Here is a 222,657-nt window from a genome sequence, read left to right as displayed (position 1 = left end):
CAACACGCTGTCCTGCCTGGCGGAGGTGTTCGAAGGGGCAGGCGCGCTCGACAAGCTCGAAGGGTTCGTCAGCCGCTTCGGCGCGGATTTCTACGGCCTTCCCGTCGCCAGCGAAACGCTGACGCTGGAAAAGGGCGCACCGCTTGAGCAGCCCAAGTCGCTGGAAACGGGTGATGGCCCCGTCACCGTTTTCGACCCCGGTTTCCCGCTGCACTGGCGGGTGATCCGCGACTGACCGCTTGATCCCGCCCCCCGGTCCGCGCCTATGGTGAAGGCGGAGGAGCGCATGGCAGAGCAGACCACACACATCCGCCGCCGTCGCAAGGCGGCGCGGCCGGGCGAAATCGTTGCCGCGGGCATGGCGGAGTTCGCCGAAAAAGGCTTCGCCGCGGCACGGCTTGACGACATCGCCCGGCGCGCCGGTGTCGTTAAGGGCACGCTCTATCTGTACTTCGACAGCAAGGAAGCGCTGTTCAAGGAAGCAGTGCGCGCGCAGGTCCTGCCCTCCATCGCCGGGCTCGAAAGTCTCGCCGCCGGTTTCGAGGGGCCGACCGAGGCGCTGATCGAGGCGGTGATCCGCGAACTCTACGCCGAAATGGTCGAGGGCGACGCGCGCGCGATCCTGCGAATCCTCGTGGCCGAGGGCGCGCGCTTCCCCGAGATCATCGACTTCTACTACGAAGAGGTGGTCAGCGTCGCCGAGCGCATATTGCTGTCCCTGCTGGAGCGCGGCGTGGCGCGGGGCGAGTTCCGCGGCGGGCCGATCCTCGATGCGCAACTGGTCGTCATCGGCCCCGCCATCGCCGCCGCCATCTGGCGTCTGACGTTCGAGCATGCACGTCCGCTGGACCTGGACGCATACTGCAAGGCGCATCTCGACGTGATGCTGGCCGGGCTGCGCAAGACCCCCGCCTGAGCGAGGCTGCGCGTCGCTGTCAAAGACCGGCCTTCGTGCCCCTATCGAAGGCGCCCGTCCCGTCCGCCGGGGGCAGCGCAGGGCCGTCGAACGCGGGTCCATATGGGCGACGATTCGCGTGGTGTCGGTGACAACCGTTGCATGATGCACCAGCGCCGGCGCGACGGTAGTGGAGGTAAGGGCGATACACCACGGCTCGAACTGCCCGGCGCTGGCCATGATGTCCACGGTGCGCCCGGTGTCATCCACGCCCTTGTCGGCCCGTGCCACCTGCGCGCAGATCGACCCGGGATGATTGTGGAGCGTGACCGGCCTCAATCCTCCGTAAGGGGGGCGGCGTCCAGTGCTTCCACGATCTCCGCGTCCAGGGCGACGTCGAAGGTTTTCAGGATGAAGGCGAGGGTGCTGTAAAAGCCCACGGTCGCGATCAGGTCCAGCGTCGCGACCTCCCCCAGATGTGCGATCAGGCGGTCGCGCAGGGATGGGGGCAGCATGGTGGTCCCGCTCAGCGCATCCACCGTCTCGGCCAGCAGCGCCGCCTCTCCCTCCAGGCCAGTGAGGGGACCCTTGAGCGCCGCGATCAGGGCATCGTCCAGCCCGGCCTGGCGGCCGCGCACGACATGGTGCGCCCATTCATAGCTGGAATCTTGGGCATGCGCCGCGCGCAGGATGACGATTTCCAGGCGATAGGCGCCAAGGGCGTTCTGCGTGACCACATGGGCGCGCAGCGGGGCCCAGGCGCGCAGAAGGGCTGGGTTCTGCCCCATGGCGCGATAGACGCCGGCAGAGTGCAGGAAATCGGGAACGTCGGGTGTTTGCATGCTCAAGCGATATCAGGGCCGCACCCGGTGCTAAGTGTGATGGTCGCGCGCGGCGGGAAATGCAAAAAAGGCCCGGTCTGGTGAACAGACCGGACCCCGAATGATGCGCCGTGGGCCAGAGGCCCGGCGAAATCAATCCATCAGCGACAGGTTTGCAGCCGACTGGCGGCCATCGCGGCCGGATTCCATGTCGAACTGGACCTTCTGGTTGTCGGCAAGACCGGTCAGGCCGGCGCGCTCAACAGCAGAGATGTGCACGAACACGTCTTTGCCGCCCTCATCGGGCTGAATGAAGCCGAAGCCTTTGGTGGTGTTGAACCATTTCACGGTGCCAGTGGCCATCGTGTTATCTCCTAGTTTAGTGCGCTGTCCGCGACATGCGGCAGCAATAGCGTCAGTCAGAGCAAGATCGAGACCGAGGCCGTAAAGGAGACAGGGTCGATAGTGGTAACTAGCGAGATTCATATGGGGGCTTTTCTTATGCAATGCAAGCATTCATTGAAGGTTTTGAGAGCTGTTGCAAATATAGTTTGAAATGCCGCTTTCCTGTGACGATAGGCACCGAAGGCTCTGCGGCATCGTGAGAGTGTCGGCGGCTTTGGCCTGGCGCAGGATGGATCCACCGGCACTGCTCTGCTAGACAGATCATCAACATGGCAGAAGGGAAAGCGGGCGATGGAACTTGTGACGGCTGGCGTGGCAATGGGGCTGGGGGCGACTCTGGCAATGGACCTCTGGGCGTTGCTGCTGAACCGGCTGGCTGGTCAAAAGCTGCCGAATTGGGCGGCGGTGGGCCGCTGGGTCGGGCAGGCGGGGCAGGGGCGGCTGTTCCACGCGGATATCGGCGCGGTGCCCTCCGCCCCGGGTGAGCTGGCGCTTGGCTGGGCCTTTCACTACGCGGTCGGGGTGATCTATGGCGTCGTCTTCGCGCTGCTGGCAGGCCCGGACTGGCTGGCGTCGCCGAGCTTTCTGCCCGCCTGGATTTTCGCGCTGGTGACGATCGCGGCGGGCTGGTTCCTGCTGCAACCCGGCATGGGTCTAGGCTGGGCGGCGTCACGGACGCCCGCGCCGTGGAAGGTCCGCGCCATGGGCCTGCTGGCACACTCGGTCTTTGGGCTGGGTCTGTGGGGGACCGCTTTGCTGCTGGGCTAAAGGCTGGCGGCGTAGGGTGGGCAACTATTGCCCACCATCCGGTTCCTGAATTGACCGTGCTGCGCGTGTATCCGTTAAGAAGTCAGCAAGCGTAGATACGGTGCCTGTGCCCGGTCTTGTGTGTCTGAAAACAAGACCGGGGAAGTTCGCCGATGTCTCGGCGATCTCCTTATCTCGCAAACTTCTTGTACTTGATCCGCTTCGGCTCCACCGCATCCGGACCCAAACGCCGGATCTTGTCGGCTTCGTAATCCTCGAAGTTGCCCTCGAACCATTCCACTTTTGCCTCGCCCTCGAAGGCCAGGATGTGCGTACACAGGCGGTCCAGGAAGAAACGGTCGTGGCTGATGATCACCGCGCAGCCGGCGAAGTCGGCCAGGGCGTCTTCCAGCGCACGCAGGGTTTCGACGTCCAGGTCATTGGTCGGCTCATCCAGCAGCAGGACGTTGCCGCCCTCACGCAGCAGCTTGGCCATGTGCACGCGGTTGCGTTCCCCGCCCGACAGCAGGCCGATCTTCTTTTGCTGATCGCCGCCCTTGAAGTTGAACGCGCCGACGTAAGCCCTTGAGTTCATTTCGGCATCGCCGAGCTTGATGATGTCCAGCCCATCCGAGATTTCCTCCCACACGGTCTTGTCGCCATCCAGCGCGTCGCGGGACTGATCGACGTAGGACAGCTTCACCGTGTCGCCGAATTCCACCGTGCCGTCGTCGGGCTGTTCCTGCCCGGTCAGCATCCGGAACAGCGTGGATTTCCCCGCGCCGTTCGGCCCGATCACGCCCACGATACCGCCGGGGGGCAGCGAGAAGCTCAGCCCGTCGATCAGCAGCTTGTCGCCGAAGCCCTTCTTCAGGTTCTCCACCTCGATGACCTTGCCGCCGAGGCGCGGGCCGTTGGGGATCACGATCTGCGCGCGGCCCACTTTCTCGCGTTCGGACTGGTTGGCCAGGTCGTTATAGGCGTTGATCCGCGCCTTCTGCTTGGCTTGGCGCGCCTTCGCGCCCTGGCGAATCCACTCAAGCTCGCGCTCCAACGTCTTCTGGCGGGTCTTGTCCTCACGCGCTTCCTGGGACAGGCGCTTGGCCTTCTGTTCCAGCCAGGCGGAATAGTTCCCTTCGTAGGGGATGCCCCGGCCGCGATCCAGTTCCAGGATCCAGCCGGTGATGTCGTCCAGGAAATAGCGGTCGTGGGTGACGATCAGGATCGTGCCCTTGTACTCGATCAGGTGCTTTTGCAGCCAGGCGATGGTTTCCGCATCCAGGTGGTTGGTCGGTTCGTCCAGCAGCAACATTTCGGGCGCTTCGAGAAGCAGCTTGCACAGCGCCACGCGGCGCCGTTCGCCGCCCGAGAGGGTCGCGGGCATAGAGTCATCAGGGGGGCAGCGCAGGGCTTCCATGGCGATGTCGATCTGGGCGTCCAGGTCCCACAGGTTCTGCGCGTCGATCTGGTCCTGGAGTTCGGTCATCTTCTCCATCAGCTCGTCCGAGTAATCCTCGGCGATCTTCATGGCGATCTCGTTGAAATCGTCGACAAGCTTCTTCTTGGCGGCGACGCCGTCCATCACGTTCTCGCGCACGGTGCGGGAATCGTCGAGCTTCGGCTCCTGCGGCAGGTAGCCCACTTTCGCGCCCTCGGCGGCCCAGGCTTCGCCGGTGAAATCCTTGTCCTGGCCGGCCATGATGCGCATCAGCGTGGATTTCCCCGCGCCGTTGACGCCGACAACGCCGATCTTCACACCCGGAAGAAAGGACAGTCGAATGTTTTCAAAACATTTTTTCCCGCCGGGGTAGGTCTTGGATACGCCGTCCATGTGATAGACGTACTGATATTTCGCCATTGCTGCGGCTCCTGTCGTGCTGCATGTCTGCGCTTTGCGCTGATGTAGACCGCCCGGCGGGCTTACGCAATGCTCGCCCCGATCAGCGCGCCCGCCCCTCAGGGCAGGCGGGAGAGGGCGAAATCCGCGATATCGTCCCAGACTTCCGGCGCGCCGGTGTCGCGGAACAGCCAGTGCCAGCCGTCTGGATAGGCCTTGGTGCCGATGCGCCCGGGAACGCGGCGGGCGGCGCGGATCACGCCGTTGGGGTCCACCACCTGGTCGTTGCGCCCGATCAGCACCAGCGTCGGCGTCGTGACCTTCGGAGCAGCGTCATAGGCCCGGTCGAGTACCCGCAGCAGCCCCCAGAGTTCGCGCGGCGAGGGGGCGGCGATCTTGTGCGCGTCATCCCAGGCGCGTTCCAGTTCGGCGTGGTTGTCCGTGGGGTTGATCTCCACCAGCCCTTCGCCGGTAAAGCGCATGTCCGGCGCGGCCAGCACCAGCAGCCAGCCGCCAAGGCGCAGGCCGGGGTTCACCTCCGGCCCGCCGGCGATGGCGGGGCCGGCCAGCACCAGGCGGTCCGCCTCCAGCCCCTCGGCGGCGGCGGAAAGCGCGATGCCCCCGCCCATGGAATGCCCGACCACGATCAGCGGTTTGCCCGGATGGCGCGCGCGCACCGCGCGGCTGATCGCGACCAGGTCCGCGCTCAGCGTTTGCGCGCCGGGCCAGCGGCCATGGCTGTCGTTGCGCCCGAAACCGCGCTGGTCGTAGGTATAGACGCTGATCCCGCGCGCGGCCCAGGCCTCGGCCGCGCGTGCATAGGTCAGCGGGCCGGTATCGCCATAGCCGTGCACTGCCAGAATCACCGCCCGCGTCGCGCCCCGGCTCGGCCAGCGGTCCAGCACCAGTTCCGTGCCCCCCGCACCGCGCACGGTCTTGCCCGCAAGCATCGCTTCCGCCATGGGTTTCGGGTCCCCGAGGGGGCCGCCACCACAGGCGGCAACCCCGGCGAGGAGCAGGAGGTATATGATCGAAAGCCGTCGCATGATTCCCGATTTGGCCGCAGATTGGCCGGGCAATGCAAGCGGCATCGCAGAACCCCGCCCCATCGGCGGGGGCCGGCATTGACATGACCCCGGTGGGAAAGGACAACTGCACCAGCCGGGCCAAGCCGGGTGCGGCAAAAGACGAAGGGACGCAACCACATGCACGGGTTTCCTCTGGCCTTTCCCGGGCAGACGATCGGCCTGCTCGGCGGTTCCTTCGATCCGCCGCACCTCGGGCACGTGCATATCTCGCACCGCGCGCTGCGCCGCTTCCGCCTTGACCAGGTGTGGTGGCTCGTCTCGCCCGGCAACCCGCTGAAGGCGGATGCGCCCGCCGCCCTGGCGCGGCGGATGTCCGCGGCCCGCGCACTGGTGGACCACCCGCGCATCCGCGTCACCGACATGGAGGCGCGGCTCGGCACGCGCTACACCGCGGACACGCTTCGCGCCGTCCGCGCGCGCTACACCGGCGTGCGCTTCGTTTGGCTTATGGGGGCGGACAACCTTGTCACCTTCCACCGCTGGGAGCAGTGGCAGGACATCATGCGCAGCATCCCCGTCGGCGTGCTGGCCCGCCCCGGTGAGCAGATACGCGCCGGCCTGTCGCCCGCGGCGCGGATGTTTGCAAACTACCGGCTGCCCTGTGATAGAGCGCGGGGGCTTGCCCGCCATGCCGCCCCCGCCTGGACCCTGATGAGCGGTCCGATGATTGACACATCTTCAACAGAGCTGCGCGAAAATGGCGTCTGGATCCGGTAAATACGCGTTTGAGGTGGCAGCGATGCCGGATCATGATAGTTTTCCGGACAGCCAAGGTAGGACCGAAACATGTCCCTGACACGCCGAAACCTGCTTGCCGGAATAGCCGCCAGCCTGCCGCTGGCGGCGGAGGCCCGTATCGCGGCCGCGCCGCGCCCCAGGTTGCGCCCCACCGGGCTGCGTGCCCCCGGCACGCCCCCGGGACCCGAGCAGATCCTGTCCGAAAGCGGCCTGTCGCAAGTGACGGGCTTTGCCCTGCGCGACCTGGAAACCGGCAGGGCTGTCGAGCAGTACCGCCCCGACGCGGCCTTGCCCCCGGCCTCGGTCACAAAGGCGGTGACAGCGCTTTACGCGCTCAGCGCCCTTGGCCCGGAATATGTGTTCCGCACCGCCGTCGCGATCAGCGGCCCGGTCGTCGACGGGCGGGTGCAGGGCGATCTGTACCTGATCGGCGGGGGCGATCCGCAACTGGACACCGACGGGCTGGCCTCGCTGGCCGAGCAGACGCGCGCGGCCGGGATCACGGGCGTGAACGGCCGCGCCTACGTGGTTGCCAGCGCCTTGCCCTACGCGCCCAGCATCGATCCGAGCCAGCCGAGCTACGTCGGCTACAATCCCGCGATCTCGGGGCTGAACCTCAATTTCAACCGGGTGCATTTCGAATGGAAGCCGAACGGCGGGGACTTCTCCACCCGGCTGAGCGCGCGCACCGCGCATCACGACCCGGTCGTGCAGAGCGTCGAGATGCGGATCGAGGATCGCGGCGCGCCGGTCTTCGACTACGCCAGTGCGGACGGGCGCGACCTGTGGTCCGTCAGCCGCCGCGCGCTCGGCAAGGGCGGGGCGCGGTGGCTGCCGGTGCGCGCGCCGCGCAATTACGCCGCCGAGGTGTTTCGCACCGTCGCCGAAGGCCACTCCCTTCGCCTGCCGCCGTTTGAATCGATCGCCGTGGCGCCGCGCGGCCTGACCCCCGTCGCCAGCACGGAAAGTGCCGCGCTGAAGCCGATGTTGCGGGCGATGCTGAAGTATTCCACCAACCTCACGGCCGAAGTGGCCGGCCTGCGCGCAAGCCAGGCGCTGGCGCTGCCGGCGGACAGCCTTGCAGCCTCGGCGCGCTCGATGACCGATTGGCTGCGGCGCGACTACGCCTTGTCGCGCGCGACCTTCGTCAACCACTCGGGTCTGAGCGACCAGACGCGGATCTGCGCTGACGAGATGGTGCAGGTCCTCGACATCGCCGCCAGCGGCCCCCTGCCGGAGCTGATGAAAGCCTATCCGCTGCGCGACAAGGCGCGGCGCGAAACCGCCTGGGACGAGTGTATCGTCAGCGCGAAAACCGGCACGCTGAACTTCACGCGCGGCCTCAGCGGCTACCTGACCGGGATCAACGGCAAGCGCTTCGCCTTCGCCATCTTCTCGGCGGACCTGGATGCGCGCGCCAGGGCAGGGGCCGCGGAAACCCCGCGCGGCGCGCGCAGCTGGATGGGCCGGGCGCGGGTCCAGGAGCTGGAGCTGCTCCGCCGCTGGGCATCGCTTTACGGCGCGGCCTGAACGGGCTGTTCGGCGCCCTGCGCGCCGCGTTCACGGTACGGCGTGGTCGAGAAATGCGCCCGGTAACACTTCGAGAAATGCGAGGGCGAGGCGAAGCCGCAGGCCAGCGCGACGTTGATCACGCTCATGTCGGTCTGCATCAGCAGGTTGCGCGCACGGCTGAGCCGCAGCTCCATGTAGTACCGCTTCGGACTGCGGCTCAGATAGCGGCGGAACAGCCGCTCGAGCTGGCGCGTCGACATCCCCACGTCCGACGCCAGCACCGAGGGGCTGATCGGCTCCTCGATGTTCTCCTCCATCATGTGGATGACGGTGGACAGCTTCGGGTGGCGCACCCCGATCCGCGTCGGGATCGACAGGCGCTGCTCATCCTTGTCCGAGCGGATGGAGGTGTGGATCATCTGGTCCGCCACCTGGTTGGCCAGGTTGACGCCGTGATCCTCGGCGATCAGCTTCAGGAACATGTCGCTCGGCGTCGTCCCCCCGGACGAGGTGATGCGGTTCCCGTCGATGACATAGACGTTCTGCAACAGCTCCACCTCGGGGAACTCCTCGGTGAAACTGTCGCGGTTGTCCCAGTGGATGGTCGCCCGCTTGCCATCGAGCAGCCCGGCGGCCGCCAGCGCCTGCGCACCCGTGCAGATCGAGCCGATGGTCATGCCCTTGCGGCTTTCGCGGCGCAGCCAGGTCAGGATCGGCTTGGAGATCGAGTGCTTGATGTCTCGCCCGCCGACCACGATGATCGTCGTGTCGCGGCTGACCTCCTCCAACCCCCCGTCGGGGATGATCGTCAGCCCGCCTGAGGCGCGCACCATCTCCGGGGTCTCCGCCAGGACGGTCCAGTGATAGAGTTCGCGGTCCGAGATCCAGTTCGCAAGCCGCAGGGGTTCGATCGCGCTGGAAAAGGCCAGCAGCGTGAAATTTTCCAGCAATAGGAACGCGTACTTCTTTGGCACGCTTTGGTCGTCTGCCACGGGGATCACTCCTGTCACACGGTCTCATCAGAAGAAGGAACCACCTGCCGCGTCAAGGGGAAACGACATCGCCCATGTCGCAATCGGGTGATCGGTCCGTGCCATCTTGCGCCGCGCCGGGCAGGCCCGTAGTCATGAAGCGCACCGCCACAAGGCCGATGACCCGATGCCAGAGCAGAAACACGCGCCGATGCCCGAAGTGCCCGGCTGGCCCGGTCTGAACGGGGCCGGGCCGCTGCTGCCGCCTGCGGACATCGACTTCGCCCCGCTGCGCGCGATCCCCGTGCCGGGGCCGCGCCACCAGCCGCCGCTCGGATGGCGGCGCGATCCGCGCGCGCATCTTCTGGCCCTGGCGCCCGAATTTGCGGGGCAGCCGATGACCGACCTTCTGCTCGCGGCCGCGATCGTGGACATCCGCCGCGCCACGGGGGCGGGGCAGGGGGCAGGGCTGCCCCTGTTCACGCGCCTTCTGGAAGAAGAAGGACCGGCGCTGCTCAAGCGGCTGACCCTGCGCTGGCTGCGCTCGGTCTCCGACACGCTGGCCGACCACGGAACCAACCCCGCCACCCGCGCCGTCGCGATGACCGCCAGCAGCCTCGTCACCCTCACCGTCGCGGCGGAAACCGAGCGCAAGCTCTACACCCCGCGCCGCCCCTGGCCGCCCCGTGCCGCCTTCAGCCACGGCGGCCTGCTGTTCGACGGGTTGCGAACGTTCCACAGCGAAACCGGCGACATGCTGGACAATTTCGCCGCCCGCCTGGAAACCCTCGCCGCCACCGACGACACCGCCGGCCCGGTGCTGCGCGAAATCCACCGCCGCCTCCGCGCCGGGGACACCGTGCTGTACCGGCTCTCCGCGATCCAGGGTAAACCGCTTCCCCCAACCCTGGGCCGTGCGAAACGCCGCCTCCTCGCCTGGCTCACCCGCCGCTTCCTCTGACGCCCCCACTTTACTCCCCAAATACTCCGGGGAGCGCGAGGGGCTGGCCCCTCGCTCCGACGCCACCACCGGGCGCACCACCAGGGCGTTGTGCGCGACCGGCGCAACTGTTCTGGTAAAGCCCCCACCCATTGCCTATAACGCTTCCCGAAACTCGGTTCGACAACACGAAAGGTACGGGACGATGACCGCACATTGGGCAAAAGACGGCTGGCGCGCGAAAGAGCGGGTACAGATGCCCGAGTATATCGACGCGGCCGCTGTCCAGGCGGTCGAGGCGCGCCTGGCCAGCTATCCCCCCCTCGTGTTCGCGGGCGAAGCGCGCAAGCTGCGCCGCCAGCTCGCCGAGGTCGCCGAAGGGCGCGGATTCCTGCTGCAAGGTGGGGATTGCGCGGAAAGCTTCGACGAATTCTCCGCCGACCTCATCCGCGACACCTACAAGGTGATGCTGCAGATGGCCGTGGTGCTGACCTTCGGCGCCAAGCTGCCGGTGGTGAAGATCGGGCGCATGGCCGGCCAGTTCGCCAAGCCGCGCTCCGCCCCGACCGAGGTAAAGGGCGGCGTCGAGCTGCCCAGCTACCGCGGCGACATCATCAACGACATCGCCTTCACCCCCGAAAGCCGCATTCCGGATCCGAACCGGATGCTGCAGGCCTATACCCAGGCCGCGGCCTCGCTCAACCTGCTGCGGGCCTTTTCCCAGGGCGGTTTCGCGGATATCGCCCGCGTCCATTCCTGGACGCTGGAATCCACCGCCGGCGCGCCGGGGTATGAGCGGTATCACCAGCTCGCCAACCGCATCTCGGAAAGCCTCGACTTCATGGAAGCCGCGGGCGTCACCGCCGATACGGTGGACACGCTGCACCGCGTTGACTTCTACACCTCGCACGAGGCGCTGCTGCTGGAGTATGAGGAAGCGCTCTGCCGCACCGATTCGACCACTGGCCTGCCGGTGGCGGGTTCGGGGCATATGATCTGGATCGGCGACCGCACCCGCCAGCCCGATGGCGCGCATGTGGAATTCTGCCGCGGCGTTCAGAACCCCATCGGCCTGAAATGCGGCCCCTCGATCTCCGAGGATGACCTGCTGCGCCTGATCGACACCCTGAACCCCGACAACGAGGCGGGGCGCCTGACGCTGATCGCGCGCTTCGGTGCGGGCAACGTGGGCGAACACCTGCCGCGCCTGATTCGCGCCGTCCAGCGCGAAGGCGCGAAAGTGGTCTGGTCCTGCGATCCGATGCACGGCAACACGATCAAGTCGGACTCGGGCTACAAGACCCGGCCCTTCGACCGGGTCCTGCGCGAGGTGCGCGAGTTCTTCGCCATCCACGGGGCCGAGGGCACCTATCCCGGCGGCGTGCATTTCGAGATGACCGGCAAGGACGTGACCGAATGCACCGGCGGCGTGCGCGCCGTGGCGGACGAGGACCTGTCCGACCGCTACCACACCGCCTGCGATCCGCGGCTCAATGCCTCGCAATCGCTGGAACTGGCCTTCCTCGTCGCCGAGGAACTGGACCAGCGCCGTGAGGCGCAGCGCGCGGCCGGCTGAGGCTGCGACCCTTTCAGGACACCAGCGGGGCGGGCCGGCGGCGCGCCCCGTTTTCTTACCGCCAATCGAACCACGGACGGAAAAGCGCGCAATGAGCGAACAAGTTATTGTCGTAACCGCGGAGGCGCCGCTTGAGGATGCGGCGCTGGCAAAGGTGCAGGCCCGGGCAGGTGGCGCAGTCGCGGGATTCCTGACGCGGCGCGGTGCGGGGGCGGCTGAATTCCCGATCAACGCCCCGGTCGAGCTGGAGGCGCTGCGCAAGGGCCTCGGCGTCGACGTCAACATCGTCCCGGTTCAGGGGCGGCGCAAGTCGGTGCTGATTGCGGACATGGACAGCACCATGATCCCGGTTGAGTGCATCGACGAACTGGCGGATTTCGCTGGGGTCAAGCCGAAAGTCGCCGCGATCACCGAAGCCGCGATGCGTGGCGAGTTGGATTTCGAGGAAGCCATCGACGCCCGCGTCGCACTGCTGCGCGACCTGCCGGTGTCTGTGCTCCAGGAATGCTACGACACGCGTATCAGCCTCAACCCCGGCGCGCAGGCGCTGATTTCCGGGGTGAACGCCGCGGGTGGGCGCACGGCGCTGGTGTCGGGCGGGTTCACCTTCTTTACCGAGCGCGTTGCCGCGGCGGCGGGCTTTCAAAGCCACCAGGCCAACGTGCTGGAAAACGACGGCGCGGTGCTGTCGGGCACCGTGAAACGCCCGATCCTCGGTCAGAGCGCCAAGGCCGAGGCGCTGGACGCGCTCTGCGCGGAACGGGGCGTCAGCGCAGAGCAGGTGGTGGCGATCGGCGACGGGGCGAACGACCTGGCCATGATCCGCAAGGCGGGCCTTGGCATCGCCTATCGCGCGAAACCCGCCCTGCGGGCCGAGGCCGATGCGATCCTCGATCATTCCGACCTGACGGCGGTGCTGGCGCTGATCGACCTGCCGATCCCGCAAGGCGACTGAAGGCGTCACCCGGGTGCCGGTGTTCCGTCGCCGGAGCCCCGTTGCCGGGCCTCAGTCGCCGGAAACGATCCGCAAATGGCCCTGGCGGCGGGGCGTGCGGGCGTTTGCATCGGCGTTGTCCACCACGGCGCGCAGGGGCGGCGGGGCATTCCTCGGCGCGAACTGGGGTGCGGGCTCGGAAAAACCGGGCAGCCCATGGCCTTGCGCGGTGCCCGCGCTGTCGTCCACCGTCACAACGATGGGATCCGCGCGATAGCTGTCGATCCTAAAATTCACCGGCGTGCGCATCGCGCCGCGCGCGCTGACGATGCAGCCCATGATGCGGGTGATCTCTCCGAAATCGCTGCGCAGGGGCAGCAGCACCATCTGCGCCTTCATCGTCTTGCCGAAGGTGTCGGTGGTCCTCAGGTCAAGCTCGACCACCGACGGCGTCGTCAGCACGCTGGCAAGGTGCTGCGTGAACAGCCGGCGGTGATCGCTGGTGACGAAGGCTTCGGGGGGCATGCCGCGCACCTCCATTCCCATCATCTCGCACAGGCGCATGCCTGCCAGGCGGACGCGGATCTGGTCGGGGTTCAGCTGTTCCAGGATGAACATGTGCTCGAGCACATCCTCGAAGCGGCGGGGATCGAGTTCCGCGCGGTACGGCGCCACGCGCCCGTTGCGCAGGCTTTCCCAGTAGTCGCGGAGTTTCACCAGTGCGTCGGTCTTCATCTTGGAACCCATCCTTACCTAACGTACACAACGGCTTGGGGAGTGGCGCTCACTCCCGGGGCAATTGCTGCGAAAGATACTCAATTTTTATATTATTGTCCCGAAGGTTGATAACAATTGCTTAACGTTGCCGAAGCTCGTGAGGAAAGGACGCCGGAATACATGGGATTGCGATCGATGACAGGCTTTGCATCGCAGGCAGGGCACAACGCCGCGCTGACCTGGCAGTGGGAGGTGCGCGCCGTCAATGCGCGGGGCCTCGACCTGCGGGTGCGCCTGCCCGACGGGTTGGAGGCGCTTGAGCCGAAGGTGCGCGGCGCGGCGCAGGCGGCGCTGGCGCGGGGCGCGTTGCAGGTGTCCCTGCGGGTCAGCCTGGCCGAGGAGGATGCCGGCATGGCGCTGAACCATGCCGCTTTCACGCAGTTGCTCGCCATCACGCGCGACGCGGCGGAGCAGGCCGCGGCGGCGGGGGTGGACCTGACGCCGGCCAGCATCGATGCGTTGCTCAGCCAGCGCGGCATTCTGGAAACGCGCCGCATGGGCGCCGCGCTGGCCGGGGCCGCGGACGAGATCGCCGCCGATCTGCCGGCGCTGTTCGGGGCGCTGAACGCGCAACGCGCGATCGAGGGCGCCGCGCTGGAGCAGGTGCTGCGCGCCCAGGTCGACAAGGTCGCGGCGCTGACCGCCGGGGCCGCCGAAACTGCCGAGGCGCGCAGCGCGCGCAGTGGTGAGTTGCTGGCGGCCCGCGTCGCCGCCCTGACCGGTCAGGCGTCGGTGGAGCCCGAGCGCCTGGCGCAGGAACTGGCGCTGCTGGCGGTGAAATCCGACATCACGGAGGAAATCGACAGGCTGAACGCGCATGTCGGGGCCGCGCGCGGGCACCTCGACAGCGACGCCCCGGTGGGGCGCCAGCTTGATTTCCTGATGCAGGAGTTCAACAGAGAGGCGAACACCCTGTGCTCGAAAGCGCAGGACAGCGCGTTGACGGCCATCGGGCTGGACCTGAAAGTCGTCATCGACCAGATGCGGGAGCAATGTGCCAATGTCGAGTAACGCGCAAAAGACGGCGCATGACCCCCGGGCCGACCGCCGCGGGCTGCTGATCATCCTGTCCTCTCCCTCCGGCGCGGGCAAGTCGACCCTGTCGCGCCGCCTTCGGGCCGAGGATCCGACGATCGCCTTTTCGGTCTCGGCCACCACGCGCCCGCCGCGCCCGGGAGAGGTGGACGGCAAGGATTACCACTTCATGGACGTCGAGCGCTTTCGCGCGATGGTCGCGGACGGGCAGATGCTGGAACACGCCGAGGTGTTCGGCAACCTCTACGGCTCGCCCCGTGGTCCGGTGGAGGCGGCGATCGATTCGGGCTCGGACGTGCTGTTCGACGTGGACTGGCAGGGCGGGCAACAGATCAAGGAATCTCCGCTGGGCCAGCAGGTCGTCTCGATCTTCCTTCTGCCGCCCTCCATGGCCGAGCTGGAGGCGCGGCTTCGTGCGCGCGGACAGGACAGCGACGCGGTGATCGCGGACCGGATGAGGAAGAGCCAGTCCGAGATCAGCCACTGGGCGGAATACGATTACGTGCTGATCAACGCCGACCTGGACAAATGCGAGGCGCAGATCACCGCGATCCTGGAGGGCGAGCGCCTGCGCCGGGCCCGCCAGCCGCACCTGATGCGGCATGTGCAGAAGTTGAACACGGAATTTGAAGGGATGAACCGATGAGCGGCCTGTACGACCTGGATGGAGTAAGCCCCCATTTGCCCGAGGACGGCGACGTCTGGGTCGGCCCGGGGGCGGCGGTGATCGGCGACGTGGTCATGGAAAGCGGTGCGTCGGTGTGGTTCAACGCCGTGCTGCGTGGGGACAACGAGCGGATCCACGTCGGGGCCGGGTCGAACATCCAGGAAAACTGCGTGCTGCACACCGATCCCGGATTTCCGCTGATCATCGGCGTTGATTGCACCATCGGCCACAAGGCGATCCTGCATGGCTGCACGCTCGGGGACGGGGTGCTGATCGGCATGGGGGCGACGGTGCTGAACGGCGCGATCATCGGCGCGGGCAGCCTGATTGGCGCCGGCGCGCTGGTGACAGAGGGCAAGGAGATCCCGCCAGGCTCGCTGGTCGTGGGGGCGCCGGGCAAGGTGGTGCGCACGTTGGACGCGGCGGCGCAGGCGGCGCTGCGCGACTCGGCCGAGCGGTATCGCCAGAACATGCGCCGGTTTCGCGCGGGCCTTAGCCCGGTGATGCTGAAGGGGTGAGGGCGCGCAGGGCAAGCGTGGGGCGTGAGGGGCCAGCCCCTCACACTCCCCGGGATATTTGAGGACTTTGGAAGAGGGGGGCGGTTACAGCCCGCGCAGCCCGAGCGTGATCGTTGTCGGGGTGATGTCGCGTTGCAACTGCGTTCCCCGGTCGCGCAGCAACTGGCCGAGCAGCAGGAACTGCACCTCGGCCGGGGCCAGGTCGCGGGCCATGTCGCCCGTGTCGACCACGGCCCAGAGCCCGGAGATGTCGCGCTGGCGCGTCGCTTCCGTTTCGATCGTGAAGCCGTCGGGAAGCAGCGTTGCGCGGCTGTGCCCGCCGAGGGGCAGCATGCGTTCCTGGCAGAGCAGGGTGAGGAGGAAGGCTTTCGCCAGGATGCGCGGTACATCCCCATCGGGTCCGGTCAGCGTGACCGAGCTGCGCCCCTGGAACATGGCCGACACCGCGTTCCTGACTTCGGACATCGGCAGGGCCGCCCCCGCATCGGCCGCCCCGAAGGCGATGCGGAAACAGCGCAGCTTTTCGGTAGCGGAATTGACACTGTCGCCGATCAGCCCCAACTCCGGTGTAATGGGCCCGCCGGAGCCTGTCAGAAGCTCAACCCCGTTGCTGATCGCGCCGATCGGGCTGATAAGGTCGTGACAGATGCGGCTGGAGACCAGCGCCGAGATATCCTGGTCCCCCATCACGCAACCCCGCCGAGGAGGCAAGACAGATGACCGAATTCCTGGAACCCGGCAGCCTCGTGCGGCACCCGACGCGGCCCGATTGGGGCCTCGGGCAGGTTCAGTCGGTGATCAAGGACAGGATTACTGTGAATTTCGAGCATGCCGGTAAGGTCGTTATCAATGGATCCGAGGTTGTCCTGACGCCCATCTTCGATAGACCGGGCAGGTGAAGACACTATCGTCCGCTCAACCTTAACGGGAGGTTAAGTACATGGATACCCCCGATTTACCCGCTGGCGGGCTGCATCGCGCCGTCCTGTCTGTTGCGAGCAGGGCGCAAACCGCTTAAGGCTCCACTCACAGATCAGAGGGTTTCCTTGCCACCATGAAGCTTGATGCACAGCGCTACGAGATCCGCCTTGCCCGCACGGAGGAGGAGGTCGCCTCTGCCCAGCGTCTGCGGTACGCGGTTTTCGTGGAGGAGATGGGCGCCAAGGCGGCGGCGGCCGATCACGCAAGGCGGCTTGAGTGCGATGCCCATGATCCCTACTTCGACCACCTGATTCTGCTAGACCGCGAGTATCAGCCCGCCGATCCGCTGGATCGTGTCGTCGGGGTCTACCGCCTGCTTCCGGGCGAGCGGGCGGCGGAAGCGGGGGGCTTTTACGGCGCGGCGGAATACGACCTGAGCCCGATCCAGTGCCGCGGCCGCCGCACGCTCGAACTGGGGCGCTCCTGCATTGCGGAGCCTTACCGCCGCACGGTGGCGATGCACCTGATGTGGAACGCGCTGGCCGATTACGTCCATGCCCGCAAGATCGAGATCCTGTTCGGGGTCGCCTCGTTTCATGGCACGGATCCCCGGCAGATCGCCGATGCGCTGAGCTTCCTGCATCACGAACACCTCGCGCCAGAGGATATCCGCGTCACCGCGCGCGCCGAATCCCGTGTTGCGATGAATATCCTGCCCATGGAAAAGGTAGAGCGGCGCGAGGCGCTGGCCCAGATCCCGAACCTCATCAAGGCCTATCTCAGGGTCGGCGGCTTCGTGGGCGAGGGGGCCTTTGTCGATCACGATTTCAACACGATCGACGTATGCCTTCTGATGGACACGCAACGCATGCAGGCGAAGTACAAGTCCTATTACAGCAGGGGCCTGACGGCGGCATGAGCCTGACGTGGAATGCCAGCACGCCCGAGCCGGTGCCGCGGCCCGGCGTGTTGCAGCGCCTTCGGATGGTGGCGCGGGCGGTCACGCTGGTCGCCCTGACCTATTTCGGGATCATCTTCGTTGTCGCCTTCAACCTGGTCGAGCGAGTCGTCCCGCTGGGCATCGCCCACCGGATCACCCGCGCCTGGGGCAAGCTCTGCCTCTGGCTGTGCGGCTTGCGCGTCCGGCGCGTGGGGGAGCCGATGCGCCACCCCGGCGCCGTGGTGGCCAATCACACGGGCTGGATCGACATCTTCACCCTGCTCAGCGCGGACGGGGTCTATTTCGTCTCCAAGGCAGAGGTGGCGCGCTGGCCCGTGGTGGGCTGGCTGTCGCGCCAGATCGGCACCGTCTATATCGAGCGCAAGCGCAGCAGTGCGGCGCGCCAGGCATCGCAACTTCATGAGCGGCTCACGGCGGGTGATCGGCTGTGTTTCTTCCCCGAAGGCACCTCGACCGACGGGCGGCAGGTGGTGCCGTTCCGCTCGACCCTTTTCGCCGCGTTCTTCGAGGAGGGGCTGCGCGAATCGGTGTGGGTGCAACCTGTGACGCTGGTCTACGCGCCGCGGCCGCCGCTGCCGGGCAGCTTCTACGGCTGGTGGGGGGACATGGCGCTCGGCCCGCACCTGGCGGCGGTCTTCGCGCTGTCCTCACGGGCCGAAGTCACGGTCGTTCACCATGCGCCGCTGAAAGTGTCGGATTACGCCGATCGCAAGGCGCTGGCCGCAGCGGCGGAAGCAGCGGTGCGCGCGGGGCTACCGGAGCGGGGCTGAAACGCGGGCCCCCCTTTCCCGGGGAGCCGTAGCAAAGCCGGGCGTCAGTCGAAGATGCCGGCGATACGCTCAAGCGCCGCGATCGGCCCGTCCGGGCTGAGCCAGACCTCGTCCGACAAGCAGACGAAATCCGCGACCGGGGCCAGCGCCTGCAAGGCGGCGTCGTCAAGCCGCCCCTCGGCCATCACGGGCACCTCGATCATTTCCGACCACCAGATGAACAGATCCGTCGGCGCCACCTCTTCCTCGCCCAGCAGCGGGGCAGGGGTGATCGGCCCGAAACTGACGTAGTCCGCGCCCAGCTCCGCCGCCGTCATGCCGTTGTGGCGCGAGGTGCCGCAGTAAGCGCCCACGATGGCGTCCTCGCCAAGCGCCTTGCGCAACTCGCGCACCCGGCGGTGCCCGTCGGTCAGGTGCACCCCGTCCAGCCCGATCCGGGTGACCAGCCCGTGGTGGTCGTCCACGATGATCGGCACATCGCGCGCATGGCTGACCTCGCGTAGTACGTCGCCCGCCCGTGCCAGCGCTTCCTCGTCCCGGCTGGCGAGGGACAGGCGCACACAGGCCACCGGCACCGCGTCCAGCGCGGCGGCCAGCTGGTCGCGGAAACTCACCAGGTCGAACTGCGTCGGCGTCGCCAGCGTCAGGCGGGAAGGGATCTCTTCGGTCATGGGCAGGCAGGCTCCGGTGCGGTCAAAGGGGCTGCGGCGCTTCTACCCGGGCAGGGCCCAGCCGTCCAGCATGGCGCGCAGGGGCGGCGGCCCGATGCGCCCCTGCTTCCAAAGTCTTCAAATATCCCCGCCGGAGGCAAGACTCTCTTTCCCCCGGCGCGGACGTACGCTCAGCGCTTGAGGATCGAGCGCCCGGCATAGATCGCCGTGTCGCCCAGGCCTTCCTCGATGCGGATCAGCTGGTTGTACTTCGCCAGCCGGTCCGAGCGCGACAGCGAGCCGGTCTTGATCTGCCCGCAGTTGGTCGCCACGGCCAGGTCGGCGATGGTCGCATCCTCCGTCTCGCCCGAGCGGTGGCTCATCACGCAGGTGTAGCGCGCGCGATGCGCCATATCGACCGCCTCAAGCGTCTCGGAGAGCGAGCCGATCTGGTTCACCTTCACCAGCATGGAGTTCGCCGCACCCTTCGCGATCCCGTCCGCCAGGCGGGTGGAGTTCGTCACGAACAGGTCGTCACCCACCAGCTGGCAACGCTCGCCGATCTTCTCGGTCAGCAGGGTCCAGCCCTCCCAGTCGTCCTCGGACATGCCATCCTCGATCGAGATGATGGGATAGGCGTCCACCAGTCCGGCCAGGAAATCGGCGTTCTCGGCCGAGCTCAGTTTCTTGCCCTCGCCCTTCATGTCGTAGACGCCGTCGCGGTAGTACTCGGTCGCCGCACAGTCGAGCGCCAGGTACACGTCCTCGCCCGGCTTGTAGCCGGCCTTGGAAATCGCGCCCATGATGAAGTCCAGCGCCTCGCGGGTGCTGGACAGGCCGGGGGCGAAGCCGCCCTCGTCGCCGATGCCGGTGTTGTGGCCCGCGTCCGAGAGGTCCTTCTTCAGCGTGTGAAAGATCTCCGCGCCCCAGCGCACCGCCTCGGCGATGCTGTCCGCGGCCACGGGCATGATCATGAATTCCTGGATGTCGATGGGGTTGTCGGCATGTTCGCCGCCGTTGATGATGTTCATCATCGGGACCGGCAGAACCCGCGCCGCGGTGCCCCCGACGTAGCGGTAGAGCGGCTGGCCGGTGCTTTCCGCCGCCGCCTTGGCCACGGCAAGGCTGACGCCGAGGATCGCGTTCGCACCGATGCGCCCCTTGTTAGGCGTACCGTCCAGCGCGATCATCGCCGCGTCGATGGCTTGCTGCTCGGTCGCGTCGTAGCCGACGATGGCGTCCGCGATTTCCACGTTCACGGCCTCGACCGCCTTCAGCACGCCCTTGCCCTTGTAGCGCGCCTTGTCGCCGTCGCGCAGCTCCACCGCCTCATGTGCGCCCGTGGAGGCGCCCGAGGGCACGGCGGCGCGGCCGAGGGTGCCGTCGTCGAGCAGCACGTCGACCTCTACCGTCGGGTTGCCCCGGCTGTCGAGGATCTCGCGGGCGGTGATATCGATGATGGTGCTCATGGAATGTCCTTGGGCTGAGGTTGGGCCTTGAGAAGGGGTTTAGCCGAGGGGAGGGAAGGGGTAAAGCCATGTGCGCACACGCCGTGCACGGCGTTCCGCCCGCTTTTCCGCCACACCTGTGCGGCCCGTCCTGGGCCGTCGCGCCGCGCGGGCGGCGGTGCGCGCGTTTACCCGCCGCCCGGCGGGCAACCGTTGCTGAGGCCGGGTGCCGGCGCATCGGGGCAGGCGTCACAGGCGTCGCCCACAAGGTCCCCGTCACGATCCGCCTGGGACGGGTCCGGCAGCGCGGGGCAGAGGTCGGCAAGGTTGGAATAGCCGTCGCCGTCGCTGTCAGCGCGGGCGGCGGACAGCAGGTGGTCGCTCAGCGTCAATTCCTCCATCCCCGGCACGGGCGCGGGGCAGGCGGCTTCGCGGATGCCGTCGCAGCTGTCACAGGCGTCGCCGTAGCCGTCCGCGTCAGCGTCGTCCTGCATAGGGTTTGCGTGCCCGGGGCAATTGTCCAGCGGGTCCGCCACGCCGTCCGCATCGTAATCCGAGATGATGGGCGTTTGCGCCGGGGCCTGCGCCAAGGGACCGGCCAAGGCGAACGCCGCCGCGAGCGCCAGCCAGCGGATACTGGGCATGCCTCGTTCCTGTTGCGTCATATTCCGTCCCCCGGTCGTGCGCCAAAGACCTTAACACGGGCGCGGCGGAAATTCACACAAAGCGCCGCGCCCCCATGGTTTCCTTTTCCGCGCATCCGGGGCGTCTGCTATGTTCTGCAAAACAGCCCAAGGGAAAACCGACCATGAAAACCTTATTGCTCGGCCTCGTGATGTGCCTGCCCGCCGCGCTGCCTCTGTCGGCGGAGGAGTTCGGGCGGATCGACGGCACCCTGAACGGAGAGCCGCGCAACTGGTACACCATTTCCCTGACCCAGGGCGGGCAGAGCGACGCGAGCGCCACCTTCTCGACCGGCGGGATCACGTCCGACCTGCACCTGCAGGGTCATCCCCGCGCGGCCTTCACCACCAGCGACGTGTTGAGCATTGACCTGATGTACATGGGCGCGGTCGAGCCGGGAAAGGCGCCAATTTCGGTGGAGGTGATGTATCTGCCCACCGGCATGACGCCCCCGTTCTGGTCGAGCGAAGAGGCGCCCGCACCGGCGTCGGTCACCTTCGAGGAGCTGACCCTCGACGGGGATATCGGGCGCGCGGTTGGCAGCTTCTCGGCAACGTTGTGCAAGGTCGAGTCGCTCACCTCCGGGGCCAACACCAGCCAGTGCCAGCAGATCGAGGGGCAGTTCGACACGCAGGTTCTGATCGAGGAATAGGGCCTTCGGGGGGCGTTACGCGGCAGGCTTTGCCTGGCGCTAACCTGCGCCTTACTCGTCCCGGATCGCGGCTTTCACCTTCTCGGCGAGTTCCGGCGTCACGTCCATTCCGTGCGCCTCTTTCGCGTGTTGCGCGGCCTGCTGAAGGATTTCGTCCTCGGTCTCGGCCTTCGCCTGGAAATCACAGCCGGGCATCAGGTCACCGCATTTGAGCACTTTGGTCATGGTGTTCCTCGCTCCTCGTTACGAAGGATGAGTATAACATATTGCCGGAAGTTAATCTATTGCCGCTCCTCCGCCTTGGCGGCGTTCCAGAGGGTATCCATCTCCTCCAGCGTGGCGGCTTCGGGGCTGCGCCCTTCGGCGGACAGGGCGTCCTCCACCTTGCCGAAACGGCGGGTGAACTTCGCGTTGGTGCGCCGCAGGGCAGCCTCCGCATCCAGGCCCAGGTGGCGGCCAAGGTTGACCATCACGAACAGAAGGTCGCCGAACTCGTCCTCAAGCTTGTCCGGATCGCCCTCCGCCTCGGCCAGCTCGCCCGCTTCCTCCACGATCTTGTCCAGCACCTGGTCCACCGCGGGCCAGTCGAAACCCACGCGCGCGGCGCGCTTTTGCAGCTTCAGCGCACGGGTCAGGGCGGGCAGGCCCAGGGCCACCCCGTCCAGCACGCCTGCCGGGCCGCGTTCGGCGGCCTTGATCGCCTCCCAGTCGGCGGTCTGCTGTTCGGGGGTCTTGTCGCGGCTCTCGTCGCCGAAGACATGAGGGTGGCGGCGCACCATCTTGTCGGAGATCCCGCCCGCCACGTCGTCGAAGTCGAAATCGCCCGCCTCCTCGGCGATGCGGGCGTGGAAGACCACCTGCAACAACAGGTCGCCCAACTCGTCGCGCAGGTCGCTCATGTCGTTTCGCGCGATGGCGTCGGCCACCTCGTGCGCCTCCTCGATGGTATAGGGGGCGATGCTGGCGGAATCCTGCTCCACGTCCCAGGGGCAGCCGGTTTCAGGGTCGCGCAGCCGGGCCATGATGTCACGCAGCCGGGCCATCTGGTTTTGGGCGGAGATGTGATTGTTCACGCTTGCAGTTCCCGATTCCTTCGTGTGAAACTTCCCGGCATACCCCCGGAGGAGGATCAAGGATGCCGGTACTCAATCGTATCGCAGAGTTTGCCGACGAGATGAAGGTGTGGCGCCAGCACCTGCACGCGAACCCCGAATTGTTGTTCGAAACCAAGGAAACGGCGGCCTTCGTGACCCAGCGCCTGGAAGAGTTCGGCGTGGACGAAATCCACCAGGGGTTTGCAAAGAACGGGGTGGTCGCGGTGATCCGGGGCCAGGCGGACGGCCCGGCGATCGGCCTGCGCGCGGACATGGACGCGCTGCCGATCAACGAGGTGCGCGATCTGCCCTACAAGTCCACGAAACCCGGCGTCATGCACGCCTGCGGCCATGACGGGCACACCACCATGCTGCTCGGCGCGGCGAAATACCTGGCCGAGACGCGCAATTTCGCGGGCAACGTCGTGTTGCTGTTCCAGCCCGCGGAAGAGGGCGGCGGCGGGGCGCGCGTCATGCTGGAAGAAGGCGTGTTTGAGCGCTTTGGCATCGCCCAGGTCTATGCGGTGCACAACTGGCCCGGCCTGCCCGTGGGAGAGATTGATACGAACTCCGGCCCCTCGATGGCGGCGGCGGACCAGTTCGACATCCACATCAAAGTGAACGGGGCCCATGCCGCCTGGCCGCACCTGAGCGTGGATCCCATCGTGGTCGGCTCGGAAATGGTGCTGGCGCTGCAAAGCGTTGTGTCGCGCACCATCGATCCCCATCACGCGGCGGTGGTGTCGGTGACGCGCTTTCACTGCGGCAACACCTATAACGTGATCCCCGACAAGGCGCTGCTCAGCGGCACCGTGCGCACGATGGAGGCCGAGGATCGCGAGGCGATCGCCAAGCGCATCGAGCAGATCGTGAATGGCGTTGCCGCGACCCACGGGGCCGAGGTGAAGCTGGACTACCGCTTCGGCTACCCCGCGACGGTGAACGACCCGGGCGCGACCGCCTTCGCGCACAAGGTCGCCACGGATGTGGTCGGGGCCGAGCGCGCCTCGGACGCGCATGCGCCGCAGATGGGGGCCGAGGATTTCGGCTACATGCTGGAAAAGGTGCCGGGGAACTACGCCTACGTCGGCGTCGGCGATACGGCGGGCCTGCACCATCCCGAGTATGATTTCGAGGATGCGGCCGCGCCCATCGGGGCCAGCTACTTCGCGCGCCTCGTCGAACAGGCCCAGCCGCTGAACCGCTAAAGCAATCGGCCCGGAACAAGGCGCGTCAGCGCCGCCGGGCCAGCGCCAGCCCGTCCCGGAGGGCTGGCGCTTTGGCAGCCACCGCGCGGGGCGTCACCGTCTCAGACATGTGACTGGCATAAAGCACGGAGCATCCAAGGTAGATGCGCCACCCCACGGGCTGGCCCTGACCCTCTCGTGTCGTCCCGGCCCTACAGGCGGACCGGCAGGGACTCGAGTCCGTGGAAATGGTAGCGGTCTGCGAACAGCGCGGGGCCGGCCAGCGCCAGCTTGGGGTGACGCCGGAACAGGATCGGCAGCGCCAGCTGCGCCTCGGCCCGTGCCAATGGCGCGCCGACGCAGAAATGCACGCCCGCCCCGAAGGACACATGGGGATTGCGCAGACGGCCCGGGTTGAACCGCTCGGGCGCGTCGAAGGCAGATTCGTCATGGTTGGCGGAGGCGAGCAGCAAGGCCACCTCGTCCCCGGTGCGGAAAAGATGGCCCTCCACCTCCACGTCCTCGGTCGCGTAGCGGGTGAACATGTGCAGGGGCGGATCTATGCGCAGGATTTCCTCGGTCAGCAGGTCCGGGTCCAGCCCGTCCGCGCTGACGCCGCTCTGCAGCAACAGCCGCACGCCGTTGCCGATGGTGTGCACCGTCGCCTCGTGCCCGGCGTTCAGCAGCAGCACGGTGGTCGCGATCATCTCTGCGTCGCTCAGCTGCTCGGTCCCGTCGCGGGCGGCGATCAGCTCGCTCAGCAGGTCGTCGGCGGGGGCCTTGCGCCGCTCGGCGATCAGCTCCTGCAGGTAGGCGGTGAAATCCGCCGCCGCTTGGCCGGCCGCCAACTCCACCCCGTGGTCGCGCCGTGCCTGGTACATCGCCACCATGTCATGGGACCAGCGCAGTAGGTCCGGCGCGCGTTCCTCGGGCACGCCGATCAGGCGCGCGATCACGATGACGGGCAGGGCTTCGGCGAAGGTTGGGATCAGGTCGACCTCCGGGCCGTCGAAGCGGTCGATCAGTTGGTGGCACAGGGCCTCGATCTCCGGGCGCAGGCCCATGATCCGGCGCGAGGTGAAGGCGCGCAGAACGAGACGGCGCAGCCGGGTGTGGGAGGGGGGCTCCTGCTCCAGCAGCGAATGTTCCTCGATCGCGTAAAAGGGCTTGAGGTGCTCCGGCACGGCCGGGCGCTTGTGCTCTGGCACCTCGCGCCCGAAACGGCGGTCGCGCAGCAGGCTGGACACCAGCGTATGGCTGGTCGCGCAGGGCATGGCGTAGTCTTCCCAGTAGACCAGCGGCCCGGCGGCGCGGGCGCGGGCGTAAAAGCCGTAGGGGGACTGGACGAACTCGGGGTCGCGGGGCGACTGGTGCAGGATGGGCAGGGTCATGCGGCACGCTCTAGCGCTTGTTCAAGGTCCGCGACAAGGTCCTCCGGCGCCTCGATCCCGCAGGAAAGGCGCAGCAACTGGTTCGGCACGATGGAATGCGGCCCCTCGACCACCTTGCGATGCTCGATCAGGCTTTCCACCCCGCCGAGCGAGGTGGCGGGCACGAACACCTCGCAGAACCGCGCCACGTCCCGCGCGATGGAACCGTCGCCCGTGACCATCAGCGACAGCATCCCCCCGAACCCGCCGGTCATCTGGGCCTTGGCGATGGCGTGACCGGGGTGGGAGGGCAGGCCGGGATAGAGCACCTCGGCGATCTTGGGGTGACCCTGCATCGCCTGCGCGATGGCAAGCGCGTTGGCGCAGGCGCGATCCCACCGCAGGTAGAGCGTGCGCAACCCCCGGATCAGCAGCCAGGCGTCAAAGGCGGCGATGGTGCTGCCCAGAAGCGAGCGGATGGGGCGCATCTCCGCCCCCGCCTTGGCGTCGGCGAAGGACAGGACACCGGCGGTCAGGTCGGAATGCCCGCCCATGTACTTGGTGGCGGAATGAAAGGCGATGTCCGCGCCAAGGGCCAGCGCTTGCAGGCAGGGCGGCGGGGCAGCGGTGCAATCGACGAAAAGCCGCGCCCCCGCCGCGTGGGCGGCCTCGGCACTCGCGGCGATGTCCACCACGTCCCAATTGGGGTTGGCCGGCGTTTCCACCCAGACCCAGGTGGTCCGCCCCGGACGCAGCGCGGCCCCAAGTGCTGCCGGGTCGCCCTGGTCGATCCACGTCACCTCAACGCCGCGCCGCTCGGCGATGCGGTGCAGCCAGGTCTGCCCGCCGTGATACATCACCTTCGGCGCAATCACGTGATCGCCCCGCGCGAAGGTTTCCGTGAAGGCCGAAATCGCCGCCATGCCGCTGGCGAAAAGCAGGCTTTCCGCTGCACCGTCGAGGTCCGCGAGCACCTTTTCCGCGTGCTCCACCGTCGGGCCGCCGTCACGGGCATAGATATAGGACTGGCGCGGCGCGTAATCCGCGTCCCGCGCGAAGGTGCTGGCAGGCTGGATCCCCGGCACGACCGCGCCGGTGACCGGGTCGATCATCCTGAGCGCCTGCGCGGCGCGGGTGGCGGGGGACAGGGGGGCGTTTCGGCGCGGCATGGGACCTCCGGACAGGTGCGTGACCGCCGGACAGTGCCGCGCGCCGCCCCACTTGACAAGGTTGCCGTCGCGGCCCCCTCAGGCCGCCTGCCGCCCCCGGCAATAGCAGGACGCCCGCACCGGGACCGAGGCGCGCGCCAGTGCGCGATCCAGCCGCTGGCGCAGCAGCATCCCTTCGGAGGTGTTGGCCGCACCGCGCCGCTCCAGGCATTCGACAAGGCCGTGCAGGCTCCACAGGTTGTCGGGGTGCTGGCAGGCCCGCGCCAGCGTCGCGTCCAGCCCGAGGTCGGCGCGATAGACCGCCTCAGCCTCCGCCATTTCGCCCTGTTCCAGAAGCAGCGCGCCAAGTGCGTGACGGGCGGGCTGCATCCAGGCCCATGGCTCGTCATAGGGCAGGGTGTCATCGGCCTTTACCGCCTGGCGCAGGGCGTTGAAGGCCTTTTCATGGTTTCCCTGACGATAGGCCAGCTCCCCCGCCGCCATGTTGCGCGCGATGGACAGGATGTCCCGGCAGGTGTTGTTGAACAGCATCCGGGTTTCGGGCACCGCGTCCAGGGCCTGCTCGAACAGGGCGAACTCGGCTGCCGCCTCTTCCGTGCGGCCAAGGTTTGCCAGCGCGATCGTGCGCGCATAGCGCATCATCGCCGTTGTGGTGCAGAACAGCTCGGCGTCCTCTGGAAGGTCCTGTTCCAGGATCGCCTCCCAGCGGCCAAAGCGGATCAGCACGTGCTGGCGCATGGGCACGAAGCCTTCGAACCAGTCCGCCATGGGGGCCAGCGTTTCCGCCGGCAGCGTGTCGATCAGCTCATCGGCCGCAGCCAGTGCGGGTTCCGGCTGGCCGAGGAACATCGCGCCGTAGATCACGAAGTGATAGTTGTGGCAGCGATAGACGGAATAGAAATTCTCCGGCCCGCGATGCGCCAGGTACTTGCGGTCCACCGCCACCGCCGCCTGGTTGCGCGACACCACGTTCTGGTATTCGCCGCAGAGCACGTCGATATGGGTCGCCATATGCACCAGGTGCCCGGCGTCAGGGACCAGCGGCATCAGCGCATCGCCGTGGCGCAGGGCGCGTTCGGGATGCGGCGACATCTCCATCAGGTGGATGTACATGTGCAGCAGGCCGGGGTGCGCCCAGGCTGCCGCGTGGGTTTCGAACGCACGGTCGAGCACGGCGATTGCCTCCGCCGTGTCCGCGCCTTCCGCCGGCTTGCCGCTGGGCAGATCCCAGAGCTGCCAGGGCGTGCGGTTCATCATCGATTCCGCGAAGATCGCGGTCACGTCCAGGTCATCCGGGTGCGCCTTGTGCACCTTACGCATCGCATCGGCGAAAGCGTCGTTCCAGGGCTCGAAGGTCTCAATCTCCGCCCCCGCGCCGTCCTTTGGAAAACGCGCGTCCAGAGCCTCGATCAGGGCGCGCTCCACCGCGTCGGCATGCCCCGTCCGGGCGGCGGCCAGCGCGGCGCGCCCACGGCTCAGCGCGTCGGGCTTTTCCTCCGGCTCGAAGGCTTCCCAAGGTTTGTTGTAGTTCGGCCCGATCGCATAGGCGATGCCCCAGTGGGCCATGGCGCAGGTCGGGTCCAGCTTCAGCGCCCGCTCGAAGCCGTGGATGGCTTCCTCGTGGTTGTAGGCATAGGTCCAGACGAGCCCGCGGTCGAACCATGTCTGCGCGTCGCGGCTGTTCGTCGAGATTTTCCGGCTGTGGTCCCCAAGGTCGTATGTGGTCATGGCTTCCCCCCATCCGCGCTGCGGCGCGGCCTGTTGTGACGGGGGCATGATACCCCAGCGGGGGGAGTCGGACCAAACCGGGGGTGAGGGGGGCGTCAGGTGCTTGTGGGGGGGGGGTCATGCCCGTCAGACAAGTTGTGAAGGATTTCCCAACTCCCGGGAACCAGTCGCGTCGGGCAGGCCCGATAATATCTCCAAATTTCTTGCCCAAACCAGCAGTTCGACCAGGAGTGCGCATAGCCACGGGAGCGCGGACGAAGCCGCCTTTCATTTATGCACTTTGTAGCTCTTAGAGTTGATGCTTTTGCAATTTGACTTTACCGCCTGAAAGCTCCACGCCCTTGCGCCAGAGGCTGTCTTCCATCACAGCCTGATATTGAATTGCGTAGTCGCGAAATTTGTCGTTGGTCACAGCAAAGCTTACTGGCAAATATTGGAGGCATTCCAATATGTACTTGTCTGCCTGAACTCCGCTTCGGACGACATAGATTTCGTCTTCTTCGAGCCCGAATATATCTTCAATAATTTCCAGAGAATGCCGTTCTTCTCCTCGGATAGCCCCGTGTTCAACAAGCGTGAAAAAGATATTTGCGTCGAAAAAACAAACAATGCGATACCCCTGCGAGCGAAGTCTGTGTGCGACCTCGCCAAGTGGTTGTGCGTCCAATCCGTTTTTACGCCCGAAATGATAAATATTGCTTCCATCTAAGATGGCCGTTTTCTCATCCAGCCGCAGACCATCCATGAAACCCTGTCGATCGTCTTTCAGCAGGAAGTGCTTTTTATTCCTAAGGACCGTGGCGGTCACAAGCCACCAGAAAATAAACACAGCTGATAAGAGTATTACGAATTCTGGCCGGTCCCAGTCCGGGCTTCCCGGGAGCCACAGCAAGGATAGTGCGGATATGCATGCCAACAGGCTGGTAATAAAGATTTTTATCAGGGAGCGCTGAACCCACGCTCCGGGGTTGAGACCCGGTTTCAGGACAGGCTCTTTGGAGAGTTTCTCTCCTAATGTGATTGGTTTGGAAGCCAAATTTTTTCTCATGAAATGCTTGCAAAATTAAAGTAGCCGAGCCTGCATGGGAAAACCATACCAACGCATTCAGTGCCGTTGGCTGTAGCTGCGCGTTTGCGAACCATCGTGCGCAAAAGGGCTCGAAGCGGCCGGTCGCTGCGTTTTGCGCGCACGGCCGCTTTTCGCCCTCACATGCGAAATGGGTCAGGCAACTGACTTAGAACTCGGATTTGCCCGTGGTCCCAAAGGCCGCGCAAAATGCCCGACGCATGTCTTACGCAAAGCCGACGCGAAACTTACACCGTATTCCGCGGTTGCCCGCGCCGCCCTCAGGTCCCGCGGTAGGGTTCGACGTATTGCAGCGCCATGTCCCAGGGGAAGAAGATCCAGGTGTCCTGGCTGACTTCGGTGATGAAGGTGTCGACCATCGGTCGCCCCTTCGGCTTGGCGTAGACGGTGGCGAAATGCGCCTTGGGATAAAGCTTGCGCACCAGCTCCAGCGTGCGCCCGCTGTCCACCAGGTCATCCACGATCAGGATGCCCGTGCCGTCGCCCATAAGCACGTCGTCCGGGGCTTTCAGCACCGTCGCTTCGGACTGCGTCTGGTGGTTGTAGGACTTCACGCTGATCGTATCGACAGTGCGAATGTCGAGTTCCCGCGCGACGATCATCGCGGGGGCCATGCCCCCGCGGGTGATCGCCACGACCCCGCGCCAGTCCCCGCCCGAACCCGGGCCGGCCTTTTCCAGGCGTCAGGCCAGCGCCCGACTGTCCCGGTGGATCTGGTCCCAGGAGATGTGGAAGCCTTTTTCGTGGGGCAAACGGTCAGTCATCGCAGGCTCCTCGCGTGTCAGTCCTTACGGCCGGTAACGATATCGATGTCGGGCGCATCCTCGGCCTTCATGCCGATGACGTTGTAGCCCGCGTCCACGTGGTGGTTCTCGCCCGTCACGCCCGAGGACAGGTCGGACAGCAGGTAGACGGCGGATTTACCCACCTCACCCTGGCTGACGTTGCGCCGCAGGGGTGAGTTCAGCTCGTTCCACTTCAGGATATAGCGGAAGTCCCCGATACCGGAAGCGGCCAGCGTCTTGATCGGGCCGGCGCTCAGCGCGTTCACCCGGATGCCGCGCGGGCCCAGGTCCATCGCCATGTACTTGACCGATGCTTCAAGCCCCGCCTTGGCGACGCCCATGACGTTGTAATGCGGCATCACCTTTTCCGCACCGTAATAGGTGAGCGTCAGCATGGAGCCGCCTTCGCCCATCATCTTTTCAGCCCGCTGCGCGACGGCGGTGAACGAATAGATCGAGACGTTCATCGTAAGCTGGAAATTTGCCGCCGAAGTGTCGATGTAGCGCCCGCGCAGCTCGCTCTTGTCGGAAAAGGCGATGGCGTGAACCAAGAAGTCCAGGTGACCCCAGCGCTCCTGCAACGCGTCGAAGGTGGCGTCGATGGACCCATCTTCGGTCACGTCGCAGGGCAGCACGATGTCCGAGCCAAGCTGCTCGGCCAGCGGGATCACGCGTTTGCCCATCATTTCGCCCTGGTAGGTAAAGGCCAGCTCGGCCCCTTGCGCCGCGCAAGCCTGCGCAATTCCCCAGGCGATGGACTTGTCATTGGCGAGGCCCATGATCAATCCACGTTTGCCTTGCATCAAACCATTGGCCATGCGTTATCCTCGCGCTTTTGCCTTCGTTGTTTGCCAACGGTTTATGGCAATATTATCTGTGCCGCAAGGCACCCGGCTTTCGTGTGCCGCAGCGACAGGAGCAGTGCCCCCATGGACAGAGATGGAAAATTCGCAGGTGACGACCCCATGGCCATCGTGCGCCGCTGGCTGGCCGAGGCCGAAGCCAGCGAGCCGAACGATCCCAACGCGATCGCGCTCTCGACCGTCGATTCGGACGGTCTGCCCAATGCGCGGATGGTCCTCCTGAAGGATATCGAGGACGACGCCTTCGTCTTTTACACCAACTACGGCAGCCAGAAGGCGCAGGAGTTGGAGCACGCGGGCAAGGTCGCCTTCGTGATGCACTGGAAGTCGCTGCGCCGCCAGGTGCGGGTGCGCGGCACCGTCACGCGCGAGGATGGAGAGAAGGCCGACGCCTACTACAAGTCACGCTCGCTGCCGTCGCGGCTGGGGGCTTGGGCGTCGCGCCAGTCCCAGCCCCTGACGTCCCGCAGCGCGCTGTTGGCGGAAGTGGCGAAGGTCACCGCCCGCGAAGGCATGAACCCCAAGCGCCCGCCGTACTGGGGCGGCTACCGGATCACCCCGGTGGAGATCGAGTTCTGGGCCGACGGCGCGGCGCGGCTGCATGACCGCTTCCGCTGGGTGCGCAGCGGGCAGGGGTGGGACATCACGCGCCTGCAGCCATGACACCTTGCGCTCAAGCCGGCGGGCTGCGCAGATAGATGCGCAACCATCGAAAGGACTGACATGGCTGAGCGCACGCTGCTGCTGACCGGGGCCAGTCGCGGGATCGGCCACGCGACGGTCAAACGGTTTTCCCGCGCGGGCTGGCGTGTCCTGACATGCTCACGCCACCCGTTCCCGGAAAACTGCCCCTGGGACGCGGGCGAGGAGGATCACATCCAGATCGACCTTGCCGACCCCAAGAATACGATCGAGGCGATCGAGGTGATCCGCGAACGCCTGAAGGGCGGCCGCCTCGAGGCGCTGGTCAACAACGCGGGCATTTCCCCCAAGGGTGAGGGCGGGGAGCGGCTGAACACCCTGACCACGGACCTGCGCACCTGGGGGCAGGTGTTTCACGTCAACTTCTTCGCCTCGGTCGTTCTGGCGCGCGGGCTGGTGGATGAACTTGCTGCCGCCGGCGGGGCGATCGTCAACGTCACCTCCATCGCGGGGTACCGCGTGCACCCCTATGCAGGGGCGGCTTATGCCACGTCGAAGGCGGCGCTCGCGGCGCTGACCCGCGAGATGGCCCATGACCTCGGCCCGAGGGGCATCCGGGTGAACGCCATTGCCCCGGGGGAGATCGAAACAGAGATACTTTCGCCGGGAACTGAGGCTTTGGCGCAACGCATTCCGCTGCGCCGCCTGGGCGACCCGGCAGAGGTGGCAGAGACGATTTATTTCCTCTGCACCGAAGGATCGGCCTATATTTCGGGTACAGAGATCGAAATCAACGGCGGGCAGCACATCTGAAAACCCGTAAGGGTTGTGTTGTCTTTTCGCCATACCGCCATAAGGTGTGCACCGACCACAGTTTCCACAAAATTGCCTTTGGCGCCCTATGCGTCTGTGTTTGTAATGTGTTAGGGTCCTTTTGTAGTCCTGCCGGGCTTGGAATATCAACTCGGCAGTTCTTGGGGGCGTTCCTCGTGTGTTTGAGGGGCGTGTGAGTGACAGCGGATCATGCGCAGGCTGCGGGGGCCTGCGTTGGAAAAGCAGTGTTTTGTGACGCACCATGAACTGTCTCAGGGTTGGTAGATGATTAAAGGTCATGTGAAGTGGTTTGACTCCACAAAGGGGTATGGGTTTGTCGTCGTTGACGACAATCTGGGAGATGTGCTGCTGCACGCGAACGTCCTGCGTAATTTCGGCCGCAGCTCTGTAGCTGAGGGTGTCGAGATCACGATGGACGTGCAGGGCACCGAGCGCGGTCGCCAGGCGACCGAGATCCACCAGATCGAAGCCACGATGGACGAACCAGTCGAAGTCGCGCCGGTAACGGCCGAGGTCGACACGGATGCGGGCCCGTTGGAACCGGCGCGCGTCAAGTGGTTCGACAAGGCCAAGGGCTTCGGCTTCGTGAACAGTTTCGGGGATCCCGACGATATCTTCGTCCACATGGAGGTGCTCAGGCTCTACGGCCTGGCGGACCTGCAACCGGGCGAGGCTGTCTGCGTTCGACACAAGGACGGGCCCCGCGGCAAGACCGCGGTGGAGATCCGTTCCTGGGATCACGCGAACCTGGTCATGCGGGGCGGCAAATCCGGTTGATGAAGGGTCTGCTCCTGGCCCTGGCCCTGGCCCTGGCCGTCAGCGTACAGGCGCAGGCGGCCTTTGCGGCGTGCTCCGAAGGGGCCGTTGACGTGCGCATGGGCGACACGAGTGTGCGCTTTGTCGTCGAAATCGCCGATACCGTCGATGAACGCGCGGTTGGCCTGATGAACCGGGAAAGCATGCCGCAGTTCGATGGCATGCTTTTCGTCTACGACAGCCCGCGCCCGGTCGCCTTCTGGATGAAGAATACGCTGATCCCGCTGGACATGCTGTTCGCGGATGCCAGCGGAACCGTGCAGCGGATCCATCAGAACGCGACGCCGCGCAGCCTGGAATCGATCCCCGGCGGCGACGACATCCAGTTCGTGCTGGAAATCAACGGCGGCCTGTCCGCCATGCTCGGACTCGCGCCGGGGGCCGAATTGCGTCACCCCGCGATCGGAGAGGGCGCCGCCTGGCCGTGTAGCTAAGGCGGCGTCGCGCCGGTGACCAGCCGGTTTCTGCGTTACCTTTGAAATCCCGCCTGCCGGCCCATGCGGTGGGCGGCGCTTCCTGACCCTTGGACCGCGCTCATGCCTGCATCGCCTTGCCCGGGTGCGGTTTGGGGCAACGCGTGCGGGGCAGGGCGGCTGGCGGGAAAATAGCTCTTTCCTCTGGGGGGCGGCTCGGCTATGTCGCAGGCGGATCGGGGCGTGGCGCAGCCTGGTAGCGCGTTCGTTTTGGGTACGAAAGGTCGTGAGTTCGAATCTCGCCGCCCCGACCATCTCCTATATGTTCGACAGGCAGGGCGTTGCCCCTTCGTGGTGCCGCTTGCCCTGCGGGCGCGGCAGCAGGTCTGCGTGCCGCTGGCTTGGCGACAATAGTCAAACAGCACCTACTGGGCGAGTTAGACTGCCTTCCGAAAAGGGAGACATTGGGGACGGCGCAGCCATCGGCTTTTCCCGAAGGCGGTGTCGCATGGCGGGTGTCCGGCATCGCCCCGCATGACGTGGCGCGGGGCGTAGCCCGCGCCTACTTCAGTTTCACCCCGTAGCGCTGCGCCGTCGTGTCGAACCAGCTAAGGCGCAGCTCGACCGGTTCGTTGCGCAGATCGAAGGCGCGCCGGCGGCTGAACAGCAGCGGCGTGCCGGGCGCGATGTCCAGCGCCTGCGCCAACGCGTCATCGGCGGAAACCGCGCTCAGCTGGTCGTCCGCCGTGACCACGGTGACCCCCGCCGTCGCCTGGTAGAAACCGTAAAGCGCATTGGGCAGCACGGTGTTCTCGCGCAGCTGCGTGAAGCGGCCGGGGTCGAGGTAGATCTGCTCGACGATCGCGGGCCGTCCGTTGATTGCGCGCACGCGATCGATCTTCCACAGCTTGCGCCGCCGCGTGCCCAGCAGCCGCGCCGCGCCGGACGGTGCCTCGGCCATGGTGATGGTGCAGCGTTCGGGAACCGGCCGCAGGGGCGTGCCGTCCTCCGCCTGCATGGGAAAGAAATGGAAGAGGGCCCGCGCCTCGGTGTGTTCGCGCACGTAGGTGCCGCGGCCCTGCTGACGCTCCACCAGGTTGGCGGCGGCCATCGAGTCGAGCGCCTTCCTGACGGTGCCCTGGCTGACGCCCAGCTCCGCGGCCAGCGCGAATTCCGAGGGCAGCGCGGTGCCCGCTTTCCATTCGCCATCGGCGATGCGCGCGACGAGCGCGTCGCGGACCTGAGCATAAAGGGGGCGGGCAAGTGGTTCCATGGGGTGCAAGGTATCACGCTTGCAAAATGAAGGGAAGTGTGATGTAAGATGTCTTATATAAGAATTTTCATTGTGTGAGTCGAAGGAGACCAACATGGCCGTGCCGCAACTGCTGGTGCATGACGAGAAGGACAACGTGGGTGTTGTCGTTGTTGAGGGGCTTTCAGCCGGAACGGATATGTTGTGCGTGATCACTCACGACAACAGCGATTTCCGCCTGACCGCGAAGGAGGATATCCCGATCGGGCACAAGGTCGCCCTGAAGGACATGAAGGCCGGCGACACCGTCTACAAGTACGGTGAGGATATCGGCAAGATGATCGCCGATGTCGCCAAGGGCCATCACGTTCATACCCAGAACTGCAAAACGAAGCGCTGGTAAGGAGTACCGATCGAAATGGCATATGATGCAAGCAATCTGACCGTACAAGCCTACCGCCGCGAAAATGGCCGGGTGGGTGTACGCAACCACGTCCTGATCCTGCCCGTCGACGACATTTCCAACGCCGCCTGCGAGGCGGTGGCGAACAACGTCAAGGGCACGCTGGCGATTCCGCACGCCTATGGCCGCCTGCAATTCGGCGAGGACCTGGAACTCCATTTCCGCACCATGATCGGCACCGGGGCCAACCCCAACGTGGCCGCCGTCGTGGTCATCGGGATCGAGCCGGGCTGGACCAAGATCATCGCCGACGGCATCCGCGAGACGGGCAAGCCCGTGGCGGAATTCTCCATCGAGCAGAACGGCGACTTCGAGACGATCCGTGCCGCTGGTTGGAAGGCTAAGGAATTCGTGCACTGGGCGACCGAGCTTCAGAAGGAAGAGTGCCCGCTGACCGATCTGTGGGTGTCCACCAAATGCGGTGAATCCGACACCACCACCGGCCTGTCGTCCTGCCCGACCGTGGGCAACATGTACGACAAGCTGATCCCGAACGGGCTGTATGGCTGCTTCGGTGAAACCTCGGAAATCACCGGGGCCGAGCATATCTGCGAAAAGCGCGCGGCGACGCCCGAAGCTGCAGAGGCGTTCAAGGCGCTGTTCAAGGCCTACTCCGAGGACGTGATCTTCGCGCACCAGACCGACGACCTGTCCGACAGCCAGCCGACCAAGGGCAACATCCTGGGCGGTCTGACCACGATCGAGGAAAAGGCGCTCGGCAACCTGGAAAAGATCGGGCGCGAGTGCACCTACATCGATGCAATGGGGCCGGCGGTTGCGCCGACGAAGGGGCCGGGGCTCTATTTCATGGATACGTCCTCGGCTGCGGCCGAATGCGTGACCCTGATGGCGGCTGCGGGCTACGTCATCCACACCTTCCCGACGGGGCAGGGCAACGTGGTGGGCAACCCGATCGTCCCGGTCATCAAGATCTCGGGCAACCCGCGCACCCTGCGCACCATGGCTGAGCATATCGACGTGGACGTGACCGGCGTGCTGACCCGCGAGATGACGATCGACCAGGCCGGCGACTCGCTGATCGACATGATCCGGCGCACCGCCAATGGCCGCCACACGGCGGCGGAGGCTCTCGGGCATCGCGAATTCTCGATGACGAAGCTTTACCGGTCGGCCTGATTGAGCGAACGTGAAGGGAAGGCCAGCGGCAGACCTGCCGCTGGCCCTCATATAAAAATATCAGGGAGGACTACCATGCGATTCACAAAACTTCTTTCGGCTGCCGCTGTGTCGCTTCTGGCCACGGGCGCGATGGCGCAGGACTGGCCCGCGGGGCCGGTCGACTATATCATTCCCTTCGGTCCCGGCGGGGAAAGCGACATCACCGCGCGCCTGCAACAGCCCTATTTCGCCGAGCAGACCGGTCAGCAGTTGGTGGTCCAGTACCAGCCCGGCGGCGGCGGCGCGGTCGGCTGGTCCCAGTTGAACACCATGTCGGATGACGGGTCCGTCATCATGGGCGTGAACCTGCCCCATATCGTGATCCAACCCCAGACCGGCGATGTCGGTTATCAGACCGACGACCTGGCCGTGGTGCACATGTTCCACTACACGCCGGACGCGATCCTGGTGAACGCCGACAGCGACTTCCAGACACTTGAAGACCTGGTCGCCTTCGCCAAGGAAAATCCCAAGCAGACGATCTTCTCCGGCTCGGGCAAGGGTTCGGCGAACCATCTCGCGCAGGTCAGCTTCGACGAGGCTGCGGGCATTGAGACCACTTATGTTCCCTTCCAGGGCACCGGGGCGGCCGTGACCGCGCTTCTGGGCAACCAGGTGACGGCCGAGTGGGGCTACACCACCGTGGCCGCCCAGCAGGGCGAGGCGGTTCGCATGCTCGCCGTCGCGATGGAAGAGCGTCACCCCGCGTTCCCCGATGTGCCGACCTTCCGCGAACTCGGCTATGACCTTGTCGGTGGCGCCTATCGCGGCGTCGCGGTGCCGAACAGCGCCTCGGATGAGGTGAAGCAGGCCGTCGCCGATGCGATTTCCGCCATCAACGCCGATGAAAGCTTCCGCAAGAAGATGATCGACGGTGGGTTCGCGATGCTGGACGTCGCCTACGGTCCGGACATGGACGCGTTCATGGCGGCCCGTAAGGAACTTTATACGAATGCGGCCAAATCGGCCGGCATCATCGAATAAGGGGCATGGCCGGCCCGGGGCGTTGCCCCAGGTCGGCCAGTCAATCACATGTTCGAGCATTTCCTCGCTGCACTCACACCGTTCAACCTGATGCTCGCCCTTGGTGGCGTCGTGGCGGGGACGGTCATAGGCTCCATTCCGGGACTGACGGCCACCATGGCGGTGGCGGTGCTGGTCCCCGTGACCTTCGCCATGACGCCCGACAGCGCACTGATCCTGCTGGGCGCGATCTATACCGGCGCGATCTACGGCGGGGCATATTCCGCGATCCTGCTGCGCACGCCGGGCACACCCTCGGCGATCGCCACGACCTTTGACGGTTATCCGATGGCCAAGCGTGGCGACGGAGACCTCGCCATAACGCTCGCCTGCCTGGCCAGCGTCGCTGGCGGGCTGGTTGGCGGGCTCGCGCTTCTGTTCCTGGCCCCGCCGCTGGCGAAAGCCGCGCTCGCTTTTGGCCCGGTGGAATATTTCTGGCTGGCTATCCTTGGCCTCAGCCTGATCTCGGCCCTGTCCGAGGGCGACTTCGTCAAGGGACTGCTGGGCGCGACGCTGGGCTTGCTGCTGTCGATGATCGGCCTGTCCGAAACCTCGGGCGAGGTGCGCTACACCTTCGGCTCGACCACGCTGCTGGGCGGGATCGAGGTCGTTTCGGCCCTGATCGGCCTTTACTGTATCCCGGTGCTGATCGACCTGGCCTCCAACCGGGGCCGCCACCTGGAGGAAGTGGGCGTAAAGCCGCGGGGGTTCCGCTTGGGCGAGGCGTGGATCGCGTTGATGCGCGAAAAGGTCAACCTGCTGCGCTCCTCCGTCATTGGCACGCTCGTTGGGGCGCTCCCCGGGGCGGGGGGCTCCATCGCGGGGCTGATTTCCTACTCCGAGGCGAAGCGCACCGGCCGCAGCGAGCCACCCTATGGCGAGGGCAACCCCGGCGGCGTGGTCGCCACCGAAAGCGCCAACAACGCCACCGTCGGCGGCGGCTTCATCCCGACGCTGGTGCTGGGCATTCCCGGCACCCCGCCCGATGCGGTGATCCTGGGCGCGCTGCTGGTGCAGGGCGTGCGCACCGGCCCGGCGCTGTTCGCGGATGGCGGCTCGACCGTCTATACCTTCATCTTCGGGCTGATCATCGCCACTGTCCTGATGCTGCCCGCCGGCCTGCTGATCGGGCGTTTCGCCTTCAACGCCATCGCGCGCGCACCGACGCCCGCGCTTGTGGCGGTGGTGGCCTTCATGACGGTGATCGGCTCCTTCTCCATCCGCAACAACGTGAACGACGTGATGATGATGGTGCTGCTCGGCGTACTCGGCTGGCTGGTGGCCAAGCGCGGCTTTGCCGTCTCGCCCATCGTGCTGGGCCTCATCCTCGGACAGATCGCCGAGCGGGGCTTCGTGCAGAGTTGGACCATCGGCTCCGCCATCGAGGACCTGCCGGGGCAGTTCTTCGGGCGGCCGCTGGCGATCGTGATCATCGGCATGACACTGGTCACCTTCCTCTATCCCTTCGTGCCGGGCGCCCGCGCCTGGCTGCGGGGCGAGCGCAAGATCCGCGGCGCGCGTGCATCCGGGGGGGCAATCACGGCGGATGCGGTGACCTTCGTCGCCTTCCTCGCGCTGTCCGCCGGGGCGTTCGTTTTTTCCGCGGACGTGAACCCCGAAGCGGCGGTCTTCCCGCGCACCATCGCCACGGCCATGGCGATATTCGCCGCACTGGGGCTGTTGCGCCTGGTGCTGTTCGGGCAGGTGATCGCCGCGCCGGTCAGGGGCTCGCACTGGCGAATCGTCATGCTGCCGCTGGTGCTGCTGGGCGCCGTGTTCATTATCAAGCCCCTGGGTTTCGGCGTGACCGGGATTCTGGCCTGTATCGCGCTGTCGCTGGTTGCGACGCACGAATGGAAGCACCCCGGCGGCATCGCGCTGCGGATCGGGGTTGTCGTGCTCGTGGCCCTCGCCGTGACATACGGGTTCCGCGACCTGCTGCTGGTGCCGCTGCCGCGTGGCGCTTTCTTCTAACCTGCCTTCGGAGGGCCCATGTCCGACCCTGTCCTGACCCTCGACGCGGCGACGCGTTTGATCGAGGATGCGCTGATCGCCTCCAACACCAGCGCCGCCAATGCCGCGAGCACCGCCGCCGCGCTGATCCGCGCCGAGGCGGACGGGCAGGGGGGCCACGGGCTCAGCCGCGTGCCGAGCTATGCGAGGCAGGCGGCGGTGGGCAAGATCGACGGCCACGCCACCCCCGTCCTGACCGAGGTGCGCCCGGGCGCGATCCGCATCGATGCGGCCAGCGGGTTCGCTTACCCGGCCTTCGACATGGCCTTTCCCGAACTGGTCACGCGGGCGCGGGCGAACGGGCTTGCCATCGCCGCGATCCATCGCTCACACCATTTCGGCGTGGCAGGGCATCACTGCGAAACCCTGGCCGAGCAGGGGATGGTCGCCTTCGTCTACGGCAACTCCCCCAAGGCGCTGGCGCCTTACGGTGCGTCGGTGCCGGTGCTCGGCACCAACCCCATCGCCTTCGCCGCGCCTGTGCCCGACCAGGCCCCGCTGGTGATCGACATGGCCGTGACCACCGTCGCGCGGGGCAAGATCCTGGCCGCGCGCAACGTCGGAGAGCCGATCCCCGAGGGCTGGGCCCTTGGCCCTGACGGTGCGCCGACGACGGATGCGACCGTCGCCCTCAAAGGCTCCATGGCGCCCATCGGCGGCGCGAAGGGCGCGGCGCTGGCGCTGATGGTCGAGGTGATGTCGGCCTGCCTTGCCGGGGCGGCCTTCGGGACCGAGGCGTCCTCCCTGTTCGAGCCGGAGGGGCCGCCGCCCGGCCTTGGGCAGACGATCCTCGCCATCGATCCCGGCGCGGTTTCGGGCGGGGCGTTCGCGGGGCGGATGCGGGACCTCGCCGCGATCTACGATGCGCTCGACGGGGCCCGCCTGCCGGGCAGCCGCCGCCTGGGCGCGCGCGCGCGTGCGGCACAGGACGGGGTGCGCGTGAAAGCCGCCCTCCTGGAACAGATCAGGGGGATCGCGGGCCAATGACCAAGCTTCGCAGCATCGGGGCCCATGAGGGGCAAAGCGTCGAGGAGGCGGTGCTCGACAGCGGTGCCGCCCGCATCTCAATCATGAACTACGGCGCGGTGATCCGTGACTGGCGCGTGCCCGCCGCCGGGCGCGAGGTGCCTTGCGTGCTCGGCTTCGATCGGTTCGCGCCGTACCCCGAACACTCCAAGTCCTTCGGCATCATCGCCGGGCGTGTCGCCAACCGCACCGCGCGCGGGCGCTTCACCCTGGATGGCGTGGACTATGAGCTGCCGGTCAACAACGGCCCCAACCACCTGCACGGCGGCCCGCAGGGCCTGGGCAAGCGGCTGTGGGAAATCGCCGGCGACGGGCCGAACGCGGTGATCCTGCATTACCACAGCCCCGATGGCGAAATGGGCTATCCCGGCGCGGTGGATTTCGAGGTGCGCTTCGCGCTGGACGGGACGAAGCTGACGATCGACATGTCCGGCCGCCCGGACCGTGCGACGCCGATCAACCTAGCGCAGCACAATTATTACAACCTCAACGGGCGGGGCGATATCCTGGACCACAGGCTCTGGATCGCGGCCGAGCACTACACCCCGGTGGATGAGACCCAGATCCCCACCGGCGCGATCGAGTCCGTGGCCGGCACGCAGCTGGACTTCCGCACCGAGTCGCGAATCGGAGAGGTGGACAAGGACCGTATCGGCGCCGACCATAACCTGATGCTCGACGCCGGGCGGGATTCGGAAGCCCCCGCCGCGACGCTGGCCTCGGACGAGACCGGGCTTTCCCTGACCCTCTGGAGCGATCAGCCCGCGATCCAGCTGTTCACCGCCGAGCCGATGCAAATCGCGGTGCCGGGCCATGACGGCGCCACCTACGGCCCCTTCGGCGGCGTCTGCCTTGAAGCGCAGCACGTGCCCGACAGTCTGAACCGCCCGGAATGGCCCAGCATCATCGCGACACCGGACCAGCCCTATCGCCAGATCCTGGGATTGCAGATCGCCTGAGGGGCGGCGCGATTCTGGCGTGGTGGCAGATTCTGCCACCAGATGCGGTGGCATCGTTGCGCATGTGCCATAGCCATAGTGGTCTGTGTGGGGCGAATGTTACAAAGAGGTAAATGCGCCACTCTGACGGTCTTGTCATAGCGCATTGAATTTCATAGACAATCGCCGGGCTGCCCAAGAGGCCCCCGTTCATAATTCTCACGGGTTTTTTCCGCGGCTGGCTGAGTGTTTTCCCGCAAATGCCCACGATATAGGGGTTAATCTCGGGTCAATAACTAAATGTGTCACTTTGGCTAAAAATTCCGTTGACCCTTAAGCCCCCCTACGTCAATTTGTGCAGGCACCGAGGGATAACCACTACATGTAGCGGTTAGGGCAGCCCACGGCACCATCCAACAAAAGGCTCGGCAATCGCCGCGGCCCGGTCGCAGGGTAGCCTGCGGCTGTACAGAAGTTACGTCTAATTCACGGGGCAGACGATGAAGATTGAACGCAAATTCACAACAGACAGCACCGAAGCCTACGGCGCCATCGAATGGCGCCGCGCCACGTCCGAGATTCGCAACCCGGACGGGTCCATTGTCTTCTCGCTGAAAGATATGGAAGTGCCGAGCAACTTCTCGCAGGTCGCCTCGGACGTCCTGGCGCAGAAGTACTTCCGCAAGGCCGGCGTTCCGGCCGCCACCAAGCGCGTGAAGGAAAAGGGTGTCCCCGAGTTCCTGCAGCGCTCCGTCCCCGATGAGGCGGCGCTGGCGAAACTGCCCGAGGAAGAGCGCTTCGTGGGCGAGTCGAGCGGCAAGCAGGTCTTCGACCGCCTGGCCGGCGCCTGGGCCTACTGGGGCTGGAAGGGCGGCTACTTCACCACGGAAGCCGACGCCAAGGCCTATTACGACGAAATGCGCTACATGCTCGCGACCCAGCGCGCGGCCCCGAACAGCCCGCAGTGGTTCAACACCGGCCTGCACTGGGCCTACGGCATCGACGGGCCGAGCCAGGGCCACTTCTACGTGGACTACAAGTCCGGCAAGCTGACGAAATCCACCAGTGCCTACGAGCACCCGCAGCCGCATGCCTGCTTCATCCAGTCCGTCTCGGACGACCTGGTGAACGACGGTGGCATCATGGACCTGTGGACCCGTGAGGCGCGCCTGTTCAAGTACGGCTCGGGCACCGGAACCAACTTCTCGTCCTTGCGCGGCTCGAACGAGCCGCTGGGCGGCGGCGGCAAGTCCTCGGGGCTGATGAGCTTCCTCAAGATCGGCGATCGTGCTGCTGGCGCGATCAAATCAGGCGGGACAACCCGTCGAGCAGCGAAGATGGTGATCTGCGATATGGATCACCCGGACATCGAAGAGTTCATCAACTGGAAAGTGATCGAGGAGCAGAAAGTCGCCTCGCTCGTCGCCGGTTCCAAGGCGCATGAATTGCGCCTGAACGAAATCTTCGGCGCCATCAAGTCCTGGGACGGAGCAGAGGCCGACGCTTTCGACCCCAAAAAGAACGCTGGGCTGAAAAAAGCGATCAAGACGGCAAAGTCCGCGATGATCCCCGAAACCTACGTCAAGCGTATCCTGCAGTATGCGGAGCAGGGCTTCACCTCGATCGAGTTCCCGACCTACGACACGGACTGGGACTCGGACGCCTACCTGACGGTATCGGGCCAGAACTCGAACAACTCCGTCCGCGTGACCGACGCCTTCCTGAAGGCCGTGCGCGAAGACGCGGATTGGGAACTGCTGCGCCGCACCGACGGCAAGGTCGCCCGCACCGTCAAGGCGAAGGACCTGTGGGAACAGATCGGCCACGCCGCCTGGGCCTGCGCCGATCCCGGCATCCAGTTCCATGACACCGTGAACGCCTGGCACACCTGCCCGGCGGATGGTGAGATCCGCGGCTCCAACCCGTGCTCGGAATACATGTTCCTGGACGATACGGCCTGTAACCTGGCCTCCATGAACCTGCTGACCTTCCTGAACGACGGCAAGTTCGACGCCGAGGGGTATGTCCACGCCACGCGGCTGTGGATGATCACCCTGGAAATCAGTGTGATGATGGCGCAGTTCCCGAGCCCCGCGATTGCCGAGCTGTCCTACAAGTTCCGCACCACCGGCCTTGGCTATGCCAACATTGGCGGGTTGCTGATGAACATGGGCTACGGCTATGACAGTGACGAGGGCCGCGCGCTTTGCGGGGCGCTGACCGCGATCATGACCGGCGTCTGCTACGCCACCTCGGCCGAGATGGCCAAGGAGCTGGGTCCGTTCCCGGGCTATGCGAAAAACGCCGAGCACATGCTGCGGGTGATGCGCAACCACCGCCGCGCCGCCTACGGCGAAGCCGCGGGCTACGAAGGGCTGGCCGTCAAGCCGGTGCCGCTGGATCACACCAACTGCCCCGACCAGAGCCTGGTCAACCTGAGCCACGCGGTCTGGGACGAAGCCCTGTCGCTGGGTGAGGCGCACGGCTATCGCAACGCGCAGGCCACGGTGATCGCGCCCACCGGCACCATCGGGCTGGTGATGGATTGCGACACCACCGGGATCGAGCCGGATTTCGCGCTGGTGAAGTTCAAGAAGCTGGCCGGTGGCGGCTACTTCAAGATAATCAACCAGTCGGTGCCCGCCGCGCTGGCCAACCTCGGCTACAGCAGCGCGCAGATCGAAGAGATCGTCGCCTATGCCGTGGGGCACGGCACGCTGGGCAATGCGCCGGACATCAACCCCACCTCGCTGATCGGTCACGGCTTCGGCCCGGACGAGATCGCCAAGGTGGAAAAGGCCCTGCCGACCGCCTTCGACATCCGCTTCGTGTTCAACCAGTGGACCTTGGGCGAGGAGTTTTGCACCCAGGTCCTGGGCATTCCGGCGGCCAAGCTGACGGATCCGGGCTTCGACCTGCTGCGTCACCTGGGCTATTCGCGGGCGCAGATCGAGGCGGCGAACAACCACGTTTGCGGCACGATGACGCTGGAAGGCGCGCCGTTCCTGAAGGAAGAGCACTACAAGGTCTTCGATTGCGCCAACCCCTGCGGCAAGATCGGCAAGCGCTACCTGTCGGTCGAGAGCCACATCCACATGATGGCGGCGGCGCAAAGCTTTATCTCGGGGGCGATCTCCAAGACGATCAACATGCCCAATGACGCGACGGTCGAGGATTGCAAGGCCGCCTACGAGCTGAGCTGGTCGCTGGGCACCAAGGCGAACGCGCTCTACCGCGACGGCTCCAAGCTGAGCCAGCCGCTGTCCGCCGCCCTGATCGACGAGGACGACGACGAGGACCTGGAGGAGCTGCTGGCCGAAGCCGGGCCCCAGCAGAAGGCGCAGATCGTGGCCGAGAAGATCATCGAGAAGGTGATCGTGAAGGAGCTGGTGCGCTCCAACCGCGAGAAGCTGCCCGAGCGGCGCAAGGGCTACACTCAGAAGGCCATCGTGGGCGGGCACAAGGTCTACCTGCGGACCGGCGAATACGCCGACGGCCAGCTGGGCGAGATCTTCATCGACATGCACAAGGAAGGCGCCGCTTTCCGTGCGATGATGAACAACTTCGCCATCGCGGTGTCCGTCGGGCTTCAGTACGGCGTGCCGCTGGAGGAGTTCGTGGAAGCCTTCACCTTCACCCGGTTCGAACCGGCAGGCATGGTGCAGGGCAACGACTCGATCAAGAACGCGACGTCGATCCTGGACTACATCTTCCGCGAACTGGCGGTCAGCTACCTCGACCGGACGGACCTGGCCCATGTGGCCCCCGAAGGCACCGGTTTCGACGAGCTGGGCCGGGGCGAGGAAGAGGGCAAGTCCAACATCGCCCCCGTGGATGCCGAGGTCAGCAAGGCCTCCATCGAGATGATCCGCCAGGTCAGCTCGACCGGCTACCTGCGCAAGCGTCTGCCCCAGGAGCTGATGGTGCTCCAGGGCGGCGCGGCGAGCGCGGCGCTTGCAACGGGCCTGTCGAGCGCGCCGGCCACAACCGTGGAGGTCCTGTCCGCAACCGGGCTGGACCAGCGGACCAAGGCGAAGATGCAGGGCTACGAGGGCGACCCCTGCGACGAATGCGGGAACTTCACGCTGGTGCGCAACGGCACCTGCATGAAGTGCAACACCTGCGGGGGTACGTCCGGGTGTAGCTAAGGGTTTTCCCCGCCCCGGGGGCGCCCAGGGTGGGGAGCAGCGTTCAGGCCGCAGGCAAAAAACCGAGCGGGACAACGAGAAGAGCCTGAAATGCGAAACTGGGGGATGGTGCGCCATCCCCCTTTTTTTGTGCGCTGCCGGAGGGGATTAGCGGAGCGCCTTGCGGCGCAATCCTTCTGGCACTGCGTGCGATTGGGGCGCTGCCCCAAACCCCGGGATATTTCGGGGACTTTGGAATTCTTCATGTTTAATTAACCTTGGGCGCGGCAGTCTGCGTGCATGTCAAATGTCCTTCGATTGCCGGATTTCATCGTTGTGGGGGCCATGAAGGCCGGCACGACGCGTTTGCATCACGTGCTGGCGGCGCATCCGGATATCGGGGTGCCGGCGATGAAGGAAACGGATTTCTTCGTGCCCGAGTTGAACCGGGGCCGGACCCTCGCGTGGTATGGCGCGCAGTTTCCCTCTGCGCCGGTGGTTGGAGAGGTGTCGCCGGCCTATGCCAAGGCGCGCCTGTATCCCGGTACCGCGGCGCGCATTCTGCGTTACGTCCCGCGGGTCAAGGTCATCTACCTGACCCGGGATCCGGTTGCCCGGGCCCTCTCGGAGTATCGTCACAAACGCGCGGCGGGCTATCTGCCCGAGCCGGAAGTGCGCGATCCGGAGGTTTTCGCCCGGCTCGTCGATGCCAGCCTGTATCACCGGCAGATCTCGCAATACCTGGAGGTGATGCCGCGCGAGCGGGTGCTGGTAATTGAGGCGGAACAGCTGGAAGCCGGGATCACACGCAGCCGCCTGGCGCGGTTCCTAGGCGTTGCGGATTGCTGGCCCACGCCCCGTGGCCATGGCAATGCGGGGGAGAATGTTGCGCAATTGCCCGGGTGGTACTGGCGCGCACGGGAGCTTTCCGCGGCGCGGGATCTGCGCGGGGCATTGCCCGAGCCGATCAAGGACCTGTTGCGCGGCGGCGCGCGCAAGCTCGGACGTGTGGCGCCGGGGCCTATCCCGGCGGACCTGGTCCCGCGTATTCGCGATGCGATTGCAGGGGACCAGGAGCGGTTTCGGGCTATGGATCTGTCGGAGCCGGTCGTGCCGCCAGCCCTCAGCGTCAATGCCTGAGCGTCAGATGTGTGCGCCTCGTGACAGAGCGGCGATGCCGGTGCGCCCGGCTTCGACCAGGCCGAGGGGGCGCATCAGCTCAATGAAGGTGTCGATTTTTTCCGGTGCGCCGGTGATTTCGAACACGAAGCTTTCCAGCGTGGTGTCCACCACGTTGGCGCGGAACACATCCGCGAGGCGCAGCGCCTCCACCCGGTGTTCGCCGGTGCCCGCGACCTTGACGAGGGCCAGTTCCCGTTCGACGCTGGGCCCTTCAACCGTCAGGTCGTGCACGGCGTATACCGGGACCATCCGCTCGAGCTGGGCCTTGATCTGCTCGATCACCGCCGGGGTTCCCGTCGTCACCACCGTGATGCGGGAGCGGTGGCCGGCGTGGTCCACCTCGGCCACGGTCAGGCTGTCGATGTTGTAGCCACGGCCTGAAAACAGGCCGATGACACGGGCCAGGACGCCCGCCTCGTTGTCGACGAGCACGGTGATCGTGTGGGTTTCCTGGTGATCCCCCTGGGGATTCTTCAGATCGTAGGCGCTTTTGCGGCTACTGCCTTTCTTGAGAGCGAGAGCGTTCATCGGTGTGCCTGCTGGTTCATTGGGTGAGAGGGGACGCGACGCCGGCCGATGCGCCCGTCGGGGCGGGGGCCAGGTAGCGCGCATGGAAGTCGGCGTATCGGGTCAGGAAGGCGGCGCTGTCCGCCGCGGGCATTTCGCTTCGGTGCCGGTCGCGCCGCGCGACATTGCGCTGGGTGAAGCGGTGGTTCAGAACCTCCTCGGCGATCCGCCCTGGATCGCCCGGAATGCCGAGGTGGGCGAGGATGTCGCCCGCCGCCGTAACTGTATCGAAGGCCAGCGTGTCGTACTGCAACACCCGCGCCTCCGGCAACGCGGCCCATTGGGACAGCGTGCGCAACTGGTCGTCGAGCCCTTGGAAGGTATCGGCGAGCGTCACGAATTCCGAGAAGGCGGGCTTGCCACGCGCCCGGCTGCGGCGGCCATTGTCCAGCATGGACAGGGCGATGTCGCGTGGATCGCGGACGACGACATGCAGCTTCGCGCGGCCTTGGGTGACCATCGCCACAAGGGCAGGGTCAGGGCGCGTATGGGTCTTGACCACGATCGGCCCGCCAAGGCGGGTCAGTTCGTCCCGGACCTGTTTGGCCTGGACCTCATCGACATGTTCGATGGCGTTGATCTTGTGGGAAACGACCAGCCCCGGCACGGTCAGCCGGGGCTGGGGAAAGCCCGCCTGTTCCAGCGCGACCGAGGTCAGCTGGAAGGCAAGCGTGGAGCCGCTCTTTGTCAGGCCGTAGCTGATAAAAAGGAACGGTTCCATTGTGTTGCGGTCCGTCCTTAAACCATGACCGCGCCGCCGGAATCGATCGCATCCTTGGTGGAGGCGTCGCCCAGAAGCATCTCGTTATGCGCCTTGCCGCTCGGGATCATGGGGAAGCAGTTCTCGTGCTTTTCCACCAGGCAGTCGAAGATCACCGGCCCATCGTAGTCCAGCATCTCCTGGATCGCATCGTCGAGGTCGGCGGGGTCCTTGCACAGGATGCCCTTGCAGCCGAACGCCTCGGCCAGCTTGACGAAATCGGGCAGCGCCTCGGACCAGCTGGAGGAATAGCGCTCACCGTGCAGTAACTCCTGCCACTGGCGCACCATGCCGAGCCGCTCGTTGTTCAGGATGAACTGCTTGATCGGGGCCTTGAACTGCACCGCTGTGCTCATTTCCTGCATGTTCATCATCCAGCTGGCTTCGCCGGCGACATTGATGACCAGCGCCTCCGGATGCGCGATCTGAACCCCCAGGGAGGCGGGCAGGCCGTAGCCCATGGTGCCGAGCCCGCCGGAGGTCATCCAGCGGTGCGGATCCTCGAAGCCGAGGAACTGCGCGGCCCACATCTGGTGCTGGCCAACTTCCGTGGTGATGTAGCGGTCGTGGTTCTTCGTCAGCGCCTCAAGCCGTTGCAACGCGTACTGCGGCTTGATGGTCTTTTCCGAGTTCCGGTAGTTCAGCGACTTCACCTCACGCCACTTCTCGATCTGCTCCCACCACTTGGCGACGGCTTCGGAGTTGGTCTTGCGTCCGCGCGCCTTCCAGACCTTCAGCATGTCCTCCAGAACATGGCCGATGTCCCCGATGATGGGCACGTCGACGCGGATGTTCTTGTTGATCGAGGAGGGGTCGATATCGATGTGGACCTTGAATGAATTGGGGCTGAACGCGTCGACACGCCCGGTGATCCGGTCATCGAAACGCGCGCCGATGCACAGCATGTAGTCGCAGTCATGCATCGACCAGTTCGCTTCGTAGGTGCCGTGCATCCCCAGCATGCCGAGCCAGTTGTCGCCCGATGCCGGGTAGCAGCCCAGCCCCATCAGCGTGGAGGTGATGGGGAAGTTCGTTTCCGCCACCAGTTCGCGCAACAGCTGGCTGGCGCCGGGCCCGGAGTTGACCACGCCGCCCCCGGTGTAGAGGATCGGGCGCTCAGCCTTTTCCAGCCCCTCGACGGCCAGGGTGATCAGGTCAATATCGCCCTTCACCTGCGGGTTGTAGTGCCCGGTCTGGCTTTGATTGGGGGCCTGGTACTGGCCGGTGGCGAATTGCACGTCCTTGGGAATGTCGACCAGAACCGGGCCGGGGCGGCCGGTGGTGGCGACGTGGAACGCCTGGTGGATCGTGCCGGCCAGCTTGTCCGTGTCCTTCACCAGCCAGTTGTGCTTGGTGCAGGGGCGCGTGATGCCGACGGTGTCGGCTTCTTGGAAGGCGTCATTGCCGATCATGAAGGTCGGAACCTGCCCGGTCAGGACGACCATCGGGATCGAGTCCATCAGCGCGTCGGTCATGCCGGTCACCGCGTTCGTCGCCCCGGGGCCGGAGGTGACGAGGACAACACCGGGCTTCCCGGTCGAGCGGGCATAGCCTTCGGCGGCGTGGGTCGCACCCTGTTCGTGACGCACCAGGATGTGGCGGATCTTGTTCTGCTGGAAAAGCTCGTCATAAATCGGAAGCACAGCGCCGCCCGGGTATCCGAATACCGTGTCCACACCCTGATCCCTCAGGGCCCGAACCACCATCTGCGCGCCGGTCATCTGACGTGACATCTGCTTTGTCTCCATTTCCTGGCCATCCGGGGTGTCCGGAGGTCCTTTTTACCCGCAATCGGGCATAAAAAAAGGCCCTCAAAGGGGCCTGTGCGCGAGCGTATCCGGGGAAGTGTTACCTTACCCAGGGCCCGCGCATTCCGATAAGTACGACGATATTGCTCATGTGGATATCTTTAAGCACAGCATTCGTCGTGGTCAACAGGCTTTCGACAGACGTTTTATGTCGCTGATCCCCGGTGTAAAGTGTGAATGTTGCTGAAATACCCGCGATTGGCGGTATTTTCGCAATCATGCCCCCGGATCGGGAAGCCGACCCGCGCCAAGACCCGCGCGCATCGCCCCCTCGCGAAGGGGGCGCAACCCGTAGAGCAGCTTCAGACCGGCACGGCGCAGGTCGCGCAGGCCCTGGCTTTCGGCCATGGCCGCGCGGTTCAGCGCATCGACGCCCAGCACGCGCGCCAGGGTTTCGCCATGGCGGCCCTTGGAGTACCGGGCAAGGATCTGGTGCGCGCCGTGGTCCTGCCCGGCGTCACGCGCGGCGGCGACAAGGCCGAGCAGGTCCGAAAGATCCCCGAGCGAGGTGTTCAGCCCCTGCGCGCCGATGGGCGGCATCACGTGGGCGGCCTCGGCCACCAGCGCCACCCGGGGCCCGTCCAGGCGCTCGGCGATCAGGCTGCTGATCGGCCACCGCCCGCGCCCCGTCGCCAATTCCAGCGGGCCGAGAATACCGCAGGAGCGTTCGGTCGCGGCGCGGTTGAAGTCCTCGGCGGGCAGCGCGGCAAGGGCGGCGGCCTTCGGGCCAGTCTCCATCCAGACGACGGCGGAATGGGGCACGCCGCCGCGATCGGGCAGGGGCACCAGCGTGAACGGCCCGCCGGTGCGGTGGATCTCGGTCGAGACGTTGTCGTGTGGCACCGGGTGGCTGACCGCGAAGACCAGCGCCTGCTGGCCGTAGTCCCAGCGGCGCGCCTTGATCCCGGCGTTCTGGCGCAGAAAGCTGTTGCGCCCGTCCGCCGCCACCGCCAGCGGCGTGGCGTGTTGCGTGCCATCATCCAGCGTCAGGATCATTTCGCGCGTGCGCGCGGTGGCGCGCACGACCTTGCGCCCGGTCAGCAGGGTCGCGCCGGGCAGGGTGTCGAGGTGTTCGAGCAGCACCTTGCGGATCTGCACGTTGGGAAGGTTCACGCCGAAGCGCGCCTGCCCAAGGGTGGAGGCGTCGAAGTCGGCCACCTCGCGCATCTCGTTCGTCTCGCCACCGGCATCCGCAAGGCGCATGATCCGCAGATCCGTGGCATGGGGGCTGAGCCGCTCCCACACTCCGGCGGCCTTCAGCAGCGCGATCGCGGGTTCCAGGAAGGCGGTAGAGCGCAAATCCGCGTCCGCCGCCCCTTCGTCGGGGGCCTGCGCCTGCGGCTCGATACAAGTCGTTTCGAACCCGGCCGCGGCGAAACAGGCGGTGGCGATCATGCCGGCGATTCCGCCACCGGCGACAAGGATATCTGAGTGCGTGCGTTCCATGGGCGCCAACCTATGCCGGCCGGGCGGGGGCGGGAAGGGGACTTACGCCAGTTGCGACAGAAAGCCCGCCAGGTCCTCGGTCTGGTGGTGGATGTGGGGGCCATCCTCGGGCGGGCCGACAAGCACGGTGCGCATGCCCCAGGCGTGGGGGACCTGCAGGTTGTGCGCGCTGTCCTCGAACATCGCGGCGGTGCGGGGCAACACGCCGGCAAGCTCGAACACCCGCGCGAAGGCGGCTTCCTTGGGCTTGGGCACGAAATCGGCATCCTCCACGCCGTAGATCGCGTCGAACGCGCCATCGATGCCGCGGGCGCGGGTCACCCGCTTCGCGTGCTCGCGGGTGCCATTCGTGAAGACGATCTTGCGCCCGGGCAGGGCATTCAGTGCCGTGTGCAGATCCGGCGCGGGGGTAAGGGTCGACAGGTCGATGTCATGCACCTCGTCCAGGTAGGCCAGTGGCTCGACCCCGTGCTCGGCCATCAGCCCGGACAGCGTGGTGCCGTATTGCTGCCAGTAGCTCTTGCGTAGGACCGCCGCCTCATCCTCGGAAATACCGAGCGTTGTGCGGATGAACCCGTTGATGCGCGGGTTCATCTGCGCGAACAGCCCCGCCTCGGGCGGGTAGAGCGTGTTGTCGAGGTCGAAGACCCAGGTATCGACGGGGCGGAATGCTTCCTTGGCCATGGTCCGGACATAAGGCCCGTGGGCCGGGGCGGCAATTGAAAACGTTCGACAAGCGCCGGGCTTGGCGCTAAATCGGGGCCAGTGTTTTCACGGTCGCCGTTTCACGCGGCGCCGGTTGCGCGACGGACTGCAAAAAGGGACGACCTCATCGGCGAGCTGACTCAGAAAGACGCCTACGACCTGGTGCTTGGCGCCATCGACAAGGGCGAGTACCGGCCCGGCGACCGCCTTGTGGAGGCCGAGCTGGCCGAGCGTTTCGGCGTCAGCCGGACGCCGATCCGCGAGGCGTTCCAGCGTCTTGAAACCCAGGGCATTCTGGCGCGGGACGGGCGCTCTCTCATCGTGTCGTCGCTGGATCATGACCAGGTAGGCGAGCTTTACGTGCTGCGCGCCGAGCTGGAGGCGCTGGCCGTCCGCCTTGCCGCGCAACATGCCGCCCCCGAGGAGATCAAGGTCCTGTTCGACATGGTCGAGGAGGATCGACCGCTGGTCGGTGATCCACATGCGATGAACATCGCCAACAAGCGGTTTCACCGCCAGCTGCACCTGGCCAGCCACAACCGCTACCTGATTCAGCAGCTACAGCTCGTGCTGCGCTCCATGGCGCTGATGAGCCACACGACCCTCAGCTACGAGGGGCGGGGCCCGGCGACGATCGACGAGCATCGCGCCATCGTCCAGGGGATCGCTGACCGCGACGCCGCGGCGGCGGATGCGGCGCTGCGTCAGCATATCTCGGCCGCGTATGAGACGCGGCTGAAACAGGGCGCGGGGCGGTTCTGACGCCCGATGTCCCGACCACGCCTGATCCTGCATATCGGTCTGCGCAAGACCGGTACTTCGGCAATACAAGCCTACCTCGCGCGCAACCGTGCGGCGCTGCGCCTGATGGGCGTGCGCTATCCCAAGGCGCTGCTCGTCGGGCCGGAGTGTGACGGCGGCCCGAAACATCAGCGCGTGGCCGAGGCGATCTCGGGCGGTGAGGAGCTGGCCGCCCAAATGCGCGAGGCGGTCGCCCAGCGTGCGCGTCTGTCCCGTGTCACGGTGCTGAGCGCTGAGGAGTTGTCCGCCCCCGATCCCGCCATTCCGGCCGCGCTGGCCCCGCTGGCGGAAGAGTTCGACTGCCGCGTCGTCGTCTACCTGCGCCGGCAGGACGAATGGGCGCTGTCCGTCTATCGCCAGGCGGTGATGGAGGGGGATGCGCGCACCGCGCAGGGGCTGCAGGCATGGCTGGCCCGGCCCGAGCTTGAGCCATGGCTGAACCACGATGCGATGCTGGGACATTGGGAATCGGCCTTCGGCGCCAAGGCGATGTCAGTGCGGCTATACCCCCACGATCTGCCGATCATCCCGAGCTTCCTTGACGCCGCCGGTCTGCCCGCCAGCGCGGCGCTGCTGCCCGGTCGCGGGGCGCGGGTCAACGAAAGCCCGGGGCTGGAAGCGGTCGGCGCGGCGCTGGCCGCGCTCGGCGCGCCTGAAGGGGCGCTCGACTTCGACCAGGGCGCGCGCGATGATCTGCTGGAGCGGCTCGGCCCCCACAACAATGCCGTGCGGCAGCGGTATTTCCCCTGGAAATCAACCTTGTTCGGGGTAAGCTGACCGCCCGCCAGCGTACTGAAACCTGATCATCGGCGGTGGCCTTCCCGCGTCACAGCCCGTGTTCTGTCTTTTCCCAGTGGAACGGGCGGGTCACGATTTCCGTCACGGCGCGATAGGCGGCGATGGCGCCAAGCGGCCAGTAGAGCAGCAGAATCGGGATCGCGCGCAGCAGGTGCCAGCGCTGCCGCGACCAGATCGCGCGCAGCGCGACGCTGAGCATCACCAGTTGCCCGATCACCATGGATGCGAAGAACGCCGCCCAGAGGACCCCGGAACCCATCTCGAAAAGGGCGAGATCGGCGCCGAGGTAGCCCAGCCAGAGCACCCAGAACAGCGGTGTCGCAAGGTAAGCGGTCAGCCCGCCCAGCAGTAGCAACTGGAAGCCGAAGAAGCCGGCGGGGCCAAGGTCGCGCCACAGCGCGGCCGGCCGGCGCATGTGGGTGATCCAGGTCATGGCATACCCCTTCAGCCAGCGCGCCCGCTGGCGGATCCAGGGGCGGACGCGGCAGTTCGCCTCCTCGTGGGTGGTAGTGGCGACCATTTCGGTGCGATAGCCAAAGCGCGCCAGCCGCATGCCCAGGTCCGCATCCTCGGTCACGTTGTGCGCATCCCAGCCGCCCACCGCCTCAAGCGCGGGGCGGCGGAAGAAGACGGTCGTACCCCCAAGCGGCAGCGGGATGCCAAGGCGCTGAACCCCGCGCAGCAGCACGCGGAACCAGATCGAGTATTCGATGGTGAAGCAACGCGACAGCCAGTTCTGGCGCGCGTTGTAGAAATCGAGGTAGCCCTGCACGCAGCCCACCTCGGGCGGGGCATGGGCCAGGTGATGCGCGACCTTCATCAACTGGTCCGGCTCGGGGCGGTCCTCGGCGTCGTAGATGCCGACGATTTCGCCCCGCGCGAAGCTCAGCGCCAGGTTCATCGCCCGTGGCTTGGTACGGATCGGGTCCGGCGGCGCGGTGATCACCCGCACCCAGGGGGGCAGCGTCAGCCGCGCCAGGGCCAGCGGCGTGGATACATCGTCGCTTTCCAGGATGACGATGACGTCCAGCAACTCCTTGGGGTAGGTGGCGTGTCGCAGGCTTGCGATCAGTTGGCGCAGGGTCGCCGCCTCATGGTAGAGCGGCACAAGCAGGGAAATCACCGGCAAGCCGCCCGCCATGGGCAGGCTGATCACGTTTTCGGCCTGGGGGGGCAGCGGTTTTTCGGGACGGAAGCTGTCAAACAGGGCGAAGCCCCGCAGGAAGGTGGTCGCGGTGTTCATCAGTGCGATCCAGACGATCAGCGCGATCAGCGCCTGACCCGGCGCGGCGAGGATAAGGGCGAGCAGTCCCGCAAGCACGCCGATCAGCGCGGTGCGTCCGCCCGGCGTCGCCCAGGACCGGCAGGAATAGCGGGCCGCGCAGCGTGTGCGCGCGCGCCGCGTCAGCCGGTCGCCATGTAGACGAAGGATTTCCCGCTCAAGCGCGCTTTGCGCGGTGATGACGAAGGACAGCTTGTCCGCTTGCTGGCCCAGCATGTCACGCAGGCGCGGGATCGCGGCCGGGTCGGCGGCGGCGCAGATGATGCGCGAACCGACACGCCGCCAGGGCAGGAAGCCCAAGCGGAGCAGCGCTTCGGGGTCCATGTCTTCCGAGAGGCGCGGATCGCAGGGGTGCCCGCCAAGATCCAGCGAGATCTGGCCGTTCTGCTCTGCCAGGGCCGAGGCGAGCGTCCTTTCGCTGATATCGCCCGCCGCGTGCAGGATGTGACCCAGCGGCTGGTTCACCTCCGACTGGCGGATCAGCGCCCGGTCCAGCGTTTCCGCGCTGATCGCCCCGTTCCGCCGCAGCACCTGGCCAAGCCGCACCCAGGGGCGCTGGTCGGGGCTGGGACCGAAGGCTTTCGGTGTCAGGGGCTTGCGAAACATCGGCACACTCGTACACAGGAAGGGGCGGTGCCCAACCCTGGCGGTGTTACCGTTAATATTTGATTAAACGCGACGTCGACCAAGGCGGCCCGATCAGGCCGCCTTGCGCGCCGCCATCGCATCCGCGAAGCGGGTGAACAGGTACATGCTGTCCATCGGCCCGGGGCTCGCCTCCGGGTGGTACTGGACCGAGAAGACCGGGCGGTCGCGCAGCGCGATACCGCAGTTCGAGCCGTCGAACAGCGAGACATGCGTCTCCATCACGTTGTCGGGCAGGGTCTGGCTGTCCACCGCGAACCCGTGGTTCATCGACGTGATCTCCACCTTGCCGGTGGTGTGATCCTTCACCGGGTGATTCGCGCCGTGATGGCCGTGGTTCATCTTCAGCGTCTTCGCCCCCAAGGCCAGTGCCAGCATCTGGTGGCCAAGGCAGATCCCGAAAACCGGGATGTCCGTCTTTTCCAGCACCGTCTGGATCATCGGCACCGCATACGCGCCGGTCGCCACCGGATCGCCGGGCCCGTTGGACAGGAACAGCCCGTCGGGGTCATGGGCCAGTACATCCTCGGCCGTGGCGGTGGCGGGCAAAACAGTCACGTCGCAGCCGGCACTGGCCAGGCAGCGCAGGATGTTGCGCTTCGCGCCATAGTCGATCGCCACAACCCTATGGCCCGGACCGCTGCGCTTGGGAAAGCCGTCAGGCCAGGCCCAGCGCATCTCGTCCCAGCGATAGGACTGGGCGCAGGTCACCTCGCGCGCGAGGTCCGCGCCCTCGAGCCCGGGAAAGGCCTTGGCCTTGGAAATCAGCGCCTCGGTATCGAAACTGCCGTCCTTGCTGAACTGCATCGCCACATGCGGCGCGCCCTGGTGCCGGATCGCGCGGGTCAGGCGGCGGGTGTCCACGCCGCCGACGCCGAAACGCCCGCGCCGGGCCAGCCAGCTGGACAGGTCCTCGCTCGCACGCCAGTTCGACGGCTCGGTCGGGTCCCAGCGCACGACCATGCCCGCAGCCACCGGATCGGCGGTTTCATCGTCCTCGGGGTTCACACCGACGTTGCCGATATGGGGGAAGGTGAAGGTGACGACCTGCCCGGCGTAGCTGGGGTCGGTCATGATTTCCTGGTACCCGGTCATCGCGGTGTTGAAACACAGTTCCGCCACCGCCGTGCCTTCGGCCCCGAAGCCCTGTCCATAAAACAGCTGACCATCGGCAAGCGCCAGGCAAGCTGTTGGTTTTTCGGAGAATTCCTGACCTTTGGCAAGGGCTTCCAGAGTGTGTGCCATGTTCGCCGACCGCTCCTGCGTAAACGCCAAATCCGCGCGAACATACGGGCAATGGCGTTCCGGGGTCAAGTACGGGTGCGGAATATAAAATATAGTAATATCAATATGTTACGCTTTAAGGAAAGCATTGTACGGCAACGTGGTCCGCGCTATAGGTTGTTGTCTTGAGGCTCGATATGCTGACAACAAGCAGAGGATGTCATGATCCGAACCCGCCTGACCCAGGAAATGAAGGACGCGATGCGCGCGAAGGATACGCGCCGCCTGTCCACCATCCGGCTGATCAACGCCGCCATCAAGGACCGCGATATCGCTGCCCGCTCGGAAGAGAACACCGAAGGCGTGTCCGATGCCGAAATCCGCGATATCATGGCCAAGATGATCAAGCAGCGCCGCGACAGCGCCCAGGCCTATGACGAGGCCGGGCGGATCGAGCTGGCCGAGCAGGAACGCGAGGAAATCGAGGTGATCCAGTCCTTCCTGCCCAAGCCCCTTTCAGAAAGCGAAGTACAGAAGGCCATCGCCTCCGCCATCGAGGAAACGGGCGCAAGCTCGATCCGCGACATGGGGCGGATCATGGGCGTGCTTAAGAAGCGTTATGCCGGGCAGATCGATTTCGGCAAGGCCGGCGCGCAAGTGAAAGCGGCGCTGGGATAACCGGCGCCCCGACCGCCGGGCGCATTGCCGGCGGCCAGAACCGGGGGCAGGGGCTGGTTACAGAGTAACCCGCCGACGCCTTGCTCCGGTCATCAGGTTAAAATCAGTCCGGCGTCGGCCGGATTGAAATGCGGCGCAGCGCGTCGTCAAGCTCCCCGTACAGGTCGACCCGCTCTTCGGGGCTGAGGAACGCGCCGAGTTCGATCTCGCGCCCGTTGCCCTTCAGTGTCAGGTAACTTTCGATGCGCGCGTTGTCGTGCAGCTTCAGCGAGACCCAGTAGGGGTTCGCGTGCCAGCGCTTGCGCGTGCCGCCGGGCTCGATCCGCTCGACGGTGATGAGGTCGGGCCAGAGGTTGACCACCTCGTGCAGGCGGCCATCGCGGTAGTTGCGCTGGATCGCCGCGTAAAGCGCGACCAGCACCAGCACCAGGAACGGCAGCAGCCCCCAGCCCACGGCCGTCCCGAGGAAGGGGATCAGCGGGATCGCCAGCCCGATACTGACGATGATCAGCACCACCCGGAATCCGCCACGCGACAGCGAGCGGTTCGGCCATAGGGTCAGCGTCAGGTCCGGCGGGTCCTGCCGCGCGAAAGCGGCTACCTCAGACGAAACGGCCGGGGTCTGTGCCCCGGCCGCGTCATGGTTGTCTTTCCTTTCGGACATCGGGTCAGTGGTGACCCTTGTCCCACATCTCGCGCGTGGGAAGCGTCTCGAAGGTGTGCTCCGGCGGCGGGTTGGGCAGCGTCCACTCCAGCGTGTCGGCGTGCTCGCCCCAGTAAGCCGGTTCGCTCACCCGCTCACCCCGTGTCAGCGTGTACCAGATGATACCGAAGAAAAGCAGGAACGACGCACCGGAGATGAACGCCCCGTAGGAGCTGATCTGGTTCCAGTAGGCGAACTGCTCGGGGTAGTCGATGTAGCGGCGCGGCATGCCGTTACGGCCCAGGAAGTGCTGCGGGAAGAAGGTGATGTTGGCGCCCACGAAGAACGTCCAGAAGTGCACCTTGCCCCAGAATTCCGGGTACTGACGGCCCGACATCTTGCCGATCCAGTAGTAGATCCCGGCGAAGATGGCGAAGACTGCGCCAAGGCTCATCACGTAGTGGAAGTGCGCCACGACGTAGTAGGTGTCGTGATAGGCGCGGTCCACGGCTGCCTGGCTCAGCACCACGCCGGTCACGCCGCCGAAGGTGAACAGGAAGATGAACCCGACAGCGAACAGCATCGGTGTCTTGAAGTCGATCGAGCCGCCCCACATCGTCGCGATCCAGGAGAAGATCTTGATCCCCGTCGGCACCGCGATGACCATCGTCGCCAGCATGAAGTAGGACTGCTGCGTGGTGGACATGCCCACGGTGTACATGTGGTGCGCCCAGACGACGAAGCCCAGTGCGCCGATCGCGATCATCGCGAAGACCATCGGCAGGTAGCCGAAGATCGGCTTCTTGGAGAAGGTCGAGATCACGTGGCTGATGATGCCGAAGCCCGGCACGACCACGATATACACCTCGGGATGGCCGAAGAACCACAGCAGGTGCTGGTACAGGACCGGATCGCCGCCGCCGGAGGCGTCGAAGAACGCGGTTCCGAAGTTACGGTCGGTCAGCAGCATGGTGATCGCGCCGGCCAGAACGGGCAGGGCCAGCAGGATCAGGAACGCGGTGACCACGATCGACCAGACGAACAGCGGCACCTTGAACAGCGTCATGCCCGGTGCGCGCATGTTGAGGAACGTCGTGATCATGTTGATCGCACCGAGGATCGATGACGCACCGGAGAGGTGCACGGCAAAGATCGCAAGGTCGGTCGACATCCCGCCTTCGGTGGTGGAGAGCGGCGCGTAGAGCACCCAGCCGATCCCCGACCCGAGCTGCCCGTTGCCCCCTGGTGAGATGACCGAGGCGACCGCCAGCGAGGACCCGGCGATGAACAGCCAGAAGCTGAGGTTGTTCATCCGCGGGAAAGCCATGTCCGGCGCGCCGATCATCAACGGCATGAAATAGTTGCCAAAACCGCCGAAGAGCGCCGGAATCACCACGAAGAACATCATCAGGATGCCGTGGGCGGTGACCATCACGTTCCAGATATGGCCGTTCGGGGTGCCGTCGTCGAACAGCATGTACTGAACGCCCGGCTCCATCAGCTCCAGGCGCATGTACATGGTGAAGGCGACGGAGATCAGGCCCAGAATCGCCGAGGCGACGATATAGAGGATCCCGATATCCTTGTGGTTGGTGGACATGAACCAGCGGGTGAAAAACCCGCGGGTATCATGCTCGGCGTGGGCGTGTGCCGTAGCGTCTGCCATATGGCTCTCTCCTAAGACGTCAAATCCTGTGGTTGGAGGCATCGAGACTCCGCCCACATTTCGCCCGACTATAAAGAGCGCGCGGCAGAGCCTCAACCACAAGATGCCCGTGGGACGTGGCAGAATTGTCGCGGCAGCGCGGTGCCCGGCCGCGCCGCCCGTCAGGCCGGATCGCCGGAAAAGACGCTGTCGAAGGCGGCGCGCAGGGCCAGGTCCGCATCGCTCATCGTGACCGGGTGGCCAAGGTCGACAAGGCTGGTGACGCCGTAGCCGGATATGCCGCAGGGCACGATGCCGTTGTAATGGCTGAGGTCGGGCTCCACGTTCAGGGCAATCCCGTGAAAGCTGACCCAGCGCCGGATCCGCACGCCGATGGCGGCGATCTTGTCCTCGGCGGGGCGGCCGTCGGGCAGGGGGGGCTTGTCGGGACGCGTGACCCAGACGCCGACGCGCCCCGCGCGCCGCTCGCCCTTCACGTTGAAGGCGTCGAGGGTGCGGATCACCCATTCCTCCAGTTGCCAGACATAGCGGCGCACATCGCGCCCCCGGTGATTCAGATCGAGCATCGCATAGGCGACGCGCTGGCCAGGGCCGTGATAGGTGTATTCCCCGCCACGCCGGCTTTCGTAGACGGGAAAGCGGTCCGGCTGGATCAGGTCCGCCGGGTCCGCGCTGGTGCCCGCGGTATAAAGGGGCGGGTGTTCCAGCAGCCAGACATGCTCGGGTGCGCTGCCCGCGACGATTTCATCCACCCGCGACTCCATGAGGCGCAGCGCCTCGGGGTAAGCCACCGGCTGATCGCTGATTTTCCACGTAACGCTCATCTCGGGGCGGGGCCTTTCCTTGGGAGTGACGATTTTTGTCTTGCGCCATCAATCGGCGCTTCACAACCCCGAACGGCTTTGCTAAGAGGCGGCCATTCCCCCGGTGCGGTCGTGGCGGAATTGGTAGACGCGCAGCGTTGAGGTCGCTGTGGGGTAACTCCCGTGGAAGTTCGAGTCTTCTCGACCGCACCAATCACCCTGATATCATTGTGAAAACACCGGATCACGGGGCCCCTCAAGGGCTCCTTGCCCATGTTGGCAGGTCCGGGGCCGGCAATGCGCGATGAAACCCTTCCGTGCAGACGGTGGCGCATGCGGTTCGTCCATCCAGTCATCTTGAACCCGGGCTCGGGGCGAAGCATGCGTTGCATCGCGGGTATTGCCGGGCCTATCGTGTCGCCAAACGACGTCAGGCCAGCGGCAGGACCTCAACATCAGGGAGCAGCGCACCATGAAGGCACTTGTCTACACCGGGCCGAAACACCTCGACTATCGCGATGCCCCGGACCCGGAGCGTGGCGGGAACGCATTGATCCGCGTGGAGCATTGCGGCATCTGCGGCTCGGACATGCACGCCTGGGCCGGCCATGACGAGCGGCGTCCCGCGCCGCTGATCCTGGGCCACGAGGTGGCCGGCACCGTGATCGAGGGGCCGATGCAGGGCAAGCGCGTCACCGTCAACCCGCTGGTCGGCTGCGGCACCTGCCGGGCCTGCCGCGCGGGGCATGACAACCTTTGTGCTGAGCGCAAGATCATCTCCATGCCGCCGCGCGAAGGGGGCTTTGCCGAACTGCTGGCGATGCGCCCCGAGAACCTGGTGGAGATCCCGGAGGGGGTAAGCTCCGCCGCCGCCGCCCTGGCCGAGCCGATTGCCTGCGGCTGGCATGGTGTCAACCTGGCGGAGGCGATTCTGGGGCCCGTCGGCGCGGACACCCGCGCGCTGGTGCAGGGGGGCGGGGCTATCGGCCTTGGCGCTGCCCTTGTGCTGAAGGCGCGGGGCGTCGCGGATATCATGGTGGCCGAACCCCATGAAGAGCGGCGCGCGATGATCGCGGCGCAGGGGCTAAGCGCCTTCGATCCGACACGGGAGCCGGGCCCGGACGGCGTTGACCTTGTAATCGACGGTGTGGGGATCGCGCCGACGCGGGCCGCCGCCTCGGCCGCCGCGCGTCCGGGGGGGGTGATCGTTCACATCGGTCTGGGCGGCTCCAGCGAGGGGTTGGATATCCGGCGGATTACATTGCAGGAAATCGCCTTCCTCGGCAGTTATACCTACACGCCGCAGGATTTCCGCGATACCGCCGCCGCGATCTTCGACGGCAGCCTCGGGGCGCTGGACTGGCCCGATATTCGGCCCCTGTCCGAGGGGGCGGCGGCCTTCGAGCAGATCGCCGCCGGGCAGGTCGCGGCCCCGAAGATCATCCTGACTCCGTAAGGGGCCGGGACCGGGGGTACGGGGGCTTCAGCCGAAGCGCGTCAGCAGTTCCAGCACGGCCGAGCGATGCAGCAACCCGGCGACGCTGGCGCCGTCCAGCACCGGAAACACGCGGTGCGGGTGTTCGAGGAACATCTCGGCCACGTGGTTCACCTCGTCCTCCACATCGACGGTGATCACCTCGCGCGACATGTGATCGGCGACCTGTCCCGTCCATTCGCGGTGGTAGCTCGCGTGCAGGGCGGGCCGGAAGCAGTCCTTCTGGGTCAGAATGCCGACCAGGCTGCCATCGTCCCCGAGCACAGGCGCGGCGGCGGCCTTCGCGTCGACCAGGACCGCCACTGCACGCCGGATCGGGGTGTCGGCGGTCAGGGTCGGGACGTCCGTGCGCATGATCGCGCCGATGCGGTACTCGGTCATGCGCGCTCCTTTGTTGCCGCCGCTCGGCGCAGCGGGCAGTCCGCGCAGCGCGCGGCGGCCAGCCGGTCGGCGGCGCCACAACTCGTGCGCACCGGGCCGCGCCCGAAGGCGAGCCCCAGTCCCAGGCCCCCCGCCGCCAAGGTGACGATCACGATTCCGAACAGGATTTCCAAGGCCTCCCCCTTTCGCTTACAGGACCAGTTCGTCCAACGGGCCGGTGGTGAGCCGTTGCAGCCCGTCCGATCCATCGACCAGGAACAGCGCGGCGATGTCGTGTTCCCGCGCCAGATCCGGCCCCGCGGTGGCGCCGGCGGCGCAAAGCGCAGTCGCCCATCCATCCGCCGTCATCGCGTCCCCGGCCACCACGCTGACCGAGTATACCCCGCCCGACGCGGGGGCCCGGGTGCCGGGATCGATGATATGGCTGTAGAGCCGCCCGTTCAGCCTATAGCTCTGCGCCCCCACGCCTGAGGTCGCGACCGCCACGCCAGCGGGCAGGCGCAGCGCCGCCGCTTGCGAATTCAGCGGCGCGTCCACCGCGACGCGCCAGTCGCGCCCGTCCGGATGCTGGCCGAGGGCGATGAACTCCCCCCCGACGTCGAGCAGCAGGTCCCCGAAACCCGCCCCCCGCGCCAGCCTTGCTGCCTGGTCCAGCGCCCAGCCCTTCGCGATCCCGCAGAGGTCGAGCGTCAGCCCCGCGCGGGCCTTGACCAGCCCCGCCGGGCCCAACGACAGCCCGCGCCAGTCGGGCGCGCTGCCATGCTCGATCGGGCCGAAGCCCCAGCGCGCGACCAGCGGGCCGACCGTCGGATCGAAGGTCCCGCCGCTTTTTCGCGCGATTTCCAACGCCGTCGCCGTCACTTCGAGCATTGCCGGATCGTCCGAGCCCGCGCCGTCCGGCCCGGCATTGAAACGGCTGATCGCGCTGTCCGCCCGCCAGGGCGAGAGTTGGCGGTCGATCCTGTCGAACAGGGCATTGACCCTAGGGGCGAGCCGGGCGACATCCTGGCCGGCGGGCGCGGCGATGCGCCAATCGGTTCCGAAGGCGCGGCCCGATATCGCCTCCAGCCCGCTTCCGGCGGCGCGCCCCGTGCGCGGCAGGAGCGGAAGGACGAAGGCGGCCCCAATCAGGCCGAGGGTGCTGCGCCGGGACAGGGCTTTGGCGGATGTCATCATCTCTCAGGCTCCGAAATCGTCAAAGAAGATCGACGCGGGTTCAACCCCGAGCCGCTCCAGCGTGGACAGCACCGCCGAGATCATCACAGGCGGGCCGCAAAGGTAGTATTCACAGTCTTCGGGCGCGGGATGGCTGGCCATCTCGGCGCGCAGGGTTTCGTGGATGAAGCCGGTGGCCCCGGTCCAGCGGTCCCCCGGCGCGGGATCGGACAGGGCCGGGGTCCAGCTGAAATTCGCGTGGCGCGCGGCGAGGTCAGCGAATTCCTCGGAATAGAACAGGTCCGCCGCGGTGCGCGCGCCATAGAAGTAACGGATGCGCCGCTGCGTGCCCCGCCCCAGTTCCTGGTGGATCATCGCACGCAGCGGGGCCATGCCGACGCCGCCGCCGACATAGACCATCTCGCGCCCGGTGGGCTGGACGTGGAAGTCCCCGAAAGGGCCTGAGAGCGTGATCTCTTCCCCCGGTTTCCGCGCGAACAGCCAGGAGGACACGATGCCCGGCGGCACCGTTTCCTCGCGCCCGGCGGGGGGCACGGCAAGGCGGATGTTGAAGACCGCGCGCCCGGTATCCTGCGGACGGCTGGCCAGCGAATAGGCGCGCGTCACCTCCTTTTCCGAGGCGACCTGCATCGCGCGCCACCCGGCGATGTCCCAGGCGTCGCGGAAGGCGGGCTCCAACTCCAGCGTGGCGAAGTCGAGCGTGTAGGGCGGGGCGGTGACCTGCATGAAATCCCCGGCGCGGAAGTCCGAGGAACGGTCCTGCGGCAGGTCCACCACGATCTCGCGGATCAGCGGCGCGAGCATCCGGGACGAGGCCACGGTGCACAGGAAACCGCCGCCCGCGCTGAGCATGTCGTCAGGAACTTCGACCGCGCAGTCGCCGCGCAGCGTGGTCTGGCAGGCAAGGCGCACATCCGCGCGCCGCTCACGCGGGGACAGGACGCCGCGCTCCGTCGCCTGCGGTTCGCCCGCACCCGCGCCGGTCGCGGTGATGCGGCACAGGCCGCAGGTGCCCGCCCCGCCGCAGGCCGCCGGAATCATGATGCCCGCACCGTGCAGCACGCCCAGCAGCTTGTCGCCGCGCCGCGCCACCAGGTGCAGCGAGTCGTTCACCGCCACGTCCAGCCCCGTGTCCGGCACCAGCCGCCGCCGCAGCGCCAGCAGGCCGGCGGCCAGCCCGACGACCAGGGCCACGATGACCAGGCTGGCGATCAACACCTCCGTCATTGCGCCGCCGCCATCTGGGAAAAGGACGCGAAGCCAAGCGACATCAGCCCCGCCAGCACGAAGGCGATGCCAAGGCCGCGCAAGCCCGCCGGCAGATCCGCATAGGCCAGCCGCGTGCGGATCGCGCCCAGCATGGCGACCGCCACCGCGAAGCCGACGCCGCTGCCAAGCCCGAAGACGGCGGATTCCGCCAGGTCGTAGTTGCGTTCCACCATGAACAGGCTGCCGCCGAGGATCGCGCATTGCACCGTCAGCAGCGGCAGGAACACCCCGAAAGCCGCGTGCACCGCCGGGAAATACCGGTCGATCACCATTTCGAGCAGTTGGACCGAGGCCGCGATGACCCCGATGAAGGCGATCAGCGACAGGTAGGTCAGGTCCAGTTCCGGCATTCCCGCCCAGGCCCAGGCCCCCGGGGCCAGCAGGGCCTTGTGGATCAGGTGGTTGAGCGGCACGGTCACCGCCAGCACGCCGGTCATCGCAACGCCGAGGCCAAGCGCCGCCTCGGTCCGCTTGGACAGCGCCAGGAACGTGCACAGCCCGAGGAACAGCGTCAGCGGCATGTTGTCCACGAACGCCGCCATCAGGAAAAGGCCCCAGAGATCGCTCATTCCGCGGGCTCCGCGCCAAGGGGGGGCGTGTGCTCGGGCGCTTCGGCCTGTTCGGGGTAGAAGCTGCGCACCACCCAGACCAGCAGCCCCAGAAGGAAGAACGCCGAGGGGGCCAGCAGCATCAGGCTGAGCGGCGTGAACCACCCCCCGGCATCGGCCAGCGGCAGGACTTCCCTGCCGAACAACTCTCCCTTGCCGAACAGTTCACGCAGGCCCCCGAGCAGGATCAGGATCAGCGAGTAGCCGAGCCCGTTGCCGAAGGCATCGACCATCGCGGGCAGGGGGGCGTTATGGCGGGCATAGGCCTCGGTCCGGCCGAGCACCAGGCAGTTCGTGGTGATGAGCCCGACATAGACCGACAGCGCGCGGCTGATTTCGGCGAAATAGGCTTGCAGGACCTGGTCGATCACGATCACCAGCGAGGCGACGATGACGATCTGCACGATCAGGCGGATGGTGTCGGGGATGTGCCGGCGGATCGTGCTGACAAGCCCCGCCGAAAGCGTCAGCACCACGGTCAGCGAGATCGACATCGTCACCGCCGTGGCCAGCGTCGTCGTCACCGCCAGCGCCGAGCAGATGCCGAGGATCTGCAACGTCACCGGGTTCTGCCGGATCAGCGGATCGCTCAGCGTGCGCCACATCTCGGATCGGTTGGCCATGGCTCAGAACTGCCCCCGTTCGATCGCATCCAGCAGCGGCCCGTACCCGTCCGGGCCGAGCCAGAAGCGCACCATCTGCGTCACCCCGCGCCCCGTGCGCGTGGCGCCGGTGATGCCGTCGACCTCATGCACGCCGGAGGCGGCGCCGCGCGCCACGCGGAAGCGGATCTCGCCGCTGTCGTCGCGCGCCTCGGTGCCGGGAAAGCTTGCCTGCCAGGATGTTTCCTCGATTCGTGCGCCAAGGCCCGGCGTTTCGGAGTGGCTGGTGATGGCGATGCCCGCGATCGTGTTCATGTCGCCCCTGAGCGCGAGGATCGCGTCGATGCGCCCGCCATAGCCCTGGCCGCTGAGCGGCAACAGCACCAGCGAGACCCTGTCCCCGTCGCGCAGCAGGAAGACCTGCGCGAAGTTCGGTCGCTGGCCCAGCCCCGCCAGGTCCTGGCCGGGGGCAAGCGCGGTCCAGTTGGCGGGATCGAGCAGCGCGGTTTCCAGCGTGGCCGGGGTGACATCCGTCGCGGCGCGCCCGCTGTCGAGGTCGATCACCACGGTGGACAGCGTGCCGCCGGATTGTTCCAGCAGCACCGCCATGCCGGGAATGCCCTGGACCAGAGCCTCGATTCGGGCCTGTTCCTCGGCGGCGCGGTTGGCCGACTGGATCGGGCGCAGCACGACGGTGGCGCCGCTGACCAGCGCCGCGCAGATCGCCGAGACGAGGAAGGCCACGACGATGGTCTTCGTGCGGCTCTCGTTCGGCAGCGCCAACAGGCGGCGCATGGGGTTCCAGTCACGTCCGGCCATGACGTCTCCTGCGGTTGGCGATCCAGAGCGCCAGCGCGGCTTCGTCCAGAAGCGGCGCGGCAAGCGATGTGAGAAGGGCGGCTGCAACGGCGATCTGAACCGGGGCGGCCCCGGCCCAGCCGGTCGCGAACAGAGCGACGAGCGCGGCATAGAGCGCGCCGTTGATCCAGCGTCCCAGCGTGGTGGCGGCGCAGGTGACCGGGTCTGCGACCAGCAGCACCAGCGCGATCCCGGCGGCGAACAGCACCGGCTCGGGCAATATCCCGCCAGCGGCGGCGGCGGCCCCGACAAGGACGGCCCCGGCCAGCACCGGCGCGGGCATGGTGCCCGTCGCAACCCCGATCAGTGCTGCGGGGATCGCGGCCCAGGCGGTGGGGTCGTCGAACGCGGGCCAGGCAAAGGCGGGAAAGCCGAAGCCGAGGAAGGACAGCGTGACGGTCGCGGGGTTGACCACGTTCCGCCCCCAGCCGCCGAACACCAGTTCCCCCATGACCACGCCGAAGGTAATGCCCAGCACCATGCGCAGCACGCCCAGATCCTCAGGCGCGAGCATGGCGACGGCCAGCGCCGTGGTCAGCGCGGCCAGCGACGGCGGCTGCGCGCGCACCAGCATGAACACCAGGTGCCAGATCGCCACCACCAGCACACTCAGCCCGAGCCGCCCCAGCGCCTCGCTTCCGCCGAGCCAGAGCCAGAACAGCGCCAGCGGCAGGTAGGCCGCCAGAAGCATTAGCGCCACGGTCTCGCGATTCCAAAGGCCCCGGATCATGCGGCGAACTCCGATCTGATACGCTCGAGCATGGCGCGCAGCGTGCTGGTCAACTGGCCCGGCGCGCTCAGCACGTAATCGGCGAGGGCCACGTCCTCCTCCAGCAGGGACAGCACGCCGAGTTTCATCGCCGTTTCGTCGTCGCCCGCGCTGAGGGCGCGGATGAAGGGCACCGCCGGCAGAACGGCCCCGAAGGCCTGGTTCAGCCCGGCGGTCGGGATCGCGGGCTTCGGGCTGGCCGATTGCGTCAGCGCCGCCACCAGCCAGTGGGGCTTGCGACCCGCGATTTCACGCGGCAGCACGGTGACCTGGCGATGGCGCGGCGCGAGCCACTGCGCCGTGTGCCCGTCCAGCGGCGAGCCGGACATCAGCACATGCGGCCCCGGTGCTGCGATGCGCTGGGTCAACTGCCGCAGATCAGCACCGGGGTGGGTTCTGAGTGTCCGCGCCTCGCGCAGGGCGGACCCCGCGATCTGCACCAGCCGGGTCATCGGCAGCACGCCGGTAGCCAGCAACGCCCCTAGCGCGGCGGTATCCTCGGCGTGGATATCCCAGACCGGCACCTCAAGGCCCGCGGGAAACAGCTGGTGCACGCAGATCCCGGTGGAACCCTGGGGATGCCGCGCGCCACGGGTCACGATGCGCAGGCGGTCGCCCCCGGCGCCCGGGTCGACCAGCGGCGCGCCGCCCTGCTGGCAAAGGATGACCGGACCTTCCGTCAACTGCGCAAGCGCACGCAGCCCGCGGGCGAAATCCTCCTCCCGCCCCTGAAGGGTGTGCCGCGGATCGGGGGCGAAGGGCCGCGTGTCGGTCGCCATCACGAGGATCGCGGCCGGTGTCTCGCCATGGGCGGGCATGCCGCCGAAGGGCCGCCGCCTGAGCCACGGCCAAAGACCGGCGCCCTGCATCAGCCGCCTCAGTCCCGCTGGCGTGCTCGCGCGGCCGGTGTCGTGGCGTTCAACGGCGTCGCCCGGTTCGCGGAAAAGGACGATCTCGGACAGTTTTCGCCCCGGCAGAAGCGTGATCCGCGCCACGCGCCCTGCCAGCGGCGCGGTGAAACAGACATCCGGCGCGTGCCGCAGGCAGGCAACGGCGGCCCCTTGGGCGACCAGCTCCCCCTCCTGCGCCAGCGGGGTGACGTGCAGCGCATGGCCGACGGGGGGACGCACCGCGGCTTCCTCGGTGAAGACCTCGTCGATATGTGAATTGCCGGCCGGAGAAGGAAATTCCGGTGTCAGTCCGGCGCCGAACGAGAGCACGGGGCATGTCCCTCCTGCCTGGCGGACCGTCGTTGTTTGGCCATTGGCCGGAAAAGGTCCTTAGATTTATAGTGAAACCGTATCACAGATGTGTACTTTTAAAAGGCGTGCTCCGGAATTTTACGAGAGGTTTTTCGATGCCGAATTTTTTCCACTCCATCAGACTTGGATCGGGCCTGGCCATCGGACTTGCGGCGGCCTTTTTCGCCAGCGCGGGCCTTGCGCAAAGCAGTGATGCGACAGGGGCCGAGGCAACGGCGGAAGCCGGGGCAGGGGATGGGGCGATTCCCTTCGCCCTGCCGCAATCCGGCCCCTTCACGCCCGCAGAGATCGATATCGGGAACAACAAGGCGATTTCCGACTGGTTCCGCTCGGCCCATGCCAATGCCGCGTCCGAAGCCTTCAGCCACTGGGACGGCGAAGACGAGGTCCGCGCCGCCTGCGCCACCTGCCATTCCGGCGAAGGGTTCCGGGATTTCCACGGTCTCGACGGCACCCCGGCCGGCGTGGTCGACGGCCCGATCAACGTGGGCGGCGTCGTCGATTGCGGCACCTGTCACAACGCGGGGCTGGCGCAGGTGAGCGAAATCACCCTGCCAAGCGGCGTCGTGCACCCCGTCCAGGGGGTAGAGGCGTCCTGCCTGACCTGTCACCAAGGCCGCGCCGCCGGGATCGACGTGGAGCAAGCCACGGCGAACATGGCGCTCGATGAGCCCAGTGCCGAACTCGGCTTCATCAACCCCCATTACGCCACCGCCGCAGCGACATGGCTGGGCGGCTACGGCGCCGCCGGCTACCAGTACGAGGGGCACGACTACACGGGCCGGTTCTTCCACGCCCGCCCCGTGGCCAGCTGCAACTCCTGCCACGAACCGCACACGCTGGAGGTCGAGTTCGAGGCCTGCCGCACCTGCCACGAGGAAGACAGCCCCGAGGCCATCCGCGTCGCACGGCAGAGCTATGACGGCAGCGGCGACACCAGCGTGGGGATCCACTCCGATATCGAAGCCAATGCCGAGATGCTGATGGACATGATCCGCGCCTATACCGACGAGGTGGTCGGCGCCCCCGTCATCTACGACGCGGCGCGCTATCCCTACTTCTTCGCCGATGCCAATGGCGACGGCGCGATCGACATGGGCGACGGCAGACCGGTGCCCTACAGCTCCTGGACGCCCAGAAGCCTGCGCACCGCCTTCAACTGGAAGCTGGTCACGGCCGACCCCGGCAACTACGCGCACAACCCGGAGTATTCGCTGGAGCTGCTTTACGATTCCATCGCCGATCTCAGCGAGGCCTTGGGGATCGACATGGAAGGGCTCGGGTTGCTGCGCTAACCCACTGCGCCCCCGGTCGTCGTGGCTGGGGGCAACGCACCTGTCCGGCGATCGGGCTGAGCCGCGTTCGCACATCAACTTGCTGAGGGGATTGCGAAACCAGTGTCTTGGCTTCGTTGGGAAATGTGGCGGAGAGACAGGGATTCGAACCCTGGGTGGACTCGCGCCCACAACGGTTTTCGAGACCGCCCCGTTCGACCACTCCGGCACCTCTCCGCATGAGGATTTCCTCGGTCGTGGCCGGTGTTTAGGAGGGGCGGCGCAGACGTGCAAGGGGAAATTGACCCGCAGCGCGGCGCTGGGTGCGAAAACCCTTCGAAACCTGCTGACTTACCTGTTGACTTGGGCCCGTGCATTTATCATAAGCCGGGCTTCGATCCCCGGGCCGCTATGGCGCGGGGTTAACCCGTGCGGAAAGCGTGGCACACGCCCCGCATCGCAGTCCGAGGCGCGATTGATCGCCGTGAATGCCGCCAAGGGCGGAGCCGCAGGACGCGCGAGACAAGAAGGATGACGCCGATGTTTGCGGTGCTGAAGACTGGTGGCAAGCAGTATAAAGTTGCCAAGGACGATACATTTACCGTTGAGAAGCTGGCCGCCGAACCCGGTGAAGCCGTGCAGTTCAACGAAGTTCTGATGCTGGGCGGCGAGACCGTGACCGTCGGCAGCCCCTTCGTGGATGGCGCCGCCGTTCAGGCCGAGGTGCTGGACCAGATTCGCGGGCCGAAGACGATTTCCTACGTCAAGCGCCGCCGTAAGCATTCCTCCCAGCGCAAGCGGGGGCATCGCCAGTACCTGACGACCGTCAAGATCACCGAGATCCTCGCCTCCGGCGCGGACAAGTCTGGTGTGAAGGCAGCCATCGGCGCGGCATCCGCCCCGGCCGAGGCCGCGGCACCCGCCGCGACGAAGAAGGCCGCTGCTCCGAAAGCGGAAAAGAAAGCCGACGCGCCGAAAGCCGCCGCCGGTGCAGACGATCTCAAGAAGCTGTCCGGTGTCGGACCGGCGCTTGAGAAGAAACTGCTCGAAGCAGGCGTCACCAGCTTTGCCCAGATCGCTGCCTGGACCGAAGCCGAGGTTGCTGAATTCGACGAGAAGCTTTCGTTCAAGGGCCGGATCGAGCGTGAAGGCTGGATCGAACAGGCCAAAGATCTGGCATCGAAGTAAGGAGAGAGTCCCATGGCACATAAAAAAGCAGGCGGTTCCTCCCGCAACGGGCGCGACAGCGCCGGTCGCCGTCTCGGCGTAAAGAAGTTCGGTGGTCAGGACGTGATCCCCGGCAATATCATCGTGCGTCAGCGCGGCACCAAGATGTGGCCGGGCGCGGGCGTTGGCCTGGGCCGTGATCACACCATCTTCGCGACGGTCGAGGGTAAAGTGACCTTCCACAAGGGCCTCAAGGGCCGTACCTTCATTTCCGTACTGCCAGAAGCGGAAGCTGCCGAGTAGGCCGACCCGTTCACAATCGGACATTGAAGGGCTCGGTCACAATGGCCGGGCCCTTTTGCGTTTGGACGCAGGGCGGTGACCGGCGCCGATCCCCGCGCCGCAAGGGCGGGGTGGCACAGGAGGGCGGGATGCCCGGTATTCTCACGGCAGATCACGACACGCTGCGGGGCAGGGCGCACCGCCCGCCCGCTGAGCTGACAGCTTTCGGCGCCGTCGCGGGGGCGCCCGATTCCGGGGCGGCTCTGCCCGCAGTTTCCGCCGCGCCAGACTTTCTGAAGGGATCATGACCATGGTTCAAACGACCCTCGAAACGCCCCGCCTTATCCTGCGCCCGCTGCGCCCCAGCGATGCGGGGCCCTTCGCGATGTACTGCGGCTCGCAGGCGGTGGCGGGTCAGACCCGCACGATCCCCCATCCGCTGCCCCCCGGCGCGACGGAGGCGTTCATCGCCCGCGTTCTGGCGGGCGAAGAGGGGCAGACCGTCTGGGCGATCCAGCCCCGGGCCAGCGAATCCGAAGAGGCGATCGGCGCGATCACCGTGAAGGAAGACGGCGACCTCGGCTACTGGCTGGGGGAGCCGTTCTGGGCCGCCGGCCTCGCGACCGAGGCGGTCGAGGCCGTGGTCGCCCATGCCCATGACGCCGGCGTCCCCCTGCTGCGGGGGGAGGTGTTCCAGGACAATCCCGCCTCGGCCCGGGTGCTGAGCAAGGCGGGGTTCCGCTACCTTGGCGAGGGCCAGTCGTATTCCACCGCGCGCAACGCCATGGTGGATGTCTGGCGCTATGACCACGCAGCCAACGCATGAGCGGGGCCGTGATCCTGCCCCGGCTGATCCTGCGGCCCCTGGTCTGCAGTGACGCGGCGGCGGTGGCCGGGGCGTTGGCAAACGTCAACGTGACCCGCTGGCTCACGGGGGCGCCACGCGACTACACGCTGAACGACGCGAGGGCCTTTGTGTCCCGCGCTTCGGGCGATCCGGGCTACTTCGCGATTTGCCGCCGGGGCAGCTTGATCGGCGTCATCAGCCATGGTGCGGAGCAGGGCCTCGGCTATTGGCTGGCAGAGCCATATTGGGGCAGGGGATATATATCGGAAGTCCTGCCCGCGATGATCGGGCGGGTTTTCGCGGGCGGGGTGCAGGCGATCAAATCCGGCTACATACCGGGCAACACCGCCTCGCGCCGGGCCTTGCAGGCCTGCGGCTTTCACCGGGGCGAGGACGAGTCCGTGCCCGTCGCCGGGGCCGCAGAACCGGCTGTCGTGCGCCGCATGTGGCTGAGCCGCGCGGACTGGGACTTCGCGCGCAACCCCCATATCCTGACCGCGCGGCTGCGCCTCGCGCCCATCGCGCCCGAACACGCCAAGGACGCGGCCGAGGGCGCGAACGATCCCGACGTGGCGCGCATGACGGCCACGATCCCGCATCCCTTCGACAGCGCGCAGGCGCTGGCCTGGATGGGCGACAACCGTTGGTCGGGGCGGCCCGGTTTCCGCTGGGGCGTCTGGCTGAAGGACGGCCCGCTTGTCGGCATGGTGATGATCGGCGGGCATCCGGCGAGCGTCGGCTACTGGATCGCCCGCGCGCATTGGGGCCGGGGCTACGCCACCGAGGCGATGCGCGCCTTCCTGGCCGACGTGTTGGCGCGCCTTGATCTGAAACAGGTCACGGCGGAGGCCTTCGTGGACAATCCCGCCAGCCACCGCGTGCTGGAGAAGCTGGGCTTCACCCGCACCGGAGAGGCCGTGGGCAACAGCCTCGCACGGGTTGAGCCCGCGCCTGTCTTGACGTATCGCTTGAACGCGCAAACCCTTGGAGGCATGCCGTGAAATTCCTGGACCTCGCAAAGGTTTACATTCGCTCCGGTGCGGGCGGCAATGGTGCCGTCAGTTTCCGGCGCGAGAAATACATCGAATTCGGCGGCCCTGACGGGGGCGACGGGGGCAACGGCGGCGCGGTCTGGGCGGAGGCGGTCGAAGGGCTGAACACGCTGATCGACTACCGCTACCAGCAGCATTTCTTTGCCCAGAACGGCAAGGGCGGGGCCGGGCGGCAACGCACCGGGCGCTCGGGCGAGGATATCGTGCTGAAGGTGCCCGTGGGCACGGAAATCCTTGACGAGGACCAGGAAACGCTGATCGCCGACCTGACCGAACTGGGTCAGCGCGTGCTGCTGGCCAAGGGCGGCAACGGCGGTTTCGGCAACCTGCATTTCAAGACCTCGACCAACCAGGCGCCGCGCAACGCGAACCCCGGCCAGCCGGGGGTGGAGCGCACGCTCTGGCTGCGTCTGAAGCTGATCGCCGATGTGGGCCTGCTCGGGCTGCCCAACGCGGGCAAATCGACCTTCCTTGCGGCCACCTCCAATGCGCGGCCCAAGATCGCAGATTACCCGTTTACCACGCTGCACCCGAACCTTGGCGTGGTCGCGGTGGACGGGGCGGAATTCGTGGTCGCCGATATTCCGGGGCTGATCGAAGGCGCGCATGAGGGGCGCGGCATCGGGGACCGGTTCCTCGGCCACGTGGAACGCTGCGCCGTGCTGTTGCACCTGATCGACGCCACCTCGGACACGGTGGCAGAGGATTACACCACAGTGATCCATGAGTTGGAGGCCTATGGCGGGCATCTTGCCGACAAGCCGCGCGTCACCGTGCTGAACAAGATCGATGCGCTGGATGGCGAGCTGATCGCCATGCAGCGGGCGGAGCTTGCACGGGTGATGGACGGCCCGGTGATGGCGATGTCGGGCATTTCCGGCGATGGCGTGACGGAGGTGTTGCGCGCGCTTCGGCGGATCATCTCGCCCCCCCGGGAAGAGGAAACCTCGGCAGGAGAGGGCGAATGGACGCCCTGAATGCTGCCGACCTGATTTCGAACGCGCAACGGGTCGTCATCAAGATCGGCTCGGCGCTCTTGGTGGATGCGGACACGGGTGAGTTGCGCCGCGCCTGGCTGACGGGCCTGGCCGAGGACGTGGCTCGTCTGAAACGCGCTGGCAAGGATGTGCTGCTCGTCAGCTCCGGCTCCATCGCGCTGGGGCGGCGGATTCTGAAGCTTACCTCGTCGGACCGGCTGGACGAGGCGCAGGCCGCGGCCAGTGTCGGGCAGATCCTTCTGGCGCAAAGCTACCAGGAAGTGCTGACACGGCACGGCATCATCGCCGCGCAGATCCTCGTCACGCTGGAGGACAGCGAGAACCGCCGCCGCTACCTGAACACCCGCGCCACGCTCAGAACGCTGCTCGGGCTTGGCACGGTGCCGATCATCAATGAAAATGACACCGTCGCCACCGATGAAATCCGCTATGGCGACAACGATCGGCTGGCGGCGCAGATCGCCTCGCTTTCCGGGGCGGATGTGCTGGTGCTGTTGTCCGACGTGGACGGGCTCTACACCGCGAACCCGCGCGAGGAGCCGGACGCGCGCCATCTGCCCCTGGTCGAGGCGATCACCCCCGAGGTGGAGGCGATGGCTGGCGGCGCCGGCACCGCCGGGGCCAAGGGCGGGATGAAGACCAAGGTGCAGGCGGCGGCCATCGCGATGCGCGCAGGCTGCGCCATGGCGATCGTGCGCGGCGATGTCGACTCGCCCATCTCCGCGCTGGAGGCGGGTGCGCGCTGCACATGGTTCCGCGGCACGTCGGACCCGAAGGCGGCGCGCAAGCAGTGGATCTCGGCGATGAAGCCGCGTGGGCGGATCGTGATCGACGCGGGCGCGGTACGCGCGCTGCTGGCGGGCAAGTCGCTGCTGGCCGCGGGGGTCACCTCGGTCGTGGGCAGTTTCCAGCGCGGCGACCCGGTGGAAATCGCCAGCGACACGGGCGAGGTGCTGACCATCGGCCTTGCCGGGTACGATGCGCGCGACGCCGAGGCGATCCGCGGCTTGAAATCGGGCGAAATCGCCGGAACACTGGGCTATCCCGGGCGCACCGCGCTGGTGCATCGCGACGAGATGGCGATTTGAGGGGGCAGGACATGGACGGAGCGACCAGCGACATTCACGCGTTGATGCAGGACATCGGCAAGCGCGCCAAGGCGGCGGCGCAGGTGCTGGCCACGGCAAGTGCGGCGCAGAAGACGGCGGCGCTGAACGGCGCGGCCGAGGCGGTGCTGGCGCATATGGACGAGATCCTCGCCGCCAACGAGGAAGACCTCGCCTATGCGCGGGACAAGGGGCTGAGCGGCGCGATGATGGATCGCCTGCTGCTGGATGCGGGGCGGGTGCGCGCCATCTCTGACGGGCTGAACGCCGTCGCCGCGCAGGCGGACCCGGTGGGCCGTGTCCTGGCCGAGTGGGATCGCCCCAATGGCTTGCACATTCGCCGGGTCAGCACGCCGCTGGGCGTGATCGGCGTGATCTACGAAAGCCGGCCCAACGTGACGGCGGACGCGGGCGGGCTGTGCCTGAAGTCCGGCAACGCCGCGATCCTGCGCGGCGGCTCGGAAAGCTATCACTCCCCTTCGGCTATTCATCGCTGCCTCGTCGCCGGACTGGAAAGCGCCGGGCTGCCCGCCGACGGTGTGCAGCTGGTCCCGACGCGGGATCGCGCGGCGGTGGGCGAGATGCTGACGATGACGGATTACATCGACGTGGTCGTACCGCGCGGCGGCAAGGGGCTGGTCGGCCGGGTTCAGGCCGACGCGCGGGTGCCGGTATTTGCCCACCTCGAAGGGATCGTGCATATTTACGTCGACGAAAGCGCCGACCCCGAGATGGTGCGCAAGGTTGTCCTGAACGCCAAGACACGGCGCACGGGGATCTGCGGCGCGGCGGAATGCCTGCTGATCGACGAGGGCTACATCGCCCGCCACGGCCTTGCGCTGATCGACGCCCTGCTGGCCGAGGGCGTCGAAGTGCGCGGCGCGGGCACCATCGCGGACCACCCCGGCGCCATCCCCGCGACGGAAGCCGATTGGGGCCGCGAGTACCTCGACATGATCATCGCGGCGCGGCCCGTGGCCGGTGTTGCGGCGGCGATGGAGCATATCCGCCGCTACGGCTCTTCGCACACGGACTGCATCCTGGCCGAGGATGCGGCGGCGGTGGACGCTTTCTTCAGCGGTCTGGACAGCGCGATCCTGATGCACAACGCCTCGACCCAGTTCGCCGATGGCGGGGAATTCGGCATGGGCGCGGAGATCGGCATCGCCACGGGCAAGATCCACGCGCGCGGGCCGGTTGGCGCGGAGCAGCTGACCAGCTTCAAGTACCTGGTCGAAGGGCACGGCGCGGTGCGGCGCTGAGCCAGCGCCGCGCGCCGGGCTCAGAGCTTGCGCGAATACACCACGACATGTTCGCCCACCATGTCGCGGGCCTTGTAGAAAAGGTTCGCGGGGTCATTCTCGGGCTCGGTCGCCAGCCAGACCTCGGCGCAGCCGATGTTGCGCGCCAGGGTCATCACCGCCGCCACAAGGGCCGAGGCGATGCCGCGGCGTTGCTGTGACGGGGTGACGCCCAGTTCATCGATGAAAAGGCTCGGGGCCTTGTCCGCGTGGCGATGGATCACCGCTTTCGCCTGCCCGATGACGACGCCGCGCTCACAGGCGACGAACAGGCGTTGCGCGGGGTCGGCCAGAAGGGCGTCGATGTGATGCGGCTTCAGGGGCCCGTCGAAGACCGTCTCGGCGACCTGGTCCAGCAGGGCGCGGTTCCGGCTTGAAATCTGGGTGATGTGCAGGCTCATGCGCTGAACCCGGGCGCGTTTTCAGGCGTCAGACCCGATATGCGGCACCCCGGCCAGTTGCCGTAACCGGCACGCCGGGGACCCGCAGGGATCACGCGGTTTCAGCCGCGCCAGGTGCGGATCGGTCCGCAATCCATGTGAACGAAGTTGGAGCGGCCGTACTTGCCGACCCCGCCCGCGTTGCAGGCCACCGCGGCTTTCGCCATCTGGCTGATCGAACGCGAGGAAAGCTTCAGGTCCGCCGCCATGCCGCGCAGGTGGTAGGAATTCTGCGCCACCCCGCCGTTGCGCTGGCGCAGCAGGGCGTTCGTCGCTGGCGAGCGGTAGCCGGACACGACGTGATACGCCTCTTCCGTGTCCATCAGCTTCAGCGTCGCGGCCATGATGTCGATGTTGCGGTGGTCGTACTGGATCACCTCGTTCTGGCGCCAGTCGCGCATGAACCAGCTGATCTCGGACAGGGCTTCGGGGATGTACTTGCCCTCGACCCAGTAGATGGTGTCCACGCTTTCGCCGGTTCTGGTAGAGCGCAGCCTGACGCGGCGGATATCCCCGGCGCCCCGAAGGAAACCGGCGGCATTGGCGTACACAGGGGCCGCGGTCGCGACGGCTGTGGAGAAGATGCCCGCAAGAACGTCACGGCGGGACGGTGTGTTCATTTTTCTGATCATCTGCCTGCGTGTGTTATCGTTTCTGAACCGAGCCTCAAGGCGTCCGAGCTATTTTCCCAGATCGCTGTTGGCACTGTCGTGCCCGTGCCGCTGACCTGCCTGACGCGCTCACGGTAGGGGGACTATGGCATTTGACACAGTAGCGGCCAACCTGTTGTTCACCATGCCACCGGTTCATGCGCGAAAATCCGCCGAATCGGGCGTGTGACTTCCCAGGAATCGTTGCGTGGCCGCAACAGAACGTCGCGTTGCGGCAAAAGTCACACGATGCCCGGAAATAAGCACCGCACACGGGCATGTCACTTTGATGTAATTTTCAGCCAAGATACTGTCGGTGACAAACCCCTGCCGCGATAGGATCGCGGCAGGGGGGCGAGTGTATATCGAGCGTTAATAAAGAATAGGAATGTTACGATGATGTTCGGAAAAGCTGTATTTCTGGGTTTGACGATGGCGGCTTCTCCGCTTGCCATTGGCGCCGGCTTTGCAACATCGCCCAATGCCGCCGTTACGGCAGCTTCAAGTATCGTCGCCCCGGACAGGGTTCTGTCCGAAGAACAGGCGGCGATGCGCGACGCCTTGGTCGCGGGCGGCGACGCGCTTGCGCCGCTGGCGCGGGTTTACGAGGTGCATGATTTCCAGCCGATCTGGGATGACGGCAAGTCTGAGGCGCTGCTCGCCAGCCTTTGGGGCGCGGGCGATCATGGCCTGCCGGTCGCCCGTTACCGGGTCGAGCGTCTGGCCGGAATGGCCGCCGAGGGGACCGACGCGCGCATCGCGCGGGAGATCGCCTTTTCCCGCGCCTTCCTGCGCTACGCGCGTGACGTGAACTCCGGCCTGCTCGAGCCGCGCTCGGCGGATCGCGATATCGTCGTCTCCCCCAAGCGGCCCGACCCGGTCGCGCTGCTCGAAGGGCTGGCGGACACGCCGGACGCCGCCGACTACATCGCGGCGCTGGCGCCGGGGCACAAGGATTACGAGAACCTGCTCGCCGAGAAGAAACGGCTCGAAGCGCTGATCGCCGCCGGCGGTTGGGGCGAGGCGGTCGCGAACGGCCCGACCTTGCGCCAGGGCGACACCGGCCCGCGTGTGACGCAGATGCGCACTCGCCTCGGCGCGATGGACGGCGTGGATTACGGGACGGAACCGACCTTCGATCTGGCGCTTGCCGACGCCGTGAAGGCGTTCCAGCTGCGTCACGGCCTGAACGATGACGGCGTCGCCGGGCCGAAAACGATCGAGGCGCTGAACGCCACACCCACGGACCGGCTGAAGCAGGTGCTCGTCAACCTGGAGCGGCAGCGCTGGTTGAACTACGACCGGGGCGACCGGCACATCTATGTCAACCAGGCCGATTTCACCGTCCAGCTGATCGATCATGGCAAGGTGACGCTGCACAGCCGCGTGGTCATCGGCAAGAACCGGCACCGCACCCAGGAATTCAACGACGAGATGACCCATATGGTCGTCAACCCGACCTGGCACGTGCCGCGCTCCATTGCGACGGAGGAGATGCTGCCGAAGCTGCAGCGCAACCCGAACGCGCTTGGCGGTTCCATGCAGGTGATGACGCGGAGCGGCACGCGGATCAATCCCGCGCTGGTGGATTTCAACCAGTTCAACGCGTCGAACTTCCCGTTCATCGTCAAGCAGCTCCCCGGCGGGGGCAATGCCCTGGGGCGGGTAAAGTTCATGTTCCCGAACAAGTTCAGCATCTATCTGCATGATACCCCGACCAAAAGCCTGTTCGCCAAGGACACGCGCGCCTACAGCCACGGCTGTGTGCGTGTTCAGAAGCCGTTCGAGCTGGCCGAGCTGCTGCTGGCGCCCCAGTCGGACGACCCGGCGGCCACGTTCCGCCGGCACCTCGACAGCGGTTCCGAGCGTTACGTAAACCTGGAGACGCCGGTGCCGGTGTACCTGACCTACCAGTCGGCCTGGGTCGACGGGTTCGGTGTGCCGCAGTACCGCGCCGACATCTACGGCCGCGATGGCCGGGTCTTCGATGCGCTCAGCAAGGCGGGCGTCACGCTGGCTGCGGTTGAAGGCTGAGGCGCGAACACGTAAATGGTTTTGAGGGGGCGGCCGCGTTCGCGTTGGCCGCCCCCGTTGTTCTGGATACGAACCGCAAGGGACGTCGGATGAAGTATACCCTGGGGGACATCGCGCAGGCGCTCGGCGCCGAGGCGGCGGGCGATCTGTCGCTGCCGATCAGCGGCGTGGCAGAGCCCGCGGTCGCAGAGCGCGGTGAGCTGGCCCTGGCGATGGAGCCGACCTTCGCCGAGAAACTGGGCGAGGGCGCGGCCGAGGCGGCGGTGCTCTGGCCCGACGCGGACTGGCAGGCGATGGGGCTGAAAGGCGCGATCTTCGCGCCCCGGTCGCGTTACGTGCTGGCGGGGGTCGCCCGGGTCTTCGCCCATGAGCTGCACATGAACGAGGGGATCCACCCCACCGCGATCGTCGAGCCCGGCGCCGAGATCGGCGAGGGCGCGCGGATCGGCCCGTTCTGCTATATCGCAAAGGGTGTCCGGATTGGCCCGAATGCGTTGATTTTCAACCACGTATCCATCGGTCTTGATGTACGGATCGGGGCGGATGCGGTGCTGCACCCCCAGGTGCATATCGGCCCGCGCGTCGTCATCGGGGACCGGTTTATCTGCCAGCCCGGCGCGACCATCGGCGGCGACGGGTTTTCCTTTGTCAGCCCCAGCCGCGACGCGGTCGAGGAAGCGCGCGAGAGCGGGACGATCTCCGAGGCGAGCCGCACGACCGGGTTCGTGCGGATCAACTCCCTCGGCTCGGTCACCATCGGTCATGACGTGGAGGTGGGCGCGAACGCGACGATCGATCGCGGCACGATCTCGGACACGCGCGTCGGGGATGGCACCAAGATCGACGACCTCGTCTGCATCGGGCACAACGTGCAGGTGGGGCGGCATTGCCTGTTGTGCGGTCAGTCCGGCGTCGCCGGCTCCACCGTGATCGGGGACCGGGTGGTCCTTGGCGGCAAGGCGGGACTGGCGGATCACCTGACGGTCGGCTCGGACGTGATCGTCGCCGGGGCCTCAGCTGTGTCCTCGCATATTCCGCCCGGACGCGTCATGATGGGCAACCCGGCCATGAAGATGGAACTCAACGTGGAGTCCTACAAGGCCATCCGACGCTTGCCCCGAACCATGGCCAAGCTTGATGCGCTGCAAAAACTGGTTTCAAAGCACTTCCCGAACGGGTAAGGGAAACCCCGATAATGATCGAGGATACGCATGCCCAAGTCTGTTGAAGAACAGGTAATTGCCATCATCGCAGAGCAGGCTCTGATCGAACCGGGCGATGTATCCATGGACTCGACGCTTGAGGATCTGGGCATCGATTCCCTGGGCCTGGTCGAAGCGGTTTTCGCCATCGAAGAGACGTTCGACGTCTCGGTTCCGTTCAATGCCAATGATCCGGCGGAGTCTGAATTCGATATCACCAACGTCAAATCCATGGTCGCCGCTGTCGAAAAGCTGGTGGTGGAAAAGAGTGGCTGACACCCGCATATGAAACGTGTCGTAATTACAGGACAGGGCGCCATATCCGCCCTAGGACAGAGCGCCGAGGAAAACCTCACCGCGATGCGCGAGGGGCGGAACGGGATCGGAACGCTTGAATTCCCGAATGCGGATCGCCTGTCGATCACCATCGGCGGACAGTTGAAAACCTATGATCCGGGCGCGCGGTTCACCCGCCAGCAGATCACGCTTTACGATGTCTTCACCCAGTTCGCCCTTATCGCGGCCGAGGAAGCCGTGGCCCAGTCCGGGCTTGTGTTTTCGGACGAACTGGCCGCCGACGCGGGTGTCGTACTCGGCACCGCCGGTGGCGGGTTGCAGACGCAGGACGAAAACTATCGCTCGGTCTACGAGGACGGCAAGAACCGGGTGCATCCCTTCGTGGTGCCGCGCCTGATGAACAATGCCGCGGCGAGCCATGTGTCGATGGTGCACGGATTGCAGGGGCCGGCGTTCACCGTGGCCACCGCCTGCGCCTCCTCGAACCACGCGATGGGGCAGGCGTTCAACCTGATCCGGACCGGCGCGAGCAAGGTGATGCTGGCGGGCGGCTCGGAAAGCATGCTGTGCTTTGGCGGGATCAAGGCCTGGGAGGGTCTGCGCGTCATGTCCAAGGACGGCTGCCGTCCCTTCTCGGCCAATCGCAACGGCATGGTCCAGGGCGAGGGGGCCGCTGTCTTCGTGTTCGAGGAATACGAGCACGCCCGCACCCGTGGCGCGGATATCCTGGCGGAGGTGGTGGGGTTCGCCATGACCTCGGACGCGTCCGACATCGTGATGCCGAACAAGCAGGGCGCCAAGCGCGCCATTGCCGGGGCCTTGCGGGACGCGGGCCTGCCGGGCGAGGCGATCGGCTACATCAACGCCCATGGCACCGGCACGACCGCGAACGACCGGACCGAATGCGCCGCGGTGCGCGAGGTGTTCGGTGCTCATGCGGATTCGCTGATGATCTCGTCCACGAAGTCCATGCATGGCCATCTGATCGGCGGCACCGGCGCGGTGGAGCTTCTGGCCTGCATCATGGCGCTGCGCGAAGGGGTGATCGCGCCGACGATCAACTACGAAAGCCCCGATCCCGAATGCGACCTGGACGTGGTGCCCAACACCGCGCGCGAAGCGCGGGTCGAGGCGACGCTCAGCAATGCCTTTGCGTTCGGGGGCCTCAACGCCGTGTTGGCGTTGAAGCGATTCGCCTGAATAGGGGCTGATCAGCGGCTGGTCAGCGCCTCGTAAGCCGCGGTGAACCCGCTGAGCGAGACGTTCAGAATCACGGGGTCCTCGGGGGCTGAAACGGACAGGATCCGCAGCCGCGCGGTTGCGCCCCGCTTCATGGCGTCCACTTCCGAAGCGGTCATGCCGAAACGCGCGAAACAGCCCGAGCGGGTGCACCAGCTGAACGGATACTGACGGGCCGCGCCGCTGTCGACCTGCAGGACGAGCCCTTCGGACAGCAAGGTGCCGAGCGGCGTGATGGCGGTCACGCCAAGGGCCGCGTCAGCACTTTCGGGCAGGGCTACCAGGCTGAGCTCGGAAACCGGGTTCAGCGATTCATCCCGTGCAAGCTGGTACATGAAGCAGTTGTTGGTGGTCGTTTCGCAGCGCAGTTCCCAGTCTCCGAAGGCCTCGATCGACAGGTTCTCGGGCAGGTCGGGCGTACTCTCCTCGCCGCTCGCCGGATCTGCGGGCGCGTCCGCCTGCGGCTCGGCCGGGGTTGCTTCTTCGGCGGCAGCTTCCGCTTCGGGGGCCGTCTCTTCGGTCGTCGTCTGAGCGCTCAGCGGGCTGGCCATCAGCACGAGCGCCAGGGCGGAACTGGTGAAACGATTGAAAAATGTCACGATCGATTGCCTCCTTGGGGATGGACTCCCGGTTTTCCGGATTCAGGTGTCAGGTCGCCCCGGGGTTGTCAACGCGGAGGCGCGCCCGCCGGTGGCATCCGCCGGTTATTGCCGAAGGGTCTTGCGACACGAAAAAAGACACCCCGTAAGGTGCCTTTTTCGGCTGCGGAGCAGCTCTCTCTCCCTGTCGGACCGGCCGACTTGTGTTCCGGAGGCTAGGCAATGACCACGCCCACGTCAACAGGGTTCAGCGATGAATACCGGTTAATTTCTTGCGCCCAAGCGTCGCATACTGCACGAGCCCATGAAGAGGGCCGCACCCGGGGGGTGCGGCCAAGTCCAACAGGGAGGAATTACGACACCGTGACGCTAGCCCCCACGCCGTAACTATACCATGGCGTGTATAGGTTAATTTTGTATGTTGCAGTCAGCACGTAGTTGAACCGAGGACCACATGGCCGACGACGAGACGATCTTCCTGGGCGGCGGAGGCCCGGATTACGCCACGCCCCAGACGCTGAAGCTGAAATACGCCAACCGCCACGGGCTGATCGCCGGGGCCACGGGTACCGGCAAGACAGTGACCTTGCAGATCATGGCCGAAAGCTTCTCGGCCGCCGGCGTGCCGGTGTTCCTGTCGGACGTGAAGGGGGACCTGTCGGGCCTTGCGACGGCTGGATCCCCGGCGGACAAGCTGCACGACGCGTTGCAGAGCCGGGCCAGGACCATCGGCTTCAGCGATTACGGGTATGACGGCTTCCCCGTCGTCTTCTGGGACATGTTCGGGGAAAAAGGCCACCCCGTGCGCACCACGATTTCCGAGATGGGGCCGCTTCTTCTGTCGCGCCTGCTGGATCTGACAGAGGCGCAGGAAGGGGTGCTGAACATCGCCTTCCGCATCGCGGATGAGCAGGGCCTGCCGCTTCTGGACCTTAAGGACCTGCGCGCGCTTCTGATCTGGCTGGGGGAGAACGCGAAAGCCGTCTCGCTGGAATACGGCAACGTCGCCACCGCCTCGGTCGGGGCGATCCAGCGGCGGCTGATCGTGCTGGAGAACCAGGGCGGCGAGGGCTTCTTCGGGGAACCGGCGCTGACGCTGGAGGACATGATCGCGGTCAGCGCGGGCGGGCAGGGGCGGATCAACGTGCTGGCCGCTGACAGGCTGATGCAAAGCCCGCGGCTTTACGCGACCTTCCTGCTGTGGCTATTGTCCGAACTGTTCGAGCAACTGCCCGAGGTGGGCGACCCCGACAAGCCGAAGTTCGTCTTCTTCTTCGACGAGGCGCACCTGTTGTTCGATGACGCCCCCAAGGCGCTGGTCGACAAGGTAGAACAGGTGGCGCGGCTGATCCGCTCGAAAGGGGTGGGGGTGTTCTTCGTCACCCAGAACCCCGACGATGTGCCGGGCGACATCCTCGGCCAGCTTGGCAACCGCGTGCAGCACGCGCTGCGCGCCTTCACGCCCCGAGACCAGCGTGCGCTGAAGGCCGCGGCCGAGACGTTCCGCCCCAATGAGCGTTTCGACACCGCCGAGGCGATCCGCGAGGTGGGCGTCGGCGAGGCGCTCGTCTCCACCCTGCAGAAGAAGGGGGTGCCAGGTGTGGTCGAGCGGGTGCTGATCCGCCCGCCGTCCTCACGGCTTGGTCCGATCGATGACGCCCAGCGCCGCGCGGTCGTCGCGGCCTCGCCCATTGCCGGGCTTTACGACAGCGCCGTCGATGCGCACAGCGCGTTCGAGATGCTGAAGGCCCGCGCCGAGGAAGCCGCCGCCGAGGCGGAGGCGGCTGAGAAAGCTGAGAAGGCGGAAGAAGAGCGGGAATTCAAAGCGGCGCGGCGATATGGCGGCGAGAGCCGCGACGCAAGCCGCCCCCGCGCGTCACGCACCGATACGATCGGCGAGACTCTGGTGAAATCGGTGATCAAGACGGCCTCCACCCAGTCGGGGCGAAAGTTCATCCGCGGCGTCCTCGGCGGGCTGTTCCGCGGGCGCTGAGGCCCCGCCCGCGCAACTCAGATCTTTCGCACGCGGATCTGTGTCAGGCGGTTTCTTTCGCGCCCGGTGACCTGGAACCTGAAGCCGTGGAAGTTGAAGGTCTGGCCGACGGTCGGGATCGTCTGCGCCTCGTGGATGACCAGTCCGGCGACAGTGTTCGCCTCGTCGTCGGGAAGTTGCCATTCGCATGCGCGGTTCAGGTCGCGGATCGTCATGCCGCCCTCGACCAGGACGGAGCCGTCAGCCTCGGGCGTCAGGGTCTGTTCTTCCTCGTCGTGTTCGTCGGCGATTTCCCCGACGATTTCCTCCAGGATGTCTTCCAGCGTGATCAACCCGCGCAGGGCGCCGTATTCGTCCACCACCAGCGCGAAGTGGGACTTGCGGCGCAGGAACTGGCGCATCTGGTCGTCCAGCGTCGTGGTTTCGGGCACGAAGTAGGGTTCCATCGCGACATCGAGGACGTTGAAGTTCTCTAGATTCTGCAAGCCGTTTTCCGAACCGCGCAGCAGTGTTTCCACGGCGCGCAGCAGATCCTTCGCATGGATCACGCCGATGATGTTCTCGGGGTCGTCGCGAAACACCGGCAGGCGCGTGTAGGGCGACTTCAGGCACTGGGACAGGATGTCCTGGGGCGGGTCCGACGCGTCGATCAGCTCGATGCTCTGGCGGTGGAGCATGATCTCCTCCACCTCGCGCTGGCCGAGGTCGAGCGCGCCGAGCAGGCGGTCCCGCTCCTCGCGCATCACGCCGCCTTCGGAGTGATGCAGCGCGATGGCGCCGGCGATTTCCTCCTGTGCGGCCATGATGCTGGCCTCGGGGTCGGTCTGGACGCCCATCAGGCCGAGCACGAGCCGCACCAGCCAGCGCACCGCGTTCACGACCGGTGAGAAGACGCGCACCACGACCGAGATCACGGGGGCCACGCGGGTGGCGGCGGTCTCGGCGTTGGTGATGGCATAGGTCTTGGGCATCACCTCGGCGAAGATCAGGACCAGCGCGGTCATCACCAGCGTCGCGAGCGCAACGCCGCTGTCCCCGAACAGCACCGTCAGCAGGGACGTGGCGAGCGAGGTGGCGAGGATGTTGACCAGGTTGTTGCCCAGCAGCACCGCGCCGATCAGCCGCTCGTTATCCTCGGTCAGGCGCAGCGCCGTGTCGGCCCCGCGCGATCCCTTGTCCGACAGCCCGTGCAGCTTGGCGCGGCTGGCCGCCGTCAGCGCGGTTTCCGAGCCCGAGAAGAACGCGGAGAGCATCAAAAGCCCCAGCACGGCCAGGATGGTGCCCCAAAGGGCGGCATCCCATCCCGAAGAGGTGGCGGCGGCGGCGATTTCAGTTTCCATGCGGCGGGGGTCCTTGAGAGGCAATTGAGAAGTCTAAGTTATGGGGCCGGGCGGCGGTTGCTTCAAGCGCGGGTGCGCCCGATACGTCGCCCAGGGCCGTGCGGATCGCACATCGGTCCCCGGATCCGGGGACCGCGCCGCGAACGGCGGCGCGAAGGGGTGGGCGTACCGGCGTCATGCGAGCGGGTGATTGTCCAGTACGATCTGCTTCAGCCGCTCTTCCAGGACATGGGTGTAGATTTCCGTCGTTGCCACATCTGCGTGGCCCAGCAGGGCCTGGATCGCGCGCAGGTCCGCGCCGTGGGCCAGCAGATGCGTGGCAAAGGCATGGCGCAGCGTATGTGGAGAGACCGCGTCCGGCGCGATACCGGCCCGCGCGGCCATCTGCTTGACCAGCAGGAAGAACTGGTTGCGGGTGATATGCCCCGCCTTCGAGCGGCTGGGGAACAGATAGGCCGACGCTATGCCGCCCTGGTCCACGCGCAATGCCTCGTCCCGGTCGCGCAGGGCCAGCCAGGCGGCCATGGCGTCGCGGGCCGGGTCCGACAGGGGCACCATGCGTTCCTTGCCGCCCTTGCCGCGCACGAACAGGGTGCGCGGATCGCCCCGCGCGGCGCTGACTGGCAGGCTGACCAGCTCGCTGACCCGCAGGCCGGTGGCGTAGAGCACCTCCATCAGGCAGGCGTTGCGGCAGCGCTCGGTTTCGGTGCGTCCGGTCTCGGCTGCGGCGGAGAGCAGGCGGTCGACCTCTTCCTCGCTGAGGGTGCCGGGCAGGTGGCGCCCCGGTCGCGGCCCGCGGATCAGCGCGGCCGGGTCGTCGCTGCGCAGCCCCTCGACAAAGGCGAAACGATAGAAGCCGCGAATGGCCGACAGCCGTCGCGCCCTTGTCGCGGGGCTGCGGCCCAGCGCTTCCAGCGTGCTCAGGTGCTTTTCGATATCGGTGCGGCTGGCGGTTTCGACGCTGGTTTCCGCGCCCAGGCCTTCGGCGAAGGCGCGCAGGTCACGGGCGTAGCTTTCCAGCGTTGTCCGCGCCGCGCCGCGCTCGGCCTGGAGCGCTTCGAGGTACTCGGAAAACCAGCGGTGCGACACGGCTCACGCCTCCGGCAGGAGCAGAAGTGTCTCCGCCGCGATCTGCCGGGCCTGGGGTTCAAGCCCCGCCACGCGCAGCAGGTAGAGGGCGGACGTCAGGTCCCCTGGGTCGATCTCCGGCCCCGGTGCAAGCAGGGCAAGCGTGCGCAACAGCCCCTCGCCATAGGCGGTGCCGGTGAGCAGCGCCTCGATCCGCGACGCATCTTCGGAGGGGGCGGTGCGCCTGGTCAGGCCGGCGATGACCGCCGCCTTCAGCGGTGGCAGGGCCGTGTCCCCGGCCAGGGGCAGTTCCTCGCCCCGCGCGAAGGCGGCGAAGAATCGGCTGGCCCGGTCGTTCGTGTCGGGGAACCAGTCCGCCGCCGCCGCACCCCGATTGGCCAGCAGCAGCAACTCCCCGATCCGCTGGCGGGTGGCGGGCGACAGGGCAGGCTTGGGAAGCGCGTCGAGCTGGCGGGCATAGACCCGGGCCAGCGCGGGGCGCAGCTTCTGCGCGGCAAACGCGCGATCGGCGGCCTGAAGAGCATCGGAAATATCGTCGGCCTCACCTATGGCGAGCGCCTGGTCCAGCTTGCGGGTCAGCGCCATGCGATCCCACACCCCGCCCGAGGCCGCCGGGGTGCCGTCACGATACGCCGCGAACAGCACATCGGGGCTGAGCGCGCCTTCGCGAACAAGCCGTTCGCGGGCGATCAGCCGCGCGCGCAGCGGCGCGGAATCGGCGGCGTCGGGGAAAAGGAAGGCCAGCGGCAGGCTTCCTGCGGGGCGGGGCAGGGCCACCGCCTCGCGCAGGATGAAGTCGAGCGTGGTCAGCGGCTCGGGGATGGGGGGCGGGTCGACGCCCTCGAACAGCTCGGGGTCGAGGAAACGGGACAGCAGCGCCTCCTCGTGGACGGAGATTTCGCCCACCTCCCGGCCGAGGTTCAGCGTCAGCGCCGCGGCGGACCAGTCCCCCAGCAGCGCAAGGCAGTAGACCCGCGCCATCAGCGTGGGCGACAGGCCGGGCGAGTCGCTCAGGCGCGCGCACAGCGGATCGGCGCGCCCCTTCAGCAGGGCGATGTCGAAGGCGCGGCGGAACAGGTCTGGCGTTTCGTGCCCGGTGGCGGAGAGCAGGGCGGCGGCGTCGTCCAGCCGGCCTGCGGCCATCAGCGTGTCGATGCGCGACAACAGCACACCGTTGGCGGCCCCCGAACCGACCGGGGCCTTGGTATCGGCGAGCATCAGCGTCACATGCAGGTCAACCGTCGCCGGCACGCCCCTGAGTTCCTGCGCATAGATCAGGTTGCGCACCCGCAGCGCGGACAGCGTGCCCCAGATATCGCGCGGCAGACCCGTTTCCTCCGGGGCGAGCACGCCGATTCCATCGCGCACCGGATCGTCGAGGGACGAGGTCAGGATCGCCGCCGGCTCGAAGGGCGCCACCGCGTCCGACGGGGGGCGCGGGCCGGGCCCGACCGGCTCGGGGGGCTGGTCCAGCACGTCGGACAGCCAGCCGATCACGCTGCGCGGGGGCTCACTGGCCGGGGCAACGCCCGCCGTCACGGCCAGAAGGGCCGCCAGAAATGCAGGATAGGTGCGCCTCATCCGGTGGGCGGCTCAAGCGGAATCACCCGCGGCTCGACCGGTGCGGGCAGATCGAAGATCAGCGCGTAGCCGGACAATCCGATCCCCGCAAGGATCAGAAGGTAGATCAGGTACTTCAATAGCCGTCCCATGTGACCCCTGCCTGTTTTTCTGTTCCCGGCCCATTGGCTTGGGCCTTATTCGCTATGGAACTTAAGGTCTCTCTTGAGGTACATCAATCGCGGCCCAAAGAGAAAGCCTTCGTCGATGTCGCCTGCCGGTGAGCAGAAATTATCCGTTACCCTTTCGCGCCCTATCGTGCTCGTCGGACTGATGGGCGCAGGGAAAACCAGTGTCGGCAGGCGTTTGGCCGCATTCCTGGACGTTCCTTTCCGTGATTCAGATCACGAGATCGAGGCTGCCGCCGGCATGGAGGTGCGCGAGATCTTCGAGCGTTTCGGCGAGGCCTACTTCCGTGACGGCGAAGCGCGCGTCATTTCGCGCCTGCTGGGCGAGGCGCCGGGCGTGCTGGCCACCGGTGGCGGCGCCTTCATGGCCGCGCCGGTGCGCAAGGATATCGCCGCGCATGGTGTCTCGGTCTGGCTTGACGCCGCGCTTGAAACGCTCTGGTCGCGGGTGAAGGATCGCAACACGCGCCCGCTGTTGCAGCAGGCGGACCCGAAAGGCGTCCTGGCAAAACTGCTCGAGGAACGCACACCCACCTATGCGCAGGCGCAGGTCCGGGTGCCCTCGGATCCGGGAATCAGCCATGACGCGATGGTGCGGCGGATTCTCGCCGCGGTACGGGCACATGACCTGGCGCATCCCGAATTGCCGCCGGTCCTGGTGAAAGGTGCGCATGATGACTGATACGCAGAACGGGGAAATCGGGATCGAGGAAGTCCGCGTCGAGTTGCCGGGCCGCGCCTATCCGATCCGCATCGGGGCGGGGCTGCTCGCCCGATTCGGGGCCGAAGTTGCACCCTACCTGAATCGCCAGCGGCTGTTCGTCGTGACCGACCGCACCGTCGCCGGGCTGCACCTGGATACGTTGCGCAACGCCTGCGCCGCGGAAGGCATCTCGGTCGAGGCGCTGGCGCTGCCGCCGGGCGAGGCGACGAAATCCTGGGCCGAGCTTCAGCACGTGGTCGAATGGCTGCTTGAGATGCGCGCGGAGCGTGACGACATCGTGGTCGCCCTCGGCGGTGGGGTGATCGGCGATCTGACGGGATTCGCCGCCGCGATCATGCGCCGGGGCATCGGTTTCGTGCAGGTCCCCACGACGCTGCTGGCGCAGGTGGACAGTTCTGTCGGCGGCAAGACGGCGATCAACTCGCCGCTGGGCAAGAACCTGGTCGGCGCTTTCTACCAGCCGAAGCTGGTGGTGGCGGATACCGGCATCCTCGACACGCTGCCAAGGCGCGATTTCCTTGCCGGTTATGGCGAGGTGATGAAGACCGGGCTTCTGGGTGATGCCGACTTCTTCGCCTGGCTCGAAGCCAACGGCCCCGCCCTGCGCGACGGGGACGCCGCCGCGCGCCGCCATGCGGTGCGCCGCTCGTGCGAGATGAAGGCGGCGATCGTCACCCGCGATGAGACCGAGCAGGGGGACCGCGCGCTGCTGAACCTCGGGCATACGTTCTGCCACGCGCTCGAGGCGGCGACCGGCTATTCCGACCGCCTGCTGCATGGCGAGGGGGTGGCCATCGGCTGCGGCCTGGCTTTCGAGGTTTCCCAGCGGCTCGGGCTATGCCCGCAGGAAGATCCGGGCCGCGTCTTCGCGCATATGGCGGCCATGGGGCTCAAGGCGAAGCTCAGCGACATTGCCGGCGCCTTGCCCGGACCCGATGCGCTGATCGACCTGATGCGCCAGGACAAGAAGGTGCGCGACGGCGCGATCACCTTCATCCTTGCGCGCGGGATCGGCGAGGCGTTCGTTGCCCGCGACGTGGATCTTGCCCCCGTGCGCGCGGTGCTAGTCGACGCGCTCGCCACGCAGGAAAACGCCTGAGGCGAGCGCGACCCCGGCGGAGACGACGAGGATACCGCCCGCCTTGATCCAGCCGATCGGCTCCCCCAGCACCGCCCAACCGCCGAGCGCGGCCAGTACCGGTACCATTGCCGCGAAAGCCGACGTGCGCGAAGGGCCAAGGTGGCGGATCGCGTAAAAGAAGGTGTAGGTGGCAACGAACCCTGACAAAACGCCCTGGAACAGAACCTGAATTGCAAGGGTTTCCAAGGGGATGCCCGAGAAGTCTACGCCATTCACAAGGGCGATGCCCGCGAAGGCCAGCGCCGACCAGAAGCACAGAACCGCGCTGGCATGGGCCGCGCCAAGCCCGCTGATGCGGAAGGTCACGGTGTAGAACGCCCAGGAGATGCTGGCGGCGGTGAACAGCAGATGCCCGCGCCAGACACCCGGTTCCGCGGTGCCCAGCGCGCTCCACCCGCCGACGGACAGCGCCCCGACAACGATCAGCACGAAGCCGATCTTGCGCCCGGGCGAGAAACGCTCCGCCAGGAACAGAGACGAGAGGATGGCGACGTAGAGCGGCAGCATCGAGGGGGTGAAGACCCCGCTGTCGGCCACCGGCGCGATCTTCAGCCCCAGCCCGAGGCAGACCAGGAAGCCGACGCCGCCGAACAGGGGCAGTGCGATCAGTTGCCAAAGCGGAATCGCCGGGATCACGCCGTGGCGCAGCGCCACCGGCAGGAACAGCAGCGCCCCGACGCCGTAGCGGATCAGCCCGACCTCCGTCACGCCAAGGCGTGTGGTCACGGCGGCGCGCGTCACCACGAGGAAGGACGCCCAGATCAGGATTGTCGCCACCAGCGCCAGGATGGCGCGCCAGTGAACGCTCAGGCGCTGCAACTTGCCCCGCCCAGAACGCAGAACTTGGCGCAATGCGGGTGGTTGAGGGCAACGGGGCGGTCCGCCTCGGCCAGGGTTTCGCCCATCTCGAACGTCGCGTCATAGGCGAGCAGCGTGCAGGACAGCACCACCGGGCGCTCGGCCCCCTTGCGTTTGACCACCATGCGGGAGGAGGCGCACATCACCTCATCCGGGCGCTTGCCGAGGATGCGCCAGCAATCGGTTGTAATCTCGGGCACTTCGGCCTGTTCGTCCATTTCCGGGAAAAGAACTGTTTGAACAGGGTTTTGCGCGTCGATCTTGAAGTTGTTTGCGGCGTAAAGCGCGGCGTATCCGGCGCGCGCGTCGCCCTCGCTTTCGCCCCACATGGTGCGCCCGGCAACAGTCATGCGAATGCCCCGGTCGCGCAGCCAGCGCATCCCGGCGAGCGAGATCTCGAACGCGCCCACGCCCCGCTCCTCGTCGTGGAACGCCGCGGTGTGATGGTCGAGCGAGATGCGCAGCGTCAACTTGCCCGCATGGCGCGCGTTCAGGTCGGCCAACCCGGCCTTGATCCGTTTGCGTTGCATCGGGCGCATCGCGTTGGTCAGCACCAGGACGTCGAAACCGCGGGACAGGCTGGCCTCCAGCATGTCCAGGATGTCGGGGTTCATGAAGGGCTCGCCGCCGGTGAAGCCGATCTCCGTCACGGGCCAGGCACCGGTTGCGATCTCGTCGAGGTAGCGCGTCACCTCATCGGTCGTGATGTAGGCCAGGCGGTCATTCTCGGGCGAGCTTTCGATGTAGCAGTTGTGGCAGGCGATATTGCACAGGGTGCCGGTGTTGATCCAAAGCGTCTCCAGCCGGGACAGGGGGACGCTGGCGCGCGCTTCGCCTTTTGCGGTCAGGTCGGGATGCTCGAATTTGCCCAGGATCCTGCTGGGCGCCTTGGGGGCCGTCAGATCGTTCATATGCCTAGGATCGCCTTTCAACTGCTTTTGCGGGACAATTGGCAGGGTGCGCGCGCGGGTCAAGGCGCGATTGGGGTGCCGTGCGAACAATGTCGTGACCCAGCGGGGCCCGTGCAGCGTTCTGGACAGGGCCGTCGGGGGCGATTAAATTCGCCCCCGACGCCGGGCAGTCGGTCGCGACAAGAGGACACAAGATGCGCAAGAGCGCCCGGGTTGCCAGGGAAATCAGCTATGCGAGTTCCGCCCGCTCCCGAGCGGGCCGCGGTGTCATCCGCTCGATCGAGAACCTGACCGGGCGGATGAAGCTCATCCGCATGGCCGAGGGCTACGAGCACGAAGTCCGCGCCGGCCGCGACTTCTGGGACGTGATGGTGGAGCGCTACGCCCTGACGCTGGACCTGCTGGCCGGAAGCCTGGACAACCTGCCGAAAGACGGGCCGCTGGTGGTCGTGGCGAACCACCCCTACGGTATTCTCGACGGGCTGGTGCTGGGCCATGTCCTGCGCCGCGCGCGGGGCGATTTCCGGATCCTCGCCAACAGCGTCTTTCGCAAGGCTGAGGACCTGAACAGGGTCATCCTGCCCGTGAACTTCGACGAAACCCGGGAAGCGCAGCGCCAGAACCTCGAAACCCGCAGGACAGCGCTGCAATACCTGGGCGACGGCGGGTGCATCGGCGTCTTTCCCGGGGGCACCGTGTCCACCGCGCCAAGGCCGTTCGGACGCCCGATGGACCCGAGCTGGCGGCGCTTCACCGCCCGGCTGATCGCCAAGTCCGGGGCCGAGGTGGTGCCGGTGTACTTCGACGGCCACAACAGCCGCCTGTTCCAGATCGCCAGTCACCTGCATTCCACCCTGCGCCTCGCGCTGCTGATCAGCGAGTTCAAGGTGCGGGTGGGCGCGCATGTCCCGGTGGTCATCGGAGAGCCTCTGCCGCGCGACATGCTGGCCCTGCATGGGCGTGACCCGGCCGCGATGATGGACTACCTGCGCCAGCAGACCTATTCGCTCAGCCCGCGTTCCTTGGGCGACATGGGCTACGGCTTCGACTTCGACGAAGGCCGCTAGTCCCGTGCCGATCGGGGTTTTCGACAGTGGTCTTGGCGGGCTGACGGTGCTGCATACCTTGCAGCGCCGCTTTCCGGGACAGGCGTTCACCTATCTCGGGGATCACGCCCATGCGCCTTATGGGGTGCGCCCCGCGCAACAGATCGTGGACCTGTCCATGGCCGGGGTGGGGACGCTGTTTCACGCGGGGTGCGAGCTGGTCGTGATGGCCTGCAACACCGCCTCGGCCGTCGCGCTCAGGTCGATGCAGGAATACTGGGTGCCGCCCGATCGCCGTGTGCTCGGCGTGCTGGTCCCGATGATCGAGGCGATCGCCGGGCGTCCCTGGGCGGACAAGGGCGCGCCGACGCCCGTGGGCCCCCTGGGCGTGCATTTCTACGCAACCCCGGCAACCGTGCAAAGCGGCGCCTTCGGGCGGGAGCTTTCCTTGCGCGCCAGCGGCATCACGCTGGTCGAAACGCCCTGTCCGGGCCTTGTCGACGCGCTGGAGGCGGGGGAAAGCGCCGCCGCCCGCGCCTTGGTTCATGACTGTACCGGCGTCGCGCTGGCGCGCATGCCCGCGCCCGACGCGGTGGTCCTTGGCTGCACCCACTACCCGCTGGCGCGCGACGCCTTCGTTGCGGCGCTGCCCAAGGGAACGCGCCTGCTCGACCAGGGCCGGACCGTGGCCGAGGCGCTCAGCGCCTATCTGTCGCGCCATCCCCGCTTTGCAGAACCGGGCGGCACCACTTATCTGACAACAGGGGACAGCGGCGCGGTATCGGCGGCGGCGCGCAAACTGACCGGGCGCGACCATGCCTTTCGCAGCGTCGAATTGCGCTTGTTTCCCTGATCGGGTATGGCCCGCTCAGACAGCAATATCGGGGGGATACCCCCGCCAAGGGGTGAATGACCATGAACGGCAAGGCACGGATCGCGATTCTGGGGGCAAGCGGCTACACCGGGGCCGAGCTTGTCCGACTGATCCTCAGCCACCCCAACATGCGCATCACCGCCCTGACGGCGGACCGCAAGGCGGGGCAGACCATGGCCTCGGTGTTTCCGCACCTGCGCGGGTTCGACCTGCCCGAACTGTGCCGGATCGAGGACGTGAACCCCGACGAGGTGGACCTCTATTTCTGCGCGCTGCCGCATGCCACCTCGCAGGAGGTGATCTCGGCCCTGCCGCGCGACAAGAAGGTGGTCGACCTGTCCGCCGATTTCCGGCTGCGTGACCCTAAGGTTTACGCCGAGTGGTACGGACGGGAGCATTCTGCCTTGGATCTGCAGGAGGAGGCCGTCTACGGGCTGACCGAATTCTATCGCGACGCCATCGCCAACGCCCGGCTTGTCGCTTGTACAGGCTGCAACGCGGCCACCGGTAATTTCGCGGTTCTGCCCCTGCTGAAGGCGGGCGTAATCGACCCTGACGAGATCATCATCAACCTTGCCACCGGCGTGTCCGGGGCAGGGCGCTCGCCCAAGGAAGGCACGCTGCATGCCGAGGTGTCCGAGGGATACCACGCCTACAACGTCGCCAAGCACCGCCATATCGCCGAGTTCGAGCAGGAAATGTCCCTTGCCGCCGGGCGGGCCGTGACCCCCACCTTCGTGCCGCACCTGCTGCCGCAGAACCGGGGCATACTGGCGACCGTCTACGTGCGGGGCGAGGCGGAGCAGATCCACAACGCCCTGGCGGAGGCATACGCGGACGAGCCCTTCCTGACCGTGCTGCCCCTGGGCGAAGCCCCGGCGACGCGCCATGTGCGGGGCTCGAACTTCGTGCACCTCGGCGTCGTGGCAGATCGGCGTCCGGGGCGGGCGATTGTCTTTTCGACGCTCGACAACCTGACCAAGGGCTCTTCCGGGCAGGCGGTGCAGAACGCCAACCTGATGCTGGGCTTCCCTGAAACCATGGGGCTGATGATGGCCCCGCTGTTCCCCTGAGGGCGCCATGGCCGGACTGAAGAAGAAACGACGCAAGCAGATGGTCGCCGCCGGCGCCGTGCTGCTGGCAATCGCGACCGGCCTTGTCATCTTTGCCGGGCGCGACGCCTTCGAATTCTTCCGCTCGCCCAGCGACATCGCGCTGGACCCGCCGCGCCAGGGCGAGGTGTTCCGCCTGGGCGGCCTCGTGAAGGCCGACAGTTGGCAAAGGGGTGAGACGCATTCCTTCATCGTCACCGACACCAACGCGGATTTCCCGGTACGCTACAAGGGCATCCTGCCGGACCTGTTCCGCGAAGGGCAGGGCACCGTCGTGACCGGACGGATCGAGGACGGCGTCTTCGTTGCGACCGAGGTCCTGGCCAAGCATGACGAGACCTACATGCCCAAGGAAGTGATCGACGCGCTGAAGGAGCAGGGCGTCTACCAGGAAAGCGGCTCCTGAGGAGGCCGTTCACCGATTTTTCTGCGATTAACCAAACCTTAGCCGAGATCTGTCAGACTCCTCGCTGATTTCCAGACATTTTTCAGCAGGAGGAATGGCCGATGCTCAGCGTCGATGCCATCGCGCAGGCTATTGTTGCGCGCGAAGGGGGCTGTGTGAACGACCCCGACGATCCCGGGGGGGCGACCAATCACGGCGTGACGATCCACACGCTGCGCCGCCTCGGGCTTGATCTCGACGGGGATGGCGACATCGATGCCGAGGATGTGCGCCGCATCAGCGCGGCCCGCGCGGTGGAGATCTTCAAGTCCCACTACTACGCCAGGCCGGGCATCGACCGGCTGCCCGAACGCCTGCAACCAAGCGTGTTCGACATGTATGTCAACGCCGGGGCCAACGCGATCCGTATCCTCCAGAAGCTTCTGGCCGAATTCGGAGAGCCCGTTGCCGTCGACGGTGTTCTCGGCCCCAGGACCGCCGCCGCGGCGGCGCTGGCCTGGCGCAAGGCGCCGGACCATTTGGCCGACGCCTACGGGATCGCGCGGCGCAACTACTACTACGCGCTGGCGGATCGCCGCCCCGCGTCGCGCAAATACGCCCGCCGCCGGGATGGCGGCAAGGGCGGCTGGATCGCGCGCGCGGAGGAGTTCATTTCTGCGCGCTTCCACCTGAGCGAGGCACAGCATCGCGCGCGGGTGGCGGCATGGGGCTGATCGCGCGCCTTCTGGGCCTTGCCCCCGCCGTGACCGGCGTGGCCGAGGTCTTCGTGGAAAACCGCACCAAGCGCGCGGCGCAGGATCACGCCGAGCAACTGGCCGCGCTGGGGCAATTCGGCGCCGAATACGCCGCCCCGCGCGGTGGCTGGTTCGACGGGCTCGTCAACGGGCTGAACCGCCTGCCGCGCCCGGCCATGGCGCTGGGGTCGCTGGCGCTGTTCGCCTTCGCCATGGTGGACCCGGTCTCCTTCGGGATCCGCATGCAGGGGCTTGCGCTGGTGCCCGAGCCGCTGTGGTGGCTGCTCGGGGCGGTCGTCTCGTTCTATTTCGGGGCGCGGGAGTTGCATCACTTTCGCGGCCCCCGCGCCAGTGTACCCCCGGAGGAGGTGGCGGACACCATGCGCCGGATCGAGACGTTGCGCGGCATCCCCCGGCTAGGCGGGGACCATGCTGAAGGGGACGCCCCGGATGCCCCCGCGATAGGGTCTTCCGCCCCCGCCGGCGCGAATGCCGCCATTGCGGACTGGCGGGCGCGGGGCGGCGTCGCGCCCTGAGGGGCGGTGTGCGGTCAGACTTCCGTGAACCGCGACAATCAAGTCTTTGAACCTTGCCGCCCGTCGCACTATCGTTGCGCGCAAAGGTAGGTGACATGACTGCAGAACTTGGCCATCTGGCCGTAATCCTCGCCCTGATGGTGGCAATCGTCCAGACCGCTGTGCCCTTGATCGGGGCGCAGCGGGGCTGGTCCAACTGGATGGCCGTCGCCGCGCCCGCGTCCATCGTGCAGGCGGTGCTGATCTGCGTGGCCTTCGGGGCGCTGATGTGGGCTTTCGTGACCTCGGACTTCTCGGTCTGGCTGGTGGCGACGAACTCCCACTCGGCGAAACCGATGCTCTACAAGATCTCGGGAACCTGGGGGAATCACGAGGGCTCTTTGCTGCTCTGGATCCTGATCCTGGCCCTGTTCGGCGCGGCGGTGGCGCTGTGGGGCAAGGGATTGCCGCTGCGGCTGAAATCCCTGGTCCTGTCGGTGCAGGGCAGCATCGGCGTGGCGTTCCTGCTGTTCCTGGTGCTGACGTCCAACCCCTTCACCCGGATCGAGACGCCGCCCTTCGACGGCAACGACCTGAACCCGCTGCTTCAGGACCCCGGCCTCGCCTTTCATCCGCCGTTCCTCTACTTGGGCTACGTCGGGCTATCGATGGCGTTTTCCTTCGCCATCGCCGCGCTGATCGAGGGCAAGGTCGATCCGGCCTGGGCGCGCTGGGTGCGCCCCTGGACGCTGGCGGCCTGGGTGTTTTTGACCATCGGCATCGGCCTCGGTTCCTGGTGGGCCTATTACGAGCTTGGCTGGGGCGGCTGGTGGTTCTGGGACCCGGTGGAAAACGCCAGTTTCATGCCCTGGCTGATCTCCATCGCGCTGCTGCATTCGGCCATCGTAGTGGAAAAACGCAACACGCTGAAAAGCTGGACGATCCTGCTGGCGATCCTCGGGTTTTCGTTCTCGCTCATCGGCACGTTCATCGTGCGCTCGGGGGTCATCACCTCGGTCCATGCCTTTGCGAACGACCCGACGCGGGGGATCTTCATCCTGCTGATCCTGGGCGTGTTCATCGGCGGGGCGCTGACGCTTTACGCGGCGCGCTCGCACGCGCTGCGCTCGGACTCGGTCTTTGCGCTGGCCAGCCGGGAAAGCGGGCTGGTGCTGAACAACCTGCTGCTCGTCGTCTCGACGCTGGTGGTGTTCGTCGGCACGCTCTGGCCGCTGATCGCCGAGATGGTCACCGGCGCGAAGGTTAGTGTCGGGCCGCCGTTCTTCAACGTGACGTTCACCCCCTTCATGGTGGCGCTGGCCATGGTGCTGCCCATTGGCGCGATGCTGCCATGGAAACGCGCGCAACTGGGGCGGGCGATGCAGCCGCTCTGGGGGGCCATGGCGCTCAGCGTCGCCTTCGGGGCTTTCGTGTGGTCGGTGATGACCGGGGGCAGCATCGTCGCGGCCATCGGTGGTGTGCTCGGGGCCTGGATCATCTTCGGCACGGTCGCGGACCTGGCGCATCGGGTCAAGCTGGGCAAGGCCGGCGGCGGCGAGTCGCTTCGGCGCCTGTCCCGGCTGCCGCGGGCGGACTGGGGCAAGGCCATCGCCCACGCTGGGCTTGGCGTGCTGTTCGTGGCCATCGCCGCGCTGGAAAGCGGCACGGTCGAGGATATCCGCGTGGTGCAGCCCGGCTCTTCCTACCAGTTCGAGGGCTACGACATCCGCCTCGATGCGGTGACGCAGGTGGCCGGACCGAACTACACCGCCGACCGCGCCCAGCTGACCCTGACGCGTGCCGGGGAAACCCGCGCCGTGCTGATGCCTGAGAAGCGCTTCTACCCGGTGCAGAGGTTCCCGACGACAGAAGCCGGGATCGATCGGGGCTGGACGCGGGACCTGTACCTGGTGATCGGGGACCGCCAGCCCGATGGCGGTTGGGTCGTGCGCAGCTTCCGCAAGCCCATGGCGAACTGGATCTGGGCCGGGTGCATCATCATGGCGATCGGCGGGTTGTTCAGCCTGAGCGACCGGCGCTTCCGCCTTGCCGCCGGGGCGCGCAAGGCGCGGCGCGGTGCGACACAGGTTCCTGCGGAATGATCCGGGCCCTGGTCGTCCTGGTGACGCTGGTCACGCTGGCGCTGCCCGCGCTTGCGGTGCAGCCCGACGAGGTGCTCGACGATCCGGTGCTCGAACAGCGGGCGCGGGATCTCAGCAAGGAAATCCGCTGCCTCGTCTGCCGCAATGAAAGCATCGACGAATCCAACGCCCAGCTGGCGAAGGATCTGCGCATCCTGGTGCGTGATCGTCTGGTGGAAGGCGACAGCAACGCCGAAGTCCTCGACTATCTGGTTGCACGATATGGGGAATACGTCCTGCTGCGCCCGCGCTTTACTGCTGGGAATGCCGCGCTGTGGCTCGCTGCGCCGGTGCTCCTGCTGTTCGGCGGGCTGACCGCGGCGCTGTTCCTGCGCCGCCGCAGCCGCCCGGCTGAGCCGGCGGGTCTGAGCGCGGCGGAGCAGAAGCGCCTGCGCGAGGTTCTGGACGACGACCGGATCGCCTGACCCGACGTTTTGCCTTTCGCCCCGCCGCGCGCGGCGATACCGTCCCGCGCAAGGACAAATGCGGAAGGACGACCATGGCCTATGACACCATCCTCTACAGCCTCGCCGAGGGGGTCGCGACGATCACCCTGAATCGCCCCGAGGTGATGAACGGGCTGAACGCGCAGATGCGGCTGGACCTGCTCCACGCCCTGACCCGGGCCGGGGGCGAGGCGCGCGTGGTGGTGCTGACCGGGGCGGGCCGGGCCTTCTGCTCGGGGCAGGACCTCGGCGATCGTGAGCGGGCCTCCGACCTCGACCTCGAGCGGGTGCTGCGCGAGGAATACGAGCCGCTGCTGAAGGCTATCTACGACTGCCCGGTGCCCACGATCAGCGCCGTCAACGGCGCGGCGGCGGGGGCGGGGGCGAACCTCGCGCTGGCGGCGGACGTGGTGATTGCCAGCCGGTCGGCCTATTTCATACAGGCCTTCGCGCGGATCGGCCTGATTCCCGACGCGGGCGGCACCTATTGGCTGCCGCGCCAGATGGGCGTGGCCAAGGCCATGGGTGCGGCGCTGTTCGCGGAGCGGATCAGCGCACGGCAGGCCGATGACTGGGGCATGATCTGGGAATCCGTCGCGGACGAGGATTTCGCCGCCACGGTCGACGCGCGCGCCGCGCACCTGGCCGACGGGCCGACCGCCGCCTACTTCAGGATCAAGCAGGCGATCCGCCAGACCTATCAGAACACCTTGGACGAACAGCTCGACGTCGAGGCGCGCCTGCAGGGCGAGGCGGGCAAGACCCGCGACTTCAAGGAAGGGGTGATGGCCTTCCTCGAAAAACGCGCGCCCCGCTATGAGGGCCGCTGAACCCCTGCGCGCGGCGGCAGGGGCGTTCGTGCGGGAATTCTGGTGGTTCGGGCTGAAACAGGCCTGGGCCTGCCTGTTCGGCGGGCTGATGCTGGCGCTGATCCTGGCGACGCACTACGTCTATCCCGAGGACGCGGCGCTGACGCGCTACGACTTCCTGTTTCTCTCGGCCCTCGCGATCCAGGCGCTGCTGCTGACACTGAAGCTCGAAACCTGGGAGGAGGCGCGGGTCATCTTCCTGTTCCACGTCGTCGGCACGGCGATGGAGCTGTTCAAGACCTACGCGGGCAGCTGGATCTACCCCGAGGAGGCGTTCTTCCGCATCGCCGGGGTGCCGCTGTTCTCGGGGTTCATGTATTCGGCGGTGGGCAGCTACCTTGCGCGGGTGTGGCGGATCTTCGACTTCCGCTTCACCGGGTATCCGCCGGTCTGGGCCACCTCCGGGCTTGCGGTGGCGGCCTATGTGAACTTCTTCAGCCATCATTACATCTTTGATTTTCGATATGTCCTGATCGCGGGCACGCTTCTGCTCTATGGGCCGACGATGGTCTATTACCGCCCGAAGCGCATGCGCCTGGCCATGCCGCTGCCCATCGGCTTCGGGCTAGTGGCGCTGTTCATCTGGTTCGCCGAGAATATCGGCACCTTCGCCGGGGCCTGGATGTACCCCGAGCAGGTGAACGGCTGGGCGGTGGTCAGCGCATCGAAACTCGGGTCCTGGTACCTGCTGATGATCCTCAGCTTCGTCATGGTCACATGGGTCCAGCGCCCCCGCGCCGAATCCGTGCCCTTGACCAGCGCGCGCGTAGCGCAAGGATAGGCCCATGACCTGTCCCTGGCCCCTCACCACGTTTCCGCTGCCCCATGACCAAGCCCTGGGGCAGGAAGCGGCGGCGCGTTTCACCGGCATGGGCACGGCGTTCGAATCCCTCGTCGCCGGGGCGGCGGGCAGCGCGCCCCATCTCAACCGCCTCATCACGCGGGAGGCGGACTGGCTGGCTGGCGTCGCGACCAAGCCCCTCGAGGAGGGGCGAGAGGACGCGCTGACCTTCGTTCCCGATACCGGGATCAGCAGCGCGCTGCGCCAGGCCAAGCGGCGGGTGGCGCTGCTGAGCGCGCTGGCCGACCTGGGCGGCGCCTGGGACCTGGACCAGGTCACGGGGATCCTGTCGGACCTTGCGGACCGGGCACTGCAGGCCGCGCTCAGCCACCTGGTGGGCGAGGCGCAGGCCGCCGGGCGGCTGCCCCCGACCGAGGCGGCGAACGGCGGTCTGTTCATCATCGCCATGGGGAAGCTCGGCGCGCGAGAGCTGAACTACTCCTCGGACATCGACCTGATCGTGCTGTTCGACGAAAGCCTCTACCCGGCCGAGGATTATCCCGACGTCCGCAAGCAGTTCATCCGCATCACCCAAGGACTGGTGAAGCTGATGGCGGCGGAAACCGGCGAGGGCTACGTCTTTCGCACCGACCTGCGCCTGCGCCCCGACCCGTCCTCCACCCCGGTCTGCATCGGGATGGGCGCGGCCGAACGCTACTACGAGGCGCAGGGCCGCACCTGGGAGCGGGCCGCCTTCATCCGCGCGCGCATCGTGGCGGGGGATCACGCGGCAGGGGAAAGATTCCTCGAAACACTTCAGCCCTTCATCTGGCGGCGGCACCTCGACTTCGCGGCGATCGAGGACGCGCACGACATGCGCCGCCGCATCCGCGACCACAAGGGGCTGGGCGGGCCGTTCCGCCTGCCGGGGCACAACGTGAAACTCGGGCGCGGCGGCATCCGCGAGATCGAGTTCTTCATCCAGACCAAGCAGCTGATCTGCGGCGGGCGCGACCGCTCGCTCAGGGTGGCGCGCACCTTGCCCGCGCTCGAGGCGCTGGTGCAGGCGGACTGGGTGCCGCGCGACGCGGCCGACGTCCTGGGCCCCGCCTATGTCGCGCATCGCACGCTGGAACATCATATCCAGATGCTGGAAGATGCGCAGACCCACAGATACCCCACCTCGGACGAGGGGCGCGCGCGGATCGCCGCCCTTGCCGGGGCGCCCGACCGTGCCGCTTACGAATCCGAGCAGGCGGCGCGCTTTGGAACCGTGCATGAGCTGACCGAAAGTTTCTTCGCCCCCGATGACGCGGACCGCACGGGCCAGAACGTATGGGCGGACCTGCCCGACCCCGAAGCCGCCATCGCGATTGCCGAGGGCTGGGCGCGGCTGCCCGCGCTTAAGACGCCGCGCGGGCAGGCGCTGTTCGGGCGGCTCGCGCCGAAAGTGGCGGACCGCCTCAGCGGGGCCGCCGACCCGAACCACGCGCTGACCCAGTTCGACCGTTTCGTGCGCGCGCTGCCAGCCGGTGTGCAGGTCTTCTCGCTGTTCGAGGCGAACCCGCAGCTTCTGGATCTTCTGATCGACGTCTGCGCGACGGCGCCGCGGCTGGCGGAATACCTCGGGCGCAACGCCGCCGTTTTCGACGCGGTCCTGGCGCCGGGCTTCTTTGAGCCCTTGCCCGGAGCAGAGGTGCTCGGCGAAGAGCTGGCCAGGCGGCTGGAGCGCTCTGACGATTACGAGACCTGCCTCGACCTGACGCGGATCTGGGCGCGCGAACAGGGCTTCCGCATCGGGGTGCAGCTGCTGCGCGGCATCGCCGCACCGCGTGAGGCGGGGCAGGGCTATGCCGCGGTGGCCGATGCGGTGCTGAGCGCGCTGCTGCCGAAGGTCACCCGCGATCACGCCCGCCGCTTCGGCCCGCCGCCCGGCGCGGGCCTGGCGGTTCTGGGCATGGGCAAGCTCGGCTCGGCCGAGATGACCGCCCGCTCGGACCTGGACCTGATCGTGGTCTATGACGCCCCGCGCGACGCCATGTCCGAAGGGCGCAAATCCCTCGCCGCGCCCGCCTATTACGCGCGCCTTACGCAAGCGCTGGTCGCGGCGCTGACCGTCGCGACGGCGGAAGGCTCGCTTTACGAGGTGGACATGCGCCTGCGCCCCTCGGGGCGGCAGGGGCCGGTGGCGACCAGCCTGACCGCCTTCGCCGAGTACCAGAAGACCGAGGCGTGGACCTGGGAACACCTTGCCCTGTCCCGCGCACGGGTGGTCACGGGCGATGAGCCGGTATGCGAAGCACTTGAAAAGGCGGTGCGCGACGCCCTCGTCACGCCGCGCGACCGGGACAAGGTGCTGCAGGACGTGGCCCAGATGCGCGCCCGCATCGCCGCCGCCAAGCCCGACGCGGTGAAGGACCCGTGGGAGGTGAAGGAAGGCCCGGGCCGGATGCTGGATATCGAGCTGTGGCTGCAAACCGGCAAGATCCTGCACCCCGAGGTGACCGCCGTCGCCCCGGTCGAGATGATCGCCCCCTTGCAGGATGCCGGCTGGCTGAGCGCCGAGGAGGCGCGGGTGCTCGAGCAGGGGTTGAACCGCCTGACCGCCGTGCAGCAGATCGCCCGCCTGACCGTCAGCGGCCCCCTCGACCCCGAGGCCGCCGGCCTTGGCCTGCAGCGCCTGCTGCTGGGCGCGACCGGGGCCCCGGACCTGCAGACGCTGGCCGCGGAGCTTGCCGACGGGGCCGCCGCCGCTTCGGAGATCATCTCCGCCCGGCTGGTACAGGTGGCATGAGCGGGCTGCCCATCGTCTATCACACTGACTACGTGGCGCCGCTGAAGCCCGGGCACCGCTTTCCCATGTCAAAATACGGATACCTGCGCGAGGCCCTGATCGCGCGCCGGCTGCTGCCGGAGGCCGGGGGATACATCGCCCCCGCGCCCGCGGGGTTCGCGCAGATCGCCTCGGTTCACGCGCCCGATTACGTCGACCGGGTGTTCACCCAGTCCCTGCACCCCGAGGAGGTGCGCGTGCTCGGCCTGCCCGGAAGTGCTGCCGTGGCGCGCCGCGCACGGCTGTCGGTCGCGGGTACCACGCTGGCCGCCCGCCTTGCGCTGGAACATGGCGTCGCCTGCAACGCGGCGGGGGGCTCGCACCATGCGGGGCCAACGGGCGGGGCGGGCTACTGCGTGTTCAACGATGTCGCCGTCGCCGCGCGCACGCTTCTGGACGAGGGGCAGGTCGCGCGGGTGCTGATCGTGGACCTCGACGTGCACCAGGGCGACGGCACGGCGCGGATCTTCGCCGATGACAGCGCCGTCTATACACTCTCGGTGCACGGCGCGCGGAACTACCCGGTGCGCAAGGCGCGCTCGGATCACGACGTCGGCCTGCCGGACGGCACCGCCGACGCGGCCTACCTGGCGGCGGTGCGCGGCGCGCTGGACGAGGCGCTTGTGCGCCATGCGCCCGATATCGTGTTCTACAACGCCGGCGTGGACCCGTTTGAGGGCGACCGCCTTGGCCGCCTTGCGCTGACCCATGAGGGGATCGCGGCGCGCGACCGGCTGGTGTTCGCCCGCCTCAGGGCGCGCGGCCTGCCCGTGGTGGGCGTCCTGGGGGGCGGGTATGACGACGACATCGCCAGCCTCGCCGCGCGCCACGCCCTGCTGTTCGAGGCCGCCGCGGCAGGGGCCGGGATGTAATAGACCCCTTGCCAGCATGGCCGCATGAGGGGTAACAGCACCCCCGAGACAACACCAGGAGCAAGAGCCTATGAAGGGCGATCACGAGGGCGATCCGACGGGCCTGATCTACGAGGCGTACCGGATCGAGGGCATCACCGGCCCGGATTGCCGGACCATCTTCTTCGACTGGGCGATGGGGGTTCCCGCCGGGCGTGACCAGAGGGCGCTGGTGGAAAGCCTGATCGCGCATTACGCGCCAGATCACCCCGACCACCCCATGACCGAGGTGTTGCGCGAGGGGCTGGAAACCCCGCCGCCGCGTCGCAGGGGCGCGCGCCGCACCCGGACGGACTGACGACCGGGGCAAGGGCGCGCTTTCCCGGCCGCCACCTTCGGGCGCGGCCGGAAACGCAGGCCAATTCGCCGCTCAGGCGGTCTGCATCGCCCCGAGAATGCGCACCCAGGACTCGGTGCCGCGCTGGAAACTTTCCAGGTCGTATTTCTCGTTCGGTGAGTGCAGCCCGTCGTCATCGCGACTGAAGCCGATCAGGACGCTGTCCATGCCGAGGATCTCGCGGAAATGCCCGGCGATGGGGATCGACCCGCCGCCGCCCACGAAAACCGCCTCGTTCGGCCAGGCCTCGCTCAGCGCCTTGCGCGAGATTTCGAAAGCGGGCTCGTCGGTGGGCATCACCGTCGCGCGGGACGCGCCGCCGGGGCGGAAGTCGAGCTTGACGTCCACGGGCAGGCGCTGGCGCAGGAAGTCCTCGAAGTTCTTCAGGATAGCATGGGGGTCCTGCCGCCCGACCAGGCGGAAGCTGACCTTGGCCGACGCTTCCGAGGGCAGCACCGTCTTGAAGCCCGCGCCGGTGTAGCCGCCCCAGATGCCGTTCACCTCTGCCGTCGGGCGCGCCCAGATCTGTTCGAGGATGCTGTAGTCCTTTTCGCCCGCCGGTTCGCTCAGATCGACCGAGCCGAGCAATGCCGCGCCGTCGAAATCCAGCGTGTCCCAGGCCGCCTTGATCGCGTTCGGAACCGGATCGACCCCGTCGTAGAAATCCGGGATCGTTACGCGCCCATGTTCGTCATGCATCGCCGCGATCAGGTTGGAGAGCACCCGGATCGGGTTCATCGCAGGGCCGCCGAAAAAGCCCGAGTGCAGGTCGCGATCCGCCCCGCGCACCGTGAATTCGCAGGAGGCGAGGCCGCGAAGCATGGTGCAGATCGCCGGGGTCTTCGCATCGAACAGCCCGGTGTCGCAGATATGGGCGATGTCGGCGGACAGTTCCTCGCGGTTTTCCTCGAGGAACGGCACGAGTGAGGGCGAGCCGGATTCCTCCTCGCCCTCGAACAGCAGGGTCAGGTTGCCGGGCAGGGTGCCATGCACCGCCTTCCAGGCGCGGAACGCCTCGACGAAAGTCATCAGCTGCCCCTTGTCGTCGGCGGTGCCGCGCCCGCGGATCACCTTGACACCGTTTTGCTCCTCGATCGCGGGATCGAACGGGTCGCGGTGCCACAGGTTCAGCGGGTCCACCGGCTGCACGTCATAATGACCGTAGAACAGCATGTGCGGCCCCTCGGCCCGATGATGGGCGACGACCATCGGGTGCCCGGGCGTGGGGCGCTTGCTGGCCTCGAAGCCGATCTCCGTCAGTTGCGCGACCAGCCAGTCGGCGGCCGCATCGCAATCCTTGGCAAAGGCCGGATCGGTGGAAATGGAGGGGATCCGAAGGAAGGAAAACAGCCGCTCCAGCGCCGCCTCCCGCTCGGATTCGACGTTCGCGATCACCTGTTCAACGGACATGCTGCCCCTCCTTCTGCGATGTATTTGCGTTCATGACCTGCCAAAGGCCGTCTGAACTGTCCAGTTGATTCACATCAACGCACGCATGGGCAGCGGCCCTAGGCTGGCTGCGCGTGCTCAAAAGAAAGGGAGTGAGCAGATGTACAAGAATATCCTGATCCCCGTCGATATCCTGCACCCGGAGGTGGCCGAGAAGATCCTCGCGCGGGCCAAGGCCTTGGCCGATTCCGGCGCAAGGATTACAGCTGTTCACGCGGTCACAAGCATTCCCACCTATGCCGAGACTTACGTGCCCGTCGACATTCGCAAGAACCGCGAAAAGGCGCAGCACGAAGAGCTTGAAAAATTCCTGGAGAAGGCCGGCCTCGACGCGGAGGCGCTGATCGTGACCGGCGCGCCGCATATCGCCATCCTGGAGGTCATCGACGACATGAAGCCGGACCTCGTGATCATCGGCTCACACCAGCCGGGGCTTGCGGACTACTTCCTCGGCTCCACCGCCGCGCGGGTGGTGCGCCACGCGAAATGCTCGGTTCTGGTGGAGCGCTAGACCCCTCCCGGCCAGCGGCGGGGGACAGGGCGTTCAGCCCCGCCAGATCCAGCCGCCGCCCAGGATGCGCGTCGTATCCGGCGCATAGAAGACGCATGCCTGTCCGGGCGCCACGCCCTCCTCGGGGGCGAGCAGTTCGACGCGCGCCGTGTCCGGCCCGGTCGGAAAGATCCGCGCGGGTTTCGACGGGCGGGTCGAGCGGACCTTCACCTCGACATCCCAGCCCCCGGCCGGGGCGTCGGTGAAATCGGCGTCGCCGAGCCAGTTGATCTCGCGCACCGGGATATTGGCCGTCGCCAGCGCCTCTTTCGGGCCGACGATCACGTGGCGCGCCTCCGCGTCGAGGCGCACGACATACAGCGGCTCTCCGCCGCCGATGCCAAGGCCGCGGCGCTGGCCGATCGTGTAGTGGATGACGCCCTTGTGCTGGCCCAGAACGCGGCCGTCCATGTGCAGGATGTCGCCCGGATCCGCCGCGCCGGGGCGCAGTTTCTCGATCACCGCCGCGTAGGATCCGTTGGGCACGAAGCAGATGTCCTGGCTGTCCGGCTTGTCGGCCACCACCAGCCCGAACTCATGGGCGAGGGCGCGCGTCTCCGCCTTGGAGGCGAGGTGCCCCAGGGGGAAGCGCAGGTAGTCGAGCTGTTCCTGCTTGGTGGAAAACAGGAAATAGCTCTGATCCCGGTCTGGATCGGCGGCGCGGTGCAGCTCTGCCTTCTGCGCACCCATGTGGCGCTGAATGTAATGCCCGGTGGCCATGCAATCCGCATCCAGGTCCTTGGCGGTTTCAAGAAGGTCACGGAACTTGACCCGCTCGTTGCAGCGGATGCACGGAACAGGCGTCGCCCCCGCGAGGTAGGCGTCGGCGAACTCGTCGATCACGCTTTCGCGGAAGCGGTTCTCATAATCCAGAACGTAGTGCGGAAAGCCCATTTCCTCGGCCACGCGGCGGGCGTCGTGGATGTCGCGCCCCGCGCAGCAAGCACCTTTCTTGGCCAGCGCCGCGCCGTGGTCATAAAGCTGCAGGGTGATTCCCACCACGTCGTAACCCTCGCGCGCCAGCATCGCGGCGACGACCGAACTGTCCACGCCGCCGGACATCGCGACCAGCACGCGGGTCTGCGATTCAGGCTTGTCGAAACCAAGCGAATTGAGGCGGGGCGCGGCGCGCTGATCCAGCGCAACCGGGGAAGAAGGGGTCATTGTTCGGGCTCCGGAAGAATGGGGGGAATATAGTAAAACTGTACACACATACAACCCGGCCACTTCACCGCTGATTAAGCCACTGACCATAAACCTCTGCACGGGTGAGTAGAGGAGAGTGAAGTCATGTTTATCAGGCGGGAAAAGGGCCCGGTTTATGTGATCCTACCGGATGGAACCAAGCTGACACGCTCGGACCTGCCGGACCGGGCGACCCGGCGCTGGGTCGCGCGGCGCAAGGCCGTGGTGGTGTCCGCGGTCACCAGCGGGCTGATCACGGAAGACGAAGCGTGTGAGATGTACGGGCTTTCCAGCGAGGAACTGCACAGCTGGCGGATCGCCATGGAAACCCACGGGGCACGGGCACTGCGCGCCACAACCATACAGAAATATAGGCAATTTTAAGTTCTATTGCAGGTTGTGAAGGTGGTTGGTAATATCCAGTTAACCATTGGGGGTTAGAAAATTTGGAAAGAAACCCTTTAGGTGGCGGAGCATCAACATGCGCGTGTTACTCGTAGAAGACGATCCCACGACATCGAAAAGCGTCGAAATGATGCTGACCAGTGCAAACCTCAACGTCTATGCAACAGACTTGGGGGAAGAGGGGATCGATCTGGCCCGGCTGTACGACTACGACCTCATCATCCTTGATCTGAACCTGCCGGACATGACCGGCCATGAAGTATTGCGTCAACTGCGGCTCTCCAAGATCGAAACCCCGATCCTGATCCTGTCCGGGCTGGACGATACGGAAAACAAGATCAAGGGCTTCGGTTTCGGGGCCGATGACTACATGACCAAACCCTTCCACCGCGAGGAACTGGTCGCGCGCATCCACGCCATCGTCCGCCGCTCGAAAGGGCATGCGCAGTCGATCATCGTGACCGGCCCGGTCGCCGTGAACCTGGACGCGAAAACGGTGGAGGTTGACGGCGCGCCGGTCCACCTGACGGGCAAGGAATACCAGATGCTGGAACTGCTGTCCCTGCGCAAGGGCACGACGCTGACCAAGGAGATGTTCCTCAACCACCTCTACGGCGGCATGGATGAGCCCGAGCTGAAGATCATCGACGTGTTCATCTGCAAGCTGCGCAAGAAGATTTCCGAGGCGACCGGCGGCGACAGTTTCATCGAAACCGTCTGGGGCCGGGGATATGTGCTGCGCGATCCCGCCCCGGTGGAGGCGGAACTGCCCATGCAACGCATCGCGCTCGGCGCCTGACGTTTTTCGCACTGGATAAACGTCCGGCCACCGCATAAATCTTTCCCGCATACGTTGGGGAGTGTTCGGTGGCCGACGCAAAAGATGACACGAAAGACCCGGAACAGCTGACACGGGAAGAGGCAGCCGCCGAACTCGCGACGCTGGCCGAAAAGCTGAACGCGGCGAACCTGGCCTATCACGGCGCCGATGCGCCTGAGATCACGGACGCCGAGTACGATGCGTTGAAGCTGCGTAACCTTGCCATCGAAGCGGCCTTTCCGGACCTGAAACGCGACGACAGCCCCAGTGAGCAGGTCGGCGCGGCGCCCGCGCAAGGCTTTGCGAAGGTGACGCATTCGCAACGGATGCTGTCGCTGGGCAACGCCTTCTCCGACGAGGATGTGAGCGAGTTCGATCAGCGGATTCGCCGCTACCTCGGCTTGGATGCCGATGCCATGCTCGACTTCACCGCCGAGCCGAAGATCGACGGGCTGTCCCTGTCGCTGCGCTATGAAAACGGCACGCTCGTCACCGCCGCCACCCGGGGCGACGGCCAGGTGGGTGAGAACGTCACCGCCAACGCCCGCACGATCGACGATATCCCGGAAACGCTTTCCCACGCGCCCGAGGTGCTGGAAGTGCGGGGCGAGGTCTATATGTCCCACGCCGATTTCGCCGCGCTGAACGCGCGCCAGGAATCCTCGGGGGGAAAGACTTTCGCCAACCCGCGCAACGCGGCGGCAGGCTCACTGCGCCAGCTCGATCCGACGATCACCGCCAGCCGCCCGCTGCGGTTCTTCGCCTATTCCTGGGGCACCCTGTCCGAGCCGATCGGCGATACCCAGTTGGAATGCCTCGACAAGCTCGGCGCGCTCGGCTTTTCGACCAACCCGCTGACCCGGCTCTGTCGCTCCGTCGCGGAGATGATCGCCCACTACCGCGAGATCGAGCAGACCCGCGCGACGCTCGGCTATGACATCGACGGCGTCGTCTACAAGGTCAACGACCTGGCGCTGCAAGCCCGGCTCGGCTTCCGCTCCACCACGCCGCGATGGGCGATTGCCCACAAGTTCCCCGCCGAAGTCGGCGTCACACGGCTGGAAGCCATCGAGATCCAGGTCGGGCGCACCGGGGCTCTTTCCCCGGTGGCGCGCCTGACCCCGGTCACGGTCGGGGGCGTCGTCGTGTCGAACGCGACGCTGCACAACGCCGACTACATCGCCGGGCGCGACAGCACCGGCAAGCCGATCCGCGACGGGCGCGACCTGCGCGTCGGCGACTGGGTCACCGTGTATCGCGCTGGCGACGTCATTCCGAAGGTGAAGGACGTGGACCTCAGCCGCCGCCCCGACGACGCGGAACCCTATGTCTTTCCCGAAACCTGCCCGATCTGCGGCTCGGACGTCATCCGCGAGGAGGGCGAGGCCGTCGCCTATTGCACCGGAGCCTTGATCTGTCCCGCGCAACAGGTTGAAAAGCTGAAGCATTTCGTCTCCCGCGCGGCTTTCGACATCGACGGGCTGGGGGCGAAACAGGTCGAGAATTTCTACCGCTTCGGCTGGCTGCGCCAACCGGCCGACATCTTCACCCTGCGCGCGCGCGACGCGGCGGGGGAAAAGCTGCTGCTGTCCGCCGAAGATATCCTCGAGACGGCGACGGAGGCGGAACAGACCCGGCTTGCCGAAGACCTGGGCCTTGACGCCTATGACGAGGGGCAAGCGCTGGCGGCCCTTGCCGCGCGCAGCCAGACCCCCCTGGCCGAGCAGAAGGGCTGGGGCGCGAAATCCGCGGAAAACCTGTTCACCGCGATCGAGGCGCGCCGGACGATCCCGCTCAACCGTCTTATTTTCGGGCTTGGAATCCGCCATGTCGGTGAAACCAGCGCCGCGCTTCTGGCGCGCAGTTACGGCACATGGGCGGCGTTCCAGGGCGACATGCAAGCCGCCCGCGATCACGACGGCCCGGCCTGGGATACACTGAACGCCATCGACGGGGTCGGCGGCGTCATGGCCGGCGCGCTGGTCGATTTCTTCCACGAGGAAACGACGCGCGCCGCGCTCGATCGCTTGCTGGCCGAGCTGGTGGTGGAGGCCGTCGCCCCCCCCGAAACCGACGGGTCGCCCGTCGCGGGCAAGACCGTGGTGTTCACCGGCAGCCTCGAGACGATGACTCGTGCGGAGGCGAAGGCCACGGCGGAAGCGCGCGGCGCGAAAGTGGCCGGCTCGGTGTCGGCCAAGACCGATATCGTCGTCGCCGGCCCCGGCGCGGGATCGAAGCTCGCCAAGGCGGAGGCCCTGGGCCTTAGCGTGATGAGCGAAGAGGAATGGCGTGCGTTCCTTGGTTGATCCCGGCGGTGCTCTCGTGGTCATGCTGTTCGCATGACGGCCGCGCATCCGCCCCATCGCCCGGAAATCCTGTTCCCGCTGTTCGGTGAACTGACGAAGTTACCGGGCATCGGCCCGAAATCCGCTGACCTGCTTGAGCGGATGCAGATCACCCGGCCGCGCGACCTGTGCTTCACGCTGCCCAATGCCGTGATCGACCGGACCCGGCGCGCCACGATCACCGGCGCGCCGCTGCCCGGCGTGGTCACGGTGGAGGTGACGGTCGGCCTGCACCAGCCGCCCCAGCGCAAGGGCCGCCCCTATCGCATCTTCGTCACCGACAGCGCGACGGAGTTCGAGCTGGTCTTCTTCCACGCGCGCGAGGATTGGCTGCGCCGGCAGCTACCCTCGGGTGAGCGTCGGCTGATCTCCGGGCGGGTGGAAATCTTCGACGGGCGCGCGCAGATGGCGCACCCCGACTACATCCTGAGTGTGGACGAGGCGGAAACACTACCCGCGTTCGAGCCGGTCTATCCCCTGACGCAGGGGCTGACGCAAAAGGCGATCAGCAAGGCCGCCGCCGCCGCCGTTGCCCTTGCGCCGGAGCTTTCGGAATGGATCGATCCGACGCTTCTCGCTCGCGAGGGGTGGCCCGCATGGCGGGATGCGGTGGTTTCCGCGCATGAACCTCAGGACACGGCGGCGCTGTCGCTTCAGGACAAGGCGCGCCGGCGCCTGGCCTATGACGAGGTGTTCGTGCACCAGGTGACCCTGGCGCTGGCGCGCGCGACCGCGCGCCGCCGCAAGGGCCGCGCGACGGTCGGCACCGGGGCGTTGCAGGAGAAGGTGCGCGCCGCCTTGCCCTACAGCGCGACGGGCGCACAGGACCGGGCGGTGGCCGATATCACCGCCGACATGGCCGCGACACGGCGCATGAACCGCCTGTTGCAGGGCGATGTCGGCTCGGGAAAGACGCTGGTTGCGCTGCTCGCCATGCTCGCGGCGGTGGAGGCGGGCGGGCAGGCGGCGCTGATGGCCCCGACCGAGATCCTGGCCCGCCAGCATCACGAGGCGCTGGCCCCGCTGGCCGCGGATGCGGGCGTGCGCGTCGCCCTTCTGACCGGGCGCGACAAGGGGGCCGACCGGGCCCGGAAGCTGAGCGCGCTGGCGGCGGGGCAGGTCGACATCCTGCTCGGCACCCACGCGCTGTTCCAGGGCGACGTCCTGTTCCATGACCTGCGCCTTGCGATCGTGGACGAACAGCACCGCTTCGGCGTGCGCCAGCGCATGGACCTCAGCGCCAAGGGGGCGCTGGTGGACCTGCTGGTCATGACCGCGACGCCGATCCCGCGCTCGCTGGCGCTGTCGCAATATGGCGACATGGACCTGTCGGTGCTGGACGAGAAGCCCCCCGGGCGCAAGCCGGTGGACACGGCGCTGATTTCCGCCGAGCGGCTGGACGCGGTGGTCGCACGCCTGCGCGCCGCGGTGGCCGCGGGGCGGCGGGCCTACTGGGTCTGTCCGCTGGTCGAGGAATCCGAAGTCATCAGCGCCACCGCGGCAGAGGCGCGATTCAAGACCCTGCGCGCGGCCCTGGGCGACGCGGCGGTCGGGATGGTGCACGGCCAGATGCCCCCCGCCGAGAAGGATGCCGCGATGGCCGATTTCGTCGCCGGGCGCACGCAGGTGCTGGTGGCGACCACCGTGATCGAGGTCGGGGTGAACGTGCCCGAAGCCTCCATCATGGTGATCGAAGGGGCCGAGGGGTTCGGCCTGGCCCAGTTGCACCAGTTGCGTGGTCGCGTCGGGCGCGGGGCGGAAAAATCGACCTGCCTCCTGATGTACTCCAGCCCGCTGACCCCCGGCGCGCAAGCCCGGCTTGAGATCATGCGCGAAACCGAAGACGGCTTTCGCATCGCCGAGGAAGACCTGCGCCTGCGTGGCGCGGGCGATGTCCTGGGGGTGGCGCAATCGGGCTTGCCGCGCTTCAGGATCGCGGATCTCGAACGCCAGGCGGACCTGATGGCGACCGCTCAGAACGACGCGCGCGCCTATCTGTCCCATGACCCGGACCTGAGCGCGCCACGGGGCAAGGCGATCCGCACTGCGCTCTACCTGATGGAGGCGGATCGCGCGATCCGGCTGCTGTCGGTGGGCTAGGGGCCCGGGTAAGTCCTTGTATTCACGGCGAGTCTCACTTTGTTCTCAAATGTTCTCCTAAAGTTCTTGACGAAAGATTAAGAACAGGAGAACATAACGCTAACACGAGAGCGAAAGGACCTGCCATGACACCGCATCCGATCAAGACTCCGAGCCGTTTCGGCGCCCTTCTTGGCGACGCGATCGGACTGGCCGCGATCTGTGTGATGGTCCTTGTGGGTCTGAGTGTTCCCGGTCTCGGTTGAGTTGCCTGCGGACCGTCTGCGCGAAACGGGTCGTACTGCCTGACGACCCCCTCTTATACCCGCTCCTGCCTGCGGGTGCGCTTTTCCAGATGTGACGCCACCTACGCGCCGCGCCCCTTGGGTCGCGGCGCTTTTTTGTTGCTCAGGCGGCCGCTTCCAGCGCCTTGTCGAAGGCATCCAGCGTCGCGTCGAGCGTCAGCATGATGGACGCGTGGCGGTTCTTGTAATCGCGCGCGGGCTCCAGCACCTCGAACCCGTCGAAGGGCGCATCCGGCACCGGTCCGCCGGATTTCAGCATCGCTTTCAGCTGGTCGCGGCCACGGGCCACCTCGTCCCGGGTCAGGCCGATGATGACCGCGCCGGAAATCGCCGCCGAGGCCTGGCCAAGCGCGCAGGCCTTCACGTCCTGCGCGTATTCCGAAATCCGCCCGTCCTTCAGCGACAGCGCCACCGACACGGTGGAGCCGCAGAGCGGAGAGCGTTTCTTAGCCTCGGCCTGCGGCAAGGCAAGCGGGGCCTGGTGCGGGATATCGGCGGACAACGCCAGTATCCGCTGCGAATAAAGCTTGATCAGATCCGCTTCGCCGCTCATCGCCGCCCCCGGTTTTCCTCGACACATTTGCGGTATATGTAGTGCCTTCTGGCAGAAACGAAAAGGCAGGGCCGAGGGATGCAGCGCTTCGACGCAGACACACTGAAATGGACCGACGCGGGCCTTCTTCCGGCCATCGCGCAGGACCACCAGACCGGCGAGGTGCTGATGATGGCGTGGATGAACCGCGCCAGCTTGGCCGAGACGCTGGGCAGCGGGCAGGTCACCTATTGGTCACGCTCGCGCCAGGAATTGTGGCGCAAGGGGGCGACGTCGGGCCATGTGCAGAAGTTGGTGCGGCTGTCGGTCGATTGCGACCGGGATTGCCTGTTGCTGCAGGTCGACCAGTCCGGCCCGGCCTGTCACACCAACCGGCGCAGCTGCTTTTACACCGATATCGTCGACGGGCAGGAGCGGATCACCTCGGACCCGCTATAGGCCGACCATCGCGCGGATGTCCGCCGGTGTCTTGCCTGCCTCGCGGTAAAGGCGCAGGGCGCGCGCGTCGTCGCGTTTTGCAAGGCGTTTGCCTTGTTCGTCGCGGATCAGCCGATGGTGGTGATAGACGGGCGTCGGCAGGCCGAGCAGGGTCTGGAGGACCACGTGGATCGCCGTCGCCTCGAACAGGTCCTCGCCGCGCACGACGCAGGTAATTTCTTGCGCGCCGTCATCGACCACGACCGAAAGGTGGTAGGACGTGCCCATGCCCCTGCGCGCCAGCACCACGTCCCCGACCCCGGCGATCAGCTGGTCCCGGTCGAGCGGGACAGCGCCGCGATGGCGCGCGCCGGTTTCCCGAAACCCGAGGCGATCCACCTTGCCAAGCGCCTTCGCCATGTCGAGCCGCAGGGCCACCCCTTCGGGCATCGTGCCGGGGCGCGGCAGGGCGCGGCAGGTTCCGGGATAGACCAGCCCGTCGGGCCCCTGCACGGGCGCGCCTTCCTGCGGGGCGCTGGCGGCGGCGGCAATGTCGCGCCGGTTGCAGTTGCACGGATACAGCAGCCCCTGCGCCCAGAGCGTGGCAAGCGCGGCGTCATAGGCCGCCTGCCGGTCCGACTGGCGCATCACCGGCTCGGGCCAGCTGAGGCCGAGCCAGTGCAGGTCTTCCAGGATCAGCGCCTCCCACTCGGGGCGGGCGCGGGATCGGTCGATATCCTCGATCCTGAGCAGGAACCGCCCCCCTGCCGCGCGCGCCATGTCATGGGCCAGCAGGGCCGAGTAGGCATGGCCAAGATGCAGCGGCCCCGTGGGTGAGGGCGCAAATCGCGTGATCATTCGCCTCAGTTCTTTTCCAGAACGTAGACCGTGGAATTCAGGTCTATCTTCGGCAGATGCGGTCCGTACTCGCGAAACAGCAGCGTTGCGTAGCCGGAGTCGAGGCTTTCGTTCAGCCGCCCCTCGTAACTGCCATCGGCCATCGCGTGATCGTTCAGCGAGAACACGACCAGCCCGCCGCGCGGCAGCTTGGCGAGGATCTGGTCCAGCACCTCCGCCGGGCCGTGGCCCGGATTGAGCACGCCAATGGCCGAGATCAACGTGTAGGCGCCATCCTTGAACTGCAGGGGCAGGCTCAGATCCGTTTTGAACAACGTTCTGTAAGCCCCTGTTTCTTCAGCCTTCTTGAGCATCTCGTCCGAGAAGTCGCACCCGTCGATCGTGGTGAATCCGGCGTCCGCCAGCGCGTCGCCCGAAATCCCCGTGCCGCATCCGATATCCAGCAGCGGCGCCGAGCGGTCGATGGCGTGCGCCCTTAGCGCCGCCGCTGCGCGCGCGGGGGTGGCGTAGCCGTTGGCGTCCACCTCTTCGTCGTAAGTGTCCGCCCATTCGTCGTACAGCGCGCGGGTCTCCTCGCCGCCGTCGACGTCGTAAACCTTGTCGAGAAACGTTTTCACTACAGTCATATACCCCTCCAGCCCCAAGGATAACGGGGTGAGGGCGGGGCGTCTAGGCGGCCAGCCAGGCGGTGTAGTCCTGCTTCGCGCGCTCGGTGTAGGCGCGGTAGCGTTCCTTGCGGCCACGCCGCCCGCCGCGCACGTCCGCCAGCGGCGGGAACAGCCCGAAGTTCACGTTCATCGGCTGGAAGGTCTTGGCTTCCGCGCCGCCGGTGATGTGGGTGATCAGCGCGCCCATGGCCGTGGTGTTGGGCGGCGGGGGCAGGGCCTGGCCCTTCGCCTGTGCCGCGGCCATGCGCCCGGCGAGCAGCCCCATCGCGGCGCTTTCGACGTATCCCTCCACCCCGGTGATCTGCCCGGCAAAACGCAGGTCGGGGCGCGATTTCAGGCGCATCCCCTCGTCCAGCAGCAAGGGAGAGTTGAGGAAGGTGTTGCGGTGGATCCCGCCAAGCCGCGCGAAGACCGCGTCCTCCAACCCCGGGATCAGGCGCAGCACGCTGGCCTGGGCGCCGTATTTCATCTTGGTCTGGAAGCCGACGATATTATACAGCGTTCCCAATGCGTTATCGCGGCGAAGTTGCACGATCGCATGGGGTTTCGTCTGCGGATCATGGGGGTTGGTCAGCCCCACCGGCTTCATCGGGCCAAAGCGCAGGGTTTCGCGCCCGCGCGAGGCCATCACCTCGATCGGCAGGCAGCCCTCGAAATAGGGGGTGTCCGTTTCGCCTTCCTTGAAGGCGGCAGTTTCGGCGGCGAGGATCGCGTCGATGAAGGCGGTGTAATCCGCCTCGCTCATCGGGCAGTTGAGGTAGGCGGTCCTGTCCTCCTCCGTCTCGCCCTTGTCGTAGCGGGACTGGAACCACGCCTTGGTCATGTCGATGCTGTCGGCGTGAACGATGGGGGCGATGGCGTCGAAGAAGGCCAGCGCATCCTCGCCCGTTTCGGCCCGGATCGCTTCCGCCAGCGCGGGCGAGGTCAGCGGCCCGGTCGCGATGATCGTGTTGCCCCATTCCGCCGGGGGCAGGCCCGAAATCTCGGCCCGGTCGATGGTGACCAGCGGGTGCGCCTCAAGCCGCGCGGTGACATCGGCGGAAAACGCGTGTCGGTCCACCGCCAGCGCGCCGCCGGCGGGCAGCTGGTGGGCGTCGGCCATTTCCATGATCAGCCCGTTCGCCGCGCGCATTTCCCAATGCAGCAGGCCGACGGCGTTGTTTTCATGGTCGTCCGAGCGGAACGAGTTCGAGCAGACCAGTTCAGCCAACGAGTCGGTCTGATGCGCGAAGGTGCCGGTGACGGGGCGCATTTCGTGCAGGATGACGGGCACGCCGGCTTCTGCCGCCTGCCATGCCGCCTCGGATCCGGCCATGCCGCCGCCGATGATGTGAATTGGGTGTGTCATGGCGCTGATCTAAGCGCTTTCGCGGGCGGAGGGAAGGGGGCGAACCGCCCCCTGTCCCCTTACTCTTCGCCGCTGGCCGGATCTTCGATCACGGCATCGCCGGAGCCGTCTTCGTCCGCCTGGTCGGCGATCCACGCGACGGAGGTGACCTCTTCCCCCTTGGCGGTGTTGAAGACGCGCACGCCACCGGCCCCGCGCGAGCGGAACGAGATCCCCGAGACGGGGCAGCGGATCGACTGCCCGGTCGAGGTGATGAGCATGATCTGGTCGTCCATCTCCACCGGGAAGGCCGCGACCAGGTCCCCGCCGCGCATGGGTTTGTCCATCGCCGCGACGCCCTGACCGCCACGGCCGCGCACCGGGTAGTCATGGCTGGAGGACAGTTTGCCAGACCCGCCGGCGGTGATCGTCAGGATCAGGTCCTCTGCCGCCGACATCTCGGCGTAACGGCCCGGTTCCAGCGCCACGTCTGCCACGGCCTCTTCACTGTCGGCATCCGCGCCCTCGTCATCCGCACCGGCCACGGCGCGGCGCTGCTTGAGGTAGGCGGCGCGTTCTTCGGAGGTGGCCTCGAAGTGGCGGATCACCGCCATGGAGACGACGCGGTCGCCTTCGGCCAGCCGCACGCCGCGCACGCCGGTGCTGTCGCGGCCCTTGAACACGCGCACATCCGTGACCCGGAAGCGGATCGCCTTGCCGAGTGCAGTCACGAGCATGACGTCGTCACCCTCGTTGCAGATCCGCGCGTTCACCAGCGCGACGCCTTCGGGCAGCTTCATCGCGATCTTGCCGTTGGACTTCACGTTGGTGAAATCGCTCAGCGCGTTGCGGCGCACGGTGCCTTCGGAGGTGGCGAAGAAGATGTTGAGATCTTCCCATTCCTCCTCGGGGCGGTCCACGGGCATGATCGCGGCGATCGAGACGCCCTGCGGGATAGGCAGGATGTTCACCACCGCCTTGCCGCGCGAGTTGCGCCCGCCCAGCGGCAGACGCCAGGTCTTCAGCTTGTAGACCATGCCGTCGGTGGTGAAGAACAGCAGCGCGGTATGCGTGTTGGCCACGAACAGCCGCGTCACCAGGTCCTCGTCCTTCATGGACATGCCCTGCGTGCCCTTGCCGCCGCGCTTCTGCTCGCGGTACTCCGACAGGGCGGTGCGCTTGATGTAGCCGGAGTGGGTCACGGTCACGACCATGTCCTCGGGCTCGATCAGGTCCTCATCCTCGAAATCCGAGGCGGCCTCGGTGATCTCGGTGCGGCGGGGAACGGCGAAAAGCTCTTTCACTTCCGTCAGTTCGGCGGCGATGATGCCCATGATCCGCTCACGCGAGCGCAGGATATCCAGGTAGTCGGTGATCTTGGCGGCCAGGGCCTGCAACTCGTCCGTGACTTCCGCGACGCCCAGTTGCGTCAGGCGTTGCAGGCGAAGGTCCAGGATCGCGCGGGCCTGCGTCTCGGACAGGTAGTAGGTGCCGTCGTCGTTGATCGTGTGCGAGGGGTCGTCCACCAGCGCGATGTACTCGGCGATCGCCTCGGCCGGCCAGCGCCGGGTCATCAGCTTTTCGCGCGCCTCGGCCGCGTCGGCACTGGCGCGGATGGTCGCCACCACCTCGTCCACGTTTTCCACCGCAACGGCCAGGCCGCAGAGCACATGCGCGCGTTCCCGCGCCTTGCGCAGCTCGTACGCGGTGCGGCGCGCGACCACGTCTTCGCGGAAGTCGAGGAAGGCGGTCAGAAAGCGGCGCAGCGTCAGCTGCTCGGGCCGCCCGCCGTTCAGCGCCAGCATGTTGCACCCGAAGGAGGTTTGCAGCGGCGTGAAGCGGAACAGCTGGTTCAACACGATTTCCGCCGTGGCGTCGCGCTTCAGCTCGACCACGACACGCACGCCGAAACGGTCGGATTCGTCCTGGACGTGGGCGATGCCCTCGACCTTCTTGTCGCGGGCGAGTTCGGCGATCTTTTCCACCAGCGTGGCTTTGTTCACCTGGTAGGGGATCTCGGTCACGACGATGGCGTAGCGGTCCTTGCGGATCTCCTCGATCGCGGTGCGGGCGCGCAGCAGGACGGAGCCGCGCCCTTCGAGGTAGGCTTTGCGCGCGCCGGTCCGGCCCAGCATGATGCCCCCGGTGGGGAAATCGGGGCCGGGAATGTAGTCCATCAACTGTTCGGACGTCAGGTCGGGCGTTTCGATCAGCGCCAGCGTGGCGTCCACCACTTCCCCGAGGTTGTGGGGCGGGATGTTGGTGGCCATGCCCACGGCGATACCGCCCGCGCCGTTGACCAGCATGTTCGGGAAGCGCGCCGGCAGGACGACGGGTTCCTGGTCCTTGCCGTCGTAGTTGTCCTGGAAGTCGACGGTTTCCTTGTCGATATCCGCGAGCAGGTAGTCGGCGGGCTTGTCCATGCGCACCTCGGTGTAGCGCATGGCGGCGGCGGAATCGCCGTCCATCGAGCCGAAGTTGCCCTGGCCGTCCAGAAGCGGCAGCGACATGGAGAAGTCCTGCGCCATGCGCACCAGCGCGTCGTAGATCGCGCTGTCGCCATGGGGGTGGTACTTGCCCATCACGTCGCCCACGGGGCGGGCGGACTTGCGGTAGGGCTTGTCGGCCGTGTTGTTGGTTTCGCCCATCGCGTAGAGGATCCGGCGGTGGACCGGTTTCAGCCCGTCGCGCAGGTCCGGGATGGCGCGCGAGATGATCACGCTCATCGCGTATTCGAGGAAGGAGGATTCCATCTCCTTCTCGATCGTGATGGTGGGGCCGTCGTAGGCGGGCCGCGCAGGCGGCTTTCCGTTTTCAGGCTGGCCGTTATCGGGCTGCCCGTTCTCCGGCTGATCGTCTTCGGGCGTATCTTCGCTGCTCATATCCTGTCCTCTGCGGGGTTCGGGCCGCTAGATATTGTTGTGGGCAACTCTAGCGGCCGGGCAGGGTAAGCGCAACGCAAGACGGTGCGCTTTGCGCAGAATCCGCCGCCCCGCCGGCGGTTCCGCGGCGCGCCTTGCGGCGCATTCCTTCTGGCACTTCGTGCGATTGGGGCGCTGCCCCAAACCCCGGGATATTTCGGGGACTTTGGAAGCGATCAGAACGGGATGTCGTCATCCATGTCCGAGGGCGGGCCCGAGGGGGCCGGCGCGCCGCCGCCCGAACCGCCGCCATAGCCGCCACCACCGTAGCCGCCACCGCCGCCCTGGCCACCGCCCTGGCCGCCGGGGGAGTCGAGGAAGGTCATTTCCCCGGCGAAGGGACGCAGCACGACTTCGGTGCTGTAGCGATCCTGGCCGGACTGGTCCTGCCACTTGCGGGTTTCGAGCTTGCCCTCGAGGTAGACCTTGGAGCCCTTGCGCAGGTATTGCTGGGCGAGGTCGGCGAGCTTCTCGTTGAAGATGGCCACGGTGTGCCATTCCGTGCGCTCGCGGTTTTCGCCGGTATTGCGGTCGCGCCAGCGCTCGGACGTGGCGACGCGCAGGTTGCACACCTTGCCGCCGTTCTGAAAGGTGCGCACCTCGGGGTCTGCCCCGAGGTTGCCGATGAGAATGACCTTGTTCACGCTGCCAGCCATTGTGGCGTCCTCCGCTCGAATCTGTGACGTTGCGCGGACCTTACGGTTTTGCCGGGGCGGTGCCAACCGAGGTTCCGACACCGCGGGGGTGGGTTGGGCCGGATTTTCCGTTGGGCGCGACAGGCGTGACCCGTGGCGATTTTTCGGCTAGAAGCCGGGGTCAGTCTTTGCGTATTCGAGGAAGTCATGCGTTTTCTGCTTTTCGTTTCGGGGATGGCGGCCATTGCGCTGGCCGATGCGTCACAGGGTCCGGCGGTGGCAGGGCCTTTGGGCGGGACGCCGTCGTTGTCGTCCTACGACCAGTCGCTGATCCGGCGGCCCGTCAAGGGGCGGTTGAAGAACGTGCCGCGCACGCCGACGATCCTGAAGGAGGAGCCGGAGCCCGCCGGTGTCTCGTTGGAGAGTTATCGCCCCGGCCTGTTCCCGACGGCCCGAAGCGTGCGCACCGACAGCCCACATGCCCCCGCCGCGCGGACCGCGGCGCAGCGCCATGGGGTGCCGGTCAGCCTGTTCCTCGCCCTCGTCCACCAGGAGAGCGGGTGGAACCCCAAGGCGGTGTCCCACAAGGGGGCGATCGGCCTGGCGCAGTTGATGCCGGGCACGGCGCGCGCGCTTGGGGTCGATCCGCGCGATCCGGGGCAGAACCTGGACGGCGGGGCGCGCTACCTGGCGACGCAGTACCGCAAGTTCCGCTCCTGGCGGCTGGCGCTGGCGGCCTATAACGCCGGCCCCGAGGCGGTGGAGCGTTACAACGGCGTGCCCCCCTACCGTGAGACGCGCAACTACGTGGCGGCGATCCTGGGCCAGTAGGCCCATCGCCGGCAGCGGCGCGCCCGGAATTTCCTGCCTTTCCCGGGGCCTCCGCGCCGGTTTTCCGAAGCGCGCCGCCCCGCCACGGGGACATTGCATATTTTCACGTTTTGTTCTTTACTTCGACGGGTGGGAATCCCGGCGCCAACAGCTATGTAATGCGCTTGAGGCGAGGAGCAGGGTATGGCTGAGCTTAAGTACATCGAAATCCGCGGTGCGCGGGAACACAACCTGAAGTCCATCGACGTGGATATTCCGCGCGACAAGCTGGTCGTGATCACGGGCCTGTCGGGCTCGGGCAAGTCCTCGCTGGCGTTCGACACGATCTACGCGGAAGGGCAGCGGCGCTACGTCGAATCGCTCTCGGCCTATGCCCGGCAGTTCCTGGACATGATGCAGAAGCCGGACGTGGACCATATCTCTGGCCTGAGCCCGGCGATTTCGATCGAGCAGAAGACGACCAGCAAGAACCCGCGTTCGACCGTCGGCACGGTGACGGAGATCTACGACTACCTGCGCCTTCTGTTCGCGCGCGTCGGCACACCCTATTCCCCCGCCACCGGACTGCCGATCGAGGCGCAGCAGGTGCAGGACATGGTGGACCGGGTCATGGCGATGCCGGAGGGCACGCGCGCCTACCTGCTCGCGCCGATCATCCGGGACCGCAAGGGCGAGTATCGCAAGGAATTCCAGGAGCTTGCGAAGCAAGGCTTTCAGCGGGTCAAGGTCGACGGGACGTTTCACGAGCTGGACAACCCGCCGGTGCTGGACAAGAAGTTCCGCCACAATATCGATGTCGTCGTCGACCGCATCGTGATCAAGGACGGGTTGGAGACGCGGCTGGCGGACAGTTTCCGCACCGCGCTGGACCTGGCCGACGGCATCGCGATCCTGGAAACCGCCGTGAAAGAGGGGGAGGAGCCGGAGCGCTTCACCTTCTCGGAGAATTTCGCCTGTCCGGTCAGCGGCTTCACGATCCCGGAGATCGAGCCGCGGCTGTTTTCCTTCAACGCGCCCTTCGGCGCCTGCCCGGACTGTGACGGGCTGGGGGTGGAGCTGTTCTTCGACGAACGCCTCGTGGTGCCGGACGAAAACATCAGCCTGATGGGCGGCGCGCTGGCACCCTGGGCGAAGTCGAAATCCCCCTATTTCCGCCAGACCATCGAGTCGCTGGCGAAGCACTACGGGTTCGATCCCAAGGCGCGCTGGCGCGACCTTCCCGAGGATATCCAGAAGCTGATGCTGCACGGATCATCGGGCGAGAAGATCAAGTTCCGCTATGACGAGGGGGGCCGCGTCTACGAGGTGGCGCGCCCCTTCGAAGGCGTGATTCCGAACATGGAGCGGCGCTACCGCGAGACGGACAGCGCCTGGGTGCGCGAGGAATTCGAGCGTTTCCAAAACAATCGCCCTTGCGGCTCCTGCGACGGGTATCGTCTGCGGCCCGAAGCGCTTGCGGTCAGGATCGCCGGCAAGCACGTGGGCCACGCGGTCGAACTGTCCATCAAGGAGGTGCTGGACTGGATCCAGGGCGTGCCCGACGACCTGTCCAACCAGAAGAACGAAATCGCCCGTGCTATCCTTAAGGAAATCCGCGAACGTCTTGGTTTCCTTGCTAATGTCGGATTGGACTACCTGACGCTCAGCCGCAACGCGGGCACATTGTCGGGGGGCGAGAGCCAGCGGATCCGGCTGGCCAGCCAGATCGGCTCGGGGCTGACGGGGGTGCTTTACGTGCTGGACGAACCCTCCATCGGGTTGCACCAGCGTGACAACGACCGGCTGCTGACGACGCTGAAGAACCTGCGCGACCAGGGCAACACCGTGATCGTCGTGGAGCATGACGAGGAGGCGGTGCGCGAGGCGGACTACGTGCTCGACATCGGCCCCGGCGCGGGGGTGCACGGCGGCGAGGTCATCGCGCGGGGCACCCCTGCGGACATCATGGCGACGGAGGCGTCGATCACCGGCGACTACCTGGCCGGGCGGCGCGAGATCCCGATTCCCCCCGAGCGGCGCACGGGCAATGGCAAATCCCTCATCGTGGAAGGGGCCAGCGGCAACAACCTTCAGGACGTGACGGCGGACTTCCCGCTGGGCACCTTTACCTGCGTCACCGGCGTGTCGGGCGGGGGCAAGTCCACGCTGACGATCGAAACCCTGTTCAAGACCGCCTCCATGCGGTTGAACGGGGCGCGGCAGACACCCGCACCCTGCACGACGATCAAGGGGCTCGAGCACCTGGACAAGGTGATTGACATCGACCAGCGCCCCATCGGGCGCACGCCCCGGTCCAACCCGGCCACCTATACCGGGGCCTTCACCCCGATCCGCGACTGGTTCGCTGGCCTGCCCGAAGCGAAGGCGCGCGGCTACAAGCCGGGGCGCTTCAGCTTCAACGTCAAGGGCGGGCGCTGCGAGGCCTGCCAGGGCGACGGCGTCATCAAGATCGAGATGCACTTCCTGCCCGACGTCTATGTCACTTGCGAGACCTGCCAAGGCAAACGCTACAACCGCGAAACGCTGGAAATCCTGTTCAAGGGCAAGAGCATCGCCGACGTTCTGGACATGACGGTCGAGGACGCGGAGGAGTTCTTCAAGGCGGTGCCCGCGATTCGCGAAAAGATGACCGCGCTGATGCGGGTCGGCCTCGGCTACATCAAGGTCGGCCAGCAGGCGACGACCCTGTCGGGCGGCGAGGCGCAGCGCGTCAAGCTGTCAAAGGAGCTGGCCAAACGCTCCACCGGGCGCACGCTGTATATCCTGGATGAGCCGACGACAGGGCTGCACTTCGAGGATGTGAAGAAGCTGCTGGAGGTCCTGCACGAGCTCGTCGACCAGGGAAATTCGGTCGTCGTGATCGAACACAACCTGGATGTGATCAAGACCGCCGACCACATCATCGACATCGGCCCCGAAGGGGGCGACGGAGGTGGCAGGATTGTGGCATTCGGGACACCCGAAGACGTGGCCGGATCGAAGGATAGCCATACAGGTCAATACCTTAAGCCGCTTCTGCGGGCGCGCAGGATTGCGGCCGAGTAACGAAAATTAAGCGTGTCATGGCCCGATTGTTGCCGCACCCGGCCAATAGCCTTAGCTCAACGAAACAGTAAACGAGTGAGGCGCCGTCATGAACCGGTCATCAAAAGTCCAGGGCACGAGCAAAACCGAGCAAATCCTTTCCATCGTCTTCGTGCTTTGCGCGTTCGCGGCCGGCTTCCTTGTGATGCACAAGGACGAGATCATGAATGGAGAGATCGACCAGGTCATCGCCTCCTACATCTCCTCCGACAAGGGGGACGCGGCGGCCGAATAGGCCGCCTGGTTCCGCAATAGCGGGTTTTCGATCCGGGCTGCAGCGTTCTAGAGGGGGCGGTGCAGCCCTTTTTCGTCGCCGATGGTTATCGGCGCCCCTTGGCGGGCCTGCGAGGGGCCAGCCCCTCGCGCTCCCCGGAGTATTTCGGGAGTAAAGTGGGGGTGGTTAGTCCCCGTGACCGCGGGCCGCCAGTCTTGGCAGCATGGCGGAGAAGTCCTTGCCGCGCCCGCCCTCGGTTTCCACGAAGGTTTCGTAGAGGCGGGCCGCATGGGCGCCGAGCGGGGTGTCCGCCTCGGACGCCGCGGCGGCGGCCTGGGCGAGGCGCAGATCCTTCAGCATCAGTTCCGCGGCAAAACCGGGCTTGTAGTCGTTGTCCGCCGGGCTTTTCGGCCCGACGCCGGGGGCGGGGCAGTAGGTGTTGACCGACCAGCAGGAGCCGGAGGAGGTGGAGACCACGTCGAACATCTTTTGCGCGTCGAGGTTCAGCTTTTCAGCCAGGGCGAACGCCTCGCACACGCCGATCATGGAGATGCCGAGGATCATGTTGTTGCAGATCTTGGCCGCCTGGCCCGCACCGGCGGGCCCGCAGTGGACCGCCTTTTGCCCCATGATGTCGAACAGGGGCGCGGCTTTGGCGAAGGCCGCATCGCTGCCGCCCGCCATGAAGGTGAGGGTGCCGCCCTGTGCGCCTCCGATGCCGCCCGACACGGGGGCGTCGACGAAGCCGATCCCGGCTGCCGCGGCTTGTTCGGCGACAGCGCGTGCGCTTTCTACATCGACGGTGGAGCAGTCGACCAGGGTGGCCCCGGGCTTCATCGCGGGAAGGATTTCGGCCGCGACGCGTCGCAGGATCGGCCCGTCGGGCAGCATGGTGATCACCACGTCGCGTCCGGCTGCTGCCTCCGCCCCGCTGGCGGCGAGGGCGACGCCCTCGGCCGTCGCGCCGGCGACGTCGAAACCGGTGACGTTGTGACCCGCCGCGGCGAGATTTGCGGCCATGGGCGCGCCCATGTTGCCAAGTCCGATGAAGCCGATGTCCATGGAAAACGTCCTTTCGTCAGAGGTTGAGCGCATCGGCCCCGAGCGGGGCCAGCATGTGGGAGACGGCGACGCCCGGTACATCGTCCAATGAGCGGTGTTGCCATTTCGGGGCGCGATCCTTGTCGATGATCGCGGCGCGGATGCCTTCGATGAAGTCGCCTTCCGAAGCGGAGCGGGACGTGAAGCGATACTCCATTCCGAGCGCCGGTTCGAGTGTTTCGAAGGCCCGCACGCGGCGGATCAGCTCGACCGAGCAGGCGACCGACAGGGGGGAGTTACGCGCCAGGGCGCCGCGCACCTCATCCGCGAATGCGCCCTCGCCGAGGCCGCGCAGGATGTCCTGGGCCGTGGCGCCGGCGAAATCCCTGTCGATGGTGTCGCGCAGGGCCATCAGCTTGCCGTCGGGGGGATCGCTGGCCATTGAGTCGATGACGCTCCAGTCGCCGGTTTCTATCAGCGCCTCGGTCAGCTCGCGCCAGCGATCCTCGGGGATGTAGTAATCCGCGAAGCCCGCGAGCAGCGCGTCGGAGGCGTCCATCCGCGCGCCCGTCATCCCGAGGTATTCGCCCAGCCGCCCTGGCGCCTTACCCAGAAGCCAGGAGCCGCCGACATCGGGCACCAGGCCGACGCTACATTCGGGCATCGCGATCCGGCTGCTGTCGCCCACCACCCGATGCGAGCCGTGGCAGGAAATGCCGACGCCGCCGCCCATGGTGAAGCCTTGCATCAACGCGATGTAGGGCTTTGGAAAGGCGAAGATTTTCGCGTTCAGGCGGTATTCGTCGCGCCAGAACTGGCGACCGTAGTCGAAATCTCCCGCAGTCGCGGTGTCATACATCTTTTGCAGATCGCCGCCCGCGCAGAAGGCCCGCTCGCCCGCCGCGTCGATCAGCACGCAGGCGATTTCGTCGTCCCCGGCCCAGGCGTCGAGCGCGGCCTCAAGCTCCAGCGCCATTGTATAGGTCAGCGCGTTCAGGGCTTTCGGCCGGTTCAGCGTGACATGCCCGATACGCCCGGATTTGCGGATCAGGATATCGCTCATGCGGCGTTTCCGGCCAGCAGGGCGCGGGCGGTGATCAGGCGCATGATCTCGTTCGTGCCCTCAAGGATCTGGTGGACGCGCAGGTCTCGCACGATCTTCTCGATCCCGTAGTCGGAGAGGTAACCGTAGCCGCCGTGGATCTGCAGCGCGTCATTGGCCACCTTGAAGGCGACGTCGGTGACGAAGCGCTTGGCCATGGCGCAATGCTTGGTCGCGTCGGGCCCGCCGCTGTCCAGCTTCCACGCGGCCTGACGCAGGAAGACGCGGGCGGCCTGAAGCTCGATCTCCATGTCGGCCAGCTTGAATTGCACCGTCTGGAACTGGTCGATGGATTTGCCGAAGGCTTTCCGCTCGGCGGCGTATTTCACCGCCGCCTCCAGCGCGGCCTGCGCCCCGCCAAGCGCGCAGGCGGAGATGTTCAGCCGCCCCCCGTCAAGGCCCGCCATGGCGTAGGTGAATCCGCGCCCTTCCTCGCCCAGCAGGTTGCTGGCGTCGGTGGGGCAATCGTCCATCTGGACCTGTGCGGTGGGTTGGGCGCGCCAGCCCATCTTACGCTCGTTCGCACCGAAGCTGAGGCCCGGCGCGTCGGCGGGCAGCAGCAGGGCGGAAATGCCCTTCGGCCCGGCCTCGCCCGTGCGGGCCATCACGATGTAGAGGTCCGAATAGCCGCCGCCGGAGATGAAGGCCTTGGTGCCGGTCAGGCGATACCCGTCGTTGTTGCGCTCGGCCCGCGTGCGCAATGCGGCGGCGTCCGAGCCGGAGCCGGGTTCCGTCAGGCAGTAGGAGCAGATCACCTCCATCGTGGTCATCTTTTCAAGCCAACGGTCCTGGGCTTCCTGCGTGCCATAGCTGGCCAGCATGTTGGCGCACATGTTGTGGATCGACAGGAAGGCGGCGATGGAGGGGCAGGCCATGGACAGCGCCTCGAACACCAGCGTCGCTTCGACGCGGGACAGGCCGACGCCGCCCTTGTCCTCGGGCACGTAAAGGCTGGCGAGGCCGAGTTCGGCGGCACCCTGCAACACCTCGCGCGGCATGATGCCCTTTTCGTCCCATTCCAGCGCGTGGGGGGCGATGCGGTCCTGTCCGAAAGAATAGGCCATGTCGTAAATGGCGCGGGCATTATCGCTGAGGCTGAAGTCCATGTTTCCTCCCAGGGGTGTGCGCGTCGCGGTGCGCGGGTTCGCGGTCAGTCCTTCGTGATGTCCACCGTCAGCCCGGGGCGTCGGTGGGTCAGCCGGCCGGTCACGCCGCCGTTGCCGATGCCGATGGTCACCTCGGTATCGCTGTAGGGATAGGGGACGTAAACCGGCGGATAGTCGGGCACGCGGGTATAGATCACGCGGCAGATCGGGTCCTGCGGGGCAGGGCGCACGTACATCCTTGGGGCTTTCGAGCCGTTGGCGGGGGTCACGGGGCGCGGGCGTGGCGCGGGGGTGGGATAGGTGCAGACCAGTTTGCGGGTCAGCGCGCCGGGGCGTGGGCGGTATTGGAAGGGATCATACCCGGGCTTGCGAGCTGCGTCTTCGGCGCGGGCCTGGCGGGCGGCCTCGGCCCGTTCGGCCTGGAGCGTTGCATAGGCTTCCTGGCGGTCCGCTTCCTGCTTGGCGAAGAATTCGGCGCGTTCCTCGCTGGGGCCGAAGACGGGGATGCGCTCACCGATTTGCGGCAGACTGTCCGCCGCTGCGGGGGCGGCAAGGGCAAGGGCAATCGTCAGGGGCAGGGCGCGGCGCATCGCGTACCTCCGGGTTGCGGGGTCACGCGGGCAGTATAGCCGTGGCTGCCTGCCCGCGCGATGATCATTGCGATCACATGGTCGGGATGGAGAATTCCGCCCCTTCCTTGGTGCCCGAGGGCCAGCGCGCGGTGACCGTCTTAGTCCGCGTGTAGAAGCGGAACGCATCGGGTCCGTGCTGGTTCAGGTCGCCAAAGGCGGATTTCTTCCACCCGCCAAAGGTGTGATAGGCCAGCGGCACCGGGATCGGCACGTTCACGCCGACCATGCCGATGTTGATCTTGCTGGCGAAGTCACGCGCGGTGTCGCCGTCACGGGTGAAGATCGCGGTGCCGTTGCCGTACTCGTGATCCATGGCCAGACTCAGCGCTTCCTCGTAGGTCTTGGCGCGCACGGTGGACAGGACAGGGCCGAAGATTTCCTGCTTGTAGATGTCCATGTCCTTGGTGACGTTGTCGAACAGGCAGGCGCCGACGAAGAAGCCGTCCTCGTAGCCCTGCATCTTGAAGTCACGCCCGTCGACGACCAGCTTCGCGCCCTGCTCGACACCACTGTCGACCAGGCCCAGCACCTTGCGCTTTGCGTCGGCGGTGACCAGCGGGCCGAAATCCACATCGTTGCCAGCGGTATAGGGACCGATCTTCAGGCTTTCCACGCGGGGGATAAGCTTCTCGATCAGCGCATCGGCAGTGGCCTCACCGACCGGAACCGCGACGGAGATCGCCATGCAACGCTCCCCCGCCGCGCCGTAGCCCGCGCCGACCAGCGCGTCGACGGCCTGGTCCATGTCCGCGTCGGGCATGATGATCATGTGGTTCTTCGCGCCGCCAAAGCACTGCACGCGCTTACCGTTCGCACAGCCGCGGCTATAGATGTATTCCGCGATCGGGGTCGAACCGACGAAACCGACGGCCTGGATCACCTCGTGATCGAGGATCGCGTCCACCGCTTCCTTGTCCCCGTTGACGACCTGGAGGATACCCTCGGGCAGCCCGGCCTCGATCATCAGTTCGGCCAGCATGATCGGCACAGAGGGGTCACGCTCGGACGGTTTCAGGATGAAGGCGTTGCCACAGGCGATCGCGGGGCAGAACTTCCACATCGGGATCATCGCGGGGAAGTTGAACGGGGTGATCCCCGCAACCACGCCAAGCGCCTGGCGCATGGAGAACATGTCGATGCCCGGGCCCGCGCCATCGGTGTATTCGCCCTTCAGCAGGTGCGGCGCGCCGATGCAGAACTCGGCCACTTCCAAGCCACGGATCACGTCGCCCTTGGCGTCGGGGATCGTCTTGCCATGCTCGCGGCTCAGCGCCTCGGCCAGCTTGTCCATGTCGCGGTTCAGCAGTTCGACGAACTTCATCAGAACGCGCGCCCGGCGCTGGGGGTTGGTCGCGGCCCAAGCGGGCTGCGCCGCCATCGCGCCCTGCACGGCCAGGTCCATTTCCTCTGCCGAGGCGAGGGGGGTTTTCGCCTGAACCTCGCCCGTGGCGGGGTTGTAAACATCCGCAAAGCGCCCGGAGGTGCCCTTGACGCGCTTGCCGTTGATGAAGTGGCTCAGCTCTTCCATCGCAATTCTCCCTTTGAATTTGGGCTACAATAGCCTTGCGGAAAATCCCGTAACAGGGGCAATATCCCAAAAACGTCTTGCATTTTTGGGGGTACGATGCGCCAAACACACTGGGACGACATGCGGATTTTTCTGCACGTCGCGCGGGCCGAAAGCCTGACGGGGGCGGGAAAGTCCCTGCGGATCGACCCGGCCACGGTGGGAAGGCGCATCGCCCGGCTGGAGGCGGCGCTGTCCGCGCAGCTGTTCGTGAAATCCCCGCAGGGATACGCGCTGACCGAGGCGGGCCAGCGTCTGCTGGAAAACGGCGAGAAGGTCGAAGCGGCGATGCGCGGCGCGCTGGCGGACAGCCGCGCGCCTGCCGATTCCATGACAGGCTCGATCCGGATCGGTGCGCCCGACGGCTGCGCGAACTACCTGCTGCCCCAGGTCTGCGCGGCGATCTGCCTGGAAAATCCGGGGCTTGAGGTGCAGATCGTGGCGCTTCCGAGGGTCTTCAACCTGTCCAAGCGCGAGGCGGACATGGCGATTGCCGTTTCCCGCCCGGCGGCGGGGCGGCTGACGGTGAAGCGGCTGGCGGATTACCGCCTGCATGTCGCCGCGTCGGAAAGCTACCTGGCCGAGGCGCCGGCGATCCGCAGCAAGGCGGACCTGCGCCAGCACCCGGTGATCGGCTACATCCCGGACATGATCTTCGACAAGGAACTGGACTACCTGGCCGAAACGGGCGTTGCACGGCCCAGCTTCGCGTCGAACTCCGTCGCGGTGCAGCTGAACTGGGTGCAGGCGGGGGCAGGGGTGGCGATCGTGCATGACTTCGCCTTGCCCTTCGTGCGCGGCGTTTCTCGGATCCTGACCGACGAGATCTCGCTCACGCGCAGCTTCTACCTGATACGCCACGCTGACGATCGGCGGGTCGAGCGGCTGAACCGCTTTGCCGTCGCGCTCGGCAAGCGTTTGCAGGCCGAGGTGCAGCGGTTGGCGTCGCTGGCTTGACAGATTCCCATTTCGGGGGGACGCTGGTCCCACAAGAAAACCAATTCCAGGGGAAAGATCATGACGGTGCGCCAAATTCTGAAGTCCAAGGGTTCGGGCGACGTGTTGACGATCAAACCCACCCTCACGGTGGCGGATGCGGCGGCGATGCTGTCCGAGAAGCGGATCGGCGCGCTGATCGTCTCGAAGGACGGCAAGTCGCTGGACGGCATGTTGTCCGAGCGGGATATCGTGCGCGAGCTGGGCAAGCGCGGCGCGGAAATCCTGACGGAGCCGGTGTCCGCGCTGATGACCGAGAAGGTGATCACCGCCGCGCCGGACGAGGTTTCCGTGCAGGCCTTGGAAAAGATGACGTTGGGCCGGTTTCGGCACCTGCCGGTGATGGAGGACGGGGCCATGATCGGCGTCATCTCCATCGGGGACGTGGTGAAGTTCCGCATCGACGAGGTGATCGCCGAAAACTCGGCCCTGACGGAAATGATCGTCGGCCACGGCTGAGCACCGGCGGGCCCTGTCCTGAGCGGCGGCGAACCGCCAAGGGAAGGGCTGCGGCGCGAGCAAGGCCCGTGCAAAGCCCGATCAAGGGTTGACCTGAGCGCGCCGATATAGTTGCTTGCGCCAACGAAAAAAACGGCGGAGGCGGGAATGCGCGTCGGGCTCTATCCCGGTACTTTCGATCCGATCACACTCGGACATACGGACATCATTCGCCGGGCCTGTACGCTGGTGGACCGGCTTGTCATCGGTGTCGCGATAAACCGCGACAAGGGGCCGATGTTCACGCTCGAGGATCGCGTGTCCATGATCGAGGCGGAATGCGCACCCATGGCCGCGGAAACCGGTGTGGAGATCGAGGTCCATCCCTTTGAAAACCTGCTGATAGATTGCGCGACGGACGTTGGCGCCTCGGTGATCATCCGCGGGCTTCGCGCCGTGTCCGACTTCGAATACGAGTTCCAGATGGTCGGTATGAACCGCGCCATGAACGACCAGATCGAGACCGTGTTCCTGATGGCGGATGCCCACCACCAGGCCATCGCGTCGCGCCTGGTGAAGGAAATCGCGCGTCTGGGCGGCGATATCCGCCCCTTCGTGCCGCCCGCCGTGGCGAGCGCCCTGAAAGACCGGCTCGGCTGAGCCGACACCTGTTGATTCTTCCCCCAAAGGAGGCTGTTTTGGCCGATATCACCGATCCCGAGAATACCCTTATCATCACCCTGAAGGACGGCGAGGTCGTCTTGCAGCTTCTGCCCGACGTCGCCCCCCAGCACGTGGAACGCGTCAAGACGCTGGCCCGTGACGGCCAGTACGACAACGTGGCCTTTCACCGTGTGATCGACGGCTTCATGGCGCAGACCGGCGACGTGCAGAACGCGAACATGGAAAAGGACTACAACCCGCGCCGCGCGGGCACCGGGGGCTCGGACCTGCCGGATGTTCCGGCGGAATTCTCCAAGGTGCCGTTCGACCGTGGCGCATTGGGCATGGCGCGCAGCCAGAACCCGAACTCGGCGAACTCGCAGTTCTTTATCATGTTCCAGGACGGGCATTTCCTGAACGGCCAGTACACCAACTTCGGCCGCGTCATCGCGGGCATGGAGCACGTGGACGCGATCACCCGGGGCGAGCCGCCCGCGAATCCCGACCGCATGATCACAGTGCGCGTCGCAGCGGACGTCTCGGCATGATCCGGCGCGTCTTTCTTGGCCTGGTCGGGGCCGCGTTCGCGAGCCTCGCCCATGCGCAGGCGCCCGAGAACATCCTCGTGATCGACGTGGAAGGGGCCGCCAACGGCACCATCGAGATCGAGCTTCTGCCCGAGGTCGCCCCCCAGCACGTCGCGCGGATCAAGGAACTGGCCGAGGCCGGGGCCTATGACGGCGTCGCGTTCCACCGCGTGATCGACGGCTTCATGGCGCAGACCGGCGACGTGGAATTCGGCACGCGGGACATGGTCTCGCAAGGGCGCGCGGGCATGGGGGGCTCGAACCTGCCCGATGTTCCGGCGGAATTTTCCGACGTGCCCTTCGATCGCGGTGTCGTGGGCATGGCGCGCAGCCAGAACCCGGACTCGGCGAACTCGCAGTTCTTCATCATGTTCAAGGAAGGGTACTTCCTGAACGGCCAGTACACGGTGTTCGGGCGCGTGATCTCGGGCATGGACGTGGTGGACCAGATCCAGCGCGGCGTGGGGCAGGGCGGCACGGTGCCCGATCCCGACTTCATGACCGACGTGCGGCTGAAATCCTCCAGTTGATCCGCCCGGCGCGGGCTGTCCCGCGCCGGCACCGACAGGCACAATGAAAAGGGGCCGGTCAATTGGACCGGCCCCTGTTTCTTTCGGGCTGCGGGATGTGCCGGGCGGTCCGGCTCAGCCGACTTCGACCCGGGCGTGACGCTTCTTGCCCGCGGACAGTTTGACCGGGGCGGAAAGATCCGCCGCGCGCAGCAGCAACCCGGCATCGGTGATCGCGTCATCGTCCAGCCGCGCGCCGCCGTCCGCGATCAGGCGCTTGGCCTCTTTTCCGGACGCCGCGAGGCCGGAGCGCACGAACAGTTGCACGATGGAGATACCATCGCCGATTTCCGCCGGGCTGAGCGTGACGGTGGGCAGGTCCTCGCCCAGTCCGCCCTTCTCAAAAACCTCCAGCGCGGTGGCAGCGGCGGTGGCCGCCGCTTCGGCCCCGTGGCAAAGCGCCGTCACCTCGTTGGCGAGGATGATCTTCGCCTCGTTGATCTCGGCCCCGCCCAGGGCGCCAAGGCGCGCGCATTCCTCTACGGGAAGCTCGGTGAAGCGCAGCAGGAACTTGCCCACGTCCGCATCCAGGGTGTTGCGCCAGAACTGCCAGAACTCGTAGGGGCTGAGCATGTCGGCGTTCAGCCAGACCGCCCCGGCGGCGGACTTGCCCATTTTCGAGCCGTCGGCCTTCGTCAGCAGCGGCGTGGTCAGTCCGAACACCTGCTTGCCTTCGACGCGGCGGGTCAGGTCGATCCCGTTGACGATGTTGCCCCACTGGTCCGAGCCGCCAAGCTGCAACTGGCAGCCGAGGCGCTTGTTCAGCTCCATGAAGTCGTAGGCCTGGAGCAGCATATAGTTGAATTCCAGGAAGGTCAGCGGCTGCTCGCGGTCGAGGCGCAGTTTCACGCTGTCGAAGGACAGCATCCGGTTGATCGTGAAATGCCGCCCGTAGTCGCGCAGGAACTCAATGTACTTCAGCTCGTCCAGCCAGTCGGCGTTGTTCACCATCATCGCGTCGCCCGCCCCGTCGCCGAAGGTCAGGTAACTGTCGAACACCTTGCGGATGCCGGCGATGTTCTGCCCGATCTGCTCCTGCGTCAGGATCTGGCGCGCCTCGTCCCGCCCGGAGGGGTCGCCGATCTTCGTGGTGCCCCCGCCCATCAGGACCAGCGGCTTGTGCCCGGTCTTCTGAAGCCAGCGCAATAGCATGATCTGGATCAGCCCGCCCGCATGCAGCGAAGGGGCGGTCGCGTCGAATCCGATGTAGCCCGGCACGACCCCGGCCAGAAGCGCCTCGTCCAGGCCTTGCAGATCCGTACAATCGGCAATGAAACCACGGGTTTGCATGACGTTCAGGAATTCACTGCGCGGGCGGTATGTCATTGCGTCTTGGCCTCAAGCGATGTTTCTTGTGGGCAAGGGTCTTAAGCGGATCGTGAGGCGAAGGAAAGAGCAATGAAACTGGAAGAACCGGTCTGGGCGCTGGGGTTGATGAGCGGGACGTCGATGGATGGCATCGACGGGGCAGCGCTGCTGACGGACGGGGTGGATATCCTCGGTTTCGGGCCCAAGCGGTTCGAGCCGTTCGATCCCGCCCTGCGCGCGGATCTGCGCGCCGCCCTTGGCAGCTGGCCCGGCGCAGCGGGGCTGGACACGCTCGAGGCGCGCCTGACAGAGGCCCACGCCGCGCTGGCCGGGTATTTTCCCACGACAGAAGTGGTCGGCTTCCACGGCCAGACGCTGGCCCATGATCCGGCGGCCGGGCGCACCCATCAGCTTGGCGACGGGGCAGCGCTCGGGCGGCGGGTGGAGCGGGACGTGGTCTGGGATTTCCGCACCGCCGACGTGGCGAGCGGCGGCGAGGGCGCGCCGCTGGTGCCGTTCTTCCATCACGCGCTGGCGCGGATGCTGAACTGGACCGAGGTGACCGCCATCCTGAACATCGGCGGTGTCGCCAACGTGACCTGGATCGATCCCAACGTGGCCCGTCCCGGCGCGTCTGGTGCGCTGCTGGCCTTCGATACCGGGCCGGGCAACGCGCTGCTGAACGACCTGATGGCCGCGCGCGGCGGGGCCGAGATGGACAGCGGCGGCGCGCTCGCCGCGACGGGAACGCCGGATCGCGCGCTGATCGCCGAGGTGCTGGAGGATCCGTATTTCGCGCGGCCCGCGCCGAAGTCGCTGGACCGGGACCACTTCGACTGGGTGCTGCCGCGATTGGCGGACCACAGCCTGGAGGATGCCGCCGCGACCCTGACCGAGCTGACCGCCGCCGCCGTGGGCCATGCATCCAAGATCATGCCCGAAGCGCCGACGCGCTGGCTGGTGACGGGGGGCGGGCGGCTCAACGCGACGATGATGCGCGCCCTCGCGGCGCAGACGAACCTGCCCGTGGAGCCGGTGGAATCGGTCGGCCTCGACGGTGATTTCCTCGAGGCGCAGGCCTTTGCCTATCTCGCCGTAAGGGTGATGCGGGGGCTGGCGACAACGAGCCCCGACACGACCGGCGCGCGCTTACCGGTCTGTGGCGGGCGGATTTTCCGAGTGGAAACGCCGTCGCCGGTGATTGCCGCCGTCTCCAAGGTGCGCGGAACGGCGGCCGCCGGCGGCGGTTAGCTCAGCGTGACGTCTCGGTCAGGCGGCGGCGCACGTAGCTGTCGACCAGGCCGATCATCTCGTCCATGCCCGGCTCGAAGAAGTGGCCAGCACCCTCGATCACCTCGTGCGTGATGGTGATGCCCTTCTGCTGCTTCAGCTTGTCGGCCAGGCCGACGATATCGGCCGGCGGCACGACGCGGTCGGCGGAGCCGTTCACGATCAACCCCGAGGACGGGCAGGGCGCGAGGAACGAGAAGTCGTACATGTTCGCCGGCGGCGCGACGGAGATGAAGCCCTGGATTTCCGGGCGGCGCATCAGCAGCTGCATCCCGATCCACGCGCCGAAGGAGAAACCGGCGACCCAGCAATTCTTGGCGTTGGGGTTCATCGCCTGCAGGTAATCCAGCGCGGACGCCGCATCCGACAGCTCCCCCGTGCCCTGGTCGTATTCGCCCTGGCTGCGCCCGACGCCGCGGAAATTGAACCGCAGCACGGTGAAGCCCATGTTGTGAAAGGCGTAATGCAGGTTGTAGACGACCTTGTTGTTCATCGTGCCCCCGAACTGCGGGTGCGGGTGCAGGATGATCGCGATCGGGGCGTCCTTGTGCTTCTGGGGGTGATAGCGTCCTTCAAGCCGGCCTTCCGGCCCCGGGAAGATAACCTCGGGCATTTCAGTCCTCACCTGACGCTGCCCTGAATGATTGACTCAATCACTCAGGTAACATAGAAACGTTCTAAATCCGCGGGCCCCACGCCCCGGACCACGGACACGTAAGCGCTGGCCGTGGGTGCGTCAACTGTCAAGCGTCGGATACATCGGATGAAACTCAGCACCAAGGGCCGGTATGCGATGATCGCCCTCACTGATCTGGCCCGCGCGGCCGAGACTGACGGCGCGGGCCGGCTCGTCGCGCTCAGCGAGATTTCCGAGCGTCAGGACATCAGCCTCGCCTATCTTGAGCAGCTTTTCGTCAAGCTGCGCCGCGCGAACATCGTCGAGTCGGTGCGCGGACCGGGCGGCGGCTACCGGCTTGCGGGCCCGGCGGCGGAAATCCGGATTTCGGAAGTTCTCGCGGCAGTGGATGAAACCATGGACGCCCTCAGCCGCGGCGCGGGCGCGTCCGGCGCAACCACGGGAACCGAGGCGGCGGTGCTGACGGAAAAGCTGTGGGAGCAGCTTTCGGCGCATGTCTACGTGTTCCTGCACCAGACCCGGCTGAGCGATATTGTGCGCGACGGCCTCGCGCCCTGTCCCGCGGTGCCGGCCTTCGTCGAAATGGTGGACGAATGACTCGGATGTGCGACCCCGTTTGGCTTCTACCTGTGCGCCTGCGCGCGGTGCTGTCATGAGCCGGGTGTATCTCGACTGGAACGCCACTGCCCCGCTGCGTGCAGAGGCGCGTGCGGCGATGATCGCGGCGATGGATGTTGTCGGCAACCCTTCCAGCGTCCATGGCGAAGGGCGCGCCGCGAAGGGGCTGATTGAAAAGGCTCGCGCCCAGGTGGCGGCGGCGTTCGGCTGCCAGCGCGACGAGGTGATCTTCACCAGCGGCGCAACGGAGGCGGCGATGGTCCTGGCCCACCGCCCCGCGGGCGAGGGGGTCTGGGTCTCGGAAACGGCCCATGACGCGCTTTACGCCCACCACAACCCGGTCGACGGCGCGAATGGCATCATGGCCGTCGGCCTCGCCGATGGAGAGACGGGGGTGATCCCCGCGCTTCCGCAAAAAGAGGCCGAGGACTGGGTGCTTGACGGCCAGCGCGCCGGCAGCCTGCTGATCGATGCGACCCAAGGCGTCGGGCGTCTGCCATGGGCCTTTTCCTGGAGTGGGGCGGACATGGCGATCCTGTCGGCCCACAAGCTCGGCGGGCCCAAGGGCGTCGGCGCGCTGATCCTGCGCCAGGGACTGGATATCGCCCCCCTGACCCTTGGCGGCGGGCAGGAGCTGGGCCGCCGCTCGGGCACCGAGAACGTGATCGGGATCGCCGGTTTCGGGGCTGCTGCGGAAGCGGCGCAGCGCGACCTTGAGACGGGGCTGTGGGAGCCGGTTGCCAAACTTAGAAATATTCTAGAGAAGGCACTGGCAAGCGCCTCGGGAGAGACTATTTTTATTGGTAGTGACGGGCCCCGCCTGCCCAACACCTCCTGTATCCTGACCCCCGGCTGGAAGGGTGAGACACAGGTGATGCAGATGGATCTGGCAGGGTACGCGGTAAGCGCCGGCTCGGCCTGCTCCAGCGGCAAGGTGAAGGAAAGCCGGGTGCTGAAGGCGATGGGATATGACGGCCGCCACGCGGCGAGCGCAATACGCGTGTCGCTGGGGCCGACGACGACGGAGCAAGAGGTCCTGGGCTTTGCACAAGCCTGGATCGGGGCCAATCAGCGCTGGAAGGCGCGGGCGGCATAGGGGCGTGCAGGCACGCACCACGGGAACAGGAGCCCTGGGGGAACGGCGCAAACAAGCGCGCACCCTTCGGGCGGAAGAGAGGAAGAATGGCAGCTTTGGATGATGTTCAGGTAAAGGACGGTGTCGACCAGGAAACCGTCGATGCGGTGAAATCGGTCGGCGAGCGGTACAAGTACGGCTGGTCCAGCGACATCGAGATGGATTACGCGCCCAAGGGTCTGAACGAGGACATCGTGCGCTTGATCTCGGAAAAGAACGGCGAGCCGGACTGGATGCTTGAGTGGCGCCTGCAGGCCTATGCCCGCTGGCTGCAAATGGAAGAGCCGACCTGGGCGATGGTGCATTACCCCAAGATCGACTTCCAGGATCAGTACTATTACGCCAAGCCCGTTTCCATGCGCGAAAAGCCGAAGTCCCTGGACGAGGTGGACCCCGAGCTTCTGGCGACCTACGCCAAGCTGGGCATTCCGCTGAAGGAACAAGCCATCCTGGCCGGCGTCGAAGGCGCCGAAGCCACCCCGGCCGAGGGCCGCAAGGTGGCCGTGGACGCGGTCTTTGACAGCGTCAGCGTCGGCACGACCTTCAAGGATGAACTGGCCAAGGCGGGTGTGATCTTCTGCTCGATCTCCGAAGCGATTCAGGAACACCCCGAGCTGGTGAAGAAATACCTCGGCTCGGTCGTGCCGCAGTCGGACAACTTCTATGCAACGCTGAACTCCGCCGTCTTCTCGGACGGGTCCTTCGTCTACGTCCCGCCGGGTGTGCGCTGCCCGATGGAGCTTTCGACCTATTTCCGCATCAACGCGGAAAACACCGGCCAGTTCGAGCGCACGCTGATCATCGCCGACAAGGGGTCGCACGTAAGCTACCTCGAAGGATGCACCGCGCCGATGCGCGACGAAAACCAGCTGCACGCGGCAGTGGTTGAAATAGTGATCCTCGAGGACGCGGAGGTGAAGTATTCCACCGTGCAGAACTGGTATCCGGGCGATGAAAACGGCAAGGGCGGGATCTACAACTTCGTGACCAAGCGCGCCGATTGTCGCGAGGACCGGGCCAAGGTGATGTGGACGCAGGTAGAAACCGGTTCCGCCGTGACCTGGAAATACCCGAGCTGCATCCTGCGCGGTGACGACACGCAGGGCGAGTTCTATTCCATCGCCATCGCCAACAACATGCAGCAGGCCGACACCGGGACCAAGATGATCCACCTCGGCAAACGCTCGAAAAGCCGGATCGTGTCCAAGGGCATTTCCGCCGGGAAGGCGCAAAACACCTACCGCGGGTTGGTGTCCATGCACCCCAAGGCGAAGGAATCGCGCAACTTTACCCAATGCGACAGCCTGCTGATCGGTGACACCTGCGGCGCGCATACGGTGCCCTACATCGAATGCCGCAACAACTCGAGCCGGGTGGAGCACGAGGCGACCACCTCGAAGGTGGATGACGACCAGCTCTTCTACTGCCGCCAGCGCGGCATGGACGAGGAAGAGGCGGTCGCGCTGGTCGTGAACGGCTTCTGCAAGGAGGTTCTTCAGGCGCTGCCGATGGAGTTCGCCATGGAAGCCCAGAAGCTCGTCGCCATCTCCCTCGAGGGGAGCGTCGGCTGAGCGCTGCGCGCGCGCAAGGTTCGCACATCGGGACGGAGGAACGACATGATCATGAGCACGACCCCCACGCTGGAAGGCCACAAGATCACCGCCTACCATGGCGTTGTGGTGGGCGAGGCGATCCTGGGCGCGAACGTGGTGCGTGACCTGTTCGCCGGAATCACCGACATCATCGGTGGGCGCTCCTCCTCCTACGAGGCGAGCCTTTCCGAAGCGCGCGACACCGCCATGCGCGAGCTGGCGGAGCGTGCGGCGGCGTTGGGGGGCAACGCGGTTGTCGGGATTGACCTGGATTACGAGGTGGTCGGCAACTCGATGCTGATGGTCAGCGCCTCGGGCACCTCCGTCACGGTGGAGGGCGCTTGATGCCGTTCCTGGGCGCATCCATCATCGCGGGGGTGATCTTCTTCATCCTGAACTTCCTGTCCAGCCTGTGGCTGGACGGGCCGAACGTCACCACGCTGGCGGCCTTCCTTGAGGCCGCGATCAAGACGGCGGTCTTCTCGACCTTGTTCCACTATAGCCACAACTGGATTGCGAAGCTGTTCCGGTGGTATCGTATCGACGATCCTGAGGCAAAACACACCTTTGACCGCAATCCCGGCCTTGACCAGGTGCGTGAACAGGGGGACGCCTGAGGAATCGAGAAAACCAGGACGAGGGATTGAACGATGCGACGCACCAGAGAAACGGCCATGGTCGAGCCGGAGCCTTACTACGAGCCGCGCGAAAAAAGCGGGGCGCTCATGCCGTTGATCTTCGGCCTGATCGTCGGGTTTGCGGGCTTGGCGGTCTATCTGGGCGCACCTGAGGCGCTGGGGCAGCTTCATGCGATGTACAACGAACGGCTCGCGGCGCTGGGTGAGGAATGGCGGCAGTACGCGACCTATATCGCGATCGCGATCGGCTTGCTGTTCCTGCTGATCGTGCGCCGGATCGTGCTCAGGATCCCATTGATCCTGGGTCTGATCCTGGGCGCTCTGATCTGGGTGCCCTTCGGAAACCACATCATGGCGGCGGTGCCCGTCGTGGAAGAAAACCTGCCCGCGCTGCGTGGCGAACTGGACACTGTCCTGAACCAATACCCGGCCCTTCAGTCGCTGCGCGACATAGCCGAGGACACCATAGCGGTTCCGGGGGCCCAACCGGCGGAGTGATCCGCCGGCATCCCACGGAGCCGACGAACCGAGGAAAGAGAAAATATGCTGGAAATCAGTAACCTGCACGTGAAGCTTGAGGAAGAGGACAAGCAGATCCTCAAGGGGGTCGACCTGAGCGTCGGCGCCGGCCAGGTGCATGCCATCATGGGCCCCAACGGCTCGGGCAAGTCGACGCTGAGCTATGTCCTCTCGGGCCGCGACGGCTACGAGGTGACAGAGGGCGGCGCGACCCTCGAAGGCCAGGACCTGCTCGACATGGAGCCCGAAGAGCGCGCCGCGGCCGGGCTATTCCTGGCGTTCCAGTACCCGGTCGAAATCCCCGGTGTGGGCAACATGACCTTCCTGCGCACCGCGCTGAATGGCCAGCGCCGCGCGCGCGGCGAGGAAGAGGTCAACGCCGCCGAGTTCCTGAAGCTTGTCCGCGCCAGGGCGAAGGAGCTTCAGATCAGCGACGAGATGCTGAAGCGCCCGGTCAACGTCGGCTTTTCCGGCGGCGAGAAGAAGCGCAACGAAATCCTGCAGATGGCCGTTCTCGAGCCCAAGATGTGCGTGATGGATGAGACCGACTCCGGGCTTGACGTCGATGCGATGAAACTGGTGGCCGACGGCGTGAACGCACTGCGCTCGGAAGGGCGGTCGTTCCTGGTGATCACCCACTACCAGCGCCTGCTGGACCACATCAAACCGGACGTCGTGCATATCATGGCCGACGGGCGGATCGTGAAGACCGGCGGGCCCGAGCTGGCGCTGGAGGTGGAGAAGAACGGCTACGCGGACATCCTGGAGGAGGTGGCGTAATGGCGCTCGCCCAACCCAAGATCGATCTCGCCGATGCGCTGCTCGCGCGCCATGCCACGCCCGCGGCCGGGGCTAAATGGGCCGAAACCGCCCGCCGGTCCGCCGCCGAACGGCTGCGCGCCATGGGCGGCCCGGTGCGGCGCGACGAATACTGGAAGTACACCGACCCCTCCAGCCTGACCGCCGATGTCGCCCCGCCCGCCGCCCTGATGGAGCGTGACGGAACGTCGATCTTCAGCCAGGTCGACCGTCTGACGATCGTGTTCGTGGATGGGGTGATCGACCTCGCCCAGTCCGACGCGCTCGCGCTCGAGGGAATGACCATCGAGCCGCTGTCGGATGCGCTCGGCGCGGATATCCACTGGGCGCAGTCCGTCTACGGTGCGCTGGAAACCCGCGGGCAGGACCCGGTGCCCCGCCCGCTGGCGGCACTGAACACCGCCGTCGCGGGGCAGGGCTTGGCGATCCATGTGACCGGGAAGGTCGAAAAGCCCGTCTCGCTGGTGTACCTGCACAATGACGTTGCGTCGGATGCGGTGATCCACCACGTGATCCGTCTGGACGCCGGGGCAGAGATGACGCTGCTCGAAAACGGCCCCGCCGCCGCGCGTTTCAACAAGTGCATGGAGGTGGACGTCGCCGATGGTGCGCGTTTCCACCACGTCCGCGCGCAGGGGCGCGATCATGAGCGACGCGCCGTGACGCATATGTTCGCACGCCTTGGCGAAGAATCCTCGTTCAAGTCGTTTACCCTGACCGTGAACGGCGTGCTGACCCGCAACGAAGCGATCATCGAGTTCACCGGCGACAACGCCCATGCCACGGTTGCCGGGGCCTGCGCCGGGGACGGGACCTTCCACCACGACGACACGGTTTTCATCACCCATGACGCGGTGAACTGCGAAAGCCGTCAGGTCTACAAGAAGGTCCTGCGCAACGGCGCGACCGGTGCCTTCCAGGGCAAGATCCTGGTGAAGGCCGGCGCGCAGAAGACCGATGGCTACCAGATCAGCCAAGGGCTGCTGCTGGACGAGGAAAGCCAGTTCCTCGCCAAGCCCGAGCTTGAGATCTATGCCGATGACGTGGCCTGCTCGCATGGGTCGACCGTTGGCGCGGTGGACGAGGACATGCTGTTCTACCTGACGTCGCGCGGCGTGCCGCGTCATGCCGCGCAGGACATGCTGGTGCTTGCTTTCCTCGACGAGGCGATCCAGGAGGTCGAGGACGAGGTCCTGGCAAACGCCATCCGCAACCGCCTGGGCGGCTGGCTGGAACGGCGCAGCAACTCGGGACTCTGAGCGGTGGGGAGTGAAGGACTGGTCGCGGCGATCGCCGCGGCCTACGCCGACCTGCGCGGCGCGATCCGCGCAAAGCTGGAACAGGCGCCGCGCGACTCCGAGCTGGTCATGCTGGCGCTTCTGGTGGCGCTGGCCAGTTTCGTCGCAAGCCTGCCCGCGGCCATCCGCCAGGCGCAGGGCCTGGAAGAGCCCGATGCGCTGGTGGCCGTCCTGTCCGCCCGCCTGTTCGGCGCGGTGTTCCTTCTGCCGTTGTTCCTGCTGGCCCTGGCCGGGGTGTCGCACCTTGTCGCGCGGCTCTTTGGTGGGACGGGGACCCATTACACCGCCCGCGTCGCGCTGATCTGGGCGCTGGTCGTCGCGCTGCCGCTCGGCCTTGGGAGTGCCGCAATTGGCGCCATCGTGCTCGGCATCAGCCTTGGCCCCGCGGCGCAGGGGATCGCGGGCATCCTGTCCACCTGCGCGAGCCTGGGATTCGCCTGGATCTGGGCAACTTTCCTGACCGAGGCAGAGGGATTTGCCCAGCCTGTAAGGGTTTTCGCAACCATTCTGGCAATATCCCTCGCCATCGTCGCGCTGCCGTGGATTTTTTCCGCGTAACGCGGGCAGTTACCGGCGTCATGCCCCATTTGTGACGCAATCGGCGCTATAATCGTCACCCTATGATCGTTTTTTGCCTTGGTACGGGTCAGCGTGCCACAAAAGGCGTTACTGCGATTGGAGGGTGATTTCGTGACCGAGAATTTTAGTGAAGCCACTGCCATCCTGCACGGGGGCGGGCGCCTGGAAGAAAACCGCGCCGGGCTTGGCGACCGGATCGTTGATGCATGGGTCGACATGCGCCGCTCCACCCGCCGGTTGATCGAGGAGAAACCCTCCGAGCACCGGCTGCTGTTCTATGTGCTGCTGTCGGACATGATCTTTTTCCTGTCCTGGTCGCTGAAAACCGTGATCGCGCCGGTGTCCGGCGTGCAGGCGCAGGTGCCGCTGGAAATCGCGGCCTGGCTGATCGCCGCGCTGATGCTGCGCACCGCCTCGATGTATGCCTTTTCGGCTGTCATCACGGTCTGCGCGCGGATGAGCGGCGGCACGGGCAGCTGGCGCGACAACCGCGCCGGGATCTTCTGGGGCGCGCTGGTCGCGGCACCTTTCGGGCTGCTGATGGCGGTCGTGACCGTCGCCATGTCGTTCCTTGAGCCGGTCTACCCGATCTTCCGCGAGGACTGGGTCGCGCTGCCGCCCTACTGGATCAGCCTGGTGCCCTTCATCTGGTTCATCAGCCAGGGCATGGCCGAGGCGAATGGCTTCAAGAAGAACTCCGTCTCCTTCCTGGTCATGTCCGGAATCGCGCTCTCCGCGATGCTGATCGCCATGTTCCTGAGGTCTGCCGGGATTCTGTAACATGGTGCCACCCTACAGGCGGCTGGTCGTCGAAAGCCTGACCCTGCCGAAATCAGCGGCGCGCCGGATCCTCGGCGCGCCTCTTTCTTCGGGCCAGGCCCTTTCGGTCGGGGTGGTCGCGATCATCTCCAGCACGCTGGCTGTCGTTTTCCTGCAACTTCTGTGGCCCATGCCGGGCAACCCGCTGGCCGATGCGTTGCTGGCGGCGCCGCTGCTGGCGGTGGCGTTGCAGGTCTCGGTATTTCTTGTCACCACGGCGCTGGTCGCGAGGGTGGGGCGCGCCTTTGGCGGGGAAGGCGACTATCGCGGCGCGATCAACTTGGTAGCCTGGCTGCAGGTGATGCTGACGCTGGCGCAATTCGCGCAACTGGCGCTGTTGCTGATCCTGCCCGTCTTCGCCGCATTGCTGAACCTTGCAACGGTATTTTGGTACTTCTGGGCCTTGGCGAGCGTCACGGCTGCGTTACATGGATTTGGGAACGTGTTGAAAGTGCTCGGCATGATCTTTATCACGATGATTGCCGTGCTGTTTTTAACCGCGATCCTGATGACGATGCTCGGGGTCCCGGTACCGGAGATTCAATAAGACCATGTATGACGTTGATACCGTGCGGGGGGATTTCCCGATCCTCGGCCGTACAGTTAACGGGAAACCGCTTGTCTACCTAGACAACGGCGCCTCGGCCCAGAAACCGCAGGCGGTGATCGACGCGGTCAGCCGTGCCTATTCGGAAGAATACGCGAACGTGCACCGCGGGCTGCACTACCTGTCGAACCTAGCCACCGACCGCTACGAGTCCGTGCGCGAGACGCTGCGTGCCTTCCTCGGGGCCGCGCACGAGGACGAGATCATCTATACCACCGGCTCCACCGAGGGGCTGAACCTGGTGTCCTACGGCTGGGCCGCGCCCCGTCTTGAGGCGGGGGACGAGATCATCCTGAGCGTGATGGAGCATCACGCCAACATCGTGCCCTGGCACTTCCTGCGCGAACGCCAGGGCGTGGTGCTGAAATGGGTCGACGTGGACGAGAGCGGCGCGCTCGACCCGCAGGCGGTCATCGATGCGATCGGGCCGAGAACTAAGATGATCGCTGTCACCCACATGTCCAACGTGCTCGGCACCGTGGTCGACGTGAAGACGATCTGTTCTGCGGCCCGGGAACGGGGCGTCGCGGTCTGCGTGGACGGCAGCCAGTCGGCTGTGCACATGCCGGTGGACATGGTGGATATCGGCGCGGATTTCTACGCGATTACAGGGCACAAGCTCTACGGTCCGTCCGCTTCGGGTGCGATCTACATCCGCCGCGACCGGCAGGCGGAAATGCGCCCCTTCATCGGCGGCGGGGACATGATCCGCGACGTGCACAGGGACAGCGTCACCTACAACGACCCGCCCCACAAGTTCGAGGCGGGCACGCCGGGCATAGTTCAGATGATCGGCCTCGGGGCTGCCATCGACTACATGAACGGCCTCGGGCTGGAGAATATCCAGGCCCATGAGGCGCATCTGCGCGACTACGCGGTCTCGCGCTTCAAGGGGCTGAACTGGCTCCATTTGCAGGGCACGCAACCGGACAAGGGCGCGATCTTCAGCTTCACGATCGAAGGGGCGGGGCATGCCCATGACATCTCGACCGTGGTCGACCAGAAGGGAATCGCCGTGCGTGCCGGGCAGCATTGCGCACAACCCCTGATGGAACACATGGGGCTGACAGCAACTTGTCGCGCCTCTTTTGGACTATACAACACCACCGCTGAAGTCGACGCTTTGATCGAGGCGCTGGAACTCTGCCATGAGTTGTTTTCCTGACGATTTAATCGCCTGCGACAATTCGGAAAATCATTGCGGTTTCCGGCTGATCCTTGCCGGTTTCACGCCGTGTTCATTGGATGGGCCTTGTCTTCTTTCGGCTGAGCGGGCATGTGCACCAGACCGTCAGGGTACGAAGTTCGTTTCCTCGCACCATAATTCTGACGTATCTTGATGCGAAACCTGCTCCAAAGAAGGAGAATCGGTATGATTGACCTGGGTAAATTCAGAGCGACAGTCACTGTTCTGGCGATTTCGGCCGCACTTGCGGTGACACCTGCAGCCTCTGGCTTCGGGCTGGACGCCGCCTGGGCCCAGGGCAATTCAGGCGATCGTGGCAATTCCGGTGACCGGGGCAACTCGGGTGACCGTGGCGGGGCGTCGAAGGACAAGTCCAGCCGCGGGAAGTCTGCCAATGCGCAGGGGCGCAGCGGCGAAAAGCGCACCGGCAAGCCGCAGTGGGTGATTGACGGCGTGGCCAAGCGCACCGGCAAGCCGGAGTGGCTGCTTGACGGCAGCGGCAAGAAGATCAAGGCCGAGGATGCGCGCCGCGCAAGCCTGGCCCTGAAGCGCGCCAAGAAGGAAAGAACCAAGAACCTGCGTGCCCAGATGGGTGCGCTGAACGCGGCGCACGCGAATGAGAACGCGCTGGCCAATGCTTCCCCCAACTCGCGTGTCGGTCGCATCGCCATTTATCGCGACTACATGATGGACGGGGCCGAGGCGGGCGAACGCTCGGAAGCCTTCGACGAATACATCTCGAACCTGGCCGATGACGCCACGCTCGAGGAAATCCAGGAAGGCGCCCGCGAGGAACTGGCCGAATACTATACCGAGGAGGAGCTTGACGCCCTGCTCGAGGATCTCGACGCGGCAGAGACGGAAGAAGACGCACTTACCGCGCTGGATGAGCTGAACGAACAACTCATGGAAGAAGCGGACGACTTCACCGACGAAGAGGCGATCGAACTTCTGGAAAACGCGGCCAACAAGGAGCTGACCAACGAAGTCATCGAGGAGGTGAACGCCCTTCTCGGGATCGAGCAGGAGTTGCTGTTGCCCGAAGTGGAAGAAACGGAATCCGCCGCGGCCCAGTAAGGCGCGCCATCGGCCCGACTATCAAAGCCCCGCTGCCCAGCGGGGCTTTTTTCTTGCGCGGCGTTGTCCTGGCGCGGGGGTCAGTCCGCGCTTGCGCTTTGCGCGCTGCGCGGCAGGAGCCGTGTGATCCCGACAGCGCCGCCCCGGGCCAGCGTCGGGTCCAGCGACATCGGGATATACTCGCTGCGCCGCCACAACAGGGCCAGGTCGTCGTAATGGCGTGACAGAGGGTGGCCGCTCTGGCCCGTGGACAGGATGAAGACCGAGCCGTCGGGATCCGCGAAATCCACGACTTGGCGATAGACGCTGGCGTGCACGTTCGCATAGGGCGCCGCGTCGGTTCCGGCCGTCTGGCCGCGCAGCATGGTGAAATCCCCGCCCGGGGTTTCCTGGACGATGTTCAGCAGCCAGTCGAGGCCCGTCTGCCCGCCCAGAACCGGGTGGTCATGGCTTGCCACATGCGCGGCACCCCAGCGCCAGCCGTCTATGCGCGGGCCGTAGGTTTCGCTGAGTTCCAGGATCGCGGCGTCCAGCGCTTGGCGGGCTAGTGTTTCGCAATCCTCGACCTGCGTGGACTGGCGGATGTCGCACCACGCGGAAGCACCGTCGACATCGCGAAAGACCCGCTCAAGGAACTGCGGATCGGGGCGGGCGAAGCTGCGCGCCAAATCTCCCAGGTCGTCGAGGATCAGGCGGCGTTGCAACTGGCGGGTCCAGGCGGCGAAGATCAGCGGCTCGAAGGCGTGTTCATCCATCTCTCCGGTCCAGCTTGCCAGGGCTTCCAGCGCGATCTGGCGCTGGCGCTCGACGGTGTCCTGCGCCGCCGGCTCGCCCTGGTACCACAAGTTGCGCCCGATCAGCGGCAACAGCGCGCGCGCGGCAGGGGAGATCGTGTCGGTCTGCACCTCGACGAAACTGTCGAGCGTGTGGAACGCGCGCCCGTTCAACATGCGAGAGGCGCGCAGGATGCGATGTGCATCGCCCCACTCGAAGCTCCAGTGGGCGGGGAAGGGGGCGTCTGTCGTGCGGTTGTTCGTGTTCACCACGATGCCGCCCTCCGGGTCGCCCACGCCCGGGTTCTCGGCGGCGGGCCGTGTGCCCTGCCACAGGTTGCGCGCCAGCCAGCCGGCGGCGGGGATGCGCCCCTGGCTGACGTGGCTGGTCAGGCGGTCCGGCGCAGCCCCGATCGCCTGGATCGCGATATGGCCCCCGGCATCCGCCATGACCAGGTTCATGGCCGGCGCGTGGAACAGGTCGAGCAGCGGTTGCACCGATGCGATATCCTTGCGCCGCATCAGGTTCATCGCCGCCTCGATGGTGCGGTCCTCGGCCGTCAGCGCGGTCCAGCTGAGGGCGGCGACGTGACCGGGGGGCGTCACCGCCGCCGCGCCGAAATGCGGGGCGGGGATCACCGGGCCGTTCCGGGTCCAGCGCAGCTTGACGCTGCGCGGCTGGGCATCCTTGACGGGGATCACGGTGTCCCGCTCTTCAAAGGGGACGTCGCCTTCGGGGCTGACGTAGGTGCCGTCAGCCTCGCCAAGCCGTTCGATCACGATGTCCTGGTCGTCGAGGTAGCTGGCCGTGACGCCCCAGGCCAGGGTTGCGGTGCGCCCGATCAGGATCGCAGGCACGCCGGGCACGGTGGCCCCGATCGCGCCCCCGGACTGCAACTCCAGATGCGCGAGGTAGAGCGGGCTCGGCACGCTCAGGCCGAGGTGCGGATCGGAGGCGTGAAGTGCCGCGCCCGCCGCCGCGCGACCGGGGGCGGCGGCAAAGGCGTTGGACGCGCCCGCCGTGCCGGGGCTTGGCACCGGGGACAGCGGCGTTCGTGCGCCCCGCGTCGGCAGGGCCGCTAAGTCCTGCGTCGAGAGGCCAAGGGATCCGGCGTATTCGGGCAGCGCCAGCACGGCGGCGGGGGCCTCTGGCAGGATGTCTGCAAGCCGCTCGGGACCGATGCGCAGGCTGAGCTCGGCGCGCAGCGTCTCAGCGCTTGCCTTGTCGGTCAGTTGCAGGGCGAAGACCTTCAGCACGGCCACCGAATCCGTCGGCGTCCAGGGCGCGATATTGGGCGGAAACAGGAAGAATTCCGGCGCGCCGCGCCCCAGCGCCTCGGTCTGGACCAGCTTCAGGTAGGCGTTCACCCCATCGGCATAGGCTTGCAGCTCTGCCTTGACCTGGTCGTTCTGCCGCTCATGCGTGCGCCCCGCGATCCCATAGAGGTCGAGCGCGCGCATCAGGTGATCGGTGGACAGCGTCCGCTCGCCGAACAGCTCGGACAGGCGGCCCTGCGCGACGCGCCTTGTCATGGTCATCTGCCACAGCCGGTCCTGTGCGTGGGCAAAGCCGAGGCCGAAGAACACCGCCGCGTCGCTTTCCGCGAAGATATGGGGCACGGCGTAATTGTCGCGCACGATCTCCACCTCGCCCGGGGCGGAGTCGAGGCGATGGCGGGCGTCGTACTCGGGAACCGAATGCGAGGCGAGGTAATAGGCCAGGCCCGCGCCCGCGATGGAGAGAAACACCATCACGCCCAAGGCGCGCAGCAGCCAGTTGAACACTTTGCGCGTCATGCGCCCCCGCCGGTTGGTTGAAATCCGCCTAGGCGCAATGAACTACCAGCCCGCCGGGGCAGGGGCAAACCGGTTTCGCGCCGAACTGGTGAAAAGCCGCTTCGATGCTCCTCAGCGGATCAGGCGGTTGTATTTCGCGCCTTCCAGGCTGGCGCCCACGATCAGCCCGCGCTGGCCGTAAAGCACCTGGTAGATCGGGCGCAGCACCGTGCTGGTGGAGGCGCCGTAGCCCGCGCCGCCGTCGAACACCGCGACTTCCGCGTTCACTCCGATTTCCCAGCCATCGCTCTGACGGAAGTCGGCCAGCGCCTCAGGGGTGGTGAAGAACAGCGCCTGGCTGAAGTTCTGCGCGCCGATCTGGAAGCCCACGCCCGCCCCGGCCATCGAGATGTAGTCCACAACGGCATCCCCGACCAGCAGTGCGCCTTCGCCGTAAGCGCCGGACAGGATGAAGCCGCCCTTGATGATTTGCGGTACGATCAGCATCCCGGCAGAACGCTCGGCCAGGCTGCGGGTGCCGGGGACCGTGTCGAACAGCTGTGCGCGGCTGGCAGCCACCTTCTGGTCCAGTTCCGCGCCCGTGGCGAGCTGGTTGCGCCCGCATCCCGCAAGCGCAGCACTGCCGCCGAGGGCCCCGGATACCATGAACGTACGTCGTGTCAGGGACATGACTGCCCTCCTTGCCTAGTATTATGTGCCTCTGGTGCCGGTCTTGGAAGTGCCGGCGTCCTGAAGACAGAATTACACCAGTTCATGAGCGAGGTCACGCTGCTTTCAACCCGTGCCCTTGCCTGAGCGGGGAAGGGACGATACCCGGATTGGATGCAAAGCGTTTCCCGTGTTCTCCTTGATCGACATTTCAGCCCGTTCCGCCTGGCGCTCGCGCCAGAGCGGGGGCTTGCGCTGGTGTTGAACCCGAAGGTCGGCTCAAGCTTCCTGCGCGACCTGCTGGCAGAGGGGTACCGGCAGCACCTGGGGCGGAGCGATCCGTCGGACGGGCGCTACCGGGTGCTGAACGTCGCGCGCCGGATGCCGCTGGCCCCGGTCGGGGCGTATTGGGGGTTCCTGCGCCGGCCGCAGGATTTCGCGGTGCACACCATCGTGCGCAACCCCTATGCGCGGCTGGTATCGGCCTGGCGGGACAAGTTCCGCGACGGGCATTTCGCGCAAGGCGGGGCGATCGCGGGGTATCCACGCTCGATCCGGGCCGGGGTCCTGGCGAAGCTGCGTGCCCATGCGGCGGCAAAGGGCCTGCCCGGCGCGGACGAAGGCGAGCTGGTGCCATTCGACACCTTCCTGTCCTTCGTGCAGTCCGAGCCGGAGGGGCGGCGCAACAAGCACTGGGAAGAGCAGTGGCGCGTGATCCTGTGGGATAAGCTGCCCTATACCGGCGTCATCCGCATGGAGGAGGACATGGGCCCGCAGCTGGCGCAGATCCTGTCGCCGCTGGGCTTTCCGCCGGACTGGGTGATCGCGCGCACAAGCCGCCCGGTGAACGCCTCCCACAAGCTGCGCGAGCCTGTCTTGAATGCGGCGAACGCGGCCCTGATCAGCGCGCTATATGCGCGGGATTTCAAGGTGTTCGGATACGATCCTGACAGTTGGGCGGGCTATTGAGCCCGCCTGGAGTAACCGCCTAGAGCAGCGGCGCGATGCGCGGCGCGAAATAGGTCAGGATGCCGTCACAGCCCGCGCGTTTGAACGCGGCCAGGCTTTCCATGGCGACCTTGTCCCCATCCACCCAGCCGTTGGCGGCGGCCGCCTCGATCATCGCGTATTCGCCCGACACCTGGTAGGCGAAGGTCGGCACGCCGAACTCGCGCTTCACGGAGGTGCAGATGTCCAGGTAGGGCAGGCCGGGCTTCACCATCACCATGTCCGCGCCCTCGGCCAGGTCGATCGAGACTTCGCGCAGCGCTTCGGACGCATTGCGCGCGTCCATCTGGTAGGTCTTCTTGTCGCCTTTCAGCGCACCGGTGGCGCCCACCGCATCGCGGAACGGGCCATAGAAGGCAGAGGCGTATTTCGCCGCGTAGCTCATGATTATCGTGTCCTGGAAGTCATGGGACTCCAGCGCCTGGCGGATCACGCCGACGCGCCCGTCCATCATGTCCGAGGGGCCAAGGATGTCGGCACCCGCCTCGGCCTGGGCCAGGGCCTGCTTTTCCAGCGCCATCAGGGATTCGTCGTTGACGATGACGCCGTCACGCACCAGCCCGTCGTGACCGTCCGCGTTGTAGGGGTCCAGCGCCACGTCCAGCATCACGCCAAGGTCCGGCACCGCGGCCTTGATCGCGCGGGTGGCGGTGTTCACCAGGTTGTCGGGGTTCCAAGCTTCCTCGGCCTCCGGCGTCTTTTTCGACTCGTCGGTGTAGGGGAATAGCGCGACGCAGGGAATGCCAAGGTCGGCTGCCTGGCGCGCGGCCTCGACCGCCAAATCGACGCTCAGGCGGTCCACGCCGGGCATGGAACCGACCGGGGCGCGCTGGTTGTCGCCGTCGCAGACGAACATCGGCCAAATCAGGTCCTCCGGTGTCAGCCGGGTCTCGGCCACCAGTTCCCGGATCCAGCCCTCCCGGCGCAGGCGGCGGGGGCGGTTCAGCGGGAAGGGGGCGGAAAGCGGTATCATGATCGTTGGATCCCTGACGGTTGAGATGCCCTTCTGTGCCACGCCGGGCTGGCGTGGGCAAGTTCCCCCGCCAGAAGCATTTGAATCCGCCCGCCGATCGGCTAGGTGGACGGGGCAGGCATTACGGGTCAGGTACCTTGGATCTTCTTTTCGAACTGATGGATCGCGACAGCTTCTGGACGCTGTGGTTCTGGATCATGCATGTTGTCGCCTGGTCGATGGCCAGCCATTTCACCATGGGCGTGCCTTTCGACATGGTGTCCGAAGCCCAGCGGGAAAAGACCGAGGATGGCCCCTGGCACCGCGCGACCGAGGCGCTGATCCAGGCGCAGGTGTTCCGCTTCACCACCTATACCGCACGGTTCGGGGCCATCATGGTGGGCGTCAGTGCCTTCCTGAACTCGGTCCTTCTGACGTTGGCCACGCTGGGCGACCTGGAATTCGCCCGCGCGATGCTAACGCTGTTCCTGCCGCTGACGGTCATCTACGTGGTGACAGTGCGCGGCGCGCTCGCCATCCGGCGCGCTGACCTGCGGGGCGATGCCCTGCTGCTCAAGGTGAAGCGTATGCGCCTCGTCAACCAGCTGATCGGGTTGCTCGGGGTGAGCATGGCGGTGATCCTCGCGATTTTCGAAGCCTACAGGAACATTACCATCTGGGCGTTCTGAGCATGGGCTGCTTCTATCTTGAACCCTTTCGCATGGCGGGATAGGTCGCGCTGCATGTCGCGTATGAAGTCACCTGACCGCACGATCCTCAGCGGCGCCCCCGAGGGGTTCGACGCCGCCCGCCTGGCCCAGCTGGCGGAGGGGCCGGTCATCCATGTCGCGCGCGATGGCGCCCGGCTGGAAGTGATGCGCGCGGCCCTGGGCTTTTTTGCGCCGGACCTGCCGATCCTGGTGTTCCCGGCCTGGGATTGCCTGCCCTATGACCGGATTTCCCCCGCGGCCGAAGTTTCGGCGGCGCGCATGTCGGTGCTGGCGGCACTGGCGGGCGGGCTGAAGGGACCCATCGCCATCCTGACCACGCTGGCCGCAGCGACGCAACGCGTGCCGGCGCGCGACACGTTGGGCGCATCGCGCTTTTCCGCGCGGGTCGGAACGCAGATCAATGTGGATGCGTTGCGCAGCTACCTGGCGCGTATGGGCTATGCGCAGGCCCCCACGGTGACGGAGCCGGGTGACTTCGCGGTGCGCGGCGGGCTTATCGACCTGTTCCCGCCCGGGGCGGAGCAGCCCGTGCGCCTCGACCTGTTCGGGGACGTGCTGGACGGCATCCGTCAGTTCGACCCGGCCACCCAGCGCAGCGCGCGCAGTCTTGACCGGCTGGACCTTGCGCCCGCGTCCGAGATCATCCTCGACACCGCCTCGATCCAGCGGTTCCGCCAGAACTACCGCATCGAGTTCGGCGCCGCGGGCACCGACGACCCGCTGTACGAGGCGGTCAGCGTCGGACGCAAACACCAGGGCATGGAGCATTGGGCCCCGTTCTTCCATGAACGCATGGACACGCTGTTCGATTACCTTCCGGACGCGCCGGTGTTCCTGGACGACCAGCTCGAGAGCGCGCGCATCGCCCGCTGGGAAAGCATCGCGGATCAATACGACGCGCGGCGCGAGGCGCTGAAGGACAAGGGGCGGCACGGCACCGTCTACAAGCCCGTGCCCCCCGGGCTGCTCTACCTCGACGAAACCACGTGGAACCAGGCGCTTGACGGGCACGGCGTGCGCCAGCTTTCGGTGCTGCCCCAACCCGTCGGGCTTGGCGTGCTGGACGCGGGCGGGCGGCTGGGCCGCTCCTTCGCGCCGGAACGCCAGCAGGAGCAGGTCAGCCTGTTCGGGGCGCTGGCCGATCACATCCGCGCGCGGCGCGCGGTATCCAACGTGGTGCTCGCCACCTATTCCGAGGGCGCGCGCCAACGCATGGGCACCATGCTGGAAGACGCGGATATCACCGACGCCAGCCCCATCGACGACATTCGCGACGTGCCGGAAAAGACGGGCGGGCTGTACCTGGCCGTGATGGCCCTTGAATCGGGGTTCGAGGCGCCGGGCCTGACCGTGATCACCGAGCAGGACGTGCTCGGGGACCGGCTGATCCGCGCGCCGCGCCGCAAGCGCCGGGCCGAAAACTACCTCACGGAAGCCAACGCGCTGAGCCCGGGTGACCTGATCGTACATCTTGAGCACGGCGTCGGGCGTTACACGGGGCTGGAAACCGTGACGGCCATGGGCGCGCCCCATGAATGTATCGCGCTGGAATACGCCGGGGGTGACCGGCTGTTCCTGCCGGTGGAAAACATCGAACTCCTCAGCCGCTATGGCCATGAAGAGGGCTTGCTCGACCGTTTGGGCGGGGGCGCGTGGCAGGCCAAGAAGGCCAAGCTGAAGGAACGCATCCGGGAGATGGCGGACAGGCTGATCCGCATCGCCGCCGAGCGCGCGCTGCGCACCGCGCCCGTGCTGACGCCCCCGGACGAGCTGTGGGACCAGTTCTGCGCGCGCTTCCCCTACCAGGAAACCGACGACCAGCTGAACGCCATCGGCGACGTGCTGGACGACCTGTCCGCGGGCCGCCCGATGGACCGGCTGATCTGCGGCGACGTGGGCTTCGGCAAGACGGAAGTCGCCCTGCGCGCCGCCTTCGTGGCCGCGATGTCCGGCCAGCAGGTGGCCGTGGTCGCGCCCACCACGCTGCTGGCCCGCCAGCACGCCCAGGCCTTTGCCGAGCGCTTCCGGGGCATGCCCATCAAGGTGCGCCAGCTGTCCCGCTTCGTCAGCGCCCGTGAAGCCGCCGAGACGCGGAAAGGGCTTGCCGAAGGCACAGTGGAAATCGTCGTCGGCACCCATGCGATCCTGGCCCAACAGGTCAAGTTCGCCTCTCTCGGCCTTGTCATCATCGATGAGGAACAAAAGTTCGGTGTCGGCCACAAGGAACGGCTGAAGCATTTGCGCTCGGAAGTGCATGTGATGACGCTGACCGCCACGCCGATCCCGCGTACGCTGCAACTGGCGCTGACCGGGGTGCGCGACCTCAGCCTGATCGGCACGCCGCCCATCGACCGGCTGGCGATCCGCACCTATGTCATTACCTTCGACGCCGTCACCGTGCGCGAGGCGCTGCTGCGCGAGCATTATCGCGGCGGGCAGTCCTTCTTCGTCGTGCCGCGCATCTCCGACGTGGCCGAGATGGAGGCGTTCCTGCGCGAACAGGTGCCGGAGGTCAGCTTCCTTGTCGCCCACGGCCAGATGGCGGCGGGTGAGCTCGACAAGCGGATGAATGCTTTCTACGACGGGCAGTACGACGTGCTGCTGGCCACGACGATCGTGGAATCCGGCCTCGACATTCCCAGCGCGAACACGCTGATCGTGCACCGCGCGGACATGTTCGGGCTGAGCCAGCTCTACCAGATCCGGGGCCGCGTCGGGCGCTCGAAGATCAGGGCCTATGCGTATTTCACGACCGCGCCGCGCACCAAGCTGACCCCGGCGGCGGAAAAACGGCTGCGCGTGCTCGGCTCGCTGGACAGCCTCGGCGCGGGGTTCACGCTGGCCAGCCAGGACCTGGACATTCGCGGCGCGGGCAACCTGCTGGGCGACGAGCAGTCGGGCCAGGTGCGCGAGGTGGGCTTCGAGCTGTACCAGGACATGCTGGAAGAGGCGATCGCCAAGATGAAGTCTGGCGCGATGGAAGGCCTGAGCGAGGCGGACGAGGGCTGGGCACCACAGATCAGCCTTGGCGTGCCGGTGCTGATCCCGGACACCTACGTGCCGGACCTGGACGTGCGCCTTGGCCTGTACCGCCGCCTGTCGGGTCTGAGCACCAAGGTGGAGCTTGAGGGCTTCGCCGCCGAACTGATCGATCGCTTCGGAAAACTTCCAAAGGAAATCAATACGCTGCTGAACGTCGTGCGCATCAAGGCCAAGTGCAAGCAGGCCGGGATCGCGAAGCTGGATGGCGGGCCGAAGGGCGCCGTGATCCAGTTCCACAACGACAAGTTCGCCAACCCCGCCGGGCTGGTCGCCTTCCTCGAGGAGCAGAAGGGCCTGGCGAAAGTACGGGACAACAAGGTCATCGTGCGCCGCGACTGGAAGCGCGACAGTGACAAGATCAAGGGCGCGTTCGCCATCGCCTCGGACCTGGCCACGCGCAATACCGCGAAATAAACCGGAACCGAACGCCCCATCGGATGGTTTTCCAATCATAGGCCGCGCGACACCCCGCGGGCCCTGGCGCAGGAGGACTATCATGGGAAAGATTATTGCTGTCGCTGCCGCAGTCGTTCTGATTGCTGCCGGCTTCTTCTTACTTGACGTGGAACAGACCGAAGAGGGCACCTTGCCCGACGTCGATGTCAGCGTGGAAGGCGGTCAGGCCCCCGAGTTCAAGGTGGAAACCGGCGACGCCGAAGTCGGAGAGACCACCGTGACCGTCCCCACCATCGAGGTCACCCCGGCCGAGGACTAGGGCCAAATAGCCGCCCAGTACCCTCAGATCCTGAAGCCCCGCGCCAATGCTGCGCGGGGTCAGGATGACCGGCGGATCACAGCAGGCCGAGAAGCCCTGAGAAGGCGCCCTGCATCGCGCGGCGGTAATGCCGGGCATCCCCGAGGCTTGCCGGTGGCGCTGGGGTCGGTCAGGCCCCGGCACGGGGCATTTCGCAGGCAAGCGGCGCCGTGGCGCGGGTGACACCCGCCTTCGGGTGCTCAGGCGGGGTAGAGCAGGCGGCGAGCAGCAGAACCACGGGCAAGGGGTGTCTTCATCGGCAACCTTGGGCGACGACGACGCCCCGAAGATTCCCATCACTTCGTGGACAATTTGTGAACGGACTTTACCAGCCTCACCCCCGCTTCGCGGCGGCAAGGTCGGCCGTCTTCTGTACAATCTCGTCGATGATGCGAAGCCAGGTCTCGGTCTCCTGCGCACCGGTGACGACGTATTTGCCGCCGATCAGGAAGGTGGGAACGCCGGTCACGCCCATCTCGCGGACCTGGCGATCCTCGGCCTGGGTTTCGGCAAGGTCCGCGTCGCCCGCCAGAAGGCGCGCTGTCGCCTCGGCGTCCATGTCCACGGTGCGCGCGATATCCACCAGCACCGCATGGTCCGAGATATCCTCACCCTTCTGAAAATACCTATGAAACAACTGATTGGCGACAAGGGACTGGCGCCCCTCGATCGCGGCCCAGCGCAGCAGGCGATGCGCATCGATGGTGTTCGGCGTGCGCGCGATCCCGGCGAAATCGAGGTCGAGCCCGTCGTCCCTCGCCACCTGTTCGATCTGGCGATAGACCCGCTCGGCCCCCTCGGGGCCACCGAATTTCTGTTCCAGGTAGGCCGCGCGCTCCATGCCTTCTGCGGGCATGTCGGGGTTCAACTGGAACGGACGCCAACGGATCAGGAACGGGTGGTCGGGGCGCTGCGCCAGCGCCGCGTCCAGGCGGGACTTGCCGATATAGCACCAGGGGCAGATCGGGTCAGAGATGATGTCGAGGGTGGTGGTCATCGTGAACCTTCCGGGGCGTGGTGCGCCCGCAGCTTTCGTTTCAGGGCCATGGTGATTTCCCTTCGTTGTAGTCCCTGGGGCACCGGGTGCAATGGGGGATCCGCGACCCGAGGCACAAGACTGCGTGAGGGGATACGTCCCTGCGCCCGTGTGGGATTGGTTGTCATGCCCGCCTGCCGGGACTAAAGACCCTGCAGCGGACCCATGGCGTGATCCGGAACGGTTTTCCGCCCGATGTCGCAGGGACCCGACGAGTTTTCACGGGCTAGGACTGGACGCCAGATGAACGATACCCCTGACGAACCTTCGCTGCTTTCGATTGCCCGCGACGGGAATGACATGGAAAGCCCGGTCGAGGCGCTGAACCTGGGCGAACGGGTGCGTGAGCTGCGCAAGGCGCGGAACTGGACGCTGGAACAGGCGGCGAAAAAGGCCGGGCTTGCACGCTCCACCCTATCCAAGATCGAGAACCACCAGATGTCGCCGACCTTCGAAGCGGTGCAGAAACTGGCGCAGGGGCTCGATATCTCCATCCCGCAGCTGTTCACGCCGCCAAAAGCCGACAAGGTTCTGGCGCGCCGCGCGATCACCCGCGCGGGCGAGGGGCAGGCGCATCCCACGCGCACGTACGAGCACGAGATACTGGCCTCGGAAATGCGTGGAAAGAAGATGCTTCCCTACCGCGCAATCGTGCGCGCCCGCAGCTTCGACGACTTCGACGGATGGGTCAGACACGACGGCGAAGAATTCCTCTATGTCCTTTCAGGTATTGTAGAATTCTATTCCGAGTTCTATGCGCCCGTGCGCTTGAAGCGGGGCGACAGTGCTTATTATGACGCCGCGATGGGACACAATGTGATTTCTGTCAGCGAGGATGATGCCACCATCCTCTGGGTTACCGGTACGGGCTGAATACTCACACCTACAGCCCCGCCTTCGACCGGCGGGACTGTGATGATTCAAACAAATTCAAAAACTCCTTCTTGATCGACCGAGCGATTCGGTGGATGGTTAATTTATTGTTAAGGCAAGCTATCTGTGCCGGCCTTGCAAGTTGTTGTGCGGTGGCGAATACGCCTCGCCAATAACGGTATACTTGTGCATTCCGGATGGATTCCGGAGGCATCAATAAATCAGACTAACAACAAGGAGATATGCCAGTGGCGACCTTTAACTTCACAGGGTTTTCGGACGAGTCGTTCTATGACGATGTGTTGCTTGGAGGTGTCGGTGACACCTACACAGTGACCTCGACCGATTACCAGAACGTTGCCAGCTTCTCGCTGGAAGACAACGGCAACAACGTCTTCGAAGATAACGATGACTTGTCCGGCACGATTTCGGTCGAAGATACCTCGACCGGCATCATTACCAATATTCCGGTTGGCGGCACTGGCGTGGAACTGGAATCGACCACCACCGTCAGCTGGACCGATGGCGACGGTGTTGCGCAGGAAACCATCTTCGGGCGTATCAACGTCGATGACAGCACGGGCGATCATCTGTTCATCACGTCTGGCCCGCTGCCGCCCCCGGGTACCGAATTGACGATCACTGCCGTGAACAACAGCCCGAGCGGCATCGACGGGATCTTCTACGACGATATCGTTGTGTGCTTCACCCGCGGCACGATGATCCTGACTGAGCGCGGCGAAGTGGCCGTGGAAGCGCTGGAAGCCGGTGACATGGTCGTCACCCGTGACCGTGGCCTTCAGCCGCTGCGTTGGGTCGGTTCGCGCACGGTGAAAGCGGAAGGTGCGCTCGCCCCGATCACCATCAAGGCCGGTGCTTTCGGCAACGACCGCGACCTGGTTCTGTCGCCCGCACACCGCGTGCTGGTCGAGGGCTGGAAGGCCGAGGCGCTGTTCGGTGAGCGCGAAGTGCTCGCCACCGCGCGTCAGCTGATGGTGCGCGACGACGTGTTTGCGACCGAGGGTGGCGAAGTCGAGTACTTCCACATCCTGTTCGACAACCACGAGATCGTGACCGCCAACGGCGCGCCGAGCGAGAGCCTGAACCCGTCCGACCTGGCGCTCGACCACATGCCGAGCGAGCAGCGGGACGAGGTTCTGGCGCTGTTCCCCGAGCTGATCGGCGGCAAGCCGGTGCCGGCGGTGCGCCCGACGCTGCGCGACACGGATATCGCCGCGCTGTAAGCGGCGTGGGAAGCGAGGGGCCAGCCCCTCGCGCTCCCCGGAGTATTTCTGGAGTAAAGTGGGGGGCGCCGGTTTCTGGCGCCCCTTTTCTTTGGCTCAGTCGAACATGGCCCGCAGGTCCACGGTGCCGTGGGTGTTGAGCGCGTCGAAATGCGTCGCGAGGAAGCTGTCCATGCGCGCCGCGCCCGCATCGCGCAGGGTTTCCAGCAGGCCCCGGTTCGGGGTCATCTTGGTGCCTGCCGAGAGCTTGTTCATCAACGTGTCGTCCATGATCGAATGGATCAGGACATTCTTCATCGAGCCTTTCGAGAGTTTGCCGTGTTCCAGCAGGCGCTGGACGAAGTCGATCGAGCGCAATTCGCGCAACAGGGAGGAGTTGAAGGAGATTTCGTTGATGCGGTTCAGGATGTCGCTGGCCGACGTGGGCAGGTCCTCGCGGTAGATCGGGTTGATGTGCACGATCATGATGTCGGCGGTCTGGGTTTCGTAGAACAGCGGAAACAGCGCCGGGTTGCCCATGTAGCCGCCGTCCCAGTACGCCTCGAGGAGGCCGGTGTCGGGGTCTTCGATCTCCACCGCTTGGTAGAGCGTGGGCAGGCAGGCGGAGGCGAGCAGGACGTCGGGGCTGATATCCTTACCCGAGAAGATCTTGATCTTGCCCGAGCGCACGTTGGTGGCCGAGATGAACAGCCTTGGTCCGGGATCGGCGCAGACCTTGTCGAAGTCCAGCATCCTGGTGACGACCGGGCGCAGGGGATGGAAGTTGAGCGGGTTGAACTCGTAGGGCGAAAACAGGCGCGACAGCGTGTCGAGCGTGAAGTAGCCCGGGCTCATGGCGACGATGCGCGAGAAGATCTCGGGCGCGGGAGAGGTGGCGCTGAGCCAGCCCTGTAGCGCGTCGTTCGGGACGACGGTGTGGGCCGAAATCTCGGTCCAGAAATCCGACAACATGGCGCGCGCGCCCTCGCGCCCGCCCGCGACCCAGCCCGCCTTCAACGCCGCCGCGTTCATCGCCCCCGCGGAAGTGGCGGTGATGCCTTCGATCTCGATCCGGGTGTCCTGAAGCAGCCGGTCAAGCGCGCCCCAGGTGAAGGCGCCATGCGCGCCGCCGCCCTGAAGCGCGAGGTTGATGACCTTGCGGGAGCCCATGGGCGCGCTCAGAGCGCCGTCCAGCCGCCGTCGACCGAGATCGTGGTGCCGGTGATCTGGTCCGCCGCGGGCGAGCACAGGAACAGCGTCGTGCCCGCCACCTGATCGATGGTAACAAAGGCCTTGGTCGGCTGCCGGGCCAGAAGGACATCGCGCACGACCTGTTCGCGGGTCATGTCGTATTCCTTCATCGTGTCGGGGATCTGCGACTCGATCAGCGGGGTCAGCACGTAGGCGGGGCAGACCGCGTTGCAGGTGATATCCTCTTCCGCCGTTTCCAGCGCGGTGACCTTGGTGAAGCCGACGACGCCGTGTTTCGCGGTCACGTAGGCCGATTTGAACGGCGAGGCGGTCAGCCCGTGCGCCGAGGCGATATTGACGATTCGCCCCCAGCCCGCCTTGCGCATGTGGGGCAGGGCGGCGGCGGTCGTGTGGAAGGCGCTGCTCATGTTGATCGCGATGATCGCGTCCCATTTTTCCGTGGGAAAGTCCGGGATCGCGGCGACATGCTGGATGCCCGCGTTGTTGACCAGGATATCGACCCCGCCAAAAGCGTCTGCGGCCGCGTCCACCCAGGCCCGGCAGGTTTCAGCCTTGGACATGTCGCCCTGGAAATAGCGCACGTCGGCGCCGGTTTCGGTGGCCAGATCGGCGGCGATCTGGTGATCCTCCGCCGTGTCGGAGAAGGAGTTCAGCGCCACATTGGCGCCGGACGTCGCGAAGTGGCGCGCGATTCCAAGGCCGATGCCCGAGGTGGAGCCAGTGACGATGGCGGTTTTTCCGGTGAGGTCCATGCGATGATCCGTTTCTTGGGTGTCCTGCAAGCGTCATAGCAGAAGATGCTGCACCTGCGAAGGGGCCGGTTCCGCGCAGCGCGGGACCGTGGGGCGGTTCAAAGCTCCGATGCCGCTTCCGTGCTGAGGGTGTATGACAGGCCGTCTCCGTCGAAGCCGCGCTCTGCCGTCGCGCCAAGCTGCGCGGGCAGGAAGCTCATCAGGATGAGCGAGCCGAATCCATCGCCCCGCGGGGGGGAGAGGCCGGGCACGCCGTGTTCGCGCCATTCGAAGCGGAAATCCGCGCCGGGGGTGCCGCTCCAGCGCAGTGTGATGCGCCCGTCGGGGATCTTCAGCGCGCCGTGCTTGACGGCGTTGGTCGCCAGCTCGTGCAGCGCCAGCGCAAGGATCTGCGACTGCTGGGTGCTGACGCGGATCGGCGGCCCGTCGATGGTAATGGTGTCAGACCCCGGCTCGACATAGGCTTCCAAGTGTTCCTCGATCAGCGCGGTGAGCGGAAGTCCGCCCCAATTGTCCCCGGTCAGCAGGGTCTGGGTGCGCCCCAGCGCCTGTATTCGCGCCTCGAAGCTTTCGATGAAGGCGGGCAGGTCCTCCGCCTGCGCTGCGCTGCGCCGCGCGATGGTAGAGACGAGCGTCAGCAGGTTGCCCGCGCGATGCTGCAATTCGCCGAGGATCGCGTCCTTCATCCGCTCGGCCCGGACCTTCTCGGTCACGTCCTCGCCGACCTGCACGATATGGCTGACCTGGCCGTCCGGGTCCATCACCGGGGTGTTGGTGGCGGTCCACCACTTGTCGACGGTTCCGCCAGCCCCGTCGGGAATGGCGTAGTGCATCCGGTGCAGAACCGAGGTTTCGCCCGCCAGCGCCTGCTCGAACGCGCTTTTCAGCGGCGCGCGCATATCGTCGGACGCGGGAAAGACCTCGAACACGTTGCGCCCCAGCACGTCCGAGAGCTGCGTGGCGGTGTTGCTCAGGAACACCTCGTTCGCGGCAAGGAAGCACAGGTCTCTGTTCAGCACCACGCAGTGCGCCGGCAGATGCCGGAACAGCTCGGCGTAGTCCAGGTCAGGGTGGGACATCGGGAATTCCGGAAAAAAGGGACGGCGATATCGGCGAAAATTATCACATGCCCCGCGGCCCGACCATCTGCATTTCTGATCTGAAGCCATCCTGCGGATGGGGTGCGGGCAAAAAAAACGCCCGCACAAGGCGGGCGCTAAGTTATTGAGGCAGGTTTCATACAGGCAAGAAACCTATCGAGCAGTGCCCCCTTTATACGGAAAAGCGGGCCGCGCTCCAAGATAAAAATTTGTGACCCTTCCGGGGATGGCTATGATGGGCGCAATCGACAGGCATTGCGAACGAGCAAAGTGAGGGAAAATGAGGATCGGAGCAGGCGCCGCAGGCGCGATATTTGCACTGCTGTTCGGCGCGGGAAACGCCGTGGCAGAGCCGCAGCATGGCATTTCTATGTATGGTGAGCCGGCGTTGCCACCTGATTTTGTGTCACTACCCTATGCGAACCCCGACGCGCCAAAGGGCGGTCGGATTGTCTTCGGAGAGGGGGGCGGCTATGACGCGTTCAATCCCTACATCCTGAAAGGGCGCGCGCCCTGGGGGCTGCGGGTACATGTATACGAAACGCTTCTGGGCCGCTCTTACGGCGAATCTTTCACATTATACGGGCTGTTGGCCGAATCGGTTGAGACGGGGCCTGAGCGCGAATGGGTTGAATTTCAGTTAAGGGAAGAGGCCGCATTCTCCGACGGCACGCCGTTGACCGTGGATGACGTGATCTGGTCCTTCGAGACGTTGGCCGAGAAGGGGCTGCCCCGGTATCAGACCGCCTGGGACAAGGTCGCCTCCTACGAAAAGGTGGGTGAGCGGGGGATTCGCTTCACCTTTTCAGAGCAGGACAACGAGTTGCCGCTGATCCTGGGCCTGCGCCCGATCCTGAACCCGCGGGACTGGGACGGAAGGGATTTCGCCGAAAGCAGCCTCGACGTACCGACCGCGACCGGCCCCTATACCGTCGGCGATTTCGAGCCGGGACGCTTCATCGAGTTCCAGCGCAATCCCGACTATTGGGGCAAGGATCTGCCGTTCAACGCCGGGCTGAACAATTTCGACACCATCCGCTACGAGTATTTCGCCGATGGCGATGTGATATTCGAAGCGTTCCGCGCCGGCGAAACCTCGACCTTCCGCGAGCTGAACCCGGCCCGCTGGGCGTCCGAGTACAACTTCCCGGCGGTGCAAGACGGGCGGATCGTGAAGTCCGAGATCCCCCATTCGCGCCCCTCCGGGATGGAAGGCTTCGTCTTCAACACCCGCCGCCCACTGTTCCAGGACTGGCGCGTGCGCGAGGCGCTGATCCAGGCATTCAACTTCGAATTCATCAATCAGACGCTGAATGGCGGCGTGTATCCGCGCCGCACGAGTTATTTCTCGAACTCCTTCCTCGGCATGGACCACGGCCCCGCCGAAGGCGAGGTGCGCGCGCTTCTCGAACCCTTTGCCGGGGATCTGCTTCCCGGCGCGCTGGAAGGTTATTCCCTGCCGACCACCGACGGGGGCGAGCGGAACCGCGCCAACCTGCGCCGCGCCGCGGGGCTGATGGAGGATGCAGGCTGGAGCGTGCAGGACGGTGTGCTGAAGAACGCCGACGGGCAGGTGTTCAGCTTCACGATCCTCGTCACCTCCACAGCGCATGAGGCAATCGCGAACCTCTACATCGATGCGCTGAAGCGCCTTGGCGTGCAGGCGGATATTGCGGTGCTCGACAACGCGCAGTATCGCGAGCGGCGCAACGTCTACGATTACGACGTGATCATCAATCAATGGGGCCTGTCGCTGAGCCCGGGCAACGAGCAGACGCTCTATTGGGGCAGCAACGGTGTGACCGAGCCGGGCACGCGCAACTACATGGGCATGGACGTGCCCGCGGCCGAGGCGATGATCGAGACGATGCTGACCGCCGACGACCGGGAAACCTTCGTCGCCGCCGTGAAGGCGCTGGACCGAGTCCTGATGGCGGGGCGCTACGTGGTGCCGTTCTGGCACCAGGACGTCAGCTACCTGGCCCACAAGGCCGAGCTGAAGTACCCAGAAACGCTGCCCATCTATGGCGACTGGCTTGGCTTCCTGCCGGAAGTCTGGTGGTCCGAGGCAGAGTAATCCCAACGGCAAAACAGCAGCCGCCCCGGTTCACATGGCCGGGGCGGCGCGCGTTTCAGGCTTTGCCACGCACCCGTGGCGTCCAGCCGGTTGCAGCCGCGCTTATGCGCGCGTCATTTCTCGGCATTGACCTTGCGGCGCGGGGCAGGGGCCGCCGGCGGGGCTGGCCTGATCCCGGCGGCGATCTCCTCCGCGGTGGGCGGCGTGACGAGACCGGCGGAAATCACCAGTTTCGCCGCCTCTTCCACGGTCATGTCGAGCATGACGACATCCGCGCGCGGCACGAACAAAAGGAAGCCCGAGGTGGGGTTCGGTGTCGTGGGCAGGAACACGCTCAGCATATCGCCGCGCCCGACCTTGCCCGGCACCTCTCCTTGCGTCGCGGTGGATACGAAGGCGACGGCCCAGATGCCCCGGCGGGGGTATTCGACAAGGCAGGCCTTCTGAAAGCTGGAACTGGACTGGCTGAGGATCGTTTCCGTGATCTGCTTCACTGCATTGTAAATCGGGCGCACCAGCGGCGTGCGATCGAACAGCGCCTCGCCCCACTTGATGATCTGCCGCCCGAACAGGCCCTTCGTCAGCGCACCGACGAGCGCCGTGAACAGAAGGAAGATCAGAACGCCGTAGCCCGCGATGTTCTGCCCGAGGTAGGTGGCGGGGTTGTAGGCGGCCGGAATCAGCGGCACGACGCGGGCATCGATGAAGCCAACGGCCGTCCAGATCACCCAGATCGTCAGCGTGACGGGCGCGACGATGACGAGGCCCGTCAGGAAGTTCGACCGCATCCGTTGGAGCAGCGGCGGCTTGTTGCGCCGAGACTTGCGCTTGCGGCTGGATTTGGCGGCCATGGGAGATCCTCTCACCGAGCGGGGACAGTGATGTGCACCGCAACATGTTAATGGGGCACACCGCGGTCGGGCAACAGCGGAGTGCGCTTGGTTCACACGGCGAAACGCCTTCGCGCCGAGGTTCGGGGCTCAGTCAGTTCCTTCGACCAGTGCGCAGGCGATGGCGGCGGCAAGGCGGGCGTTGTTGCGCACCAGCGCGATGTTGGAGGTCAGCGAGCGTCCCTCGGTCAGGGTGAAGATGCGGTCCAGCAGGAAGGGCGTGACGTCCTTGTGCGCGATGCCCTTTTGGCTGGCCTCGGCCAGCGCGGTTTCGATATGGGGGCGCAGCCATTCGGCGGGAATCTCGTCCGCTTCCGGGATCGGGTTTGCGATCAGCTGCCCGCCCGAAAGGCCAAGGCGGCGGCGCATCTTGAAACCGGCGGCGATCTGCTCGGCGGTGTCCAGGCGCAGCGGTGCGGCCAGCCCGCTGTCGCGCGACCAGAAGGCGGGCAGCGTGTCCTGGCCGACGGCGATCACGGGAACGCCATTGGTTTCAAGGACTTCATAGGTCTTCTCAAGGTCGAGGATCGCCTTCGCCCCGGCCGCGACCACGCAGACGGGGGTGCGGGCCAATTCGCCCAGATCGGCGGAGATGTCGAAGCTTTCGCCCGCGCCGTGGTGCACGCCGCCGATGCCGCCCGTGGCGAACACCTGGATGCGGGCCAGCGCCGCAGCGATCATCGTTCCGGAAACGGTCGTCGCCCCGGTGCGCCCGGTGGCCAGCGCCACGGCGATATCGGCGCGCGACAGTTTCATCACGTCCTTGGCCTGCGCCAGCGCGTCCAGCTCGTCCGCCTCCAGCCCGACGTGGATGCGCCCGTTCATCACCGCGATGGTCGCGGGAACGGCCCCCGCCGCACGTACGTCATCTTCGACCATGCGCGCGGTCTCGATGTTCTGGGGATAGGGCATCCCGTGGGTGATGATGGTGCTCTCCAGCGCCACGATCGGGCGCCCTTCGGCGCGCGCGGTGCTGACTTCGAGCGAAAAGGCGAGGGGTAGGGCGTCAGACATGCATTCCTCCTGCACGGGCAACATGGGCGGCCGCAGCGGCGACGGCTGCATCCAGCGCCTCCTGCTGGGTGGCGGCGTGGGGTTCGGCGGACAGATGCGCGGCAAGGAAGGCATCCCCCGCGCCGGTGGTCGTATGGGCGGTGACGGAGGGTGGCGCGGCGGTCCAGAGGTGGTCGCCCTGTGCGGCGGCGGCGGGGCGGTGGCTGTCGGTCACGATGACGCGCGCGGCCCCTTCGCGCAGCAGGGCGCGGGCGGCCAGCGCGGCGCTGGTGAAATCGGCGCGGCAGAGGATCTCGGCCTCGATCCGGTTGACGTAGAGCGTGCTGTTGGGGTGGCGCATGGCCTTGCGCAACCGCTCGGCCTTGCCCGGGCTTGCGGGTACCAGCGCAAGATGCGCGGCAGCAAAGGCGGGGTCGTCGGGCAGGGCGTCAAGGATGGCCTGGGGGAAGTTTCCGTCAAACACAATAGTGCTGTTGCTCGGCGCGGCTTCTGAACCGAGGCTGCCGTCGCGCAGCGGCGTCAGCACCTCTTCCCCGCGCCGCTCCAGCGAGGCGCAGTCGGCGACAGCGCCGAAAACCTCGCCCTGGGAATCCTCGATGGCGAGGTAGGCGTCCGTCGGCTCAGATATCCGCGCCACATTTGTGCAGTTCACCCCCGCCGCCGTGGCCGAGGCAAGCAGCCGGTCGCCCTGCGGGTCCAATCCCACGGCGCTGAGCAGCACGGGGGCCACCCCGCGCGCGGCCAGCGCCAGCGCGACGTTCAGCGCCACGCCGCCCATCTGCCGGGTGATGCGGCCGGGCACGTCGAAACCGGGCTTGAGGGTGCGGTCCGTGCGGGCGATGATGTCCCACAGGGCGGACCCGGCACAAAGGATCTGGGGTTCTTTCGTCATGGCGACTGAATGACCGCTTTCGCGGATGCGGTCAATTGCCGGAAAAGCCATTGGCGCAGGGCCGCATACCGGCCTGTCGGGCAGTGCGCGGGGCGGAATCTACCCCTATATAAGCGCTCGGAAGCCGGGGTCTGGCAAAGCGGCTTGCATTCCGCGCCCAAAGCCTCTATCGCGACGCTCACGAAATCCACAGGCGGGGCACGCGGCCTTATGGGGGAGACATCCCCATACGGTCCACCGGTTGGGCGCATGCCTGATCCCCGCTGAGGCCAAACCGGAAAAGGAAAACGACATGGCTCTTCCCGAGTTCACTCTGCGTCAGTTGCTGGAAGCTGGCGTACACTTCGGCCACCAGACCCACCGCTGGAACCCCCGCATGGGTCAGTACATCTACGGTGACCGCAACGGCATCCACATCATGGACCTCACGCAGACCGTCCCGCTGCTGGACGCAGCGCTGAACGCGGTGCGCGAAACCGTCGCCAAGGGCGGCCGGATCCTGTTCGTGGGCACCAAGCGCCAGGCACAGCGCCCGATCGCCGAAGCCGCCGAGCGTTCGGCGCAGTACTACATGAACCACCGCTGGCTGGGCGGCACGCTGACCAACTGGAAAACCGTTTCCGCCTCGATCAGCCGCCTGAAGGCAATCGACGAGCAGATGGAAAGCGGCGCTGAGGGCCTCACCAAGAAAGAGCGCCTGAACATGGAGCGCGAGCAGGCCAAACTGCAGGCCTCGCTGGGCGGGATCCGCGAAATGGGCGGTGTGCCGGACCTGATCTTCGTGGTCGACACCAACAAGGAAGCGCTGGCCGTGACCGAGGCGAAGAAGCTGGGCATTCCGGTTGCCGCGATCCTGGACACCAACTCCTCGCCCGAGGGTATCGACTACCCGATCCCCGGCAACGACGACGCGTCCCGCGCGATCGCGCTGTACTGCGACCTGATCGCCGCTGCCGCGCTTGACGGCATGGCCGCTCAGCTCGGCTCCGAAGGGATCGACCTCGGCGCCATGGAAGAAGGCCTGGCCGAAGAGCTGCCGGCCGAGCAGGAAGCCGCGTCCTGACGCGACCCGTCACCTAACCGTCGCCCCCGCGCCAAAGGCGCGGCGGGGCGGCGGCCTGACTTCAGAAAAATGACAGGTCGACCGGGGGCAGGGGCCCCCGCCTCAGGCCGTTCACACACGAAGGAGATCACCATGGCGATTACCGCAGCACAGGTGAAGGAACTGCGCGACAGCACCGGCGCAGGCATGATGGACGCAAAGAAAGCGCTGACCGAGACCGACGGCGACATGGAAGCCGCCGTTGACTGGCTGCGCACCAAGGGCCTGGCCAAGGCCGCCAAGAAAGCCGGGCGTACCGCCGCTGAAGGCCTGGTCGGCGTTGCCGTCGGCGAAGGCGTCGGCGTCGCGGTCGAAGTGAACTCGGAAACCGATTTCGTCGGCAAGAACGCCGAATTCCAGGCGATGGTCGCCGATATCACCAAGGCCGCTGTCGGCGTCGACTCCGTCGAAGCGCTGCTGGAAGCCGACCTCGGCGGCAAGACCGTGTCCGACGTCGTGACCAACAAGATCGCGACCATCGGCGAGAACATGTCCGTGCGCCGCATGGCCCGTGTCGAAGCCCCGGCGGTTGCCGCTTACGTCCACAACGCTGCGGCGACGGACATGGGCAAGATCGGCGTGCTGGTCGGCCTGTCCGGTGCGGACAACGGCATCGGCAAGCAGATCGCAATGCACATCGCCGCAACCGATCCCGCCTCGCTGAACGAGAACGACCTGGACCCGGCGCTGGTCGAGCGTGAGAAGCAAGTTCTGACCGACCAGGCCCGCGAAAGCGGCAAGCCCGACGCGGTGATCGAGAAGATGATCGTCGGCCGCATGAAGAAGTTCTTCGAGGAAGTGACGCTGGTGAACCAGAAGTTCGTCATCAACCCCGACATCACCGTCGGCCAGGCTGCTGCCGATGCGGGTGTGGAAATCACCGGCTTCGTGCGCATGGTCGTTGGCGAAGGCATCGAGAAGGTGGAAGAGGATTTCGCCGCCGAGGTCGCAAAGACAATGGGCGGCTGACGCCACCCGGGCGCGTCACTGTTTTGCTGACCGCCACATCGCTGAATTGAGAAAGGGGCCGCATTTGCGGCCCCTTTCGCTGGGTAAGCTGCGCCCCGCTAACAAGGCAGACCTCCAAGGCCCGGCTTTCGCCTGCCCGGAGCCCTCGCCTCAGCGCCGTACCCAGACCTCCACCCGGCGGTTCAATGCCACCGCTTCGGGTGTCCCCGCGCAGGCAAGGGGCACCACGGCCCCAAGCCCGACCGCGCGGATCACGGTATCTTCCAGCAGGTTTTCCTCATCCGCCGCTTCCATCGTCTGGCGCACCGTTCGGGCGATCGAGCGGGCCGCCGCGCGGTCCCGCTGCGCATCTCCCGTCGCCTCGGAATGCCCGACGAGGAACAGTTCCGCGAAGCCGTTGTCGGCGGCGTAGTCGATGATCCGCTCAAGCTCCGCCTTCGAGCGGGCGTCGAGCCGCGAACTGCCGTCGTCCAGCGTCAGGATCGTGCTCAGCCGCTCGGACGTGGGCATGATACGCAGGGCGTCGGACACGTTCAGCCGGGCGAAACGCTCGGTCGTTCCCGACAGGCGCGCGCGCAGGGCCAGCGCGTCGTCATCCATGCCGAAACGATCGATCTGCGCCGGTTCCAGCCCGGCGGCGCGCACAAGGTCCTCTGCCGCGCTCTCGACATCCGCGATCAGCTCGGCGGCGTCGCCGGAGGATGCGAAGGAAATCGCCAGCAGCGAGCGGCTGAGCGGGTAGCGCGCGGTGCGGATATTCTCCGGCGTCGCGGCGGTGGAGATCCCGCATTCGGACCCGATGGCCAGCGCCTTCGCCTTGCCCGCGGCCGCCATTCCGACGAAGCCGATGGCCGAAGAATTGGCGGCAACCGCGCCCGCCAGCGCCTCGGCGTCGGGGAAGACGGCATCATAGGGCTTGCGGCGGCTCCGGAACGGGGACAGCACCAGCTCGTCCATCGCCGTGCTCAGGTCATGGGTGTCGGGCAGGCCGAAAACGCGGATCGTGCGATCCGGTCCGCCCACGTCCCGCCAGTTCCGCACCTCGCCGGAAAAGACCTGCGCCATTTGCGCGGGCGTCAGCTGGAACACGGCGTTCTCGGGCGACACGATGGCGACCAGCCCCTCAGTCCCTAGGACGGTTTCGGTGCGCTTTTGCACAAGCATCATCGGCGCCTTCACGGCCATGATCGCGACATCCGTCTCGCCCGCGTTCAGCGTGCCGACCGCGTCCGAGGAGGACGCGCTGGCCCTTGCCAGCATGACGGTTTCCGTCCCGTCCGACCCTGTGACCGTGGAAACGAACTGCCCGGAAGGGGCGCCCGCCTCGCGCGCCGCCGCGACGCTGACGAATTTCGGCGTGATGGTTTCGGCCGAGCCGCCGATCTCGTCCGCGCGTCCCCGGGCGAGCGCTGGCAGCATGCCCTTCAGAACCTCCGCCGGGCCGGAGATGGTCAGCGCGGGCGCGCCCTCGTAATCGGCCATCGGAATGAGCTCGCGGGTGTCGTCGGGCGCCGGTGCGGGCTGGGGCGCGGCGATCGCGCTGTCCTGCGGAGAGATAGCCGCAACCTGCGTTTCGCGCGCCGCGTCCGGCGTTGGATCGGATTCGACAGCCCTGTTGACGACGGCGCATCCCGGCCCCTCGCAGATCGTACCTTCGGCGACCACGTCGAGGCTGCCGATCATGGTTTCGACCGTGTAGACGCCGTCTGTATAGCTCAGAAGCGTGCCCTCGATCCGGATGCCGCCGTTACCGGTCATCAGGGCGATGGGTTCGCCGATGAAGCGGGCCGGGGGTGCGATTGCCGCCACCTCGGTGCCGGGGCAGCCGTCCCCCTCGCAGACGATGTTGTCCCCGCCGATCGCGATCTGGCCGATGACCGTCTCGACCGTGTATTTCCCCGCCTCGAACGCCACCAGCGTGCCGCTGATCGCCGCGTTGCCGTTCAGCGTCTTCAGTGTGACGTCCTGCGCCGGCGCAGGCGCGGCGGCCAGAAGCGCGCCGCACAGGGCCGTCCCGGCGAGGAAATGATGCAGGTTTCGGCGGGCAAAGGGGCGATTCATGCTTCGGGACATCGTCATGTGCATCGTTTGCTCGCAAAAGTGGATACGGGAGGCGGGGCGGGTCCTTGCGAGGATGTTCGGCAATAAATATGGCATGAATTTGAAATCTTGAATAAATAGATCCCGCAGCCTGGCGGATCGCCCCCGGCACCTGTTTTTTTTGCACTGCAAGGCCCGTTTCTACGTTGAAAGGGGGGGCGATTTCCGACATGTTTGCGCAACTCTGAATTACCGTGGACGACCCAAATGGCAGACGCCCCCCCAGCCTCCGGATCGCAATTTCGCCGTGTTTTGCTCAAGATCTCTGGCGAAGCGTTAATGGGGGACCAGGGTTACGGTCTGCATCCCCCCACAGTCGAGCGTATCGCCAACGAGGTGAAGAAGGTTCACGACCTCGGGGTCGAGATCTGCATGGTCATCGGCGGCGGCAACATCTTCCGCGGGCTGCAAGGCTCCGCCCAGGGGATGGAGCGTACGACGGCCGACTACATGGGCATGCTGGCCACGGTTATGAACGCGCTGGCCATGCAGGCCGCGCTGGAAGCGCTTGGCGTGTTCACCCGGACCATCTCGGCCATTCCGATGGACCAGGTGTGTGAGCCCTACATCCGCCGCCGCGCCGTGCGCCACCTGGAAAAGAAGCGCGTGTGCATCTTCGCGGCCGGGACGGGGAACCCCTATTTCACGACCGATACCGCCGCGACCCTGCGCGCGAACGAAATGAAGTGCGAGGCGATCTTCAAGGGAACCCAGGTCGACGGTGTCTATGACAGCGACCCCAAGACCAACCCCGACGCCAAGTTCTTTTCGCGTATCAGCTATGACGAGGTTCTGACCCGCAACCTTCGGGTCATGGACGCCTCGGCCATCGCGCTGGCGCGCGAGAACAGTTTGCCGATAATCGTCTTTTCACTGAATGCGCCCGGCGGACTGGCCGGCGTTGTGCAGGGCGAAGGCAAGTTCACAACCGTCAGCACGCTGGCGTCAGACCAGAAAGGGGCCGCCTGAGCCCTGGAGGAGAGGATATGAGCGACGACATCGAAGATATCGACGTGGATGCGCTGAAAAAGCGGATGGACGGCGCGCTTGCCGCGCTGAAGGGCGAGTTCGCAACCCTGCGGACCGGGCGCGCCTCTGCCTCTATGCTGGACAACGTGGTAGTCGAGGCTTATGGCGTGACGACACCGATCAACCAATGCGCCACGATCAACGTGCCCGAGCCGCGCATGATGACCGTGAACATCTGGGACAAGTCCCTGGTGAACGCCGTGGACAAGGCGATCCGCAACTCCGGGCTGGGGATCAACCCGGTGATGGACGGCACCACGCTCCGTCTGCCGATTCCCGAACTGAACGAGGAACGCCGCCGCGAGCTGGCGAAACTCGCCGGGCAGTACACCGAAAATGCCCGTGTCGCGGTGCGCAACGTGCGCAGGGACGGCATGGACCAGCTGAAGAAGGCCAAGGCCGCCGGCATGGGCGAGGACGATCAGAAAATCTGGGAGGATGAAATCCAGTCACTGACCGACACCGCGATCAAGAAGATCGACGCCGCGCTCGAGGCCAAGCAAGAAGAGATCATGCAGGTCTGACCTGCGGCTTCATATGCCGAACACACGCGCGCTTCACAAACGTCCCCACCCCCAGCACGTCGCCATCATCATGGATGGCAACGGTCGATGGGCCCAACGCCGTGGCCTTCCGCGACTGGCGGGCCACGCCAAGGGGGTGGAGCGTTTGCGCGGCGTGTTGCGGGCCTGTCCCGACCTCGGGGTGACGCATCTGACGCTTTACGCCTTCTCGACCGAGAACTGGAAACGCTCCACGGACGAGGTTTCCGGGCTGATGCGGCTGTTCCGCCGCTACATCAAGAAGGAAAGCGCGCGGCTGGCCCGCGACGGGGTGCGGGTGCGTTTCATCGGCAACCGCCACCGGCTGGATGACGACCTGCAGAAGATGATGGGCTGGCTGGAACAGCTGACGGCGGAAAACACCGCGCTGAACGTCACCGTGGCGATCGATTACGGTGGCCGGGACGAGATCCTGCGCGCCGTGCGCCGCGCGGCGGCGGCGGGGGTCGACCCGGACACGTTGGACGAGGCGGGGCTCAGCGCCTACATGGACACCGCCGGCCTGCCGGACCCGGACCTGGTGCTGCGCACCTCGGGCGAGGTGCGTGTCTCGAACTTCCTGCTCTGGCAGGCGGCTTATGCCGAGTATGATTTCCTCGATATCTGCTGGCCCGACTTCACCGCCGAGGTGCTTGCGGACTGCGTGGCGCGTTTCAGCGCGCGCGAGCGGCGCTTTGGCGCCGCAACGGCATGAGCAGCGCGGGCGCCGCAGGGCCGAAATTCTCGGATCTCGGGGTGCGCGTGATCTCGGCCATCGCGCTGATCTTCATCGCGGTGGTGGATTTCTGGCAGGGCGGCGTATGGGTGACGCTGCTGGTGACATTGGCCACGGGCCTGATGATCTGGGAATACCGCCGCCTCGTGCAGCACACCCAGTCGCTGGGCGAAGTGGCGCTGTGGATCATGGTCGCCGCCGGCGGGGCCTGTATCCTTGCGACGGGCTTCCTGAACCTGCTCGCGGGCGTCGCGGTGCTGGCGATCGGGCTGGTCGGCGTGGCCATGGTGGACAAGGGCCGGCGTGTCTGGATGATCACCGGGCTTGTCTACATCGCGCTGGCGATGGCCTTCCTGGTGGAGCTGCGCCGGGACCCGGTGCAGGGTTTTCCGCTGGTGCTGTGGCTCGTGTCAGTCGTGATCGCCACCGACGTGGGTGGCTACTTCTTCGGCCGGGTGATCGGCGGGCCGAAACTCTGGCCGCGCGTCAGCCCCAAGAAGACCTGGGCCGGCACCCTCGGCGGGTTGGCGCTGGCGCTGATCGTCGGCGCGTTCTTCGACCAGAGTGCGCGCGTGGACCTGCCCGGGATCGTCATCCTCAGCGGGATCGTCGCCATCGCCAGCCAGTGGGGCGACCTGCTGGAAAGCTGGCTGAAACGCCGCTTCGGGCGCAAGGACAGCTCGTCCCTGATCCCCGGGCACGGTGGCTTCCTTGACCGGTTCGACGGGCTCATGGGCGGGCTCTGGGCCTATTCCGTCATCCACCTGACCGGCGTGCTGGCCGGATAGCGCATGACACGGCGGCGTATCTCCATCTTTGGCAGTACCGGCTCCATCGGGGGCAACACGGTCGAGCTGCTCATGCACCAGGGCGGGGCCGAGGCGTATGACGTCGTCGCGCTGACGGGGGCAAGCAATATCGCGTTGCTGGCCGAACAGGCGCGCGCACTGCGGGCCGGTATCGCGGTCACGGCCGATCCGAACAGGGGCGCAGAGCTGGCCGCCGCACTTGCGGGCAGTGGCATCGCCAGCGCAGCGGGGCAGGAGGCGTTGCTTGAGGCGGCGGCGCGCCCCGCGGATTGGGTGATGTCCGCCATCGTCGGATCCGCCGGGCTGGCGCCGGGCCTTTGTGCGGCGCGCAATGGCGGCATGCTGGCGCTGGCGAACAAGGAAAGCCTGGTTTGCGCCGGAGCGCTGCTGATGGACACCTGCGCGGCCCACGGCACCACGCTGCTGCCCGTGGACAGCGAGCACAGCGCGATCTTCCAGGCGCTGAACGGTGAGGATCACGGCGCGCTTGAACGCCTGCTGCTGACCGCCTCCGGCGGGCCGTTCCGCAACAAGAGCCGCGCGGAAATGGCCGCGATGACCCCCGCACAGGCGGTGGCGCATCCGAACTGGGACATGGGTGCGCGGATCTCCGTCGACAGTGCGACGATGTTCAACAAGGCCCTGGAAATCATTGAAGCGCATGTGCTTTTCGGAGTTCCCCCCGAAAAGATCGAGGTCGTCGTCCATCCCCAATCGATCATCCACTCGATGGTCGGATTCGCCGATGGCTCGATCATGGCGCAGCTTGGCCCGGCGGACATGCGCGGCGCCATCGGCTTCGCGCTGAACCACCCCGCGCGCGCCGCGCTGCCGGTGGAGCGGCTGGATTTTGCAGCCCTCGCCACGCTGACCTTCGAGGCGGAGGACCCCGTGCGTTTCCCCGCCCTCAGGCTGGCGCGCGAGGTGCTGGCGGCGGGCGGCCTGTCCGGCGCGGTGCTGAACGCGGCGAAGGAAGCCGCGCTCGATGCCTTCCTTGCCGGGCGGATCGGCTTCCTTGACATGGCCGCACTTGTGGAAGCCGCGCTCGACAGCATCGGGGCAGAGGCGGCGTCCAAGCGTCAGGGCATTTCCCTTGGCGACGTCATGCACTATGACCGTAAGGCAAGGGAATTCGGCAACGCCTGGGTTGCCGCGCGCCGCGTTTGACACGACATAAGGCCGGAACCGGGCGTTACAGCGCCCAAAGGGCTGGCACGAAGGGCATTTTCGATGGAATTCATCTCTGAGCTTCCCGTGATCGGCGGATTTCTGACCTCTGCCATCGGATTCGTGGTGGTGCTGGGCGTTGTCGTCTTCGTGCACGAGTACGGGCATTACATCGTCGGGCGCTGGTGCGGCATCGGGGCGGAGACATTCTCGCTCGGCTTTGGGCCGAAGTTGTTCACCTGGCGCGACAAGCGCGGCACCGACTGGCAGGTGGCCGCGCTGCCGCTGGGCGGATACGTCAAGTTCATCGGCGATGCGGACGGCTCCAGCCGGGCCAGCCCGGAAGCGCTGGAAAGCCTCAGCGCTGAGGAGCGCGCGCGCAGCTTCCACGAGGCGGCCCTCTGGAAACGCGCGGCCACCGTCGCCGCGGGGCCTTTCGCGAACTTCATCCTGTCCATGCTGGTCTTTGCGGCGCTGGCCACCTTCCAGGGCGTGGCGGTCAACGGGCCGGTGGTGGGCGAGATCAAGTCCCTGCCGGGGCAGGAGCAGACCGTGCAAAGCGGGGACCGGATCCTGAGCGTGAACGGGCAGGAAATCGAGCGCTTCGGCCAGATTTATGACATCGCCGCCGGGATGGAGCCCGCCGGCCCGCTGACGCTGGAGGTGGACCGCAACGGCGACCGGCTGACGGTGCAGGCCACCTATCCGCTGCCGCCCATGGTGGCCGCGGTCGAGCCGCTGTCGGCGGCGGATGCGGCGGGCCTGCGCAGCGGCGATTTCATCCGCGCGGCGGACGGGGTGCCGCTGCAATCCTTCAACGACCTGCGCAACACGGTCCTCGCCTCCGGCGGCAAGACGCTGAGCCTGGACGTGCTGCGCGACGGTGCGCCGATCACGCTGAGCATTTCCCCGCGCGAGGTGGAGCGTCTTAACCCAGACGGCAGCATCGAAACGCGGGTGATGATCGGGGTGGGTGGCGATGCGCTCTATTACCCGATGACCGAAACGCCTGCGCCCTGGACGGCGCTTGGCATCGGCGCCAGCCGCGTGGTCGAGATCATCGACATGTCGCTGACCGGGCTGAAGCATATCATCGTCGGCAACCTTGGCGCGGACAACCTGCAAGGCCCGCTCGGCATCGCCCAGATTTCCGGGGCGAGCGCGGAGCAGGGCGCGATGGACCTGATCACGCTGATCGCCGTCATTTCCACCGCCATCGGGATGCTGAACCTGTTCCCGATCCCTGTGCTGGACGGGGGCCACCTGCTGATGTTCGGCTACGAGGCGATCGCCGGCCGTCCCCCCGCCGAAAGGGCGATGCGCTTCGCGATGACGGTCGGGCTGTCGATGGTCTTGTTGCTCATGCTGTTTGCAACCTATAACGACGTGATGAGGCTGGTTACGAGCTGACGGAGTCACCACGAAGGATGGCTCCTCAAAAGACGGGATGAGGGACATATGACGACGACACCGCACCGCCTGCACGCGATGAGCAACCTCTTGCGGGCCGGGCTTTTCAGCCTTGCGCTCGGGTCTCTTGTGGCGCCCCAGGCATACGCGCAGACCGGCGGCGGCGCCGTTGCATTCTCCAGCGTCCAGGTGACCGGGAACGAACGGATCGAGGATGACACGATCCGCGTCTTCGCCGGGCTGGTGCCGGGGCAGGGCGCCACGGCGGCGGACATCAACGACGCGGTTCAACGCCTGTTCCAGACCGGGTTGTTCGAGGATGTCTCGATCACGCCCACGGGCGGGCGGCTGGTCATTGCGGTCGTGGAAAACCCCACGATCAACATCATCAATTTCGAAGGCAACCGTCGCCTGGATGACGACCGCCTGAACGAGATCATCCAGCTTTCCCCGCGCGACGCCTATTCCCGCGCCGCTGCCGAGGCGGACGCGCGCTCCATCGTCGAGCTTTACGCGCGCAGCGGGCGGATTGCGGCCACCGTGGTGCCGCGCATCATCCGGCTTGAGGACAACCGCGTGAACCTGGTCTACGAGATCTCGGAAGGGCGGGTGACGGAAGTCCAGCGCATCGCCTTCGTCGGGAACGAGACCTATTCCGACCGGCGTCTGCGCCGCGTTGTCGAAACCTCGCAGGCGGGGATCTTCAGTTGGTTCTTCTCTTCCGACGTTTATGACCCGGACCGGTTGCAAGCCGACCAGCAAGCGCTGCGCGAGTTCTACCTCGACCGCGGGTTCATCGATTTCGAGGTGCTCTCCGCCTCGGCCGAACTGGCGCGCGAGCGCAACGGCTTCTTCCTGACCTTCGCCGTGTCCGAAGGGCAGCAGTTCCGCATCGGGCGCACCAGCGTCGCGGCCCTTGCGCCGGGGCTGGACCCGGCCGACTTCGAGGAAATCATCGATCTGCGCCCGGGCCAGGTCTATTCCGCCGAGCGTGTGGACCGTGTGATCGAGCGCATGGCGTTCCTGGCTGGTCAGCAAGGCTTCGCCTTTGTCGAGATCACACCCCGCCTGACCCGCGACGACGCGGCGGGCACCGTGGATATCGAGTTCGAGCTGGTCGAAGGCCCCCGCGTCTTCGTCGAGCGGATCGACATCCGGGGCAACACCGAAACCCTTGACCGGGTGATCCGCCGCCAGTTCCGCCTCGTTGAGGGCGACGCCTTCAACGCGCGCGAGGTGCGCCGCGCCGAACAGCGCATCCAGGCGCTGCGCTTCTTCGGGCGGGTGGAAACCCGCGTGCGCGAAGGCTCCGCGCCGGATCGCGCCGTGATCACCGTCGACGTTGAAGAGGCGCCGACCGGCAACCTGCAGTTCGGGGCGGCCTTCTCCTCCACCGAAGGGGTGACGGGCACAGTGTCGCTGACCGAGCGGAACTTCCTCGGCCGCGGGCAGCTCGTGTCCATCGACCTCGCCACCGGCGAGGACAGCAACACGCTGGCGTTCAACTTCAACGAACCGGCCCTTTTCGACCAGGACCTGAGCGCGGGCTTCAACATCTATTACCGTGAGTATGACCTGGACGAGAGTTCGATCAACACCACCACCTACGGTCTTATTCCGCGTATCGGCTTTCCGCTGACCGAGGATTCGCGTCTGTCCGTGCGGCTGCGTTTCTCGGAAGAGGAAATCAACGTGGATGACATGGGGGTCTCGCCGATCCTGCGCCGGGAAAACGGCAAGCAGACCACCATCGGCGGCGGCTTCACCTATACGCTGGACAAGCGGAATTCGCCCATCGATCCGACGGCAGGGTTCCTGCTGCGCCTCGACCAGGATTTCGCCTTCTTCGAGAACAACCAATACGCCAAGACCGAAGCCCTGGCGCGGGCCTATACCTCCGTCCTGGACGAGGAGGTGGTGATCACCGCCGAGGTCGAAGGCGGGGCGCTGGTGTCCTTCAATGACCGCTCGCGGCTGACCGAACGCTTCACCCTTGGGGGCGACAGCTTCCGCGGCTTCCAGCGCGGCGGCCTCGGGCCGCGGGATCGCTGCGTCGGCTGCGGCCCTTCGGGCGAGGATATCAACGACGCGCTCGGCGGGAACCTTTACGCCGTGGCGCGGCTCGAGGCGAGCTTCCCTATCGGGCTGCCGGAGGAATACGGCATCTACGGCGGCGTCTTCGCAGATGCAGGCACGCTCTGGGATCTGTACGACGTCGCGGGCGCATCCGGCACCGTGGACGATGGCGCGAAGCTGCGCTCCTCGGTCGGGGTGTCGCTGTTCTGGGATACGGCGATCGGCCCGCTGCGGTTCAACTACGCCAAGCCGATCAAGTCCGAGGACGGTGACGAGTTCGAGGAATTCCGCATCACCATCGACACCCGGTTCTGATAATGGCGCGCAGGTTTGCCCGCATCGCGGTGCTGGCATCCCTGGCCCTGTCGCCGGGGGAGCCGCTTCTGGCGCAAGCGACAGGCGATCCGCCGCGAACCACGCCCGAGGCGGTGGCCCCGCCGCCCGCCAGCGCGCCGGCCGCCTTCCTGATCCTGGACCAGGACCGGCTTTTCGCCGGGTCGCAAATGGGGCAGGCGATCATCGCGCTGAACGAATCCGAGGCGCAGGCGCTGCGCGACGAGGGCCAGTCCCTGGATCGGGCGTTCGAGGCAGAGGAGCAGGCGCTGACCGAACAGCGCCCCGAGCTTGACCCGGACACCTTCCGCGCCCTTGCGGACGCCTTCGATGAAAAGGTGGTCGCCACCCGCGCCGCGCAGGAGGAAAAGGCCGCCGCCCTTGCCGCGCGCAGCGACCAGCGGCGGCGCGAGTTCTTTCGCCGCGCGGGGCCGATCCTGCTGCGGATCCTGGACGAATCCGGTGCGGGCGCGGTGGTGGACCTGCGCGGCGTGCTGGTGGCGAAACAGGATTTGAATATTACCGACGAGGCGATTAAACGCTTGGACGCCGCCTACCCGGCGGGTGAAACGCAAGACCAGCAGCCAGAAGACCAACCGGAGCGGGAGTGATACGCATGGGCAGAACAGACATCGACCCAGAGCTGATGCAGGCCGATATCCACATGATCAAGCGGCTGATCCCCCACCGCTATCCCTTCCTGTTCATCGATCGCGTGATCAACATGAAGAAGGCGGAATACGCTGTCGGGATCAAGAACGTGTCGGCCAACGAACCGCTGTTCGAAGGGCATTTCCCGCTGAAGCCCGTGTTCCCCGGTGTCGTAATTGTCGAGGCAATGGCGCAATCCGCCTCCGTGCTGGTGTCCTGGTCACTCGACCTCGCCGACAGCGGCGCGCTGGTTTATTTCATGGGGATCGAGAAGGCGAAGTTCCGCCGCATCGTGGAACCGGGCGACCAGCTTGAGTTGCATGTCACCGTGAAGCGTGGCGGAGGCAAGGTCTGGAAATTCGACGGTGTCGCGAAGGTGGATGGGGAAGTCGCTGCGGAAGCGGAATTCATGGCGATGATCCAAGCCCCGCCGGCCAAGGCGTGAGCATGTCGATCAGCGCGGACGCCTCGATCCATCCCACGGCGGTCATTGCCGATGGCGCTGCCATCGGCGCGGGCGTCAGCATCGGGCCCTATTGCGTCATCGGCGCCAAGGTGACGCTGGCCGACGGGGTCGAGCTGAAGTCCCATGTTTGCATCGACGGGATCACCTCCATCGGGGCGGGAACGGTGATCTTTCCCTTCGCCTCGATCGGGCAGCGTCCGCAGGACCTGAAATACCGGGGCGAGGATTCGACCCTGGTTGTCGGGGCGAGGAACACCATCCGGGAATATGTCACCATGAACCCCGGCACGGAAGGCGGCGGCGGCATCACCTCGGTGGGCGATGGCAACCTGTTCATGAACCACGTGCACGTGGGCCATGACTGCATCATCGGCTCAAGCTGCGTGTTCGCCAATGCGGCGACGCTGGCGGGGCATGTCATCGTCGAGGATCGCGTGATCGTCGGCGGGCTGGCAGGCATCCACCAGTTCTGCCGCATCGGGCAGGGCGCGATGATCGGCGGCATGGCCGGGGTTGTCGCGGATGTGATCCCCTATGGTACCGTGATGGGTGAGCGGGCCAAGCTGGCGGGTCTGAACCTTGTCGGGCTAAAGCGCGGCGGCGCGGCCAAGTCCGATATCTCCGGCCTGCGGGCCGCCTATTCCGCGCTGTTCACCGGCGAAGGCACGCTTGCGGAGCGGACGGCCTCGGTCAGGGAAAACCACGCGGACAATCCGCTCGTGGCGCAGGTCCTCGACTTTCTGACATCGGATACCGCGCGCCACGTGACGACGCCGGAATAGGCGCGGAGTCGTTTCGATGAACTCTCTCCGTTCAAACGCGAAGGATCGCGGGGGGCTCGCGATCGTTGCAGGATCGGGCGTGTTGCCGCGCCTTCTGGCCGAGCATTGCAGGCGCATCCGGCGCAGCTACCTGGTCGTCGTGTTCGAGGGCGTGACCCTCGACTGGGCCGAGGATCACCCGACCTTGCCGGCGGTCTTCGAGAAGCCAGGGCGGCTGTTCGCCTCGCTGCGCCAGTTCGGCGCAACCGAGGTGACCTTCGCCGGGGGCATCACCCGCCCGAGGCTGAGCCCGATCCGCTTCGACATGAAGGCGATCCGCATGGCGCCCCAGTTGTTTCGCGCGTTGCGCTCGGGCGACGACGCGGCGCTGCGGATCGTCGCCGGTATCTTCGAGGCCGAGGGTCTGAAGATCGTCGGGGCGCACACGCTGCTCTCCGGCCTGATCGCGCGCCCCGGCGTCCTTGGCCGCACAAGGCCGAGCGAGGCGGACAAGGCCGACGCGGCGCGCGCGCATGACCTGGTGCAGGCGCTCGGCAAGCTCGACGTGGGGCAGGGCGCGGTGGTGGCGCAGGGCATCTGCCTGGGGTTGGAGACGATCCAGGGCACCGATTCGATGCTGGACGTGGTTGCCCAGACCGCTGCGCCGTTCCGACCCGATCCAGACGGTGCGCGCGGCGTGCTGCTGAAGGCCCCGAAACCGGGGCAGGACTGGCGTTCGGATCTGCCGGCCATCGGCCCGTCAACCGTGGACCGGGCCCATGCCGCGGGGCTTGCGGGGATCGTCGTGCAGGCCGGCGGCGTCCTGATCCTGGGCGAGGAAGAGACGATCGCCCGCGCCGACGCCCTGGGCCTGTTCCTGTGGGCGCGCGAGCCGTGAGCCAGCCGCGCCACCTGTTCCTGATCGCGGGCGAAGCCTCCGGCGACCGGCTTGGCGCGGATCTGATGGACGGGCTGATCGCGGAACTGGGGCAGAACGTGCGCTTTTCCGGGGTGGGCGGCCCCTTGATGCAGGCGCGCGGGCTGGAAAGCCTGTTCCCCATGGACCGCCTGTCCGTCATGGGCCTGACGGAGATCCTGCCGCGCGTGCCCGAACTGCTGCGCCTGATCCGCCAGACCGCCGAGGCGGTGGAGCACGCCGCCCCCGATGCGCTGATCACCATCGACAGCCCCGATTTCTGCCTCCGCGTGGCGCGCAAGGTGCGCCGGGTCCGCCCGGATCTGCGCACGATCCACTACGTCGCGCCCTCGGTCTGGGCCTGGCGGCCGGGGCGGGCGGCGAAGATGGCGAAGGTGATCGACCACGTCCTGGCGCTGCTGCCGTTCGAGCCGCCCTACATGACCGCCGCCGGGATGACCTGCGATTTCGTCGGCCACCCTGTGGTGGAGGTCCCGCCCGCGCCTAAGGCCGCACTGGACGATTTGCGCCGCGAACTGGACCTCGGCGAGGGGCCGTTGCTGTGCCTTCTGCCCGGATCGCGCGCGGGGGAAGTGGCGCGCCACGGGGCCTTGTTTGCCGAAGTCTGGGCCCGGCTGCACGCACAGGTTCCGGGGCTGAAGGGCGTGATTCCAACCGTGCCGGCGCGGGCCGAGGCGGTGCAAGCCCTGTTCGCCGATGCCCCCGGCGCACCGCTGATCCTGGCGGAAGGCGATGATCAAAAGAAGCGCGCGGCCTTCGCCCTGGCGGACGCGGCGCTGGCGGTGTCGGGCACAGTCACGCTGGAGGTGGCTGCGGCCGGAACGCCGATGGTGGTGGCCTATCGCACCAGCGCGCTGTCCGCCTTCCTGGCCCGGCGGCTGGTAAAGGTGCGCTACGCGTCGCTGGTCAATATCCTCGAGGATGCGCCGGTGATCCCGGAATACCTGTTCGATGCGGCCAGCGCATCAGCGCTTGAAGGCGAAGTGCTGGGATTGTTGACGTCCCCCGACGCGCGGCAGGCCCAGTCTGCACGGTTTTCCCGCGTGATGGAACAGCTTGGGCGCGGTGGCCTGCCACCGGGCCAGCGCGCGGCGCGCTCGGTCCTGTCACGGATCTGACGCGGGAAAAGCCTCAGGTGAAATCGGCCAGCGTGGCGCCGGTGGCGTCCAGCAGGGTCTGTGCTTCGATCTCAAAGACATGATGCGGTGTGCCCGCAGCGGCCCACACCTTTTCAAAGGTCAGGATATGCGGGTCGAAAAAGGCCCGGATCTCGGCGATATGGCCGAAGGGGGACACGCCGCCGATGGCAAAGCCGGTCGCGGCGCGGATGCTGGCGGCATCGGCCTTTTCCAGCGCGATTCCAGCGACGGCGGCGGCCTTGTCGATATCGACGTAATTGCCCCCGGCGGTCAGGAACAGCACGTGCTCGCCCCCGTCCGTGGCGCGCAGGATCACCGATTTGACGATCTGGTCCGCCGTGGCGCCAACGGCCTGCGCCGCCGCCTCGGCGGTTTTAGTACCATCATCAAGGCGTTGCGCCTCTATCTTCAAGCCGCGGGCGCCGGCGTCAGCCAGCACCCGCTTCAGCGATTTGCTCACCGCTCGGCCACGGAAACGTAGTCGCGATGCGCCGCGCCGGTGTAAAGCTGGCGGGGGCGGCCGATCTTCTGGCTGGGATCAGCGATCATTTCCTTCCACTGCGAAATCCAGCCCGCGGTGCGCGCCAGCGCAAAGATCGGGGTGAACATCGAGGTCGGGAAGCCGATCGCGTCCAGGATGATGCCGGAATAGAAGTCCACGTTGGGATAGAGCTTCTTCTCGACGAAGTAGGGATCCTCCAGCGCGATGCGCTCAAGCTCCTTGGCGACCTGGAGCGTCGGGTTGTCCTCGATCCCGAGCAGGCCGAGCACCTCGTCCGCGCTTTCCTTCATGACCTTGGCACGCGGGTCGAAGTTCTTGTAGACGCGGTGCCCGAAGCCCATCAGGCGGAACGGGTCGGACTTGTCCTTCGCGCGCGCGATATACTCGGGGATCCGGTCGACGGTGCCGATCTCGCGCAGCATTTCCAGGCATGCCTGGTTCGCACCGCCATGCGCCGGGCCCCAAAGGCAGGCAACACCGGCAGCGATACAGGCAAACGGATTCGCCTGGGAAGAGCCGGCCAGGCGCACGGTCGAGGTGGAGGCGTTCTGCTCGTGATCAGCATGCAGGGTAAAGATCCGGTCCATCGCACGGGTCAGGATCGGGTCGACCTTGTATTCCTGCGCCGGGACCGAGAAGCACATGTGCAGGAAGTTTTCCGCGTAGCTCATGTGGTTCTGCGGATAAACGAACGGCTGACCGACGTGGTACTTGTAGGCCCAGGCGACAATGGTCGGGATCTTGGCGATCAGGCGGATCGTCGCAACTTCGCGCTGCCAGGGATCGAAGATGTCGGTGCTGTCGTGGTAGAAAGCGGACATCGCCCCGACCACGCCGCAGACGATTGCCATGGGATGCGCGTCACGGCGGAAGCCGCGGAAGAAGTTCACCATCTGCTCGTGCAACATGGTGTGGTTGGTCACGCGGTCGGTGAAATCCTTCAGCTGCTCCGCGGTGGGCAACTCGCCGTAGATCAGCAGGTAGCAAACCTCCACGAAGGAGGATTTGTCGGCCAGCTGCTCGATGGGGTAACCGCGGTAAAGCAGCTCTCCCTTGTCGCCGTCGATATAGGTGATCGCGCTTTCGCACGACGCGGTGGAGGTGAACCCGGGATCGTAGGTGAAGATATCGGCTTCCGCGTAGAGTTTGCGAATATCCACTACGTCCGGGCCCAGGGTTGGGCGGGACATGGGCATTGTGACGGTCGTATCGCCAAACGTCAGTGTTGCGGTTACTCCGGTATCTTTCGCCATGCTGTCATCCTTGCTGCTTCGATCGCCCTGTGTCGGCAGGATGCCAACCGCGGGTGTCATTCTGGTGACCCTGAGGGCGGGTCAGCCTGTCGTATCCTCCAACCGGGCCAGGGTTTCCGCCTTACCGATCACCTCCATCACGTCAAAGACGCTGGGGGACACAGTGCGCCCCGTCAGGGCGGCGCGCAGCGGTTGAGCCACTTTGCCAAGCTTGAGCCCTTCGCCTTCGGCGAAATCCTTGATCACGCTCTCCAACTCGGGCTTCGACCAGCTAGCATGCTGCAACCGCGTGGTCAATCTTTTCAGCATACCACGGGATACTGAATCGAGCTGATTCGACGCTTTTTCGTCCGGCGCGAACGGGCGGGCCGACAGAATGAAGTGTGCCATTCCAAGGAGTTCGGGCAAGGTCTTCGCGCGCTCGCGCAAGGAAGCGCCGCAGGCGCGCATCTGCGACTCCTGCTCTGCGGTGAATTCGGGCATGTGTTGCGATGCAGCAAACTGGCGCAATGCAGCGATCATGCCGTCGTCATCCAGCGCGCGGATGTGCTGGCCGGAAAGGTTCTCCAGTTTCTTGAAATCGAACCGGGCCGGGGACTTGCCGATCCCGCCCAGGTCGAACCATTCGACCGCCTGTTCGGTGGTAAAGAATTCGTCATCGCCGTGCGACCAGCCCAGCCGGGCCAGGTAATTGCGCATCGCTTCGGGCAGGTAGCCCATGTCGCGATAGGCTTCGACACCCAGCGCGCCGTGGCGCTTGGACAGTTTCGCCCCGTCGGGGCCGTGAATCAGCGGGATATGGGCGAACACCGGCAGATCCCAGCCCGCGCCCTGGTAGATCAGCGTCTGGCGCGCGGCGTTGGTCAGGTGGTCGTCGCCGCGGATCACATGGGTGATGCCCATGTCATGATCGTCCACCACCACGGCCAGCATGTAGGTCGGCGTCCCGTCCGAGCGCAGCAGGATCAGGTCGTCCAGCGTCTCGTTCTTCCAGGTGACTTTGCCCTGGACCTGGTCCTCGACCACGGTTTCACCGCTTTGCGGGGCCTTCAGGCGCACGACATGGGCCGCGCCCTCGGGCGGGGTGCCGCCGTCGCGCCAGGGCGAGCGGAACAGAGGCGCGCGCCCGGCGGCCTTTTCCGCCTCGCGAAAGGCGTCGATCTCTTCCTTCGTGGCATAGCAGCGGTAGGCGTGGCCCGAGGCGACCATCTGCTCGGCCACCTCTGCATGGCGCGCGGCACGGGACGCCTGGCTGATCGGCTCCCCCTCCCAGTCGAGGCCGAGCCAAGTCAGGCCTTCCAGGATCGCCTCCGTCGCCTCGGGGGTGGAGCGTGCGCGGTCCGTATCTTCGATACGCAGCAGGAAACGACCGCCCTTTGCGCGGGCATAAAGCCAGTTGAACAAGGCGGTACGCGCGCCGCCGATATGCAGAAATCCAGTCGGTGACGGCGCGAAACGCGTAACCACCGGTGCGGGGGAGGCCATGGGACCCTCTTCTCAAATAACGGTTAACTTTTCGGAAACCCTGCCGGGGCAAGGTCATCGCGGTATCTAGGCCATTTCGGCGAAAGGACACAAGTGGCGCGGGCGATCGATTGGATGGCGGCCCAGGTCGAGGCGCAGCGCGGGACCCTGCTTTTATGGGCGCCTTTCGGGTTGAGCCTTGGAATCGGGGCGTATTTCGCGCTGACGCAGGAACCGGGCTGGACGGCGCCGCTGGCGTTGCTGCTGGGCGCGGCCCTGTTTTGCGCGGCGCTGCGCTGGGTGGTCATCGCCGTGCCGCTCGGGGTGATGCTGCTTCTCGCCGCGCTTGGGCTGGTTTTGGCGAAGGCGCAGGCCGGGCGGATGGCGGCCCCGGTGTTGTCCGAGGTGTACTACGGGCCGGTGACGGGGCGGCTGATCTCGCTGGATCGCTCCGCCTCCAACCGGGCGCGGATCCTGCTGGACAGGGTGACGATGCCGGGGATGCGCCCCGAGCTGGTGCCGGAGCGGGTGCGCATCGTCTTGCCAAGCCCGCCCCGGGACGAAGTGCTGCGCCCCGGCGCGCGCCTCATGCTGCGCGCCCGCCTGACGCCGCCACCGCCCCCGGTTGAGCCCGAGGGTTTTGATTTCCGCCGCCACGCCTGGTTCATGGGGCTCGGGGCGATCGGCTCGGCCAGTGGGCCCGTGGTGCTGGCCACACCGCCCGAACCGGTGGAGCGGGACCTATGGCTTTTCGCCCTGCGCCGCGCCGTCGCGGGGGAAATCACCGCCCGGATGCCGCCCGAAAGCGCGGGTTTCGCCGCCGCGATCCTGACCGGGGATCGTTTCGCCATCGACCCTGCGGACCTGAACGACCTGAGGGTGTCTAACCTGGCGCATCTGCTGGCGATCTCGGGGCTGCACATGGGGCTTTTGACCGGCGCGGTGTTCTTCCTGGTGCGGTTTTTACTGGCGCTGGCGCCCCGCTGGGCGCTGCGGGTGCCAACCAAGAAAATCGCCGCCGTAGCCGGGCTGCTTGCGGGACTGGGTTACCTGATGCTCTCGGGGGCCAGTATCGCGACGCAGCGCGCCTTCATCATGACCGCCGTCGTGCTGGTGGCGGTGCTGCTCGACCGCCCGGCGTTGACGCTGCGCGCGGTCGCGGTCGCAGCGCTGATCATCCTGTGCTGGCAACCCTTCGTGCTGCTCGGCCCCGGTTTCCAGATGTCCTTCGCCGCAACGACGGCGCTGATCGCGGTCTACATGGCGCTGAGCCGGGTGCCGGGTTGGTCGCGGCTGCGCGGGCCCTTCGGATTCGTGGCCCGGTTCCTGCTCGGGCTGACGCTCACCTCGCTGGTGGCGGGGCTGGCCACCGCGCCGATCTCGGCGTTTCATTTCAACCAGATGCCGCGCTACGGGCTGCTGGCCAACATCCTCGCGGTGCCGGCGATGGGGCTTCTGGTGATGCCGGCGGCGCTGCTGACGCTCGTGTTGCTGCCGCTCGGGCTGGAGGGGTGGGGCTATGCGCTGATGCACCTCGGGATTGCGCATATCCTGGCCGTGGCGCATTGGGTCGCGGGGCTTGAGGGGGCGGTCCGCGCGGTGCCTGCCGGACCGGCGGTCGCGCTTGCCACGCTCGGGGCCGGGGGTTGGGCGCTGGCAGTGCTGCGCGGCCCGTTGCGCGGCCTTGGCGCGGCGCTGATCCTGTTGGCGCTTGGCCAGTGGTCCATGACCGAGCGGCCCACGATCCTGGTCGACCCCGAGGGCCGGCTCGTCGGTGTTCTGGGTGAGGAGGGGCGGGTTCTGAACCGCCCCCGGGGATCGGGATTCGCGGCACGGGTCTGGTTGGAGAACGACGGCGACACCGCCAGCCAGAAAGCCGCCGCCGCGCGGCGCCCGGAACCATCCAAGGACCTGATGCGCGTGGACCTGCCGGGGGGAGCGTCCCTGATCTGGAGCGATTTTCCGGACGGGACGGAGCCTGAAGCGGAGTGCGGGCCCAACATCATTCTGATCTCTGCCAGAATCGCCAAGCCGCCTTCAGGCGAATGCCAGTATCACGACCCGGCCACGCTCGCCGTCACCGGCGCGCTTGCCTTCTGGCCCAAGCACAGACTTCAACCGCTGAGCGCAAGGGAAGCCACCGGTGACAGGCCCTGGACCCGCACCGGCGCCGAAACCCGTCAGTAGCTGCGGATCAGGCCCACCAGCTTGCCCTGCACGTTCACCTGGTCGGAACCGTAGAGCCGCGTTTCATAGGCTGGGTTCGCCGCCTCCAGCGCGATGGCGCTGCCCTTGCGGCGCAGCCGCTTCAGCGTTGCTTCCTGTCCTTCGACGAGGGCGACGACGATGTCGCCATTCTCGGCCGTGGACTGTTCGCGGATCACCACGATATCACCGTTGTTGATCCCGGCGTCGATCATCGAGTCGCCCTTCACCTCAAGCGCGAAATGCCGTGCCGTGCCGCCGATCATGGACCCGGGCACCGCCACGTGGTGGGACACCTGTTCAATCGCGGCAATCGGCGTACCGGCGGCGATCCGCCCCATCACGGGCAGTTCGATGGCGGCCACGCTCGTCCCCTTGGGGGCGGATGGGGCGGCAGGGCGCGACAGGGGGGTCACGTTCCCGTCCAGCATGGAATCGGGCAGCTTCACCACCTCGATCGCGCGGGCCCGATGCGCCAGCCGGCGCACGAAACCGCGTTCCTCCAACGCCGTGATCAGGCGGTGGATGCCGGACTTGGAGCGCAGGTCGAGCGCCTCTTTCATCTCGTCGAAGGAAGGGGGCACCCCGTCGCGCTGAATGCGCTTGTGAATAAACGTCAGTAGATCCAGCTGCTTCTTGGTCAGCATGCGCTCTGCCCTTTATGTCGTTTGACTAACTACAGGTTGGCGGTTCGTTCTCGCTCGTTCTACAAAAGTTCCTGTTTTGTGTCAATTAGAACAACATATCTTTGAATTACTGAACTCGTTTTCCGGGTCAAAGTGGCAACACATCGATCAGCGTCCCCGCAGGGGCCGCCGGGGCGCCGGGGGCGCGAATGGCCAGCGCGTTCGCCGCCGCCAGCACGCCCAAAAGCGAGCTGTCCTGGCGGTCGAACACCGACACCTGCGGGCCCTGCGGCGTTTCACTGAGGGTGGCGCGCATGTAATGCTCGCGCGGGCCGTTCGCACCGATATCCTCGGCAAGACGCGCCTGGCGCAGCAGCGGCGCCGGATCGAGGCCGAGGAAGGCGCGCACGGCGGGGCGCACGAAAACCTCGGCGCAGACCATGGCCGACACCGGGTTGCCGGGCAGGCCGATCAGCGGTACGCCGCCGATGGTGCCCGACATCAGCGGTTTTCCGGGGCGCATGGAGATCTTGTGAAAGTCGAGGGTCAGCCCCATGGATTGCCCCGTCGGCGCGACAAGGTCGTGATCCCCGACCGAGGCCCCGCCGAGTGTCAGGATCAGGTCCGCGTCAAGCGCACGCTCGAACACCGCCGCCAGGTGCTCGGGGGTGTCGCGGGCGATCGGCAGCAGGCGGGGACTTGCGCCCAGTTCCTCCAGCCGCGCGGCAATGCCGAAGTTGTTGGAGCTGACGATCTGGTCCGGGCCGGGTGTCTCGCCCGGCAGGACCAGTTCGTCGCCGGTGGCGATCAGCGACACGACGGGCTTGCGCCGCACCTCCAGCCGACCGTGGTTCATCGCGGCGAGCAGGGCAATGTCGCGCGGCGTCAGGGGGCCAAGGCCGGGAAAGACGTCGCCTTCGCAAAAATCGCCCCCCGCGGGACGGATGTAGCGCTGCTGGTCGCGCCCCTCGCGCACGGTGATGCGGTCGTCGTGACGTATCGCGTCTTCCTGGATCAGGATGTCGTCCGCCCCCTCGGGCACCGGCGCGCCGGTGAAGATCCGCACCGCTTCGCCCGGATCGAGCTTTCCGGTAAAGCGGTGTCCGGCAGCAGCTTCGCCGATCACCCGCAGCGTCATGCCGGGGGCGGCATCGGCGCGGCGCACGGCGTATCCATCCATGGCCGAGGCGGCAAAGGGCGGCTGGCTGCGCCGCGCATGGACCGGGGCCGAAAGCACCCGGCCAAGCCCGGCCTGAAGGGCCACGGTTTCCGTGTCCGTGGGCGTGATCAGGCGCAGAATGCGGGCGCGGGCCTCGGCGACGGACAGCATTACTCTGCCTCGTAACGGCCTGATTTACCGCCGTCTTTGAAGGTCAGCCGGGTGTCGGTGATCCGCATGCCGCGATCCACCGCCTTGACCATGTCATAGACCGTCAGCGCGGCGACGCTGGCGGCGGTCAGCGCCTCCATCTCCACCCCGGTCTGGCCGGTGGTCTTGATGGTGGCGGTGATCTCCACCCGTGGCGGGTCTTCCTGTGCCTCAAGCTCCAGCGTGACCTTGGACAGGGCCAGGGGGTGGCAGAGCGGGATCAGGTCGTGGGTCTTCTTGGCTGCCATGATGCCGGCGAGCCGCGCCACGGACAGAACGTCGCCCTTCTTGGCGCGCCCCTCGCGGATCAGGGCCAGCGTCTCGGGCTCCATCAGGATGGTGGAACTGGCGGTCGCGGTCCGATGGGTCACCGCCTTGTCCGAAACATCGACCATCTGCGCGTGACCGGCAGCGTCGAAATGGGTCAGGCCCTTGCTCATGAGGATACCTCCTCGCGGGCAAGCAGGTGGGCGGTGGCGGCGGCGACGTCGTCCTGGCGCATCAGGCTTTCGCCGATCAGGAAGCTGTTCGCCCCGGCGCGCGACATCTCGGCCAGGTCATCCGGCGTGAACAGCCCGCTTTCGGAGATCATGAGCCGCCCCTTGGGGGCTTGCGGGATCAGCGCCTTCGTCGTCTCCAGAGACGTCTCGAAGGTCTTGAGATTGCGGTTGTTTATTCCCAGTAGGGGCGAGCGCAGGAGGTGCGCGCGCGCCATTTCCTCGGCGTCGTGCACCTCGATCAGGCTGGCCATGCCCCAGGCTTCCGCCGCCGCCTCAAGCTCTGCCGCCTGCGCGTCGGAGACGGAGGCGAGGATGATCAGGATGCAGTCCGCACCCCAGGCCCGCGCCTCAGCAACCTGGTAGGTGTCATAGAGGAAATCCTTGCGCAGCACCGGCAGGTCCACCGCCGCGCGCACGGCGCGCAGGTAATCCGGGTTGCCCTGGAAGGACGGCGTGTCGGTCAGCACGGAAAGGCATGTCGCCCCGCCGTCGCGATAGGCGCGCGCCAGCGCGGGCGGGTCGAAATCGGGGCGGATCAAGCCCTTGGAGGGGCTGGCTTTCTTGATTTCCGCGATCAGGCCGTAGCGCCCGGCCGCTTCGGCGGCGCGCAGGGCAGCGGTGAAATCGCGCACGGGCGGCGCGTCCTTCGCGACGGCTTCCACCTCGGCCAGCGGGCGTTCGGCCTTGGCGGCGGCGATCTCTTCCAGCTTGTAGGCCTTGATCCGGTCCAGCACGGTCTGGCTCATGGGTCTGTCCTTCTACGTCCAGGCAATCGCGGGCTCGCCGCGCTGCGTCAGCCAGGCGTTGACCCGGCTGAAAGGGTGAGAGCCGAAAAAGCCGCGCCGCGCCGACATGGGCGAGGGATGCGCGCTTTCCAGCTTGAAATGCTCGGGGTTTTTCGCAACGCGGCCAAGGGCCTGCGCCTTCTGCCCCCACAGGATGAAGGCGCGGGGCCGGTCGTTCAGGCGGTGAAGCACCTGTTCGGCAAGCGTGCGCCAGCCGATCTTCAGATGGCCGCCTATAACGCCCTCGGGCACGGTCAGCGCCGCGTTCAGCATCAGGACACCCTGCTTCGACCAGTCCGATAGGTCGCCATGCGGAGGTACCTCACCAAGATCGCTGCGCATCTCCTTGAAGATGTTCGATAAACTGCGGGGCAGGGGGCGGACCGTCGCGTTCACCGAAAAGCAAAGGCCGTTCGCATGGCCAGCGGTCGGATAAGGATCCTGCCCCAAAAGGACGACGCGCACATCGTCAGGCTCCGCCGCTTCCAAGGCCGCAAAAACACGGTCGGCGGGGGGCAGGATATTGCGTTCTTCGGAGGCAAGGAGGTTTTGGATATCCTTGAATTCATTATCGAAAAACGGCAGATCGCCCCAGGCGCCCAGGCGCGAGGTGTCCAGCATCATGATCCCGCTGAGGTGGTGAGTTTCGCCAACGCCTCGATCTTGCCGCGCGCCGCACCGCTGTCGATGCTTTCCGCCGCGCGCGCCGCGCCCTCGCGCAGGTCCGCGGCCTTGCCGGCCACCACCAGCGCTGCCGCCGCGTTCAGCACGACCGCATCGCGAAAGGCGGACTTCGCACCGCCGAGCAGGGCGCGGAAGGCTTCGGCGTTCTCGGCCGGGGTGCCGCCCTCGATCGCCTCGAACGGGTGGACGGGCAGGCCGGCGTCCTCGGGGTGGATTTCGCGCATGTCGATCACGCCGTCCTCCAGCGCGGCAAGGTAGCTGACCCCGGCGATGGAAATCTCGTCCGTGCCGTCGCCGCCATGCACCAGCCAGGCGCGCTCGGAGCCAAGCGCGGCAAGCGTTTCGGCCATGGGGCGGATCATCTCGCGGCTGAAGGCGCCGGTCAGCTGGCGCTTCACCCCGGCGGGGTTGGTCAGCGGGCCGAGAATGTTGAACACCGTGCGGGTTCCGAGTTCGGCGCGCACCGGCATGACCTGGCGCATGGCGGGGTGGTGCATCGGCGCCATCATGAAGGCGATGCCGACCTCCCTCAGCGCGCGCTCGACCACCTCGGGGCCGACCATGACGGAGACGCCCATTTCGCTCAGGGCATCCGCCGCGCCGGATTTCGAGCTGAGGTTGCGGTTGCCGTGCTTGGCCACGCAGACCCCGGCGCCGGCCACGACGAAGGCCGTCGCGGTGGAAATGTTCAGCGTTCCCTTGCCGTCGCCCCCGGTGCCGACGATGTCCATCGCCCCTTCTGGCGCTTTCACGGGCAGGCATTTGCGGCGCATCACGGCGGCGGCAGCGGCGTATTCCTCGACCGTTTCGCCGCGCACGCGCAGGCTCATCAGGAAGCCGCCCATCTGGGCGGGCGTCGCGTCGCCCTCCATCAGGATATCGAAGGCGGCCTCGGCTTCAACGCGGGTCAGCGGGCGTTCGGCGGCCAGGGCGATCAGCGGTTTGAGGGTCTCGCTCATGCGGGCACCGGAACGGTCTGGAGGAAATTCTTCAGAAGCGCGTGGCCGTGTTCGGAGGCGATGGATTCGGGGTGGAACTGCACGCCTTGCAGGGGCAGCTCGCGATGTTTCAGGCCCATGATGGTGCCGTCCTCCAGCTCTGCGGTGATTTCCAGCGCGCCCGGAAGGCTGTCACGCTCCACCACCAGCGAGTGGTAGCGCGTCGCCGAGAAGGGCGAGGGAAGGCCCGCGAAAACGCCCTGGCCCCGGTGCTGGATCAGCCCCGGCTTGCCGTGGACGATCTCGGAATGGCGCACCACCTTGCCGCCGAAGGCCTGGCCAAGGGTCTGATGACCAAGGCAGACGCCCAGCAGCGGCGTGCGCGTTTCGGCCGCGGCGGCGGTCAGGGCCAGGCAGATGCCGGCCTGGTCCGGATCGCAGGGCCCGGGCGACAGCACGATCCCCGCCGGGCGCAGCGCCATGGCGTCCTGTACGCTGATCGCATCGTTGCGTTTCACGACAACATCCGCCCCGAGCGTGCCGAGGTAATGCACCAAGTTATAGGTGAAGCTGTCGTAGTTATCGATTAAAAGCAGCATTCTGCACCCTTCACCGCCTTGCATATCGGCCCTGTCTGCGCCCATAGTCCGGGCTGGGACATACATGCGCGGCACCTGCCCGCATGGTCAAGAGGGCAGCAAGACATTCCCCGGTTTTCCCGACCGGTGGCGGAGGGTGAAAATGATCCGGTTTTTGGTTGGACTGATCCTGGGCGGCGCGGTCGCGGCTGTGGGACTGGGCGCGGTAGCCGTGTTGAACCCGCTTCCCGACGGGCCGGTCTCGCGCATGGATGCGCCACGAACAGCGCCCGCCGCGCCGGAAGCCCCCGCAGCATCGGACACCGACGCAAGCACCGCCCCGGCGGCCCCTGAAACCGGGGGTAGCGGTGCGCCCGCGGCCCCGGCGCAGGAAAGCGCGGCCGCACCCGCCGCCCTGACCGCCCCGATGGCGGCTGACGGCGGCAGCGACAGCGGCCCATCGATCGGCGGCGCGGCATCCCTGTCCGCCCCCGAAGCGCCCTCCATAGGCGCGCCGTCCCTCGGCGGCGGAGAGAGCACCGGCCTCAGCGCGAACACCGACAGCACGCCGATCCGCACCGCCAGTGCGCCGCAGGTCAGCGCGGGCGACACCGGCGCCGCGCCGAGCGTGAACACCGAAAGCGCCGGGGTGCCCGAAATCGGCGGCGTCGCAACGGACGACAGCGCCGCCGAGCTGGTCCCGGGCGAGGCGCTGAGCACGAACGCTGTGCCTTTCGATGGCGACACCTCGAAGCCGATGATGGCGATCATCCTGATCGACGAGGGCGGCGCGGCCGACCTGCGCAGTGGGCTGGGCGTTCTGGAAGCGCCGGTCACCTTCGGGGTCAGCGCGGACCTGCGCGACGCGGCGGACGTCGCCCGCCAGTATCGGGCCGCAGGGTTCGAGGTGGTCGCGGTGATCCCCGGTGACGGAGCGTTGGGCCTGACCGAGAACCTGCCGCCAGAGGCGGTGACCCCGCTGCTGGCGCGCGTCCTGCAAGCGGTGCCGAACGCGACCGCGGTGCTGGACCCCATCGGCGGCCCCCTGCCAAATGACCGCGCGCTGGCCGAAGAGCTGCTCGACGGGCTGCGGATCACCGGGCACGGGCTGCTGACGCATCGCGGTTCTGCGTTGAACACGGTGCCGCTGATCGCGGATGAGAAGGGCGTCTTTTCCGAGGTGATCTACCGCATCATCGATTCCGAGCCGGGCTCAGCCAATATCGCGCTGTCGCTTGAGCGCGCGGTGCTCGACGCGACCCGCGACGGCAGCGTTCTGGTCGTCGGCCACCTGCGCCCGGACACGGTGACGACGCTGTTTTCCTGGCTGCTCGGCTCCGGCCCGCGCGATGTCACCATCGCGCCGGTCTCAGTCGTTCTTCAGTAGGATAGGGATCGGGGCGGAGGGGCCGAAGCCTCAGTTCCGCCCCTCGCGCCCCACGAAAAGCCCCGCATCGCGCGCCGCCTGGCGCAGTGCCTTGGCCTTGTTCACTGTTTCCTCGAACTCCGCCTCGGGGTCGCTGTCATAGACGACGCCGCCCCCCGCCTGGATGTAGAGCGTCTTGTCCTTCAGCACCCCGGTGCGCAGGGCGATGCAGATATCCATGTCCCCATTGGCCGAAAAATAGCCCACGCCGCCGCCGTAGACGCCGCGCTTTTCCCGCTCCAGCTCGTCGATGATCTGCATCGCGCGGACCTTCGGCGCGCCGGAAACGGTGCCCGCGGGCAGACCGGCCAGCAGCGCCGACAGGGCGTCGTGTTCCTCCGCCAACTCCCCTTCGACGTTGGAGACGATGTGCATCACGTGGCTGTAATGCTCGATGATGAACTGTTCGTTCGGGTCCACCGTGCCGATCTTCGCGACCCGGCCCACGTCGTTGCGGCCAAGGTCCAGCAGCATCAGGTGCTCGGCCATTTCCTTGGGGTCGCCCAGCAGGTCGGCCTCGAACGCGCGGTCTTCTTCAGGCGTCGCGCCACGGGGCCGGGTGCCTGCGATCGGGCGGATGGTCACCTTGCGGTCACTGACCTTCACCAGGATCTCCGGGCTGGCGCCGACGACCTGGAAGCCGCCGTGGTTGAAGAAGAACATGTAGGGCGAGGGGTTCGTGCGCCGCAGCGCGCGATAAAGCGAGAACGGCGGCAGGTCGAAGGGCAGGGCCCATCGCTGGCTGGGCACCACCTGGAAGATGTCGCCGGCGCGGATGTACTCCTTCGCCTTCTCGACGATCTCAAGGTACTCGTCCTTGGGCGTGTTGGACACCGGCGTGTCGTCGATGCGGATGTCGCCTGGATCGCGGGTTTCCGCCGCTGCCGGGCGGTCGAGGTCGCGCACCGCGTCCATCACCCGCTCCGCCGCCTGTGCATAGGCCGCGCGGGGGGACTGGCCCTCGGCCGCCCAGACGGGGCTGACGACCATCACCTCGCCCTTCACGCCATCCACCACGACGATCACGGTGGGGCGCAGGAACAGCGCGTCCGGCAGGCCCAGCGGATCGGGGTTCACGTTCGGCAGGTTCTCGACAAGCCGGATCATGTCGTACCCGAGGTAGCCGAACAGGCCCGCCGCGATCGGGGGCATGCCCTGGGGAAGCTCGATCCGGCTTTCGGCGATGATCTCGCGCAGGCCGGTCAGCGGGTCGCAGTCCTGGGGTTCATAGGCGTCCGCGTCGTAACGCGCGGCGCGGTTCACCTCGGACGTGGTGCCGCGGCAACGCCAGATCAGGTCGGGGCGCATGCCGATGACGGAGTAGCGCCCGCGCACCTCGCCGCCGGTCACGGATTCCAGCATAAAGCTGTCCGCCCGTGCCTGCGCGAGCTTCAGCATCAGTGACACCGGCGTGTCGAGGTCCGCGACAAGGCGCGTCCAGACAACCTGGTTGTGTCCCGCGCTGTGGCGGGACTCGAAGGTTTCAAAGTCCGGGAAGAGTTCCATCAGGGGTACAACGCCAGGGTGTCTTCGATCAGCTGCTGGTTGACGGTCACACCGGCCTCGTCCGTGACGCGCTGCGCGTAGGAATCGAACATCGCGTTGGCGAGCGAGCCGTTCAGCGCCGCGCTCAGCTGTTCCATCTGGGCCGCGTATGCGTCGCTGGCGGTGTCCACGGGGATCACCTGCGTCAGCTGGACCAGGTAGACCCGGCCGAAGTCGGACACGACGGTGGAGCCGCCATCTTCGAGATCGAAGACGATCTGCAGGATATCGCCGGGAAGGTTCGGGTTGGCGCGCCCCTCGCGGGTCACGGGGGGCTGGGTGATCCAGTTCAGCCCGGCGTCCCCGGCCACGGCGGCCATGGTCTGGCCCTCGTTCAGCGCGGCCTGCATTTCCTCGGCACGGGCGACCAGCAGGCGCTGGGTTTCCGCCGCGCGCCAGTCGGCGAGCACGGCGTCGGCGACGTCCTCGTAGGGCTGCACCACGGGCGGGTCGATCCGCTCGACGCGCAGCGCCGCGATCCCGCCGGAGCTGAGCTCGATGGCGTCCCGCTCTTCCCCCACCTCGGACTCGAAGGCGTCCTGGCGGAAGGCCATGTCGCCCGCAAGCCCCGCGCCGGGGGCGTTGGTCAGGCCGATTTCGCCCAGAACCATCGGGGTTTCATCCGCGATTTCCTCAAGCGTCGCGCCGGAGGCGATCAGGTCCTGCACCGGGTCGTACCAGTCAAGGACCAGGCTGTCCGCCTCGGCCTGGGCGAATTCGTCGCGCAGTTGCTCCTTGGCCTGCTCGAAGCTGGTCTCTCGCGCGGCGATCACCGCGTTGATCCGGTAGAGCCCGGGGCCAAGGTCGGTCTGGACCGGGCCGACGACACCGGGGCCCTCGGCGGCGAACACCGCGTCCCGGGCCGCGCCGGACAGATCCTCGGCGCTGACCGTGCCGATGCTGAGGTCGTTTGCGCTGAGGCCGCGCGCCTCGGCGATATCGGCGAATGTCTCCTCGCCCGCGTCGATCCGGGCTTTAGCGGCCTCGGCATCCTGCATGGTGGCGAAGGCGATCAGGTCTACGACCCGACGTTCAGGAGTGTTGAACTCCGCCGCGCGCGACTCGTAGAGGCCGCGCAGCTGGTCTTCGGTGACCTCGATGGTGTCGCGCAGGTCCTCGCCGCTGAGGCGGACGTAGGTGACGATGCGGGTTTCCGGAATCGTGTAGTTGCCGGGGTTCTCTTCGTAGAAGCTGCGCAGGACCGACTCCTCGGGGGCCGGCTCGGGCAGGGTCACCGTCTCGGGGGTCAGGGCCGCGACGGTGAAGCCGCGCTGCTCGCCGTTATGGGCCAGGATCAGTTCTGCCATGACGGGGGGCATCTCGGTTCCCGCGGCGACGCCGACTTCCAGGATCGTGCGGGTCAGGTCGCGGCGCAGCTGGTTCTCGTACTGGGTGGCGGTCAGGCCGTTGCGCTCAAGAAAGAAGGCATAGGCTTCGGGGTCGAAATCCCCGGACAGGCCGGCAAAGACCGAGGCTTCGCGCAACTGCTGCGCGACGATCCGATCGCCCACGGACAGGCCGAGTTCCTCGGCCTTGCCGTTCAGCGCGGCCTGGATGGCAAGCTGGCTCAGCACCTGCCGGTCAAGGCCGAACAGACGGGCCTGCTCCATGCTCAGGGGCTGGCCGACCTGCTGCGAGAAGCTGGCGATCTGGCGTTGCAGGGTGCGCACGAAGTGATCGCGCTCGACGCTCTGATCCCCGACGCGCGCCACGCTTTGCGAGCTGAGCGAGGCGACGGCCCCGCCAAGGCCAAGCCCGGTCAGCCCGACGATGAGTAGGCCAAGAAGCCCCCAGACGATGACGCTGGTGCCCTTGCCACGGCCGGACGATCGAAACGCATTGAGCATCGGTTAAACCCCTGTACTGCGCCTTTCAGCGGCGCGTTTGATTGCCGGTTTTAGGTGCCAGCCCGCAGGGCTGCAAGGGGGCTTCACGGAGCGAAGCCGGAAAGCCTGCGCACAAGCTGGTCGATCCCGGGCAGATCCGCGTTGGCGAAAGCGATGCGCACCTGCCGCTCGGCGCTGCCATCGCCCCCCGAAGAAAGCGGAGGCGCGAACATCGTTCCCGGCAGCAGCAGTACGCCTGCCTCCGCCACCAGGCGTTGCGCCAGCACGTCGGACGCAATGTCGAACGGGTGCTCCAGGTAGGCGAAATAGGCCCCGGTGCCGAGCACGCGCCACCCCTCGAGCCCTGAGATCCCCTGTTCCACCGCTGCGCGGCGGGCGTGGATGTCCCTCCGTTCGCTGGCCACCCAGTCGCCGAGGTGCTCCAACCCGTAAAGCGCGGCATGCTGGCCGACCTGGGCCGGGCAGATGGTGACGGTGTCGAGGAACTTCTCGACCTGGGCCAGCCGCTCGCGCCGGGCGATCAGCGCGCCCACCCGGTGCCCGGTCAGGCGGAACACCTTGGAAAAGGAATAGAGGTGGATAAGGACGTCCTGCCAGTCCTCAGCGAACAGGCCGTGGGGCGCGCCATTCCCGGAATGGAAGTCGCGATAGGTCTCGTCCACGATCAGCATCAGCCCGCGTCTGCGCGCCAGCGCCGCGAAGGCCGTGAGCAGGCTGTCGGGATATTCCGCCCCCGTGGGGTTGTTCGGCGTGACCAGCACGATGGCGCGGGTGCGCGGGCCGATCAGCGCCTCGGCCTGGTCGACATCGGGCAGCATCCCTGCGCCGCAGGGCAGCAGGCGCGTGCCCACCCCGGACATGTCGAGCCACATCTTGTGATTGAAATACCAGGGCGTGGGCAGGATCACGTCGTCCCCCGCATCCGCGACCGAGGCGATGGCGGCGGCGAAGGCCTCGTTGCAGCCGGCGGTGATCGCGACCTCCTCCGGATGGATCGCGCCGCCGTAAAGCGTACTCCAGCGCGTGGCGATCGCGTTGCGCAGCGCCGGCAGGCCCAGGACGGGCCCGTAGACATGGGCCTCGGGCAGCTCCATCACCACGCGGGCCATTTCCTGGCGCAGCGACAGGGGCGGGGGATCGACCGGGGCCGCCTGGGACACGTTCAGCAGGTCCGCCCGCGCCGCCGGATCGAGCGCATCGGCCCAGGCGCGCGCCGCCATCACCGGAGGAGGAAAGACGGCGGAGAGCTGCGCGGCGGTGTCAGGCATGGTCGGGGTCCTCTCAAAACTGCCCCGATCCTTGATCGACCCGTGGTCCGGATGCAAGGGCGCTTGAATCTCCGCGCGCGATTGCGGATAGAGGCCCCATGGCCGCACCCCCCTTGCTTACCCTTTCCGACATCACGCTGACCTTCGGTGGCAACCCGCTGCTGGAGGGGGCGGAGCTGAGCGTCAATCCCGGTGATCGCATCGGCCTTGTGGGGCGCAACGGCTCTGGCAAGTCGACGCTGCTGAAGATCATGGCCGGGCAGGTCGCCCCCGACAGCGGCACGCGCTTCGTGCCCCCCGGCAAGCGCGTCGCCTATCTTGAGCAGGACCCGGATTTCACCGGTTTCGACACGCTTGGCGATTTCGTGCGCGCGGGCCTGCCCGAGGACGAAGCCTATCGCGCCGACATCGGGCTGGACGCCGTGCGTCTCGACGGGGCGATTCCCGCCGCCGCCGCCAGCGGGGGCGAGCGCCGCCGCGCCGCCCTGGCCCGGCTGTTCGCCGATGAGGCGGACGTGTGGCTGCTGGACGAGCCGACGAACCACCTGGATATCGAGATGATCCAGTGGCTTGAGACGCAGCTGCGCCAGTCCCGCGCCGCCTTCGTGCTGATCAGCCATGACCGCGCCTTCCTGCGCGCGCTGACGAAGACCACGCTCTGGGTGGATCGCGGCACCGTGCGCCGCCTGGAACAGGGCTTTGGCGCCTTCGAGAACTGGCGCGACAAGATCTACGACGAGGAAGACCAGGCCCGCCACAAGCTGGGACGCCTGATCAAGGCGGAAAGCCGCTGGGCGGTCGAGGGGATATCGGGGCGGCGCAAGCGCAACATGGGCCGTGTGCGCCGCCTGCAAGACATGCGCGCCGAGCGCGCCGCCGACATCCGCCGTGCGGGCGCTGCCAAGCTGGACCTTGGCGCCGCGCCGAAATCCGGCAAGCGCGTGATCGAGGCGGAGAATCTGACCAAGGCGTTCGACGGGCGCGTGATCGTCAACGATTTCTCGCTGCGCGTGGCGCGGGGCGAGCGGATCGCGCTGGTCGGGCCGAATGGCGCGGGCAAGACGACGCTGCTGAACCTTCTGACCGGCGCGCTGCCGCCCGATAGCGGTAAGCTGACGCTCGGCACCGGGCTGGCGGCAGTCACCTTCGATCAGACCCGTGCGCAGCTCGACCCGGACGCCAGCCTCTGGGACAGCCTGACCAAGGACGGCGACCTGGCCGTTTCCGGCAGTTCGGACCAGGTGATGGTGCGCGGCCAGCCGCGTCACGTGGTCGGCTACCTGAAGGACTTCCTGTTCTCGGACGCGCAGGCGCGCGGCCCGGTGCGCGCCTTGTCGGGCGGTGAAAAGGCCCGCCTGCTGCTGGCCCGTATCCTCGCGCGGGAAAGCAACCTGCTGATCCTCGACGAGCCGACGAACGACCTGGACGTGGAAACCTTGGACCTGCTCCAGGAGCAGATCGCAGAGTTCGACGGCACCGTGCTGCTCGTCAGCCACGACCGGGATTTCATCGACCGCGTGGCCACGACGACGCTGCTGGTGCCGGGCGATGGCTCGGTCACGGTCTATGCCGGTGGATATTCGGACATGATCGCGCAGGGCGGGCGTTTCCTCGGCCGCGACAGCGCGCAGGCAAAGCGTACGAAATCCGCCACACCGGATCCTGTGAAAGCCAAGGCTGCCCGCACCAAGCTGTCCTACGCGCAGGAGCGCCGCCTGGCCGCCCTGCCGGACGAGATCGCGCGCCTCGAGGCGGAGATCGCGAAGCTGCATGAATTCCTGGCCGACCCGGAGCTTTACGCCACGGCCCCCGCCAAGTTCGCCAAGGCGAGCGAGGCACTGGAAGAGCGCGAAACCGCCCTTGGTGCGGCCGAGGAGGAATGGCTGACCCTGGAGGAAGCGCGCGAAGCGGCTGGATAACGCGCGCGTTGGGTTTCGCTTAACCGCTGACGGGCAGGGCGAGCCCTTTCATTTCCCGGGCCGCGCGCCTTGTTCTCAAAACCTATGCGCCCCACTGCCCCGAGGCAGCGCGCCGCAGCGCGTCTTCCGCCCGATGCCCGCCCGCGGTCAGCGCGGCAAGGGCCGCCAAACGCACGGGACGGTCCGCCACAGGGTCCGCCTGCGTGGGCGTGGCGCGCAGGCTGGCGGTCACATGCGACAACCCGTGTTCCTCGGCCCCCGCGAAGATCAGCGCGAGGTACCAGTCGAAGGGCGCCAGCGCCGCGCGCAGGTCCGAGGCGATATAGGTTGTCGCCGTCACGCTGCCCGCCGCTGTCTGCACCGATATGCCCTGAACCCGGTCATAGCCTTTGCCGACCCCTTCGATCGCGTCCAACATCGCAAGCTCGGCGTCGGGCAGGGCGTAAAGGACGCCATGCGCCTCGGCCCCCGGCGCTGACCTCAGCGTCGCCTTTCCCGACCCGTCGATGAAACTGTACTTCTCGAAGGTGACGCGATGCCCGGCAAGGCGCGCCGTGCCGTGCACCCGCGCCGACGGGCACCGGGCCAGCAGGCGGTGGGTGAGCAAGTTGGAGCCATAAGCGAAGTAGAGCATTCAGTAAGGCATGGGGTATTTGCGGTGCAGGGCATCGATGTCTTCCATCACCTCCGGCGGTAGGGCAATGTCCACGCTGCCGAGCACGGTTTCAAGCTGCTCGATGCTGGTCGCGCCGATGATGGCCGAGGTCATGAAGGGCCGCGTCAGGCAAAAGGCGATGGCCATCTGCACCGGGTTCAGCCCGTATTGATGCGCCAGCGCGACATATTCGTCCGCGACCATTTCGGAATGCGGGCTCAGCCGCCCGCCAATCGGCGGATTGATCGCGCCACGGCTGCCGGCAGGGCGCGCGCCGCCGCTGTACTTGCCGCTCAGCATCCCTGCGGCCTGCGGGGAATAGGCGAGCAGGCCGACATCCTCGTGATGGGCGATCTCGGCCAGGTCGGTGTCAAAGAGCCGGCACATCAGCGAATATTCGTTCTGGATCGAGGCGATACGAGGCAGGCCGTGGGCCTCGGCCATGTTCAGGAACTGCATCGTCCCCCAGGCCGTGTCGTTTGACAGGCCGATTGCACGGATCTTGCCCGCCTTCACCAACTCGTCCAGGGTTTCCAGCGTTTCCAGGATGTTGGCCTGTTCGGTCGCGGTGTCCGCGCCGGTGGGATCGAATGTCCAGTTGCGGCGGAAGTGGTAATGCGCGCGGTTCGGCCAGTGCAGCTGGTAAAGGTCGATGTAATCGGTCTGAAGGCGGCGCAGAGAGGCGTCGACCGCAGCGCGGATCGCCGCGCCGGTGATCGGCGAGCCGTCGCGGATATGCGCCGTACGGGCGCCGGTGATCTTGGTAGCGAGGGTGACATCCGCACGGCGGCCCGACGCGGCGAACCAGGTGCCGATGTATTCCTCCGTGCGGCCCTGTGTCTCGGGCCTCATGGGGGTCGGATAACCCTCGGCGGTGTCGAAGAAGGTCACGCCGCGATCCATGGCCATGTCCATCTGGGCATGGGCCTCGGCTTCGGTGTTCTGCGAGCCCCAGGTCATGGAGCCAAGGCAGATCTGGGGAACGGTCAGGCCGGTGCGGCCGAGCGGGCGTTGAGGGATCATGTGGGCATGGTCTTTCTTCTTGGTGTGTCCTGGAAAACCTGCGGATGGGCCGAGATGGCGCGGCGCACCTGTTGCAGCTTGCGGCCGGGTAGGTCGGATCGGTTGAGTTTGAGCATCAGTGAAAGCGCCCCGGGCGGAAGGTCTGCGTTGCGCACCGGGGCGGCGGGCAGGGACGCGATCACCTCGTCCGGCAGACCGGCGACCCGCAACAGCCCAGCGCCTAGGCCGAGTGGGCTGGCCGCCTCGTCCTCCAGCGCGACCTCCGCCAGGTTTTCCGCGCCGAGCGCATGGCGCAGCGCCTCGACCGGGGCCGAAAGTGACGCGCCGGGGGGGACCTTCGCCAGAAAGGCGTCCCGGTCCAGCTTCACGCGCTCGGTCTTGACGGCCTGGTTGTACGCGCTGTCGATCCACGCGTCGAAGGTGCGGGTATAGACCACGAAGCGCACGGGATGCGGCGCGAAAGCCTCGCGCAGCAGCACCCCGATATCGGCGAGGGTTGGGAACACCTCCCAGCAGCGGTGCAGGCCCGGCAGGTGACCTGCGAGCGCCTCGTGCGAGATGACGATCGGGCGCTGATCCGGCTCAAGTCCCGCGCGCAGGTCGCGCACCGCCGCGAACAGGCCCGCGCGCGACGCGCCGGTGTCGGCATTGCGCAGCGTCGCCTTGTGAAAGGCCAGCGCCGCGCTTGCCAGCGGACGCAGCACGCCATTGCCGCGCAGAAGCAGCTGGGCATGGGGGGCAAGCTCGGAACCCGCGCCGCGCAGCCGTGCCTGAAGGGCCGTGCTAGCGGTCCTGGGTAGGCCGGGATGCAGGATCACCGGCGCATGGGTGTGGGGAGGGACATTCATCGGCGGAAATGGAGCGTATCGGGCGCGGAAATGCAAGGTGAAGCTGGCGCTGGCGTATGGAAGCAGCCGTGCTATCCTGAGATCATGACGAAGCTGAGACACCTTGGCGCCCTGGCCGCGCCGCTGTTGCTGCTCGCCTGCGCCACCCCGCAGGAGCGGTGCCTCGACTCCGCGCGGGCGAACGTGACCGGCCTGCAAACCGCGATTGCGATTGCCGAGGCCAACATCGCGCGCGGGTTCGCGCTGGATCGGCAGGTGGTGCCGCAGTCCCGGCTGACCTTCTGCACCGGCACAGGCTTTGGCGAGCGTGTGCGCGTCGGGCTGAACACCTGCCGCGAAACGCGCTACCGCACGGTCAGCACGCCCGTCCCGCTGGATATCGAGGCCGAGCAGCGCAAGCTCGAGTCCATGCGGGAACGGCTGCCCACGGCAATCGCCGAGCGGGACCGCGCGGTGGCCGCCTGCCTTGCGCAGGTGCCGGGGTGATCCGGGGGCGCCATTTGCGCAATGCGCTGGCGCCCGGCCTGCGGGCCTTGCTGATCGTGCTCAGCCTGCCGATGCTCGCCTTCGCGCAGGACAGCCGCGAAGAGATCGCCCCCCTCGGACAGGTCGGCGCGGCGCTTGCGGAGATATTCGGACCCGACGCGCCTTTCGACGTGATGGTCGTCGAATTGCCCGGCGGTACGGATTTCATGCAGTTTTCCACCGACCTCGGGCAGATCACGCTGGATTTTCCCGCTTACACCGAACGCCAGCACGCCCTTGCCCCGGTGGCGGAAGCCTTCCTCGACGCGCGGGGGCTGCGGGGACGCTGGATCGACCTTGGCGACGGGCGCACGCTGCTCGGGGAGTTCGGCGACCTGGCGGAGGCGACCGGCCACGCACTCGGCTTCGCCGAGGCGGTCTTTGACGTCGGGCCCGAGCAGACCGTGCGCTTCTTGTTGATCCGCTACTGAGCGAAACCCCGCGGCTGTGCTAAACTCCTCCAAAAGAAGGAGATCGCCCATGCCCCGGATCGTCAGCCCGACAACCGCACAGACCGTCATCACCAACTTCGAGGTCAGCCCCGGCACCGCCCAGGACCTGATGGACCACCTGATCGAGGCGTATGAGGATTTCATCCGCCACCAGCCCGGGTTCATCGGTGCGGGCCTGCACATCAACGACGCCCAGACCCGGATCGCCAACTACTCGCAATGGCGCGCGCGCGAGGACTTCCTCGCCATGCTCAGGACGAAGGAGATGCGGGAATACAACCGCGGTTTCCAGTCCCTATGCCGCAGCTTCGAGCCGGTGCTCTACGACGTGGCGCATGTGGTGAACTGAGCGCGCAACGCCCCCCCTGCGCACAGGAGGGGGCGTTTTTGACATTCCTCAACCGGCGCGCCCCGCCGCCCGGCCATGCTGCACCTGAGGGTTGCAAAAGCCCCGGCATGGAAGGAGAGGACGAATGATTTCACGCATCACCACCGTGTTCACGGCAACCCTGATCGGCATCGGGGCAGGCGGCCCGAGCCTGGCGCAAGACGCGGGGCATGACATCTTCATGCAGTACTGCTCGACCTGCCACGGAACGGACGCGAAGGGCGCGGGCCCGCTGACCGAGCTGATGACGGCCAAGCCCGCGGACCTGACGCAGCTGGCCGCGAACAACGATGGCAAGTTCCCAATGCTCGACGTCATCCACGTCATTGACGGGCGCACCGGCGTGCGCGCCCACGGCGGCCCGATGCCGACCTACGGCGCGGTCTTCAAGGCGGAGTACGGGACGGGCGACTACGGCGCGGAAATCGCGGCCCGCGGGCGGATCCTGTCGGTGGCCTATTACCTCGAGTCGATCCAGGAGTGATGCTGGCCCGCCGGGAGCGCGGCGAGGGCCGGCGCCCGTGCGCCGGGTGGGCGTAAAAGGCCGAGTTGCCGCGATTTATGCCCGCCCCCTTCAGAGGCGCGATCCTTGCCCTAACGCTGCAAATCGCCCGCCCGAGGGGGCGGACGGGCGATGGCCCGGCGGGCTGCGCCCTTGGTTCCGGGCCTTGCAATCATCACCGATGAAAATTCTGAACTTGGCTAGGGCTTTGCCAAAAGATACCGTTCCTACATGGAAAAGATCAAAGCGGCACAGGATCTCGAGAAGCGGAAACAGGCTCTTGGCGAAGAGGCCGGCAAATTATTCGGGCATATCGAAGCAGACCTTTATAACTTGAGGTCACTTTGGCGCACATATGTTTCGCTGTTTGGCACAAATTCTGAGCGTGTTGAGCTTCTTAACTCGATCTCAAGTTTGACGTCTTACCATCTGGAAAAATCGCTATACGACTCGGCTATGCTTGCCATTTGTCGGCTTACAGATCCGCCCCAAAGTCACGGAAGCGGCCCAAATGTGTCAGTGCGGCGACTGCCAGATTTGCTCAACCTTGAAGGTCATTCTGACCTGCACGCGTTAGTCGAGAAAGCGGGCACTACGTCGAAATTCGCACGCAGTTGGCGAAACAAGAAGTTGGCTCACAGCGACGACGCTGTCCGAAACGGAAAGGCAACTTTGGATCATTCGTCAAGGATACAAATGAATGTAGCCATCGAGGCCATATCAGACGTGGTTAAATGGGTTGGGCGCGAGTGTATGGATACACAGATTATGACAATGCCGATTGTGCGAAAATCAAGTGATGAGGTGGCCTTTCTCAGGGCGCTCTTTGAGGGGAAGGAGTGTTTGGAAGACCGAGAACGTCGTATGAAGGATTTGCTTAGGAAACGTGACTATTTAGGTTTAGAGAGATTGATTGATAAGGATAAGAATCCAGAATGGCTGGTTTATATGCCGCCAGATGAGTTTTACTAGAAGCCGAAAATTTTCGAATCTCTTCGATTTATTCGAAGCAAGGCTAGCTGATCCAAACGAAGACTAAGCGCCATGCATTTTGAAAGCTCCCGTACCAAGTAACGGGGCTAGGTGGCACACCTTGCCACTGCCTCCTCAAACATCCACCTCTTCCACGAATTGCGCGTTCTCTTGGATGTAGGCGAAGCGCAGCTCCGGCTTCTTGCCCATCAGGCGTTCGACCAGCCCGCTGGTTTCGCCCGGCTCAATCTCGTCCACCGTCACGCGGATCAGCTTGCGCGTTTCTGGATTCATCGTGGTTTCCTTCAGGTCCTTGGCGTCCATTTCGCCAAGACCCTTGAAGCGGGACATGTCGATCTTTCCGCGCCCGCCGAGGCCCTTGTTCAGCCAGTAATCCTTTTCCGCATCATCCATCGCATAGACGCGCTTCGGCCCCTGGGTCAGGCGGTACAGCGGCGGGCATGCCAGGTAGAGGTGCCCCGCGTCGATCATCGGGCGCATCTGGGTGAAGAAGAACGTCATCAGCAGGGCTGCGATATGCGCCCCGTCCACGTCCGCGTCGGTCATGATGATGACCTTCTCGTAGCGCAGATCCTCCACGTTGAACCTGGTGCCGAGCCCGACGCCCAGCGCCTCGCACAAGTCGCGGATTTCCTGGTTGGTGTGCAGCTTGTTGCTGGCCGCGCCGAGCACGTTCAGGATCTTGCCCTTCAGCGGCATCAGGGCCTGCGTCTCGCGGCTGCGCGCCGCCTTGCCCGAGCCGCCGGCGCTGTCGCCCTCGACCAGGAAGATTTCCGTGCCCTCGCGGGTGTTGCGCGAACAATCCACCAGCTTGCCGGGCAGGCGCTGCTTCTTGGTCGCGGTCTTGCGCTGGGTTTCCTTTTCCGCCTTGCGGCGCAGGCGTTCCTCGGCCTTGAGCACCAGGTAGTCGAGGATCGCGCCCGCGGATTTCGTATCCGCCGCGAGCCAGTTCTCGAAATGGTCGCGCACGGACTGCTCGACCAGCTTCTGCGCGGCGACGGTGGACAGGCGGTCCTTGGTCTGGCCCACGAAATCCGGTTCGCGGATGAAGACGGAGATCATCGCCGAGCCGCCCGCCTGAACGTCGTCGCGGGTGATGTTGGCCGCCTTGCGGTTGCCCGCCAACTCTCCGTAGCCCCGGATGCCCTTGAGCACCGCGGCCCAGAAGCCGGTTTCGTGGGTGCCGCCTTCGGGGGTGGGGACGGTGTTACAGTAGGAGTTGACGAAAGCGTCGCGCGCGGGGGTCCAGTTGATCGCCCATTCGACGGAACCGGGGGTGTCGGGGCCGAACTTCTCGGCGAATTTCACTTTGCCCGCGAAGGGTTTTTCGCTGTAAGTCGCGGCCCCTGCGAGCCGTTCGGACAGGTAGTCCGCCAGCCCGCCGGGGAAGTGGAAGGTGGCTTGGGTCGGCGTCTCGCCCGCGACTTCGGCGGCGCATTTCCAGCGGATTTCCACGCCGGAGAACAGGTAGGCCTTCGAGCGCGCCATCGCCAGAAGACGTTCGGGCTTCAGCCGCGCGCCCTGGCCGAAGATTTCCGCGTCCGGGTGGAAGGTGACCGTGGTGCCGCGCCGGTTGGGCGTGGGGCCCAACGCTTGCACCGGGCCCTGCGGGATGCCGCGGGAAAATTCCTGGGCGAAAAGCTCGCGGTTGCGCGCGACTTCGACGCGCACGTGATCCGACAGCGCGTTGACGACCGAGACGCCGACGCCGTGCAACCCGCCCGAGGTCTCATACGCCTTGCCAGAGAATTTGCCCCCCGCGTGCAGCGTGCACAGGATCACCTCAAGCGCGGATTTGTCCGGGAAACGGGGGTGCGGGTCGACCGGGATGCCGCGCCCGTTGTCACGCACGGTGCAGGAATAATCGCCGTGCAGCTCCACCTCGATCCGGTTGGCGTGGCCCGCGACCGCCTCGTCCATCGCGTTGTCGAGCACTTCGGCCACCAGGTGGTGCAGCGCGCGCTCGTCGGTGCCACCGATATACATGCCCGGGCGTTTGCGAACGGGTTCAAGCCCTTCGAGCACCTCGATGGATGAGGCGTCATAGCCCGACGCATCGGGGCCACCGTCGAAAAGGTCATCTGCGGACATAAGTGTGCCTGATTTTGTATGTTCTGCTCGCCATATTAGAACATCTGGGGGCAGGGCGCGCAATACAAGACGGCCCGAAGCGGTGTGATTTCGCCACTGCACGGCCCCTTTGCGGGCGGCAACGCGCCTTGCCCTCTTGGGGGAAGGGCAAGGCGCGAGGGTCTGTCGGGTGTTGCGCCCCGGCTGACCAGCCGATACCGCAAAGCGCTTTACGGTACCGCCGAAGTATCACATCATGAATAAACAATGTGTTAATGATGTGGCAACCTGTCAAACCGCCTCCGCGGGGGCGGTTGCGGGGGCCAGGCTGGTTTCGACCACGACCTTCGATTCGAGGGTCCTGTGAACCGGGCACTTGTTCGCGATCTCCATCAGGCGCGTGCGCTGCGCCTCGTCCAGCGCGCCGTCCAGGGTGATCCGCCGCGTCAGCTTGTCGATCTTGCCCGACTGGCTGGTGCAGCCGTCGCAATCGGCGGCATGGACCTTGTCGTGCGTAACTTCGACAGCGACATGCTCCAGCGGCCAGCCCTTGCGCCGGGCGTACATGCGGATCGTCATCGACGTGCAGGCGCCAAGCCCGGCGGACAGGAACTGGTAGGGCGTCATACCCGCGTCCGTCCCGCCATAGGCTTTCGGCTCATCCGCGCGGGTGTAATGGCGCGGACCGGCGACAACGTCCTGCAGGAAACCGTCCGCGTCCACCTCGGAAACCCGCACGATTCCCTCGGGCGCACCGACCGGGGCTGCGGGCTTGGCGATATCTAAGTAACGGCGGCACCACGCAGAAATGACCTCCGCCGCGTATTCCGCATCCTTGGCGCGGGTCAGCAGGTGGTCCGCATCGTCGAGCGTGACGAAACTCTTGGGGTGCTTCGCGGCCATGAAGATCTCGGCGGCGTTGTCGATGCCCACGGTCTGGTCGGTGGGGGCGTGCAAGACGAGCAGGGCCTTCTTCAGGTCCGCGATCGCCGGTTTCAGCCGGGCGGAGGAAATATCCTCCAGGAAGTCGCGCGTGATCGTGAACGGGCGGCCCGCCAGGTCCACCTTCGCAGCACCCCTGGCCTGGATCTGCTCGAGTTTGCCGCTGAAGTTATGCGCCACATGGCCCGGATCGGCGGGCGCGCCAATGGTCACGACGGCCCGCGCCGAAGGGATCTGGCCCGCCGCCTTCAGCACCGCTGCCCCGCCGAGCGAGTGCCCGATCAGCAGGTCGACGGGGTGGCCCAGCTTTCCGAGATGCTGCGCGGCCAGCACCAGGTCCTCCACGTTGGAGGTGAAATGCGTGTTCGCGAACTCCCCCCCGGAATGGCCGAGCCCGGTGAAATCGAAGCGCAGCACCGCGATCCCCATGGCCGCAAGCCGCCCCGAGATTCGCCGCGCCGCCGCGATATCCTTGCCGCAGGTGAAGCAATGCGCGAACAGCGCCGTCGCCAGGTGCCCCACGTCCGGTATGTCCAGCCGCGCCGCCAGCGTATCCCCGGCATGGCCGGTGAAGGTCAGTTTCTCGGTCCGCATCAGAAAGTGTCCCCGTGATCCACCCCCCAATGTGGCGCAGCGGGCGGCGCGGGGAAACCGCCTGTAATCCGATGTGCCATGATCGTGAGCCGGGGTGACCGTGCCGTGGGCCAGTTAGCCCCCGGTCAGTGCCCACCCATCAGCGCCGGGTCCCGGGGGTAGCGGGTGGTGTTTTCCACCCCGGTTTCGGTGATGACCACCTGGTCTTCCAGCTTGATGGAGAAGTCGCCCCCCTCGCGACTGATCAGCGCCTCGATGCACAGGCACATGCCCGGCTCGAACACCATGTCGAACGCGCCGGCGCGGAAGGCGTCCGGGTATTCCGCCATCGGGTACTCGTCGCACAGCCCGACGCCATGGGCGAAGCAGGAGTATTTCTGCTTCTGGTAGATCTGCGGCAACGGGTGCGACGCCGCCACCCAGTCCGCCATGCTCAGGCCGGGGCGAAGCAGCGCCATGTTGTGCTCGATATGCTCCCAGCCGAGGCGGTAATCCTCGATCATGTCGGCGCGCGGCGCGCCGTCACCCAGCCAGAAGGTGCGGCTGATGTCCGCGCACATGCCGTAACAGCCGACCATGTCGGTATCGAGGCCGATGATCTCGTTGTTCTGCACAACCCGAGGCCCGCATTCCTGGAACCAGGGGTTGGTGCGCGGCCCCGAGGCGAGCAGCCGCGTTTCGATCCACTCGCCCCCCCGGCGGATGTTTTCCGCGTGCAGCACGGCCCAGATGTCGTTTTCCGTCATGCCCGGCGCCATGGCCCGTTCCATCGCCCGGACCGAGGCTTCGCAGGCATGCATCGCGCAGCGCATGGCGCGGATTTCGTCGGGGCCCTTGATGACGCGGGCCTTTTCCATCGCCTCCTCGCCCAGCATGATATCGAGGCCCCGCGCCTCCAGCGCGCGCAGGCCGGCGATCTGGATCTTGTCCACGCCAAGGCGCGTGTTGCCGCCCGCATGGGTGCGCAGGAGCTCGGAGATATCGCTGGCGAAGGCGGCGGCGTCATCCTCCGTCCGGTCGCCGCTGCCGAAGTAGTACATGCCCGGACCGGGCCGCACCTCGCTCACCAGCGGGTTAAACCCGGCGAGGAAAGGGGCGCACTTGTAGTCCCACAGCACCATGTGCCCGTCGGCGCAGACCAGCGTGGCGCGGAACGGGTTATGGGCGTTCCAGAGCTGCATGTTCGTGGTGTCGGTCGCGTAGCGGATGTTGAGCGGATTGAACAGCAGCACGCCCGCCCAGTCCCGTTCTGACAGGGCACCCATGATCCGCGCCAGCCGGAAGGCGCGCATCGCCGCCAGGTCGGGGGCCTGAAGCCCGGCCTCGGCCCATTCGGCGAAGGCCAGCGGCGTCGGGCCGATTTCGACCCGGTTGTCGTCGTCGGGCGTGCCATCGGGGCGCAGGGCGGCGGGGTCGATCTTGCGCGGGTGGGGGACGTGGCGGTTCATGGGCAATACTCCTTGGGGAAGTGTCGGCCCATCGCCGCGGCGAAGATCACAGGAAACCGGCATCGCGCATGTCGTTTTTCGATATCGTCGCCGGGGATGACAGCGCCGCGGATTTGGCCCATGACTGGGGGCAACAAGGGCTCAAGGGACGCATCATGCTCAGTCTGATACGCGGCGCAGTCGCGGCCATCGCCACCGCGGGAATCGTTGCGACGCTGGCCGGCTTCCTTGGCCACGTTCATCCGCTTTTCGACACGATGGGCGCGTTCCGCGTCCAGTTGGCGATCGGCTTCGTGGCACTGTTCCTGTTCACGGTCGCCTTTTCCGCGCTGGTGGCCCGGACGCTGGCGCTGGTGGGGCTGGCGATCGCGCTGTTCGGCCTGGCGCCGGGCGTGCTGCCCGAGGATCCGGTGCTCAGCCCCGATCTGCGCGTCTACAGCCAGAACCTGCGCTACGACAATCCCATGCCCGAAGCGGTCGTCGCCCAGATCGAGGCGGAGCGCGCGGACGTGGTGCTGTTGCAGGAGGTCAGCGCCTCCAACATGGTGATTCCCCGGACCATGCGCACCCGGACCGAGGTGATCTGCGAGTTCAGCGGCATCGGCGCAATCGCCATCCTGTCGCGGTATCCGGTGATGGAGGAGCCGGTCTGCGCGCGCGGGCAGGGGGCTGCCTGGGCCCGGCTCAGAACCCCGGACGGGCCGATCACCGTGGTCAACCTTCACCTGCCGTGGCCCTGGCCCTATGGGCAGGCGGCACAGGCCGAGGTGGTGGCGGAGCTGCTACGCGGCCTGCCCGAACCGATCCTGATCGGCGGGGATTTCAACATCCCGGCCTGGGCGCATTCGGTCGACCGGATCCTGGAAGCGACGGGCACCCGCGCCGTGGGCGGGCTGCGCCTGACCTTCCAGCGCCCCAGCTTCTGGCCCGGCCTGCCGCTGGACCACGTCTTGGTGTCCGAAGACCTTCAGGCCCAGACGGATATGCTGCCAAGGAACGGCTCCGACCACCACGCGCTGATCACCAACCTGCGTTTCCGCTGAGCGTCGGACTTGATCCGGATCAAGGCGACTGGTTTGCTGATCGCCAAGGATGAAGATCACTCCAAGCAAGGGAACCTGTCCATGCGAACCACCGAAGAACGCCGCGCGCAACTTGAGAAGATGGCAGCCGAAATCCAGGCACGGCTGCGCGGTATCGAGGACACCCTTGAGGAGGAACCCCCGAAGGACGTCGAGGACCGCGCCTCCGAGCGGGAGGACGACGAGGTTCTGGAACGCCTCGGCCTCAACGGCAAGCATGAGCTGGAGATGATCCGCGCCGCCCTTCGACGGATCGAGGACGGCACCTACGGCGAATGCGCCAAATGCGGCGAGCAGATTTCCGAAGAGCGCCTGGACCTGCTGCCCTTCACGCCGTTCTGCCGCGCCTGCGCGGTCTGAGCCATGGCCTTCGAGACGCTGAAAGCATCGGTCTATTCCCTGCTGGACGAGATTTCCAAGCAGCCAGAGGACCTGCACGTCCTGCAAGAGCGCCTGCGCGAGGATCTTGCCGCGCTGCGCGCCATGGGCCAGCCGCTGCCCCAGGATATCCTCGACCTGGAAACCTGGCTCGAGGATAGCCTGGCCGCCGAGCGCAACGGCGCGCGAAAGCCACCGCTTCCCAGGCGCGGCTGAGCCGCGGCGCGTTGCCCAAGAACGGCACCGCGCCCTCTCCGCCTATACTTTTCCGATGGCTGCGTGCAGGCTCGGCCCATGACCGAGCAAGTGACGATCTGGACCTTCGATTGGGTCCCCGACGGCCCGCGCGGCTTCGTGCGCGACCTGCGGCTGAGATGGCTCTGCGAAGAAGCCGGGATTCCCTACATCGTTCGAACCGTGCCCATCGGGGAGAGCGGGCCGGACCACCTGGCCCGACAGCCCTTCGGCCAGGTTCCGTTCCTCAACGATGGCGGCCTGGAGCTGTTCGAAAGCGGCGCCTGCATCCTGCACCTTGCCGAAAAGAGCGCGGCGGTGATGCCGCGCGACGTGCAGGGGCGGGCGGAAACCCTGCAATGGGTCATTGCCGCGCTGAACTCGATCGAGATGGTCTCCGTCCCGTGGTGGTTCCTCGAAATGACGGGTGCGAAGGAAAACCACCTGACCGCTTGGCTGGAAAGCCGCCTTGCGCATATGGAGCGTATCCTGGGCGAGCGCGAATGGCTTGCCGCGGGCCGCTTCACCGTTGCGGACCTGTTGATGGCGGATGTGCTGCGCGTGTCGAAACTGCGCGCCTTTGGTGATCGGCCCATGGCCGAAGCCTACGTGAAACGGATCACGGATCGACCGGCGTTCCAGAAGGCCCATGCCGACCAGATCGCCCATTTCGAGGCCGCAGACGTGGCACGGCGCCAGGCCGGGACCTGAACGGAAAAAGGGCCCCGCTCGGGGGCCCTTCCTGTCTTTCGCGTGATCCGGGTCGGGATCAGCAGCTGTAGTACATCGCGAACTCGACCGGGTGGGGCGTGTGCTCGAAGTTGTAGACTTCTTCCCACTTCAGCTCGGAGTAGCCCTCGATCTGGCTCTTGGTGAACACGTCGCCTGCCAGCAGGTACTCGTGATCGTCCTCAAGCGACTGCAGCGCTTCGCGCAGGCTGCCGCAGACGGTCGGAATACCGGCCAGTTCCTCGGGCGGCAGGTCGTACAGGTCCTTGTCCGCCGCATCGCCGGGGTGGATCTTGTTCTTGATACCGTCGAGCCCCGCCAGAAGAAGGGCGGAAAACGCCAGGTAGGGGTTCGCAGCCGGATCGGGGAAACGGGTTTCCACGCGCTTGGCCTTCGGGCTGTCGGTCCAGGGGATCCGGATCGAGGCGGACCGGTTGGAAGCCGAGTAAGCCAGCAGGACCGGCGCTTCGAAGCCCGGGATCAGCCGCTTGTAGGAGTTGGTCGCCGGGTTGGTGAAGGCGTTCAGCGATTTCGCATGCTTCAGGATGCCGCCGATGTACCACAACGCCTCGTCCGACAGATCTGCGTACTTGTCGCCCGCGAACAGCGGCCTGCCGTCCTTCCAGATCGACTGGTTCACATGCATGCCGGTGCCGTTGTCGCCCGAGATCGGCTTCGGCATGAAGGTCGCCGACTTGCCGTAGGCATTGGCCACCTGGTGGATGATGTACTTGTACTTCTGAAGCTCGTCCGCCTGTTTGGTCAGCGTGCCGAAGATCAGCCCAAGCTCATGCTGGCAGGACGCCACTTCGTGGTGGTGCTTGTCGACCTTCATGCCGATGCGCTTCATCGTCGACAGCATTTCCGAACGCAGGTCCTGCGCGTGATCAACGGGGGGCACGGGGAAATAGCCGCCCTTTACGCCCGGACGATGGCCGAGGTTGCCCATCTCGTACTCGGTGCCGGTGTTCCAGGCCGCGTCATGCGCATCGACCGAGTAGGACACCTCGTCCATGCCGACCTTGTAGCGCACGTCGTCAAAGACGAAGAACTCCGCCTCGGGTCCCCAGAAGGAGGTGTCGCCGATGCCCGAGGACTTCAGGTAAGCCTCTGCCTTCTTCGCGGTCATGCGCGGGTCGCGGTCATAGGCTTCGTTGGTATCCGGCTCCAGCACGTCGCAGTGAATGCACAGCGTCTTTTCCGCGTAGAACGGGTCCATGTAGATCGAGGAGGGATCCGGCATCAGCTTCATGTCGGACTTGTCGATGGACTTCCAGCCAGCGATCGAGGAGCCGTCGAACATGAAGCCGTCCGACAGGAAATCCTCATCGACGGTATCGACGATGGCCGTCACATGCTGCAGCTTGCCGCGCGGGTCGGTGAAGCGAAGGTCGAGGTACTCGACCTCTTCATCCTTCAGCGTTTTCATGACGTTGGAGATGTCACTCATGATGTGTTTCCTGGTTGATTGAATGTCTGTGAGAAGTGAGCGAGGGGCAGGATCAGAGCGCTTCCACGCCGTCTTCGCCGGTGCGGATGCGGATGGCCTGGCTGATGTCGGACACGAAGATCTTGCCGTCGCCGATCTTGCCCGTCTTGGCGGCGCTGATGATCGCCTCGACGGCGGAATCGAGCAGGCTGTCGTCGATCACCACTTCGATCTTCACCTTCGGCAGGAAATCCACGACGTATTCCGCGCCGCGATAAAGCTCCGTGTGGCCCTTCTGGCGACCGAACCCCTTGGCCTCGATCACGCTGAGGCCCTGGATGCCGATATCCTGCAGCGCTTCCTTCACTTCGTCGAGTTTGAACGGCTTGATGACCGCTTCGATCTTTTTCATCGCAAGATGCTCCCATTCGCTCCCGTGCTCAGTCCGCGCGGGCAATGCCAAGGGGCAGAAAGCACCTCGCCTGACGGTTTTCAAATCGGTAGGGTTCGGGGGGCAGGGGGCAGGTTTCGGAATTCCGGGTATTGCCCGATATATGTGCAGAATGGCTATTTATTGGGCAGGGTGAGAAGGCAAACATGACCGAACTGCTGACCGCGGCCCGGATGCGGGCCATCGAACAGGCCGCGATCGACAGCGGCGCCGTGACCGGGCTGGAGCTGATGGAGCGCGCAGGGCAGGGCGTCGTCGACGCGATGCTGGAATGGCGCCCCGCGCTTGCGATCACCGCCCACCGCGCGGTCGTGCTCTGCGGCCCCGGCAACAACGGCGGCGACGGCTTCGTCATCGCGCGGTTGTTGAAGCAACGCGGATGGGTGGTGGAGGTCTTCTTGTATGGCGACGAGTCGCACCTGCCGCCGGACGCCGCCACGAACTGCCGACGCTGGCAGCAGGCCGGCACGATCGCCGCGCTTTCGGTTGAGGCACTTCTCCAAAGCGACGCGAACCGGCGGGGCGAGGAGTTCTGCGTCATCGACGCGATGTTCGGAACAGGGCTGACACGCCCGCTCGGATCCGACCTGTGCGATATCCTGTCCTGCGCCGTCGCCACCGATAGCTTCGCCCGTGCCCCGATGATCTGCGTGGACCTGCCCAGCGGCCTCTGCGCGGACAGCGGCCGCGGCCTCTGGGCCCGCCAGCCGCCGCTGCCCTGCGACGCCCTCACGGTGACCTTCCACGCCCCGAAACTCGGCCATTTCCTGGCCGAAGGGCCGAACCGGTGCCGCCACCTCACCTGCAAGGACATCGGCCTTACCCCCGGCCCGCAAAGCGCGGCAACGCTGCTGACAGGCGGGCCTTTCATCGCCAGCGCGCTCACGAAGCACCGGGGGCCCGACGCCCATAAATACGCGCATGGTCACGCCCTGGTCATGTCGGGCCCGCCGGGCAAGGGCGGCGCCGCCCGCCTCGCCGCGCGCGGCGCGCTGCGCATCGGGGCAGGCCTCGTCACGGTCTCGCCCCCGCCCGAGGGGCTGGCCGAACACGCCGCCCAGTTGACCGCGATCATGCTGGAGCCCGTCGCCGACGCCGATACCCTCGAGGGCGTCCTGCAGGATACACGCCTTAACGCGCTCTGCCTCGGCCCTGGCCTCGGGCGAGGTGAACGCACTCGCGCGCTCGTGCGTAGCGCGCTTGGAGCAAAGCGCGCCACCGTGTTGGATGCGGATGCGCTGACCAGCTTCTCAGGCAATCCGCCCGCCCTTTTCGAGCGCTTGCACGAAAACTGCGTGCTCACCCCACATGGTGGCGAATTCGCGCGCCTGTTTCCGGACATCGCTAAGAAGCTCTCGGCCTCCGCGACCAGCGGCCCGGCCTTTTCGAAAGCCGATGCCACGCGGGATGCGGCGAAACGCGCCGGCTGCACGATCCTCTTCAAGGGCCCCGACACCGTCATCGCCGACCAGGCCGGGCAGGCCGCCATCAACGCCGCCCACTACGAACGCGCCGCTCCCTGGCTCGCCACCGCCGGCTCCGGCGACGTGCTCGCCGGTTTCATCACTGGCCTGCTCGCCCGCGGCATCGCCCCCCGCGCCGCCGCCGAAACAGCCGCCTGGCTCCACGTGGAGGCAGCGCGCCACTTCGGCCCCGGCCTGATTGCCGAGGATCTGCCCGAACAGCTCCCCGCCGTTCTCCGCGCGCTAAAAACATGAGCGCACCCCTCCACTTTACTCCCAAAATACTCCCGCCGGAGGCTCCCGCGCGCGGACAAGGGCGCGAAGGACATTTTTCTCTCGCGCCCCCCGGATCACTTTGCTAGAAGGGCGCCGATTTCCGGTCTGCCCGCGCGGCGGAGCAACGGGTTCGTGTGCGGGTGTGGTGAAATTGGCAGACACGCCAGATTTAGGTTCTGGTGCCGCAAGGCGTGGGGGTTCAAGTCCCTCCACCCGCACCAAGTTGATTTCCCTCGGTTTTTTTCTTCTTAGTGGTTCTCTTTCCTGATCGTCGACCCTCCTTCTTTCGCGAGCTAGTCACTTTGTTAGTCACTTTTGGCTTTTTCCCGTAGTTTTTGGGCAGCTTTCGAAAGCCGTTTCCGCTCCGCTTGACCACGGTATTTCTTCGTTATTTCCGGGGTCAATGAGCTACTCCCCATCCGTTGGACAGGATCTGGCGTAAATTAAGCTACTCGTTGCACCTGCTGATCGGGTTGGTTGATATCATTTCTCTGCCAATAGACCACGGCTGGCGG

215 protein-coding genes, 4 tRNA genes and 1 pseudogene (1 of these 220 only partly in view) are annotated in these 222,657 nt (G+C 66.4%); 125 read left to right on the top strand and 95 right to left on the bottom strand.

The features are described 5' to 3' along the window. Together pyrC and DJ029_RS12245 are read left to right on the top strand one after the other, a co-directional pair. Positions 1–235 carry the 3' portion of a dihydroorotase gene (gene pyrC / locus DJ029_RS12250; RefSeq protein WP_112322758.1) on the top strand. 809 nt of this gene lie to the left of the window's left edge, so only the last 235 of its 1,044 coding nucleotides appear in the window; its start codon lies off the left edge, out of view; its stop codon occupies positions 233–235. 51 nt (positions 236–286) lie between these two features. Next, positions 287–916: a TetR/AcrR family transcriptional regulator gene (locus tag DJ029_RS12245; RefSeq protein WP_112322977.1), complete on the top strand. Its 630-nt coding sequence runs from the start codon at positions 287–289 to the stop codon at positions 914–916. A 314-nt stretch (positions 917–1,230) separates the two neighbouring features. Here DJ029_RS12245 and DJ029_RS12240 read toward each other — a convergent pair whose 3' ends face one another. Next, positions 1,231–1,737 carry a carboxymuconolactone decarboxylase family protein gene (locus DJ029_RS12240; RefSeq protein ID WP_112322757.1) on the bottom strand — a complete coding sequence of 169 codons (507 nt, stop codon included), beginning with the start codon at positions 1,735–1,737 and terminating at the stop codon, positions 1,231–1,233. A 132-nt stretch (positions 1,738–1,869) separates the two neighbouring features. Then, positions 1,870–2,079, bottom strand: coding sequence for a cold-shock protein (locus DJ029_RS12235; RefSeq protein WP_112322756.1), 210 nt, complete (start codon positions 2,077–2,079; stop codon positions 1,870–1,872). Positions 2,080–2,412: 333 nt separating this feature from the next. Between DJ029_RS12235 and DJ029_RS12230 the strand changes: the two genes are divergently transcribed. Further along, complete coding sequence (locus DJ029_RS12230; RefSeq protein ID WP_112322755.1) at positions 2,413–2,889, top strand: DUF2938 domain-containing protein; 477 nt, start codon at positions 2,413–2,415, stop codon at positions 2,887–2,889. 169 nt (positions 2,890–3,058) lie between these two features. Here DJ029_RS12230 and ettA read toward each other — a convergent pair whose 3' ends face one another. Together ettA and DJ029_RS12220 are read right to left on the bottom strand one after the other, a co-directional pair. Continuing rightward, positions 3,059–4,726 (bottom strand): energy-dependent translational throttle protein EttA, encoded by a 1,668-nt coding sequence (gene ettA / locus DJ029_RS12225; protein ID WP_112322754.1) that lies wholly within the window; start codon positions 4,724–4,726, stop codon positions 3,059–3,061. 98 nt (positions 4,727–4,824) lie between these two features. Continuing rightward, positions 4,825–5,667, bottom strand: coding sequence for an alpha/beta fold hydrolase (locus tag DJ029_RS12220; RefSeq protein ID WP_198671138.1), 843 nt, complete (start codon positions 5,665–5,667; stop codon positions 4,825–4,827). Positions 5,668–5,910: 243 nt separating this feature from the next. On the opposite strand from DJ029_RS12220, the gene DJ029_RS12215 reads away from it, so the two are divergent. Both DJ029_RS12215 and dacB read left to right on the top strand, forming a co-directional pair. After that, entirely contained in the window at positions 5,911–6,510 is a 600-nt protein-coding gene (locus tag DJ029_RS12215) for a nicotinate-nucleotide adenylyltransferase (RefSeq protein ID WP_112322752.1), read from the top strand. 69 nt (positions 6,511–6,579) lie between these two features. Continuing rightward, positions 6,580–8,061 carry a D-alanyl-D-alanine carboxypeptidase/D-alanyl-D-alanine endopeptidase gene (gene dacB / locus DJ029_RS12210; protein ID WP_112322751.1) on the top strand — a complete coding sequence of 494 codons (1,482 nt, stop codon included), beginning with the start codon at positions 6,580–6,582 and terminating at the stop codon, positions 8,059–8,061. Here the strand turns inward: dacB and DJ029_RS12205 are convergent. Continuing rightward, positions 8,046–9,044 (bottom strand): GlxA family transcriptional regulator, encoded by a 999-nt coding sequence (locus DJ029_RS12205; RefSeq protein ID WP_370445240.1) that lies wholly within the window; start codon positions 9,042–9,044, stop codon positions 8,046–8,048. The genes dacB and DJ029_RS12205 overlap by 16 nt on opposite strands. Positions 9,045–9,201: 157 nt before the next feature. On the opposite strand from DJ029_RS12205, the gene DJ029_RS12200 reads away from it, so the two are divergent. The 3 genes from DJ029_RS12200 (at position 9,202) to serB (ending at position 12,485) form a co-directional block, all read left to right on the top strand. Further along, on the top strand, positions 9,202–9,975 hold the full coding sequence (locus DJ029_RS12200; RefSeq protein WP_112322749.1) for a hypothetical protein: 774 nt from the start codon (positions 9,202–9,204) through the stop codon (positions 9,973–9,975). A gap of 184 nt (positions 9,976–10,159) precedes the next feature. After that, positions 10,160–11,530 carry a class II 3-deoxy-7-phosphoheptulonate synthase gene (locus DJ029_RS12195; protein WP_112322748.1) on the top strand — a complete coding sequence of 457 codons (1,371 nt, stop codon included), beginning with the start codon at positions 10,160–10,162 and terminating at the stop codon, positions 11,528–11,530. A gap of 91 nt (positions 11,531–11,621) precedes the next feature. Next, complete coding sequence (gene serB / locus DJ029_RS12190) at positions 11,622–12,485, top strand: phosphoserine phosphatase SerB (protein ID WP_112322747.1); 864 nt, start codon at positions 11,622–11,624, stop codon at positions 12,483–12,485. 51 nt (positions 12,486–12,536) lie between these two features. Here the strand turns inward: serB and DJ029_RS12185 are convergent, their stop codons facing one another. Continuing rightward, on the bottom strand, positions 12,537–13,199 hold the full coding sequence (locus tag DJ029_RS12185) for a PAS domain-containing protein (RefSeq protein ID WP_157966355.1): 663 nt from the start codon (positions 13,197–13,199) through the stop codon (positions 12,537–12,539). Between the two features lie 177 nt (positions 13,200–13,376). Here DJ029_RS12185 and DJ029_RS12180 point away from each other — a divergent pair, with 177 nt between their 5' ends. Genes DJ029_RS12180 through DJ029_RS12170 form a run of 3 tightly spaced genes read left to right on the top strand, consistent with a single transcriptional unit; the run spans position 13,377 to position 15,461 of the window. Then, positions 13,377–14,252 carry a YicC/YloC family endoribonuclease gene (locus tag DJ029_RS12180; RefSeq protein ID WP_232823061.1) on the top strand — a complete coding sequence of 292 codons (876 nt, stop codon included), beginning with the start codon at positions 13,377–13,379 and terminating at the stop codon, positions 14,250–14,252. Further along, positions 14,242–14,922 (top strand): guanylate kinase, encoded by a 681-nt coding sequence (gene gmk, locus DJ029_RS12175; RefSeq protein ID WP_112322744.1) that lies wholly within the window; start codon positions 14,242–14,244, stop codon positions 14,920–14,922. The genes DJ029_RS12180 and gmk overlap by 11 nt, the downstream gene beginning before the upstream one ends. Continuing rightward, positions 14,919–15,461 carry a gamma carbonic anhydrase family protein gene (locus DJ029_RS12170; protein WP_112322743.1) on the top strand — a complete coding sequence of 181 codons (543 nt, stop codon included), beginning with the start codon at positions 14,919–14,921 and terminating at the stop codon, positions 15,459–15,461. Before gmk ends, DJ029_RS12170 begins: the two co-directional genes overlap by 4 nt. An 84-nt stretch (positions 15,462–15,545) precedes the next feature. Here DJ029_RS12170 and DJ029_RS12165 read toward each other — a convergent pair whose 3' ends face one another. Continuing rightward, entirely contained in the window at positions 15,546–16,148 is a 603-nt protein-coding gene (locus tag DJ029_RS12165; protein ID WP_112322742.1) for a histidine phosphotransferase family protein, read from the bottom strand. A gap of 29 nt (positions 16,149–16,177) precedes the next feature. On the opposite strand from DJ029_RS12165, the gene DJ029_RS12160 reads away from it, so the two are divergent. The 3 genes from DJ029_RS12160 (at position 16,178) to olsA (ending at position 18,113) form a co-directional block, all read left to right on the top strand. Further along, positions 16,178–16,360: a DUF3553 domain-containing protein gene (locus tag DJ029_RS12160; protein WP_112322741.1), complete on the top strand. Its 183-nt coding sequence runs from the start codon at positions 16,178–16,180 to the stop codon at positions 16,358–16,360. Positions 16,361–16,515: 155 nt separating this feature from the next. Continuing rightward, positions 16,516–17,301, top strand: coding sequence for an L-ornithine N(alpha)-acyltransferase (gene olsB, locus DJ029_RS12155; protein ID WP_112322740.1), 786 nt, complete (start codon positions 16,516–16,518; stop codon positions 17,299–17,301). After that, a complete protein-coding gene (gene olsA / locus DJ029_RS12150; protein WP_112322739.1) occupies positions 17,298–18,113 on the top strand; it encodes a lyso-ornithine lipid O-acyltransferase in 816 nt (271 codons plus the stop codon). The genes olsB and olsA overlap by 4 nt, the downstream gene beginning before the upstream one ends. 44 nt (positions 18,114–18,157) lie before the next feature. Here the strand turns inward: olsA and DJ029_RS12145 are convergent, their stop codons facing one another. From DJ029_RS12145 to DJ029_RS12135, 3 genes are all read right to left on the bottom strand, one after another. After that, positions 18,158–18,784, bottom strand: coding sequence for a thiamine phosphate synthase (locus DJ029_RS12145; protein WP_112322738.1), 627 nt, complete (start codon positions 18,782–18,784; stop codon positions 18,158–18,160). Positions 18,785–18,954: 170 nt separating this feature from the next. After that, on the bottom strand, positions 18,955–20,232 hold the full coding sequence (eno, locus tag DJ029_RS12140) for a phosphopyruvate hydratase (protein ID WP_112322737.1): 1,278 nt from the start codon (positions 20,230–20,232) through the stop codon (positions 18,955–18,957). 167 nt (positions 20,233–20,399) lie between these two features. Beyond that, entirely contained in the window at positions 20,400–20,855 is a 456-nt protein-coding gene (locus DJ029_RS12135) for a thrombospondin type 3 repeat-containing protein (RefSeq protein WP_198671137.1), read from the bottom strand. 164 nt (positions 20,856–21,019) lie between these two features. Between DJ029_RS12135 and DJ029_RS12130 the strand changes: the two genes are divergently transcribed. Next, entirely contained in the window at positions 21,020–21,547 is a 528-nt protein-coding gene (locus DJ029_RS12130) for a hypothetical protein (RefSeq protein ID WP_112322735.1), read from the top strand. A gap of 51 nt (positions 21,548–21,598) precedes the next feature. Here the strand turns inward: DJ029_RS12130 and DJ029_RS12125 are convergent, their stop codons facing one another. Together DJ029_RS12125 and mazG are read right to left on the bottom strand one after the other, a co-directional pair. Beyond that, a complete protein-coding gene (locus DJ029_RS12125; RefSeq protein ID WP_112322734.1) occupies positions 21,599–21,772 on the bottom strand; it encodes a DUF1059 domain-containing protein in 174 nt (57 codons plus the stop codon). Between the two features lie 56 nt (positions 21,773–21,828). Then, positions 21,829–22,590 (bottom strand): nucleoside triphosphate pyrophosphohydrolase, encoded by a 762-nt coding sequence (mazG, locus tag DJ029_RS12120; protein ID WP_112322976.1) that lies wholly within the window; start codon positions 22,588–22,590, stop codon positions 21,829–21,831. Positions 22,591–22,682: 92 nt separating this feature from the next. Between mazG and DJ029_RS12115 the strand changes: the two genes are divergently transcribed. Continuing rightward, on the top strand, positions 22,683–23,849 hold the full coding sequence (locus DJ029_RS12115) for a M20 aminoacylase family protein (protein WP_112322733.1): 1,167 nt from the start codon (positions 22,683–22,685) through the stop codon (positions 23,847–23,849). 191 nt (positions 23,850–24,040) lie between these two features. On the opposite strand, the gene DJ029_RS12110 is transcribed toward DJ029_RS12115, so the two are convergent. From DJ029_RS12110 to fabI, 6 genes and pseudogenes are all read right to left on the bottom strand, one after another. Beyond that, positions 24,041–25,219 (bottom strand): cytochrome P450, encoded by a 1,179-nt coding sequence (locus DJ029_RS12110; protein ID WP_308860984.1) that lies wholly within the window; start codon positions 25,217–25,219, stop codon positions 24,041–24,043. Then, positions 25,216–26,367, bottom strand: a complete 1,152-nt coding sequence (locus DJ029_RS12105; RefSeq protein WP_112322732.1) for a trans-sulfuration enzyme family protein — start codon at positions 26,365–26,367, stop codon at positions 25,216–25,218. Before DJ029_RS12105 ends, DJ029_RS12110 begins: the two co-directional genes overlap by 4 nt. Positions 26,368–26,445: 78 nt before the next feature. Next, the gene (locus DJ029_RS12100) at positions 26,446–28,095 is read right to left on the bottom strand and encodes a tetratricopeptide repeat protein (RefSeq protein ID WP_112322731.1); all 1,650 of its coding nucleotides are present in this window, start codon (positions 28,093–28,095) and stop codon (positions 26,446–26,448) included. Positions 28,096–28,384: 289 nt separating this feature from the next. After that, positions 28,385–29,143: a hypothetical protein gene (locus DJ029_RS12095; protein ID WP_198671136.1), complete on the bottom strand. Its 759-nt coding sequence runs from the start codon at positions 29,141–29,143 to the stop codon at positions 28,385–28,387. Between the two features lie 299 nt (positions 29,144–29,442). Beyond that, positions 29,443–29,946 (bottom strand): annotated as a pseudogene (gene gpt / locus DJ029_RS12090) (xanthine phosphoribosyltransferase). 17 nt (positions 29,947–29,963) lie between these two features. Then, positions 29,964–30,785 (bottom strand): enoyl-ACP reductase FabI, encoded by an 822-nt coding sequence (gene fabI, locus DJ029_RS12085; protein ID WP_112322729.1) that lies wholly within the window; start codon positions 30,783–30,785, stop codon positions 29,964–29,966. Between the two features lie 111 nt (positions 30,786–30,896). On the opposite strand from fabI, the gene pdxH reads away from it, so the two are divergent. The 5 genes from pdxH (at position 30,897) to DJ029_RS12060 (ending at position 33,849) form a co-directional block, all read left to right on the top strand. Then, the gene (pdxH, locus tag DJ029_RS12080) at positions 30,897–31,493 is read left to right on the top strand and encodes a pyridoxamine 5'-phosphate oxidase (protein ID WP_112322728.1); all 597 of its coding nucleotides are present in this window, start codon (positions 30,897–30,899) and stop codon (positions 31,491–31,493) included. Positions 31,494–31,553: 60 nt separating this feature from the next. Further along, positions 31,554–32,285, top strand: coding sequence for an SDR family NAD(P)-dependent oxidoreductase (locus DJ029_RS12075; RefSeq protein WP_112322727.1), 732 nt, complete (start codon positions 31,554–31,556; stop codon positions 32,283–32,285). 285 nt (positions 32,286–32,570) lie between these two features. After that, on the top strand, positions 32,571–33,083 hold the full coding sequence (locus tag DJ029_RS12070; RefSeq protein WP_112322726.1) for a cold-shock protein: 513 nt from the start codon (positions 32,571–32,573) through the stop codon (positions 33,081–33,083). Further along, positions 33,083–33,556, top strand: coding sequence for a DUF192 domain-containing protein (locus tag DJ029_RS12065; RefSeq protein WP_112322725.1), 474 nt, complete (start codon positions 33,083–33,085; stop codon positions 33,554–33,556). The genes DJ029_RS12070 and DJ029_RS12065 overlap by 1 nt, the downstream gene beginning before the upstream one ends. A 216-nt stretch (positions 33,557–33,772) precedes the next feature. After that, positions 33,773–33,849, top strand: a tRNA-Pro gene (locus DJ029_RS12060). A 248-nt stretch (positions 33,850–34,097) separates the two neighbouring features. Here DJ029_RS12060 and DJ029_RS12055 read toward each other — a convergent pair. Continuing rightward, positions 34,098–34,808, bottom strand: a complete 711-nt coding sequence (locus DJ029_RS12055; RefSeq protein WP_198671135.1) for a GntR family transcriptional regulator — start codon at positions 34,806–34,808, stop codon at positions 34,098–34,100. A 94-nt stretch (positions 34,809–34,902) separates the two neighbouring features. On the opposite strand from DJ029_RS12055, the gene DJ029_RS12050 reads away from it, so the two are divergent. From DJ029_RS12050 to DJ029_RS12015, 8 genes are all read left to right on the top strand, one after another. Continuing rightward, positions 34,903–35,190: a UxaA family hydrolase gene (locus tag DJ029_RS12050; RefSeq protein ID WP_112322723.1), complete on the top strand. Its 288-nt coding sequence runs from the start codon at positions 34,903–34,905 to the stop codon at positions 35,188–35,190. Positions 35,191–35,205: 15 nt separating this feature from the next. Beyond that, positions 35,206–36,387 carry a UxaA family hydrolase gene (locus DJ029_RS12045; RefSeq protein WP_112322722.1) on the top strand — a complete coding sequence of 394 codons (1,182 nt, stop codon included), beginning with the start codon at positions 35,206–35,208 and terminating at the stop codon, positions 36,385–36,387. Between the two features lie 75 nt (positions 36,388–36,462). After that, positions 36,463–37,413, top strand: a complete 951-nt coding sequence (locus DJ029_RS12040) for a Bug family tripartite tricarboxylate transporter substrate binding protein (RefSeq protein ID WP_112322721.1) — start codon at positions 36,463–36,465, stop codon at positions 37,411–37,413. Positions 37,414–37,461: 48 nt separating this feature from the next. Next, the gene (locus tag DJ029_RS12035; RefSeq protein ID WP_112322720.1) at positions 37,462–39,426 is read left to right on the top strand and encodes a tripartite tricarboxylate transporter permease; all 1,965 of its coding nucleotides are present in this window, start codon (positions 37,462–37,464) and stop codon (positions 39,424–39,426) included. Between the two features lie 18 nt (positions 39,427–39,444). After that, complete coding sequence (locus DJ029_RS12030; protein WP_112322719.1) at positions 39,445–40,452, top strand: Ldh family oxidoreductase; 1,008 nt, start codon at positions 39,445–39,447, stop codon at positions 40,450–40,452. After that, positions 40,449–41,450, top strand: coding sequence for an aldose epimerase family protein (locus DJ029_RS12025; protein WP_112322718.1), 1,002 nt, complete (start codon positions 40,449–40,451; stop codon positions 41,448–41,450). The genes DJ029_RS12030 and DJ029_RS12025 overlap by 4 nt, the downstream gene beginning before the upstream one ends. A 479-nt stretch (positions 41,451–41,929) precedes the next feature. Beyond that, a complete protein-coding gene (locus DJ029_RS12020) occupies positions 41,930–45,577 on the top strand; it encodes a vitamin B12-dependent ribonucleotide reductase (protein WP_112322717.1) in 3,648 nt (1,215 codons plus the stop codon). Between the two features lie 279 nt (positions 45,578–45,856). Then, complete coding sequence (locus tag DJ029_RS12015; RefSeq protein ID WP_112322716.1) at positions 45,857–46,696, top strand: sulfotransferase domain-containing protein; 840 nt, start codon at positions 45,857–45,859, stop codon at positions 46,694–46,696. A gap of 3 nt (positions 46,697–46,699) precedes the next feature. Here DJ029_RS12015 and ilvN read toward each other — a convergent pair whose 3' ends face one another. The 5 genes from ilvN to DJ029_RS11990 all read right to left on the bottom strand — a co-directional run bounded on the left by ilvN (position 46,700) and on the right by DJ029_RS11990 (position 52,003). Continuing rightward, entirely contained in the window at positions 46,700–47,266 is a 567-nt protein-coding gene (ilvN, locus tag DJ029_RS12010; RefSeq protein WP_112322715.1) for an acetolactate synthase small subunit, read from the bottom strand. A gap of 16 nt (positions 47,267–47,282) precedes the next feature. Beyond that, positions 47,283–48,026: a sulfotransferase domain-containing protein gene (locus tag DJ029_RS12005; RefSeq protein ID WP_112322714.1), complete on the bottom strand. Its 744-nt coding sequence runs from the start codon at positions 48,024–48,026 to the stop codon at positions 47,283–47,285. Positions 48,027–48,043: 17 nt separating this feature from the next. Then, positions 48,044–49,798: an acetolactate synthase 3 large subunit gene (locus DJ029_RS12000; protein ID WP_112322974.1), complete on the bottom strand. Its 1,755-nt coding sequence runs from the start codon at positions 49,796–49,798 to the stop codon at positions 48,044–48,046. A gap of 291 nt (positions 49,799–50,089) precedes the next feature. Beyond that, positions 50,090–51,319, bottom strand: coding sequence for an FAD-dependent monooxygenase (locus DJ029_RS11995; protein WP_112322713.1), 1,230 nt, complete (start codon positions 51,317–51,319; stop codon positions 50,090–50,092). Between the two features lie 42 nt (positions 51,320–51,361). After that, positions 51,362–52,003 (bottom strand): pyrimidine 5'-nucleotidase, encoded by a 642-nt coding sequence (locus DJ029_RS11990; RefSeq protein ID WP_112322712.1) that lies wholly within the window; start codon positions 52,001–52,003, stop codon positions 51,362–51,364. Positions 52,004–52,159: 156 nt separating this feature from the next. On the opposite strand from DJ029_RS11990, the gene DJ029_RS11985 reads away from it, so the two are divergent. Next, positions 52,160–52,786, top strand: coding sequence for a GntR family transcriptional regulator (locus DJ029_RS11985; protein WP_370445239.1), 627 nt, complete (start codon positions 52,160–52,162; stop codon positions 52,784–52,786). A 6-nt stretch (positions 52,787–52,792) separates the two neighbouring features. After that, on the top strand, positions 52,793–53,602 hold the full coding sequence (locus tag DJ029_RS11980) for a hypothetical protein (RefSeq protein WP_112322711.1): 810 nt from the start codon (positions 52,793–52,795) through the stop codon (positions 53,600–53,602). A gap of 49 nt (positions 53,603–53,651) precedes the next feature. On the opposite strand, the gene DJ029_RS11975 is transcribed toward DJ029_RS11980, so the two are convergent. Together DJ029_RS11975 and carA are read right to left on the bottom strand one after the other, a co-directional pair. Further along, entirely contained in the window at positions 53,652–55,511 is a 1,860-nt protein-coding gene (locus DJ029_RS11975; RefSeq protein WP_112322710.1) for a glycosyltransferase family 2 protein, read from the bottom strand. Between the two features lie 93 nt (positions 55,512–55,604). Further along, positions 55,605–56,795, bottom strand: a complete 1,191-nt coding sequence (gene carA, locus DJ029_RS11970; RefSeq protein ID WP_112322709.1) for a glutamine-hydrolyzing carbamoyl-phosphate synthase small subunit — start codon at positions 56,793–56,795, stop codon at positions 55,605–55,607. A 201-nt stretch (positions 56,796–56,996) separates the two neighbouring features. Here carA and DJ029_RS11965 point away from each other — a divergent pair, with 201 nt between their 5' ends. Then, positions 56,997–57,452, top strand: coding sequence for a GatB/YqeY domain-containing protein (locus tag DJ029_RS11965; protein ID WP_112322708.1), 456 nt, complete (start codon positions 56,997–56,999; stop codon positions 57,450–57,452). Positions 57,453–57,555: 103 nt separating this feature from the next. Here DJ029_RS11965 and DJ029_RS11960 read toward each other — a convergent pair whose 3' ends face one another. The 3 genes from DJ029_RS11960 to lipB all read right to left on the bottom strand — a co-directional run bounded on the left by DJ029_RS11960 (position 57,556) and on the right by lipB (position 60,585). Next, positions 57,556–58,116: a DUF2244 domain-containing protein gene (locus DJ029_RS11960; RefSeq protein WP_112322707.1), complete on the bottom strand. Its 561-nt coding sequence runs from the start codon at positions 58,114–58,116 to the stop codon at positions 57,556–57,558. Between the two features lie 4 nt (positions 58,117–58,120). Beyond that, complete coding sequence (ctaD, locus tag DJ029_RS11955; RefSeq protein WP_112322706.1) at positions 58,121–59,761, bottom strand: cytochrome c oxidase subunit I; 1,641 nt, start codon at positions 59,759–59,761, stop codon at positions 58,121–58,123. A 161-nt stretch (positions 59,762–59,922) separates the two neighbouring features. Beyond that, entirely contained in the window at positions 59,923–60,585 is a 663-nt protein-coding gene (gene lipB, locus DJ029_RS11950) for a lipoyl(octanoyl) transferase LipB (RefSeq protein ID WP_112322705.1), read from the bottom strand. A 105-nt stretch (positions 60,586–60,690) separates the two neighbouring features. Between lipB and DJ029_RS11945 the strand changes: the two genes are divergently transcribed. Both DJ029_RS11945 and DJ029_RS11940 read left to right on the top strand, forming a co-directional pair. After that, positions 60,691–60,777, top strand: a tRNA-Leu gene (locus DJ029_RS11945). 259 nt (positions 60,778–61,036) lie between these two features. Continuing rightward, a complete protein-coding gene (locus DJ029_RS11940; protein ID WP_112322704.1) occupies positions 61,037–62,020 on the top strand; it encodes a zinc-dependent alcohol dehydrogenase in 984 nt (327 codons plus the stop codon). Between the two features lie 27 nt (positions 62,021–62,047). Here DJ029_RS11940 and DJ029_RS11935 read toward each other — a convergent pair whose 3' ends face one another. From DJ029_RS11935 to DJ029_RS11900, 9 genes are read right to left on the bottom strand one after another with little or no spacing between them, the layout of a single operon-like run. Further along, positions 62,048–62,440, bottom strand: a complete 393-nt coding sequence (locus DJ029_RS11935; RefSeq protein ID WP_112322703.1) for a CBS domain-containing protein — start codon at positions 62,438–62,440, stop codon at positions 62,048–62,050. Further along, positions 62,437–62,613, bottom strand: a complete 177-nt coding sequence (locus tag DJ029_RS21950) for a hypothetical protein (protein WP_198671134.1) — start codon at positions 62,611–62,613, stop codon at positions 62,437–62,439. Before DJ029_RS21950 ends, DJ029_RS11935 begins: the two co-directional genes overlap by 4 nt. 16 nt (positions 62,614–62,629) lie before the next feature. After that, on the bottom strand, positions 62,630–63,616 hold the full coding sequence (locus DJ029_RS11930) for an FAD:protein FMN transferase (RefSeq protein ID WP_112322702.1): 987 nt from the start codon (positions 63,614–63,616) through the stop codon (positions 62,630–62,632). 3 nt (positions 63,617–63,619) lie between these two features. Beyond that, on the bottom strand, positions 63,620–64,843 hold the full coding sequence (gene nqrF, locus DJ029_RS11925; RefSeq protein WP_112322701.1) for an NADH:ubiquinone reductase (Na(+)-transporting) subunit F: 1,224 nt from the start codon (positions 64,841–64,843) through the stop codon (positions 63,620–63,622). After that, positions 64,840–65,454 (bottom strand): NADH:ubiquinone reductase (Na(+)-transporting) subunit E, encoded by a 615-nt coding sequence (gene nqrE / locus DJ029_RS11920; RefSeq protein ID WP_112322700.1) that lies wholly within the window; start codon positions 65,452–65,454, stop codon positions 64,840–64,842. The genes nqrF and nqrE overlap by 4 nt, the downstream gene beginning before the upstream one ends. Next, positions 65,451–66,116 carry an NADH:ubiquinone reductase (Na(+)-transporting) subunit D gene (locus DJ029_RS11915; protein ID WP_112322699.1) on the bottom strand — a complete coding sequence of 222 codons (666 nt, stop codon included), beginning with the start codon at positions 66,114–66,116 and terminating at the stop codon, positions 65,451–65,453. Before DJ029_RS11915 ends, nqrE begins: the two co-directional genes overlap by 4 nt. 3 nt (positions 66,117–66,119) lie before the next feature. Then, positions 66,120–66,914 carry an FMN-binding protein gene (locus DJ029_RS11910; protein ID WP_112322698.1) on the bottom strand — a complete coding sequence of 265 codons (795 nt, stop codon included), beginning with the start codon at positions 66,912–66,914 and terminating at the stop codon, positions 66,120–66,122. Then, entirely contained in the window at positions 66,901–67,683 is a 783-nt protein-coding gene (locus DJ029_RS11905; protein WP_112322697.1) for an RnfABCDGE type electron transport complex subunit D, read from the bottom strand. The genes DJ029_RS11910 and DJ029_RS11905 overlap by 14 nt, the downstream gene beginning before the upstream one ends. Next, a complete protein-coding gene (locus DJ029_RS11900) occupies positions 67,680–68,942 on the bottom strand; it encodes a Na(+)-translocating NADH-quinone reductase subunit A (protein WP_112322696.1) in 1,263 nt (420 codons plus the stop codon). Before DJ029_RS11900 ends, DJ029_RS11905 begins: the two co-directional genes overlap by 4 nt. A 137-nt stretch (positions 68,943–69,079) precedes the next feature. On the opposite strand from DJ029_RS11900, the gene DJ029_RS11895 reads away from it, so the two are divergent. After that, a complete protein-coding gene (locus DJ029_RS11895) occupies positions 69,080–70,279 on the top strand; it encodes a cytochrome c3 family protein (RefSeq protein WP_112322695.1) in 1,200 nt (399 codons plus the stop codon). Between the two features lie 126 nt (positions 70,280–70,405). On the opposite strand, the gene DJ029_RS11890 is transcribed toward DJ029_RS11895, so the two are convergent. Next, positions 70,406–70,495: transfer RNA gene (locus tag DJ029_RS11890), tRNA-Ser, on the bottom strand. A 303-nt stretch (positions 70,496–70,798) separates the two neighbouring features. Here DJ029_RS11890 and DJ029_RS11885 point away from each other — a divergent pair. The 7 genes from DJ029_RS11885 (at position 70,799) to DJ029_RS11855 (ending at position 76,972) form a co-directional block, all read left to right on the top strand. Next, positions 70,799–71,446 (top strand): 50S ribosomal protein L21, encoded by a 648-nt coding sequence (locus DJ029_RS11885; protein ID WP_112322694.1) that lies wholly within the window; start codon positions 70,799–70,801, stop codon positions 71,444–71,446. Positions 71,447–71,458: 12 nt separating this feature from the next. Continuing rightward, on the top strand, positions 71,459–71,728 hold the full coding sequence (gene rpmA, locus DJ029_RS11880) for a 50S ribosomal protein L27 (RefSeq protein ID WP_112322693.1): 270 nt from the start codon (positions 71,459–71,461) through the stop codon (positions 71,726–71,728). A 289-nt stretch (positions 71,729–72,017) separates the two neighbouring features. Continuing rightward, on the top strand, positions 72,018–72,533 hold the full coding sequence (locus tag DJ029_RS11875) for a GNAT family N-acetyltransferase (RefSeq protein ID WP_232823060.1): 516 nt from the start codon (positions 72,018–72,020) through the stop codon (positions 72,531–72,533). Continuing rightward, positions 72,530–73,555 carry a GNAT family N-acetyltransferase gene (locus DJ029_RS11870; RefSeq protein WP_112322691.1) on the top strand — a complete coding sequence of 342 codons (1,026 nt, stop codon included), beginning with the start codon at positions 72,530–72,532 and terminating at the stop codon, positions 73,553–73,555. Before DJ029_RS11875 ends, DJ029_RS11870 begins: the two co-directional genes overlap by 4 nt. Further along, positions 73,552–74,583 carry a GTPase ObgE gene (obgE, locus tag DJ029_RS11865; protein ID WP_112322690.1) on the top strand — a complete coding sequence of 344 codons (1,032 nt, stop codon included), beginning with the start codon at positions 73,552–73,554 and terminating at the stop codon, positions 74,581–74,583. Before DJ029_RS11870 ends, obgE begins: the two co-directional genes overlap by 4 nt. After that, positions 74,571–75,692: a glutamate 5-kinase gene (proB, locus tag DJ029_RS11860; protein ID WP_112322689.1), complete on the top strand. Its 1,122-nt coding sequence runs from the start codon at positions 74,571–74,573 to the stop codon at positions 75,690–75,692. Before obgE ends, proB begins: the two co-directional genes overlap by 13 nt. 11 nt (positions 75,693–75,703) lie before the next feature. Further along, positions 75,704–76,972: a glutamate-5-semialdehyde dehydrogenase gene (locus DJ029_RS11855; protein ID WP_112322688.1), complete on the top strand. Its 1,269-nt coding sequence runs from the start codon at positions 75,704–75,706 to the stop codon at positions 76,970–76,972. Between the two features lie 20 nt (positions 76,973–76,992). Here DJ029_RS11855 and DJ029_RS11850 read toward each other — a convergent pair whose 3' ends face one another. Both DJ029_RS11850 and mepK read right to left on the bottom strand, forming a co-directional pair. After that, entirely contained in the window at positions 76,993–77,412 is a 420-nt protein-coding gene (locus DJ029_RS11850; protein ID WP_112322687.1) for a GNAT family N-acetyltransferase, read from the bottom strand. Positions 77,413–77,513: 101 nt separating this feature from the next. Then, positions 77,514–78,071 carry a peptidoglycan L,D-endopeptidase MepK gene (gene mepK / locus DJ029_RS11845; RefSeq protein WP_232823059.1) on the bottom strand — a complete coding sequence of 186 codons (558 nt, stop codon included), beginning with the start codon at positions 78,069–78,071 and terminating at the stop codon, positions 77,514–77,516. Positions 78,072–78,650: 579 nt separating this feature from the next. Here mepK and DJ029_RS11840 point away from each other — a divergent pair. The 4 genes from DJ029_RS11840 (at position 78,651) to DJ029_RS11825 (ending at position 82,834) form a co-directional block, all read left to right on the top strand. Next, positions 78,651–80,135, top strand: a complete 1,485-nt coding sequence (locus tag DJ029_RS11840; RefSeq protein WP_232823058.1) for a L,D-transpeptidase family protein — start codon at positions 78,651–78,653, stop codon at positions 80,133–80,135. Positions 80,136–80,224: 89 nt separating this feature from the next. Then, positions 80,225–81,316, top strand: coding sequence for a UDP-3-O-(3-hydroxymyristoyl)glucosamine N-acyltransferase (gene lpxD, locus DJ029_RS11835; RefSeq protein WP_112322684.1), 1,092 nt, complete (start codon positions 80,225–80,227; stop codon positions 81,314–81,316). Between the two features lie 30 nt (positions 81,317–81,346). After that, positions 81,347–81,613 (top strand): acyl carrier protein, encoded by a 267-nt coding sequence (locus DJ029_RS11830; protein WP_112322683.1) that lies wholly within the window; start codon positions 81,347–81,349, stop codon positions 81,611–81,613. A gap of 9 nt (positions 81,614–81,622) precedes the next feature. After that, a complete protein-coding gene (locus DJ029_RS11825; protein WP_112322682.1) occupies positions 81,623–82,834 on the top strand; it encodes a beta-ketoacyl-[acyl-carrier-protein] synthase family protein in 1,212 nt (403 codons plus the stop codon). An 11-nt stretch (positions 82,835–82,845) separates the two neighbouring features. Here the strand turns inward: DJ029_RS11825 and DJ029_RS11820 are convergent, their stop codons facing one another. Further along, positions 82,846–83,472, bottom strand: a complete 627-nt coding sequence (locus DJ029_RS11820; RefSeq protein ID WP_112322681.1) for an invasion associated locus B family protein — start codon at positions 83,470–83,472, stop codon at positions 82,846–82,848. Between the two features lie 454 nt (positions 83,473–83,926). Between DJ029_RS11820 and DJ029_RS11815 the strand changes: the two genes are divergently transcribed. Next, entirely contained in the window at positions 83,927–85,465 is a 1,539-nt protein-coding gene (locus DJ029_RS11815) for a helicase HerA-like domain-containing protein (RefSeq protein WP_112322680.1), read from the top strand. A 17-nt stretch (positions 85,466–85,482) separates the two neighbouring features. Here DJ029_RS11815 and DJ029_RS11810 read toward each other — a convergent pair whose 3' ends face one another. The 4 genes from DJ029_RS11810 to DJ029_RS22410 form a co-directional block, all read right to left on the bottom strand. After that, positions 85,483–86,805 carry an HlyC/CorC family transporter gene (locus DJ029_RS11810; RefSeq protein WP_112322679.1) on the bottom strand — a complete coding sequence of 441 codons (1,323 nt, stop codon included), beginning with the start codon at positions 86,803–86,805 and terminating at the stop codon, positions 85,483–85,485. A gap of 174 nt (positions 86,806–86,979) precedes the next feature. Continuing rightward, positions 86,980–87,894 (bottom strand): site-specific tyrosine recombinase XerD, encoded by a 915-nt coding sequence (locus DJ029_RS11805; protein ID WP_112322678.1) that lies wholly within the window; start codon positions 87,892–87,894, stop codon positions 86,980–86,982. A 3-nt stretch (positions 87,895–87,897) separates the two neighbouring features. Next, positions 87,898–89,475, bottom strand: coding sequence for a hypothetical protein (locus DJ029_RS11800; protein WP_112322677.1), 1,578 nt, complete (start codon positions 89,473–89,475; stop codon positions 87,898–87,900). Continuing rightward, positions 89,472–89,606: a hypothetical protein gene (locus DJ029_RS22410; protein WP_258165089.1), complete on the bottom strand. Its 135-nt coding sequence runs from the start codon at positions 89,604–89,606 to the stop codon at positions 89,472–89,474. Before DJ029_RS22410 ends, DJ029_RS11800 begins: the two co-directional genes overlap by 4 nt. 115 nt (positions 89,607–89,721) lie before the next feature. On the opposite strand from DJ029_RS22410, the gene DJ029_RS11795 reads away from it, so the two are divergent. Together DJ029_RS11795 and aroB are read left to right on the top strand one after the other, a co-directional pair. Beyond that, a complete protein-coding gene (locus DJ029_RS11795) occupies positions 89,722–90,324 on the top strand; it encodes a shikimate kinase (protein ID WP_112322676.1) in 603 nt (200 codons plus the stop codon). After that, a complete protein-coding gene (aroB, locus tag DJ029_RS11790; RefSeq protein WP_370445237.1) occupies positions 90,317–91,465 on the top strand; it encodes a 3-dehydroquinate synthase in 1,149 nt (382 codons plus the stop codon). The genes DJ029_RS11795 and aroB overlap by 8 nt, the downstream gene beginning before the upstream one ends. Here the strand turns inward: aroB and DJ029_RS11785 are convergent. Further along, complete coding sequence (locus DJ029_RS11785; protein ID WP_198671133.1) at positions 91,430–92,326, bottom strand: DMT family transporter; 897 nt, start codon at positions 92,324–92,326, stop codon at positions 91,430–91,432. The two genes, aroB and DJ029_RS11785, sit on opposite strands and share 36 nt — an antisense overlap. Continuing rightward, positions 92,314–93,276, bottom strand: coding sequence for a radical SAM protein (locus DJ029_RS11780; protein WP_112322674.1), 963 nt, complete (start codon positions 93,274–93,276; stop codon positions 92,314–92,316). Before DJ029_RS11780 ends, DJ029_RS11785 begins: the two co-directional genes overlap by 13 nt. 194 nt (positions 93,277–93,470) lie before the next feature. On the opposite strand from DJ029_RS11780, the gene DJ029_RS11775 reads away from it, so the two are divergent. From DJ029_RS11775 to DJ029_RS11715, 13 genes are all read left to right on the top strand, one after another. Further along, positions 93,471–94,343: a lysophospholipid acyltransferase family protein gene (locus DJ029_RS11775; RefSeq protein WP_112322673.1), complete on the top strand. Its 873-nt coding sequence runs from the start codon at positions 93,471–93,473 to the stop codon at positions 94,341–94,343. Between the two features lie 4 nt (positions 94,344–94,347). Continuing rightward, positions 94,348–95,175, top strand: coding sequence for a glutamate racemase (locus DJ029_RS11770; RefSeq protein ID WP_112322672.1), 828 nt, complete (start codon positions 94,348–94,350; stop codon positions 95,173–95,175). A gap of 56 nt (positions 95,176–95,231) precedes the next feature. Beyond that, positions 95,232–96,269: an N-acetyl-gamma-glutamyl-phosphate reductase gene (gene argC / locus DJ029_RS11765; RefSeq protein ID WP_112322671.1), complete on the top strand. Its 1,038-nt coding sequence runs from the start codon at positions 95,232–95,234 to the stop codon at positions 96,267–96,269. A 7-nt stretch (positions 96,270–96,276) separates the two neighbouring features. Then, positions 96,277–96,714 (top strand): cytochrome c maturation protein CcmE, encoded by a 438-nt coding sequence (gene ccmE, locus DJ029_RS11760; protein ID WP_112322670.1) that lies wholly within the window; start codon positions 96,277–96,279, stop codon positions 96,712–96,714. 101 nt (positions 96,715–96,815) lie between these two features. Continuing rightward, positions 96,816–97,427: a holin-associated N-acetylmuramidase gene (locus DJ029_RS11755; protein WP_112322669.1), complete on the top strand. Its 612-nt coding sequence runs from the start codon at positions 96,816–96,818 to the stop codon at positions 97,425–97,427. Next, entirely contained in the window at positions 97,418–97,984 is a 567-nt protein-coding gene (locus DJ029_RS11750) for a holin family protein (protein WP_112322668.1), read from the top strand. The genes DJ029_RS11755 and DJ029_RS11750 overlap by 10 nt, the downstream gene beginning before the upstream one ends. A 95-nt stretch (positions 97,985–98,079) precedes the next feature. Next, positions 98,080–100,065: a heme lyase CcmF/NrfE family subunit gene (locus tag DJ029_RS11745; protein ID WP_112322667.1), complete on the top strand. Its 1,986-nt coding sequence runs from the start codon at positions 98,080–98,082 to the stop codon at positions 100,063–100,065. Then, entirely contained in the window at positions 100,062–100,529 is a 468-nt protein-coding gene (locus tag DJ029_RS11740) for a cytochrome c-type biogenesis protein (protein WP_112322666.1), read from the top strand. Before DJ029_RS11745 ends, DJ029_RS11740 begins: the two co-directional genes overlap by 4 nt. A gap of 74 nt (positions 100,530–100,603) precedes the next feature. Continuing rightward, positions 100,604–101,380: an enoyl-CoA hydratase-related protein gene (locus tag DJ029_RS11735; protein ID WP_112322665.1), complete on the top strand. Its 777-nt coding sequence runs from the start codon at positions 100,604–100,606 to the stop codon at positions 101,378–101,380. Further along, positions 101,367–102,200: a DUF817 domain-containing protein gene (locus DJ029_RS11730; protein ID WP_112322664.1), complete on the top strand. Its 834-nt coding sequence runs from the start codon at positions 101,367–101,369 to the stop codon at positions 102,198–102,200. The genes DJ029_RS11735 and DJ029_RS11730 overlap by 14 nt, the downstream gene beginning before the upstream one ends. Before the next feature lie 4 nt (positions 102,201–102,204). Further along, positions 102,205–104,994 carry a bifunctional [glutamine synthetase] adenylyltransferase/[glutamine synthetase]-adenylyl-L-tyrosine phosphorylase gene (locus tag DJ029_RS11725; RefSeq protein ID WP_112322663.1) on the top strand — a complete coding sequence of 930 codons (2,790 nt, stop codon included), beginning with the start codon at positions 102,205–102,207 and terminating at the stop codon, positions 104,992–104,994. Further along, positions 104,991–105,905 (top strand): histone deacetylase family protein, encoded by a 915-nt coding sequence (locus DJ029_RS11720; protein ID WP_112322662.1) that lies wholly within the window; start codon positions 104,991–104,993, stop codon positions 105,903–105,905. The genes DJ029_RS11725 and DJ029_RS11720 overlap by 4 nt, the downstream gene beginning before the upstream one ends. 70 nt (positions 105,906–105,975) lie before the next feature. Beyond that, positions 105,976–106,242 carry a hypothetical protein gene (locus DJ029_RS11715; RefSeq protein WP_112322661.1) on the top strand — a complete coding sequence of 89 codons (267 nt, stop codon included), beginning with the start codon at positions 105,976–105,978 and terminating at the stop codon, positions 106,240–106,242. A gap of 72 nt (positions 106,243–106,314) precedes the next feature. Here DJ029_RS11715 and DJ029_RS11710 read toward each other — a convergent pair whose 3' ends face one another. Further along, entirely contained in the window at positions 106,315–107,691 is a 1,377-nt protein-coding gene (locus DJ029_RS11710) for a dipeptidase (RefSeq protein ID WP_112322660.1), read from the bottom strand. 139 nt (positions 107,692–107,830) lie between these two features. On the opposite strand from DJ029_RS11710, the gene DJ029_RS11705 reads away from it, so the two are divergent. Continuing rightward, on the top strand, positions 107,831–108,241 hold the full coding sequence (locus DJ029_RS11705; protein ID WP_157966353.1) for a universal stress protein: 411 nt from the start codon (positions 107,831–107,833) through the stop codon (positions 108,239–108,241). Between the two features lie 33 nt (positions 108,242–108,274). Here the strand turns inward: DJ029_RS11705 and mnmA are convergent, their stop codons facing one another. Beyond that, positions 108,275–109,444, bottom strand: coding sequence for a tRNA 2-thiouridine(34) synthase MnmA (gene mnmA, locus DJ029_RS11700; protein WP_112322658.1), 1,170 nt, complete (start codon positions 109,442–109,444; stop codon positions 108,275–108,277). A gap of 126 nt (positions 109,445–109,570) precedes the next feature. Here mnmA and sciP point away from each other — a divergent pair, with 126 nt between their 5' ends. The 4 genes from sciP to recG all read left to right on the top strand — a co-directional run bounded on the left by sciP (position 109,571) and on the right by recG (position 115,135). After that, positions 109,571–109,849: a CtrA inhibitor SciP gene (gene sciP, locus DJ029_RS11695; protein WP_112322657.1), complete on the top strand. Its 279-nt coding sequence runs from the start codon at positions 109,571–109,573 to the stop codon at positions 109,847–109,849. 97 nt (positions 109,850–109,946) lie between these two features. After that, positions 109,947–110,669 carry a response regulator transcription factor CtrA gene (gene ctrA / locus DJ029_RS11690; protein ID WP_112322656.1) on the top strand — a complete coding sequence of 241 codons (723 nt, stop codon included), beginning with the start codon at positions 109,947–109,949 and terminating at the stop codon, positions 110,667–110,669. A gap of 68 nt (positions 110,670–110,737) precedes the next feature. Further along, positions 110,738–112,996 carry an NAD-dependent DNA ligase LigA gene (gene ligA, locus DJ029_RS11685; RefSeq protein ID WP_112322655.1) on the top strand — a complete coding sequence of 753 codons (2,259 nt, stop codon included), beginning with the start codon at positions 110,738–110,740 and terminating at the stop codon, positions 112,994–112,996. A gap of 33 nt (positions 112,997–113,029) precedes the next feature. Beyond that, positions 113,030–115,135, top strand: a complete 2,106-nt coding sequence (recG, locus tag DJ029_RS11680) for an ATP-dependent DNA helicase RecG (protein WP_112322654.1) — start codon at positions 113,030–113,032, stop codon at positions 115,133–115,135. Positions 115,136–115,522: 387 nt separating this feature from the next. On the opposite strand, the gene DJ029_RS11675 is transcribed toward recG, so the two are convergent. Then, positions 115,523–115,972, bottom strand: coding sequence for an iron-sulfur cluster assembly scaffold protein (locus DJ029_RS11675; RefSeq protein WP_112322653.1), 450 nt, complete (start codon positions 115,970–115,972; stop codon positions 115,523–115,525). 78 nt (positions 115,973–116,050) lie between these two features. Between DJ029_RS11675 and hisI the strand changes: the two genes are divergently transcribed. Beyond that, the gene (gene hisI, locus DJ029_RS11670; protein ID WP_112322652.1) at positions 116,051–116,410 is read left to right on the top strand and encodes a phosphoribosyl-AMP cyclohydrolase; all 360 of its coding nucleotides are present in this window, start codon (positions 116,051–116,053) and stop codon (positions 116,408–116,410) included. Here the strand turns inward: hisI and gluQRS are convergent. The 5 genes from gluQRS to ssb form a co-directional block, all read right to left on the bottom strand. Beyond that, positions 116,405–117,247: a tRNA glutamyl-Q(34) synthetase GluQRS gene (gluQRS, locus tag DJ029_RS11665; protein ID WP_112322651.1), complete on the bottom strand. Its 843-nt coding sequence runs from the start codon at positions 117,245–117,247 to the stop codon at positions 116,405–116,407. The genes hisI and gluQRS overlap by 6 nt on opposite strands. Before the next feature lie 5 nt (positions 117,248–117,252). Further along, positions 117,253–117,873, bottom strand: coding sequence for a class I SAM-dependent DNA methyltransferase (locus tag DJ029_RS11660; RefSeq protein WP_112322650.1), 621 nt, complete (start codon positions 117,871–117,873; stop codon positions 117,253–117,255). 43 nt (positions 117,874–117,916) lie between these two features. Further along, complete coding sequence (gene trmFO, locus DJ029_RS11655) at positions 117,917–119,263, bottom strand: methylenetetrahydrofolate--tRNA-(uracil(54)-C(5))-methyltransferase (FADH(2)-oxidizing) TrmFO (RefSeq protein WP_112322649.1); 1,347 nt, start codon at positions 119,261–119,263, stop codon at positions 117,917–117,919. Positions 119,264–119,322: 59 nt separating this feature from the next. Next, complete coding sequence (gene gyrA / locus DJ029_RS11650; RefSeq protein WP_112322648.1) at positions 119,323–122,124, bottom strand: DNA gyrase subunit A; 2,802 nt, start codon at positions 122,122–122,124, stop codon at positions 119,323–119,325. 215 nt (positions 122,125–122,339) lie between these two features. Next, entirely contained in the window at positions 122,340–122,819 is a 480-nt protein-coding gene (gene ssb / locus DJ029_RS11645; RefSeq protein ID WP_112322647.1) for a single-stranded DNA-binding protein, read from the bottom strand. 186 nt (positions 122,820–123,005) lie between these two features. Between ssb and DJ029_RS22115 the strand changes: the two genes are divergently transcribed. The 3 genes from DJ029_RS22115 to DJ029_RS11630 all read left to right on the top strand — a co-directional run bounded on the left by DJ029_RS22115 (position 123,006) and on the right by DJ029_RS11630 (position 126,948). Further along, positions 123,006–123,629: a lytic transglycosylase domain-containing protein gene (locus DJ029_RS22115; protein ID WP_232823057.1), complete on the top strand. Its 624-nt coding sequence runs from the start codon at positions 123,006–123,008 to the stop codon at positions 123,627–123,629. 183 nt (positions 123,630–123,812) lie between these two features. Continuing rightward, positions 123,813–126,674, top strand: a complete 2,862-nt coding sequence (uvrA, locus tag DJ029_RS11635) for an excinuclease ABC subunit UvrA (protein WP_112322646.1) — start codon at positions 123,813–123,815, stop codon at positions 126,672–126,674. Between the two features lie 88 nt (positions 126,675–126,762). Then, positions 126,763–126,948, top strand: coding sequence for a hypothetical protein (locus DJ029_RS11630; protein WP_112322645.1), 186 nt, complete (start codon positions 126,763–126,765; stop codon positions 126,946–126,948). Positions 126,949–127,113: 165 nt separating this feature from the next. Here the strand turns inward: DJ029_RS11630 and mmsB are convergent, their stop codons facing one another. From mmsB to DJ029_RS11605, 5 genes are all read right to left on the bottom strand, one after another. Continuing rightward, positions 127,114–127,989 carry a 3-hydroxyisobutyrate dehydrogenase gene (gene mmsB / locus DJ029_RS11625; RefSeq protein WP_112322644.1) on the bottom strand — a complete coding sequence of 292 codons (876 nt, stop codon included), beginning with the start codon at positions 127,987–127,989 and terminating at the stop codon, positions 127,114–127,116. 16 nt (positions 127,990–128,005) lie between these two features. Next, on the bottom strand, positions 128,006–129,031 hold the full coding sequence (locus tag DJ029_RS11620) for an enoyl-CoA hydratase/isomerase family protein (RefSeq protein ID WP_112322643.1): 1,026 nt from the start codon (positions 129,029–129,031) through the stop codon (positions 128,006–128,008). Further along, entirely contained in the window at positions 129,028–130,176 is a 1,149-nt protein-coding gene (locus tag DJ029_RS11615) for an acyl-CoA dehydrogenase family protein (protein ID WP_112322642.1), read from the bottom strand. The genes DJ029_RS11620 and DJ029_RS11615 overlap by 4 nt, the downstream gene beginning before the upstream one ends. Before the next feature lie 44 nt (positions 130,177–130,220). Next, on the bottom strand, positions 130,221–130,766 hold the full coding sequence (locus DJ029_RS11610; protein WP_112322641.1) for a hypothetical protein: 546 nt from the start codon (positions 130,764–130,766) through the stop codon (positions 130,221–130,223). A 73-nt stretch (positions 130,767–130,839) separates the two neighbouring features. Further along, a complete protein-coding gene (locus tag DJ029_RS11605) occupies positions 130,840–132,336 on the bottom strand; it encodes a CoA-acylating methylmalonate-semialdehyde dehydrogenase (protein WP_112322640.1) in 1,497 nt (498 codons plus the stop codon). Positions 132,337–132,432: 96 nt separating this feature from the next. On the opposite strand from DJ029_RS11605, the gene DJ029_RS11600 reads away from it, so the two are divergent. The 5 genes from DJ029_RS11600 to DJ029_RS11580 all read left to right on the top strand — a co-directional run bounded on the left by DJ029_RS11600 (position 132,433) and on the right by DJ029_RS11580 (position 135,589). Beyond that, the gene (locus DJ029_RS11600) at positions 132,433–133,332 is read left to right on the top strand and encodes a LysR family transcriptional regulator (RefSeq protein WP_112322639.1); all 900 of its coding nucleotides are present in this window, start codon (positions 132,433–132,435) and stop codon (positions 133,330–133,332) included. A gap of 60 nt (positions 133,333–133,392) precedes the next feature. Next, positions 133,393–133,830 (top strand): CBS domain-containing protein, encoded by a 438-nt coding sequence (locus tag DJ029_RS11595; protein ID WP_112322638.1) that lies wholly within the window; start codon positions 133,393–133,395, stop codon positions 133,828–133,830. A 147-nt stretch (positions 133,831–133,977) separates the two neighbouring features. Next, entirely contained in the window at positions 133,978–134,469 is a 492-nt protein-coding gene (coaD, locus tag DJ029_RS11590; protein ID WP_112322637.1) for a pantetheine-phosphate adenylyltransferase, read from the top strand. Positions 134,470–134,507: 38 nt separating this feature from the next. Further along, complete coding sequence (locus tag DJ029_RS11585) at positions 134,508–135,020, top strand: peptidylprolyl isomerase (RefSeq protein WP_112322636.1); 513 nt, start codon at positions 134,508–134,510, stop codon at positions 135,018–135,020. Further along, positions 135,017–135,589 carry a peptidylprolyl isomerase gene (locus DJ029_RS11580; RefSeq protein WP_112322635.1) on the top strand — a complete coding sequence of 191 codons (573 nt, stop codon included), beginning with the start codon at positions 135,017–135,019 and terminating at the stop codon, positions 135,587–135,589. The genes DJ029_RS11585 and DJ029_RS11580 overlap by 4 nt, the downstream gene beginning before the upstream one ends. 114 nt (positions 135,590–135,703) lie before the next feature. Here DJ029_RS11580 and tyrS read toward each other — a convergent pair whose 3' ends face one another. Next, positions 135,704–136,954, bottom strand: a complete 1,251-nt coding sequence (tyrS, locus tag DJ029_RS11575; protein WP_112322634.1) for a tyrosine--tRNA ligase — start codon at positions 136,952–136,954, stop codon at positions 135,704–135,706. 72 nt (positions 136,955–137,026) lie between these two features. Between tyrS and DJ029_RS11570 the strand changes: the two genes are divergently transcribed. After that, complete coding sequence (locus tag DJ029_RS11570; protein WP_112322633.1) at positions 137,027–138,187, top strand: anhydro-N-acetylmuramic acid kinase; 1,161 nt, start codon at positions 137,027–137,029, stop codon at positions 138,185–138,187. Position 138,188: 1 nt separating this feature from the next. Here the strand turns inward: DJ029_RS11570 and DJ029_RS11565 are convergent, their stop codons facing one another. Beyond that, entirely contained in the window at positions 138,189–138,839 is a 651-nt protein-coding gene (locus tag DJ029_RS11565) for an alpha/beta hydrolase (protein ID WP_112322632.1), read from the bottom strand. A gap of 150 nt (positions 138,840–138,989) precedes the next feature. Here DJ029_RS11565 and DJ029_RS11560 point away from each other — a divergent pair, with 150 nt between their 5' ends. The 13 genes from DJ029_RS11560 (at position 138,990) to DJ029_RS11500 (ending at position 149,750) form a co-directional block, all read left to right on the top strand. Then, entirely contained in the window at positions 138,990–139,460 is a 471-nt protein-coding gene (locus tag DJ029_RS11560; RefSeq protein WP_112322631.1) for an Rrf2 family transcriptional regulator, read from the top strand. A gap of 55 nt (positions 139,461–139,515) precedes the next feature. Next, the gene (locus DJ029_RS11555) at positions 139,516–140,577 is read left to right on the top strand and encodes a cysteine desulfurase family protein (protein WP_112322630.1); all 1,062 of its coding nucleotides are present in this window, start codon (positions 139,516–139,518) and stop codon (positions 140,575–140,577) included. Between the two features lie 86 nt (positions 140,578–140,663). Continuing rightward, a complete protein-coding gene (sufB, locus tag DJ029_RS11550) occupies positions 140,664–142,187 on the top strand; it encodes a Fe-S cluster assembly protein SufB (RefSeq protein WP_112322629.1) in 1,524 nt (507 codons plus the stop codon). Positions 142,188–142,232: 45 nt separating this feature from the next. Continuing rightward, positions 142,233–142,553: a heavy metal-binding domain-containing protein gene (locus DJ029_RS11545; RefSeq protein ID WP_112322628.1), complete on the top strand. Its 321-nt coding sequence runs from the start codon at positions 142,233–142,235 to the stop codon at positions 142,551–142,553. Next, positions 142,550–142,825: a hypothetical protein gene (locus DJ029_RS11540; RefSeq protein WP_198671132.1), complete on the top strand. Its 276-nt coding sequence runs from the start codon at positions 142,550–142,552 to the stop codon at positions 142,823–142,825. Before DJ029_RS11545 ends, DJ029_RS11540 begins: the two co-directional genes overlap by 4 nt. Before the next feature lie 33 nt (positions 142,826–142,858). Further along, positions 142,859–143,344, top strand: coding sequence for a hypothetical protein (locus DJ029_RS11535; RefSeq protein ID WP_157966352.1), 486 nt, complete (start codon positions 142,859–142,861; stop codon positions 143,342–143,344). A gap of 45 nt (positions 143,345–143,389) precedes the next feature. Then, positions 143,390–144,145, top strand: coding sequence for a Fe-S cluster assembly ATPase SufC (sufC, locus tag DJ029_RS11530; protein WP_112322625.1), 756 nt, complete (start codon positions 143,390–143,392; stop codon positions 144,143–144,145). Further along, entirely contained in the window at positions 144,145–145,443 is a 1,299-nt protein-coding gene (locus tag DJ029_RS11525; RefSeq protein ID WP_112322624.1) for a SufB/SufD family protein, read from the top strand. The genes sufC and DJ029_RS11525 overlap by 1 nt, the downstream gene beginning before the upstream one ends. 3 nt (positions 145,444–145,446) lie before the next feature. Then, on the top strand, positions 145,447–146,040 hold the full coding sequence (locus DJ029_RS11520; protein ID WP_112322623.1) for a YIP1 family protein: 594 nt from the start codon (positions 145,447–145,449) through the stop codon (positions 146,038–146,040). A 132-nt stretch (positions 146,041–146,172) separates the two neighbouring features. Then, complete coding sequence (locus tag DJ029_RS11515) at positions 146,173–146,841, top strand: YIP1 family protein (RefSeq protein WP_157966351.1); 669 nt, start codon at positions 146,173–146,175, stop codon at positions 146,839–146,841. A gap of 1 nt (position 146,842) precedes the next feature. After that, positions 146,843–147,427 carry a YIP1 family protein gene (locus DJ029_RS11510; RefSeq protein ID WP_112322621.1) on the top strand — a complete coding sequence of 195 codons (585 nt, stop codon included), beginning with the start codon at positions 146,843–146,845 and terminating at the stop codon, positions 147,425–147,427. A 4-nt stretch (positions 147,428–147,431) separates the two neighbouring features. Continuing rightward, positions 147,432–148,652, top strand: a complete 1,221-nt coding sequence (locus tag DJ029_RS11505; protein ID WP_112322620.1) for a cysteine desulfurase — start codon at positions 147,432–147,434, stop codon at positions 148,650–148,652. Positions 148,653–148,859: 207 nt separating this feature from the next. Further along, entirely contained in the window at positions 148,860–149,750 is an 891-nt protein-coding gene (locus DJ029_RS11500) for a hypothetical protein (protein WP_112322619.1), read from the top strand. Positions 149,751–149,830: 80 nt separating this feature from the next. Here the strand turns inward: DJ029_RS11500 and DJ029_RS11495 are convergent, their stop codons facing one another. Both DJ029_RS11495 and DJ029_RS11490 read right to left on the bottom strand, forming a co-directional pair. Beyond that, on the bottom strand, positions 149,831–152,320 hold the full coding sequence (locus tag DJ029_RS11495) for a penicillin acylase family protein (protein WP_112322618.1): 2,490 nt from the start codon (positions 152,318–152,320) through the stop codon (positions 149,831–149,833). 111 nt (positions 152,321–152,431) lie between these two features. Beyond that, entirely contained in the window at positions 152,432–152,989 is a 558-nt protein-coding gene (locus tag DJ029_RS11490; protein WP_112322617.1) for a lipid-binding SYLF domain-containing protein, read from the bottom strand. Between the two features lie 153 nt (positions 152,990–153,142). On the opposite strand from DJ029_RS11490, the gene DJ029_RS11485 reads away from it, so the two are divergent. Continuing rightward, positions 153,143–153,937 (top strand): sulfotransferase family 2 domain-containing protein, encoded by a 795-nt coding sequence (locus DJ029_RS11485; RefSeq protein ID WP_112322616.1) that lies wholly within the window; start codon positions 153,143–153,145, stop codon positions 153,935–153,937. 19 nt (positions 153,938–153,956) lie between these two features. On the opposite strand, the gene hemB is transcribed toward DJ029_RS11485, so the two are convergent. Beyond that, positions 153,957–154,949, bottom strand: a complete 993-nt coding sequence (hemB, locus tag DJ029_RS11480) for a porphobilinogen synthase (protein WP_112322615.1) — start codon at positions 154,947–154,949, stop codon at positions 153,957–153,959. A gap of 137 nt (positions 154,950–155,086) precedes the next feature. On the opposite strand from hemB, the gene DJ029_RS11475 reads away from it, so the two are divergent. The 3 genes from DJ029_RS11475 (at position 155,087) to DJ029_RS11465 (ending at position 159,416) form a co-directional block, all read left to right on the top strand. Continuing rightward, positions 155,087–155,617, top strand: a complete 531-nt coding sequence (locus DJ029_RS11475) for a hypothetical protein (protein ID WP_112322614.1) — start codon at positions 155,087–155,089, stop codon at positions 155,615–155,617. Positions 155,618–155,680: 63 nt separating this feature from the next. After that, positions 155,681–159,115 carry a transcription-repair coupling factor gene (gene mfd, locus DJ029_RS11470; RefSeq protein ID WP_112322613.1) on the top strand — a complete coding sequence of 1,145 codons (3,435 nt, stop codon included), beginning with the start codon at positions 155,681–155,683 and terminating at the stop codon, positions 159,113–159,115. 82 nt (positions 159,116–159,197) lie between these two features. After that, positions 159,198–159,416 carry a hypothetical protein gene (locus DJ029_RS11465; protein WP_112322612.1) on the top strand — a complete coding sequence of 73 codons (219 nt, stop codon included), beginning with the start codon at positions 159,198–159,200 and terminating at the stop codon, positions 159,414–159,416. A 373-nt stretch (positions 159,417–159,789) separates the two neighbouring features. Here the strand turns inward: DJ029_RS11465 and DJ029_RS11460 are convergent, their stop codons facing one another. Further along, complete coding sequence (locus tag DJ029_RS11460) at positions 159,790–160,452, bottom strand: DsbA family oxidoreductase (RefSeq protein WP_112322611.1); 663 nt, start codon at positions 160,450–160,452, stop codon at positions 159,790–159,792. A gap of 282 nt (positions 160,453–160,734) precedes the next feature. Here DJ029_RS11460 and DJ029_RS11455 point away from each other — a divergent pair, with 282 nt between their 5' ends. Continuing rightward, positions 160,735–161,364 (top strand): helix-turn-helix domain-containing protein, encoded by a 630-nt coding sequence (locus tag DJ029_RS11455; protein WP_112322610.1) that lies wholly within the window; start codon positions 160,735–160,737, stop codon positions 161,362–161,364. A gap of 248 nt (positions 161,365–161,612) precedes the next feature. Continuing rightward, positions 161,613–162,608: a Hint domain-containing protein gene (locus DJ029_RS11450; protein WP_232823056.1), complete on the top strand. Its 996-nt coding sequence runs from the start codon at positions 161,613–161,615 to the stop codon at positions 162,606–162,608. Positions 162,609–162,704: 96 nt separating this feature from the next. Here DJ029_RS11450 and DJ029_RS11445 read toward each other — a convergent pair whose 3' ends face one another. The 3 genes from DJ029_RS11445 to DJ029_RS11435 all read right to left on the bottom strand — a co-directional run bounded on the left by DJ029_RS11445 (position 162,705) and on the right by DJ029_RS11435 (position 165,630). Beyond that, positions 162,705–163,757, bottom strand: a complete 1,053-nt coding sequence (locus DJ029_RS11445) for a patatin-like phospholipase family protein (RefSeq protein ID WP_112322608.1) — start codon at positions 163,755–163,757, stop codon at positions 162,705–162,707. A gap of 8 nt (positions 163,758–163,765) precedes the next feature. After that, on the bottom strand, positions 163,766–164,551 hold the full coding sequence (locus DJ029_RS11440) for a 3-hydroxybutyrate dehydrogenase (RefSeq protein WP_112322607.1): 786 nt from the start codon (positions 164,549–164,551) through the stop codon (positions 163,766–163,768). Positions 164,552–164,649: 98 nt separating this feature from the next. Next, positions 164,650–165,630, bottom strand: coding sequence for an HWE histidine kinase domain-containing protein (locus DJ029_RS11435; RefSeq protein WP_198671131.1), 981 nt, complete (start codon positions 165,628–165,630; stop codon positions 164,650–164,652). A 301-nt stretch (positions 165,631–165,931) separates the two neighbouring features. Between DJ029_RS11435 and DJ029_RS11430 the strand changes: the two genes are divergently transcribed. Then, positions 165,932–167,728, top strand: coding sequence for an extracellular solute-binding protein (locus tag DJ029_RS11430; protein ID WP_112322605.1), 1,797 nt, complete (start codon positions 165,932–165,934; stop codon positions 167,726–167,728). 113 nt (positions 167,729–167,841) lie between these two features. Here the strand turns inward: DJ029_RS11430 and DJ029_RS11425 are convergent, their stop codons facing one another. From DJ029_RS11425 to DJ029_RS11415, 3 genes are all read right to left on the bottom strand, one after another. Next, on the bottom strand, positions 167,842–168,579 hold the full coding sequence (locus tag DJ029_RS11425) for a DUF502 domain-containing protein (protein WP_198671130.1): 738 nt from the start codon (positions 168,577–168,579) through the stop codon (positions 167,842–167,844). Positions 168,580–168,708: 129 nt separating this feature from the next. Further along, positions 168,709–169,632: a pseudouridine-5'-phosphate glycosidase gene (locus DJ029_RS11420; protein WP_112322970.1), complete on the bottom strand. Its 924-nt coding sequence runs from the start codon at positions 169,630–169,632 to the stop codon at positions 168,709–168,711. Beyond that, positions 169,625–170,524, bottom strand: a complete 900-nt coding sequence (locus DJ029_RS11415; RefSeq protein WP_232823055.1) for a PfkB family carbohydrate kinase — start codon at positions 170,522–170,524, stop codon at positions 169,625–169,627. Before DJ029_RS11415 ends, DJ029_RS11420 begins: the two co-directional genes overlap by 8 nt. A gap of 292 nt (positions 170,525–170,816) precedes the next feature. On the opposite strand from DJ029_RS11415, the gene rpsB reads away from it, so the two are divergent. Next, positions 170,817–171,587 carry a 30S ribosomal protein S2 gene (gene rpsB / locus DJ029_RS11410; RefSeq protein ID WP_112322603.1) on the top strand — a complete coding sequence of 257 codons (771 nt, stop codon included), beginning with the start codon at positions 170,817–170,819 and terminating at the stop codon, positions 171,585–171,587. Positions 171,588–171,719: 132 nt separating this feature from the next. Continuing rightward, positions 171,720–172,595, top strand: coding sequence for a translation elongation factor Ts (gene tsf / locus DJ029_RS11405; protein WP_112322602.1), 876 nt, complete (start codon positions 171,720–171,722; stop codon positions 172,593–172,595). Between the two features lie 150 nt (positions 172,596–172,745). On the opposite strand, the gene DJ029_RS11400 is transcribed toward tsf, so the two are convergent. Continuing rightward, positions 172,746–174,656: a phosphate ABC transporter substrate-binding/OmpA family protein gene (locus DJ029_RS11400; protein WP_198671129.1), complete on the bottom strand. Its 1,911-nt coding sequence runs from the start codon at positions 174,654–174,656 to the stop codon at positions 172,746–172,748. 246 nt (positions 174,657–174,902) lie between these two features. Between DJ029_RS11400 and pyrH the strand changes: the two genes are divergently transcribed. From pyrH to lpxB, 12 genes are all read left to right on the top strand, one after another. After that, entirely contained in the window at positions 174,903–175,664 is a 762-nt protein-coding gene (gene pyrH, locus DJ029_RS11395; protein ID WP_112322600.1) for a UMP kinase, read from the top strand. Between the two features lie 17 nt (positions 175,665–175,681). Next, positions 175,682–176,248, top strand: coding sequence for a ribosome recycling factor (frr, locus tag DJ029_RS11390; protein WP_112322599.1), 567 nt, complete (start codon positions 175,682–175,684; stop codon positions 176,246–176,248). 13 nt (positions 176,249–176,261) lie between these two features. Beyond that, the gene (gene uppS, locus DJ029_RS11385; protein ID WP_112322598.1) at positions 176,262–176,981 is read left to right on the top strand and encodes a polyprenyl diphosphate synthase; all 720 of its coding nucleotides are present in this window, start codon (positions 176,262–176,264) and stop codon (positions 176,979–176,981) included. Further along, on the top strand, positions 176,978–177,790 hold the full coding sequence (locus DJ029_RS11380) for a phosphatidate cytidylyltransferase (RefSeq protein WP_112322597.1): 813 nt from the start codon (positions 176,978–176,980) through the stop codon (positions 177,788–177,790). Before uppS ends, DJ029_RS11380 begins: the two co-directional genes overlap by 4 nt. A 3-nt stretch (positions 177,791–177,793) precedes the next feature. Next, on the top strand, positions 177,794–178,978 hold the full coding sequence (dxr, locus tag DJ029_RS11375; protein WP_112322596.1) for a 1-deoxy-D-xylulose-5-phosphate reductoisomerase: 1,185 nt from the start codon (positions 177,794–177,796) through the stop codon (positions 178,976–178,978). Positions 178,979–179,041: 63 nt separating this feature from the next. Continuing rightward, entirely contained in the window at positions 179,042–180,388 is a 1,347-nt protein-coding gene (rseP, locus tag DJ029_RS11370) for an RIP metalloprotease RseP (protein WP_112322595.1), read from the top strand. Between the two features lie 48 nt (positions 180,389–180,436). Continuing rightward, a complete protein-coding gene (gene bamA, locus DJ029_RS11365) occupies positions 180,437–182,779 on the top strand; it encodes an outer membrane protein assembly factor BamA (RefSeq protein ID WP_232823054.1) in 2,343 nt (780 codons plus the stop codon). Between the two features lie 2 nt (positions 182,780–182,781). After that, positions 182,782–183,408 carry an OmpH/Skp family outer membrane protein gene (locus DJ029_RS11360; protein ID WP_112322594.1) on the top strand — a complete coding sequence of 209 codons (627 nt, stop codon included), beginning with the start codon at positions 182,782–182,784 and terminating at the stop codon, positions 183,406–183,408. A gap of 5 nt (positions 183,409–183,413) precedes the next feature. After that, positions 183,414–183,893, top strand: coding sequence for a 3-hydroxyacyl-ACP dehydratase FabZ (gene fabZ, locus DJ029_RS11355; RefSeq protein WP_112322593.1), 480 nt, complete (start codon positions 183,414–183,416; stop codon positions 183,891–183,893). A 2-nt stretch (positions 183,894–183,895) separates the two neighbouring features. Beyond that, entirely contained in the window at positions 183,896–184,696 is an 801-nt protein-coding gene (lpxA, locus tag DJ029_RS11350) for an acyl-ACP--UDP-N-acetylglucosamine O-acyltransferase (protein WP_112322592.1), read from the top strand. A 16-nt stretch (positions 184,697–184,712) separates the two neighbouring features. Further along, positions 184,713–185,573 (top strand): LpxI family protein, encoded by an 861-nt coding sequence (locus DJ029_RS11345; protein ID WP_112322591.1) that lies wholly within the window; start codon positions 184,713–184,715, stop codon positions 185,571–185,573. Then, positions 185,570–186,730 carry a lipid-A-disaccharide synthase gene (gene lpxB / locus DJ029_RS11340; RefSeq protein ID WP_258165088.1) on the top strand — a complete coding sequence of 387 codons (1,161 nt, stop codon included), beginning with the start codon at positions 185,570–185,572 and terminating at the stop codon, positions 186,728–186,730. Before DJ029_RS11345 ends, lpxB begins: the two co-directional genes overlap by 4 nt. A 13-nt stretch (positions 186,731–186,743) precedes the next feature. Here lpxB and DJ029_RS11335 read toward each other — a convergent pair whose 3' ends face one another. The 3 genes from DJ029_RS11335 to gltX all read right to left on the bottom strand — a co-directional run bounded on the left by DJ029_RS11335 (position 186,744) and on the right by gltX (position 189,991). Further along, positions 186,744–187,211, bottom strand: coding sequence for a YbaK/EbsC family protein (locus DJ029_RS11335; RefSeq protein ID WP_112322590.1), 468 nt, complete (start codon positions 187,209–187,211; stop codon positions 186,744–186,746). Next, positions 187,208–188,506 carry a citrate synthase gene (locus tag DJ029_RS11330; protein WP_112322967.1) on the bottom strand — a complete coding sequence of 433 codons (1,299 nt, stop codon included), beginning with the start codon at positions 188,504–188,506 and terminating at the stop codon, positions 187,208–187,210. Before DJ029_RS11330 ends, DJ029_RS11335 begins: the two co-directional genes overlap by 4 nt. A gap of 81 nt (positions 188,507–188,587) precedes the next feature. Further along, a complete protein-coding gene (gltX, locus tag DJ029_RS11325) occupies positions 188,588–189,991 on the bottom strand; it encodes a glutamate--tRNA ligase (RefSeq protein WP_112322589.1) in 1,404 nt (467 codons plus the stop codon). Positions 189,992–190,084: 93 nt separating this feature from the next. On the opposite strand from gltX, the gene DJ029_RS11320 reads away from it, so the two are divergent. Continuing rightward, positions 190,085–192,157, top strand: coding sequence for a ComEC/Rec2 family competence protein (locus tag DJ029_RS11320; RefSeq protein ID WP_112322588.1), 2,073 nt, complete (start codon positions 190,085–190,087; stop codon positions 192,155–192,157). On the opposite strand, the gene lexA is transcribed toward DJ029_RS11320, so the two are convergent. The 7 genes from lexA to DJ029_RS11285 all read right to left on the bottom strand — a co-directional run bounded on the left by lexA (position 192,151) and on the right by DJ029_RS11285 (position 197,676). Beyond that, on the bottom strand, positions 192,151–192,822 hold the full coding sequence (gene lexA, locus DJ029_RS11315) for a transcriptional repressor LexA (RefSeq protein ID WP_112322587.1): 672 nt from the start codon (positions 192,820–192,822) through the stop codon (positions 192,151–192,153). The genes DJ029_RS11320 and lexA overlap by 7 nt on opposite strands. A 127-nt stretch (positions 192,823–192,949) precedes the next feature. Next, the gene (locus DJ029_RS11310; RefSeq protein ID WP_112322586.1) at positions 192,950–194,131 is read right to left on the bottom strand and encodes a molybdopterin molybdotransferase MoeA; all 1,182 of its coding nucleotides are present in this window, start codon (positions 194,129–194,131) and stop codon (positions 192,950–192,952) included. After that, positions 194,131–194,610 carry a cyclic pyranopterin monophosphate synthase MoaC gene (moaC, locus tag DJ029_RS11305; protein WP_112322585.1) on the bottom strand — a complete coding sequence of 160 codons (480 nt, stop codon included), beginning with the start codon at positions 194,608–194,610 and terminating at the stop codon, positions 194,131–194,133. Before moaC ends, DJ029_RS11310 begins: the two co-directional genes overlap by 1 nt. Further along, positions 194,607–195,416, bottom strand: a complete 810-nt coding sequence (gene trpC / locus DJ029_RS11300) for an indole-3-glycerol phosphate synthase TrpC (protein ID WP_112322584.1) — start codon at positions 195,414–195,416, stop codon at positions 194,607–194,609. Before trpC ends, moaC begins: the two co-directional genes overlap by 4 nt. A gap of 12 nt (positions 195,417–195,428) precedes the next feature. Continuing rightward, the gene (locus tag DJ029_RS11295; RefSeq protein ID WP_232823053.1) at positions 195,429–196,079 is read right to left on the bottom strand and encodes a uracil-DNA glycosylase; all 651 of its coding nucleotides are present in this window, start codon (positions 196,077–196,079) and stop codon (positions 195,429–195,431) included. After that, positions 196,076–197,098 (bottom strand): anthranilate phosphoribosyltransferase, encoded by a 1,023-nt coding sequence (trpD, locus tag DJ029_RS11290; protein WP_112322582.1) that lies wholly within the window; start codon positions 197,096–197,098, stop codon positions 196,076–196,078. Before trpD ends, DJ029_RS11295 begins: the two co-directional genes overlap by 4 nt. Further along, the gene (locus tag DJ029_RS11285) at positions 197,095–197,676 is read right to left on the bottom strand and encodes an anthranilate synthase component II (RefSeq protein ID WP_112322581.1); all 582 of its coding nucleotides are present in this window, start codon (positions 197,674–197,676) and stop codon (positions 197,095–197,097) included. The genes trpD and DJ029_RS11285 overlap by 4 nt, the downstream gene beginning before the upstream one ends. Before the next feature lie 142 nt (positions 197,677–197,818). Here DJ029_RS11285 and DJ029_RS11280 point away from each other — a divergent pair, with 142 nt between their 5' ends. Further along, on the top strand, positions 197,819–199,042 hold the full coding sequence (locus DJ029_RS11280) for a divergent polysaccharide deacetylase family protein (protein ID WP_157966349.1): 1,224 nt from the start codon (positions 197,819–197,821) through the stop codon (positions 199,040–199,042). 30 nt (positions 199,043–199,072) lie between these two features. Here DJ029_RS11280 and trpE read toward each other — a convergent pair whose 3' ends face one another. From trpE to DJ029_RS11265, 3 genes are all read right to left on the bottom strand, one after another. Then, a complete protein-coding gene (gene trpE / locus DJ029_RS11275) occupies positions 199,073–200,587 on the bottom strand; it encodes an anthranilate synthase component I (RefSeq protein ID WP_112322579.1) in 1,515 nt (504 codons plus the stop codon). Continuing rightward, positions 200,587–202,473, bottom strand: coding sequence for a SurA N-terminal domain-containing protein (locus DJ029_RS11270; protein WP_112322578.1), 1,887 nt, complete (start codon positions 202,471–202,473; stop codon positions 200,587–200,589). The genes trpE and DJ029_RS11270 overlap by 1 nt, the downstream gene beginning before the upstream one ends. Before the next feature lie 83 nt (positions 202,474–202,556). Next, a complete protein-coding gene (locus tag DJ029_RS11265) occupies positions 202,557–203,741 on the bottom strand; it encodes an aminotransferase (RefSeq protein ID WP_112322577.1) in 1,185 nt (394 codons plus the stop codon). Between the two features lie 98 nt (positions 203,742–203,839). Between DJ029_RS11265 and DJ029_RS11260 the strand changes: the two genes are divergently transcribed. Further along, on the top strand, positions 203,840–205,660 hold the full coding sequence (locus DJ029_RS11260) for an ABC-F family ATP-binding cassette domain-containing protein (RefSeq protein WP_112322576.1): 1,821 nt from the start codon (positions 203,840–203,842) through the stop codon (positions 205,658–205,660). Between the two features lie 82 nt (positions 205,661–205,742). Here DJ029_RS11260 and DJ029_RS11255 read toward each other — a convergent pair whose 3' ends face one another. The 3 genes from DJ029_RS11255 to DJ029_RS11245 are packed head-to-tail and all read right to left on the bottom strand — an operon-like array spanning position 205,743 to position 208,186. Next, positions 205,743–206,294, bottom strand: coding sequence for a gamma-glutamylcyclotransferase family protein (locus tag DJ029_RS11255; RefSeq protein ID WP_112322575.1), 552 nt, complete (start codon positions 206,292–206,294; stop codon positions 205,743–205,745). Beyond that, on the bottom strand, positions 206,295–207,338 hold the full coding sequence (locus tag DJ029_RS11250) for an aldo/keto reductase (RefSeq protein WP_308860944.1): 1,044 nt from the start codon (positions 207,336–207,338) through the stop codon (positions 206,295–206,297). Then, complete coding sequence (locus DJ029_RS11245) at positions 207,335–208,186, bottom strand: hypothetical protein (RefSeq protein WP_157966348.1); 852 nt, start codon at positions 208,184–208,186, stop codon at positions 207,335–207,337. Before DJ029_RS11245 ends, DJ029_RS11250 begins: the two co-directional genes overlap by 4 nt. Before the next feature lie 84 nt (positions 208,187–208,270). On the opposite strand from DJ029_RS11245, the gene DJ029_RS11240 reads away from it, so the two are divergent. The 5 genes from DJ029_RS11240 (at position 208,271) to DJ029_RS21745 (ending at position 211,025) form a co-directional block, all read left to right on the top strand. Continuing rightward, positions 208,271–208,672: a hypothetical protein gene (locus tag DJ029_RS11240; RefSeq protein ID WP_112322573.1), complete on the top strand. Its 402-nt coding sequence runs from the start codon at positions 208,271–208,273 to the stop codon at positions 208,670–208,672. Positions 208,673–208,686: 14 nt separating this feature from the next. Beyond that, positions 208,687–209,142, top strand: a complete 456-nt coding sequence (locus tag DJ029_RS11235) for a hypothetical protein (protein WP_157966347.1) — start codon at positions 208,687–208,689, stop codon at positions 209,140–209,142. A gap of 49 nt (positions 209,143–209,191) precedes the next feature. After that, on the top strand, positions 209,192–209,512 hold the full coding sequence (locus tag DJ029_RS11230) for an antibiotic biosynthesis monooxygenase family protein (RefSeq protein WP_112322571.1): 321 nt from the start codon (positions 209,192–209,194) through the stop codon (positions 209,510–209,512). 124 nt (positions 209,513–209,636) lie between these two features. Next, positions 209,637–210,035 carry a c-type cytochrome gene (locus DJ029_RS11225; RefSeq protein WP_232823052.1) on the top strand — a complete coding sequence of 133 codons (399 nt, stop codon included), beginning with the start codon at positions 209,637–209,639 and terminating at the stop codon, positions 210,033–210,035. Between the two features lie 249 nt (positions 210,036–210,284). After that, on the top strand, positions 210,285–211,025 hold the full coding sequence (locus DJ029_RS21745; RefSeq protein WP_157966346.1) for an AbiU2 domain-containing protein: 741 nt from the start codon (positions 210,285–210,287) through the stop codon (positions 211,023–211,025). 135 nt (positions 211,026–211,160) lie between these two features. Here DJ029_RS21745 and parE read toward each other — a convergent pair whose 3' ends face one another. The 3 genes from parE to dddP form a co-directional block, all read right to left on the bottom strand. Beyond that, positions 211,161–213,137 (bottom strand): DNA topoisomerase IV subunit B, encoded by a 1,977-nt coding sequence (parE, locus tag DJ029_RS11215; protein WP_112322569.1) that lies wholly within the window; start codon positions 213,135–213,137, stop codon positions 211,161–211,163. 270 nt (positions 213,138–213,407) lie between these two features. After that, positions 213,408–214,652: a bifunctional alpha/beta hydrolase/OsmC family protein gene (locus DJ029_RS11210; RefSeq protein ID WP_112322568.1), complete on the bottom strand. Its 1,245-nt coding sequence runs from the start codon at positions 214,650–214,652 to the stop codon at positions 213,408–213,410. A 125-nt stretch (positions 214,653–214,777) separates the two neighbouring features. Then, positions 214,778–216,100 (bottom strand): dimethylsulfonioproprionate lyase DddP, encoded by a 1,323-nt coding sequence (dddP, locus tag DJ029_RS11205; RefSeq protein WP_112322567.1) that lies wholly within the window; start codon positions 216,098–216,100, stop codon positions 214,778–214,780. Between the two features lie 155 nt (positions 216,101–216,255). On the opposite strand from dddP, the gene DJ029_RS11200 reads away from it, so the two are divergent. From DJ029_RS11200 to DJ029_RS11185, 4 genes are all read left to right on the top strand, one after another. Beyond that, positions 216,256–217,143 (top strand): endonuclease/exonuclease/phosphatase family protein, encoded by an 888-nt coding sequence (locus tag DJ029_RS11200; protein ID WP_198671128.1) that lies wholly within the window; start codon positions 216,256–216,258, stop codon positions 217,141–217,143. A gap of 81 nt (positions 217,144–217,224) precedes the next feature. Beyond that, positions 217,225–217,542 (top strand): TraR/DksA family transcriptional regulator, encoded by a 318-nt coding sequence (locus DJ029_RS11195; protein WP_112322964.1) that lies wholly within the window; start codon positions 217,225–217,227, stop codon positions 217,540–217,542. A 3-nt stretch (positions 217,543–217,545) separates the two neighbouring features. Continuing rightward, complete coding sequence (locus DJ029_RS11190) at positions 217,546–217,776, top strand: hypothetical protein (protein ID WP_112322565.1); 231 nt, start codon at positions 217,546–217,548, stop codon at positions 217,774–217,776. A gap of 78 nt (positions 217,777–217,854) precedes the next feature. After that, positions 217,855–218,505: a glutathione S-transferase family protein gene (locus tag DJ029_RS11185; protein ID WP_112322564.1), complete on the top strand. Its 651-nt coding sequence runs from the start codon at positions 217,855–217,857 to the stop codon at positions 218,503–218,505. Between the two features lie 58 nt (positions 218,506–218,563). Here the strand turns inward: DJ029_RS11185 and glnA are convergent, their stop codons facing one another. Together glnA and DJ029_RS11175 are read right to left on the bottom strand one after the other, a co-directional pair. Next, the gene (glnA, locus tag DJ029_RS11180; RefSeq protein ID WP_112322563.1) at positions 218,564–219,973 is read right to left on the bottom strand and encodes a type I glutamate--ammonia ligase; all 1,410 of its coding nucleotides are present in this window, start codon (positions 219,971–219,973) and stop codon (positions 218,564–218,566) included. A gap of 52 nt (positions 219,974–220,025) precedes the next feature. After that, entirely contained in the window at positions 220,026–220,364 is a 339-nt protein-coding gene (locus DJ029_RS11175) for a P-II family nitrogen regulator (protein WP_112322562.1), read from the bottom strand. A 185-nt stretch (positions 220,365–220,549) separates the two neighbouring features. On the opposite strand from DJ029_RS11175, the gene DJ029_RS11170 reads away from it, so the two are divergent. Further along, entirely contained in the window at positions 220,550–222,121 is a 1,572-nt protein-coding gene (locus tag DJ029_RS11170; RefSeq protein WP_112322561.1) for an NAD(P)H-hydrate dehydratase, read from the top strand. A gap of 157 nt (positions 222,122–222,278) precedes the next feature. Further along, a tRNA-Leu gene (locus DJ029_RS11165) sits at positions 222,279–222,363 on the top strand. Positions 222,364–222,657 lie beyond the last annotated feature (294 nt).

Origin of the sequence: Oceanibium sediminis (genome assembly GCF_003265325.1) — a bacterium.
GTDB lineage: Bacteria > Pseudomonadota > Alphaproteobacteria > Rhodobacterales > Rhodobacteraceae > Halovulum > Halovulum sediminis.
The sequence above is the reverse complement of the archived record's forward strand: the minus strand, read 5'-3'. Positions and strand labels throughout refer to the sequence as shown.

Excerpts from the sequence above, each read along its gene's own strand:
- DJ029_RS12245 (WP_112322977.1), top strand. The coding sequence starts at position 287 with ATGGCAGAGCAGACCACACACATCCGCCGCCGTCGCAAGGCGGCGCGG.
- DJ029_RS12240 (WP_112322757.1), bottom strand. The coding sequence starts at position 1,737 with ATGCAAACACCCGACGTTCCCGATTTCCTGCACTCTGCCGGCGTCTAT.
- DJ029_RS12235 (WP_112322756.1), bottom strand. The coding sequence starts at position 2,079 with ATGGCCACTGGCACCGTGAAATGGTTCAACACCACCAAAGGCTTCGGC.
- DJ029_RS12230 (WP_112322755.1), top strand. The coding sequence starts at position 2,413 with ATGGAACTTGTGACGGCTGGCGTGGCAATGGGGCTGGGGGCGACTCTG.
- ettA (WP_112322754.1), bottom strand. The coding sequence starts at position 4,726 with ATGGCGAAATATCAGTACGTCTATCACATGGACGGCGTATCCAAGACC.
- DJ029_RS12220 (WP_198671138.1), bottom strand. The coding sequence starts at position 5,667 with ATGGCGGAAGCGATGCTTGCGGGCAAGACCGTGCGCGGTGCGGGGGGC.
- DJ029_RS12215 (WP_112322752.1), top strand. The coding sequence starts at position 5,911 with ATGCACGGGTTTCCTCTGGCCTTTCCCGGGCAGACGATCGGCCTGCTC.
- dacB (WP_112322751.1), top strand. The coding sequence starts at position 6,580 with ATGTCCCTGACACGCCGAAACCTGCTTGCCGGAATAGCCGCCAGCCTG.
- DJ029_RS12200 (WP_112322749.1), top strand. The coding sequence starts at position 9,202 with ATGCCAGAGCAGAAACACGCGCCGATGCCCGAAGTGCCCGGCTGGCCC.
- DJ029_RS12195 (WP_112322748.1), top strand. The coding sequence starts at position 10,160 with ATGACCGCACATTGGGCAAAAGACGGCTGGCGCGCGAAAGAGCGGGTA.
- serB (WP_112322747.1), top strand. The coding sequence starts at position 11,622 with ATGAGCGAACAAGTTATTGTCGTAACCGCGGAGGCGCCGCTTGAGGAT.
- DJ029_RS12185 (WP_157966355.1), bottom strand. The coding sequence starts at position 13,199 with ATGAAGACCGACGCACTGGTGAAACTCCGCGACTACTGGGAAAGCCTG.
- DJ029_RS12180 (WP_232823061.1), top strand. The coding sequence starts at position 13,377 with ATGACAGGCTTTGCATCGCAGGCAGGGCACAACGCCGCGCTGACCTGG.
- gmk (WP_112322744.1), top strand. The coding sequence starts at position 14,242 with ATGTCGAGTAACGCGCAAAAGACGGCGCATGACCCCCGGGCCGACCGC.
- DJ029_RS12170 (WP_112322743.1), top strand. The coding sequence starts at position 14,919 with ATGAGCGGCCTGTACGACCTGGATGGAGTAAGCCCCCATTTGCCCGAG.
- DJ029_RS12165 (WP_112322742.1), bottom strand. The coding sequence starts at position 16,148 with ATGGGGGACCAGGATATCTCGGCGCTGGTCTCCAGCCGCATCTGTCAC.
- DJ029_RS12160 (WP_112322741.1), top strand. The coding sequence starts at position 16,178 with ATGACCGAATTCCTGGAACCCGGCAGCCTCGTGCGGCACCCGACGCGG.
- olsB (WP_112322740.1), top strand. The coding sequence starts at position 16,516 with ATGAAGCTTGATGCACAGCGCTACGAGATCCGCCTTGCCCGCACGGAG.
- olsA (WP_112322739.1), top strand. The coding sequence starts at position 17,298 with ATGAGCCTGACGTGGAATGCCAGCACGCCCGAGCCGGTGCCGCGGCCC.
- DJ029_RS12145 (WP_112322738.1), bottom strand. The coding sequence starts at position 18,784 with ATGACCGAAGAGATCCCTTCCCGCCTGACGCTGGCGACGCCGACGCAG.
- eno (WP_112322737.1), bottom strand. The coding sequence starts at position 20,232 with ATGAGCACCATCATCGATATCACCGCCCGCGAGATCCTCGACAGCCGG.
- DJ029_RS12135 (WP_198671137.1), bottom strand. The coding sequence starts at position 20,855 with ATGCCCAGTATCCGCTGGCTGGCGCTCGCGGCGGCGTTCGCCTTGGCC.
- DJ029_RS12130 (WP_112322735.1), top strand. The coding sequence starts at position 21,020 with ATGAAAACCTTATTGCTCGGCCTCGTGATGTGCCTGCCCGCCGCGCTG.
- DJ029_RS12125 (WP_112322734.1), bottom strand. The coding sequence starts at position 21,772 with ATGACCAAAGTGCTCAAATGCGGTGACCTGATGCCCGGCTGTGATTTC.
- mazG (WP_112322976.1), bottom strand. The coding sequence starts at position 22,590 with ATGGCCCGGCTGCGTGACATCATGGCCCGGCTGCGCGACCCTGAAACC.
- DJ029_RS12115 (WP_112322733.1), top strand. The coding sequence starts at position 22,683 with ATGCCGGTACTCAATCGTATCGCAGAGTTTGCCGACGAGATGAAGGTG.
- DJ029_RS12110 (WP_308860984.1), bottom strand. The coding sequence starts at position 25,219 with ATGACCCTGCCCATCCTGCACCAGTCGCCCCGCGACCCCGAGTTCGTC.
- DJ029_RS12105 (WP_112322732.1), bottom strand. The coding sequence starts at position 26,367 with ATGCCGCGCCGAAACGCCCCCCTGTCCCCCGCCACCCGCGCCGCGCAG.
- DJ029_RS12100 (WP_112322731.1), bottom strand. The coding sequence starts at position 28,095 with ATGACCACATACGACCTTGGGGACCACAGCCGGAAAATCTCGACGAAC.
- DJ029_RS12095 (WP_198671136.1), bottom strand. The coding sequence starts at position 29,143 with ATGAGAAAAAATTTGGCTTCCAAACCAATCACATTAGGAGAGAAACTC.
- fabI (WP_112322729.1), bottom strand. The coding sequence starts at position 30,785 with ATGGCCAATGGTTTGATGCAAGGCAAACGTGGATTGATCATGGGCCTC.
- pdxH (WP_112322728.1), top strand. The coding sequence starts at position 30,897 with ATGGACAGAGATGGAAAATTCGCAGGTGACGACCCCATGGCCATCGTG.
- DJ029_RS12075 (WP_112322727.1), top strand. The coding sequence starts at position 31,554 with ATGGCTGAGCGCACGCTGCTGCTGACCGGGGCCAGTCGCGGGATCGGC.
- DJ029_RS12070 (WP_112322726.1), top strand. The coding sequence starts at position 32,571 with ATGATTAAAGGTCATGTGAAGTGGTTTGACTCCACAAAGGGGTATGGG.
- DJ029_RS12065 (WP_112322725.1), top strand. The coding sequence starts at position 33,083 with ATGAAGGGTCTGCTCCTGGCCCTGGCCCTGGCCCTGGCCGTCAGCGTA.
- DJ029_RS12055 (WP_198671135.1), bottom strand. The coding sequence starts at position 34,808 with ATGGAACCACTTGCCCGCCCCCTTTATGCTCAGGTCCGCGACGCGCTC.
- DJ029_RS12050 (WP_112322723.1), top strand. The coding sequence starts at position 34,903 with ATGGCCGTGCCGCAACTGCTGGTGCATGACGAGAAGGACAACGTGGGT.
- DJ029_RS12045 (WP_112322722.1), top strand. The coding sequence starts at position 35,206 with ATGGCATATGATGCAAGCAATCTGACCGTACAAGCCTACCGCCGCGAA.
- DJ029_RS12040 (WP_112322721.1), top strand. The coding sequence starts at position 36,463 with ATGCGATTCACAAAACTTCTTTCGGCTGCCGCTGTGTCGCTTCTGGCC.
- DJ029_RS12035 (WP_112322720.1), top strand. The coding sequence starts at position 37,462 with ATGTTCGAGCATTTCCTCGCTGCACTCACACCGTTCAACCTGATGCTC.
- DJ029_RS12030 (WP_112322719.1), top strand. The coding sequence starts at position 39,445 with ATGTCCGACCCTGTCCTGACCCTCGACGCGGCGACGCGTTTGATCGAG.
- DJ029_RS12025 (WP_112322718.1), top strand. The coding sequence starts at position 40,449 with ATGACCAAGCTTCGCAGCATCGGGGCCCATGAGGGGCAAAGCGTCGAG.
- DJ029_RS12020 (WP_112322717.1), top strand. The coding sequence starts at position 41,930 with ATGAAGATTGAACGCAAATTCACAACAGACAGCACCGAAGCCTACGGC.
- DJ029_RS12015 (WP_112322716.1), top strand. The coding sequence starts at position 45,857 with ATGTCAAATGTCCTTCGATTGCCGGATTTCATCGTTGTGGGGGCCATG.
- ilvN (WP_112322715.1), bottom strand. The coding sequence starts at position 47,266 with ATGAACGCTCTCGCTCTCAAGAAAGGCAGTAGCCGCAAAAGCGCCTAC.
- DJ029_RS12005 (WP_112322714.1), bottom strand. The coding sequence starts at position 48,026 with ATGGAACCGTTCCTTTTTATCAGCTACGGCCTGACAAAGAGCGGCTCC.
- DJ029_RS12000 (WP_112322974.1), bottom strand. The coding sequence starts at position 49,798 with ATGTCACGTCAGATGACCGGCGCGCAGATGGTGGTTCGGGCCCTGAGG.
- DJ029_RS11995 (WP_112322713.1), bottom strand. The coding sequence starts at position 51,319 with ATGGAACGCACGCACTCAGATATCCTTGTCGCCGGTGGCGGAATCGCC.
- DJ029_RS11990 (WP_112322712.1), bottom strand. The coding sequence starts at position 52,003 with ATGGCCAAGGAAGCATTCCGCCCCGTCGATACCTGGGTCTTCGACCTC.
- DJ029_RS11980 (WP_112322711.1), top strand. The coding sequence starts at position 52,793 with ATGTCCCGACCACGCCTGATCCTGCATATCGGTCTGCGCAAGACCGGT.
- DJ029_RS11975 (WP_112322710.1), bottom strand. The coding sequence starts at position 55,511 with ATGTTTCGCAAGCCCCTGACACCGAAAGCCTTCGGTCCCAGCCCCGAC.
- carA (WP_112322709.1), bottom strand. The coding sequence starts at position 56,795 with ATGGCACACACTCTGGAAGCCCTTGCCAAAGGTCAGGAATTCTCCGAA.
- DJ029_RS11965 (WP_112322708.1), top strand. The coding sequence starts at position 56,997 with ATGATCCGAACCCGCCTGACCCAGGAAATGAAGGACGCGATGCGCGCG.
- DJ029_RS11960 (WP_112322707.1), bottom strand. The coding sequence starts at position 58,116 with ATGTCCGAAAGGAAAGACAACCATGACGCGGCCGGGGCACAGACCCCG.
- ctaD (WP_112322706.1), bottom strand. The coding sequence starts at position 59,761 with ATGGCAGACGCTACGGCACACGCCCACGCCGAGCATGATACCCGCGGG.
- lipB (WP_112322705.1), bottom strand. The coding sequence starts at position 60,585 with ATGAGCGTTACGTGGAAAATCAGCGATCAGCCGGTGGCTTACCCCGAG.
- DJ029_RS11940 (WP_112322704.1), top strand. The coding sequence starts at position 61,037 with ATGAAGGCACTTGTCTACACCGGGCCGAAACACCTCGACTATCGCGAT.
- DJ029_RS11935 (WP_112322703.1), bottom strand. The coding sequence starts at position 62,440 with ATGACCGAGTACCGCATCGGCGCGATCATGCGCACGGACGTCCCGACC.
- DJ029_RS11930 (WP_112322702.1), bottom strand. The coding sequence starts at position 63,616 with ATGATGACATCCGCCAAAGCCCTGTCCCGGCGCAGCACCCTCGGCCTG.
- nqrF (WP_112322701.1), bottom strand. The coding sequence starts at position 64,843 with ATGACGGAGGTGTTGATCGCCAGCCTGGTCATCGTGGCCCTGGTCGTC.
- nqrE (WP_112322700.1), bottom strand. The coding sequence starts at position 65,454 with ATGAGCGATCTCTGGGGCCTTTTCCTGATGGCGGCGTTCGTGGACAAC.
- DJ029_RS11915 (WP_112322699.1), bottom strand. The coding sequence starts at position 66,116 with ATGGCCAACCGATCCGAGATGTGGCGCACGCTGAGCGATCCGCTGATC.
- DJ029_RS11910 (WP_112322698.1), bottom strand. The coding sequence starts at position 66,914 with ATGGCCGGACGTGACTGGAACCCCATGCGCCGCCTGTTGGCGCTGCCG.
- DJ029_RS11905 (WP_112322697.1), bottom strand. The coding sequence starts at position 67,683 with ATGATCCGGGGCCTTTGGAATCGCGAGACCGTGGCGCTAATGCTTCTG.
- DJ029_RS11895 (WP_112322695.1), top strand. The coding sequence starts at position 69,080 with ATGCCGAATTTTTTCCACTCCATCAGACTTGGATCGGGCCTGGCCATC.
- DJ029_RS11885 (WP_112322694.1), top strand. The coding sequence starts at position 70,799 with ATGTTTGCGGTGCTGAAGACTGGTGGCAAGCAGTATAAAGTTGCCAAG.
- rpmA (WP_112322693.1), top strand. The coding sequence starts at position 71,459 with ATGGCACATAAAAAAGCAGGCGGTTCCTCCCGCAACGGGCGCGACAGC.
- DJ029_RS11875 (WP_232823060.1), top strand. The coding sequence starts at position 72,018 with ATGGTTCAAACGACCCTCGAAACGCCCCGCCTTATCCTGCGCCCGCTG.
- DJ029_RS11870 (WP_112322691.1), top strand. The coding sequence starts at position 72,530 with ATGAGCGGGGCCGTGATCCTGCCCCGGCTGATCCTGCGGCCCCTGGTC.
- proB (WP_112322689.1), top strand. The coding sequence starts at position 74,571 with ATGGACGCCCTGAATGCTGCCGACCTGATTTCGAACGCGCAACGGGTC.
- DJ029_RS11855 (WP_112322688.1), top strand. The coding sequence starts at position 75,704 with ATGGACGGAGCGACCAGCGACATTCACGCGTTGATGCAGGACATCGGC.
- DJ029_RS11850 (WP_112322687.1), bottom strand. The coding sequence starts at position 77,412 with ATGAGCCTGCACATCACCCAGATTTCAAGCCGGAACCGCGCCCTGCTG.
- mepK (WP_232823059.1), bottom strand. The coding sequence starts at position 78,071 with ATGAACACACCGTCCCGCCGTGACGTTCTTGCGGGCATCTTCTCCACA.
- DJ029_RS11840 (WP_232823058.1), top strand. The coding sequence starts at position 78,651 with ATGCGCGACGCCTTGGTCGCGGGCGGCGACGCGCTTGCGCCGCTGGCG.
- lpxD (WP_112322684.1), top strand. The coding sequence starts at position 80,225 with ATGAAGTATACCCTGGGGGACATCGCGCAGGCGCTCGGCGCCGAGGCG.
- DJ029_RS11830 (WP_112322683.1), top strand. The coding sequence starts at position 81,347 with ATGCCCAAGTCTGTTGAAGAACAGGTAATTGCCATCATCGCAGAGCAG.
- DJ029_RS11825 (WP_112322682.1), top strand. The coding sequence starts at position 81,623 with ATGAAACGTGTCGTAATTACAGGACAGGGCGCCATATCCGCCCTAGGA.
- DJ029_RS11815 (WP_112322680.1), top strand. The coding sequence starts at position 83,927 with ATGGCCGACGACGAGACGATCTTCCTGGGCGGCGGAGGCCCGGATTAC.
- DJ029_RS11810 (WP_112322679.1), bottom strand. The coding sequence starts at position 86,805 with ATGGAAACTGAAATCGCCGCCGCCGCCACCTCTTCGGGATGGGATGCC.
- DJ029_RS11800 (WP_112322677.1), bottom strand. The coding sequence starts at position 89,475 with ATGAGGCGCACCTATCCTGCATTTCTGGCGGCCCTTCTGGCCGTGACG.
- DJ029_RS22410 (WP_258165089.1), bottom strand. The coding sequence starts at position 89,606 with ATGGGACGGCTATTGAAGTACCTGATCTACCTTCTGATCCTTGCGGGG.
- DJ029_RS11795 (WP_112322676.1), top strand. The coding sequence starts at position 89,722 with ATGTCGCCTGCCGGTGAGCAGAAATTATCCGTTACCCTTTCGCGCCCT.
- aroB (WP_370445237.1), top strand. The coding sequence starts at position 90,317 with ATGACTGATACGCAGAACGGGGAAATCGGGATCGAGGAAGTCCGCGTC.
- DJ029_RS11780 (WP_112322674.1), bottom strand. The coding sequence starts at position 93,276 with ATGAACGATCTGACGGCCCCCAAGGCGCCCAGCAGGATCCTGGGCAAA.
- DJ029_RS11775 (WP_112322673.1), top strand. The coding sequence starts at position 93,471 with ATGCGCAAGAGCGCCCGGGTTGCCAGGGAAATCAGCTATGCGAGTTCC.
- argC (WP_112322671.1), top strand. The coding sequence starts at position 95,232 with ATGACCATGAACGGCAAGGCACGGATCGCGATTCTGGGGGCAAGCGGC.
- ccmE (WP_112322670.1), top strand. The coding sequence starts at position 96,277 with ATGGCCGGACTGAAGAAGAAACGACGCAAGCAGATGGTCGCCGCCGGC.
- DJ029_RS11755 (WP_112322669.1), top strand. The coding sequence starts at position 96,816 with ATGCTCAGCGTCGATGCCATCGCGCAGGCTATTGTTGCGCGCGAAGGG.
- DJ029_RS11750 (WP_112322668.1), top strand. The coding sequence starts at position 97,418 with ATGGGGCTGATCGCGCGCCTTCTGGGCCTTGCCCCCGCCGTGACCGGC.
- DJ029_RS11745 (WP_112322667.1), top strand. The coding sequence starts at position 98,080 with ATGACTGCAGAACTTGGCCATCTGGCCGTAATCCTCGCCCTGATGGTG.
- DJ029_RS11740 (WP_112322666.1), top strand. The coding sequence starts at position 100,062 with ATGATCCGGGCCCTGGTCGTCCTGGTGACGCTGGTCACGCTGGCGCTG.
- DJ029_RS11735 (WP_112322665.1), top strand. The coding sequence starts at position 100,604 with ATGGCCTATGACACCATCCTCTACAGCCTCGCCGAGGGGGTCGCGACG.
- DJ029_RS11730 (WP_112322664.1), top strand. The coding sequence starts at position 101,367 with ATGAGGGCCGCTGAACCCCTGCGCGCGGCGGCAGGGGCGTTCGTGCGG.
- DJ029_RS11725 (WP_112322663.1), top strand. The coding sequence starts at position 102,205 with ATGACCTGTCCCTGGCCCCTCACCACGTTTCCGCTGCCCCATGACCAA.
- DJ029_RS11720 (WP_112322662.1), top strand. The coding sequence starts at position 104,991 with ATGAGCGGGCTGCCCATCGTCTATCACACTGACTACGTGGCGCCGCTG.
- DJ029_RS11715 (WP_112322661.1), top strand. The coding sequence starts at position 105,976 with ATGAAGGGCGATCACGAGGGCGATCCGACGGGCCTGATCTACGAGGCG.
- DJ029_RS11710 (WP_112322660.1), bottom strand. The coding sequence starts at position 107,691 with ATGTCCGTTGAACAGGTGATCGCGAACGTCGAATCCGAGCGGGAGGCG.
- DJ029_RS11705 (WP_157966353.1), top strand. The coding sequence starts at position 107,831 with ATGTACAAGAATATCCTGATCCCCGTCGATATCCTGCACCCGGAGGTG.
- mnmA (WP_112322658.1), bottom strand. The coding sequence starts at position 109,444 with ATGACCCCTTCTTCCCCGGTTGCGCTGGATCAGCGCGCCGCGCCCCGC.
- sciP (WP_112322657.1), top strand. The coding sequence starts at position 109,571 with ATGTTTATCAGGCGGGAAAAGGGCCCGGTTTATGTGATCCTACCGGAT.
- ctrA (WP_112322656.1), top strand. The coding sequence starts at position 109,947 with ATGCGCGTGTTACTCGTAGAAGACGATCCCACGACATCGAAAAGCGTC.
- recG (WP_112322654.1), top strand. The coding sequence starts at position 113,030 with ATGACGGCCGCGCATCCGCCCCATCGCCCGGAAATCCTGTTCCCGCTG.
- DJ029_RS11675 (WP_112322653.1), bottom strand. The coding sequence starts at position 115,972 with ATGAGCGGCGAAGCGGATCTGATCAAGCTTTATTCGCAGCGGATACTG.
- hisI (WP_112322652.1), top strand. The coding sequence starts at position 116,051 with ATGCAGCGCTTCGACGCAGACACACTGAAATGGACCGACGCGGGCCTT.
- gluQRS (WP_112322651.1), bottom strand. The coding sequence starts at position 117,247 with ATGATCACGCGATTTGCGCCCTCACCCACGGGGCCGCTGCATCTTGGC.
- DJ029_RS11660 (WP_112322650.1), bottom strand. The coding sequence starts at position 117,873 with ATGACTGTAGTGAAAACGTTTCTCGACAAGGTTTACGACGTCGACGGC.
- trmFO (WP_112322649.1), bottom strand. The coding sequence starts at position 119,263 with ATGACACACCCAATTCACATCATCGGCGGCGGCATGGCCGGATCCGAG.
- gyrA (WP_112322648.1), bottom strand. The coding sequence starts at position 122,124 with ATGAGCAGCGAAGATACGCCCGAAGACGATCAGCCGGAGAACGGGCAG.
- ssb (WP_112322647.1), bottom strand. The coding sequence starts at position 122,819 with ATGGCTGGCAGCGTGAACAAGGTCATTCTCATCGGCAACCTCGGGGCA.
- DJ029_RS22115 (WP_232823057.1), top strand. The coding sequence starts at position 123,006 with ATGCGTTTTCTGCTTTTCGTTTCGGGGATGGCGGCCATTGCGCTGGCC.
- uvrA (WP_112322646.1), top strand. The coding sequence starts at position 123,813 with ATGGCTGAGCTTAAGTACATCGAAATCCGCGGTGCGCGGGAACACAAC.
- DJ029_RS11630 (WP_112322645.1), top strand. The coding sequence starts at position 126,763 with ATGAACCGGTCATCAAAAGTCCAGGGCACGAGCAAAACCGAGCAAATC.
- mmsB (WP_112322644.1), bottom strand. The coding sequence starts at position 127,989 with ATGGACATCGGCTTCATCGGACTTGGCAACATGGGCGCGCCCATGGCC.
- DJ029_RS11620 (WP_112322643.1), bottom strand. The coding sequence starts at position 129,031 with ATGAGCGATATCCTGATCCGCAAATCCGGGCGTATCGGGCATGTCACG.
- DJ029_RS11615 (WP_112322642.1), bottom strand. The coding sequence starts at position 130,176 with ATGGACTTCAGCCTCAGCGATAATGCCCGCGCCATTTACGACATGGCC.
- DJ029_RS11610 (WP_112322641.1), bottom strand. The coding sequence starts at position 130,766 with ATGCGCCGCGCCCTGCCCCTGACGATTGCCCTTGCCCTTGCCGCCCCC.
- DJ029_RS11605 (WP_112322640.1), bottom strand. The coding sequence starts at position 132,336 with ATGGAAGAGCTGAGCCACTTCATCAACGGCAAGCGCGTCAAGGGCACC.
- DJ029_RS11600 (WP_112322639.1), top strand. The coding sequence starts at position 132,433 with ATGCGCCAAACACACTGGGACGACATGCGGATTTTTCTGCACGTCGCG.
- DJ029_RS11595 (WP_112322638.1), top strand. The coding sequence starts at position 133,393 with ATGACGGTGCGCCAAATTCTGAAGTCCAAGGGTTCGGGCGACGTGTTG.
- coaD (WP_112322637.1), top strand. The coding sequence starts at position 133,978 with ATGCGCGTCGGGCTCTATCCCGGTACTTTCGATCCGATCACACTCGGA.
- DJ029_RS11580 (WP_112322635.1), top strand. The coding sequence starts at position 135,017 with ATGATCCGGCGCGTCTTTCTTGGCCTGGTCGGGGCCGCGTTCGCGAGC.
- tyrS (WP_112322634.1), bottom strand. The coding sequence starts at position 136,954 with ATGACATACCGCCCGCGCAGTGAATTCCTGAACGTCATGCAAACCCGT.
- DJ029_RS11570 (WP_112322633.1), top strand. The coding sequence starts at position 137,027 with ATGAAACTGGAAGAACCGGTCTGGGCGCTGGGGTTGATGAGCGGGACG.
- DJ029_RS11565 (WP_112322632.1), bottom strand. The coding sequence starts at position 138,839 with ATGCCCGAGGTTATCTTCCCGGGGCCGGAAGGCCGGCTTGAAGGACGC.
- DJ029_RS11560 (WP_112322631.1), top strand. The coding sequence starts at position 138,990 with ATGAAACTCAGCACCAAGGGCCGGTATGCGATGATCGCCCTCACTGAT.
- DJ029_RS11555 (WP_112322630.1), top strand. The coding sequence starts at position 139,516 with ATGAGCCGGGTGTATCTCGACTGGAACGCCACTGCCCCGCTGCGTGCA.
- sufB (WP_112322629.1), top strand. The coding sequence starts at position 140,664 with ATGGCAGCTTTGGATGATGTTCAGGTAAAGGACGGTGTCGACCAGGAA.
- DJ029_RS11545 (WP_112322628.1), top strand. The coding sequence starts at position 142,233 with ATGATCATGAGCACGACCCCCACGCTGGAAGGCCACAAGATCACCGCC.
- DJ029_RS11535 (WP_157966352.1), top strand. The coding sequence starts at position 142,859 with ATGCGACGCACCAGAGAAACGGCCATGGTCGAGCCGGAGCCTTACTAC.
- sufC (WP_112322625.1), top strand. The coding sequence starts at position 143,390 with ATGCTGGAAATCAGTAACCTGCACGTGAAGCTTGAGGAAGAGGACAAG.
- DJ029_RS11525 (WP_112322624.1), top strand. The coding sequence starts at position 144,145 with ATGGCGCTCGCCCAACCCAAGATCGATCTCGCCGATGCGCTGCTCGCG.
- DJ029_RS11510 (WP_112322621.1), top strand. The coding sequence starts at position 146,843 with ATGGTGCCACCCTACAGGCGGCTGGTCGTCGAAAGCCTGACCCTGCCG.
- DJ029_RS11505 (WP_112322620.1), top strand. The coding sequence starts at position 147,432 with ATGTATGACGTTGATACCGTGCGGGGGGATTTCCCGATCCTCGGCCGT.
- DJ029_RS11500 (WP_112322619.1), top strand. The coding sequence starts at position 148,860 with ATGATTGACCTGGGTAAATTCAGAGCGACAGTCACTGTTCTGGCGATT.
- DJ029_RS11495 (WP_112322618.1), bottom strand. The coding sequence starts at position 152,320 with ATGACGCGCAAAGTGTTCAACTGGCTGCTGCGCGCCTTGGGCGTGATG.
- DJ029_RS11490 (WP_112322617.1), bottom strand. The coding sequence starts at position 152,989 with ATGTCCCTGACACGACGTACGTTCATGGTATCCGGGGCCCTCGGCGGC.
- DJ029_RS11485 (WP_112322616.1), top strand. The coding sequence starts at position 153,143 with ATGCAAAGCGTTTCCCGTGTTCTCCTTGATCGACATTTCAGCCCGTTC.
- hemB (WP_112322615.1), bottom strand. The coding sequence starts at position 154,949 with ATGATACCGCTTTCCGCCCCCTTCCCGCTGAACCGCCCCCGCCGCCTG.
- mfd (WP_112322613.1), top strand. The coding sequence starts at position 155,681 with ATGAAGTCACCTGACCGCACGATCCTCAGCGGCGCCCCCGAGGGGTTC.
- DJ029_RS11465 (WP_112322612.1), top strand. The coding sequence starts at position 159,198 with ATGGGAAAGATTATTGCTGTCGCTGCCGCAGTCGTTCTGATTGCTGCC.
- DJ029_RS11460 (WP_112322611.1), bottom strand. The coding sequence starts at position 160,452 with ATGACCACCACCCTCGACATCATCTCTGACCCGATCTGCCCCTGGTGC.
- DJ029_RS11455 (WP_112322610.1), top strand. The coding sequence starts at position 160,735 with ATGAACGATACCCCTGACGAACCTTCGCTGCTTTCGATTGCCCGCGAC.
- DJ029_RS11445 (WP_112322608.1), bottom strand. The coding sequence starts at position 163,757 with ATGGGCTCCCGCAAGGTCATCAACCTCGCGCTTCAGGGCGGCGGCGCG.
- DJ029_RS11440 (WP_112322607.1), bottom strand. The coding sequence starts at position 164,551 with ATGGACCTCACCGGAAAAACCGCCATCGTCACTGGCTCCACCTCGGGC.
- DJ029_RS11435 (WP_198671131.1), bottom strand. The coding sequence starts at position 165,630 with ATGTCCCACCCTGACCTGGACTACGCCGAGCTGTTCCGGCATCTGCCG.
- DJ029_RS11430 (WP_112322605.1), top strand. The coding sequence starts at position 165,932 with ATGAGGATCGGAGCAGGCGCCGCAGGCGCGATATTTGCACTGCTGTTC.
- DJ029_RS11425 (WP_198671130.1), bottom strand. The coding sequence starts at position 168,579 with ATGGCCGCCAAATCCAGCCGCAAGCGCAAGTCTCGGCGCAACAAGCCG.
- DJ029_RS11420 (WP_112322970.1), bottom strand. The coding sequence starts at position 169,632 with ATGTCTGACGCCCTACCCCTCGCCTTTTCGCTCGAAGTCAGCACCGCG.
- DJ029_RS11415 (WP_232823055.1), bottom strand. The coding sequence starts at position 170,524 with ATGACGAAAGAACCCCAGATCCTTTGTGCCGGGTCCGCCCTGTGGGAC.
- rpsB (WP_112322603.1), top strand. The coding sequence starts at position 170,817 with ATGGCTCTTCCCGAGTTCACTCTGCGTCAGTTGCTGGAAGCTGGCGTA.
- tsf (WP_112322602.1), top strand. The coding sequence starts at position 171,720 with ATGGCGATTACCGCAGCACAGGTGAAGGAACTGCGCGACAGCACCGGC.
- DJ029_RS11400 (WP_198671129.1), bottom strand. The coding sequence starts at position 174,656 with ATGAATCGCCCCTTTGCCCGCCGAAACCTGCATCATTTCCTCGCCGGG.
- pyrH (WP_112322600.1), top strand. The coding sequence starts at position 174,903 with ATGGCAGACGCCCCCCCAGCCTCCGGATCGCAATTTCGCCGTGTTTTG.
- frr (WP_112322599.1), top strand. The coding sequence starts at position 175,682 with ATGAGCGACGACATCGAAGATATCGACGTGGATGCGCTGAAAAAGCGG.
- uppS (WP_112322598.1), top strand. The coding sequence starts at position 176,262 with ATGCCGAACACACGCGCGCTTCACAAACGTCCCCACCCCCAGCACGTC.
- DJ029_RS11380 (WP_112322597.1), top strand. The coding sequence starts at position 176,978 with ATGAGCAGCGCGGGCGCCGCAGGGCCGAAATTCTCGGATCTCGGGGTG.
- dxr (WP_112322596.1), top strand. The coding sequence starts at position 177,794 with ATGACACGGCGGCGTATCTCCATCTTTGGCAGTACCGGCTCCATCGGG.
- rseP (WP_112322595.1), top strand. The coding sequence starts at position 179,042 with ATGGAATTCATCTCTGAGCTTCCCGTGATCGGCGGATTTCTGACCTCT.
- bamA (WP_232823054.1), top strand. The coding sequence starts at position 180,437 with ATGACGACGACACCGCACCGCCTGCACGCGATGAGCAACCTCTTGCGG.
- DJ029_RS11360 (WP_112322594.1), top strand. The coding sequence starts at position 182,782 with ATGGCGCGCAGGTTTGCCCGCATCGCGGTGCTGGCATCCCTGGCCCTG.
- fabZ (WP_112322593.1), top strand. The coding sequence starts at position 183,414 with ATGGGCAGAACAGACATCGACCCAGAGCTGATGCAGGCCGATATCCAC.
- lpxA (WP_112322592.1), top strand. The coding sequence starts at position 183,896 with ATGTCGATCAGCGCGGACGCCTCGATCCATCCCACGGCGGTCATTGCC.
- DJ029_RS11345 (WP_112322591.1), top strand. The coding sequence starts at position 184,713 with ATGAACTCTCTCCGTTCAAACGCGAAGGATCGCGGGGGGCTCGCGATC.
- DJ029_RS11330 (WP_112322967.1), bottom strand. The coding sequence starts at position 188,506 with ATGGCGAAAGATACCGGAGTAACCGCAACACTGACGTTTGGCGATACG.
- gltX (WP_112322589.1), bottom strand. The coding sequence starts at position 189,991 with ATGGCCTCCCCCGCACCGGTGGTTACGCGTTTCGCGCCGTCACCGACT.
- lexA (WP_112322587.1), bottom strand. The coding sequence starts at position 192,822 with ATGCTGACCAAGAAGCAGCTGGATCTACTGACGTTTATTCACAAGCGC.
- DJ029_RS11310 (WP_112322586.1), bottom strand. The coding sequence starts at position 194,131 with ATGCTGTCCGTCGCCGAGGCCCGCGCCCGCATTCTGCGCCTGATCACG.
- moaC (WP_112322585.1), bottom strand. The coding sequence starts at position 194,610 with ATGAGCAAGGGCCTGACCCATTTCGACGCTGCCGGTCACGCGCAGATG.
- trpC (WP_112322584.1), bottom strand. The coding sequence starts at position 195,416 with ATGAGCCAGACCGTGCTGGACCGGATCAAGGCCTACAAGCTGGAAGAG.
- DJ029_RS11295 (WP_232823053.1), bottom strand. The coding sequence starts at position 196,079 with ATGATGCTGGACACCTCGCGCCTGGGCGCCTGGGGCGATCTGCCGTTT.
- trpD (WP_112322582.1), bottom strand. The coding sequence starts at position 197,098 with ATGAGCGAGACCCTCAAACCGCTGATCGCCCTGGCCGCCGAACGCCCG.
- DJ029_RS11285 (WP_112322581.1), bottom strand. The coding sequence starts at position 197,676 with ATGCTGCTTTTAATCGATAACTACGACAGCTTCACCTATAACTTGGTG.
- DJ029_RS11280 (WP_157966349.1), top strand. The coding sequence starts at position 197,819 with ATGATCCGGTTTTTGGTTGGACTGATCCTGGGCGGCGCGGTCGCGGCT.
- trpE (WP_112322579.1), bottom strand. The coding sequence starts at position 200,587 with ATGGAACTCTTCCCGGACTTTGAAACCTTCGAGTCCCGCCACAGCGCG.
- DJ029_RS11270 (WP_112322578.1), bottom strand. The coding sequence starts at position 202,473 with ATGCTCAATGCGTTTCGATCGTCCGGCCGTGGCAAGGGCACCAGCGTC.
- DJ029_RS11265 (WP_112322577.1), bottom strand. The coding sequence starts at position 203,741 with ATGCCTGACACCGCCGCGCAGCTCTCCGCCGTCTTTCCTCCTCCGGTG.
- DJ029_RS11260 (WP_112322576.1), top strand. The coding sequence starts at position 203,840 with ATGGCCGCACCCCCCTTGCTTACCCTTTCCGACATCACGCTGACCTTC.
- DJ029_RS11255 (WP_112322575.1), bottom strand. The coding sequence starts at position 206,294 with ATGCTCTACTTCGCTTATGGCTCCAACTTGCTCACCCACCGCCTGCTG.
- DJ029_RS11250 (WP_308860944.1), bottom strand. The coding sequence starts at position 207,338 with ATGATCCCTCAACGCCCGCTCGGCCGCACCGGCCTGACCGTTCCCCAG.
- DJ029_RS11245 (WP_157966348.1), bottom strand. The coding sequence starts at position 208,186 with ATGAATGTCCCTCCCCACACCCATGCGCCGGTGATCCTGCATCCCGGC.
- DJ029_RS11240 (WP_112322573.1), top strand. The coding sequence starts at position 208,271 with ATGACGAAGCTGAGACACCTTGGCGCCCTGGCCGCGCCGCTGTTGCTG.
- DJ029_RS11230 (WP_112322571.1), top strand. The coding sequence starts at position 209,192 with ATGCCCCGGATCGTCAGCCCGACAACCGCACAGACCGTCATCACCAAC.
- DJ029_RS11225 (WP_232823052.1), top strand. The coding sequence starts at position 209,637 with ATGATTTCACGCATCACCACCGTGTTCACGGCAACCCTGATCGGCATC.
- DJ029_RS21745 (WP_157966346.1), top strand. The coding sequence starts at position 210,285 with ATGGAAAAGATCAAAGCGGCACAGGATCTCGAGAAGCGGAAACAGGCT.
- parE (WP_112322569.1), bottom strand. The coding sequence starts at position 213,137 with ATGTCCGCAGATGACCTTTTCGACGGTGGCCCCGATGCGTCGGGCTAT.
- DJ029_RS11210 (WP_112322568.1), bottom strand. The coding sequence starts at position 214,652 with ATGCGGACCGAGAAACTGACCTTCACCGGCCATGCCGGGGATACGCTG.
- dddP (WP_112322567.1), bottom strand. The coding sequence starts at position 216,100 with ATGAACCGCCACGTCCCCCACCCGCGCAAGATCGACCCCGCCGCCCTG.
- DJ029_RS11200 (WP_198671128.1), top strand. The coding sequence starts at position 216,256 with ATGCTCAGTCTGATACGCGGCGCAGTCGCGGCCATCGCCACCGCGGGA.
- DJ029_RS11195 (WP_112322964.1), top strand. The coding sequence starts at position 217,225 with ATGCGAACCACCGAAGAACGCCGCGCGCAACTTGAGAAGATGGCAGCC.
- DJ029_RS11190 (WP_112322565.1), top strand. The coding sequence starts at position 217,546 with ATGGCCTTCGAGACGCTGAAAGCATCGGTCTATTCCCTGCTGGACGAG.
- DJ029_RS11185 (WP_112322564.1), top strand. The coding sequence starts at position 217,855 with ATGACCGAGCAAGTGACGATCTGGACCTTCGATTGGGTCCCCGACGGC.
- glnA (WP_112322563.1), bottom strand. The coding sequence starts at position 219,973 with ATGAGTGACATCTCCAACGTCATGAAAACGCTGAAGGATGAAGAGGTC.
- DJ029_RS11175 (WP_112322562.1), bottom strand. The coding sequence starts at position 220,364 with ATGAAAAAGATCGAAGCGGTCATCAAGCCGTTCAAACTCGACGAAGTG.
- DJ029_RS11170 (WP_112322561.1), top strand. The coding sequence starts at position 220,550 with ATGACCGAACTGCTGACCGCGGCCCGGATGCGGGCCATCGAACAGGCC.